At 29.5% G+C, this 230686-nt stretch carries 197 protein-coding genes, 1 tRNA gene, 2 pseudogenes, 3 riboswitches and 1 other annotated feature (1 of these 204 cut by a window edge); of the genes and pseudogenes, 147 read left to right on the top strand and 53 right to left on the bottom strand.

Annotated features, from left to right (window positions below):
* Positions 1–446: 446 nt before the first annotated feature.
* The 3 genes and pseudogenes from N4A55_RS13370 to N4A55_RS17075 all read left to right on the top strand — a co-directional run.
* Positions 447–578: a hypothetical protein gene (locus N4A55_RS13370; protein WP_293757234.1), complete on the top strand. Its 132-nt coding sequence runs from the start codon at positions 447–449 to the stop codon at positions 576–578.
* A gap of 85 nt (positions 579–663) precedes the next feature.
* Complete coding sequence (locus N4A55_RS13375; protein ID WP_293757236.1) at positions 664–1098, top strand: hypothetical protein; 435 nt, start codon at positions 664–666, stop codon at positions 1096–1098.
* Between the two features lie 335 nt (positions 1099–1433).
* Positions 1434–1586, top strand: a pseudogene (locus N4A55_RS17075) (helix-turn-helix domain-containing protein); the annotation flags it as partial.
* A gap of 352 nt (positions 1587–1938) precedes the next feature.
* On the opposite strand, the gene N4A55_RS13380 reads toward N4A55_RS17075, so the two are convergent.
* A complete protein-coding gene (locus tag N4A55_RS13380) occupies positions 1939–2484 on the bottom strand; it encodes an NADH peroxidase (protein WP_293757238.1) in 546 nt (181 codons plus the stop codon).
* Positions 2485–2900: 416 nt separating this feature from the next.
* Between N4A55_RS13380 and N4A55_RS13385 the strand changes: the two genes are divergently transcribed.
* The 4 genes from N4A55_RS13385 to N4A55_RS13400 all read left to right on the top strand — a co-directional run bounded on the left by N4A55_RS13385 (position 2901) and on the right by N4A55_RS13400 (position 7485).
* Positions 2901–3506 carry a TetR/AcrR family transcriptional regulator gene (locus tag N4A55_RS13385; protein WP_293757240.1) on the top strand — a complete coding sequence of 202 codons (606 nt, stop codon included), beginning with the start codon at positions 2901–2903 and terminating at the stop codon, positions 3504–3506.
* Positions 3507–3637: 131 nt separating this feature from the next.
* Entirely contained in the window at positions 3638–4807 is a 1170-nt protein-coding gene (locus tag N4A55_RS13390; RefSeq protein WP_443083838.1) for a phosphopentomutase, read from the top strand.
* 62 nt (positions 4808–4869) lie between these two features.
* The gene (locus N4A55_RS13395; protein ID WP_293757244.1) at positions 4870–6195 is read left to right on the top strand and encodes a pyrimidine-nucleoside phosphorylase; all 1326 of its coding nucleotides are present in this window, start codon (positions 4870–4872) and stop codon (positions 6193–6195) included.
* A gap of 111 nt (positions 6196–6306) precedes the next feature.
* Entirely contained in the window at positions 6307–7485 is a 1179-nt protein-coding gene (locus tag N4A55_RS13400) for a D-alanyl-D-alanine carboxypeptidase family protein (RefSeq protein ID WP_293757246.1), read from the top strand.
* Between the two features lie 70 nt (positions 7486–7555).
* Here the strand turns inward: N4A55_RS13400 and N4A55_RS13405 are convergent, their stop codons facing one another.
* A complete protein-coding gene (locus N4A55_RS13405) occupies positions 7556–9805 on the bottom strand; it encodes a helix-turn-helix domain-containing protein (protein ID WP_293757248.1) in 2250 nt (749 codons plus the stop codon).
* Between the two features lie 384 nt (positions 9806–10189).
* Here N4A55_RS13405 and buk point away from each other — a divergent pair, with 384 nt between their 5' ends.
* From buk to N4A55_RS13510, 21 genes are all read left to right on the top strand, one after another.
* Positions 10190–11269 carry a butyrate kinase gene (gene buk / locus N4A55_RS13410; RefSeq protein ID WP_293757249.1) on the top strand — a complete coding sequence of 360 codons (1080 nt, stop codon included), beginning with the start codon at positions 10190–10192 and terminating at the stop codon, positions 11267–11269.
* 65 nt (positions 11270–11334) lie between these two features.
* On the top strand, positions 11335–12237 hold the full coding sequence (locus N4A55_RS13415) for a phosphate butyryltransferase (RefSeq protein ID WP_293757251.1): 903 nt from the start codon (positions 11335–11337) through the stop codon (positions 12235–12237).
* Between the two features lie 124 nt (positions 12238–12361).
* A riboswitch (cyclic di-GMP riboswitch) is annotated at positions 12362–12450 on the top strand.
* Positions 12451–12482: 32 nt separating this feature from the next.
* Positions 12483–12567, top strand: a riboswitch (cyclic di-GMP riboswitch).
* Positions 12568–12593: 26 nt separating this feature from the next.
* Positions 12594–12673, top strand: a riboswitch (cyclic di-GMP riboswitch).
* Complete coding sequence (locus N4A55_RS13420; protein WP_293757253.1) at positions 12666–13472, top strand: transglutaminase-like domain-containing protein; 807 nt, start codon at positions 12666–12668, stop codon at positions 13470–13472. (Overlaps the previous riboswitch by 8 nt.)
* A gap of 235 nt (positions 13473–13707) precedes the next feature.
* Positions 13708–14313, top strand: a complete 606-nt coding sequence (locus N4A55_RS13425; RefSeq protein WP_293757255.1) for a site-2 protease family protein — start codon at positions 13708–13710, stop codon at positions 14311–14313.
* 23 nt (positions 14314–14336) lie between these two features.
* Positions 14337–15098, top strand: coding sequence for a segregation and condensation protein A (locus N4A55_RS13430; RefSeq protein ID WP_293757257.1), 762 nt, complete (start codon positions 14337–14339; stop codon positions 15096–15098).
* A gap of 101 nt (positions 15099–15199) precedes the next feature.
* Positions 15200–15778: an SMC-Scp complex subunit ScpB gene (gene scpB / locus N4A55_RS13435; protein WP_293757259.1), complete on the top strand. Its 579-nt coding sequence runs from the start codon at positions 15200–15202 to the stop codon at positions 15776–15778.
* 69 nt (positions 15779–15847) lie between these two features.
* On the top strand, positions 15848–17011 hold the full coding sequence (locus N4A55_RS13440) for a D-alanyl-D-alanine carboxypeptidase family protein (protein WP_293757261.1): 1164 nt from the start codon (positions 15848–15850) through the stop codon (positions 17009–17011).
* Between the two features lie 45 nt (positions 17012–17056).
* On the top strand, positions 17057–17767 hold the full coding sequence (locus tag N4A55_RS13445) for a pseudouridine synthase (protein WP_293757263.1): 711 nt from the start codon (positions 17057–17059) through the stop codon (positions 17765–17767).
* Positions 17768–17858: 91 nt separating this feature from the next.
* Complete coding sequence (locus N4A55_RS13450; protein WP_293757265.1) at positions 17859–18419, top strand: class I SAM-dependent methyltransferase; 561 nt, start codon at positions 17859–17861, stop codon at positions 18417–18419.
* 188 nt (positions 18420–18607) lie between these two features.
* Complete coding sequence (locus tag N4A55_RS13455; protein ID WP_293757584.1) at positions 18608–20059, top strand: acyl-CoA carboxylase subunit beta; 1452 nt, start codon at positions 18608–18610, stop codon at positions 20057–20059.
* A gap of 16 nt (positions 20060–20075) precedes the next feature.
* Positions 20076–20378, top strand: a complete 303-nt coding sequence (locus N4A55_RS13460) for an OadG family protein (RefSeq protein WP_293757267.1) — start codon at positions 20076–20078, stop codon at positions 20376–20378.
* 72 nt (positions 20379–20450) lie between these two features.
* Positions 20451–20828, top strand: a complete 378-nt coding sequence (locus tag N4A55_RS13465) for a biotin/lipoyl-containing protein (RefSeq protein ID WP_293757269.1) — start codon at positions 20451–20453, stop codon at positions 20826–20828.
* Positions 20829–20859: 31 nt separating this feature from the next.
* Positions 20860–22035 (top strand): sodium ion-translocating decarboxylase subunit beta, encoded by a 1176-nt coding sequence (locus N4A55_RS13470; protein ID WP_293757271.1) that lies wholly within the window; start codon positions 20860–20862, stop codon positions 22033–22035.
* A 64-nt stretch (positions 22036–22099) separates the two neighbouring features.
* Positions 22100–23509, top strand: a complete 1410-nt coding sequence (locus N4A55_RS13475) for an oxaloacetate decarboxylase subunit alpha (RefSeq protein ID WP_293757273.1) — start codon at positions 22100–22102, stop codon at positions 23507–23509.
* A 430-nt stretch (positions 23510–23939) separates the two neighbouring features.
* Positions 23940–24860, top strand: a complete 921-nt coding sequence (locus N4A55_RS13480; RefSeq protein ID WP_293757275.1) for a MurR/RpiR family transcriptional regulator — start codon at positions 23940–23942, stop codon at positions 24858–24860.
* Positions 24861–24888: 28 nt separating this feature from the next.
* Entirely contained in the window at positions 24889–26127 is a 1239-nt protein-coding gene (locus N4A55_RS13485; protein WP_293757277.1) for an NAD(P)/FAD-dependent oxidoreductase, read from the top strand.
* A gap of 24 nt (positions 26128–26151) precedes the next feature.
* A complete protein-coding gene (aroH, locus tag N4A55_RS13490; protein ID WP_293757279.1) occupies positions 26152–26517 on the top strand; it encodes a chorismate mutase in 366 nt (121 codons plus the stop codon).
* 214 nt (positions 26518–26731) lie between these two features.
* Entirely contained in the window at positions 26732–27400 is a 669-nt protein-coding gene (gene cmk, locus N4A55_RS13495) for a (d)CMP kinase (protein WP_293757281.1), read from the top strand.
* A gap of 24 nt (positions 27401–27424) precedes the next feature.
* Positions 27425–28270 carry a 4-hydroxy-3-methylbut-2-enyl diphosphate reductase gene (gene ispH, locus N4A55_RS13500; RefSeq protein ID WP_293757283.1) on the top strand — a complete coding sequence of 282 codons (846 nt, stop codon included), beginning with the start codon at positions 27425–27427 and terminating at the stop codon, positions 28268–28270.
* Complete coding sequence (rpsA, locus tag N4A55_RS13505) at positions 28251–29396, top strand: 30S ribosomal protein S1 (protein WP_293757285.1); 1146 nt, start codon at positions 28251–28253, stop codon at positions 29394–29396. Before ispH ends, rpsA begins: the two co-directional genes overlap by 20 nt.
* Before the next feature lie 144 nt (positions 29397–29540).
* Positions 29541–30326: a CheR family methyltransferase gene (locus N4A55_RS13510; RefSeq protein ID WP_293757287.1), complete on the top strand. Its 786-nt coding sequence runs from the start codon at positions 29541–29543 to the stop codon at positions 30324–30326.
* On the opposite strand, the gene N4A55_RS13515 is transcribed toward N4A55_RS13510, so the two are convergent.
* Positions 30321–31409 carry a ribonuclease H-like domain-containing protein gene (locus tag N4A55_RS13515; RefSeq protein WP_293757289.1) on the bottom strand — a complete coding sequence of 363 codons (1089 nt, stop codon included), beginning with the start codon at positions 31407–31409 and terminating at the stop codon, positions 30321–30323. The genes N4A55_RS13510 and N4A55_RS13515 overlap by 6 nt on opposite strands.
* A gap of 189 nt (positions 31410–31598) precedes the next feature.
* Between N4A55_RS13515 and N4A55_RS13520 the strand changes: the two genes are divergently transcribed.
* The 39 genes from N4A55_RS13520 (at position 31599) to N4A55_RS13710 (ending at position 78384) form a co-directional block, all read left to right on the top strand.
* The gene (locus N4A55_RS13520) at positions 31599–31976 is read left to right on the top strand and encodes a hypothetical protein (RefSeq protein ID WP_293757291.1); all 378 of its coding nucleotides are present in this window, start codon (positions 31599–31601) and stop codon (positions 31974–31976) included.
* A 12-nt stretch (positions 31977–31988) separates the two neighbouring features.
* On the top strand, positions 31989–33395 hold the full coding sequence (gene miaB / locus N4A55_RS13525; protein WP_293757293.1) for a tRNA (N6-isopentenyl adenosine(37)-C2)-methylthiotransferase MiaB: 1407 nt from the start codon (positions 31989–31991) through the stop codon (positions 33393–33395).
* Positions 33396–33463: 68 nt separating this feature from the next.
* A complete protein-coding gene (gene mutS / locus N4A55_RS13530; protein WP_293757295.1) occupies positions 33464–36148 on the top strand; it encodes a DNA mismatch repair protein MutS in 2685 nt (894 codons plus the stop codon).
* 14 nt (positions 36149–36162) lie between these two features.
* Positions 36163–38160 (top strand): DNA mismatch repair endonuclease MutL, encoded by a 1998-nt coding sequence (gene mutL / locus N4A55_RS13535; RefSeq protein ID WP_293757297.1) that lies wholly within the window; start codon positions 36163–36165, stop codon positions 38158–38160.
* Between the two features lie 15 nt (positions 38161–38175).
* Positions 38176–39120: a tRNA (adenosine(37)-N6)-dimethylallyltransferase MiaA gene (gene miaA / locus N4A55_RS13540; RefSeq protein ID WP_293757299.1), complete on the top strand. Its 945-nt coding sequence runs from the start codon at positions 38176–38178 to the stop codon at positions 39118–39120.
* 140 nt (positions 39121–39260) lie between these two features.
* Complete coding sequence (gene hfq / locus N4A55_RS13545) at positions 39261–39488, top strand: RNA chaperone Hfq (RefSeq protein WP_330666407.1); 228 nt, start codon at positions 39261–39263, stop codon at positions 39486–39488.
* Positions 39489–39502: 14 nt separating this feature from the next.
* The gene (locus tag N4A55_RS13550) at positions 39503–40792 is read left to right on the top strand and encodes a methionine gamma-lyase family protein (RefSeq protein ID WP_293757301.1); all 1290 of its coding nucleotides are present in this window, start codon (positions 39503–39505) and stop codon (positions 40790–40792) included.
* Between the two features lie 177 nt (positions 40793–40969).
* A complete protein-coding gene (locus tag N4A55_RS13555; protein ID WP_293757303.1) occupies positions 40970–41911 on the top strand; it encodes an N-acetylmuramoyl-L-alanine amidase family protein in 942 nt (313 codons plus the stop codon).
* Between the two features lie 340 nt (positions 41912–42251).
* Complete coding sequence (locus tag N4A55_RS13560) at positions 42252–43235, top strand: AAA family ATPase (protein WP_293757305.1); 984 nt, start codon at positions 42252–42254, stop codon at positions 43233–43235.
* A 16-nt stretch (positions 43236–43251) separates the two neighbouring features.
* The gene (locus tag N4A55_RS13565; RefSeq protein ID WP_212691702.1) at positions 43252–44118 is read left to right on the top strand and encodes a DUF58 domain-containing protein; all 867 of its coding nucleotides are present in this window, start codon (positions 43252–43254) and stop codon (positions 44116–44118) included.
* A 41-nt stretch (positions 44119–44159) separates the two neighbouring features.
* Complete coding sequence (locus N4A55_RS13570) at positions 44160–45965, top strand: vWA domain-containing protein (RefSeq protein ID WP_293757308.1); 1806 nt, start codon at positions 44160–44162, stop codon at positions 45963–45965.
* 11 nt (positions 45966–45976) lie between these two features.
* Positions 45977–48772 carry a VWA domain-containing protein gene (locus N4A55_RS13575; RefSeq protein ID WP_293757310.1) on the top strand — a complete coding sequence of 932 codons (2796 nt, stop codon included), beginning with the start codon at positions 45977–45979 and terminating at the stop codon, positions 48770–48772.
* 12 nt (positions 48773–48784) lie between these two features.
* Entirely contained in the window at positions 48785–51142 is a 2358-nt protein-coding gene (locus N4A55_RS13580) for a hypothetical protein (protein ID WP_293757312.1), read from the top strand.
* On the top strand, positions 51142–52062 hold the full coding sequence (locus N4A55_RS13585; protein ID WP_293757314.1) for an ABC transporter ATP-binding protein: 921 nt from the start codon (positions 51142–51144) through the stop codon (positions 52060–52062). Before N4A55_RS13580 ends, N4A55_RS13585 begins: the two co-directional genes overlap by 1 nt.
* Positions 52063–52096: 34 nt before the next feature.
* Entirely contained in the window at positions 52097–52948 is an 852-nt protein-coding gene (locus N4A55_RS13590) for an ABC transporter permease (protein WP_273326423.1), read from the top strand.
* On the top strand, positions 52941–54380 hold the full coding sequence (locus tag N4A55_RS13595; RefSeq protein ID WP_293757317.1) for a hypothetical protein: 1440 nt from the start codon (positions 52941–52943) through the stop codon (positions 54378–54380). Before N4A55_RS13590 ends, N4A55_RS13595 begins: the two co-directional genes overlap by 8 nt.
* Positions 54381–54631: 251 nt before the next feature.
* Positions 54632–54787 (top strand): hypothetical protein, encoded by a 156-nt coding sequence (locus N4A55_RS13600; protein WP_293757319.1) that lies wholly within the window; start codon positions 54632–54634, stop codon positions 54785–54787.
* A 159-nt stretch (positions 54788–54946) separates the two neighbouring features.
* Positions 54947–55525 (top strand): signal peptidase II, encoded by a 579-nt coding sequence (locus N4A55_RS13605; protein ID WP_293757321.1) that lies wholly within the window; start codon positions 54947–54949, stop codon positions 55523–55525.
* 31 nt (positions 55526–55556) lie between these two features.
* The gene (locus tag N4A55_RS13610; RefSeq protein ID WP_293757323.1) at positions 55557–55670 is read left to right on the top strand and encodes a TfoX/Sxy family DNA transformation protein; all 114 of its coding nucleotides are present in this window, start codon (positions 55557–55559) and stop codon (positions 55668–55670) included.
* A 135-nt stretch (positions 55671–55805) separates the two neighbouring features.
* Positions 55806–58445 (top strand): alanine--tRNA ligase, encoded by a 2640-nt coding sequence (gene alaS, locus N4A55_RS13615; protein ID WP_293757325.1) that lies wholly within the window; start codon positions 55806–55808, stop codon positions 58443–58445.
* A gap of 148 nt (positions 58446–58593) precedes the next feature.
* Positions 58594–59895, top strand: a complete 1302-nt coding sequence (locus N4A55_RS13620; RefSeq protein WP_293757327.1) for a CapA family protein — start codon at positions 58594–58596, stop codon at positions 59893–59895.
* A 175-nt stretch (positions 59896–60070) separates the two neighbouring features.
* Positions 60071–60244: a 30S ribosomal protein S21 gene (gene rpsU / locus N4A55_RS13625; RefSeq protein ID WP_212694222.1), complete on the top strand. Its 174-nt coding sequence runs from the start codon at positions 60071–60073 to the stop codon at positions 60242–60244.
* Positions 60245–60272: 28 nt separating this feature from the next.
* On the top strand, positions 60273–60716 hold the full coding sequence (locus N4A55_RS13630; protein WP_293757329.1) for a GatB/YqeY domain-containing protein: 444 nt from the start codon (positions 60273–60275) through the stop codon (positions 60714–60716).
* 162 nt (positions 60717–60878) lie between these two features.
* Positions 60879–61169, top strand: coding sequence for a YabP/YqfC family sporulation protein (locus tag N4A55_RS13635; protein ID WP_293757331.1), 291 nt, complete (start codon positions 60879–60881; stop codon positions 61167–61169).
* A 46-nt stretch (positions 61170–61215) separates the two neighbouring features.
* Positions 61216–62463, top strand: coding sequence for a sporulation protein YqfD (yqfD, locus tag N4A55_RS13640; protein WP_293757333.1), 1248 nt, complete (start codon positions 61216–61218; stop codon positions 62461–62463).
* Positions 62423–63394 (top strand): PhoH family protein, encoded by a 972-nt coding sequence (locus tag N4A55_RS13645; protein ID WP_293757335.1) that lies wholly within the window; start codon positions 62423–62425, stop codon positions 63392–63394. Before yqfD ends, N4A55_RS13645 begins: the two co-directional genes overlap by 41 nt.
* Positions 63395–63408: 14 nt before the next feature.
* Positions 63409–64821: an HD family phosphohydrolase gene (locus N4A55_RS13650; RefSeq protein ID WP_293757337.1), complete on the top strand. Its 1413-nt coding sequence runs from the start codon at positions 63409–63411 to the stop codon at positions 64819–64821.
* Entirely contained in the window at positions 64796–65299 is a 504-nt protein-coding gene (gene ybeY / locus N4A55_RS13655; RefSeq protein ID WP_443083837.1) for an rRNA maturation RNase YbeY, read from the top strand. Before N4A55_RS13650 ends, ybeY begins: the two co-directional genes overlap by 26 nt.
* Complete coding sequence (locus N4A55_RS13660; protein WP_293757341.1) at positions 65296–65649, top strand: diacylglycerol kinase; 354 nt, start codon at positions 65296–65298, stop codon at positions 65647–65649. Before ybeY ends, N4A55_RS13660 begins: the two co-directional genes overlap by 4 nt.
* A gap of 58 nt (positions 65650–65707) precedes the next feature.
* Positions 65708–66865, top strand: a complete 1158-nt coding sequence (locus tag N4A55_RS13665; protein WP_293757343.1) for a DUF3048 domain-containing protein — start codon at positions 65708–65710, stop codon at positions 66863–66865.
* A gap of 35 nt (positions 66866–66900) precedes the next feature.
* Positions 66901–67230 (top strand): cytidine deaminase, encoded by a 330-nt coding sequence (locus tag N4A55_RS13670; RefSeq protein ID WP_293757345.1) that lies wholly within the window; start codon positions 66901–66903, stop codon positions 67228–67230.
* 242 nt (positions 67231–67472) lie between these two features.
* On the top strand, positions 67473–69098 hold the full coding sequence (locus tag N4A55_RS13675; protein ID WP_293757347.1) for a putative polysaccharide biosynthesis protein: 1626 nt from the start codon (positions 67473–67475) through the stop codon (positions 69096–69098).
* Positions 69099–69188: 90 nt separating this feature from the next.
* A complete protein-coding gene (locus N4A55_RS13680; RefSeq protein ID WP_293757349.1) occupies positions 69189–70172 on the top strand; it encodes a hypothetical protein in 984 nt (327 codons plus the stop codon).
* 353 nt (positions 70173–70525) lie between these two features.
* Positions 70526–71302, top strand: a complete 777-nt coding sequence (locus N4A55_RS13685; RefSeq protein ID WP_293757351.1) for a hypothetical protein — start codon at positions 70526–70528, stop codon at positions 71300–71302.
* Positions 71303–71313: 11 nt separating this feature from the next.
* Positions 71314–72453: a hypothetical protein gene (locus N4A55_RS13690; protein WP_293757353.1), complete on the top strand. Its 1140-nt coding sequence runs from the start codon at positions 71314–71316 to the stop codon at positions 72451–72453.
* A gap of 380 nt (positions 72454–72833) precedes the next feature.
* Entirely contained in the window at positions 72834–75206 is a 2373-nt protein-coding gene (locus N4A55_RS13695) for an alpha-galactosidase (protein WP_293757355.1), read from the top strand.
* 79 nt (positions 75207–75285) lie between these two features.
* Entirely contained in the window at positions 75286–76512 is a 1227-nt protein-coding gene (locus tag N4A55_RS13700; protein ID WP_293757357.1) for an NAD(P)/FAD-dependent oxidoreductase, read from the top strand.
* 9 nt (positions 76513–76521) lie between these two features.
* The gene (locus N4A55_RS13705; RefSeq protein ID WP_293757359.1) at positions 76522–76653 is read left to right on the top strand and encodes a hypothetical protein; all 132 of its coding nucleotides are present in this window, start codon (positions 76522–76524) and stop codon (positions 76651–76653) included.
* A 135-nt stretch (positions 76654–76788) separates the two neighbouring features.
* On the top strand, positions 76789–78384 hold the full coding sequence (locus N4A55_RS13710; protein WP_293757361.1) for an NAD(P)/FAD-dependent oxidoreductase: 1596 nt from the start codon (positions 76789–76791) through the stop codon (positions 78382–78384).
* A 56-nt stretch (positions 78385–78440) separates the two neighbouring features.
* On the opposite strand, the gene N4A55_RS13715 is transcribed toward N4A55_RS13710, so the two are convergent.
* Entirely contained in the window at positions 78441–79253 is an 813-nt protein-coding gene (locus tag N4A55_RS13715) for an endo alpha-1,4 polygalactosaminidase (RefSeq protein ID WP_293757363.1), read from the bottom strand.
* Positions 79254–79540: 287 nt separating this feature from the next.
* Between N4A55_RS13715 and N4A55_RS13720 the strand changes: the two genes are divergently transcribed.
* The 6 genes from N4A55_RS13720 to N4A55_RS13745 all read left to right on the top strand — a co-directional run bounded on the left by N4A55_RS13720 (position 79541) and on the right by N4A55_RS13745 (position 90599).
* Positions 79541–81751: an NAD-dependent epimerase/dehydratase family protein gene (locus tag N4A55_RS13720; protein WP_293757365.1), complete on the top strand. Its 2211-nt coding sequence runs from the start codon at positions 79541–79543 to the stop codon at positions 81749–81751.
* A 153-nt stretch (positions 81752–81904) separates the two neighbouring features.
* Positions 81905–82699 (top strand): hypothetical protein, encoded by a 795-nt coding sequence (locus N4A55_RS13725; RefSeq protein WP_293757367.1) that lies wholly within the window; start codon positions 81905–81907, stop codon positions 82697–82699.
* Positions 82699–84507 carry a DUF2194 domain-containing protein gene (locus N4A55_RS13730; RefSeq protein ID WP_293757369.1) on the top strand — a complete coding sequence of 603 codons (1809 nt, stop codon included), beginning with the start codon at positions 82699–82701 and terminating at the stop codon, positions 84505–84507. The genes N4A55_RS13725 and N4A55_RS13730 overlap by 1 nt, the downstream gene beginning before the upstream one ends.
* 115 nt (positions 84508–84622) lie before the next feature.
* Complete coding sequence (pelF, locus tag N4A55_RS13735; RefSeq protein WP_293757370.1) at positions 84623–86047, top strand: GT4 family glycosyltransferase PelF; 1425 nt, start codon at positions 84623–84625, stop codon at positions 86045–86047.
* Complete coding sequence (pelG, locus tag N4A55_RS13740; RefSeq protein WP_293757372.1) at positions 86035–87483, top strand: exopolysaccharide Pel transporter PelG; 1449 nt, start codon at positions 86035–86037, stop codon at positions 87481–87483. Before pelF ends, pelG begins: the two co-directional genes overlap by 13 nt.
* A 41-nt stretch (positions 87484–87524) precedes the next feature.
* On the top strand, positions 87525–90599 hold the full coding sequence (locus tag N4A55_RS13745) for a fibronectin type III domain-containing protein (RefSeq protein ID WP_293757374.1): 3075 nt from the start codon (positions 87525–87527) through the stop codon (positions 90597–90599).
* 69 nt (positions 90600–90668) lie between these two features.
* Here N4A55_RS13745 and N4A55_RS13750 read toward each other — a convergent pair whose 3' ends face one another.
* Positions 90669–92171 carry a carboxypeptidase M32 gene (locus tag N4A55_RS13750; protein ID WP_293757376.1) on the bottom strand — a complete coding sequence of 501 codons (1503 nt, stop codon included), beginning with the start codon at positions 92169–92171 and terminating at the stop codon, positions 90669–90671.
* 218 nt (positions 92172–92389) lie between these two features.
* On the opposite strand from N4A55_RS13750, the gene proB reads away from it, so the two are divergent.
* Positions 92390–93187 carry a glutamate 5-kinase gene (proB, locus tag N4A55_RS13755; RefSeq protein ID WP_293757378.1) on the top strand — a complete coding sequence of 266 codons (798 nt, stop codon included), beginning with the start codon at positions 92390–92392 and terminating at the stop codon, positions 93185–93187.
* Between the two features lie 72 nt (positions 93188–93259).
* Here the strand turns inward: proB and N4A55_RS13760 are convergent, their stop codons facing one another.
* Positions 93260–94222, bottom strand: a complete 963-nt coding sequence (locus tag N4A55_RS13760) for a hypothetical protein (RefSeq protein WP_293757380.1) — start codon at positions 94220–94222, stop codon at positions 93260–93262.
* 237 nt (positions 94223–94459) lie between these two features.
* Here N4A55_RS13760 and N4A55_RS13765 point away from each other — a divergent pair, with 237 nt between their 5' ends.
* From N4A55_RS13765 to N4A55_RS13775, 3 genes are read left to right on the top strand one after another with little or no spacing between them, the layout of a single operon-like run.
* Entirely contained in the window at positions 94460–94669 is a 210-nt protein-coding gene (locus N4A55_RS13765) for a DUF896 domain-containing protein (protein WP_293757382.1), read from the top strand.
* On the top strand, positions 94666–95217 hold the full coding sequence (locus N4A55_RS13770; protein WP_293757384.1) for a 5-formyltetrahydrofolate cyclo-ligase: 552 nt from the start codon (positions 94666–94668) through the stop codon (positions 95215–95217). Before N4A55_RS13765 ends, N4A55_RS13770 begins: the two co-directional genes overlap by 4 nt.
* A gap of 60 nt (positions 95218–95277) precedes the next feature.
* Positions 95278–96525 (top strand): glutamate-5-semialdehyde dehydrogenase, encoded by a 1248-nt coding sequence (locus N4A55_RS13775; protein ID WP_293757386.1) that lies wholly within the window; start codon positions 95278–95280, stop codon positions 96523–96525.
* Between the two features lie 114 nt (positions 96526–96639).
* Here the strand turns inward: N4A55_RS13775 and N4A55_RS13780 are convergent, their stop codons facing one another.
* From N4A55_RS13780 to N4A55_RS13795, 4 genes are all read right to left on the bottom strand, one after another.
* Entirely contained in the window at positions 96640–97278 is a 639-nt protein-coding gene (locus tag N4A55_RS13780) for a hypothetical protein (RefSeq protein WP_293757388.1), read from the bottom strand.
* Positions 97279–97479: 201 nt separating this feature from the next.
* Positions 97480–98109, bottom strand: a complete 630-nt coding sequence (locus tag N4A55_RS13785; protein WP_293757390.1) for a hypothetical protein — start codon at positions 98107–98109, stop codon at positions 97480–97482.
* A 15-nt stretch (positions 98110–98124) separates the two neighbouring features.
* Positions 98125–99246, bottom strand: coding sequence for a hypothetical protein (locus N4A55_RS13790; RefSeq protein WP_293757392.1), 1122 nt, complete (start codon positions 99244–99246; stop codon positions 98125–98127).
* A gap of 286 nt (positions 99247–99532) precedes the next feature.
* Positions 99533–99907 carry a DUF1292 domain-containing protein gene (locus tag N4A55_RS13795; protein WP_293757394.1) on the bottom strand — a complete coding sequence of 125 codons (375 nt, stop codon included), beginning with the start codon at positions 99905–99907 and terminating at the stop codon, positions 99533–99535.
* A gap of 393 nt (positions 99908–100300) precedes the next feature.
* Here N4A55_RS13795 and N4A55_RS13800 point away from each other — a divergent pair, with 393 nt between their 5' ends.
* A complete protein-coding gene (locus N4A55_RS13800) occupies positions 100301–100918 on the top strand; it encodes an NUDIX hydrolase (RefSeq protein ID WP_293757396.1) in 618 nt (205 codons plus the stop codon).
* Between the two features lie 20 nt (positions 100919–100938).
* A complete protein-coding gene (locus N4A55_RS13805; RefSeq protein ID WP_293757397.1) occupies positions 100939–101406 on the top strand; it encodes an NUDIX hydrolase in 468 nt (155 codons plus the stop codon).
* A 57-nt stretch (positions 101407–101463) separates the two neighbouring features.
* Here N4A55_RS13805 and N4A55_RS13810 read toward each other — a convergent pair whose 3' ends face one another.
* Entirely contained in the window at positions 101464–102981 is a 1518-nt protein-coding gene (locus N4A55_RS13810; protein ID WP_293757399.1) for an FAD-dependent oxidoreductase, read from the bottom strand.
* 223 nt (positions 102982–103204) lie between these two features.
* Here N4A55_RS13810 and ruvA point away from each other — a divergent pair, with 223 nt between their 5' ends.
* From ruvA to N4A55_RS13835, 5 genes are all read left to right on the top strand, one after another.
* Entirely contained in the window at positions 103205–103819 is a 615-nt protein-coding gene (ruvA, locus tag N4A55_RS13815) for a Holliday junction branch migration protein RuvA (RefSeq protein ID WP_293757400.1), read from the top strand.
* 27 nt (positions 103820–103846) lie between these two features.
* Positions 103847–104863 (top strand): Holliday junction branch migration DNA helicase RuvB, encoded by a 1017-nt coding sequence (gene ruvB, locus N4A55_RS13820; protein ID WP_293757402.1) that lies wholly within the window; start codon positions 103847–103849, stop codon positions 104861–104863.
* A gap of 79 nt (positions 104864–104942) precedes the next feature.
* On the top strand, positions 104943–105464 hold the full coding sequence (locus tag N4A55_RS13825; RefSeq protein ID WP_293757404.1) for a winged helix-turn-helix transcriptional regulator: 522 nt from the start codon (positions 104943–104945) through the stop codon (positions 105462–105464).
* A gap of 192 nt (positions 105465–105656) precedes the next feature.
* Positions 105657–106400, top strand: a complete 744-nt coding sequence (locus tag N4A55_RS13830; protein WP_293757406.1) for a LytR/AlgR family response regulator transcription factor — start codon at positions 105657–105659, stop codon at positions 106398–106400.
* A 7-nt stretch (positions 106401–106407) separates the two neighbouring features.
* A complete protein-coding gene (locus N4A55_RS13835) occupies positions 106408–107658 on the top strand; it encodes a sensor histidine kinase (RefSeq protein WP_293757407.1) in 1251 nt (416 codons plus the stop codon).
* Here the strand turns inward: N4A55_RS13835 and N4A55_RS13840 are convergent.
* Together N4A55_RS13840 and N4A55_RS17080 are read right to left on the bottom strand one after the other, a co-directional pair.
* Positions 107651–107800, bottom strand: a complete 150-nt coding sequence (locus N4A55_RS13840) for a cyclic lactone autoinducer peptide (RefSeq protein WP_293757408.1) — start codon at positions 107798–107800, stop codon at positions 107651–107653. The genes N4A55_RS13835 and N4A55_RS13840 overlap by 8 nt on opposite strands.
* A 30-nt stretch (positions 107801–107830) precedes the next feature.
* A pseudogene (locus N4A55_RS17080) lies at positions 107831–108376 on the bottom strand (accessory gene regulator B family protein); the annotation flags it as partial.
* 401 nt (positions 108377–108777) lie between these two features.
* Between N4A55_RS17080 and N4A55_RS13845 the strand changes: the two are divergent.
* The 12 genes from N4A55_RS13845 to N4A55_RS13900 all read left to right on the top strand — a co-directional run bounded on the left by N4A55_RS13845 (position 108778) and on the right by N4A55_RS13900 (position 122516).
* Positions 108778–109206, top strand: a complete 429-nt coding sequence (locus tag N4A55_RS13845) for a cell division protein ZapA (RefSeq protein ID WP_293757410.1) — start codon at positions 108778–108780, stop codon at positions 109204–109206.
* A gap of 119 nt (positions 109207–109325) precedes the next feature.
* Positions 109326–111722, top strand: a complete 2397-nt coding sequence (locus N4A55_RS13850; RefSeq protein ID WP_293757412.1) for a DUF3656 domain-containing U32 family peptidase — start codon at positions 109326–109328, stop codon at positions 111720–111722.
* A 10-nt stretch (positions 111723–111732) separates the two neighbouring features.
* Positions 111733–113118: an FtsW/RodA/SpoVE family cell cycle protein gene (locus tag N4A55_RS13855; protein ID WP_293757414.1), complete on the top strand. Its 1386-nt coding sequence runs from the start codon at positions 111733–111735 to the stop codon at positions 113116–113118.
* Positions 113081–114502 (top strand): peptidoglycan D,D-transpeptidase FtsI family protein, encoded by a 1422-nt coding sequence (locus N4A55_RS13860; RefSeq protein WP_293757416.1) that lies wholly within the window; start codon positions 113081–113083, stop codon positions 114500–114502. Before N4A55_RS13855 ends, N4A55_RS13860 begins: the two co-directional genes overlap by 38 nt.
* A 172-nt stretch (positions 114503–114674) precedes the next feature.
* Positions 114675–115118 (top strand): NUDIX hydrolase, encoded by a 444-nt coding sequence (locus N4A55_RS13865; RefSeq protein ID WP_293757418.1) that lies wholly within the window; start codon positions 114675–114677, stop codon positions 115116–115118.
* A 164-nt stretch (positions 115119–115282) separates the two neighbouring features.
* Positions 115283–115408, top strand: coding sequence for a hypothetical protein (locus tag N4A55_RS13870; RefSeq protein ID WP_293757420.1), 126 nt, complete (start codon positions 115283–115285; stop codon positions 115406–115408).
* Positions 115409–115583: 175 nt separating this feature from the next.
* Positions 115584–116408 carry an XdhC family protein gene (locus N4A55_RS13875; protein ID WP_293757422.1) on the top strand — a complete coding sequence of 275 codons (825 nt, stop codon included), beginning with the start codon at positions 115584–115586 and terminating at the stop codon, positions 116406–116408.
* A 39-nt stretch (positions 116409–116447) separates the two neighbouring features.
* Positions 116448–116918 (top strand): nucleoside-triphosphatase, encoded by a 471-nt coding sequence (locus tag N4A55_RS13880; protein WP_293757424.1) that lies wholly within the window; start codon positions 116448–116450, stop codon positions 116916–116918.
* Positions 116919–116936: 18 nt separating this feature from the next.
* Positions 116937–117707: a selenium cofactor biosynthesis protein YqeC gene (gene yqeC, locus N4A55_RS13885; protein ID WP_293757426.1), complete on the top strand. Its 771-nt coding sequence runs from the start codon at positions 116937–116939 to the stop codon at positions 117705–117707.
* 5 nt (positions 117708–117712) lie between these two features.
* Positions 117713–118297: a molybdenum cofactor cytidylyltransferase gene (mocA, locus tag N4A55_RS13890; RefSeq protein WP_293757428.1), complete on the top strand. Its 585-nt coding sequence runs from the start codon at positions 117713–117715 to the stop codon at positions 118295–118297.
* Positions 118290–119075, top strand: a complete 786-nt coding sequence (gene yqeB, locus N4A55_RS13895; protein ID WP_330666410.1) for a selenium-dependent molybdenum cofactor biosynthesis protein YqeB — start codon at positions 118290–118292, stop codon at positions 119073–119075. The genes mocA and yqeB overlap by 8 nt, the downstream gene beginning before the upstream one ends.
* 237 nt (positions 119076–119312) lie before the next feature.
* Positions 119313–122516, top strand: coding sequence for a binary toxin-like calcium binding domain-containing protein (locus N4A55_RS13900; RefSeq protein WP_293757431.1), 3204 nt, complete (start codon positions 119313–119315; stop codon positions 122514–122516).
* Between the two features lie 130 nt (positions 122517–122646).
* Here the strand turns inward: N4A55_RS13900 and xdh are convergent, their stop codons facing one another.
* From xdh to ssnA, 3 genes are read right to left on the bottom strand one after another with little or no spacing between them, the layout of a single operon-like run.
* Positions 122647–125217 (bottom strand): selenium-dependent xanthine dehydrogenase, encoded by a 2571-nt coding sequence (xdh, locus tag N4A55_RS13905; protein ID WP_293757432.1) that lies wholly within the window; start codon positions 125215–125217, stop codon positions 122647–122649.
* A 5-nt stretch (positions 125218–125222) separates the two neighbouring features.
* On the bottom strand, positions 125223–128228 hold the full coding sequence (ygfK, locus tag N4A55_RS13910) for a putative selenate reductase subunit YgfK (protein WP_293757433.1): 3006 nt from the start codon (positions 128226–128228) through the stop codon (positions 125223–125225).
* A gap of 14 nt (positions 128229–128242) precedes the next feature.
* On the bottom strand, positions 128243–129568 hold the full coding sequence (ssnA, locus tag N4A55_RS13915; RefSeq protein ID WP_293757435.1) for a putative aminohydrolase SsnA: 1326 nt from the start codon (positions 129566–129568) through the stop codon (positions 128243–128245).
* Between the two features lie 347 nt (positions 129569–129915).
* On the opposite strand from ssnA, the gene N4A55_RS13920 reads away from it, so the two are divergent.
* The 11 genes from N4A55_RS13920 to N4A55_RS13970 all read left to right on the top strand — a co-directional run bounded on the left by N4A55_RS13920 (position 129916) and on the right by N4A55_RS13970 (position 144012).
* A complete protein-coding gene (locus tag N4A55_RS13920) occupies positions 129916–130551 on the top strand; it encodes a helix-turn-helix transcriptional regulator (RefSeq protein ID WP_293757436.1) in 636 nt (211 codons plus the stop codon).
* 73 nt (positions 130552–130624) lie between these two features.
* A complete protein-coding gene (locus N4A55_RS13925) occupies positions 130625–131827 on the top strand; it encodes a YgeY family selenium metabolism-linked hydrolase (protein WP_293757438.1) in 1203 nt (400 codons plus the stop codon).
* A 27-nt stretch (positions 131828–131854) separates the two neighbouring features.
* Positions 131855–133048 (top strand): knotted carbamoyltransferase YgeW, encoded by a 1194-nt coding sequence (ygeW, locus tag N4A55_RS13930; protein ID WP_293757440.1) that lies wholly within the window; start codon positions 131855–131857, stop codon positions 133046–133048.
* 35 nt (positions 133049–133083) lie between these two features.
* On the top strand, positions 133084–135363 hold the full coding sequence (xdhA, locus tag N4A55_RS13935; protein WP_293757442.1) for a xanthine dehydrogenase subunit XdhA: 2280 nt from the start codon (positions 133084–133086) through the stop codon (positions 135361–135363).
* Positions 135364–135482: 119 nt separating this feature from the next.
* Positions 135483–136364, top strand: a complete 882-nt coding sequence (gene xdhB / locus N4A55_RS13940; RefSeq protein ID WP_293757444.1) for a xanthine dehydrogenase subunit XdhB — start codon at positions 135483–135485, stop codon at positions 136362–136364.
* Positions 136364–136852, top strand: a complete 489-nt coding sequence (gene xdhC / locus N4A55_RS13945; protein WP_113674988.1) for a xanthine dehydrogenase subunit XdhC — start codon at positions 136364–136366, stop codon at positions 136850–136852. The genes xdhB and xdhC overlap by 1 nt, the downstream gene beginning before the upstream one ends.
* 19 nt (positions 136853–136871) lie before the next feature.
* The gene (locus N4A55_RS13950) at positions 136872–138353 is read left to right on the top strand and encodes a pyridoxal-phosphate dependent enzyme (RefSeq protein ID WP_293757446.1); all 1482 of its coding nucleotides are present in this window, start codon (positions 136872–136874) and stop codon (positions 138351–138353) included.
* 18 nt (positions 138354–138371) lie between these two features.
* Entirely contained in the window at positions 138372–139682 is a 1311-nt protein-coding gene (locus tag N4A55_RS13955) for an amidohydrolase family protein (protein ID WP_293757448.1), read from the top strand.
* A gap of 29 nt (positions 139683–139711) precedes the next feature.
* Positions 139712–141424 (top strand): adenine deaminase, encoded by a 1713-nt coding sequence (ade, locus tag N4A55_RS13960; RefSeq protein ID WP_293757450.1) that lies wholly within the window; start codon positions 139712–139714, stop codon positions 141422–141424.
* 44 nt (positions 141425–141468) lie between these two features.
* A complete protein-coding gene (gene thrC, locus N4A55_RS13965; RefSeq protein WP_293757452.1) occupies positions 141469–142698 on the top strand; it encodes a threonine synthase in 1230 nt (409 codons plus the stop codon).
* Positions 142699–142746: 48 nt separating this feature from the next.
* Positions 142747–144012: an amidohydrolase family protein gene (locus N4A55_RS13970; RefSeq protein ID WP_293757454.1), complete on the top strand. Its 1266-nt coding sequence runs from the start codon at positions 142747–142749 to the stop codon at positions 144010–144012.
* 152 nt (positions 144013–144164) lie between these two features.
* Here the strand turns inward: N4A55_RS13970 and N4A55_RS13975 are convergent, their stop codons facing one another.
* From N4A55_RS13975 to N4A55_RS13985, 3 genes are all read right to left on the bottom strand, one after another.
* Positions 144165–146612 (bottom strand): DUF6359 domain-containing protein, encoded by a 2448-nt coding sequence (locus tag N4A55_RS13975; RefSeq protein WP_293757456.1) that lies wholly within the window; start codon positions 146610–146612, stop codon positions 144165–144167.
* A gap of 381 nt (positions 146613–146993) precedes the next feature.
* Positions 146994–147824, bottom strand: a complete 831-nt coding sequence (locus N4A55_RS13980; protein ID WP_293757457.1) for a hypothetical protein — start codon at positions 147822–147824, stop codon at positions 146994–146996.
* Positions 147825–147947: 123 nt separating this feature from the next.
* A tRNA-Leu gene (locus N4A55_RS13985) sits at positions 147948–148031 on the bottom strand.
* A gap of 173 nt (positions 148032–148204) precedes the next feature.
* On the opposite strand from N4A55_RS13985, the gene N4A55_RS13990 reads away from it, so the two are divergent.
* From N4A55_RS13990 to N4A55_RS14055, 14 genes are all read left to right on the top strand, one after another.
* Complete coding sequence (locus N4A55_RS13990) at positions 148205–148381, top strand: DUF6472 family protein (protein ID WP_293757458.1); 177 nt, start codon at positions 148205–148207, stop codon at positions 148379–148381.
* A 103-nt stretch (positions 148382–148484) separates the two neighbouring features.
* Positions 148485–149084 carry an RNA polymerase sigma factor gene (locus tag N4A55_RS13995; protein WP_293757460.1) on the top strand — a complete coding sequence of 200 codons (600 nt, stop codon included), beginning with the start codon at positions 148485–148487 and terminating at the stop codon, positions 149082–149084.
* A gap of 23 nt (positions 149085–149107) precedes the next feature.
* Positions 149108–149953: an anti-sigma factor family protein gene (locus N4A55_RS14000; protein WP_293757461.1), complete on the top strand. Its 846-nt coding sequence runs from the start codon at positions 149108–149110 to the stop codon at positions 149951–149953.
* Between the two features lie 173 nt (positions 149954–150126).
* Positions 150127–152796, top strand: a complete 2670-nt coding sequence (polA, locus tag N4A55_RS14005; RefSeq protein WP_293757462.1) for a DNA polymerase I — start codon at positions 150127–150129, stop codon at positions 152794–152796.
* Positions 152797–152891: 95 nt separating this feature from the next.
* Positions 152892–153479, top strand: a complete 588-nt coding sequence (coaE, locus tag N4A55_RS14010; protein ID WP_293757464.1) for a dephospho-CoA kinase — start codon at positions 152892–152894, stop codon at positions 153477–153479.
* Between the two features lie 18 nt (positions 153480–153497).
* Positions 153498–155087, top strand: coding sequence for a peptide ABC transporter substrate-binding protein (locus N4A55_RS14015; RefSeq protein WP_293757466.1), 1590 nt, complete (start codon positions 153498–153500; stop codon positions 155085–155087).
* Positions 155088–155295: 208 nt separating this feature from the next.
* A complete protein-coding gene (locus N4A55_RS14020; RefSeq protein ID WP_293757468.1) occupies positions 155296–157353 on the top strand; it encodes a cell division protein FtsA in 2058 nt (685 codons plus the stop codon).
* Between the two features lie 11 nt (positions 157354–157364).
* Positions 157365–159026 (top strand): diguanylate cyclase, encoded by a 1662-nt coding sequence (locus N4A55_RS14025; protein WP_293757470.1) that lies wholly within the window; start codon positions 157365–157367, stop codon positions 159024–159026.
* A gap of 98 nt (positions 159027–159124) precedes the next feature.
* Positions 159125–159925, top strand: coding sequence for an MBL fold metallo-hydrolase (locus tag N4A55_RS14030; protein ID WP_293757472.1), 801 nt, complete (start codon positions 159125–159127; stop codon positions 159923–159925).
* 23 nt (positions 159926–159948) lie between these two features.
* On the top strand, positions 159949–160221 hold the full coding sequence (locus N4A55_RS14035; RefSeq protein ID WP_293757474.1) for an ACT domain-containing protein: 273 nt from the start codon (positions 159949–159951) through the stop codon (positions 160219–160221).
* Positions 160222–160257: 36 nt separating this feature from the next.
* On the top strand, positions 160258–161616 hold the full coding sequence (locus N4A55_RS14040; protein WP_293757476.1) for a PFL family protein: 1359 nt from the start codon (positions 160258–160260) through the stop codon (positions 161614–161616).
* Between the two features lie 54 nt (positions 161617–161670).
* Positions 161671–163122 (top strand): aminoacyl-histidine dipeptidase, encoded by a 1452-nt coding sequence (locus tag N4A55_RS14045; protein ID WP_293757478.1) that lies wholly within the window; start codon positions 161671–161673, stop codon positions 163120–163122.
* A 70-nt stretch (positions 163123–163192) separates the two neighbouring features.
* Positions 163193–163813 carry a TetR/AcrR family transcriptional regulator gene (locus tag N4A55_RS14050; protein ID WP_293757480.1) on the top strand — a complete coding sequence of 207 codons (621 nt, stop codon included), beginning with the start codon at positions 163193–163195 and terminating at the stop codon, positions 163811–163813.
* Between the two features lie 176 nt (positions 163814–163989).
* Complete coding sequence (locus tag N4A55_RS14055; RefSeq protein WP_293757482.1) at positions 163990–164580, top strand: L-2-amino-thiazoline-4-carboxylic acid hydrolase; 591 nt, start codon at positions 163990–163992, stop codon at positions 164578–164580.
* Positions 164581–164697: 117 nt separating this feature from the next.
* Here N4A55_RS14055 and N4A55_RS14060 read toward each other — a convergent pair whose 3' ends face one another.
* Positions 164698–165456 (bottom strand): TSUP family transporter, encoded by a 759-nt coding sequence (locus N4A55_RS14060; protein WP_293757484.1) that lies wholly within the window; start codon positions 165454–165456, stop codon positions 164698–164700.
* Between the two features lie 184 nt (positions 165457–165640).
* On the opposite strand from N4A55_RS14060, the gene N4A55_RS14065 reads away from it, so the two are divergent.
* From N4A55_RS14065 to N4A55_RS14110, 10 genes are all read left to right on the top strand, one after another.
* On the top strand, positions 165641–166564 hold the full coding sequence (locus N4A55_RS14065) for a helix-turn-helix domain-containing protein (RefSeq protein WP_293757486.1): 924 nt from the start codon (positions 165641–165643) through the stop codon (positions 166562–166564).
* 99 nt (positions 166565–166663) lie between these two features.
* A complete protein-coding gene (locus N4A55_RS14070) occupies positions 166664–168202 on the top strand; it encodes an ABC transporter substrate-binding protein (protein ID WP_293757487.1) in 1539 nt (512 codons plus the stop codon).
* A gap of 4 nt (positions 168203–168206) precedes the next feature.
* The gene (locus tag N4A55_RS14075) at positions 168207–169139 is read left to right on the top strand and encodes an ABC transporter permease (protein WP_293757488.1); all 933 of its coding nucleotides are present in this window, start codon (positions 168207–168209) and stop codon (positions 169137–169139) included.
* Positions 169136–169945: an ABC transporter permease gene (locus N4A55_RS14080; protein WP_293757489.1), complete on the top strand. Its 810-nt coding sequence runs from the start codon at positions 169136–169138 to the stop codon at positions 169943–169945. Before N4A55_RS14075 ends, N4A55_RS14080 begins: the two co-directional genes overlap by 4 nt.
* Complete coding sequence (locus N4A55_RS14085; protein WP_293757490.1) at positions 169942–170742, top strand: ATP-binding cassette domain-containing protein; 801 nt, start codon at positions 169942–169944, stop codon at positions 170740–170742. Before N4A55_RS14080 ends, N4A55_RS14085 begins: the two co-directional genes overlap by 4 nt.
* A gap of 45 nt (positions 170743–170787) precedes the next feature.
* Complete coding sequence (locus tag N4A55_RS14090) at positions 170788–171564, top strand: ABC transporter ATP-binding protein (RefSeq protein WP_293757492.1); 777 nt, start codon at positions 170788–170790, stop codon at positions 171562–171564.
* Entirely contained in the window at positions 171548–173290 is a 1743-nt protein-coding gene (locus N4A55_RS14095) for an ABC transporter ATP-binding protein (protein ID WP_293757494.1), read from the top strand. The genes N4A55_RS14090 and N4A55_RS14095 overlap by 17 nt, the downstream gene beginning before the upstream one ends.
* On the top strand, positions 173275–175002 hold the full coding sequence (locus N4A55_RS14100) for an ABC transporter ATP-binding protein (RefSeq protein ID WP_293757496.1): 1728 nt from the start codon (positions 173275–173277) through the stop codon (positions 175000–175002). Before N4A55_RS14095 ends, N4A55_RS14100 begins: the two co-directional genes overlap by 16 nt.
* Positions 174999–176810 (top strand): ABC transporter ATP-binding protein, encoded by a 1812-nt coding sequence (locus tag N4A55_RS14105; protein ID WP_293757498.1) that lies wholly within the window; start codon positions 174999–175001, stop codon positions 176808–176810. Before N4A55_RS14100 ends, N4A55_RS14105 begins: the two co-directional genes overlap by 4 nt.
* Positions 176803–178548, top strand: coding sequence for an ABC transporter ATP-binding protein (locus N4A55_RS14110; protein ID WP_293757500.1), 1746 nt, complete (start codon positions 176803–176805; stop codon positions 178546–178548). The genes N4A55_RS14105 and N4A55_RS14110 overlap by 8 nt, the downstream gene beginning before the upstream one ends.
* A 167-nt stretch (positions 178549–178715) precedes the next feature.
* On the opposite strand, the gene tyrS is transcribed toward N4A55_RS14110, so the two are convergent.
* On the bottom strand, positions 178716–179942 hold the full coding sequence (tyrS, locus tag N4A55_RS14115; RefSeq protein WP_293757502.1) for a tyrosine--tRNA ligase: 1227 nt from the start codon (positions 179940–179942) through the stop codon (positions 178716–178718).
* Positions 179943–180164: 222 nt separating this feature from the next.
* Here tyrS and asnB point away from each other — a divergent pair, with 222 nt between their 5' ends.
* The 14 genes from asnB (at position 180165) to rsfS (ending at position 192623) form a co-directional block, all read left to right on the top strand.
* Complete coding sequence (gene asnB / locus N4A55_RS14120) at positions 180165–182006, top strand: asparagine synthase (glutamine-hydrolyzing) (RefSeq protein WP_293757504.1); 1842 nt, start codon at positions 180165–180167, stop codon at positions 182004–182006.
* A 56-nt stretch (positions 182007–182062) separates the two neighbouring features.
* Positions 182063–182335 (top strand): hypothetical protein, encoded by a 273-nt coding sequence (locus tag N4A55_RS14125; RefSeq protein ID WP_293757506.1) that lies wholly within the window; start codon positions 182063–182065, stop codon positions 182333–182335.
* 186 nt (positions 182336–182521) lie between these two features.
* Entirely contained in the window at positions 182522–184375 is a 1854-nt protein-coding gene (locus N4A55_RS14130) for a TIGR03960 family B12-binding radical SAM protein (RefSeq protein WP_293757508.1), read from the top strand.
* Complete coding sequence (locus N4A55_RS14135) at positions 184365–185039, top strand: TIGR03936 family radical SAM-associated protein (RefSeq protein ID WP_293757510.1); 675 nt, start codon at positions 184365–184367, stop codon at positions 185037–185039. Before N4A55_RS14130 ends, N4A55_RS14135 begins: the two co-directional genes overlap by 11 nt.
* A 10-nt stretch (positions 185040–185049) precedes the next feature.
* Entirely contained in the window at positions 185050–186240 is a 1191-nt protein-coding gene (locus tag N4A55_RS14140) for a ribonuclease E/G (protein WP_293757512.1), read from the top strand.
* Between the two features lie 55 nt (positions 186241–186295).
* Positions 186296–186369, top strand: a sequence feature (ribosomal protein L21 leader region).
* A 10-nt stretch (positions 186370–186379) separates the two neighbouring features.
* Positions 186380–186691, top strand: coding sequence for a 50S ribosomal protein L21 (gene rplU / locus N4A55_RS14145; protein ID WP_293757513.1), 312 nt, complete (start codon positions 186380–186382; stop codon positions 186689–186691).
* Positions 186692–186699: 8 nt separating this feature from the next.
* Positions 186700–187026: a ribosomal-processing cysteine protease Prp gene (locus N4A55_RS14150; RefSeq protein WP_293757514.1), complete on the top strand. Its 327-nt coding sequence runs from the start codon at positions 186700–186702 to the stop codon at positions 187024–187026.
* A 2-nt stretch (positions 187027–187028) separates the two neighbouring features.
* Positions 187029–187313 carry a 50S ribosomal protein L27 gene (gene rpmA, locus N4A55_RS14155; protein WP_293757515.1) on the top strand — a complete coding sequence of 95 codons (285 nt, stop codon included), beginning with the start codon at positions 187029–187031 and terminating at the stop codon, positions 187311–187313.
* 289 nt (positions 187314–187602) lie between these two features.
* Entirely contained in the window at positions 187603–188880 is a 1278-nt protein-coding gene (obgE, locus tag N4A55_RS14160; RefSeq protein ID WP_293757586.1) for a GTPase ObgE, read from the top strand.
* Between the two features lie 35 nt (positions 188881–188915).
* The gene (gene yhbY, locus N4A55_RS14165) at positions 188916–189203 is read left to right on the top strand and encodes a ribosome assembly RNA-binding protein YhbY (protein ID WP_293757588.1); all 288 of its coding nucleotides are present in this window, start codon (positions 188916–188918) and stop codon (positions 189201–189203) included.
* 54 nt (positions 189204–189257) lie between these two features.
* Positions 189258–190973 (top strand): helix-hairpin-helix domain-containing protein, encoded by a 1716-nt coding sequence (locus tag N4A55_RS14170; RefSeq protein WP_293757516.1) that lies wholly within the window; start codon positions 189258–189260, stop codon positions 190971–190973.
* 30 nt (positions 190974–191003) lie between these two features.
* Entirely contained in the window at positions 191004–191615 is a 612-nt protein-coding gene (gene nadD, locus N4A55_RS14175) for a nicotinate-nucleotide adenylyltransferase (protein WP_293757518.1), read from the top strand.
* A gap of 40 nt (positions 191616–191655) precedes the next feature.
* Entirely contained in the window at positions 191656–192246 is a 591-nt protein-coding gene (gene yqeK, locus N4A55_RS14180; RefSeq protein WP_293757519.1) for a bis(5'-nucleosyl)-tetraphosphatase (symmetrical) YqeK, read from the top strand.
* A gap of 8 nt (positions 192247–192254) precedes the next feature.
* Positions 192255–192623, top strand: a complete 369-nt coding sequence (gene rsfS, locus N4A55_RS14185; RefSeq protein ID WP_443083839.1) for a ribosome silencing factor — start codon at positions 192255–192257, stop codon at positions 192621–192623.
* Between the two features lie 78 nt (positions 192624–192701).
* Here the strand turns inward: rsfS and lexA are convergent, their stop codons facing one another.
* From lexA to N4A55_RS14200, 3 genes are all read right to left on the bottom strand, one after another.
* On the bottom strand, positions 192702–193316 hold the full coding sequence (lexA, locus tag N4A55_RS14190) for a transcriptional repressor LexA (RefSeq protein ID WP_293757522.1): 615 nt from the start codon (positions 193314–193316) through the stop codon (positions 192702–192704).
* A 181-nt stretch (positions 193317–193497) separates the two neighbouring features.
* Positions 193498–194562: a tyrosine-type recombinase/integrase gene (locus N4A55_RS14195; protein ID WP_293757590.1), complete on the bottom strand. Its 1065-nt coding sequence runs from the start codon at positions 194560–194562 to the stop codon at positions 193498–193500.
* A gap of 43 nt (positions 194563–194605) precedes the next feature.
* Entirely contained in the window at positions 194606–195322 is a 717-nt protein-coding gene (locus N4A55_RS14200; protein WP_293757524.1) for a tRNA lysidine(34) synthetase, read from the bottom strand.
* A 240-nt stretch (positions 195323–195562) separates the two neighbouring features.
* On the opposite strand from N4A55_RS14200, the gene N4A55_RS14205 reads away from it, so the two are divergent.
* Positions 195563–196927: an NAD(P)/FAD-dependent oxidoreductase gene (locus N4A55_RS14205; RefSeq protein ID WP_330666415.1), complete on the top strand. Its 1365-nt coding sequence runs from the start codon at positions 195563–195565 to the stop codon at positions 196925–196927.
* A gap of 262 nt (positions 196928–197189) precedes the next feature.
* Here the strand turns inward: N4A55_RS14205 and N4A55_RS14210 are convergent, their stop codons facing one another.
* The 10 genes from N4A55_RS14210 to N4A55_RS14255 all read right to left on the bottom strand — a co-directional run bounded on the left by N4A55_RS14210 (position 197190) and on the right by N4A55_RS14255 (position 208206).
* A complete protein-coding gene (locus N4A55_RS14210) occupies positions 197190–198560 on the bottom strand; it encodes an MATE family efflux transporter (RefSeq protein ID WP_293757528.1) in 1371 nt (456 codons plus the stop codon).
* 142 nt (positions 198561–198702) lie between these two features.
* Positions 198703–199302: a TetR/AcrR family transcriptional regulator gene (locus tag N4A55_RS14215; RefSeq protein ID WP_293757530.1), complete on the bottom strand. Its 600-nt coding sequence runs from the start codon at positions 199300–199302 to the stop codon at positions 198703–198705.
* 360 nt (positions 199303–199662) lie between these two features.
* Complete coding sequence (locus N4A55_RS14220) at positions 199663–200595, bottom strand: alpha/beta fold hydrolase (protein WP_293757532.1); 933 nt, start codon at positions 200593–200595, stop codon at positions 199663–199665.
* Positions 200596–200610: 15 nt separating this feature from the next.
* Positions 200611–201384 (bottom strand): ABC transporter ATP-binding protein, encoded by a 774-nt coding sequence (locus tag N4A55_RS14225; protein ID WP_293757534.1) that lies wholly within the window; start codon positions 201382–201384, stop codon positions 200611–200613.
* Positions 201384–202418, bottom strand: coding sequence for a FecCD family ABC transporter permease (locus N4A55_RS14230; RefSeq protein ID WP_293757536.1), 1035 nt, complete (start codon positions 202416–202418; stop codon positions 201384–201386). Before N4A55_RS14230 ends, N4A55_RS14225 begins: the two co-directional genes overlap by 1 nt.
* 4 nt (positions 202419–202422) lie before the next feature.
* Positions 202423–203463, bottom strand: coding sequence for an ABC transporter substrate-binding protein (locus N4A55_RS14235; RefSeq protein WP_293757538.1), 1041 nt, complete (start codon positions 203461–203463; stop codon positions 202423–202425).
* Between the two features lie 20 nt (positions 203464–203483).
* Positions 203484–203933, bottom strand: a complete 450-nt coding sequence (locus N4A55_RS14240) for a MarR family winged helix-turn-helix transcriptional regulator (protein WP_293757540.1) — start codon at positions 203931–203933, stop codon at positions 203484–203486.
* Positions 203934–203961: 28 nt separating this feature from the next.
* Positions 203962–204957 (bottom strand): methyltransferase, encoded by a 996-nt coding sequence (locus N4A55_RS14245; RefSeq protein ID WP_293757542.1) that lies wholly within the window; start codon positions 204955–204957, stop codon positions 203962–203964.
* A 110-nt stretch (positions 204958–205067) separates the two neighbouring features.
* A complete protein-coding gene (locus N4A55_RS14250; protein WP_293757544.1) occupies positions 205068–205889 on the bottom strand; it encodes an EFR1 family ferrodoxin in 822 nt (273 codons plus the stop codon).
* 217 nt (positions 205890–206106) lie between these two features.
* The gene (locus N4A55_RS14255; RefSeq protein WP_293757546.1) at positions 206107–208206 is read right to left on the bottom strand and encodes a choice-of-anchor J domain-containing protein; all 2100 of its coding nucleotides are present in this window, start codon (positions 208204–208206) and stop codon (positions 206107–206109) included.
* Positions 208207–208525: 319 nt separating this feature from the next.
* On the opposite strand from N4A55_RS14255, the gene N4A55_RS14260 reads away from it, so the two are divergent.
* A complete protein-coding gene (locus N4A55_RS14260; protein WP_293757547.1) occupies positions 208526–208657 on the top strand; it encodes a hypothetical protein in 132 nt (43 codons plus the stop codon).
* A gap of 96 nt (positions 208658–208753) precedes the next feature.
* On the opposite strand, the gene N4A55_RS14265 is transcribed toward N4A55_RS14260, so the two are convergent.
* From N4A55_RS14265 to N4A55_RS14355, 19 genes are all read right to left on the bottom strand, one after another.
* Positions 208754–210034 carry a dihydroorotase gene (locus N4A55_RS14265; protein WP_293757548.1) on the bottom strand — a complete coding sequence of 427 codons (1281 nt, stop codon included), beginning with the start codon at positions 210032–210034 and terminating at the stop codon, positions 208754–208756.
* Positions 210027–210959: an aspartate carbamoyltransferase catalytic subunit gene (locus N4A55_RS14270; protein WP_293757549.1), complete on the bottom strand. Its 933-nt coding sequence runs from the start codon at positions 210957–210959 to the stop codon at positions 210027–210029. Before N4A55_RS14270 ends, N4A55_RS14265 begins: the two co-directional genes overlap by 8 nt.
* A gap of 99 nt (positions 210960–211058) precedes the next feature.
* Positions 211059–212675: a glycosyl hydrolase family 18 protein gene (locus tag N4A55_RS14275; RefSeq protein ID WP_293757550.1), complete on the bottom strand. Its 1617-nt coding sequence runs from the start codon at positions 212673–212675 to the stop codon at positions 211059–211061.
* 280 nt (positions 212676–212955) lie between these two features.
* Positions 212956–214245 carry a uracil-xanthine permease family protein gene (locus N4A55_RS14280; protein ID WP_293757551.1) on the bottom strand — a complete coding sequence of 430 codons (1290 nt, stop codon included), beginning with the start codon at positions 214243–214245 and terminating at the stop codon, positions 212956–212958.
* 99 nt (positions 214246–214344) lie between these two features.
* Positions 214345–214863 carry a bifunctional pyr operon transcriptional regulator/uracil phosphoribosyltransferase PyrR gene (gene pyrR, locus N4A55_RS14285; RefSeq protein WP_293757553.1) on the bottom strand — a complete coding sequence of 173 codons (519 nt, stop codon included), beginning with the start codon at positions 214861–214863 and terminating at the stop codon, positions 214345–214347.
* 266 nt (positions 214864–215129) lie between these two features.
* Complete coding sequence (locus tag N4A55_RS14290; protein WP_293757555.1) at positions 215130–215873, bottom strand: acyl-[acyl-carrier-protein] thioesterase; 744 nt, start codon at positions 215871–215873, stop codon at positions 215130–215132.
* Positions 215874–216012: 139 nt separating this feature from the next.
* The gene (locus N4A55_RS14295) at positions 216013–217197 is read right to left on the bottom strand and encodes a MalY/PatB family protein (RefSeq protein ID WP_293757557.1); all 1185 of its coding nucleotides are present in this window, start codon (positions 217195–217197) and stop codon (positions 216013–216015) included.
* 242 nt (positions 217198–217439) lie between these two features.
* Complete coding sequence (locus tag N4A55_RS14300; protein ID WP_293757559.1) at positions 217440–219731, bottom strand: DNA gyrase/topoisomerase IV subunit A; 2292 nt, start codon at positions 219729–219731, stop codon at positions 217440–217442.
* 16 nt (positions 219732–219747) lie between these two features.
* Complete coding sequence (locus tag N4A55_RS14305) at positions 219748–221724, bottom strand: DNA gyrase/topoisomerase IV subunit B (protein ID WP_293757561.1); 1977 nt, start codon at positions 221722–221724, stop codon at positions 219748–219750.
* Positions 221725–221934: 210 nt separating this feature from the next.
* Positions 221935–222123, bottom strand: a complete 189-nt coding sequence (locus N4A55_RS14310) for an H-type small acid-soluble spore protein (RefSeq protein WP_293757563.1) — start codon at positions 222121–222123, stop codon at positions 221935–221937.
* An 82-nt stretch (positions 222124–222205) separates the two neighbouring features.
* Positions 222206–222586, bottom strand: coding sequence for a ribosomal maturation YjgA family protein (locus N4A55_RS14315; protein ID WP_293757565.1), 381 nt, complete (start codon positions 222584–222586; stop codon positions 222206–222208).
* A gap of 241 nt (positions 222587–222827) precedes the next feature.
* Positions 222828–225182, bottom strand: a complete 2355-nt coding sequence (gene gshAB, locus N4A55_RS14320) for a bifunctional glutamate--cysteine ligase GshA/glutathione synthetase GshB (RefSeq protein ID WP_293757567.1) — start codon at positions 225180–225182, stop codon at positions 222828–222830.
* 283 nt (positions 225183–225465) lie between these two features.
* Entirely contained in the window at positions 225466–226506 is a 1041-nt protein-coding gene (locus tag N4A55_RS14325) for a tyrosine-type recombinase/integrase (RefSeq protein ID WP_293757569.1), read from the bottom strand.
* 301 nt (positions 226507–226807) lie between these two features.
* Positions 226808–227326, bottom strand: coding sequence for a pentapeptide repeat-containing protein (locus N4A55_RS14330; protein WP_293757571.1), 519 nt, complete (start codon positions 227324–227326; stop codon positions 226808–226810).
* A 27-nt stretch (positions 227327–227353) separates the two neighbouring features.
* Positions 227354–228271 carry an RluA family pseudouridine synthase gene (locus N4A55_RS14335; protein WP_293757573.1) on the bottom strand — a complete coding sequence of 306 codons (918 nt, stop codon included), beginning with the start codon at positions 228269–228271 and terminating at the stop codon, positions 227354–227356.
* Positions 228272–228757 (bottom strand): signal peptidase II, encoded by a 486-nt coding sequence (gene lspA, locus N4A55_RS14340; protein ID WP_293757574.1) that lies wholly within the window; start codon positions 228755–228757, stop codon positions 228272–228274.
* Between the two features lie 11 nt (positions 228758–228768).
* Complete coding sequence (gene aroB, locus N4A55_RS14345; RefSeq protein ID WP_293757575.1) at positions 228769–229860, bottom strand: 3-dehydroquinate synthase; 1092 nt, start codon at positions 229858–229860, stop codon at positions 228769–228771.
* A gap of 134 nt (positions 229861–229994) precedes the next feature.
* Positions 229995–230543: a DivIVA domain-containing protein gene (locus N4A55_RS14350; protein ID WP_293757576.1), complete on the bottom strand. Its 549-nt coding sequence runs from the start codon at positions 230541–230543 to the stop codon at positions 229995–229997.
* A gap of 10 nt (positions 230544–230553) precedes the next feature.
* Positions 230554–230686: the final stretch of a YlmH family RNA-binding protein gene (locus N4A55_RS14355; protein ID WP_293757577.1), read on the bottom strand. It continues 635 nt past the right edge of the window; the window shows 133 of its 768 coding nt (coding positions 636–768); the start codon falls outside the window, past its right edge; it ends in the stop codon at positions 230554–230556.

A 230686-nucleotide genomic window follows, 5' to 3' on the forward strand; every position in this document is an offset into this window, starting at 1 on the left:
AAATATATTTCATAATCAAGGCGCGAAGCGCACATTTTTCGATGAATATGTCAATGGTTTTTGACAAAAAAGTGGGGGTTTTTAATAAAAAGGAATCTAGAAGCGTTGAATTTACTGGCTTAGAGATTCCGAGAGAATATAATACTAATAGGAGGGAAAATAATAAAAAAGGCTGAAGAAAAGAATAAGGGAAATAAAAAAACTAATAACCGTTTACTTAATTCAGATTTAGAAATGAAAAACTTACAGTTGAACAAGCAGAGGACATGTTAAAGCAAGATGGATATCCAATAGATTCAAACTATGCTCAGTTATTAAAAAATATAGCTTATCATTTGGCAGTGAAGTATATGCAACACTATTTTCAACTGCACACGAAGATAAAACAGAGGAGAAATTAAACAAAAAAAGCCTCCGATGGTTATTATGAATATGAGCATAAAGAAATGGATTTACATAATAATGACGTAGGAAGACAATGTGTCTATTGGTATGAGATAAGGCCAGTACTATCAGATAACACAGTTAAAAGTAGAGTACTAGCAAGATTAACAAATAAATCATCAGATATAATTTAGTTACATAATTAAACAATAAGACAGTAAGCATGATAATATATCGTACTTACTGTCTTATATGTGCGTTCATAAGGAGGTAAGGGGTATGAAAAAGTTTATTATTATTTTAGGTATAGTGATTATTTTTTTATTTATTAGTGCATTTTTATATATGAATAGTAGAAATGATGTTGATTTTAGAATAGTAGACATGGGTAATGAAAGTATTACACAAAATGAATGGATAAGAGATAAAAAAGATAATTATATTTATATTCACATTTCAAAAAATGAAAGATCAGGACTATATAGTATTATAGTTCTATTTAATAAAAATTATAAAAAAAATCTATATGTTACTACTGAGGTAGATGCAAATATGGATCAGGGAGTATTAACCATTAACTTTGATGATACATTGGCGGCAGATGATATTTATGTTAATGATAGATTTGCAATTCAATTTACTCTCAGATCAGAACCTAAAGAAATTAATGTTTATCATAATAATGAAAAGCAAGATGTTATTATGAAAAAATAATTTTTTAGTATCACTTATTAATTATTTAGATAAGTCTTAAGAAATAGTAAATATTTAAGAAGTAAAGTACTGATTAGTACATAACAATAATCTACCTTAATTGGTAGGCTTTATTTTTGCATAAAAAAAGCGATAGTTCTAAGGGCATACTATCGCTTTTTTGAATCTATCCGAAATTCTAATAACTATATAAAATTATACACCATATATTTTGCATTAGTCAAATATTCCACAAATTTATATAACTAAAGCAATAAAATGCATAATTTTACAGGAGTGATACAGTATGGTTGATATTAAAGAATTAATACTTAACTTAAAGAAGAAAAAGCAGAAAGAAAAATATTAGTCAAACTAACTTTGCCAGAATGGCAGGAATATCTAAAACAACTCTTAGTTATATAGAACAGGGTAAAACCGATCAAAAATATTCTACACTGGAGAAAATTAGTAACGCTTTGAATGTTAAAATTGTTATAATTGAGTGAAAATCTTAGACAATAGTTCAGTGCACTGAACCAACATTCAGAAACCTATAGACCTATTTTTGTGGTAAAATATACCTAACAGCGTTATTTAATAATGCCTAAGAAGTCGGGACTAAACTTAATACATGGTAATATAAACGTGGGAGGTTGGCTACCTTGTATTAATAAATAATAATATAATCGAGTAGGAGGAATATCAATTAATGATATTCCTCCTACTCTGTGGGAAGTGGAAAAAGGTTAAATGGTTTTTGGCAAATATCCCACTATTTTCCCACCTAAATAATAAATACAATTTGTGTACTTTAAATAAAAACTAGTAATAGAATGGTGTTTGCAAAAGCGTAAACCCTTATCCAAAATACCTATCAAGCAATCCCTTAAACGCCATACCATGTCTAGCTTCGTCTTTGCACATTTCATGAACTGTATCATGAATAGCATCATAGCCTAATTTTTTAGCTTTTGTTGCAATATCTTTTTTACCAGCACAAGCACCATGTTCAGCATCCACTCTCATTTGAAGATTAGTTTTAGTATCAGATGTCACAACTTCACCTAATAATTCAGCAAACTTTGCCGCATGTTCTGCTTCTTCCCAAGCAATACGCTTATATGCTTCAGCAACTTCAGGATAACCTTCTCTATCTGCTTGTCTAGCCATAGCAAGATACATACCAACTTCAGTACATTCTCCTGTAAAATTCATTTTAAGACCTTCTAAGATCTCTGGGTCAACATCTTTAGCTACTCCAATTCTATGTTCATCAGCCCAAGTCATTTCTGTATCATCTTGTTCTACAAACTTACTAGCTGGTGCCTTACATTGTGGACATTTCTCTGGTGCACTATCTCCTTCGTGAACATAACCGCATATTGTACAAACATATTTTTTCATATCTAATATCCTCCTTGAAGTTTATATTAATAATAATTGTTAATGGATAATTATTATCTTATGGTAATATTATAACATAAAAAAAATGGTTGTCAATATAAAATAAAATAAATTTGAATATTTTTTTGTAGTACGGGCAATATAATTTTGTGAGTAATCTTTACTCACAAATACTTGTAAGTGAATATTTACCATTTAACATCATTATTTTTGACAGAAGTCTAAAAGAAAGGTGTGGTTAGGGTGAAAGGACATTTATAAGTAATATATGATAGAGACTAGTAGCCATTAGGTTACTAGTCTTTTGACTATGTAAATTTTAAAATTTTAAGATACTTAATTGACTATTATGGTCAATAGATATATAATTATATTGAACATGTTAAAGGTTTTTATGATATATAGGAGAGGTAATTATGTATGAAGCATTTAATAAAATTAAGAAAGAAAAACAAGATAAAATAATAAATAGTGCTATGGAAGAATTTAGTAAATATGGATATGAAAAGGCATCTACTAATAATATTGTATCCAATGCTAGTATTTCAAAAGGATTATTATTTCATTATTTTAGTAATAAACAAGGATTATTTAACTTCTTAATAAATTATAGTTTTGAAGTAATGATTAAGGAAATAAATGAAAAAGTTAATTGGGAAGAAATGGACATTTTTGAACGTTTGAAGGAAATTTTTATGATAAAGATGAAAGTATCTAGGAAATATCCACGTCTTTTCCATTTTTTCAATATTATATTAGAATACAAGAGTGTTGATGAAATAATGAAAGAAGAGAGAGTGAGTAATCTATTATCTAAAATCTATTATCAAGATATTGATTATACTAAATTCAAGAAAGATATTGATCCAGTAAAAGCTCTCAATATTATTAAATGGACTTTTGAGAAATATGGTGATGAAAATCTAAAAAAATTCCAAACAGAAGGATTAATAGACTTTGACAAAATATCAATAGAAATAGATGAATACATTGATATTCTTAGATTAGCATTTTATAGATAGTTTTTTAGATTACCTCAACTTTTAATAAAAAACAGACATGTGTCGTTTATAAGTCGTTATCTGTATTATATAATTAATTTAAATAGATGTAAAATAATAATATAGTATATAATAAGGAGGATTTAATTATGATAAGCAGAGTAATATGGATAATTTTAGACAGCGTAGGTATGGGTGAATTACCAGATGCAGATAAATTCGGTGACATAGGAAGTAATACTATAGGTAATATTGCAAAACAACTAAAATTAGACGTGCCTAATATGAGAAAACTTGGACTAGCAAATATAGAAGGAATGGTTAATTTAGAAAAAGTAGAAGAGCCAGAAGGTGTTTATGGTAGGATAGGTGAATTATCTAACGGAAAAGATACAACTATAGGTCATTGGGAAATGGTTGGCATTTATTCTCCTATAGCGTTTCCAACTTATCCAGATGGATTTCCTGGGGAAATCACTGATAAATTTGAAGGGTATGTAGGTAAAAAAATATTAGGTAATAAACCTGCTTCAGGAACTGCCATACTGGAGGAGTTAGGTAAAGAGCATATGGAAACAGGACGTCCTATAGTTTATACTTCAGCAGATAGTGTTTTTCAAATCGCAGCACATGAAGATATAATACCTATAGAAAAATTGTATGATATGTGTAGAGAGGCTAGAAAAATATTATCTAATGAACATGCTGTTGCAAGAGTAATAGCTAGACCTTTTCTAGGTGAACCAGGATCATTTTATAGAACTGCTAATAGAAGAGACTTTTCTTTGGTACCACCAAAAGATACTTTACTTGACATTCTACAACAGAGCGGTAAAGATGTTATAGGAGTGGGTAAAATAGAAGATATCTTTTCAGGTAAAGGCATAACAGAAGCTATCCATACTAAAGATAATATGGATGGTGTGGATAGAACCATTGAATATATGAACAAGGATAATAAAGGGCTAATATTTACTAACTTAGTTGAGTTTGATTCTAAATGGGGACATAGAAATAATGTAGAGGGGTATGCAAAAGGTTTGGAAGAGTTTGATATGAGACTTCCAGAGATTATTAAAAATATGAAAGATACAGATGTCTTAATGATTAATGCTGACCATGGCTGTGATCCAACAACACCAAGTACAGATCATTCTAGAGAATATGTACCTTTCTTGGCTTATGGAAAAGAACTTAAGAATAATGCAGATTTAAAAACTAGAAAAACATTTTCAGATATTGGACAGACGATAGCAGAAATTTTAGATGTAAAACAACTTGACATAGGTGAAAGTTTTTTAAATGATATTAAAAATTGTTAATTCATTAAATATTAACTGCTACATTATGAACCAATTTTCGTCATAGAAGGGATGATGTAATCATGAGAATGTATGATATAATAGAAAAGAAAAAATTAGGTAGGGTGCTTTCAGAGGATGAGATAGAATACTTTGTTAATGGTTATACAGAGGGGAAAATACCAGATTATCAAGTATCCGCACTTTTGATGGCTATATATTTTAGAGGTATGAACGAGCAAGAAACATCAGTATTGACACTTGCTATGGCTAAAAGTGGTGAGATGCTAGACTTATCTGAGATTGATGGTATAAAAGTTGATAAACACAGTACAGGTGGAGTAGGAGATAAAACTACTTTGGTTATTGCGCCAATGGTAGCTGCATTAGGAATTCCAGTCGCTAAGATGTCAGGTAGAGGTCTAGGTCATACAGGTGGAACCATTGATAAGCTTGAAGCATTTGATGGATTTAGTACAAAAGTTGAAAAAGACACTTTTGTTAATAATGTAAATCAAATTAAGATAGCAATAGCTGGTCAGACAGCTAACTTAGCTCCTGCTGATAAAAAATTATATGCACTTAGAGATGTAACTGCAACAGTTGATAGTATTTCACTGATTGCTAGTAGTATTATGAGTAAAAAAATTGCATCTGGTGCAACTGCTATTGTTTTGGATGTTAAAACTGGTAGCGGTGCATTTATGAAAAAAGAAGAAGATGCTTTTGAACTTGCTAAGGAAATGGTGAATATAGGTACAGGATTAGATAGAGACGTAGCAGCTATTATATCCGATATGGATCAACCATTAGGAAGAGCGGTCGGTAATAGCTTGGAAGTCATAGAAGCCATAGAAACATTAAGAGGTAATGGGCCAAAGGATTTACTTGAATTATGCTTAACACTGGGTAGTTTCATGGTTAGAGCTGCAGGAAAGACCAAAACAGCACAAGAAGGAAGAAAATTACTGGAACAGACAATCAGTAGTGGCACAGCTATTAAAAAATTAAAAGAATTGGTTCATGCACAAGGTGGAAATGAAGATTTTGTTGATAATACAGAATTATTTACAAAAGCTAGTATAATAGAGCCAATAAACGCAGCTAGATCAGGATATGTTAGTCATATTGAAGCAAATGAGATTGGCGTAGCCTCTATGATTCTTGGTGGTGGACGAGAAACAAAGGAAAGTATTATTGATCTTAGTGTTGGTATAGTTATTGAGAAAAAAGTAGGAGATAAAGTTTCAGAAGGCGATATTTTAGCATATATACACGGAAACGACCAACAAAAAATTAAACTTGCAAAAGAAAAAGCTTTGACTGCATATGAGTTTTCAGATGGAAAACCAAAAGAGACTAAATTTATTAAGGGAATAATTACCAAAGATGGAATAATTACCAGTTAGAAAAAAGGTATAAATTTCTTCTAAAAGCTTACTCTAATAGTAAGATATTGAATTATATATAGAGCAGTTCCTTTAGTAAAAGATTATGTGAGTATAAGGAGTGAGCAATAAATGAAGAAAAAAATATTTTGTTATTTACTTTCTCTAGCTTTATTTATAGGAGGTACATGTAATGTATCTGTACATGCTGAGAAAGAACCAAAAGATAAGTTAGAGTTAACAGCAAAATCAGCTATATTAATGGAACCAACAACAGGTAAAGTATTATACGAGAAAAATGCCCACGAAAGATTAAGACCTGCAAGTATAACCAAAATTATGACATTACTATTGATGTATGAAGCTCTTGAGAATGGTAAAATAGGATGGGATGATGAGGTAGTTGTAAGTGAACATGCTTCTAGCTTCGGGGGATCTACTATTTTCTTGGAAACTAATGAAGTTCAGCCAGTAAAAGAGTTAGCAAAAGGTATCGCTGTTGCTTCTGGTAACGATGCAGCAGTAGCTATGGCAGAGCATATAGCCGGAACAGAGGGCGAATTTGTTAATATGATGAATGCCAAAGCCAAAGAATTAGGTATGAAAGATACTAATTTTGTTAATGCATGTGGACTTGATGCAGATGGTCATTTGACTAGTGCAATAGATATAGCAATAATGTCAAAAGAACTTACAACTAAATATCCACAGGTATATGATTTAACTAAAATATGGATGGATAAGATAGTTCATCAGAGAAAAGATGGAGAAGAAATAAGTGAATTAACAAGTACCAACAAATTATTGAAATGGTATCCAGAATATGCTACTGGTTTGAAGACAGGTTCTACAAGTTTAGCTAAATATTGTTTATCAGGAACTGCTAACAAAGATGGTTTGAATTTGATAGCTGTAGTGATGGCAACCCCTAATCATAAAGAACGTTTTAGAGAAGTAATGAAGATGTTAGATTATGGATTTGCAAATTGCAAAATGTATAAGGACGCCATAAAAGACAAAACATTAGCTAATGTTCCAGTAAAAAAAGGAACGCTTGATAGCATTGACTGTGTTGGAGCGGAAGATTTCAGTTGTATTTTAGATAGTAAAGAGCAGCAAGAGATAACTAATGATGTTGAAGTAGAAGAATTTGTTGAAGCTCCTATTGCTACAGGTGATAAAATAGGGGAAATAGTGTATAAATGTGGTGAAAAAGAAGTAGGTAGAGTTGACCTAGTAGCAGCTAACGAAGTTCCTAAAGCTACATTGAAGTTTTATCTAGGTAAAATTCTGAAAATGTTTTTTCAATAAGATTCTAGCAATATTTCAAAAAAGGCTTTTCATAATATATTCAATCATATTATGAAAAGCCTTTTTGGCTTTATTTTTTAATTACTTCAATCAATCTAACTTCATTTAGCCTAATTGAACTTTCAAGGTGTAAGGAATCTTTAGTATAAATATTATTAACGCTAATTCTCATATTTTCTTTGCTTCTTAGAAAATTCATATCTTCTTTATTAATTTCTATTGGCGAACCCATATTTAACCATTCGCTAAAGATACAGCCATTCTCTTGATTTAACAGATAAGTTCTAACTTTATAATTACCTTCTGTTAATTTTAGATTAACATAAACAATGGTAGAAATGCTACTTGATGTTTTTTTGGAAAAAAAATTATAATTAAGGTCTTTGCTGTAATTAAACTTATTACCTATTTCTTGATTGTAATAATATAGGAGTATATAATATCTATCATGATTTTTAACAACAATATAATACTCTCCCTGATCTAGTATATTACCTTTTACTTTATCTAACAAATAATACGTATTGTAAATTGGCTTTTTAAGACCATTATAAGTCAATAGACTATCTTTTCCATTGAATATGTTAGAATTAATCATAGGGTCAATAAGTGGTACAATCAAGTTAGCGCTCTTATATATATTTAAATGATTATATACGAAATAATTAGAAATAAAACATGTATCATATAGTTCATTTACAGTTCTATTTTGATATATATATGTATGGATATGTCTGCTTTTTAGCCATTTTACAATCTCATTAATTGTCTTAGAATTTTTCCAATAGTATTTATCATTAATCTCAATAGTTATAAAATCAAGCTTAGAAAAATTATAATTGTCTAAAATATTGTCAGCTGTGAAATATTTGTTTAAATTAATTAAAATACCTATCTTAAGATCTTTATAATTGTTTATCAACTTTTTAATAACATTATTATAAAGATTGATAAACTTATCATAATAAGCTGATACACAACTTATCTCTAGTTTCCAACTACTCACTTGATATATTCCAAATTTTGCTAGGCAGTGATTAATAAAAGCTTCTACAATAATATTCCATTGCTTTAGAGTGAAAAACTTTTCATTATAAGAGAGTCTTATAAAAGGTCTTACCCTAGCATTAATTAGTAGTTCTAATAAATTATCAATATAAAACCAATTCAAACTTTTATCATCATTCATGAAGTTTATTGTTTTGTCAAAAATATTTCCGAATCTAATATAATCAATATGAAGTTCATTAGTTATAGCTTCAAGACTATTTTTAAGTATAGTATCCATACCATTATTATGGGTATTGATTTGAAGTATGTTTTCTTTATGAAGGGTATCTATACTTTTATTAAGCATATTAACAGTAAGATAATATACTTGATTAAGGTTCCCCGATAAAAAATCTTTTGCAAGAAGTTGGATATAATTATGTAATATGGTTCTGCTATTAAAGGTGACAGATGTATTTTTTTTCTTAGGGGATATATCTGATAAATATTTTTTCCTAAAAGAACTAGGAGTTTCCGTATAAGTTTCTTTAAATAATTTTGTATAAGATTTAACACTAGAAAAACCATGTTCTAGTGCTATATCAATAATCATCTTGTTTGAATTAAGTAAATCATTCATAGATTTATTAAGCCTAAAAAGATTAAGATACTTATTAAACCCAATACCAACCCTGTTTTTGAAAAACTTGGATAGATAATGAATGCTTATGTATTCCTGTTCAGCAATCTGTGATAGTGTAAGTTTTTTATTATAATTCTTATTTATATTTTCAATAATTGATATTAATCTTTGCTGTGACCTGTCATTATGGTTTTTGTCATTAATCATAGTTTTCTTGAAATTCCTTAGTAATAATTCAACTAGAGCTAAAGATTGTTTCAGAAGTTTTATCTGATATGTATTTTCTTTATTTAATCTATACCACATCATGATGACTAAATTTTCTTTTATAGTGTTATAGGTGTTGGAATCCTTATTTAACATAGTCGAATTCATATGAAAAACAATTTCTGTAAAACCTTGATAATATTTTTGATAGAAATAGGGATCTAGTTGAAACACCAAGATTATTATATCGTCTCCTAAAGGAGTGATTTCATGCATCTCATAACTATTTATTAGAATAATATTGTCTTGATGAACCATATAACTAGAATCTCTTATTTTAACACGTACAGAGCCTTTTAGGATAAAAAGAATTTCTATTTCTTTATGCCAATTCATAGGGTATACACGTTTGCTTTCATGTAAAAAAATACTAAAAGGTAAATTACCGCTATGCTTAATAATCTCAAATTTCGTATTCATAATTAATCACCTTCTTTATTAAATATATTAAATAATCATTTGACTAAATATTATGAACTCATATTTATAAATTTTTTGTAAATTAAAGTTCAAAAATAGTACCTTATAATAATAAAAAAATCATCTTTAATTATTGATATAATCAATATATAACAACTATTTCTTAACTTAATAATCTTACCTTAATAGTATCTTTATCTTACTAAAAAGTCAATAATATATAGTGCAAAAAAAGCACATTATAGGGTATAATAATTGACATATGAATTATTGCTATTAAAAGTTGACAAAAAAAGGTTATCATTTAACCAAAAGGAGCACCGAGAAAAAAGGTCAATGGTGTTAATCTATAGACATAAAATATGAAAGGAAATGGTATCTAATATGGAAAGCAAATTAAGGATATTAGTAATAAATCCAGGGTCAACTTCTACAAAGATTGCAGTATTTGATAATGAGCAACAATTATTTGAAGAAACACTTAGACACTCTACAAAAGAACTTGAAGTATTTGATACAATATTAGACCAATATACATTCCGTAAAGATGCAATAATAAGTGCTCTCGAAGAAAGACAGATAGAATTATCTAGTTTAAGTACTATTGTAGGTAGGGGTGGAATTCTTAAGCCTATCGAAGGGGGTACATATCTATTGGAAGATATGTTGATTGAAGCTCTAAGAGATGGTGCTATAGAAAAAGGTCATGCATGTAATTTAGCAGGTCTTATTGCTTATGATATTGCTAAAGAGCTAGACATAAAAGCATATATGGTTGATCCACCTTGTGTAGATGAGATGGACGATGTTGCAAGAATTACAGGGTTAGAAGGTACTAGTAGAATTAGTATGTTCCATGCCCTTAATCAAAAGGCCGTTGCTAGAAGGGCTGCAAAAAAAGTAGGAAAGAGATATGAAGAGTGTAATTTTATTATAGCTCATGTAGGTGGAGGTATATCTGTTGGTGCCCATAAGAGAGGAAGGGTAATAGATGTTAATAACGCACTAGATGGAGATGGACCATTTTCACCAGAACGATCAGGTGAATTACCTACAGGTGATTTAGTTGATTTATGTTTCACAGGAAAATATACAAAACAGCAAATTAAAAAGATGTTAGCTGGTAAGGGTGGTATCGTTAGTTATCTTGGTGTAAATGATGTTAGAGTTGTTCAAGAGATGATCGAAAAAGGTAATGAAAAAGCAATTCTTATATATGAAGCAATGGTATACCAAGTTGCAAAAGCCATAGGAGCAATGGCTACTGTTTTAATGGGTGATTATGATAGGATAATTCTAACTGGTGGTATTGCATATTCAAAGATGTTCAGTGAAAAATTAAGGAAGAGAATTAATTTTTTGGGTGAATTTGAGGTTTTTCCAGGTGAAGATGAATTAATAGCATTAGCTGAAGGCGGACTTCGTATACTTACAGGTGAAGAAAAAGCAAAATTATTCAAATAAGCTATTGAATATTTGCAATAATCTATGTAAAATATAAAAATCAGTATAAAAAAGGGATTGATTGGATGGTTAGTAAATTTGAAGATATAATGAAGTTAGCCAAAACGAAAGAACCAAAAGTACTTTCGGTTGCTGTAGCCCAAGATATAGACGTTTTAATTTCTGTGAAAATGGCAATTGAAGAAGGAATAATTAAGGCTATTCTTGTAGGGGACAAAGAAGAGATACTTAAGATTGCAAAACAAATAGATTTTCATATTGACCATGTAGAGATAATTGATGAAAAAGATAAAGTAGAAGCATGTAATATCGCTGTGAAAAAGGTAACAGATAAAGAAGCAGATATGGTTATGAAAGGTATCATTGATACTGCTGTTATTTTAAAAGCCGTTTTGAATAAAGAAGCTAATCTAAGAACGGGTAGAGTATTAAGCCATGTTGGTGTTATGGATATACCTGGTTATGACAGGGTTTTATTAATATCTGACGCAGCAATGAATATTGTACCAGACCTAATGACTAAGAAGCAGATAATTGATAATTCTGTTATTGTAGCTAGGAGTATAGGTATTGATATACCTAAGGTTGCTATGTTATGTGCAAAAGAAAAAGTTAATCCCAAAATGCAAGCTACGGTTGATGCAAAAGAACTTGAAGAAATGAATAAAAGAGGGGAGATATATAATTGTATAGTAGGTGGCCCTCTAGCTCTAGATAATGCAGTATCATTAGAAGCAGCTAATCATAAAAAGATTGATAGTCCAGTTGCTGGAAAAGCAGATATTTTGATAGTACCTTCTATTGAAGCGGGTAATGTACTATATAAATCACTAGTTTTCTTAGCCAATGCTAAAGCGGCAGGTATTATAGTAGGTGCAAAAGTACCAATTGTTGTAACATCAAGAGCCGATACTAAAATATCAAAAGTTAATTCCATTGCTTTAGCTATGTTAATGACTTCTAATTAGTACATTCACAATTTATTGGTGAGAAAGTATGTTAACATATTAAAGAAATATTTACCAAACTAATAATATGTGATATAATGTCATTGAGAGGGTAGTCAAAGAGTCGGCAGTATTGACCGTATTATTCTGTAAATCGTAAAGCATATGAAAATATGTGACACAAAGCTATAGGGTCTAAGGCTTAATAATGAGCTATGACAGCCAGTTGCCAGAGAAAGACTTTGATTACCTAGTAGTCAAATCTTTTCTCGAACCGGCAAATTCAGTGAAAGCTGAAGACGCAAAACTAAAGGGCCTAAGTCAAAAATGATATGGTAGCCAGTTACCGAAAGAAGAGTTTTATTACTTTTCTTTCCCACGAATAATGGCAAACCTATCGTGAGGTAGGGACGCAAAACTATAGGGTCTTCATATATGAAGATAGCCAGATGCCGAAGGGAGAGTTACAACTGAAAAAAATAGTATTAACTTTTATAGTTACATTAATTTTTGTAGCATTAGCTGGGACAACTACTTTTGCTAAGAGTGAAATTATAAAGGTCAATACTGATAGCGGCACAGTAAGTATCAATTATGATACTACTAATTATTCTGAATTAAAAGTTGTCGTGAAGAAGGGTTCAGATAAATATATCTATAACCTTAATTCTTCAAATGAAGAGCTACCATTACAAATGGGCAATGGTGAGTATACTGTAGGAATATATGAAAGAACTGATGGTAACAAATACAAATTGTTAACGTCTAGTAAAGTACATAATGATACATCTAATAATACAGTATTCTTAGCAAGTGTTCAAAATGTACATTGGACAAGCGATTCAAAAGCAGCTATTCTAGCTAAAGAATTAACTAAAGATACCAAGACTGACACAGAAAAAATAGAAGTTATATATAATTACATAATAGATAATGTTAAATATGATGCTGAAAAAGCAAAGAATGTTAGTAGCAGATATTTACCTTCAACTAATGAAACGTTAACTAATAAAAAAGGTATATGCTACGATTATGCTTCTTTATTTGCAGTTATGCTTAGAAGCCTTAACATTCCTACGAAGCTTGTTCATGGCGATAGTAATTTCACTTCTGTCTATCATGCTTGGAATGAAGTGTTAGTTGATGACAATTGGATAGTTGTAGACACTACCATTGATGCAGCATATAAATCAGAAGGTGTAGAAGTTTCTTATGAAAAAGACCCCTCAGATTATAATGCTAAAAAGGTATTTTAATAACGAATAATATTTGCTCCCCTCTCATATTTCCATACATTTCATTATTCATAATGTATTATAAGTTCTAATCTGATAATTTGATTAATCATAATATCTAAATTCACTGTAGTTCATAAAAAAAATAACAACCCAATAATAATCTAGGATAAATCAAAGATTTTTCAAGTATTGCTTGAAATTATAACCAATTATTAGTACAATATCTTATAGAATAAAAAATGAGGTGTAAGACATGGAAGTAATAAAATTATTAATAGAAATAGTAATTAGTTTTGTCTGTGCAGTAATTGTAGTATGTGTTCATGAATATCCTAGAATTATTTGTTACAAGTATTTAGTTCATCCATTATATAAGAATGAAACCAAAGTTTCATTTAATCCATTAAAATATATGGATCCATTTGGAATAATCTCATTTGTTTTTTTAGGTGCTGGATGGCAAAAACCTTTTAGTTTTAATACTGGTAGATTGAGAGATAAGAAAAAAGGTCTTATATCCATAACATTAATTGGTATATTATCTAATTTGTTATTAATGGCAGTTTTAATACCTATTTTTGTTTCAACGTTTAGGCAGAATTATTATGTAACTAAGTTTTTATTTATGCTAATTCTATTTAACTTAGCTATAGTTATTGTGAATTTATTACCTGTACCACCATTTGATATGGTTAAAATAATTCAAGCCCTTAATCCACATGCATACTTCAAATTTGTTCAATACGAGAAAGTTATTCAAGCTTTGTTTATTTTATTCTTGGCTTCTGGATTTATTAGTACTCTAGTAAATATTATTATCAATAGTATTTTTAGTACTATGATAGTTACTGGGGTATAAGAAATTAAGAAAGGATTTTTTGATTGAGTATTCCTGTTAAATTAGAAGTATTTGAAGGACCACTAGACTTATTATTACATTTAATAGACAAAAATAAATTAAATATATATGATATACCTATTGTTATAATAACTGATCAGTTTTTAGAATATATCAAGAAGTTAGAAGAAAAAAACATGGAAATTATGAGCGAATTTATTGAAATGGCAGCTACTTTAATAAACATTAAGTCGAAAATGCTGTTACCAATAGAAGACGAAGAGGAAGATGAAACAGATCCTAGAGAAGAACTGATGTATAAACTTATTGAATATAAGAAATTTAAATATATTAGAGATAAATTGAAAATAAGACAAATTGATGCCAAAAAGGTTGTTTTCAAAGAACCTACAATACCAATAGAAGTTCTTAACTATGAGGAAAAAGTAGATGCTAGTAAGATACTATCAGATATTGACTTTTCTATGATTTATAATATATTCCAATCTGTTATGAAAAAGCAACATAAAAAAATAGATACTATAAGAAGTGATTTTGGTGATATTATAAGAGAAGAATATACTGTAAACGATAAAATAGATTATATAATTAATTTATCAAATCAGTACGAAACCATAAGTTTCAGAGATATTCTCGAAACTCAAATATCCAAAGTTGAAATAATTGTTACATTTCTTGCAGTATTGGAATTAATAAAAATGGGTAAGATATCAATCGTACAAAGGGAACTATTTGATGATATCATTATAGAGTATACTAATCTGAATAATGGTAGTATAATATGATTAATCCTGAAGCCTAAATAACATAGAATATTTAGGATTTGGGATATATTTATGTAGTTTGATTATTATAGAATTAAAAGTCTGAACAGAGGGGAATAATGATGCAGTTATTTAAAATTGAAGCTATTATTGAATCTATATTATTTACTATGGGAGAAGCTGTTGAACTTGATAAGATAGCTGATGTTATAGAACAAGATAAAAACACAACTAAAAAGATAATGAATAATCTTATAGATAAATATGATAGTCCTGATAGAGGCATAACAATTACCCAGATTGATAATGCATATCAGATGTGTACCAAAACAGAATACTATGATTATATAAGAAAAGTTAATAATAAAGCTAAGAATTATGTATTGACAGATGTATTACTTGAAACTTTGTCAATAATTGCATATAAGCAACCAATTACTAAAGCAGAAGTTGAAAAAATAAGAGGTGTAAGTTCTGTACATTGTATAAATAAACTAATAGATTATAATCTAGTATGTGAAAAAGGCAGAATGGATGCACCGGGTAGACCTATAATTTTTGGAACAACTCAGGACTTCTTAAGAAATTTTGGATTTCAATCCTTAAAAGAATTACCGCTGATAGAAGAAGAAAAACTATCAACTATTCAGATTGAAGCACAAGAAGAAGTGCAAAAAGAATTTAAAATAGAAGAGGAATAAAAATTTGGAATAAATTAATCATATTTCTTATAAATTATTATAAGGAATTCTATAAGAAAGATGATTAAGATGAAGAAAATAATTAGTACAATAATATACATATTCATGATTGCTATAATGTTAACCTGCAATATTGCTTCTGCAAAAGATTGCAATGATGAACCAAAAAAATTATATGCATACTCTGCTTTGTTAATGGATAAAAAAACAGGAAGAGTATTATGGGAGAAAAAAGGTTTTGAAGAAAGAGCTATGGCAAGTACAACTAAGATTATGACTTGTATAATAGCTCTTGAGTCATGCGAACTTGACGAAATAGTAAAGGTGAGCAAAGAAGCATCAAAAGCCCCTAAGGTAAAATTATATATTAGACCAGATGAGGAATATTATCTGGGAGATTTGTTACATGCTTTAATGTTGATTTCGTCTAATGATGTAGCTGTTGCAATAGCGGAGCATGTAGCAGGTTCTACTGAAGAATTTTGCAAATTGATGACTAAGAAGGCTAAGCAGATTGGTGCTATAAATACATGTTACAAAACGCCTAATGGTCTTGATGCAGATGGTCACTATACTACGGCATATGATTTAGCCCTTATAACAAGATATGCTCTTAATAATGAGACTTTTATGAAGCTTATTAATACACCATCTATAAGCTTTTGTGAAATAAAAGAAGGTAGAAACTTCAATATATCTAACAAAAATGCTTTTTTAAAGATGTTTGACGGAGCTAATGGAGTAAAGACAGGCTACACTTCAAAAGCTGGTTATTGTTTTGTAGGTTCTGCTAAAAGAGGAGAACTAGAATTAATATCTGTGGTTTTAGCATCAGGTTGGCCTAATAATAGAACTTATCGATGGAACGATACTACAAAAATCATGAATTATGGATTTAATAATTATAAAACCAAAACAGTATTGACTAGTAATAAACATGTGTGCCAAGTTGGAGTAAAAAAAGGTATTGGAGAAGCTATAGATGTATTAACATCACAAGATGTTGATATAACGTTGTCCAAAAATGAAAAAGTATATATACTATATAATGTTAATCCTAATATAATAGCTCCAGTTGAAATTGGGGAAAATGTAGGTAACGCAGAAATATATGTTGATGGTAAACATTACCTTTCAGTACCACTCATAACCAATACAGAAATTAAAAAGATTACTTATAAACACATATTCAATAAAGTACTTGAAAGATTTCTATTGTTTTCATGTAACTAATAAATTTATATCTTTATGATTAATATGATTAGGAAGGGAAAATAAATGGTAATTAGATTACAAAAATATTTGGCTGATGCAGGTATTGCCTCTAGAAGAAAATGTGAAAGTTATATAATTGAAGGTAAAGTATCGGTTAATGGAAGAGTTGTTAAAGAACTTGGAAGCAAAATAGATTCTGATAAAGATATAGTAAAATATAATGGAAGAATTGTTAAAAATAACTCTAACTTAATATATATTATGTTAAATAAACCTACTGGTTATATAACTAGTGTTTCAGATGAAAAAGGAAGAAAGACAGTAATGGATCTCATAGATATTAATATCAGAGTATATCCTATTGGTAGACTTGATTATAATACCAGTGGGTTATTACTTCTTACTAATGATGGTGATTTAACTTATAAATTGACTCATCCAAAACATGAAGTTGAGAAAAAATATATAGTAACTGTTAAAGGTGTGCCTTCAGAAGAAAAACTCAATGAATTAAGAAAGGGAACTGATTTGGGAGTTTATAAGACATCTCATTCCCAAATAAGCGTTCTTCAAAGCAGAATAGACAAAACAAAATTAAAAGTAGTAATTCATGAAGGTAAGAATCGACAGGTTCGGAAAATGTTTGAACATATAGGTTGTCCAGTAATAAAACTTCAAAGAGTAGCTATTGGAAAACTAAAAATTAAAGGTTTATCTCAGGGTAAATATAGACATCTAAGTAAAGATGAACTTAATTATATTAAAAATTTATAAGATTTATATATCCCCCAAAGAAAATAAGATAAAACTGTTTTATTATGCTCTTTGGGGTTTAATATGTTGGTATTTAAAGGAGGTGATTTACATGTTTGAACCTAAAATCACTGACACTGTGCAAAAAATTATAAAAGCATATATCAATGAGGGAGATACAGTTATAGATGCTACTATTGGAAACGGTTATGATACAGTTTTTTTAGCTGAGCAGGTAGGTAATAATGGACAAGTCTATGGCTTTGATATTCAAGATATTGCAATAAGGTCAACAAAAGAAAAATTAGATGAAAAAAAATTGTTAAATAGGGTAACACTAATAAAGGACTCTCATGAATGTATCAAAAACTATATTAAGAGTTCAGTAAAAGTTGCTATGTTCAATTTAGGTTATCTTCCAAGTGGAGATAAAGAAATAATTACTAAACCTAAGTCCACTATAAATGCTATAGAAAATACACTTTATTTATTAGAAAAAAATGGTCTGGTTTCAATTATTTCTTATTATGGACATAAAGGCGGTATGTTAGAAAAAAATGAAGTAAATAAATATTTAGGAGAATTAAATAATAAGCAATATGACGTAATATCTATTGCTTATGAAAATAGGAAAATGAATGCCCCTATTATTTATTTAGTAAGGAAAAAATAGTTGCTTATTTCGTGAAATATACTTGATATTTGCAACGAATTAATGTAAAATGATACTTGGTGAAGATTGCATTGTTTTACATAAACATAAAAATGGAGGGTTAATGCATGAGTATTCAAAACATGATCAATGAACTCACTAACCGTCGAAATGTTATTGAAACAGGTAGAGAAGAAGCAATTAGCAAGATACATGCTGATTCTAAATTGACGGCTAGAGAAAGAATTGAAGAACTACTTGACACTAATAGCTTTGTTGAGATTGGTGCGTTCGTAAAGCACCGTACAACTGATTTTAATTTAAGTGTTAAGGATACTCCAGCTGATGGCGTTGTAACTGGTTATGGTACTGTTGAAGGAAGATTAGTATACGTATATAGCCAAGACGTAACAGTACTTGGTGGTGCATTAGGTGAAATGCATGCTAAGAAAATATGTGCTGTTTACGATATGGCTATGAAAATGGGTGCTCCAATAATTGCGTTACTTGATTCAGCAGGAGTTAGACTTCAAGAATCTACAGATGCACTTGATGGGTTCGGACAAATTTTCTTGAAGCAGACGCTAGCATCAGGAGTTGTACCACAAATTACAGCTGTTCTTGGTACATGTGGAGGAGGAGCTACAATTATTCCTTCTTTATCAGATTTCACATTTATGACTAATAAGGCTACTAGTTTATTTGTTAATAGTCCTAATTCTTTAGATAGTAAAACTGAGACATTAGAAACTATGGCAAGTGCTGATTTCCATTCTAAAGAAACCGGCATTGTTGATTTTGTATGCGAAGATGAAAGAGATTTATTAGCCAAGTTAAGAAATTTTGTTAACTTATTACCTTCAAATAATTTTGAAGAAGCTCCAATATTTGATACAAACGATGATCTTAATAGGGTATCAAACGAATTAAATGAAATTGCTTCAGAAGATTTAACTGCAGGAATTGATATGAAACTAGTTATTTCTCAGATTGCTGATAATAATATGTTCGTTGAAACTAAAGCAAACTATGCAGTGTCAATGTTAACAGGCTTTATTAGATTAAATGGACAAACTGTAGGAGTATTAGCAAATCAAAGCGTAGGAAATGATGGTTTACTTACTTCTTCCGCTTGTGAAAAAGGAACTAAATTTATTGGATTTTGTGATTCTTTTAACATTCCAGTTGTAACTTTAACTGATGTTGCTGGATACAATGCTACAGTAGCAGAAGAAAAGATAGGAATCTCAAAATTAGTATCAAAATTACTTTGTGCTTTTGCAAGTGCAACAGTTCCAAAAGTAAATATTGTTGTAGGCAGAGGTTATGGAACTGCTTATGTTGCTATGAATAGTAAACATATAGGTGCAGATTTTGTATACGCTTGGCCAAATAGTAAAGTATCTATGATGAATGCAGATTCAGCTGTTAGAATAATGTATGCTGATGAGTTAAGTAAAACTAGTATCTCTACTGAAGATATTAACAATAAAACTGCAGAATATGAAGAACTTCAAGCTAGTCCATATGCTGCAGCAAGTAGAGGATATGTTGATGATATTATTGAACCAGCTGCTACAAGAAAGCGTGTTATAGTTGCATTAGAAATGCTATATAGCAAGAGAGAATCAAGACCTGAAAAAAAACATGTAACTGTTTAAATGAGGTGAATTTAATATGAGTAACTTATCTGAAGGTGTAATTGCACTTATAAGTGGAATGGGAATAGTATTTGCAGTACTTATACTGATTGCTGTAATTATATGGGCATTCAAGTTCATTAAACAACCAGGTAAAAAAGAAGTTGTAGTTAAAGAACCACTTCCTGTTAAAGCACCTGTAGAAGTGGAAGAAGAACCAGATGACTTAGAATTAGTCGCTGTTATTACTGCTGCTATTGCAGCATCTCTTAATACTACAACTGATAAATTGCAAGTAAAATCTTTTAGAAAAATAGGTTCAAATAGATCAAGATGGTAGTTTAGAGATAATAATTTTAAATGAAAACTTTTGTTAAAAATTGTTAGCAAATATTTGATAGGAGGATTTATCATGAGAAATTTTCAAGTTACTGTTAATGGTAATACATACGAAGTTGCTGTAGAGGAATTAGGAAACGGACAAATTGCAACTCCTGTAGTATCAGCACCAACAGCAGTACCTAATAAAGCAGCAGCGCCTGCAAAGAAACCAGCCGCAGCATCAGCTCCAGCAGGAGCGACTAAAGTAACTGCTCCAATGCAAGGTAAAATAGTAGATGTTAAAGTATCAGGTGGACAACAAGTTCAAGCAGGTGATGTACTTGCTATACTTGAAGCTATGAAGATGGAAAATGAAGTCGTAGCTCCAACAGCTGGTACAGTTGCTTCAGTAAATGTTTCAGCAGGACAAAGCGTTGAGACAGGAGATTTAATCGTATCTCTAAACTAAGAATTAAACATAGTAGGGAGGTAACAAGGTAATGGAATTTTGGAGTAGGCTTGGAGATGCTTTGTTAGGATTTGTTCAAGATACTGGTATTTACTGGATTGTTGATAAATTTACAGCTGAAGAACAAGCTTGGCGAAATATAATTATGATAGTTGTTGCATTAACATTAATGTATCTAGCTATTAAAAAAGAATATGAACCATTATTATTACTACCAATTTCATTTGGTATGTTGTTAGTTAACTTGCCTTTAAGTGGAGTTATGAATGAACCTGTAGGAGATCAAATAGGTGGATTACTTCATTACCTATATCAAGGAGACGAACTTGGTATATTCCCACCATTAATCTTTATGGGTGTAGGAGTTATGACAGATTTTGGACCACTACTCGCGAATCCTAAAAGTTTCTTATTAGGTGCAGCCGCTCAGTTTGGTATCTTTTTCGCATTCTTTGGAGCTTTAATTTTAGGATTTACACCTGAACAAGCAGCTTCTATAGGTATTATTGGTGGAGCTGATGGTCCTACAGCAATTTTCACAACAATACAGTTGGCTAAGGAGCTACTAGGGCCTATTGCAGTTGCTGCTTATTCGTATATGTCATTAGTACCTATTATTCAACCACCAATTATGAAGGCTTTAACGTCTAAAGAAGAACGTATGATTAAGATGGAACAATTAAGACCAGTATCACAATTAGAAAAGATACTATTCCCAATTGTTGTTACTATAGTAGTTATACTTATTTTACCATCAACAGCACCACTTATTGGTATGCTTATGTTTGGTAATCTTATAAAAGTTTCTGGTGTTACTGAAAAACTTGCTGATACAGCTTCTAATGCACTTATGTATATTGTAACAATATTCTTAGGTATTACTGTTGGTGCTACAGCAAGTGCTGAAAAGTTTTTAACAATAGATACTCTTAAGATATTAGCGTTAGGATTAATTGCTTTTGCAATTGGTACTGCTACAGGTGTTATATTTGGTAAAATTATGTGTAAATTATCTGGTGGTAAGATTAACCCATTAATCGGAGCTGCTGGTGTATCAGCTGTTCCTATGGCAGCTAGAGTTGTTCAAAAGGTAGGACAAAAAGAAAACCCATCAAATTTCTTATTAATGCATGCTATGGGACCTAACGTAGCAGGTGTTATTGGTTCAGCAGTTGCTGCTGGGGTATTCTTAACATTATATAAATAATTAAGTGTAATATAAGTAAATATACACTTAGGTAGAAAGTCAATGATTATAGGAGGTTTAAGATATGGCTGTGAATAAAAGACCTGTAAAAATTACAGATACCATACTTAGAGACGCTCACCAATCACTAATAGCCACTAGAATGAAAACTGAAGATATGCTTCCTATTGTAGAGAAATTAGACAAAGTAGGATATCATTCAGTTGAATGTTGGGGTGGAGCAACATTTGATGCTTGCTTGCGTTTCCTTAAGGAAGATCCATGGGAGAGACTTAGAAAGTTAAGAGATGGATTCAAAAATACGAAATTACAAATGTTATTAAGAGGTCAAAATATCTTAGGATATAGACATTATGCAGATGATGTAGTTGAATATTTTGTTCAAAAGACTATTGCTAATGGTATAGATATTCTTCGTATATTTGATGCTTTAAATGATCCGAGAAATCTAAAAACTGCAATAGATGCAACTAAAAAAGAAGGCGGTCACGCTCAGATTGCTATTTCTTATACTCTAAGTGAAGTACATACATTAGAGTATTATGCAAAACTTGCAAAACAATTAGAAGATATGGGTGCTGACTCTATATGTATTAAAGATATGGCTGGATTATTAGTTCCATATTCAGCAACAGAATTAGTTAAGACATTAAAAGAAACTGTAAAAGTTCCAATTCAGTTACATGCTCACTATACTAGTGGTGTTGCAGCAATGACTTATTTAAAAGCTGTTGAAGCTGGAGCAGATATCATTGATACTGCAATGTCACCATTCTCAATGGGAACAGCTCAACCTGCTACAGAAGTTATGGTTGAAACATTCAAAGGAACACCTTATGATACAGGATTCGATCAAGATCTATTATCAGATATAGCTGATTATTTCAGACCACAAAGAGAAAAAGCTCTAGAAAGTGGATTAATGAATCCAAAAGTACTAGGTGTTAATATTAAAACATTATTATACCAAGTACCAGGTGGTATGTTATCTAATTTAGTATCACAACTTCAAAAACAAAACGCAGAAGACAAATTCTATGACGTTCTTGAAGAAATACCAAGAGTTAGAGCTGATTATGGATATCCACCACTTGTTACACCTTCAAGTCAGATTGTAGGAACACAGGCTGTACTTAACGTACTTTCTGGTCAAAGATATAAGATGGTAACAAAAGAATCTAAAGCTTTAGTTAGAGGAGAATATGGAAGAACTCCTGTTCCAATCAGTGATAAAGTTAAGAAAATAATTATTGGTAATGAAAAACAAATAACTTGTCGACCAGCTGATTTAATTAAGCCTGAACTTAAGAAAATAGAATCTGAAATGACAAGATATAAACAACAAGATGAAGATGTTTTATCTTATGCGTTATTCGCACAAGTTGCAGAAGATTTCTTCAAATACAGAGAAGCACAACAAACTAAAGTAGATCCTAATATGGCTGATAAGGATAATAAGGTATACCCTGTATAGCTCTTAATATAATAAAGCTGGTACCTTTTGGTACTGGTTTTATTTTTTTAATAGAAGGATTAGAAGTATATTTATTATTATCTCAACTTTACTTTTTTTATAAGCCATAAGTACTTTTGTATATGCATATTTTATTAATTAAAATATATTGTAAAATTATTTTTATTAATATATAATAATATTAATATACAAAAAAATAACAATGCCTAGATTCTATACAAGATATAGTGATTATGAAGGATTAACAACAATATATTGTATAGAAAGTTATACAGAACTATTTTTTGTTAATTAATTATAACAATCTATAAAGTGATAAAAAGAAAATAATTCGTTATATTAAGTTATTGGTATAAAAATCTAGTACATAATATTTTTAATATACATAAAAACTTTGATAGTGAATTAATAATGTTAGAGAGGTATTAATATGCATAGACAAAATGATTTGATGAAAAGGATTAATAATTCCTACCCAAAACTTAGTAAAGGGCAAAAATTATTAGCAAATTATATATTAGAACATTACGAGAAGGCAGTTTTTCTTACAGCTGCAAAGCTAGGTAAGATAGTTGGCGTAAGTGAGTCAACAGTAGTAAGGTTTGCTAATGAACTTGGTTATGATGGTTATCCAAAGTTACAAAGAGCCCTTGAAGAATTAGTTAAGACCAAATTAACTTCATTCCAAAGAGTTGAGGTGACATCAGATAGAATTGACAAAAATCATGTACTAAAATCAGTTTTACAATCGGATGCAGAAAAGATTAAGCATACCCTAGAAGAAATTGATGAAGATATATTTAATGAAGCAACCAAGATGATACTTGGAGCTAGGAAAATCTATATACTAGGTGTAAGAAGTTGTGCCTCTTTAGCAGGTTTTTTAGGTTTTTATTTTAATTTAATATTTGATAATACTAAATTAATTCATACAAATAGTGTAAGTGAAATGTTTGAGCAGATTTATAGAATTGGTCCGGAAGATGTAGTAATAGGAATTAGTTTTCCAAGATATTCAAAGCGTACTAAAAAAGCTATGGAATTTGCTAAAAATAGAGATGCACAGGTAATTGCTATAACAGATAGTTATTTATCCCCATTGATACAATTTGCTGATTGCAGTCTTATAGCTAGAAGTGATATGGCTTCATTTGTAGATTCATTAGTAGCACCACTAAGCTTGATTAATGCATTGATAGTTGCATTATGTATTAAAAAGCAAGATGAAGTGTTAGATACCTTAGAGAATCTGGAAAAAGTATGGAGTGAATATCAAGTATACGACAATGAAGAAGATTATAATATGAATTACAATATACAATCAAAAAATAACACCGATATATTAGAATAGTTAATATATGAAAGGACTTGAATAAGTATTGAAAAAAGTTTTAGTAGTAGGAGGTGGACCATCAGGCATGATGGCAGCAATAATAGCTGCGAGAAATGGTTGTGAAGTCCACCTTTTTGAAAGAAATGAAAAATGTGGTAAGAAATTATATATAACAGGAAAAGGTAGATGTAATATTACTAATGCTACTGATGTAGAGGATTTACTTGAAAATGTTACTACTAATAGGAAATTTCTATATAGCGCATTTTATTCCTTTGATAGTTTTATGCTTATAGACTTTTTTAATGATATTGGACTTAAAACTAAAATAGAAAGAGGAAATAGAGTGTTTCCTGTATCAGATAAATCATCTGATGTTATATCAGTTTTAACTAGAGAAATGAATAAACAAGGTGTAGTTATTCATCTTGGTTCAAGAGTAAAAGATATAAAAGTTGTTGAAAACAAGGCAAAAGGCATAGTACTTCATGATGGCAACTTAATTGAAGGTGATAGTGTTATAATAGCTACAGGTGGGCTATCATATTCATCCACGGGATCAACTGGTGATGGATTCAAGTTTGCAGAAAAAGTAGATCATACAGTTAGTGATACACATCCTTCATTAGTGCCTTTAGTTACAAGAGAAAGTTTTATTAAAGAATTACAAGGACTCTCTCTTAGGAATGTAAAAATCAGTATAAAAGCAAATGGTAAAATTATATATGAAAATTTTGGAGAAATGTTATTTACCCATTTTGGAGTGACAGGACCTCTTATTTTATCTGCTAGTAGATATATTATCCCATATAAAGGTAAAGATATGACTTTATCAATAGATTTAAAACCTTCACTTGATACTAAAAAACTTGATAATAGGATATTGAAGGATTTTAACAAATATATGCGAAAACAGTTCAAAAACGCTTTAGATGATTTGTTACCGAAGAAATTAATACCTATTATAATAAAACTATCTTGTATTGATGGAGAAAAAAAGGTAGATCAGATTTCTAGAGAAGAGAGATTGAGATTAGTAGATTTAATAAAAAACTTAACATGTCATATTATAGGTACAAGAGATTATAATGAAGCAATAATAACTTGTGGTGGAATTAGTATAAAGGAAATTAATCCTATGACTATGGAATCTAAAAAAGTTAATGGATTATATTTTATAGGAGAAGTTCTTGATCTTGACGCGTTAACTGGAGGTTTTAATTTGCAGATAGCATTTTCTACAGGATATCTGGCAGGACTTGCTATAAGTGAAAGAGAACTTTAAATATCATGATATAGGAGTGAAAAAATGGTTTCCATAAGAGGAGCAATTACTATTGATACTAATACTAAAGAAAATATTATTAATGATACAAAAACATTACTAAAAGACATATTAATTAGTAATAATATTAATAATGACCAAATAATATCTATCATTTTTTCAGCTACAAAAGATCTGACAGCTGCATATCCTGCTATTGGTGCTAGAGAAATAGGTATTGTTGATGCATCACTAATGTGTGTTAGCGAAATGTATGTAGAAAACAGTTTAGAAATGTGCATAAGGGTTATGGTGACTGTCAATATCCCTAAATCACAAAATGAAGTAAAGCATATATACTTAAAAAAAGCAAAAAGCTTAAGACCTGATTTATTAGATAAGATGAATTAAATAATTAGACAAATAAATTATTTTTTGTAAAATTAATTTACTAAGTTAACGTTAAAAAAGGTTTAAATACTAAGCAAAACTGTAATAAAATATAAAATAAGATATAAAATAATTATAATTTTATATCTTATTTAATAAAACTTAGTATTGACAGTTTGAGAAATACAGTTTATAGTTTATTATTGGTGACAATATTATTACGGAGGGTAATGTTGTGGATATAATTAATATAGCAATTGATGGACCAGCTGGTGCAGGTAAAAGTACTATAGCCAAAAAGATTGCTAAGGAACTAGATATTATATATGTAGATACTGGTGCTATGTATAGAGCCTTTGGACTTTATTGTATTAGAAATAATATATCAAGTGACCAAAACGATATTATTAACAATATATTAGACGATATTGATATTAGTATCTGTTATATAGATAGCGAACAGCAAGTAATACTTAATGATGAGAATGTCAATCAATTTATTAGAGATGAAGAAGTAGGTAAAATGGCATCCGAAATCTCAGTAAATAGAAATGTACGTCTTAAGCTTGTTGAACTACAAAGAAATCTTGCAACCAAGAAAAGTATTATTATGGATGGTAGAGACATAGGTACTTATGTGTTACCTAATGCTACAACTAAGATTTATCTCAATGCAAGTGTTGAAACAAGAGCTAAGAGACGTCATAAAGAATTATTAGAAAAAGGTATATCTAGGAACTTGGAATCTATAGAAGATGAAATAAGTAAAAGAGATTATAGAGATATGAATAGAGAATTTGCTCCACTAAAAAAAGCAGATGATGCTATAGAAGTGGATACATCCAATTTATCTATTGATGAAGTAGTTAATAAAATCCTTAAAATGATAAATAATAATTATTAAATATTATTTGAGAGGAAGATACTAATGGAAGTAATATTAGCAAAATCTGCAGGATTTTGTTTTGGTGTAGATAGAGCAGTAAAAAGTGTATATGATAATATTGATGACAAACCATTATATACATATGGACCAATAATTCATAATTTACAAGTAGTTGAAGAGTTAGAAGATAAAGGTGTAAAAGTTATAAATGATATAGAAGAACTTCCAAACCTACCTAAGGGAAAAGTTATTATTAGGTCTCATGGTGTAGAAGAAAAAATATATAATTATATTAGAGACAATGGATTTTCTATTATTGATGCTACATGCCCTTATGTGAAGAAAATTCATCGTATAGTTAATGATTATAGTAAAGAGGGTGATACTATAATTATAATTGGTGATCCTAGTCATCCAGAAGTTATTGGAATAAAAGGTTGGAGTTCATCAAAAGCAATTATTATTGAAAGTATAGAAGATGCTAAGAAGCTTCAATTACCCATAGATGAACATATCTGTATTGTTGCTCAAACAACACTTAATTATCTAAAATTCCAAGAAATAATTGAAATATTTTTAGATAAAGGTTATCATGTAGATATAAAAGATACAATATGTAGAGCAACAAGAGATAGACAAGAAGAGGCTATACAGCTATCAGGTAAAGTTGATAAAATGATAGTGATAGGTGGTAAGCATAGTTCTAATACTAGAAAGTTATACCAATTATGCAAGAATCAATGTGATAATACTTATCATATTGAAACTATAGAAGATTTGGAGTTGCTTGTTTTTAGTAAAAATGAGATAATAGGAATTACAGCTGGAGCTTCAACTCCAAAGAACATTATTCAGGAGGTTATTACACATGTCAGAAGTACAGAATGAAATTAGTTTTGAGGAAATGTTAGAACAATCCCTAAAATCAATTCACAGGGGAGAAATAGTTGAAGGGACAGTTATAGATGTTAATGATAATGAAGTTTTTGTTAATATTGGGTACAAGTCTGATGGTATTATACCTAAGAGCGAATACTCAAACTATCCTGAAGTTGAACTGCGAGATACTGTGAAACCAGGGGATAAACTCAAGGTAAAAGTTTTACGAGTAAATGATGGTGAAGGACAAGTATTACTTACTTATAAAAGAATACTTGCAGAACAAGGTCTTAGTAAGATCGAAGAATATTACAAGAACAAAGAGCATTTGACTGCAAAAGTATCACTAGTACTTGCAGGTGGCTTAGTAGCCATTGTTGATGAAGTTAGAATATTTATTCCTGCTTCTTTAGTATCAGATGAATATGTAGACAATTTAAGAGACTTCTTAGGTAAAGAAATTACATTTGTTATCAGTGAATTTAATCTTAAAAAAGGTAGAATAATTGGTAATAGAAAACAATTATTATTAGCTGACAGACAAAATAGAATAAAAGAATCAATGGAAAAAATAGAAGTTGGTATGGTAGTAACAGGAAATATTAAAAATGTAACAGATTATGGTGCATTTGTTAATATTGATGGTATCGATGGATTAATCCATATTTCACAAATGTCATGGGGAAGAGTTAAAAAGCCAAGTGATGTTGTTAAAGTAGGAGATAAAGTAAAAGTTAGAATAATAGGTATTGATACTGATAAGAATAAAATATCTTTATCTATGAAATTTGACGAAGAAAATCCTTGGAATGATGCTGCTACTAAGTATGCAATTAATAATGTAGTAGAAGGTGTTGTTGCAAGAATGACAGATTTTGGTGCTTTTATTGAATTAGAGTCAGGAGTAGATGCATTATTACATGTGTCACAAATAGCTAAAAAGCACGTTGAAAAACCATCTGATGAACTTAAGATTGGTCAAAAGATTACAGCTAAAGTATTAGATTTCAATCAAGAATCTAAAAAGATTAGTTTAAGTATCAAAGCTATTGAAGATGACAAAACTAAAGAAGCTGATACTAAGGAAGTAAAAGAAGAAGTAAGTACTGAAAAAACAGTTGAAGAAACTAAGTAATAATATATAAGATAAAAAAAGCTGCAAAAAGTATCCGAGAGTATTTTTTGTAGTTTTCTTTATCATCTTAAAATAAGTTTTTCATTATAGCATATTATAATAAAATGATGTATATGACCTACAATAAAGGAGAAGGATAAAATAGTGATTGAAAATTATGAACATTTTAAAGATGCCGTTTTTAAACTCTCTAAAATTGATTTAAACGCTTATAAAGAAAGACAAATGAAAAGGCGTATAGACTCATTAATAAGAAAAAATAATGCAAATAGTTATCAAGAATTTGTTGATATATTAAACAAAGATAAAAAGATATACGAAGAATTCATTAACTACTTGACTATTAATGTATCAGAATTCTATAGGAATCCTACTCAATGGCAAGTTCTAGAAAGAGATATTTTACCTTATCTTATAGATAATTTTTCCGATAATCTAAAAATATGGAGTGCAGCTTGTTCAACAGGTGATGAGCCATATTCTTTAGCAATGGTACTAAGTAAATATATTCCTCTAAATAAAATTAAAATTGTAGCTACAGATATTGATAAACAAGTCTTGGAAAAAGCTAGAATGGGATTATACAAAGACAAAAGTTTAATTGGTCTACCCCAAGAATTCAAAACAAAATATTTCAGACAAGTGGGTAGTTCTTATCAAGTAACCGATGATATAAAAAAATGTATAGAATTTAAGCAATTAAACTTGTTAAAAGATAATTACCCAAGCAATTGTGATTTAATAGTATGCCGTAATGTTCTAATATATTTTACAGATGAAGCAAAAGACGGTATATATAAGAAATTCAATAATGCAATGAAAAAAGATGCAATATTATTTGTTGGCAGTACAGAACAGATTATCCAATCTGAAACATATAAATTTACATCTCTCAAATCATTTTTTTATAAGAAAATGGATGAACTATAAGCTTTTAAGTATACTAGTACATATATTATCTATGAATGAAATATTACTATGAATATCATTTTGTAGTTGTACATATTTGGTTTTATTTTTTTTGGATATATAAAATATTTTTTCGCTATTTACTATATAGGTGTCAAGAAGAGGTATGAATATGCCTCTTTTTTTTATGTAACAGGTTTCACTTGTAGCTTTTGTTTTATTAGATTTATCTATGTACATTGCCACATGTTTATGAACTGCTTGATCCTCTGAATGTATATAATAATAATCTTTATAATTATTAAAGAAAAACTTTAATTCATTATCAAGAAGCTGAATTTTTATTAATAGCTCTTTATGATTTATATGTATATAATAATTATCAAAAGTAAAGCTATAATCAAATGGAACTTCTGCATAAGTAGAAAGACGTATAGTCATAATTAATTCACTAATATCGATATCATTAACTTTGTAAGATATATTATTATGTTTGAGATTGTTATATGTATCTACGTAATCAAGTATTTTAACTGCCTTAATAAGTCCTGTCAAATCTTCTTCGTTATGAAGTAATAAATTGGTCTTTTCTCTATCACTTTTTGATTCTGTAAAATCAATATATTGCCTAATTAATTCTCCACCTGTAAAGGTATCCTTTCTAAATATATTAAGATATTTTTCAATTGTTTTTAGCTTGCAATTCTCAAGGTTTAATACATGTTTACATGGTCTAACTAATTTATATATGTCAATATTTTCTATATAAGATAGATTATTATCTATTTTATATAATAGTGCCTTTTTAGTTATGAAAGGTATATCAAATGAGGTGCCATTATAATGTATTATCTTATTGAAATTATTACTGAATTTTATGAACTCATATAATACAGCATATTCATCATTTTCATTATCAGCTAGCCATTGAATTATCGTGGGCATTTCATCTATAAAATAGATACACCCAATTAAATATACAATGTTTCTTCTATAAGAAAAGCCAGTAGTTTCAATATCAAAGAATAATAGGTCATCAAGATTAGCATATCTTCTTTTTAAAATATGGGTATCCATATCAACATTTTTATTTATTAATATCATAATTTCTCCTTGTTAATGAGTGGGGATTATTTGCAATTTATAATTACAGTATAAGCTAATTTTAATGTTTAATCAATTTATTATACCATGTTTAATTACTTCTGTATGTGGTATAATAGATAGAGCTTGTACACCTTTTGATTGATTTTCGCATATAATGTATTAAGAAATTAGAAGGGGGGACAAGTTATGGAATACTCATATCTAGTACTGATACCGTTAATAGCTGGTATAGGTGAAGCTATTAGACTAACAGGGGTTCCTTGTAGATATATACCATTTATAAACTTAGTTATTGGACTAGCTCTTGGTATGATACTATGTTCAACAAATTCAAAATCATGTATAGTTATTGGTTTGTATACTGGACTTAGTGCATCAGGTCTAGTTAAATCTACAAAAGAATTCAATAATTGCATGAATGCTAGAAGCCCTTGTAATAAAAAGGATAGGTATTATACTAAAAGAAGAAAATACAACTACTTTGAACAGATATTTAGAGAGATTGAAAAAGATTACGAATCTCATAATAATTCAAACGACGAATTTGAAGATGATAACGGATAGTGGAGGAATAAAATGAATAAGAATCAAGATATATCGCATGAAGAAAGTTTGAGGCAAAAACGAATAATCGACAAACTATCAAAGCAAATAGAAGGTAAAGGGTTAAAATATTATGTATCAACTTTTGGCTGCCAAATGAATGCCCATGATTCTGAAAAACTAAAAGGAATATTAGAACAAATAGGATATGTACCTGCCGAGAAAGAAAAGGATGCAGATTTTGTTATATATAATACATGTTGTGTTAGAGAAAATGCTGAATTGAAAGTATATGGCAGACTTGGTTCATTAAAAAACAATAAAAAACATAAACCAGGAATGTTGATTGCACTATGTGGTTGTATGATGCAGCAAGATACCGTTATAAGTGAAATAAAAAGAGCATATAAACATGTGGATATTTTGTTTGGCACCCACAATTTATATAAATTAGCTGAGTTGATACAAACAAGACTAGATACTGGTAGAATGGTAATAGATATCTGGGAGAATTATAAAGAAATCGTAGAAGATTTACCAAGTATAAGAAAATTCAAATTCAAGTCAAGTGTCAATGTTATGTTTGGATGTAATAATTTCTGTACTTATTGTATAGTACCTTATGTAAGAGGAAGAGAAAGAAGTAGAAAACCCGGAGATATTATTAATGAAATAACAGACCTAGTTGATGATGGTGTAAAAGAGATTACATTACTTGGTCAAAATGTTAATTCTTATGGGAAAAACTTGGACAAACCTCTTACTTTTGCTAAACTAATTCAAGAAATTGAGAAGATAGAAGGACTTGAAAGAATAAGATTCATGACATCTCATCCCAAAGATTTATCGGACGAGCTTATAGAAGTAATAAAAACTTCTAAAAAATTATGTGACCATATTCATCTACCATTTCAATCTGGAAGTACAGATGTATTAAAAAAGATGAATAGAAGATATACAAAAGATAGTTATCTGGAGTTGGTAAATAAAATAAAAGAAGCACGTCCTGACGTTGCTCTAACTACAGATATTATTGTAGGTTTTCCAGGTGAGACAGAAGAAGATTTTCTAGATACATTAGATGTAGTAAAACAAGTTGAATTTGACAATGCTTTTACATTTTTATATTCTGTAAGAACTGGCACACCTGCTGCAACTATGGAAAATCAAGTGCCTGAAAATGTTGCAAAAGATCGTTTTAACAGGCTCTTAGAAGTACTTAATGAAATAGTATATAAGAAAAGCAGGGAAAAAGTGGGTAACACTTATGATGTTTTAATCGAACAGACCAATAGACAAGATGACAATCTTGTATCTGGTAGGTTAGGAAGTAATCATCTAGTACATCTTAAGGGAAATAAAGATTTGATTGGTGAAATTGTACCTGTTAAGATAATAGAATCAAAAGGATATTATTTAATAGGAGAACAAGTAAATTAAGAAAATAAAACTAATAGTTTTTAAATATATAATGCAATACAAAATTACTATAAGAAAAGAGGTTACTAATGAACAATAAACTATCACCTATGATGCAGCAGTATATGGATCTAAAGGAACAATATGAGGATTGTATATTATTTTTTAGATTAGGTGATTTCTATGAGATGTTTTTTGAAGATGCAAAATTAGCATCAAGAGAATTAGGAATTACATTGACAGGTAGAGATTGTGGACAAGCAGATAGGGCTCCTATGTGTGGTGTCCCTCATCATTCATCTGAAAACTATATAAATAAATTAATAAAAAAAGGTTATAAAGTAGCTATATGTGAACAAGTTGAAGATCCTAAACAAGCTAAGGGTATCGTTAAAAGAGATGTTGTGAGGATAGTAACTCCAGGTACTAACCTCAATATGCAATCATTAGATGAATCGAAAAATAATTACTTAATGAGTATATTTGGTAATAAAGACAATTATGGAGTAGCTCTTGTAGATATTACAACAGGAGATTTTCTTGTAACAGAAGTAAATGAAAAAAGAAAACTTGTAGATGAGATAGGAAAATTTGTTCCTACTGAAATAATCTGTAATAAAGATATTATAGTTTGTAAAGATTTTATTAGAGAATTAAAGGATAGATTTCATGTATATATCAGTGAAGAAGAAGAATGGTATTTTGATTATGGTAGATGTGTTGGTAATATAAAAGAGCAATTTGGAGTTGGCACTATAGATGGATTAGGGATAAAAGAATTTGGTCAAGGGGTATGCGCTGTTGGTTCATTATTAGAGTATCTATATAAAACTCAAAAAAGTAATATATCCCATATAACTAAACTAACTCCATATCTTACTGATTCATATATGATGGTTGACTTATCATCAAAACGTAATCTGGAATTAGTTGAAACATTACGTGAAAAAGAACGTAGAGGTTCTTTATTATGGGTCCTTGATAAAACTAAAACTGCAATGGGTTCCAGATTACTTAGGAAATGGATTGAACAACCTTTATTATCAAAAACAAATATTGAAGATAGGCTTGATGGGGTTGAAGAATTAAAAAACAAACCTATCATAAGTGAAGAATTGAAAGAGTTTTTGAACCCTATATATGACTTGGAAAGACTTATGAGTAAAATAAGTCTGAAAACCGCTAATTGTAGAGATTTAATAGCTTTTAAGACCTCTTTAGAAATGCTTCCATTTATAAAGAAATTATTAAACGAATGTAATGCTGATTACATTACCAAGATAAAGAATACATTTGATGACTTAAGAGATATTTATGATTTAATAGATAAAGGAATAATTAATGACCCTCCTATATCTGTAAAAGATGGAGGCATAATAAAAGAATCTTATCATCCACAAGTTGATAAACTTAGAGAAGCAGGTACAAGAGGTAAGCAATGGATCGCTGAATTAGAAGCAAAAGAAAAAGAATTAACAGGTATTAAGAACCTTAAAATTAAATTCAATAAAGTATTTGGTTACTATATAGATGTAACAAAATCTTATCTGAATCTAGTGCCAGACAGATATGTAAGAAAACAGACACTAGCTAATTCAGAGAGATACATAACACCAGAATTAAAAGAAATGGAAAACACTATCATGGGAGCAGAAGAAAAAATAATTGCTCTTGAGTATGAATTATTTGTAGAACTAAGAAACAAAGTAGCAAAAGAAGTTGACCGAATCAAAGATACTGCTTATAAGGTAGCTATTCTTGATGTTATTACCTCACTAGCAGATATAGCTATAAAATATAATTATGTACGACCTGTTTTAAGTAATGATGGTGCCATTGATATCAAAGATGGACGTCATCCTGTTGTGGAAAAAATGATGAACAATGAAATGTTCATAGCAAACGATACATATCTCAACAAAATGAATAGTAGATTTTCTATTATCACTGGTCCAAATATGGCGGGAAAATCAACTTATATGAGGCAGGTTGCTCTTATAGTCTTAATGGCACAAATAGGTAGTTTTGTTCCAGCTAGTGAAGCTCATATTGGGATAGTAGATCGTATCTTCACTAGAGTAGGAGCTTCTGATGACTTGGCTTCTGGCCAAAGTACTTTTATGGTGGAAATGACAGAGGTAGCTAATATACTTAGAAATGCCACAAGCAATAGCTTGCTTATTCTTGACGAAATAGGTAGAGGTACAAGTACTTTTGATGGTCTTAGTATTGCATGGTCTGTTGTTGAGTACATAGTTAATAAAAAGAAAATCGGGGCCAAGACATTATTTGCCACTCATTATCATGAACTTACAGAATTAGAGGGCAAAGTTGATGGTGTACAGAATTATTGTATCTCTGTAAAAGAAAAAGGCGATGATATAATTTTCTTGCGTAAGATAATAAAAGGCAGCACAGAAGGTAGTTATGGTGTACAAGTAGCAAAACTTGCTGGTGTACCTTTGGATGTTATTGACAGAGCTAAGGTTCTATTATCTGAATTAAGTAATGCAGATATTGCCAAAAATACTAAGATCGTGTGTAAAGATGCAGTTGAGGAAATAGCAACTGTGAAGGAAGAAGAAATAAATATTGAAGTTCAAATAGAGCAAGAAAAAGAAGAAAAAACAGAACCGGTACAATTAGGATTATTTGATGTAATGAGTAATTATAATGAACTAATTGATGACTTGAAAAATTTGAATATAGTAGAAATGACACCAATGGATGCATTGAATAAATTATATGAATTGCATAAAAAAGCCTTGACTTAGAAGGGAGTGTCATCATGTCTGAAATAAGATTGTTAGATCAAAATACTATTAATAAAATAGCAGCAGGTGAAGTAGTAGAAAGACCTTCTTCGGTTGTAAAGGAGTTGGTTGAGAATTCTATTGATGCTGGTGCAAGTGCTATAACAATTGAAATAAAAGAAGGTGGAATATCTTTTATCCGTATTACAGATAATGGTAAAGGAATCTCAAAAGAAGATATTCAGACTGCATTTATTAGACATTCAACTAGTAAAATCAAATCTATTGAGGATTTAATAACTGTATCATCTTTGGGATTCAGAGGCGAAGCACTTGCTAGTATAGCAGCAGTATCCCAAGTTGAAGTTATAACTAAGACATATGATGATATAACAGGCATAAGATACGTAATAGAAGGCGGTAGGGAAGTAAGTAAGGAAGAAATAGGATGCCCTGAAGGTACAACCATAATTATTAAGAATCTGTTTTATAATACTCCTGCTAGGCGAAAATTCCTGAAAAAGCCTGCAACAGAGGGAGCATATATTAGTGAGTTCATTAATAAACTAGCTCTTGGTAACATAAGTATATCTTTTAAATTTATATATAATAATACTATAAAATTGCATACTTCTGGAAATAATGTTCTTAAGGATTGTATTTTCAATATCTATGGTAAAGAAATAGTTAAAAATAGCGTTCCAATAGAAATTGATAATGACGAATTCAAAATTAAAGGTTTCATTGGAAAACCAAAGATAAGCAGAGCAATCAGGAATTATGAAAATTATTATATAAATGGTCGTTATATAAAAAGTAAAATCATTATGAAAGCTATAGAAGAAGGTTATAAAACTAAATTAACCGTCCATAGATTTCCATATACAGCATTCTATATAACGATAAATCCGGAATTGATTGATGTAAATGTTCATCCAACAAAGATGGAGGTTAGATTCCACAATGAATCCATTATCTATGAAGCAATTAAAAGTGGTATTTACGAAGCACTAAGAAAAGTAGACCTTATTCCAGAGGTATCATTGAACAATGGACAAAGAGAAATAAAAAAAGACAATATCAAGATAAATACTGCTATTCCAGAACCTTTTGAAAAAAATAGATTGAACGAAATGAAAAAACATTTCATAAAAGAGAATATTAATCTTTATGAGCCTAATAGCAGTAGTCTAATAAATACTTTCAGAAAAAACTCTGAAATAACTAATAAAATAGTATGTCATGATATAAATAACCAGAAACAAGTTGATAAACATCTGATAGATAATAAATCAAATCAGCAACCTAAAGTTATTATTGATGAGAGTATAAAAAAAGTAACAGATGAATCAACGATTGTACCTGATAAAAAACACAATGAATTATCAGCAAAACCCAAATATGTTGCTGAACAAGCATTGTTATTCGAGGATAAGAGTGTTGATGCTAAAACTGTCAAGAACTATAAGATAATAGGTCAACTATTTAATACTTATTGGATTGTAGAACTGGATAACAAATTCTATATTATTGACCAACATGCAGCTCACGAAAGAGTGTTGTATGAGCGTTTAATGAATAAACTTGAAAATTCAGACATAATGTCTCAAGGTCTATTGCAGCCTATAATTATTCATGTCTCTATAAGAGAAAAACAATTAATAGAGGATTATAGACAATTATTTATAGACTTAGGTTTTGAAATAGAAGAATTCGGTAAAGATGCTTTTGCAATAAGAAGCGTACCTTATATATTTAATAAGTCCTTAAGTTCTAATCAGTTTATTGAGATATTAGATAGTCTTAATGAGCATTATGATCCTGATAAATACAATGTAGTAAGAAATGATATAGCAACTATGGCATGTAAAGCAGCTGTAAAAGCTCATGATAAATTATCGGTTCTTGAATATGAAAAATTATTTGATGAGCTACTTGAGATAGAAAATCCTTTTACATGTCCCCACGGTAGACCAACTATCATTTCTATGACAAAATATGAACTAGAAAAGAAATTCAAGAGAATACAGTAATTAGGAGTGGATATATTGAGAAAACCTTTAATTATTATAGCCGGACCTACAGCAGTTGGTAAGACTAGTTTATCGGTTAAACTGGCAAAGGAAATAGGTGGTGAAATAATCTCTGCTGATTCTATGCAAGTTTATAAGTATATGGACATAGGAACTGCAAAAGTCACAAAAGAAGAAACACAGGGTATTAAACACCATTTAATAGATGTACTTGAACCTGACGAGGAATTTAATATAAATATTTTCCAAAATTCAGCTAAGAAAAGTATAGAAGAAATTACACAAAATAAAAAAAATCCTATCATGGTGGGTGGAACAGGTTTCTATATACAATCAATCATATATGACATTGATTTTGAAAATACTCGCAAAGATAATTCATATAGGGAGGAACTTCAAAAAGAAGCAGCTCTATCAGGTAATGAATATGTACATGATAAACTAAAAGATATTGATCTTGTATCTTACAATAAGATTCATCCTAATAACTTAAAAAGAGTTATTAGAGCTTTGGAATATTATAAAGAAACTGGTAAACCAATATCATTGCATAATGAAATAGAATCACAGAAAGAATCTCCTTATAACCTTCTCTTTTATGTTCTTGGTATGGATAGAGAGTTATTATATGAAAGAATTGATAGAAGAGTAGATATAATGATTGAACAAGGATTAGTAGAAGAAGTCCAGAAATTAAAAGAAATGGGATATAGCAAAGATTTAGTATCTATGAAAGGATTAGGATATAAAGAAATCTATGGATATCTTAATGGTGAATATGACCTAGATAGAGCAATCTACATCCTCAAACGTGATACCAGACATTTTGCAAAACGTCAAATTACGTGGTTTAAGAGAGAAAAAAATGTAAGATGGTTGAATGTAGATGATTACAATATGAATTCAGAATTAATTTTAAATAAAATGTTAAAAGATATTGAAGAATTAGGAATTATATAATACAATAGTAAGTGAGATGAAATAATTACCAAATACTAAAGATGTTAAATTATACAAATTAATTATTCTAATTAATAAAAAGTAATAAAATGTATTATATATATAATTTAAAAATACGATATTAATGGGGGCGAGTTATAATGAGTAAACCAATTAATTTACAAGATTTATTTCTAAATCAAGTAAGAAAAGACAAAACAACTGTAGTAGTATATTTGACAAATGGATTTCAACTAAAAGGACTTGTAAAAGGATTTGATAACTTTATAGTAATTCTTGAGACAGAAGGTAAACAACAAATGATATACAAACACGCAATATCAACTGTTATTCCTTCTAGAGAAGTATCCTTAGCCGTTGAAGAATAAAGAGGTATAGATAAATGACTGATTTTTTACAGAAGATGTATCAGAAGCAAAATATCTCAGAAGAAGTTTATAACTATTGTAGTGAGATTGAAAAGAATTTAATAGATAGATTTAATCATGTTGATGAAATTGCTGAATATAATCAATTGAAAGTACTCTCTGCTATGCGAGAGAATAGAGTTAGTGATGTACATTTTGCTGCAACAACTGGATATGGTTATAATGATCTTGGGAGAGATACATTAGAAAGTGTATATGCTTCTGTATTTAATGCAGAAGCTGCTTTAGTACGTCCACAATTAATTTCTGGTACTCATGCACTAACTATAGCACTTTCTGCTAATCTAAGACCAGGTGATGAGATATTGTCTCCTGTTGGTAAACCTTATGACACTCTTGAAGAAGTTATTGGCATAAGAGAAACAAATGGCTCTCTAAAAGAGTATGGTATTACTTACAGGCAAGTAGATATGTTAGAAGATGGAAGTATTGATTATGAAGGAATAAAGAAAGCTATAAATGATAATACAAAGCTTATCAGTATACAAAGGTCTAAAGGTTACGATACTAGACCAACCTTATCAGTTAATACAATAGGTGAGATTATCTCTTTTGTAAAGAGTATAAATAGTGATCTTATTTGTATGGTTGACAATTGCTATGGTGAGTTCGTTGAGAAAATTGAGCCTACAGATCTAGGAGCAGATATGATAGTTGGTTCTTTAATCAAGAATCCAGGAGGTGGACTTGCACCTATTGGAGGTTATATTGTTGGTAAAGAAACTTGTATTGAAAATTGTGCTGTTAGATTAACTGCACCGGGACTTGGAAAAGAAATAGGAGCAACACTTGGTCTTAATCAACAATTTTTTCAAGGATTATTTATGTCACCACAAATAGTAGCAGGGGCTTTAAAGGGAGCAATATTCGCAGCTAATGTTTTTGAAAAGCTTGGATATGAAGTGATACCTAATTCAACAGAGAGTAGACATGATATTATTCAAGCTGTCAATTTAGGTTCACCAGAAGCTATTATTGCCTTTTGTCAGGGAATTCAAGCGGCAGCGCCTGTAGATAGTTTTGTAACACCTGAACCATGGGATATGCCAGGTTATGATTCAGAAGTAATAATGGCAGCTGGAGCATTTGTACAAGGCTCTTCTATAGAGTTAAGTGCCGATGCACCTATAAAACCACCTTATACAGTGTTTTTTCAAGGAGGTTTATCATGGCATCATGGGAAATTCGGTATAATGACAGCGCTTCAAAAAATGATAGATAATAACAGTATTACATTAAAGTAACATAAACTTGACTCATGACTTTTCAATTTTATTATATATTTTAGATTACAACTAAGTAGTCTTATTACATATTGAACGAATTGAAAAGTTTTTTTTAAAACAATAAATATGACATTGGGACGTTTCGTTTGACACATTATTAAAGAGTCTTAAAAATAATCAAATAGGATGAAAGCTATGGCAAGAAAAATTGATACTAAGGTCAAAATAAATAATGTAAAATTGATTATAGATAGAAAAGTGACTATAGAAGAAGTAGCTTATAAATTAGGTGTTAGTACTAATAATGTTCGTTATTGGTTAAAGGTATATATGGAAAATCAAAAGAAGAAAAGAATGAGATTGATAGCAGGAATAGTAGTGTTACTAATTATTAGTATTCCAATCATTCTTTTTACAATATTCCATAAAAAAGCGAAACCAGTGTCCGAAAATGTTGTACCAGACAAAGTAACAGAAGAAACTGAAAAACAAAATACAGATAAAAAATCTATCTACAACGGTATGGGAACAGTTTTTATTGATCCTGGTCATGGATTTTCTGATTCTGGTACAGAAGCACCTGATAAATTTGGATTCAAGTTAATAGAAAGTGAAGTTGTTTTAAAAATAGCTAAAAGGGTAGTTGAGATTCTTGAAGCTAATGATTATGATGTAGTAATGTCAAGAACTGAAAATTATGATGAAAAGCAAGAAGATAAGCTTTATAAAATATCCTTAAATGAAAGAGTTAGATTAGCTAAAGAAAGTAAAGCTGATGTATTTATATCATTACATGTAAATGCTTATGAAGAATCTAATAACGTTAATGGATATGATTTGTATTACTGTGAAAAAGATGATAAATATAATGAAGAAGTAGAAAAATTCGCTAATAAAATAACTGATAAGTTCATTAAGAAAACAGGAATAGAAAAAATAAGAGTACATAAGGAACCAAGAAGAAGTTCATATCAAGTGACTAGACAAACAACAATGCCATCTTTACTATTTGAAATGGGATATGCTACCAATAAAAAAGATGCGAAAAGATTATTAGATAATGAATTTCTAGAAAATACAGCAATGTCTATTGCAGAAGGAATCATGGGGTATTTAACTGAAATATACTCTATGTAAATTATATAATTTAACAAGAATATTACTGGTATAATATATACATAAAACAAGGATGACTTTAAAAACAAGCGATATATTTCGTTGATTCTTATAAAGGTTATCCTTGTTTTTTTGTAACAAAATCTTAATCATAATTTAATGGTATTTATGTAAAATCTTAATTTAATTACTGTAGAATTTAAGATGATTTGTTATAAAAATAGCCGAAATAAGCATTTATTTAGTATAAACAATATATAGATTATAAAATCAAATGACAATTATAAAATTATGTATTTATTAACGATACTTTTGTAAATATATACATTTGAAGGCGGTATATTAGAAAGAAGGTAAAAAAATGGAAATTAATGAAAGTACCATAAAGGATTGTAAACTTAAGGTACATAATGTTGAAAAAGAAATAGCTAAAGGAATAATCGGACAGGAAAATATCATTAGACAAGTTCTTCTAGGAGTTTTGACAGGTGGAAATATTTTGTTGGAGGGTGTACCAGGGCTTGGGAAAACACAACTTGTCAAGACTTTAGCTAAGGTTATGGAACTATCATTTTCAAGAATTCAATTTACACCTGATTTGATGCCAGCTGATGTTGTTGGTACTAATATGTATGTTGAAGATAATCATGGAAAAGGACATTTTGAATATCAAAAAGGACCTGTATTCGCTAATTTATTATTAGCTGATGAAATTAACAGGGCAACTCCAAAGACTCAATCAGCTATGTTAGAGGCAATGCAGGAGATGACAGTAACAGTTGGTAACAATACTTATGAATTACCACAGCCGTTTATGGTACTTGCAACACAAAATCCAATTGAGATGGAAGGGACTTATCCTTTGCCAGAAGCACAATTAGATAGATTCATGTTCAAAGTATTAGTAGAATTTCCTAATTTAGACGAATTATCCAGAATAATGGATTTAACTGTAGACTGTATTGGTAATGAACCAGAGAAAATAATATCAAGTAGTGATATACTTAATATGAGAAAAATAATAAATAATATACCTATTGCGAAATATGTTAAAGAGTATGCATTAAGATTAGTAGTAGCAACACATAGTGAATTACCAGATACACCTGAAATAGCAAGGAAGTATCTTAAATATGGAGCAAGTCCACGTGCAGCACAAGCTATTCTAAAATCAGCTAAAGCAAATGCGCTACTTGAAGGAAGGTACAATGTATCTTTTGACGATATTAATTATGTTGCTCTTCCTTGTCTTAGACATCGTATTTTCTTGAACTTTGAAGCAATCAGTGATGGAATTAATAACGATGAGTTTATTAAAATGTTGATTAATGAAATAAAAGCTTAGAAAGCTGAGGAGTATTATGAACGAACAAATTTTTACATCAGACTTTATGAATAAATTAGAAAAGTTATCAATAAGCGTAAAAAACATGGCAACATATGGTTTAGCAGGAAGTAGAAAATCAAAAGCAAAAGGTATGTCTGTAGAATTCTCCGATTATCGTGAATATGTACCTTCTGATGATTTTAGAAGAATAGATTGGAATGCTTATGGGAGGTTCAAAAAACTATATATTAAATTATTTATGGAAGAGAAAGAAGCTGTATTCAGGATTTTTATAGATAATAGCAAATCAATGTCATTTAATAATAAAAACATAACCTCTCTTCGGTTAGCTGCAGCTTTTACTTATATAACTCTAAATAATTTGGATAAAGTATTAATAAATCCTCTGATATCTAATGAAACAGGCATTTTTCTTGGACAAGGTAAAAACTCTTTCATGAAGCACATTAGTTACTTAGAAAATATTGATTTCAATAATCATGAAACCAGTTTTGCAGGACTAAAGAAAATGAATTTCAATGGTAGCGGGATTAGTATTATAATTTCTGATTTATTTACTAATGAAAATATAGAAGATGTTATAAAATTCTTAGCATTCAATAAACAGCAGATACTGGTTTTACACATATTATCTGAGGAAGAAATGAATCCAAGAATTGATGGAAAACTAAAAATGGTAGATAGTGAGACGGGGCAAGAAAAAAATCTCGTAATAACTCCAAGACTACTGAAAAAATATAAAGAGAATGTAAAAAGATTTAGTAATAATATTAATGATATATGCAGTAAATATGGTGCTACGTATGTTAATATTAAGTCAACTGATTCGATTGAAAAGATTATCCTGGAAGATTTAATAGGTACCTTTATTATGATATAAAATCTATATCATATTTAATACAAAGAGGATGTGTAATTAATATGAGGTTCAGTAATCCTTATGCTTTATGGGGTTTACTTCTGATTCCATTAGTAATTTTGATGTATATATTGAAGCAGAATTTTGAACAAAAAGAAATTTCAAGTACCTTCTTGTGGGAACTGGCTTCAAAGGAAGATGAAGTAAATACACCATGGCAAAAGTTGAAAAAAAATATACTAATGATATTACAAATAATAGTAATAATCATTATTACATTAGCATTGGCTAATCCGTATTTATATAAAAAGCAGGAAACTAACAATGTACAGATTATTGTCATGGATACTAGTGCTAGTATGAATGCAGAATACAAAGATGGGAAAACTAGATTAGATTATGCAAAGGAAATGGCAAAAGAAAAAATAGATGGATTATTAGATGGTACTCCAGTTACTATTATAACTATTGGAAACGATGTCAACATAAATGTGTCCAATGCTGTTTCCAAAGATACTATCAAAAAATCCATTAACAATATTAATCCAACCTATGGTTCTATGAAAATAGATGACAACATAGATTTTATATTCTCAATAGCCAAGAGCTATGAGGATTATGAGATATCCATAATATCTGATGAGATTAATAATAATGATAACATACACAACTATTTAGTTCAGTCAAAAGGTTCTAATGTAAGTATAGACAATATATCAACTTTCTTCTCAGAAGGTTCATATGAAGTTCTTGCAAAAGTCACTAATAGATATAAAACGCCTGTAAAAATTCATTTTGACCTATATGACCAAAATGATACATGGCTAAAAGGTAGTGAGATAGACTTAGAATCATACGAAAGCAAGAATATATTATTTGATAATATCAACTGTGAAGGCAATTATATATATGGTCAAATAAAAGAAAAAGATTTAATAACAGCAGATAATAAAAGGTTTAATATATTAAATAAGAATGAGATAAAGAGAATCATTCTTATATCAGAAGAGAATATTTTTATGGAAAAAGCAATTTTAGCATCTAATAGATACGAGTTATATAAAACTAAGAATTCTGGTGTTAACAATGAGAAATATGAGTTGTATATTTATGATAGTATAATACCTGATTCAATTCCAGATGAAGGCAATTTAATGTTTCTAAATATTCCAAAGGTTGATGGATTATATGAAACTGATAGTGAAACCAGTAGTGGAATGGCAGCTTTCAGTGATGAAGATATTACGAGACATGTTTTTAATGAAAATTTCATTGTTTCTGATTATAGAAAAATTTTACCTAATGAATATGTAAAATCTATAGCTAATGTTGGTGAGGATAGTATTATAGCAACCGGTAATAAAAATGGTAGAAAATTTAATATTATGTCTTTTGATTTACATAATAGTGATTTTCCATTAAATATCAGTTTCCCTGTTCTTATAGATAATTTATTGGCAGATATATTAGGGAATGGTGTACAGATTGATGAGAATTATCATGCAGGAGAAAATATTTCTTTTGAACCTTTAAGTACTACTGAAAAAGCTTTTATATCTGATCCAAAAAATAATAAAGCTGAATTGGAAGTTAATTTCCCTATTACTTATTATGATGATACTAAGGAATTAGGGGTGTACCAATTGGTACAAGAGAACAATGAAAAAGAAAAAAAGACAGATTATATAACTATAAATTATAATACTGATTCAGAATCAACTATTACAGAGTATTCTAATGAGCTTGATAATAATGTATCAAATAAAATGGTTACTAGAAGCCATAAAAAGACTGATTTCATTAGCTTGTTTATCATTCTTGCTATAATTGTTATGTTATATGAATGGAAAAAATATGTTATTGGTTAGAGGTGTAATTTATGAGGGTAGAGTTTGGAAGAACATGGGTTTTGTTATTATTTCCAATATTGGTGTTTATAATATTTAGAATATCAAAGAACTATTATAGCAATAACTTTAAAAAGTATTTGACAGCGGTAACTAGATGTATAGTAATACTGTTTTTAATATTATCTTTAGCTGATATTTCTATTGTTAATACATCAAAAGAAACATCAACCATTTTCTTATCAGATGTATCAGAAAGTGTGTCAGAGAATAAAGATGAGATTAAAGAATTTATTAGAAATGCTATAAAAGATAAAGGAAAAAATGATAGAGTTGGTTCAGTAATATTTGGAAAAGATGCTTCTTTGGATGTTAGTATCACTAAAGATTTTACATCAGATATATTAGAAACAGATGTTAATAAGTCTTATACTGACATTGAACAGGGTATGCTCAAAAGTATAGCATTAATTCCAAGGGACACAAATAAAAGAATTGTCTTATTAACAGATGGTAAAGAAAACAAAGGAAAAACAGAGAAATTAATTCAATCAATAAAAGATCAAGAAATTGAAATCAAAGTGAAGACCTTAGAATCAAAAGTTGCCAATGAGGTATATATTGATAATTTTTATGTTCCTCAAAAGGTAAATCTAGGAGAACAATTTCAGATTAACATGGATGTATTTTCTACCACCCATACAGATGCTAAGATAACTGTTATAGCTGATGGTGAAAAAATTATTACAGACAATATTAATCTTAGAAAAGGTTCCAATAATTATGTGTTGAAAGATACTGCAAAAAAGATGGGATTTGTAAGTTATGAGTTATTGATTGAACCTGAAGATGATAGATTGACAGTTAATAATACATACTCGGCGTTTACATTTGTTAAAAGCAGTCCAAAAGTACTTATAGTATATGATCAGGAAAAAGATGCTGAACAGATAGAGAAAATAACTAAGAGTATAGGACTAAACTATGATAAGATTAAAAGTGTACAAGTACCTGTTAATTTAGAGAATATGTTAAGATATAAGAGCATAATTCTATGTAATGTATCAGCAGATAATTTGAGTGAAGATTTTTTGAACAATATAGAATACTATGTTAAAGATTTCGGTGGAGGATTAGTTACTATTGGTGGTGAAAATTCTTACGCACTTGGTGGTTACTATAAGACTCCACTTGAAACAGTATTACCTGTTAACATGCATATGCGTGGTATAAAGGATAAACCTAATATGGCAATGATGCTTGTTATTGATAAATCAGGTAGTATGTCCGGTAGAAACCTAAGACTTGCCAAAGAAGCTGCTATGCGAACGGTTGAAGTATTGGAAGACAATGATGAAATTGGAGTAATAGCATTTGATGATAAACCTTATGAGATAGTCCAGTTACAAAAAGCTGAAGATAGAGATACTATCAATGAAAGTATTCTTAACATCAACGAAGGCGGAGGCACATCTATATTACCTGCTTTGAAAGACGCTTATAATAAGCTAAGTGAGAGTAAGGCTGAGATAAAGCATATTGTCTTGCTGACAGATGGACAAGCTGAACAAACAGGATATGAACCATTACTTGCTAATATGAATAACAATAAAATTACATTATCAACAGTAGGGGTTGGTGATGGAGCGGATACTAACCTGTTATCATATTTAGCTGCTTCTGGCAATGGAAGAAATTATTTTACGAAAGATGGAAGGAATATACCTAGAATATTTGCTAAAGAAGCTTTTATGGCAACAAGGACATATCTTAACAATATAACATTTACACCAATAATGAACTCTTATCATAATATCCTAGCAGATATATATGATGAAGGATTACCCAAGTTACAAGGATATATTGGGACTTCACCAAAGGATGCTGCGACAGTATTGCTGTCTAGCCCTGTAAATGATCCAATATTATCAGTTTGGCAATATGGTCTGGGTAGAACTGCTGCTTGGTGTTCTGATTTGTCAGGTGAGTGGAGTGCACTTTATAATACTTGGGATAAAAATAATGTTTTCTGGCAGAATATTATCAATTATACTATTGAAAATTATTCTGATGAACCAATAGAGATCAATAGTACTTATGAAAATGGAGAAGTGAATATTACTCTTAATTCTTCTAACAAAGATTATTTATTAGATTCAACAGTACAAATGAAATCACCATCCAATAAAATAGTTAATGTTAATCTAGAACCAGTTAGAAAGGGAGTATATAAAGGAAAATTTATTCCAGACGAAGTAGGTTCTTACATGATGAAGGGAATTCAAAAAGATGGCGATGAAATTGTAGGTACTGGATTAAGTGGCATCACTATACCTTATTCAGAAGAATATAAATTGATAGATAACGATAGCTTCATGGATTTTGTAGAAAAAATAGGAGGTAAGGTTATTAATGATCCTGATGAAGTATTCAGTGAAATTGATAATAAGGTGAAAACAAGCAAAAATATATCTAACATCTTATTAATAATTGCACTTATACTATGGATTGTTGATATAGCTCTTAGAAGATTTAATATTGCATCTAAAATAAATAAAATAGCTATACCTTTTAAAAGGCTAATGAGACTACTGGATAATAAAAAGGTTAAAGAAAACAAATCCCTTAAAGCTAATATTGAAGATAATAAAAGTAACATTAAAAATGAAGAGAGATCATTGAATGAAAAAGACATGAACAATGAAAAAGATACCAAGAATGATAAACCAAGAAATAACAAAACCAACAAATCTAATAAAGACAAAGACAAGAAACCTAACTTGCTGGATACTTCAGAGTTACTTGGCAATACCAAAAGGAAACGATAGGGGAGAATGATGATGAAGAGGATAATAAGATTAATAGTATGTACGTTCTTGATTTTTATATCTGTAGAAGTTAATATTGAAACATGGGCTGAAGAATATAGAGATATTGAGGTTGATGTAAACTATGGGTATGACAATATTTTTAAGTATAATGAGTACTTGCCTGTATCTGTTCATGTAAAAAATAATATAGATGATTTTGATGGCGATGTAGTATTACGTTATCATGTTAACAATAATAGTGATGGGGAATTAACCCAACGAGTTACCATAGAGAAGAATAATTCGAAAATAATGAAATTCTTGATACCAAGGATTAGTGAAGAATTATCAATCATGAAAATAATATTTCGAAAAGATAACAAAGTCATATATGAGGAAAAGCTAACTATACCCTATACTCAGGGAATCTACAATACCCTAATGTTAGGGATTCTTACAGATGATTTTGATGAACTTAGTTATATTAATTCATCAAATGATTACGTAAAGGTTGAACTTAATGAACAGAATTTTCCAAGTAATACTTTTGCCAGTAAGATTTTGGATATAATAGTTATTAACAATTTTGATTTATCCAAATTAAGTCAAGACCAACTGGATATATTGAAAAAATGGGTAAATGATGGTGGACATCTAGTAATTGGTTCTGGAGTCAATTATTCTAAGACTTTAACACTTTTACAAGATTTCATAGGAATCGATATGATTGATGGCGTCAAAGAAATTGATAGTGATATTCTGTATGATTATGTAGCAGAAGAAGCTAAAACAGATGATCACTCTTTATTAAGTATAGCATTAATTAATAGTGACAAATTGAAAAGTACAATTATAAGCGGGGATAACCATATAGTCTATAATATGAACAAAGGTAAAGGTAGGATTGATTTATTTACATTTGATTTGGGAATGGAACCAATGAAATCTTTTACACATAATAATAAATTTTTTGAGAAGTACTTTAAACAAGAATTTGAAGATATGAAAATTCTATTATCCAATAGCTATTATAATTATAATCGTACAAATAGTTTCTTAAATGTAATACCAGGACTTAAATTTCCTTCATTGTGGTCAATAATAATAATAATTGGTATATACATTATATTGATTGGACCTGTTCTATACTTAGTGCTTAAGCGTAGGAAGAAAAGACATTTAATGTGGATTATGGTACCTGTAATATCTATAGTTTTTGTTGGTATCATGTATATAAGTGGTATGAACACTAGGCTTAAAGAACCAGTGACTCAAGTTGTCAACATATTGAATTTCTCTGAAAAAGGTGGTTCTTATAATAGCTTCGGAACTGTATTGAATACAGATAAATCAAAGCTGGATATAAAATCCAATGATAGTCTATATATGATTCCATTAGAAAGCTATGACTATTATTCATTTAACCAGTCAAAAAATATGGGTATAAAAAATTATGAAGATTTTCCTGTAAGTTTCAACTGGAAATCTGGTCTCGAACCATCAATAGAATATTATAATTCTGATGTGTTCAGTAATAATAACTTTGAATTAGAGACTTCAAAGAATATTCCAGTGGAGAATAAGATTCAATTGGACTTATTATCTGAAGGAACTAAAATAATAGGTTCTATAACTAACAATTACGATTTTGGATTAAAAAATTGTGTAATATATTTTAAAAACAAAGTATATTTGATAGATGATCTGGGAACTAATGAAACAAAAAATATAGAAGACATGAAGACTAGGAATTATGACTATTTTAGAGAATATTATTGGGATGTTATTGATAGTATTGATAGCTCCTCCAATTTCAAAGAAAAAAATGATAGATATCAAGATTGCAGGATGACTGATTTTAATATGTATACTTATGAAGCGATAAATACTGAAGAAGCTATTTTTGTTGGATGGACAGATAAGAACTTCACTAATGGATTTCAAGTCAACGGTAAAAAAACTAAGAACTTTGAAAAGTCTATGATAAGTGTTATTGATACAGTTAACTATGTTAAAGGTTCTAATATCATTCTTGAATTTGGTTCAGTCAGACCTGATATAAATAATTCTATCCGTAATAATTTCATATACAGTCGTGATAAAGAGTTCAGTTATTATTATAAATTACCAACTGAAACAATAGATATTAATAAGATAAAAATCAGAAGAATAGCAAATATGAAAAATAAATATACTGAAGCAAAATATTATGTTGTTGGTACAGATAATGTAACATATCAAGAGTTTGATGATTCTATTACTATAGAGGCTGAAGAGTTGGATAAATATGTTAACACTAATGGAGAATTATTAATGGCAGTCGTTCTATCTGAAGATGAAGGAGAAGTTGATATTCCTGAAATATATATAGAAGGGATTGGGAAATAATGTTAGAGATTAGAGGACTAAAGAAAAACTATAAAAAATTTACTGCTTTAAAAGGTATAGATTTAAAAGTGGAAAAAGGAGAGATATTTGGATTTATAGGTCCAAATGGTGCTGGTAAGACAACGACAATGAAAATTGCATGTGGACTTTTGAGTCCTACTTCTGGTGAAGTGTATGTCAATGGTATCAATGCTTTACAGAATATAAGGAGAGCTAAACAGTATATTGGTTACATGCCGGATTTCTTTGGAGTCTATGATAATCTTAAGGTTACTGAGTATTTAGAATTCTATTCTTCAATTTATGGTATAAAAGGTAACGAGAGAAACAAAATGATTGAAGACCTACTAGAACTTGTTAGTCTAACTAATAAAGCCGATTTTTTTGTTGATAGCTTGTCAAGAGGTATGAAGCAAAAACTTTGTTTGGCAAGATGTCTGGTTCATAATCCTGAACTATTAGTTTTAGATGAACCTGCTTCTGGTATGGACCCTAGAGCTAGAGCAGATCTGAAAAGAATATTATGTACACTTATAGATATGGGAAAAACAGTTATCATCAGTTCACATATTTTATCTGAATTATCAGAAGTATGTACTTCCATAGGTATTATTAATAATGGAGAAATTGTTATTAGTGGAAATGTTGAAGAAGTAACAAACAAAGTATACAATAACAAGGTATTAGAGATTGAAGTCAGTGATTCTCCAGATAAAGCTGAGACAGTATTGAAGGAGATTGATTTTGTTCAAGATATCAATCCTATCGGAAACAAATTAGAAGTTTCCATTAATGGAGATAATGAGCAAATTAAGAAATTACTTAAGCTACTAGTTATAAGAGATGTTCCAATAATTACACTTAACAAGAAAACGCAAAATCTTGAAGACATATTCTTGAAAGTAACTAAAGAAGCTTAAATATTAATAATATCTATTTGGAAGGAATGAAATTATGAAATCAATTATACTAAAAGAAGCTAAGATAAAAATGAGAAGTTGGAAAAGTGTTGGTATGATAGTATCTTATGTTGCATTATTAGCATTTGGTGTTATTGTAATGTTAAGTAGTACTTTATACAGCGTATATAATAATAATCTAAGTGAAAATTATAGAAATATATATATGACAATTACTATTATACAGGTTTTAATGATATCATTTATAGTACCAATCATTGCTTCAGGTTCAATATCTCAGGAAAGGGAAAAACAAACTTTGGATATACTTCTTAGTACTAATATGAGACCTATATCCATAATAATGGGAAAATTAATGACAACAGTAAGTGTTGTACTATTGTTAATAGTCACATCTTTACCTATTTTTTCGTTCATATTCTTGTTTGGAGGACTAAATATAACATCAATCTTGAGTATGGTAGCATTTTTTATAATCATCTCATTCTTTTTTGGTTCTCTAGGAGTGTTTTTTTCAACACTATTCAAGAAGACATTAACATCAATAGTACTAACATTCTTAGTTATGATGTTTTTGACTATAGGAACAATCCTGATACCTGTAATCTATACATATATGACAAGGGATTATTCTTATTTTGAGAATAATACTTTTTTCCTTTATTATATTAACCCAGGTATAACATTCTGGGCAGTATTATTACAGCAATTTGGTGGGATAGACAGGCTCACTGGTTACTTGAATGGAGTAACATTAAATGACAATATTACAATTATAAGTTGTTGTTTATATGTACTATTATCTGTAGGATTAAATTTCGCTTCAGCATATATCCTTAATCCTATAAAAAAGAAAAAAGGTATAGAAGAGGTCAGCTATGATTGATATTAATGAAAATATAATTAGTATTATCAAGAAAGTCAGAAGAAAAATTATATTTAAGATGTTAATAGAAAATGTTCTATTGAGCTTTACTGGTGGAGTTATTGCATGTATTGTACTTGCAATAATAGCTCATTTTACACCAATAACGTTTATATATATAAAATCAGCTTATATATTGATTTTTAGTATATTAATAGGAATGGTATACTCCATATTCAATATACCAGATAATAATTACACAGCAAAAATTATAGATGAAAAAGGTTTGAAAGAAAGGACAATAACTGCTCTTGAATTAATGGAAAGTAACAATCCATATGCAAAAATTGAGATAGAAGATGCTTATTCACATTTAAGGAAAATAAACTATAAAAAAATAATTTCCTTAAAACCTCCGACCAAAAAATTTGTGATGAGTGTGTCAATGGTTACTATTTTAATTATAATATTGGCAATTCCTAATAGGCATAGAAATATTGTGGAACAAAAAGAACGAATGCATATTGTTAAAGAAGAAGAGAAAGATGAAATAGAGAAAATCAAGAAAGAAATAAAGAAAGATGTCTTCTTAACTGAGAAGGATAAAAAAGAACTTGAAAAAGAAATAGCAAAGCTCAATAAAGAGATATCAAATATTAATGATGAAAAAGAGTATAAGAAACAAGCTGAATCAAATAAAAAAATCATAGAGCACAAAAAAAATAAAGCCAAGGAAGAGAATTTTGAAAAATTAGCTAAGAAGATGTTGGGGAATAATAATTTACAGGAATTAGGAAAGGCTCTCAGTGATAAAGAATTTGATAAAGCCAAAGAAGAAATAGATAAATTGATTGAAGAAGCGAAAAAAATGAGTGATAAAGAATATAATGATATGCTGGCTAGTTTATCAGATAAGTTGGCAGGACTTGACATCAATCAATTACAAGAGGCTCTAGGTGATCTGGCTAATGAAATGGAAATGACAAACATAACACTGTCAAATAGCCAATATGCTTCCTCTAATAGCAATAATAGTAATTCAGGTAAATCTCAAAATAATAATCAAAGTTCTGGTACAGGGTCTGATAGTGGGCAGAATGGACAAGGTAGTGGACAGGGTAACTCACAAGGCAACGGACAGGGTAGCGGACAAGGTAACGGAAATGGTAATGGAAAAGGACAGGGAAGAGGTAAAGGAAGTGCCAATTCCGAAACAGATAATGAATCTATAGGTGCTTCTACAGAGGATAAGAATATTAATGGTAAACGTGGAAATAAAGATGATTCCCAGATTCAGATGACAAAAGAAGGAATATCCATAGGTGGAGAGAAAGTACCATATGTTCAGGTAATTGGTGAATATGAGAGTAAAGCCTATGAATCAATGAATACATCAGATATTCCTAAAGGAATGCAAGAAGTAGTAAAAGAATATTTTTCAGGACTTAATTGAGTTATATAAAATAATTGACATTGTAGTTTGTTAATTATCTAATATCAGTAGGTTATTAACCCATTCAGTAAAGGCTATGGATATTAGTATAAAGTTTTGTGAGCTTAGATTAGAAACTTAATGTTTATATGAGCATATATGTTGTACTATTTCAGATAAAAAAACAATTGACGGATATAGAGCCAAGAAGAAGTGGTTATAACCCAAAAATTAACAGCTGAAAAAATTTCATCTATCTAATGGTCGATTATGTGAATGGTTGGGCAGATGTTAGAAAATATTTTAGGTTGATAAATGAATATAACAAGGATTATAAAATACTATTTGAACATAGATCAGACAAAATAAGTTATGAACAATTAGAAAGCTGTTATAGATGGGTTGAGCAATTGACGAATCAATATTAAAATTAATTGATTTTAATAATATTTGTTTAATTTCCTTATTATTGGTAAAATATAATAGAAGATTTTTTAGACACAACTAATTGAATTATTATAATTTAAATGACATAATTGACTTGGAATATTTAACTACATAGTATAAATTTATAGGGAGTAGTTATCATGCTACATTTTTCTAAGTGCAAAAATCTAATATTAATTATTATTTTTATTTTATTGGACCAGATTATCAAGATATTAATAAACACTTATTGGATTGATAATTATTATGATATAAGTAATAAAATAGCTATTAAACCAATGTTAAATAAAGATTACTCATATGTGAATAGCACTTTTGGTTTTGATATGAGTTTACAAACTCATATCATATTAATAAGTCTAGTTCTATTGGTTTTAATCATAATCTACAAATATATATTGGCTAATAACACCAACCTAAGATTATTGGTACTAGGATTGAATCTATTAATTGCAGGATGTATTTGTTCCTTATCTGATAAATTTTTATGGGCTGGAAGTTTGGATTATATCTGTGTTAAAGGTTTACTGGTATTGGATTTGAAAGATATATATTTGATTATTGCTGAAATTATACTTATTATTTGGATAATTATTAAGCGTGACTTGGTATTTAGATTAAATATAAGAGATATAATTAGATTTGTTGGAGATGAATGGGCAAATTATAGGATGAAAAACGTTATTAAACATAGAAAAGTCAAATCAAATGGCAAATGATTTAATATAAAAGGAAAGGAAGCGTACTAGAATGAGGTTATCAGAATTACCCAATATAGGAAAAACACTTGAAAAAGAATTAACTGATATTGGTATACAAACTGCTGAAGAATTAAAAGGTAAATATGATCAGTTAAAAAAATAATATCATTTTACAGTTTTTATAAAGGGTAGTATTGACAAAAGTAGGGCATTTAATTATAATTTTAAAAAGAGAAATGTGTACCTCGTAAGAAAACGAGGATTTTTTTTTAATAGCTGAATGGAGGAAAAAGAAACAATGAAAAAGTACGGTTTAAACGAACTTAGGAAAATGTATCTTGAATTTTTTGAAAGCAAGAATCATCTTAAAATGAACAGTTTTCCATTAGTTCCTAAAAACGATAAAAGTTTATTATTAATAAATGCAGGTATGACACCATTAAAACCTTATTTTACTGGTCAGGAAGTACCACCAAGTAAAAGAGTTACTACTTGTCAAAAATGCATTCGTACAGGTGATATAGAGAATGTAGGAAAAACTCAGAGACATGGTACTTTTTTTGAAATGCTTGGTAATTTCTCATTTGGTGATTATTTTAAAGAAGAAGCTATAGAGTGGGCATGGGAATTTGTTACAAAAGTACTTGAATTACCAGAAGACAAATTATATGTATCTATCTATTTGGAAGATGATGAAGCAGAAAAAATATGGCATGAAAAAATTGGTTTACCTAAGGATAGAATAATACGATTAGGAAAAGAAGATAACTTCTGGGAGCATGGTACAGGTCCATGTGGTCCATGTTCAGAGATTCATTATGATCGTGGCGTGGAACATGGCTGTGGTTCACCAGATTGTAAAGTAGGTTGTGACTGTGACAGATTCATGGAATTCTGGAATCTAGTATTTACTCAATTTGAAAAAACTGAAGACGGTCAGTATGTTCCTCTTGATTTCCCTAACATAGATACAGGAATGGGACTTGAAAGACTTGCTCTTCTAATGCAGGAGGTAGATTCAATATTTGATATAGATACAATACAGGCGTTATTACAAAAAGTTTGTGATATGGCTAATGTCAAATATAAAGAAGACCCACAGAATGATATTTCCATAAGGCTTATCACTGACCATATTCGTTCAGTAAGTTTTATGATTTCTGATGGTATATTACCATCTAATGAGGGCAGAGGATATGTTCTTAGAAGATTATTAAGAAGAGCGGCTAGACATGGTAAACTTTTAGGTATAGAAGGCAAATTCTTAGCTAAGCTATGTGAAACAGTTATTGAAGTTTCCAAAGAAGCTTATCCTGAATTAGAAGAAAAGAAAGATTATATTACTAAGATAATAACTGTAGAAGAAGATAGATTCAATGAAACAATAGACCAAGGTCTAGGTATATTAAAAACTTATATTGATGAATTAGAAAAAGAAGGTAATAAGAAGCTATCTGGTGAAAAAACATTCAAATTATATGATACTTACGGTTTTCCTATTGATTTAACAAAAGAGATTCTTGAAGAAAGTAGTCTACTTGTTGATGAAGATGGTTTTAATGAAGAGATGGATAAACAAAAAACAAGAGCACGTGAAGCAAGAGCTGAAAGTAATTATATGGGTGCAGAAGAAACTGTATATAATAAATTAGATGCTTCATTGGAATCAAAATTTGTTGGATATGACAATATTAAATATAGTTCTATGGTAAAAGTCTTAACTGATGAAAAAGAAATTATCAATGTATTAAAGGAAGGTACAAAAGGAACTATATTCGTTGAAGAGACACCATTTTATGCTACTAGTGGTGGACAAATGGCTGATATAGGGTACATCACAACTGAAACAGGTAAATTTGAAGTTGAAGATGTAGTTAAGTTAATGGGAAATAAAATAGGTCATGTAGGAGTAGTTGTAGAAGGAACAATTGAGGTTAATCAAGAAGCAAAGTTGATTGTTGATGAAATTAATCGTAGAGCTACAGCTAAAAATCATAGTGCTACTCACTTATTGCAAAAAGCGTTAAGAAATGTATTAGGAAATCATGTTGAACAGGCTGGTTCTCATGTAACTCATGATAAGTTGCGTTTTGACTTTACTCATTTTCAACCATTGACAGATGATGAAATAAGACGTGTAGAAGAAGAAGTCAACTTAAAGATCATGGAAGGACTTAATATAGTTACGAAAGAAATGTCTATTGAGGAAGCTAAAAAACTAGGAGCCATGGCATTATTTGGAGAAAAATACGGTTCAACGGTTAGAGTAGTAAACATGGATGACTATAGTGTTGAATTATGTGGTGGTACACATATATCAAATACTTCTGAAGCTGGAACATTCAAGATTGTTTCTGAAACAGGGGTTGCTGCAGGTGTTAGAAGAATAGAAGCCTTAACATCCAATAACGCTATCAACTACTATAAGAATTTGGAATCATTAATAAAAGATTTTTCTAAATTACTGAAAGCTGAACCTTCAATGCTCATTAAGAAAACAGAACAGTTAATGGAAGACAATAAGAAAGTCAAACAAGAAAACGAAAAATTGAAAGCAAAACTTTCAAAAGGTGCTGCTGATGATCTATTGAATAATGTTGTAGATATAGATGGAGTCAAACTGTTAGCTGCAAATATTGAAGACCAAGATATGAATGGATTAAGAAATCTTGGAGACAGCTTGAAGCAAAAACTTGGTGAAGGTGTAATAGTATTAACAACATCCAAGGGAAGTAAAGTTAATTTGGTTGTTATGGCAACTGAAGAAGCTACTAAAAAGGGAGCACATGCAGGTAACTTAATTAGAGAAGTAGCAGGTGTTGTTGGTGGCGGTGGCGGTGGACGTCCAAATATGGCACAAGCAGGTGGTAAAAATCCTGAAAAGATAGAAGAAGCTTTAGAAAAAGCAAAAGATGTATTAAAAACTCAAATAAAATGATATACTTGATAAAGTAGATAGAGCCTAGTATAGATCAAATAAATATACTAGGCTTTACTATAGGTAGTATGTTTACAAGTAGTCATAAATAATTATTAAATCCGCACAAATGAATTATTAATATACATAATGGAATGAAGGGATATTCATGAAGATAAGAAAAATTAGTATGGTTGTAATTATTATAATGTTACTTAGTGGTTGTTCTAGTAATTCATATATTGTAAAATATGATAATGATACGATTGCATCAAGTATTAATGTAGATATAGTAGAAAATATGATAGATAAATCTTTAGTAAATCATAAGATTAGTAACGTCACATTAACAGCTGTTGGCGATATAATGTTTCACAAGTGGCAGTTATACAGAGGTTATGATAAAGAAACGGATAGCTTTGATTTTACTAACTCATTTAGATATGTAGAAGAGTATCTAAAAAATTCTGATTATACAATTGGTAATCTTGAGACTACGTTAGCTGGAAGAAATAAAGGGAGAAATATTAGACCTGAGAATGAATATAAAGGTTATCATGGTTTTCCATGTTTTAATACCCCTGAAATATTAGCATATAACATGAAAAAAGCTGGTTTTGATTTGTTATCTACAGCTAATAATCATTCTTTAGATAGTAAGGCAGAAGGGGTTATATCTACGTTGGATTTTTTAGATAAGCAAGGTCTGGCACATGTAGGAACATATAGGAATGAAGACGAGGCAGATAAAATATTTACTACAGATATAAATGATATGAAGTTTGCGTTTTTAGCGTATACATATGGGACTAATGGATTTGATGTACCAAAGGATAAACCGTATCTGATCAATTCTTTAGGAATGTATGATAGGGACAAAATTGATGACATGATATCAGAGGTCAAGAGAGCTGATGAAACAGGCGTTGATTTTGTTGTGACAATAATTCATTTTGGTAATGAATATTTTGATTATCCTAATTCCTATCAAAAAGACATTGTGGATGAATTATTTGAGGCTGGTACAGATGTTATTATTGGTAGCCATCCTCATGTCTTGCAACCATTGGAGATTAGAGATATAAAGTGTGATGATGGATCTATAAGAAAAGGTGTGGTAATATATTCATTAGGTAATTTTTTATCATCACAGAGATATACAAAACAATATCCATCACAGACAGATGTAAGTGTTATCATGGATATTAATTTTGAAAAGATAGATAATCATAGAGCAGAAATAAAAAGTATTTCCTTTGTTCCAACTTGTACTTTTAGAAACTCAAGAGAATTGGCAGTATTACCAGTAGATGAAATTCTAGACAATATAGATTCATATAATCTGGATATAAACGAGTATGGTATAAATAGACTAAATTATGCAAGAGCTAACACAATTAAACATATATTAACCTATACAGATAAAAATTATATTTATAATAACTATAAGTACACTATTTCTTTACATTAACAGGATTTTGGCAAATAATTATTTATATTATATATATAATAACTATTAAGTTTTCAAAAAACATATTGACGTATTTCTATAATATGATATAATCTAATATAGTGCTAGATAATTAATACCCCAATAGTTGTGAGGTAAGGCACAAATTGCAACTGGAGGGAGGTAGGAGTTGGCTATGTCAAACATTGTTATTAAAGATAATGAAACCCTAGATAGTGCACTCAGAAGATTTAAAAGAAGTTGCGCAAAAGCAGGGATTATGCAGGAAATTCGTAAGAGAGAACATTATGAAAAACCTAGCGTGAAACGCAAAAAAAAATCCGAAGCTGCAAGAAAACGCAAGTTCTAATTAAACCTAAAAATTTGAGGATGATTGTATGTCATTAAAAGTTCAATTGTTGCAGGATATGAAATCTGCAATGAAAGAAAAAGACACTTTACGTAAAAACACTATTCAGCTAGTCCGCTCAGCCATTCTTCAGGAAGAAAAAGACAATCACGTAGAATTATCGGATGATGATATTATTAAAATAATATCAAGTCAGGTAAAGAAGAGAAAGTCAAGCCTTCCTGAATATGAAAAAAGTGGCCGAACTGATTTAGTTGATGACTTAAAAGTAGAAATTAATATTCTGATGTCTTATTTACCCGAACAATTATCTGATGAAGAATTAATTTCTATAGTTGAAAAAACTATCGAAGAAGTTGGTGCTTCCTCAATGAAAGATATGGGTAAAGTAATGTCTGCTATTATACCAAAGGTACAAGGTAAAGCAGATAATAAAAAGGTAAGTGAAATAATTAGAAATATCTTAAAATAAAGCTGTTGATTTATCAACAGCTTTTTTAGTGTATTTTTTTACTAATTAATCTTATTATTTTTTAATTCAACTTATAGAATATTAGATATATAATAAACATATTTATGTATAAAGGAGGGGAATATGAGTTGGAGGATACCCTTCAACAAGGTGAGAGGATGAATGACAATTAATAAAAAGAAAAAAGAGAAAAATAATGATAAAAAATTTCATATAGCAGAAATATTAGAAGTGCCTAGAGATGTAGCACTTGGGGATTCAATTATAACTCTTACTGGAAAACGGGAGATGCTTATTGAAAATTATAAAGGGATAGTGGAATATGACGAACAATTTTTGAAGGTAAAAACCAAAAATGGATTAATAGAATTAGAGGGTAATCATTTCTTAATTACATATCTTACAGATGAAGAAATCAAGATAACTGGTCAAATAAAAAAAATCAAGTATTAAGATTAAGTAAGTAATATAAAATTTAAAAGAGGAAGAAGGGTGACATTTGCTTCTTGAAATATGGAAATATCTAAGAGGCTATGTTATTATAAATGTAAGTGGTTTTTCACCTGAGAGATTTATAAACCTATGTGCTAATAGAGGTATATATATATGGAATGTAAAAAGTGTTAATAATGGGTTTAATCTTTATATTAGTGCAAAAGGTTTCAAATTAATACGTCCGCTAGTTAAGAAAACAGGATGTAAGGTGAGAATAACTAGGAAAATAGGTTTACCTTTTAGATTTCTTATCTTTAGGAAGAGAAAGATATTCCTATTTGGAATGATCATTTGTATGGCAATAGTCTTTTTGTTATCTTTATTTATATGGAAAATTGATATTGAAGGTAATTCTATGTATACAGATGAACATCTTATTAAATTTCTTAATACTCAATCACATTTTGTTGGGATGTGGAAAAAAGATGTTAAGTGTAGTGAATTAGAAAAGAGCTTATTTAAGAATTATGGTAATATTAATTGGGTAACTTGCGAGATGACAGGAACAAAATTACTTATTAAAATTGAAGAAGGTCGAAATAATATTAAAATTGAAGATTTAAGTAAGCCTTGTGATATGCTATCTAATAAAAAGGGTATTATAGTTTCTATTGTAACTAGAACAGGTTCTCCTAAGGTAGTAAAAGGAGATGTTGTTGAAGAAGGGGATGTACTAGTTTCAGGTACATTAGAAATAAAGGAATTAGAAGAAATTAAAGCAATTGAATTTACCCATTCTGATGCGGATATTTATATGAAAACAATTTATCCATATCATGATGAAGTTAATTTGAAGTATGTTAATAAGATATACACTAATAATAAGAAGAAAGATAATGAATTAAAAATATTAAATTTAAAAATAAATATATTAAAACCTAGAATTAAATATAGTAATTATGATAAAATAACCATATGTGATGAAATTTGTTTATTCGACAACTTTTATTTGCCAATAAGTACTCACAAAACGTCTTACAAAGAATACAAACTAATAGAAGAAACTTATACAAATGAACAAGCAACCAATATAATAAATGAAAACATGACAAGGTATTTAAAAGAGCTACAAGATTCTAAGAAGCAAATAGTCAATAATGAAATTGAAATTATTGAATCGGCTGATAAAATAGTTGCAGATGGAATCATAGTAGTAATTGAAAAAATTGGTGAAAAAGAATACTTTGATGAAAATGAGCGGAGGCAAGGATATGAAGAATACTTTGGAGAAGACGATTCAGATACCCCATGAAATAATAGTTAATGTATTTGGACAGTATGATAATAATATTAAGATTATAGAAAAAAAATTAGGTGTTAATATCATAAATAGAGATAATGACGTTAAGATAATCGGAGAACACAAGTCTGTTAATATAGCAAATAGAGTAATCAAGCAATTAATTGATACTGCTAATAAGCAGATAGAAATAACAGAGCAAAATGTTGAGTATACATTGGCGTTATGTGAAAAACAAAAAGAAGAAGAAATGAGCAAATTAAATGATGATCTAGTATGTGTAACTCCAGGAGGTAAACACATAAGACCTAAGACATTAGGTCAAAAAAAATATATCGATCTCATAAGAAAAAAAATGATTGTATTTGGGATAGGCCCAGCTGGTACAGGTAAAACTTACTTAGCAATGGCTAATGCTATAACTGCATTTAAGAATAACGAAGTTAATAGAATTATTCTCACTAGACCAGCTATAGAAGCTGGGGAAAAACTGGGATTCTTACCTGGTGACTTGCAAAGTAAGATAGATCCTTATTTAAGACCTTTATATGATGCTCTATATGAAATTATGGGAGCTGATACATTCTTAAAAAACATGGAAAAAGGTTTGATAGAAGTAGCTCCCTTAGCTTACATGAGAGGAAGAACACTTGATAACAGTTTTATAGTATTAGATGAAGCTCAGAATACAACACCTGCTCAGATGAAAATGTTTTTAACAAGAATAGGATTCAATTCAAAAGCAGTCATTACAGGTGATGTTACACAAAAGGATTTGCCAGGTGGTCAAAAATCAGGATTAGAAGTAGCATCTAGAATCCTTAAGAATATTAATGATATAGGAATAGCTAATTTGACTAGTAAAGATGTTGTGAGACATCCATTAGTTCAAAAAATAATAAATGCTTATGAAAATTATGAGAACAAAAATATTAAACGATAAGATGGGGGAGAGATATGAAAACCAAAGAGAATCATAGGTCAAAGATAAGTTTGTTGATCACTTTTCTAGCAATATTCACAGTATTAGCTACAATAGTATCAACTGTTATAGCACTAGGTAGTAGGGATTTCTTTATTAAATTAAGTGTAGGCTGTTTTGTAATTCTATTATTTGTAATGTTATATGTATATATATACTTTTTTAATAATGATTTGTTTAAACATAAGAATAGAATATTACTTTATACTTGTATTTATATAATATTGATGATTGTTGTAGTTTCTATGAATAGACTACCCTATCTTCTTATACCAATTCCAATAGCTGGTATGCTAATAGCTATTATGATTGATAATAGATTAGGAATTATGACAAATATTTTATTGACGATAGTAGGTTTATTAGTAAGTGGTAACGGTATAGAGTTTTTTCTATTCTATACAATTTCTGGTACACTGTCTTGCCTAGTGATAACCCAAGCTAAGAAGAGAAATAAGATTGTTTTCGTATCAGGGTATTTATGTATTGTTAATATAATCTTGGTAGTCCTTATAAACCTCTATAAGAATGGTAGTTTTTCTAATTTTAATGTTACTGACTTATTTTACGGAGTTCTTAATTCCATATTTTCAGTAATAATAACTATAGGTAGTTTACCTTTATGGGAGACATTATTTGATGTTTCTACTCCATTAAAATTACTAGAATTAACTAATTCAGATCAAAAACTAATACAAAGATTATTGTTAGAAGCTCCAGGTACATATCATCATAGTCAAATGGTATCTAATTTAGCTGAAACAGCAGCTAATGATATTGGTGCAGATGCATTATTAGCTAGAACAGGAGCTCTATATCATGATATAGGTAAATTAAAAAATCCTATGTATTTTACTGAGAATCAGGATGGTGTTAATCCTCATGATGAATTAGACCCTGCTGCAAGTGCTAAGATAATAATTGAACATGTAGAATATGGAGTTAAACTTGCAATAGAAAATCACCTGCCAAAAGTAGTTAGAAGTATTATTAAACAGCATCAAGGCGATACCTTAGTTAAATACTTTTATTTTAAAGCAAAAGATAATAGTGATGGTTTTGATGTAGATGAAAATGATTTTAAGTATTCTGGACCAAAACCACAGTCAAATGAAGCAGCTATAATTATGTTAGCTGATTGTACGGAAGCTTATATAAGATCTTTACCAGAAAACGAAAGAAATTTATCTAATATTGAAAAATGTATAGAAGAAATTATAAATAATAAATTTGCTGAAGGGCAATTGAATGATTGTAATCTAAAAATAAAAGAACTACCTATTATTGGCAATTCTTTCATGAAGGTGTATAATGGATTATACCATGAAAGGGTAAAATATCCAGATAACAAAGTAGGAGGAAATGAAGTTGTCGATAATAATAAATAATGATACCGAACAAAACTTTAGTAAAGAATATGTAGATATAATAAATAAGGTGATTGCTGTCTCATTGGATCAAGAAAAATGCCCATATGAAATAGAAGTAAGCGTAACAATAACTAATAACGAACAAATAAGAAAAATCAATAAAAAACATAGAGATATGGACAAGCCAACTGATGTATTATCATTTCCATTAATAGATTTTACAAAGCCAAGTGAATTTGATGATATTGATGAAGATAATGACGAATGGTTTAATCTTGATACAGGAGAACTTATGTTAGGTGATATAATAATATCACTTGAGAGAGCTTACGAACAAGCTAAGGAATATGGACATTCAATCGAAAGAGAAATTGGGTTTTTAACTGCGCACAGCATGTTACATTTAATGGGGTATGACCATATAATAAATGAGGAAGAACAAGTTATGAAACAACAACAACAACAAATCTTAAACGAAGTAGGTCTTAAACGATGAAAAATAGACATTTAACTGATAGTTTTAAATGTGCATTTAGAGGTATATTTCAGGCATTTAAAACTGAGCGAAATTTTAAACTTCATGTTTTAGCAACGATTATTGTATTGTTACTAGCTTGGTATTTTAATTTTACCAAGTGGGAATATATAATACTTGTTATAACCATATTTATTGTTATGATAACTGAATTATTGAATACTGCTGTGGAGTATACAGTAGATTTAGTATGTGGCAACAAATATAATCAATTAGGTAAATATGCAAAAGATATCGCCGCCGGTGCAACTTTATTAGCTGCTTTTGGTGCAGTGATTATTGGATGTATATTGTTTATACCTAAAATATGATATATTATTATAAATACAAGTTTGAATTTAATTTTACTAAAGAAGGGTATGAAATAAAATGAATAAAGTACTAAATAAAGTAAATATAAAAGTAATTATGTTAGTAATAATTCTAACAATGTTCATAGTAACAGGCTGCAAGAAGAAAGTATCTGATACTAGTATAAATGAAGATAACCAGGCTGTAACCAATATAACAGATAGTGAAGAACTAGAAAACAATGATTCAACAGAGGTTGAAGATAATAAGGAAATACAAGAAGTGGAAGAAGTAGTGAATGACCATGAAGGTGAGGTAATTAATACTTTAACCGGGTTATGGATAAGTGAGGAAGCGGCTAACAGAAGACCCATTGGGATAATGATAAACAACTTAAAAGCTGCAATGCCTCAAAGTGGTATTGAACAGGCTGACATAGTATATGAAACAATTGTTGAAGGTGGTATTACAAGATTATATGCTATTTTTAGAGATTTTGATGCAAAAAAAATTGGTCCAGTCAGAAGTGCTAGGCATTACTATTTGGATTTTGCTTTTGACCATGATGCCATTTATGTTCATTACGGCAAAAGTACTTATGCAAAAGCGAAGTTCAGAGAATGGAATTCACCTCATATGGATGGATTATCAGGTTTAGATGCAGTGATGTGTTATCAAGACTCTACAAGAGTTAGACCACATAGTACATATACAAGTTATGATAAGTTATTGAAAGCATGGAAACAAGTAGGTTATAGAGAAACAAATAAAGAAGACTTTGAAGCCAAATTCAAGTTTTCAGAAGAAGAAATCAATCTAACTTCTGATATGGAAGCTACTTATATAGATCTACCATATTCTCATTATGAGCAAAAGCCATGGTTTGAATATAATGAAGAAGATAAGTTATATTACAGATTTCAATTTGGTGATAAGCATATAGATAGAGAAACTGAGGAACAATTAAAATATAATAATATCATAATACAATTTGCTAATATATGGGCAATAAAAGGTGATAAATATGGCTGCATGGATATGACGCTAGTGACTTCAGGTGATGGTTATTATATCACTAATGGAAAAGCTCAGAAAATAACTTGGAAAAAACCATCTCACTATAAACCAACATTATATTATAATGAGAATGGTGAAGAAATAGAATTAAACAAAGGTAAGACTTGGGTATCAGTATTTCCTAAGAATAGAAAAAGTAAAATTACTTTTACTAAATAAAGTTAAAGTTAATGTATGAAAGGATATGATATTGTATGAATTATAGCGAAATAGTTAATGAAGCTATGAAAGCTAAAGAAATGGCATATGTTCCATACTCAAAATTCAAAGTAGGAGCTGCTGTTATTACAAAAGGTGGTAAAATCTATACTGGATGTAATATAGAAAATGCTTCATTTGGTGCAACAAATTGTGCTGAAAGGACGGCGCTATTTAAGGCAGTATCAGAAGGAGAAAGAGAATTTGATGCTATTGCAGTAGTTAGTTCAAGTGGAGATTTCACACCTCCATGCGGTATCTGTAGACAGGTACTAGCTGAATTAATGCCAGAAGGTAAAATCATCTTAGCCAACAATAATGGATAGACTAGAGAATATATGGTTGAAGATTTATTACCTGTAAGATTTGAATTATAACTATAATTTTTGATCATTATTAATAAGATTGATATAAAAGCTATAGTATTAGTCAACAATATAAGCTGATACTATAGCTTCATTTATTTTATTAATTACATAACTTATATAAATTATAATGTAAACTTAATTTGAAAAATGTAAAATTATAGTATAAAATATATTAGATATATTTTTTTTGAGGTGTAAAGATGAATAGTTTGAAGCAAAAGAGAAAAGGCAAGAATTTAGCAGTGCAGGGTGCAATACTAGCTTCTGCTGGTATAATAGTAAGGCTAATAGGATTTGCTTATCGTATTCCATTAGTAAATACAATAGGTGAGGAAGGTATAGGATGCTATAGTAAGGCATTTGATATATACTCATTTGGTTTGATTATATCATCCTATGGACTTCCATCTGCTGTATCTAAGCTTGTATCTGCTAGGATGGCTGTAAAAAAATATAAAGAAGCCCATAAGATATTTATATCTGCATTATGTATAGCACTTCTTATTGGATTGATATCAGCAAGTATTATGTTTTTTGGTTCGTCACTATTGGCTGATTTGGTATATAGTGAAAAATCTCAATATGCTATTAAGGCTCTATCACCAACATTACTTATTTTCTCAATCATGGCTGTTTTAAGAGGATATTTCCAAGGCATGAATACAATGATACCTACAGCTGTTTCGCAAGTCATAGAACAAATTTTTAATGCTATTTTTAGTATAGTTCTAGCCAGTATTTTATTTACGAGGGGTTATGAATGGGGAGCGGCTGGTGGAACATTAGGAACAGGAATTGGTGCTTTTGCAGGATTATTGACCTTGATTGGTATTTATTTCATGTCAAGAAAATTATTCTTGAAAAGAGTTCGTAAAGATACTAATTCCGATTCAAGTATTACTCATTTCAGTTTTGGAAAACTGGTTGTTTTGACTTCAGTACCTATTATAATTGGAAGTGCAACTTTTCATTTTACTAACTTAGTAGATATGTTTATGTTTAATGATGCTCTTCGTTTCCACAATTATACCCAAGAAATGTCAGATACTTTATACGGTATACTAAATGGTAAATATAAGATTATTATTACTTTACCAGTGTCCATTGCATCAGCATTAGCTGCTGCTACCATACCAAGTATTACTACATCAATAGTATTAAAAGATAAAAAACAGATTAAAAGAAAAATAAATATGGCTATTAGATTTACCATGTTCATAGCAATTCCATCATGTGTAGGTATATTTATATTATCAGAACCTATAATAAGAATGCTGTTTGGTATCAGCAATCCCAGCAAAGCTTCATTGTTGCTTAAAATAGGTTCAATTTCAGTTGTATTTTTTGCTTTATCAACAATATCCATTGGGGTTTTACAAGGAATGGATAGATTAAGAGTACCTGTAATAAGTGCTATGAAATCATTGCTTATCAAAGTAGTTTTCAATATAATACTTTTATATGTATTTGATACTAACCTAATAGGAGCAGTAGTCACTAATATTATATTTGCATTTAGTTCAGCGTTCTTTAATATGAGAGCTATCAAGAAATATACAAGGATGAAATTTGATATAAAGAAAACTTATGTAATCCCCACTATTTCTGCACTAGTAATGGGGCTAAGCTGTAATATTGTCTATACTTTATTTGGCGCAATGAGAATAGGTAATACAATCTCTACATTGACATCAATTTTAGTAGGAGCATGTGTATATCTAATATTGTTAATAAAACTAAAAGGTTTGGATAAAGAGGAATTATATTCAGTACCAAAGGGTGAATCACTAATTAGGTTATTAACTAAGATGAGATTATTGAAATAATCTATTTTATAGAAAAATTCTTAAAAAATGCATAAAATTAATACTTATTGTAAATACTTATACCAAAAATACTCGTAAGGAGTGATTTTGGTGAGAAGTAAGAAAATATTAGTTATTGCTTCAGTGATTTGTATTATTGCTATAAGTATTATTGCAGTAAATAGATTTTATGGATACATTGTAGAAGATAATATAACAAAAAAACAAAATGATAAAATAGTACTTGATAATAACATAGAAAAAGATACTATAAAGAATAAGATTTTAGAAGATAGTAGTGAAGATTCAATTTCAAGAGACAATTATAAAGTAAAAATAACAGATATAGAACCAATAGCAAGCAGTAAAAATAATAAGGATATTATTTCTGTAGATACTGTGAAAGAGCCTAAGATCATGTCTTCAACACGTATAGAATATCAAAATTATTATACGTTAGATGATAAATTAGAAATTGAAAAAGAGATTGAACCACCATACTATATGATAAATCTGACTAGGGAACAAATGGAGGAGTTCTATCCTGAATTTCAATTAATAGCTTTTTCTCCAGAAAAGGTTATACTGAGAAGAATAATCGAGGATCGTTCTGATAAGTATTATATTATTAAAAGACATAATACCAATATTGGAGTATTTCATGATTACAGAGATAAAGGTGAAGACATCGAACTAGATGAATATCTAAGAGATACAATTGACATACCAGTCAATGATTTGGTTTGGGAAGAACAGGATAAGCTCAATAATGGAATCATTGTATATGGTGAAGAGGAACTGTCACAGAGTCTAAAGAAATTATGGCAGTTATACAGATTAAACCAAAGTGGTAAATATATTCTAAAAGAATACAACGGTGTCATGGGAGTGTTTTACGATTATAAACAAGATGAAAAATACTCATCTGATTTGAAGCAGGATAAACTGAATGATATATTAAAAGGATATTTAAGAAAAGTTATTGAAACGCCTGTTAGCGGTTTGGAAGAAGAATTGATGAATAAGTTAAAAGAAGGAATAACTGTTAATAGTGAAGTTGAGCTTATAAGGTTATTAGAAAATTATACAAGTTAATTACAGGAATAATTCATGAATTTTACTATAAAGAAGGTCTATGAGAATTATAATTATGGACTTTCTTTTTATTATTATATTTTATTAATATATTTTAGTAATATCTTTAATATCTATTTTTTAGAAATATATACTTATAAAAATATTTATTTAGACATATTATATGGAAATATAGTATTATATCTTATAATATATAAAATAAAACGTAATTAATATTGATATATTTATAAAAGGTGTTATATTATTATATAGTATTTAAATATTTATAAAATAATATTAAAAGAGGTGTATATATTGTATTTAAAAATTATAAATGTATTTGAATGCTAAAAAATAATAAAGGAGATATTTATATGAAGAAACATACTATTATTATACTAATGGTATTAGTAACGACAGTATTTAGTCTTAATACTAATGTTAATGCCCAAACAATCATTAAATTTTCAGATGTCAAAAATAATGTACTTGAACAGTACAAAAATGATGAGCAATTTAAATTAGAAATGAAGGAAAATCCTGATGGTGCAATGCAAATGATAAATTCTATCACACTAGAAAAATTAAGGCCATCTAGAAAAGCACCTAGAATAGGCGGTATGACAGGAGCGGTTTGTACTGTACCTGTAATAAAACAAGCAACAGATTTTTACTGTGGATATGCAACCATGCTACAAACTCTTTATGGAATAAATTTACAATCTAAAGTAAGTGGAACAGATAATAACAGGAAACAAGAAACTTTAGCTGAAAATGCAGGTCATAAGAATAGTTCAGCCATTGTATGGGAAGTAAAAAGAGATTTAAATACTTATCTTTCACAAAATTATTACAAATATATGCAAGGAAGTGCTATGGATAAATCTTCATTTGCAACAAAAATTTATAATAGTTTATATTATAATAGACCTGTACTATTACATGCAAAGACTAAATCTTTGCCTTATTATCATGGTCGCGATTTAGGTCATTATTTATCAGTAGATAAAATAGACTGTGAACCTATTGATAATTTAGTTAGAATTAAAGATTGCTGTTGGTATGATCAATTTCGTGGTGAATGGAATGTTAGATTATCTGAAGCATATGGAACAGTATCACCATCTGGTAGATACGTAATTTATTATTAAGGTTTTAATTCATGAAAAAAATTAATAAATTATTAATTGTTAGCTTTAGTTTTTTATTTGTAATGACTGGATGTAATAGCAAAGATAAATCATTATTTTTAGATAGTGATAATATTATTAAAGATATACAATTTGTTGAAGAAAAGAATGAAAAGTTACACATAGATACAAATATTTTACCTAATATAAAAAATGGGGAAATTTTTGATTATTCTTATGTAGATGATAAAATATACTACATCGTTGTATATGATAGTTTTAGTGAATATGTCAATGATATAGATATATATTGTTATAATATAAAAGATAAGAATACATCACTTATTTATAATTATCATGATGATAATATCAATAAATTTATGTGTGACTTAAGAGCAACTAAAGAATATCTGTTTTGGATAGATTTGTATGGTGATAAACCATATTGGAGACTTAATAAGATGACTTTAGCAGATGGTGAAATAGATATTATTAGAAAATATGAAGATAGTAATTCTACCAGTCCTCCTGCTATTAGTATCAGTAAAAATTGGGTATCTTGGTATGAATTACCTGAAGGTTCCGAAGATATATATACTGATAATAACTTATTATTATATTCTATCAAAGATGATTCAGTAATATTATTACAAGAAAAAGTTTATAGAGCTTCACCTTATTATGAAGCCCCTATTTGCGATAATTTCATTACCTACCTAACAGCAAATAAAGATAAGACTCTTTCTATAAATCAATATAATTTAGATACAAAAGAAACGTTTGAAATAAATACCAATAGTGATATTGACGAAAGGTATATTATTGATTATATGTCTAATGGAAGTTATATTGTGTGGCATGATGGAAACTATAAGACACTAATTGAACCTCATTTATTTGTTCATGATTTAAAATTATGTAAGACATATCAATTCAATACAGATAATAAAAGTGTTCTTTGTAGTAGGATTTATAGTAATTATATTATGGTAAAATATAATAACCATATTGACAATAACCTATATTTTTATGATTTAGAAGGGTTTACTAAAATTAATGTTAGTAACTATTTAGATAATGAATCTATTGATTGGTTACGTAATAGTACAGATAATTATGTAACAAGCCAATTTTATGACAAAGATGATACTGGTATTATACGTATAAATTAATAGTATGCCTTAATAATAGTAAATTAAATAGCTAGAAATAAGATAATATAACTTATAGTCATTAGAAATTGTTATAATCCATTTCGTATAAGGGTTACAGTTATTATTTATCATAAAAAATAGGTTAGGTATAAATTACTAAGAAATTATACAAGTTAATTACAGGAATCATTCATGCATTTTTACTATAAAGAAGGTCTATGAAAATTATAATTATGGACTTTCTTTTTTATATTATAGGAATAGGATGAAAGTTTACAGTAATTGTTAATTATGATACACTAATCTATATTAACAACATTAAGAGTATGTTTTTTGCTGGTCGGGAATGTGGTTATACTTATCAGACTTAATAAAATCTATTAGGAGAAGGTGTTTTAATGATTTATGTAAATAATAACAATGAATTTCATCTTACAACATCCAATACTAGTTATATCATAAAAGTATTAGAGTCCAATCACTTATCACATTTATATTATGGACGTAAAATAAGAAACAGGGATGATTTTAGTAATTTATATCATAATTATGTAACACCAGTTGGCAACGAGACTAATTATAGTAAAAAACATGAACATTATTCTTTGAACACCACTACATTAGAGTTATCAACTTATGGCAAGTCTGATTATAGAGAGCCATCATTACATATAGAGTTTAGTGATAATTCAAGAGTAAGTGATTTTCTATTCCATTCATATAACATATATGAAGGTAAAAAAGATATAGAGGGATTACCACATACTTTTCAGAACGAGGACACTGTTACGTCATTGGAGATTAAGTTATATGACCAAGTGATGGATGTATATGTGTTATTACAGTACTCTGTTTTTTATGATAGAGATGTCATTACAAGAAGTATGAAAATTGTTAATGGTGAATCAGGTAAGATTAGAATTGTCAAGGCAATGAGTTTTAATATTGATTTTGATAATTGTGATTACGACTTAATAACTCTTGAAGGAAAATGGATCAGAGAAAAGCATATACAAAAACAAAGACTTAATAAAGGAGTATACTATATTAATTCAAAAAAATTCACTTCAAGTTCAGATTTCAATCCTTTTATGTGTTTATCAGAGGCTGATACTACAGAAGACTATGGTTCCTGTTATGGTTTTTCTTTATTATACAGTGGCAATCATCAAGGGTTAGCAGAAGTCAGTCCTCATAATCAAACTAGGGTACAGATGGGAATTAATCCATTTGATTTCAGCTGGCTGTTAGATAAAAAAGAAGAATTTCAAACTCCTGAAGTGATAATGACTTATTCAAAAAATGGAATAGGAGGTATGAGCAGGAATTTTCATGATGTAATTAATCATAATCTAATACCGGTGAGATGGCAATTCAGAAAAAGACCTGTTATAGCTAATAGTTGGGAAGCAGCATATTTTGATTTTAATGAGAAGAAGTTGTTAAGACTTGCAAAAACTGCAAAAGAACTTGGCATGGAATTATTTGTACTAGATGATGGTTGGTTCAAAGGACGTAATGATGATACAACTAGTTTGGGGGATTGGGTTGAAGATAGAAAGAAGCTACCTAATGGCCTTGAAGGTCTTAGTAATAAAATTAATGAAATGGGATTAGGATTTGGATTATGGGTAGAACCTGAAATGATATCACAAGAGAGTGATTTGTATAAAAGACATCCAAGTTGGGCTATAAAACTCGAAAATAGAGAACCATCACTTGGAAGAAATCAATTAATGCTGGATATGGCTAATCCTAATGTAATAAATTATTTATATAAACAACTTAGCAGTGTATTCAGACGAGGAAAGGTCAAGTATGTTAAGTGGGATATGAATAGGTGTGTAACTGATGTTTATTCTTCATATCTACCAAAACATAGACAAAAAGAATTGGCACATAGATACATTTTGGGATTATACGATTTACTGAATAGATTGAAAACAGATTTTGAGGATATATTATTTGAAAGTTGTGCTAGTGGTGGTAATAGGTATGACTTAGGAATGTTATATTATATGCCCCAAACATGGGCAAGTGATAATACTGACCCTGGTGAAAGAATGAATATTCAATATGGTTCATCGTTAATTTATCCACTAAGTACCCTTGGAGCTCATGTTGGTTCTAACCCTTCACATCAAGTATTGAGACAAAACAGTATTGAATCAAGATTCAACGTGGCTTGTTTTGGACTATTGGGTTATGAACTTAATTTGAATAATCTTTCTAACTTTGAGAAAAAGGCTATTAAAAAACAAGTGGAGTTTTATAAGAAACATAGAAAGTTATTACAGTATGGTACATTCTATAGAATTAAATCACCATTTGAAACAAATTATGCCATATGGATGGTAGTTTCTAAGGATAAAGAAGAAGCCATTGTGGGCTACTATCAAAAACTGCAAGAAAGCAATAAAAGTTTGGAAACCATTAAATTAAAAGGTTTAGAAGAACAGTACATGTATCATCTGGAATCAAGGGCACAATTTATGAATATAGAGAGATTTGGTGAATTAATCAATGATTATGTACCTTTTAATGTGAAGATCAACGGGGTAAGAGGAATTATACATAAAACAATATCTGATAATTATATGTACAAGAATGATGTTCAAAAGATAGATGAGTATGGTGATAGCTTGATGTATGCTGGATTAAAGCCTTTACAACAATTCAATGGAGCTGGATTTGGTGATCAGGTAAGATATATTGGAGACTTTGGTTCAAGAATTTACTACTTGAAAAAAGTTGAAGTCATGGAAGAATAATACATTGTTTATAAAATATCCTTGCATTCATATAATAAATAACTTAAAATAGTTTTATTATATGATGTGAGGTTTTTTTATGGCTAAAAATAAGATTGTTATTATTGGTGGTGGAGCTTCAGGGTTAGTTGCAGCAATTGTCGCAGCAAGAAATGGAGCAAAAGTTACCATCTTAGAAAGAAAAGATAGAATTGGGAAAAAAATACTGGCTACAGGGAATGGTAGATGTAATCTAACCAACATGCACTGTTCTAGTAAATATTTTCATGGTGGAGATAAGGATTTCATTACAAAGATATTAGAGCAGTTTGATGTAAATGAAACACTGGAGTTTTTTAGTGAATTAGGGATATATCCTATTACTGTAGATAGTGGAAAAGTTTATCCTAATTCATTACAAGCAAGCTCGGTATTGGATGTACTAAGACTGGAAGCGGATAGATTAAAAATAAAGATAGAATGCAATGCTGAAGTTACTAAGATTGAGCGAAGTAATAACTTTGTCGTTTATACAAAGGATAAAAAATATTATGGTAATAAAATCATTATAGCAGCAGGAGGGAAATCTTCTCCTGACCTAGGCTCTAATGGTAGCGGATTTACATTAGCTAAATCTTTTGGACATACTATTAAAAAGCCCATACCTTCTTTGGTTCAGCTTAAGTCTGGTGCTGATTTCTTGAAACAAATAAAAGGTGTCAAAATAAATGCTTTGGCTAAAATAATAGATGAGAATAATGAAATAATACGCAAAGAATACGGAGAAATATTGTTTACAGATTATGGTATATCAGGTCCACCTATTTTACAGATTAGTAGAATTGCTTCTGATTATCTTAATGATAATAAGAGAGTTAGTGTAGACATTGACTTTTTTCATGACTTATCAGATAAGAAATTGGATCAAATTCTGTTGAAGAGGTTGACTTCTATGCCTAATAAAACTATACAAGAGAATTTTATCGGGTTGATTAACAAAAGATTAATCAATATAATTATAAAAGAAGCGGGTATAGCACCTATTAAAAAATCTGCTGACATTAAAAAAGAAGAAAGAAATAAGCTTGTATCTATTCTAAAAAAATTCTCATTGATTATAACTGGTACCAATCAATGGAATCAATCACAAGTTACTGCAGGTGGTATCATAACAAGTGAAATAGATGAGGTTACTCTGGAATCGAAGAAAGTTAAAGATGTATATCTTGCAGGAGAGGTTATAGATGTAGATGGTGATTGTGGAGGGTATAATTTGCAATGGGCTTGGAGTTCAGGGGTTGTTGCAGGTATGAATGCTAGTAAATGAGGTATGATAGTGGCTTATGGTCGCTTAGAAGGTATAGGGGGAATATTCCGTCAGCTAATTAAACGTCCATGTTCATTAAATAATAAAAAGACATCGAGTCTTATTATTATTTCTGACAGTCCAGTTGGGCTGCCAGATTAAATGCTGAGTTCGCCGTCCATGGCTCACTGCTCCATATTCCCCCTATACCTTCTAAGCTCTGTGTTGCATTTATACCTTATATAGGTTTCATCTTAAATATTGGCAAGAAAATTGAATCATGAAAGGATAAGTTAGATGTTACGACTACAGCAAATTAAGTTTGGTCTTGATCATAATGAAAATGATATTTCTAGAAGAATAAGAAAAGAATTAAGGATAAATGAGGATATTAAGTTTTCTTATAGGATTGTGAAAAAATCTATTGATGCTAGAAAAAAAAATGATATAAAGATAGTTTATACCTTTGATATAAAGATTGATAATGAGAATAAAATATTGGCTAAGAAAGGGAATCGTTCCCTTTGTTTTGTTAATAATAAGAAATATGAATTTCCTAATAGAAATGCTAGTTTTGTGGATAGACCAATAATAGTTGGATCAGGTCCTGCAGGACTTTTTTGCGGGCTTGTATTGGCTGAGAATGGCTATGCTCCTATTATCCTAGAGAGAGGACAAAATATGGATAATCGTGTGAAGGATGTGGAGCGATTTATAGCTACTAATGAGTTTTCTATCAAGTCTAATATTCAATTTGGTGAAGGTGGAGCTGGAACCTTTTCAGATGGAAAGTTAAATACTATGGTTAAGGATAAATTTCTTAGAAATAGAAAAGTATTAGAGGAATTTGTTGAATGTGGAGCTCCTGAAGAAATATTATACTATAATAAACCTCATATTGGTACTGATTATCTTAGGAAAGTTGTAAAAAACATTAGAAAGAAAATTATTGATTTAGGTGGAGAGGTAAGATTTAATAGTAGGGTTACATCTTTGTTGGCTGATGAAGGTTGTATAGCTGGAGTAGTTGTTAATAATACAAGTGAAATAAAGTCTAGGAATGTTATTCTTGCAATAGGACATAGTGCAAGAGATACGTTTTCCATGTTAAAGGATAATAATATACTTATTGAAAAGAAACCATTTGCTATTGGACTTAGGATTGAGCATCCTCAGGATTTAATTAATAGATCACAATATGGAAATAGTTATGAACATAAAAGCTTACCAGTTGCTGATTATAAATTAACACATCATTGTAATAATGGAAGAGGAGTATATTCATTCTGTATGTGTCCTGGAGGACATGTTGTCAATGCTAGTTCAGAAGAGGGTAGAGTTGTTACTAATGGTATGAGTAATTTTCTAAGAAATGCTGATAATGCTAATAGTGCACTCTTGGTCAATATAACTCCAGAAGATTTTTTTGAGGATGATGTACTAGCAGGTGTGGCTTTTCAAAGAAAATGGGAAGAATCAGCCTATATTGCTGGAGGTAGCAATTATAATATTCCTATTCAGCAATCCATAGATTTCATGAATAATAAAATATCAACAAACATTGGTGATGTTCATCCTTCTCTAGGTGATAAAGCAACCCTTTCTAATCTTAATGATTGTTTACCTAATTATGTTTGTGATGCCATAAAAGAGGGAATAATAGCTTTTGATAAGAAAATTAAGGGATTTGCAAGAGAAGATGCTATTTTGTCAGGGGTTGAAACCAGATCTTCTTCGCCTATAAGAATCATTCGAGATAAGGATTACGAAAGTAATATAAGAGGATTATATCCTTGTGGAGAAGGCGCAGGTTATGCAGGTGGTATCATGTCAGCTGCTATGGATGGTATTAAAGTTGCTGAAGCTGTAGCAAATAGGGGTACAAAAAAATAGTTAATAAAAGAACTTGTTAATTCTCAATTGGATAAAAATTAACAAGTTCTATTTATTTAATTTAATTCAATGCTGTCAGAAACATAATAACTATACCCTTTTTTAATATAGTATCTAGAGAGTTTTTTGCGTAATTTTTTGTTAGAGGTGTATTCGATAACATATATATTTACACCGTTTTTATTAAGTCTATCAATGTGATTTAAAAGGAAATCACAATCTTCTTTATCATTTTCTATTAAATCATTATTAACAAAGTCAATTTTACTGAAAATCGATTCATGGTTAACACCATAAACTAAGTTAGAAACATTCATATTTTTATTTAAGGAATCATTGAAAAATTCATAACCACCATTAGCAATAAGAGGTAGATTATACTGTTTGTTCAAACGTGTTATTATATCTAATAAGCCAGTATATACCTCATAATTATTATATAGGTAATAATTATCCAAATTATCAAGGAAAAATCCATCAATACCTTTATCATACAAATTTTTTGCAAGAACATCTATAATGTAATTACGACATTTTTCGTTAGCCAAATCCAACCATTTTTCTTCAGGCCAATTTTCATAATCATCTAAAGTCATATCTTTGAAATAATCATAGTAGGGGCGAAAATCTTCGATCGATCCAATATTAAGATAACTGTATACCTTAACATTTTCTTTATGTAGAGTGTCTATTTGATCATTATCATAATAGAAAGCATCTATGACAATCTCATCAAAATCAATAAATTCATTAATTGTTTCAGGAGAAGAACCAATGAAAACTCCATAGGAAGTATTAACCAGTGTGCTACTTGATAAACAATATAGGAAAAATGGAATCACTAATATTAGGTATAATAATCTTGTCATATAAACATATCCTTTCGTATTTATTGCGTACAAAATATCATAAAACCCTAAGAAACATCAAAAACGACAAAATTAATTTACAAAAAAAGTTGATAATGATATAATACATTATAATTATTAATATTATATAGATTAAAAATAATTAAATACAAAAGTAAAATGCCTAAATAGTTAACAATAACAACTTATATTTATTTTAACAGAATAATAATTATTGTTAAAGTCTTTTCATCAAATATATTCTAATTTAATTGTTTTTATAATATTAAAAGCTAAGGAAGTGTTTCATGAAGACATTAGGAAAAGTGTTAATAACTGGAGGATATGGATTTATTGGTTCTCATGTGGCTGAGAGATTCAATAAAGAAGGATACAAAATCTATATACTTGATGATTTGTCATCTGGTAGGGCAGATAATACTACAATAAAACACAAAAAATTCAATCTGAATATCACTGATCAAAAATGCGAAGAAATATTTAGAAGCAATAGATTTGACGTTGTTGTTCATCTTGCTGCAGTAACAGAGAATCATGAGTTTAACAAGTCATTAAATGAATATACAAAGTCTAATATTCTTGGTTTATCAAATATATTGGAGCTTTCGTCTAAATATAACGTATCTAAAGTTATATTTGCTTCTTCAGCAGATATATATGGTAATAAAGGTAATGGACCATATACTGAGGAAATGAAAGTTATGCCTCACAATTCTCTAGGTATTAGTAAAGAAGCAGGAGAAGGATATTGTAAATATTATAGCAAACGTTATAACCTTGAGACAGTAATTCTTAGAATATCTAATGTATATGGTCCAAGACAGCCAAAACAAAACGGAAACTTATCAAATATTTTACAAAAAGTTTCTGATGATGAAAAATTAGTTATAAATGATAATTGTTATGAAACAAGGGATTATATTTATGTTGAAGATGTAGCTTTTGCCATTTATCAATGTGCTACAAGGCAATGTGAAGGTACATTTAATTTATCTACCAATACAGAAAATAGTCTTAAGGATATTTTCGAGCATCTAAAGAAAGTTACGGATATTGATAATGTAACTTATGTAGATTCTATTAGAAACATTGGACAACATAGGTTAGATAATTCCCTATTGATTAATACAGTTAATTGGAAACCCAAATATTCTTTGGAAGAAGGATTGAAAAAGACTTTGGTTTGGAATAATATCCATAATGATAGAGCTGAGGATATTACCAAAACTAAGGTAGATAATACAGAAAAAAACAGTCATAAGATATTACCTTATCTCGAAAATTTCATAGGATTTATGATTATTGCTGTTTTTTCTTATATGCAGATATTACGTGAAGATATAGCGTATAATTATTACTGGGATTATAAGCTTATTTATATTATACTTATTGGGATTGTTTATGGTATAAAACAAGTTAGTATTGCAATAGCTCTAAGCTGTTTGTTGCAGATAGTATTGTATTTATATACTGGAAGAGATATTATATCATTTTTTTATAATGTGGATAATATTACTCATCTATCTATTTATATACTTATTGGTCTTATTATAGGTTATGTTATTGATCGTAAAAACAGAGATATTAGATTTACCAACGAGGCATATGATCAGTCACTAGAAGATTATTCTTTTCTTAATCAAATATATGACAGTATTCTTATACAAAAAAACAAATTGGAAAACCAAATTATTGATTCCAATGACAGCTTTGCTAAGATATATGAGACTACAGCAAAATTAGAGAGTGTTGAAGTAGAGGATATTTATACAGGAGCTATCAATGTAATCGAGAAAATAATGAAAACAGATAGAGTAACTTTATATATATTAGACAATACAAAAAGTTTTATGAGGCTAGTAGCCAAGTCAAAAAAACTGGGTAAAAGTATTCCAGTTTCCGTTAAAGTTAGTGATTATGATGAGATACAAGATGTTATTAATAATAAAGGTGTTTATGTTAATCGAAAACTGAAACCTAATATTCCTATTCTTATTTCGCCAGTATATGATAATGAAGATGTAGTTGGCATTGTATCAATACATAATGTTAAATTTGAAGAATTATCACTATATTATGAGAATTTATTTCATGTAGTTATGAGACTTATTTCCAGTTCATTATCAAGAGCTTATCGTTATAAAGAAGATACAAAATATATGAGATACAAAGAGGATACTAGATTTCTTCAAGGAGAAGCATTTTTCAATTTACTAAAAAGTAAGGAAAAAGCTAGAATAAGTTTTGAAATTGATTATATGGTATTGTCAGTAGAGCATTCTACAGATAAGACAGATGAAGAATATTATAAGTTATTATCACGTAGACTTAGTAAAGTTATAAGAGAAACGGATTATCTATGTATGGATGAAGATAATAATGTCTATATACTCTTATCTAATATTGACCAAGAGGATGCCCCGCTTGTTATAGAGAGATTTAGAATGAATGACGTCTATGTAACTATTGTTGAAAGTGAAAAGCTTTTAAGTGCATAACCATTACACTTTATAAATTATAAGTAAAATAATATGTTACAAAGGAATGGTTAGATGAATAATTTGGAATTAATAAATTACAAATACTATTTTATGATTTATACATGTATCTGTATCTTATATAGTCTGTGTTTTTATAAAAAAAGTCGGCAAATGGTAATTATAAGATTAGTAATCACGATGGTTCTTCCTATTATTGGATTTGTTTTCTTTATAGTGATTGATATTAGTCTTAGGAGTAAAGGTAAAGAACATGATTTTGATTTTAATCAGATAACATCTTCAAGTGATTATTCCATATTTGATTGGAATAATAAAAGAGATATTATTCCAATAGAAGAGGCTCTTCTTCTTAATGATAATATAGTAAAACGAGATTTAGTCATTAATATGGTTAAAGAAAAAAGACTAAGTAATGTCAATGGGTTAAAACTAGCTTTGCAAGATGAAGATACAGAAACAAGCCATTATGCAGCAAGTGCAATCATGCAGATTAAGAGTGAATTTGAAAATAAGATAAAAGAGATATCTGTTAAATATGAACAAAATAACAATGACAGTGAATTAATAGGAGAGTACATCAGTATTTTAAAAGATTATATAGATAGTGGTCTTATGGAAAGACAAATGGAAAAAAGATTTAGAAATGATTATTCAAAATTATTAGCACAGATTATTAATTTAGGTACAAAAGAGAAAGAGTACTATATAATGAAAATTAATATAGATTTGGATATGGAAGACTATCAGCAAGCAAGATACTTCTGTAATTTGTTTCTAGACAAGTTTGAAAAGCTAGAAGATCCATATCTCTTATATATGAAATTGTATTATAGTCTCAAAGATTATGATATGTTGAATAAGACGATTGAACAACTAGTTGAACTTCCTATCAGTTTATCAAATGAAGCGCTTAATAAAATTAGATTCTGGACGGCGATGACTTAATGAAAAATAAGACAGTTATTTACATAATTATAATTTTAATAGGTATTATGGGTATTGCGTATGGAGGTATGCACTCAGGGTATGTTCTAAAATTAATAAAGAACGTTAATGAGTACAATAAGATTGAGAATTATGGATTACTTAATTCTCAGCATATTAATGATATTGAAAAAGAACTATTTGAAAAACATTTAATAATCTATGATAAAAATTCAATTGGTGGAGAATTAGTAAAAGACAATGTAATAAAAACATATGAGTATATGAAAAAAGATTATGATCTAATAGAAGTAAAAGATGTAAAAACTATTAATCAAAGTTACGAAACCATAGTGGTAACATCGGATATGGAAACTTTTTCATCATTTGAAGATTTAGAAAGGTATGTGGCTGATGGTGGACATGCTTTTATAGTCTATCATACCACTACTGATGGTTTTATTAATACAATCTTTGGTATTGAAGAAGCAGGTAAAACAGTTGAATCTAACGGTATATTGTTAAAAGATAACTTGCTTATTAAAAATGATGGCTATAAACTCAATAATAATGCTATAACTAATTCAATGAGAGATGTTACACTAAGCAAAGGTACAACTGTTTATGCAGAAACAGCTGATTCTATACCTCTTTTATGGGATATTGATTATAAAAAAGGTAAGTTTATGATTTTTAATGGAACATGTTTAGAAGGCAAGGAAAACAGAGGGATATTAGCAGGAGCTTTGGGATTATTAGTTGAAGATTATATTTATCCCATTCTTAATGCCAAAATATGTTATATTGATGATTTCCCTTCACCTATTCCTAGTGGATTTAATGAAAACATATATAGAGACTATGGTCTTACAATTGAAGAATTCTACAAAAGAGTTTGGTGGCCTGATATATTAAAAGGTGCTAAGTTATATGATGTCAAATATACAGGAGTAATTATTGAAACTTATAATGATGATGTAACCCCTCCATTTGACTCAGGAAGTTATGATACAAAAGATAATTTAATTATGTATGGACGAGAATTATTGAAAAATAATGGAGAACTTGGTTTTCATGGTTATAATCATCAATCTTTTGCACCAGAAGGTTTTATAAAAGAAGATTTGGGATATAACTCATGGGAAAGTACTGAAGACATGAAGGAAGCATTAAAGGAAATTAATCGTTTTTCTAAGGAAGTATTTCCTTATTATAATTTCAAAGTTTATGTACCACCATCTAATATATTACATCCTATGGGAAGAGCAGCTATTAAGGAAGCTGTTCCTAGTATGAATATCTTAGCTAGTTTATACCTTGCTGGGGAAGGATCTGATGCTTATGTTCAGGAGTTTGAAATCGCTAAGGATCAAATAATTGAATTACCCCGTATAACATATGATTATATCAATGAGGAAGGTGAAGATTGGTTTATATATACAACTATTAATTTGCTTGGTGTGTTTTCACATTTCATTCATCCTGATGATATCTTGGATCCAAAAAGAAATATGGGATATTCTTGGGAGGAAATGAAAGAACAATATAATGAAATGTTAAAAGACATAAAAGATAAATATGGATGGCTAAGAAGTATGACTGCTTCACAAGCAGCAGAAGAATTAAAAAAGTACTTACAATGTGATGTAAAATTTGTCAAGAATGAAGATGAGATTTATGGTTTTATGACAAATTTTAGAAAAGATATGTATTTTATACTACGGACAGAAAAAGAAATAAAGAAAACTATTAGTTGCACAGTAATAGAAATTGATAAAGATGTATATCTGGTTCATACAAAAGAGCCTGAATTTGCTGTCAAATTCTAAATATATAAGTAGAATTAAATTAATTAATTAATTCTACTTATAAAATCAAGAGAAATATATTGAACTTTTAAAATGGGTGTATAGATAATTAAAATAGAAAGAAAGGATGGATAATATGAGGATATGTCTAATTACAGAGGGAAGTTATCCTTATGTTATAGGTGGGGTTTCTTCGTGGATTGATGCATTAATAAGTAATTTTCCACAGCATGAATTCATTCTTTATTGTATAGGTGCTAAAGAGGCACAAAGAGGTAAATATTTATATAAAATCCACGATAATACTACAGAAATTAAAGAAATTTTTCTTGATGAATTTCTAAAAGAAAAAGGTAAGTATGGAAAAAGATATAAAATAGATCCTATACATACGAAAATTATATCTGATATATTATGTGGAGAAAATATTGATTGGTATGAATTTTTTATATGCATTAGGAATATCGGTTTCAAGAATGTATCAGAATTTTTTATGAGTAAGAGTTTTTTTGACATTATAAAACAAGTCTATGATAATAAATATGCTCATATTCCATTTACGGAATATTTTTGGACTATAAGGTCAATGTTACTACCATTATTCAATCTACTTGTGCAGGATATACCAAAAGCAGATATTTACCATAGTGTTGCAACTGGTTATGCCGGTATTATTGCTAGTTTGGGAAGTGCTTTGTATAATAAGCCTTTTCTATTAACAGAACATGGCATTTATTCAAGAGAAAGGGAAGAAGAAATTATCAAGGCTGATTGGGTGAAAGGATATCTAAAAGATATATGGATTGATTTTTTTAATCTACTGGGTAATTGTTCTTATGATTGTGCTTGTAAAGTAGTTAGTTTGTTTGAAAAAAATAGGGAGATTGAGATAGATATTGGTTGTGAAAAAGAAAAAACAATGATTATTCATAACGGTATTGATGTAGATAAATATAAGGATATAACTCAAAAACAACCAGATGATGAATTTATAAACATAGGAGCTATCATTAGAGTTGTACCTATAAAAGATATTAAGACTATGATAGAAGCGTTTTCTTATGTGAAGAGACGAATCCCTAATGTACGATTCTATATTATGGGACCAATTGATGAAGAGCCAGAGTATTATGAGGAATGTCAAAGTCTAGTTGATATACTTAAGGTTGAAGATATTATATTTACTGGGAGAGTTAACATAATAGATTATCTTGGCAAGATGGATATTCTTGTATTAACCAGTATAAGTGAAGGACAGCCTTTAGCTATACTTGAAGGATTGGCATGTAAGAAACCATTTGTCACTACCAATGTAGGTAGCTGTAAAGAGCTTTTATATGGAAATGAAGAGGATAATTACGGCTTGGCAGGATTAGTAGTGCCAGTAATGGATTATGAAGAAATAGGAAAAGCAGTGGTGAAACTATGTAAAAATAAAGAACTTAGAGAACAGATGGGACAAAATGGATATGAACGGGTATCTCATTTTTACACACATGATATGTTTATTGATCAGTATGACAAATTATATAATAGGTTGGTGGAAGAATGGCAGGAATAGGTTTTAGGTTGAAAAAACTGTTTAGTGACAAAGGATATTTATATAAACTTAGAGCGTATTTTTTCTCAACTATTGTTACAACAGGACCGATTATTATGTGTACATGTCTTATTGTGTTTATACAATTATTTATGAATGCAGTTAAACTACCTTATTTACAAAAACAATTGATTATAGGATCAATTGTGTATCCTTTTGTTTTTTCACAGATTATTACTAGTATTTTCTCTATGGTCATAACAAGATATGTATCAGATTTATTATATAAAAAAGAATATAATAAGATAAATGCATCTTATTTGGGCGTCATAACCCTCTCGTTAATTATTGGAGGAGTTTTGGGATTTGTATTTTACGCAAGGTCTCCTCTTCAAATAAGATATAAGATTCCACCTTATATTTTATTCATGGAACTTATTATCCTATGGTTACAGACAGTTTACTTATCTGCTTTTAGGGATTATATGAGAATTGTTAAGGGATTCTTATATGGAATTTTAATTACTGTAATAACAGTCTATGTTTGTCTTAGTGTACTACGGTTGGATGTTACCATGTCTATATTAATTGGGATGGATGTAGGTTTTTTTGTGATAGTATCCATATTGACTTATTATATCATCAAATATTTTAATAAACTTGGTAAAGATTATTTTGTATTTATTAAATATATAGATAAATATGCTTCATTAATATATGTATCATTTTTTTATACATTGGGTATATATGGACATAATTTCCTGTTTTGGCGAAGTAATCTAGGTGTAACTATTTTTGAAACATATGTTTTTGCACCAGTATATGATGTAGCTGTCTTTTATGCTTTTTTAACTGTATTACCAGCTACGGTTATATTTGTTGTTAATGTAGAGACTTCCTTTTATGATAGGTATAAAGAGTACTATAGTCTAATTACCACAGGTGGTAATGGTATGGAAATATCTAAAGCAAGAGATAGAATGATTTTTGTTCTTTGGCAGGAGATAAGAAAATTAATAGAGATACAATTTTTTATATCTCTTCTTTGTATGATTTTAGGAAATATCTTCTTGCCGTATGTTGGTGTAACAGGTTTATCATTGAATATTTTCATTATCTTATCATTAGGTTCGTTTTGCTGTTTTATGATGTTTTTTATTATGCTTATCATGTTATACTTTGAAGATAGAAAAGGTGCTGCAATGATTATATCCATTTTCTTTATTGGGAACATTCTATTGACTCAGGTTTCCATAAGGTTAGGGGAGGTATATTATGGTTTTGGTTTTTTTATTGCTTCCATAATTGGATTTTCAATAGCGGTAACAAGATTAACCAATTATTTGAATGAAATTGACTATCATACATTTTGTTCGCAGCCAGTAATCGCAAGAGAAAATTCTGGTGTATTTCATAGGATTGTAAAAGTATTATACAAAGAGCATACAGAAAAATAAACCAATATCTATCAGAATAAAATCAAAAAGGGGAGCTTAGTTTGAAGATAAAAAGATATATTCCTTTTATTCTATTGTGTGTAATTTTTACTATATCTTTATTTATGTTATTCAGTGGAGATAAATATAAGCACGATAGTATGATTGTTGATAATGATGAATTAAATAAAGATTCCATGCTTGAACAGGAGGAAGTTGATTTGATTAAGCCTCCGGTACCACCTAGTAAGATAGTTATTGAGGAACATATTAATGGTATTCAATTGTCATGGGAACCTATACAAGATGTTTCTGCTTATGAGATTAAGATTAATGATGAAGCAGTTGTAAGTACAAGTACTAATGAATATATCCATAAGGGTATTAAGCCAGGTATTAGGTATACATATAATATAAGATCCATTGATAAATATGGTATTGGCAAGTGGAGCAAATCAATATATGGTATACCAAAAAAACCAGAAAAAATAATTCTCGATGAAAAAATAGAGATGGATGGGGCTATAAGTGATTGGGAGGGTATTAATCCTTTATTTTCAAATGAACAGTTAGGTATAACTGTTGTCTACGATAATGACAATATGTATTTAATGGTGCATGGGGAACAGATTCAAGATGGACACTGTTTTTATATTGATTGTGATAGTAATAAGAATACAGGTTATATTCAAACTGGTTGGATAGGTACAGGTGTTGAATTTATGGTATGTGATTCTACATTATATCAATATAAAGGAAAAGGGTCAGATTGGTTATGGGATAACATGACAGATATTGATTATTTTATAGGGAACAATATAGCAGAATTCATTATCCCACTTGCTAGTATGGGTATCACTGACGTTTTAGATATAAGAATGGGATATTCACTTGGAGAAGATATTCATATACCTGATAAGAGCAATGAAATGTTTTTTGTTAGCCAAGAGATTCTATATGATTTATCAGCTATAAAACCACCTGCCTTACTAGGTACAGAAATCACAGCTTCTAAAATAATAATAAAATTTGAAGGTGTGGACAAGGCTGAGGGTTATGAAATGGAAGTTGATAATAAGATTATTAATCTTGAAAAAGAAAATTTCTATCGACATACAGGGCTTGAGCCAGGCAGCAATCATACATATCGTATAAGGGCAAAATCAAGTGAAAGAAATAGTCTATGGAGTAAGAAATGGGTATTACAGACACATTCCATGAATCCAGTACCTGGCAAGATAAAGGTTGATGGAAAGATCAATGATTGGACATATCTATATAAAGAATTGGCTAGTGACAAGCTAACTAGTGGTATTTATACTGCATGGACTAATAATACTCTTGGATTGCTAGTAATTAATCCCGATATGGGTAATGACGATATTATATATATTGATAGTGGTAATGAAAATAGTGTTGGATACAAATCCCTGCCATGGAATTATCCAAAAGCAGATTATCTCATTGATGGTAAAACTATCAGTAGATATATAGGTAATGGAAGTGATTGGAAATGGTATCCAATGGGAGAAGCGTCTGTTGTTAAGACAAAAGAAATAATAGAAGTTAAAATAGATATATCACTATTTGATTTCAAAAAACCTCGTGAGATTGGATTAGGGTTCATGTTAGATGATAATAACTGTATACCATCTGAAGGAAAAGACATGATATCAGGATATAAAGTCTTAACTGATATTGCTCAACAGTTATATAGTCCAGAGCAGGTAGAACTTCTTTCAGGGTCTAGGAGTATTGATATGAAGTGGGAACCTGTTTATGGCGCACAAAAGTATGAAATAGAAGTTAATGGCAAGATAATTGGTACCAGTCAAAAAAGTGAATATAAACATATAGATATAATTCCAAACACCACGTATTCATATAGAATAAGGGCTATTAATGATGATGTAATCAGTTCATGGAGCCAACCATTCACGAGGAAGACATTGGCTGACAATATTAAGATTAGTGTTGATGGCAGGTCTGAAGATTGGAATAAACTTATGCTGAGTGCTTATGATGAAAAAAATAATGTAAAACTTTATACATTACAAGATAAAAAAGGTCTGTACTTTCTTATACAAGGAGAAAAATTGAATGGTGAAAGCAATATTTATTTAGATGTTGATGGTAGCAGTACTGGTTATAATGTATTAGAATGGCAGCAGTCAGGCGCTGATTACTTGTTATATGAAAACTATGTTTCTAAGTATACAGGTAATGGAGAAAATTGGTCTTGGAAAGATATTGGTGAAGCTAATATCATTTCAGAGAGCAATATGATAGAAGGATATATAGATTTTCAGTTACTGGATAATAGCAATAAGAATGAATTAATGATTGGGTTTATTAATAATGATGTCATATATTTACCTTCAGCTTTACAGGGAATGATTAAGGCTAATCATGTTGGGGCAGTATACCAAGATTTAGAAACACCTTCGTCTGTAGTTGTTCAACCTACAATTGATTATATTTCTTTAGAATGGGAAGGAGTAAAAGGAGCTACTTCTTATGAGATTGAAAAAAATAATAAAATTATTCAGGTAGATTCAACTAGCTATAAGGATATGGATGTCCAAGCAGGAAAAGAGTATACATATCGTATTCGCAGCAAGAATTCTTATACAACTAGTGGTTGGAGTGAGAAAGTTACAAAGACATTGATAGCTTTAGAACCACATATTAAACTTGATGGGATAACAACTGATTGGATTGGGATAGAGCCAGTTGCAGATAATGAAATTATTAGTTTATATGCTTATATTGATAAGTACTATTTGAATATCATGGTACAGGAAAAAGAAGTAAGTAAGGAGAATTATATCTATATTGATGTGGACAATGATAATAAAACAGGATATAGAAACTCTAATTGGGTAGATTGTGGAGTAGATTATGTGGTAATTAACGGATATCTTCATAAGTATGTAGGTGATGGTGATAATTGGTCATTTGAATATATAAGAGAGATTACTAGCATTAAGAAAGGTAATGTTCATGAGATCAAACTGGTTAAAGGTTATATTGGTATGAAGAATTCTGATATAATAAAATTAGGATACAGCGATAATGTAGATAAGAATATACCAAAAGAAGGTAGTGAGATGGTAATTGTCAATAAATGGGAATAAGTCTGAAAAAAAGAGAGGTTAGCCTCTCTTTTTCAGTGTTTGGATTATCGATTTAATAATCAATTTAAATTATAGATCGTATATTTTGCTGTATTTATCTTCTAGATAATCAATATAATACTTGGCATTAAGTGGTTCCCCAGTTGCGTTTTCTATTATCTCACTTGGAGTTAATAATTTTCCATATTTATGGATGTTTTCTTTCAACCATTCTCTGATATTTTCTAAATTACCTTGCTTAAGATCTTTTTCAAAATCTATTGTTTCTTTCATCTTATTGGCAAATTGAGAAGCATAAGCATTACCAAGTGCATATGATGGGAAATAGCCGAATAGTCCTTCTGACCAATGCACATCTTGCAAAATACCGTCAGCATCATTTTGTGGAGTTAATCCCATATATTCTTTATATTTTTTATTCCATATTTCTGGTAAATCACTTACTAGTATCTTATTTTCAAATAGTAATTTTTCTATTTCATATCTAATCATAATATGAAGTGAATAAGTAAGTTCGTCTGCATCAGTTCTGACTAAAGAAAGTTCAGATTTATTAGCAGCTTCATAAAGGTCTTCACATGTAACATCCTTAAAGTGTTCTGGAAAAGCCTCTTTTATAATTGGATATAGATATTCTATGTAAGAATGAGATCTTCCAACTATATTTTCAAAAAAACGAGACTGAGATTCATGTATACCCATGGAAGTACCAGTACCAAGTGATGTGAAATTCAATTCTTCACCAATATTCTGTTCGTATATAGCATGACCACCTTCATGTAATGTACTATATAGTGCTGGTAAAAGATTATTTTCAAAGTAATGAGTTGTTATTCTAACATCATTTTTATTGAAATTAGTAGTAAATGGATGTTGACTCTCTGCCATCATACCAGAATCCATATTGAACCCAAGTGATTTCAGTAATTTTTTATTAAGTGCTTCTTGTTCTTTGGTTGGGTATGTTTTCTTGATAAAATCATCGTTGATTGTAACTTTTGATTCTTTGATTTTAGCAACTAGAGGTACAATAGAATTCTTAAGTTCACTAAAGAATTTATCTAAATCATCAGTAGTCAATCCTTTTTCATAATCGTCTAATAAAGTATTGTAAGGGTGTTTAGTGTAACCTCTGTATTCAATAAATTTCTTACTGAATTCAATAACTTTTTCGAGATGTGGAGCAAATATAGAAAAATCACTTTTAATTTTAGCGTCTTCCCAAGCAGCGCTAGCTTTAGCCCTAACTTCTGTATATTCTGTAACTATCTCAACAGGTATTTTTGCTATTTTATCATATTCATTACGAAACTCTTCTGCTTTACGAAGTGTTAAATACTCAAGTTCATTTTTGTTATCCTCTAATAGAGATAGAAGCTCATTTAATTCATCATTTACAAGAGTCTTATAGTATTCACCTGTTAATATAGATAAAGTTTTAGCTCTTCCTTCTACACTGTTTTTTGGTGCTCCAGTTGCAGCGTCCCATTGTATAAGAGCAAGTGCATGCTCAATAGCGTGTAGTTTGTCATCAGCTTCATTAAGTTTACTAATGGCTGTTTTAATATCCATACGATATCACCTCTCATATTATTATTTGGAACCTAATTTTTCCATAAGCCTATTATAACAATAAAATAAATATAATGGAACTTATTTTCCTTGATTATTTTAACATTGTCATGTAAAATAGAAGAAGTTTATTACTGTAATATAGTAAAAAACTATATAAAGTGCTATTACGTTATAAAAATACATAAATCACTTAAAAATATAAGGTGGAATATATAATGACTGTACGAGAAAGATTGAAAGACAAGAAAAAGGTAATAGTTAAAGTCGGGTCATCATCATTAACTTATGAAGAAACAGGTGAAATGAATTATTTTAGATTGGAAAGATTGATTAGAGAGATAACTGATCTAAAAAACATGGGAAAAGATGTAATATTGGTTACATCAGGTGCTATTGCTGTAGGAACTAAAACAATGAATTTATCAAGCAGACCTAATTGTTTAGAGGAAAAACAAGCTGTAGCAGCAGTAGGACAAGCAAATTTGATGATGATTTATCAGAAGATATTTAGTGAATATAATCAAAATGTAGCTCAGATTCTTATAACCAAAAATCTCATAGACCAACCTATTAGAAGACAGAATGCACAAAATACTCTGAATGCATTATTAAAAATGGGTGCAATTCCTATTGTCAATGAAAATGATACTGTAGCTACAGAAGAGATTGTTTATGGAGATAATGATACATTATCAGCTATAGTAAGTAAGTTGGTAGGAGCTGATTTATTAATTTTATTATCTGATATTGATGGTCTATATGAAGAAGACCCAAGAATGAATACGGATGCCAAACTTATTACTGAAGTATCTGAGATAACTGATGATGTACAGGATATGGCAGGTGGTGCAGGTTCAGTGGTTGGAACAGGTGGTATGGCTACCAAAATAGCTGCAGCAAAAATTGCTACAAACAATGGAATTGATATGGTTATAGCTAATGCTAGTGTTGATAATGTTATTGAAAAAATAGTATATGGAGAGCAGATAGGTACATTATTTATATCAAAATAAGATAATGCACAATAAACCTTGAAAATAAATATGATTTTCAAGGTTTATTGTTATCATGTGTGTTTTAACTTTTTAACTGGTTTTATCAATTAAGTTATTAATTGATTTTACAGCTATTTTATTAGATATATCAATTACTGGTATATTTTTTTCTTTGATTTGACTCATTAAATTATCAATAATGGAATTAACAATCTTAGCATCTTTTTCACTAACTTTTTGAGCATTTTCTAACTCCATTTTCCATTCGCTTTCTAGCTTGATGTAAAACTTATCAATATCATTGAATTTCTTTAATTTAGCTAAATTCTTAATCTTATATAAGTAATATTTTAACTTGATTAAGCCAGCTTTTTTATCATTTTCTTCTAATGTTAATATATAACTACAGTATTTATACAGATCAGATGCTTTGTTTTGAATAGCTAGATCATTATCTGTAGTAAGTAATTCAGGATAATTTTTTAATAATTCTTCTTGCGGAAGTATAATATCTTCTGATGGCTGAGATTCTGATTTGCCAGAACTAGATTCACTATCAGAGCTACTACTTGAAGAGTCATCACTGCTTTCTTCACTTGAACCGCTAGATTTAGAGCCATCTTCACCTTGTGACCCAGATGATTCTTCTTTGCCACCACCTTCTGATGCCATTTGAGTTAAGATTTTTATCTTACTTTTTTCAACATCAATTGCAACTTTTTGTATTTTTTGCTTATCAGCTTCATCGGATATATTTTTACTTAACTCATTAATTAAAGTTTTAAAATCAATGGCATTTTCATCATTATCTGCTATATAGTATATTCCCACTTCATTTGCTTTCTCATGAAAATCCATTAATTCATCATAACATTTAATATAATCTTTTTTTTCCAAAAGATTAATTATCTCATCAGTTATATTGACTAACTGATATTTTAATGACTTATTCACAAGGGTTGAATTTGCCTTTTCATCTTTTTGTTCACTATTTGAACAACTAGTTGAAATCATTATAAATATTAATAAAGGTACCATTATTCTTTTTATCATATTATTCACTCCAAAGTAATGAAATATTGTTGGACTAAACTTATTATTTGATATTAACTAGGAAAAAATACAAATATAGTTGAAAAAAAAATAAAATAATTTATAATTATTATTATTAATTTATATATTTTTTTAAGAAACAACTTGATTAGTTACTTATAAGAGATTAGAATAGATGTAATAAGCACATAACTGTAATATGACTATTTAGTGATATAAGAATGACAGGAGGAAAATATGGAAAAGAAAAAAATCGACCGTATTAATGAACTTTATAAAAAAAATAAAATCGAAGGACTTACTGATGAAGAAAAGATTGAACAATCACTCCTTAGAGAAGAGTATCTAAATGCTGTAAGAAAAAATTTCAAAAGTACTATGAGTACAATAAAATTAAAGGATGAAAAAGGCAATATTACTCCCTTAAAGCCTAAACACAAAAAATGATTAAAAAAGAATTAAGGGAGAGATATTTAGATAAAAGAAGTAAAATGTCTAAGGATGATGTTATTAAAAAAAGTAAGGCAATATATAATAAGATAATAAATAACAGGGTATATAAAGAATCTTATGATCTATTTATATATGTAAGTAACTTTAATGAAGTGGATACTTTAGATATAATAAAAAAAGCTTGGGATGATAATAAATTAGTTGCTGTTCCCAAAGTTGAAGAAAAGGGTATTATCAGATTTTACTATATTAACTCAATGAAGGATTTGAAAAGAGGTAAATTCAATATATTGGAACCTAAAACTTTGATTGAAGGTGTACCAACAGGAAAATCCTTATTCATTATGCCTGGTGTAGTCTTTGATAAATCCAAAAATAGAATTGGTTTTGGTGGAGGTTATTATGATAGATATCTATTCAAGTTTAGAAAGTCATTTAATATAGTCGCTATTTGTTATGATTATCAACTATTAGATAATATTCCATCCGATGTTTATGATGTGAAGCCAGATTATATTTTTACAGAATCTCAAGAACTTTAAATAAGATAAATGAATACGTCTTAATAAATACTAGACTAATAATTTAAGAGGTGAATAGACATGGAAGAATTAAATATCAAAGGGCAAAAAGCCAAAAAAGCGAGTTATCTTTTATCAAGACTTTCTTCAAGCGATAAAAACAAAGGATTGAAAGCGGTTGCTGATGCTTTATTATTAAATGAAAAAGCTATCATTGAGGCTAATAAAATTGATGTCCAAAGTGCTGAAAAAAATGGTATAAAAGGTTCTTTGGTTGACAGATTGACTCTTGATTCTAACCGTATAAAATCTATGGCTGAAGGAATTGAACAGATTATTCAATTAGATGACCCTATTGGTGAAGTCATGTGGATGAAAAAAAGACCTAATGATTTAGAGATAGGGAAAAAAATAGTACCACTTGGTGTTATTGGAATAATATATGAAGCAAGACCAAATGTTACTGTAGATGCCTTTGCTTTATGTTTTAAAACAGGAAATGCAGTAATCCTAAGAGGTGGCAAGGAAGCTATAAACTCTAATCTTAAGATTATTGAAATTATTAAAAACGCACTTGTCAGTGCAGATATGCCAAGTGATGCAGTATCACTTATTGAAGATACCAGTAGAGAAACAGCTACAAAGATGATGAGACTCAATGAATATCTAGATGTCTTAATTCCAAGAGGTGGTGCAGGGCTAATTCAAGCAGTTGTAAACAACAGTACTGTACCTGTAATAGAAACAGGTGTAGGTAATTGCCATATCTTTGTCGATAAGGAAGCTAATCTAGAAATGGCAAAAGATATTCTTGTTAATGCAAAAACACAAAGACCAGGAGTATGTAATGCATGTGAAAGTCTTGTAGTTCATGCTGATGTCGCAAAAGAGTTTTTACCTATGGCTTGTAAGGCTCTAAGAGAGTATAATGTAACTATTGTAGGGGATACTGTTGCAAAAACTATAGTAACAGATATTGAAGAAGCTTCTGAAGAAGATTATAGAACAGAGTACTTGGATTACAAGATATCCGTAAAAGTGGTTAATAATATTGATGAAGCACTTAATCATATTAATAATAATACTACTAAGCATTCAGAATCAATTATTACAGAAAGTTATACTAATGCTAGAAGATTTCTTAATGAAATAGATGCAGCAGCAGTATATGTTAATGCTTCTACTAGGTTCACAGATGGCTATGAATTTGGTTTTGGTGCTGAAATAGGTATAAGTACACAGAAACTTCATGCAAGAGGCCCTATGGGACTTAGAGAACTTACAACTACTAAGTATGTGATATATGGTAATGGACAAGTAAGAAATTAGTATTGTTAGTTTTTTCTAATATATTCTAAAGCATTTTAAATAAAAACCTACCCAATTTATTGCCAATGAGGTAAAAAAGGGTAGGTTTAACTAATGATTTTTTGTTTTGTTGGTTTATTTAATAATTTCATATAGCTTCTTTTTTTTAGCAATTCTATTAGGCATGGTATTTATTAAATTTCCATCAAAATCAAAACAAATTTTTAATGCCTCATCATAATGAACAAGATTAATGTCTAAAGCCCACTCAGCATCAGCTACAGTAGAAGTTTCATATAACTGGATAGCTTGCTTATAATGTTTTTCTGATAATTTTTTATTAAAAAAAATACATATATCGCCTAATAATTCTAGGTCATGGGCAACATAAAAATCATCTTTATATTTTTTGTCTATTGCACTATCAGGATTAATTACTTCCATGTAATATTTATAATGTTTGGCATAATTCATTTTTGCTAGATTTTCGGCATAATTTTTATCACCAAATGCATAATGATATAAACAGCTTATATTAAGACTTCTGCTGTTTATATAGAAACTATCTCCAATAACATCTTTAAAATTATTTAATGAATATGTATTCAAAAAATTTAGTGCCATTATTTCATGTATATTAGCAACTTCTACATATTTTTGCTCCTCAATCAAGTCTGAAAAAATAGTAGTATAAGCGTCAACACCGAACATATACTCTGAATGTACGGCTCTATTTAAATCTTTTAATTTATCAATGTACTTTGTAGTAATCATTATTTTATCAATCCTTTAATATTTTCTATGCATAACAAATGGGTAATTTAAATATTTTTTATTTGGTATCAATAGTTGGTTATAGTGTCAAAAGTATATAGTTGAACTTGAATGTTCATATATTGTGTTTGGATGGTTCTACTAAACACAATATATGGTACATTCATTAGAGAACTTGCTTTTGATACTATAACCATAGCTTTATTTAATAATTTCATACAATTTCATTTTATAAGTAATTCGATCTGGCATATTACCTCTAGCATCAAAATCAAAACAAATTCTTAATGCTTCTTCATAATTTAAATCAATACCTAAATACCATTCGGCATCATATACATCAGAGGTTTTGTATAGCTCGATGGCTCTCATATAATGTTTTTCTGATAACTTATTATCAAAAAACATGCATATATCGCCTAATAGCTCTAGGTCATGGGCAACATAAGATCCATCTTTATATCCTATGGGTATTAGGCTATTAGGATTCAATAATTCCAAGTAATATTTATGATGTTTTTCATAATTAATCTTAGCTAGAGTTTTGGCATACTCTTTATCACCAAAGGTATAATGATATAAACAGCTAATATTGAGACTTCGGCTGTTTATATAAAACATATCTGCATTAATATTTTTGAAATTATCTAATGAATAGATGTTCAAACAATTTAATCCAATTAATTCATATATATCAGCAACTTCTAGATATTTTTTTTCTTCAATTAAATCTGAAAAAATATCACTATGAGGATAAGCTCCTAACATATATTCCAAATGCAACGATTTATTTAATGCTTTTAATTTATTAACATAAGGGATAGTACTCATTATTCAATCAATCCTTTATTTATTAATTTGTATATCACTAACATGCTTATATTCATTTGGGCAAGGGTTATTATATTTCAGGTCAATTTTTTGTTCGGGATATATTTGTTGAATCATAGAATTATAATATCTAAATTTTTCTATAGCTTTATTAGCGAATAATCCAAACCTTACTTCTGCATGGAATATCTTATTAGTTTTGAAATCGTATAAAACTAATAGTTTGAAAGCACCAATATCATAATCTTTTAATGTATATTCACGTGTGAATCGTGAATCAGCACTCATAAGACCATTAAGAGTTGCTTTAAAACCAATTGGTACTCTATAAACGACCAACATATTATTACAACTTGGAGAATAATATGCAGCAAGTTTATTTTGTGGTCTTCTTATCTCTCTTACATCTTCAAGTGCTATATGTTTATGTAGAGAAACTGTTTCATGCATGTCTTCAGTATCAGTACATGTTTTTTTAAGATAGTTATACAACATATAAGCAGTTGTTATAACTACTACTGCTATAACAAGAACAGCAACTATTATAGCCCAATTAGCTGTTAAAAAACTCAATAATGCAGCTCCAAAAGCTCCAGCAAACAAGTAGGTATTAAATATAGGTTGTAAAACATAAGAGCCATCTACCATATCATACTTATCTAGAGAAGATTCGTTTGTAACATCAGATATATCTTTATTATTATAAGTAAGGTCTATATTAGTAGAATAATTCTCAGAATATAGATGTTTAATATATTCAATTATATCATTATTATTGATAGTCGTTAAGTTAATATTAGGGTTGAAACTTTTTATTTCATCCAAATAAATAAGAAATTCTTGAGAATAAGTTTCTACATTATTCTGTATACCTTTCATAACCAATGTTATTGAACTTGTATCATCATTAACTTTCCAATTATATACTGTTTTATCTTCCTGCATATATTCTGTTTTAAGTTCAAAGCTAGAATATTCGTCAGTTTTCACATTTTCTTCGAATACAAGTTCTTCAGCAGTAATAAAATCCTTATTTGTTAGTGGTACTTTTGCATATGAATTATTTGTTATTGAAATAACTATTGCAAATGCTAAAATGAAACTTAATAATTTTTTTAAATTGTTGTTAAAAATCATAATATATCTCTCCTTGTTATTATTTTTATCATATAATTAATTATATGATAAAAATTATAACAGCATAAAATGTGAAAAAAGTCAAAATATAATAATAACAGGACATAAAACATGACATATAACGACATAATGTTACTTAAATATTAATAAAACATATCATTATAAAAAGAATAATCATTAATATATAATATATAGAAATGGACAAGTGAGAAACTAATTATAAAAAGAGGGCAACCCATAATAACATTTGACTTAAATGTATTATGAAATCGCCCTTTATTTTTTATTATTCATCGTCCTCATTGCTATCTTCTTCTTCAATCAAATGCATAAATGTCTTGGATACTATATCAAATTCATCGTCATCTTCAATGTTTGCAAGTTCAACGTCTTCGTCGTTTGAGGAAGAATATCTATAAAGTAGAACGTCATCTTCGTCTTCTGGAAGTAAAGCAATATATTCTTTTTCATTTGCTTCAAAGACACCTAATACTAGACATTCAATATTTTCGTCATTATCCAAAGTTAATGTTATAGTCTCATGGTGGTGTTCATGTTCGTGGTTACAACAATCATCTTCGTGGTCATGGCAATGGCAATCTTCATGTTTTGAAGTATGGTCATGGTTACAATTACAATCATGGTTATGTTCTTTATTCATTATAATTCTCCTGTCCATATAATTATTACTAATTATATTTTGTTTTTTTACTTAGCATTCACTATCAAAAATAAATGCCAGGTATCATACTAAAAAAGTTTAATATTAATTGGTTGAATCTACCTAATTATTATATTACATATATACTCATAATTAAAGCAAAAAATTATAACATATTATTAAAAGATAATTACGAATATTAAACTTTATTATCTATATTTTTCCCCTCTAATGAAAAATTATCCTTATCAAATATATTATAGAATCAAATTATCTTCTACTATTTACTATATAATTAAAATATCCTAGTATATACAAATAAGATAAAAAAATATATAATGAAATAAGTTATAAAAGATGTTCTATGATATAACAAGTAAGGAGGGCTATAAGATGGAGAAACAATGGTTACAATGGGCTAAAGAACTACAGGCAATATCACAATCAGGTCTGGCATATTCAAAAAATGAATTTGATATTGAAAGATTCCAGAGAATAAGAGAAATCAGTGTTGAAATAATGAGTCAATATACCCAGATCAGTAATACAAAAATCAGGTCACTTTTCGCTAATGAAACAGGCTATCAAACGCCTAAAATAGATGTTAGAGCTGTTATATTCAAAAATAACAAGATATTAATGGTTAAAGAAAAGAAGGACAATAAATGGTCACTACCCGGAGGATATGCTGATATAGACCTTAGTGTATCGGAAAATGCTAAAAAAGAATCTATGGAAGAAGCTGGAGCTGTAGTATCAACAAAACGTATTATAGCTGTTCTTGACAGGAATAAATATGTTAATGATGATTTTCCTTATTCTATATATAAAATTTTTGTTGAATGTGATTATATTGAAGGGGAGTACATAAATAACATAGAGACTTGTGAGGCTGAATTTTTTGATTCTAATAATTTACCCCAGTTATCTCTAGGCAGGAATACAAAAGAACAGATTGAGATGTGTTTTGATGCTAGAGGAAAAGAACTGTTAGAGCCTATATTTGACTAAAGATTCGGAGGATTTAATAAATGGGAGATTACATACACGAACTGAGAAAAGAAGTTGGGAATAGACCTATAATCTTAAGTACAGCAGGAGCTGTATTGATTGATGGTAATGACCGGTTCTTAATGCAGTATAGATGTGATAATGACACCTGGGGGTTACCTGGTGGCGCAATAGAATTAGGAGAAACAGTTGAAGATGCAGCAATAAGAGAAGTTTTTGAGGAGACTGGGTTAACAGTGTTTGATTTGAAATTATTCAATATATATTCTGGACCTAATCAACACTATATATACCCTAATGGAGACGAAGTATATATGGTTTGCATTACTTATTATACTAGAACTTTTGAAGGTGAAATCAAAATTGATGGTATTGAAACAAAAGACATAAAATTCTTTGATGTAAACAACTTGCCAGATAAGATAAGTCCGCCAATCAAATGTGTTGTAGAAGACATTATATATAAGATAAACAATAAATTAATTTAAAAAATAAGGGAGCTGTATACGACAGCTCCCCATTATAAGTAATCTAATGACATAATTCTAATAAAAATCCTCAGTCTCCAATTCTATTTTTTTCAGATTTCTATTGGCAGGTCCATCAATGAATGTTCCATCATAGTTAAATCTTGAACCATGACAAGGACAATCCCATGTTTTTTCAGCATCATTGAATTGTACTTTACATTTCATATGTGGACAGGTAGTATCTAGTAGATATAATCTATTGTTTTCATCACGATATGCACCAATGATTATATTATCTACTTTTATAACTTTACCTTCAGTGGGTTTTAAGTTATCTATCTCTTCTTTACTGTTTTTGAATCTGCTTGCAATAAATTCTCCACTAGTATTAACTGAATCTGCAAACATGTTTCTTATACTATCAAGAGTAAAAGAACGGGATGGATTAAATACATCTTTCCAAGGATTGGTTCCCTCGGTTATTAAGTCTTTGATAATCATTGCTGCAACTGTACCATTTGTCATACCCCATTTTCCATATCCTGTCCCTACGAAAATATTATCATAATCATTAGATAAAAGACCAATGTAAGGTACTTTGTCTATAGTAATATAATCCTGTGCTAGCCATTTGTAATCTATAGAAACATCATTATATAATTTATTAATATAGTCCATTAAAATTGTGTAATTATAATTCTCATCTTCACTTTGACCTGTTTTATGAGATTGTCCACCTATAAATAATAACCTGTCATTATCAGTGTCTAGATATCTAAAAGAGCGTATATCTCTATCGCAACTAATATACATGCCTTTTTTTAATTTTGTATTACCTGAAGCACCAACAACATATGAGGTATAAGGAGACATCTTAGCAAAATACAAATGACTTTTTGAATAAAAGGGATAATGAGTTGCTATAACAATGTTTTTGGCAGTTATGGAATTAGAGGTAGTTGTAACAATACTTTTTTTGGGTTCAATATTTATTGCTTGAGTATTTTCATAAATAGTTCCTCTATTTTCCTCAAAAATACGAGCAAGTTCTAATACATATTTTCTAGGATGGAACTGGGCTTGATTTAAGAATCTAATGCCACCTTCAATACCAAATGGAAGATCAGTCAAATCAACATATTCTGTTGGTAATCCAAGACTAAGTGCCGCTACCAATTCTTTGTTTATCATTATTACTTTGTCTTTATCAGTAGTATATACATAAGAGGGTTCAATACATAAGTCGCAATCAATATCATATCTTTTAACTGTATCAATAATAAATCTTATGGCTTGTTGATTAGCGTCTGCATATTGTTTAGCAAGTTTTTTACCAAAAGTATCTATAAGGTAGGAGTATATAAGATTATGTCCTGATGTGATTTTACCTGTTGTATGCCCTGTTGTTCCTAGACATATTTTATTTTTTTCTATTATAACGGTTTTAAGACCTTGCTGTTGCAATAAAAGACCTGTGGTTATTCCAGTAATACCTCCTCCAATTACAACACAATCCACAGAAATATCCTCATCTAGAGTAGGATAATTAGTTGAAGGCGTTGATGTAATCCAATATGAGTCAGATTCGTACAATTTAGTCCCTCCTTAAATAAATATATTATAGTTATTTCCAAGTCATTTGTTGGTTAATCATAATTTTATAATGGGTCTCGCTAATTACTATTAAGTAATTGTATTAAAAATATATTTTAAATAAAAGCCACGGAAAGATTGTAGTAAAACTTGTAATAGGTGGTAAAATCAAGTATAATAGGAACAAACGTTCTAACATATTATTGTAAAAGTAGGTGAGGGATTGATATCATACATAAAAGGAACATTAGAATTTATTGGTGATGATTTTATAATTATAGAATCAGGGAGTATAGGATATGAAATAAAAATTTCAATGTCTACAATACAGAATTTACCTTGTATCAGTGAGAATATTAAAATGTATACTTATTTATATGTTCGAGAAGATGCTATGTTATTGTATGGTTTTATGACAAGAGATGATTTGGAAGTATTCAAGAAATTAATAACAGTTAATGGTATAGGACCTAAGGGTGCACTTGGAGTATTATCTACGATTACTCCTGATGAATTAAGATTTGCTATTATAGCGGATGATGTAAAGACTATATCAAGGGCACCAGGAATAGGCAAGAAAACTGCTCAAAAACTTATATTAGAACTTAAAGATAAATTAAAATTAAAGGATTATAGTGATAGTGTAGGTGCAGAAATAGAAGATAATAGTCAGTTAGCTTTAACTTCCAATGCTAAAAATGATGCTATAGCTGCCTTGGTTAGCCTTGGCTATACAAGTACAGAAGCAATAAAAGCAGTCAGGATGCTAGAGATAGCAGAAACAACTACAGCAGAAGATATTATCAAAGGTGCATTAGGGAAATTAGCAAGCTTTTAATCATGCTGTTAAAGGAGTAAATTAATAATGGAAAAAAGAATTATTACAACTGAACTAATTGATGAAGAATTGAAGATAGAGCAAAACCTTAGACCAAAATTGTTATCTGATTACATTGGACAAGCAAAAGCAAAAGAAAACATGAAGGTTTTTATTGAAGCAGCTAAGTTAAGAGAAGAACCTCTTGATCATGTATTATTATATGGTCCTCCAGGATTAGGTAAAACAACATTATCTAATATTATTGCAAATGAAATGGGAGTAAATCTAAAAATCACTTCAGGTCCTGCTATAGAAAAGCCTGGAGATATGGCAGCTATACTTAATAATCTTCAAGAAGGAGATATACTTTTTATTGATGAAATTCATAGACTGAATAGACAAGTAGAGGAAGTAATGTACCCTGCTATGGAAGATTTTGTTATTGATATCGTTATTGGAAAAGGTCCATCAGCAAGATCAATAAGACTTGACTTGCCAAAATTCACCCTAGTAGGAGCAACTACACGTATAGGACTATTGACATCACCTTTAAGAGATAGATTTGGCGTTATCAACAAATTGGAATTCTATACATTAGATGAATTAACAGATATTGTTAAGAGGTCAGCCTGTGTATTAGGCATAGATATTGATGAAAAAGGGGCTGTGGAAATTGCAAGAAGATCTAGGGGTACTCCTAGACTTGCTAATAGATTGCTAAAACGTGTAAGAGATTTTGCACAAGTTAAATACAATGGTGATATAACTAAAGAAGTTGCAGATTATGCACTTGATCTACTAGATGTTGATAAAAGTGGTTTAGATAAAAACGATAGAAAAATGTTACTTGCTATGATAGAAAAATATAATGGAGGACCTGTAGGTCTTGATACTCTTGCAGCGACTATTGGTGAGGAGTCAGGGACAGTTGAAGATGTTTATGAACCTTATCTGATACAGCTTGGTTATATTAATAGAACTCCCAGAGGGAGGACGGTTACGTCACTATGCTATAAACATTTTGGATTAGATTGTAGTAATGAGTATACCAATGGCAACTAACTATTGACAATTTCTTCCAATAATATTAAACTATACATAGTGTTAAATATGAAATTTAATTATATATGGGGGGAACATTATGGATAGAGAATTACAGTTGCTAAGTCAGATTAGCAATAATGAACATGTGACCCAAAGACAACTAGCTAAAGAATTAGGCTTATCCCTTGGTTCTATAAATGGGATTCTACAGGATATGATTAATAAAGGATATATTAATGTACATCAGATTAACTCTAGAGCTCTAAAATATATAATAACTCCTTTAGGGAAAAAAGCAAAGGATTTGAAAACATATGATGAAGTGGTAGTGAGTTATAAGATGATTAGTAAGGTTCGCCAGATGACTAAGAAAATCATTGAAGAACAGATAGAAAAAGGATACTACCATTTTTATTTGTACGGACAGCATGATGAAGTATATAAAATAGTTAAGATGAGTATTATTGAAGCAAAAAGATTACATAATGTAAAATATCATGAGATAGAATTATTATCTGAAGTGGATAGCACAGATAGTATTGTGATTACTTGGAATAATGATGACGGGGTTACAACGGATAATAACTTAGTACTGAATGTCTTAAGTAATGTAGTTTAGAAAATATTGAAAGCTTTACCTTGATAGCAAAAAGGCAAAGCTTTTTTTATATATTATATTGCAAAAAAAAATAATAGTTGTTATAGTAATTATATTCTAATTATAATTGAATAATATGTCGAAATATATTAAAATGTAGTTATATTAAAAAATAAAAGAGAAAATACTGTTTATTTCAGGGAGATGATTATAGTGTATAATGTACTTATTGTTGAAGATAATGATATAACAAGAAATAATTTGGAACAAATCCTTATTGAAAATATTGAAAATCTTAAAATATATACAACTTCTCGAGGCGAAGAGGCAATTAAAATATTTAAATCAATAAAAATAGATATATTCTTATTAGATATACAATTGCCTGATGTAAGTGGTTTGAAATTAGCAGAACAAATAAGAGAAATCAAAAGATATAAATTAACATATATATTATTTATAACTACACATGCTATGTACATAAGTTCAGCAGTCCAAAAATATCATTGTTATGATTATATAGAAAAACCTTTCAAACAAAAAGAAATAATAGTTATAATAAAGGATTTAATTGAGGGCTTAAAATATAAAAATAAGATTATTAGTGAACAATATAATATAACTATACAGCTTAAAAATATATTTTATAAAATAAATGTTAAAGATATATATTTTGCAGAAATATTAAGACGCAAAATATATATCCACACAAATTATTCTAAAGTAATAGTGACTAATATGACTTTACAACAATTACTAGATAAAATTAAAGAAACTGGGTTTAACTTATTTATCAAAACTCATAGAAGTTATATCGTTAATTTAAGACATATAAATAATGTAATTAAGCACAAAAAAAAAGCTTGGGATATTGTTTTTAACGAATATGAGGAGATAGCACATATAGGGGAAAATTATAAAAAAGAATTAATTCAGTTATTATCTAAAGGAGAGTGAAATAAATATGAATATTATAACTTTGGTTATACTAAATATATTGGAAATATCAAGTGTAATCATTATTATGTATAGTTTTAATAATCATAATATAAAAGAAGATATAATTAAAATATCAATTGTTATAATGATTATGTTAATAACAATAGTAAGTATGGTACAATTCAATCTACAAGGAAAAGAAATTATTATGTTTATTATGATGATCATGTATCTAAAAATGGTGTCTAAAAAAAATACTAAAGATACATTATTAATATGCATTGCATGTTTTTTATACATAACAATATGTCAAATAGTTATTTATTTTGTATTTACTTTATTGAATTTAGTTAATAGTAATAACGATATAGGAGTAGTAATTAATTGTTTGTTATTAATAATAACAATATCAATATATAAAACAAATGGCTTAAATAAACTATTAACTTTATACAGACAATTTACAAGAATAATGAATATAATTATTAGTATGATTATGATAATGATAATTAGTTATTATATTTTGTGGAAAATTAATTTCATTAGTTCTGTTTCTCCTATAGTAATTATTGGAATATTAATATGGAGTTTATTTACTTCTATTATTTACAAAGAACTATTAATTATTAAGGAAAAGCAAAATGCTAATGATATATATATTGAATATAGTCCAATTCTTGAAGATCTAGTAACTGAAGTTAAAGCAAAGCAACATGATATTAAAAATCAATTGCAAGTAATATATAGTGTTGCAGAAAAAAAGAAAGATTATGAGTTGATTGAGTATATACAATCACTTATTGAGGGATATAAATTAAATCAAAAAGACTTATTTCTTAATACAGGTAATAATATCTTTAATGCCATTTTGTACAGTAAAAAAATTAAAGCTAATCAAAATAACATTAGCTTTAATTTGAAATATCATTCACCATTTCCTTATTATCCAATAAAGGATTATGAATTTGTAGATATAATAGGCAATTTATTAGATAATGCAATTGAAGAAACTTCAAATGATAATTATAATATCAAAGATATCCAAGTCAGTTTTGTTAAAGAAAACAATTATAATATTATTCGTGTTAATAATACTACCAGTAGCTTCAATCCTAATAATATATCCAAATTATTTAATAAAGGATATTCCTTAAAAGGTAATAACCGTGGTTTTGGATTATATAATGTAAATCAAATTATTAAAGCTTATAATGGTTTAATTGAGATTTTATATAAAGATAATTATGTAGTTCTTACAATTAAATTCCTTAATTAAATTTTTTTAAGTTTTTGGGACAAGGTATTTCTCCAAAAAGGAACCAACTTGGAGGGCTTGCAGCAATAACTGATATAAAAACAAAAAAGCTAGATATTTTTTTTAATAATCCTGTAGACAAGATACGTTTATTTTTTTTCATATGTTTTCCTCCTGCTAATAATAATTGTAGTGAATGAAGTATAATAGTCCAAATACCTATTGATTTAATATAGTCGTTAATATTGCTATACAATAATAAAAAGTAAATGATACTGCATATAGCTGTAGATAATAACTTGATTCTATGTTTGGTAATTTTGCTAGTTATTGGTCGGTGATGTGAAGCTATTGGTGAATATTTAAAAATTATTATTATGCATACTGGTAACAAAATTGTATAAATAATATTAGTATTAATTAAAGGTATAGATGGTAATATAATAATACAAAATATAAAAAATAATAATGTAAATACCATACATAAATTAAAACTATTAAAATGAATGCCACCACTTAATGACCTAATTAACGAAAAAATTGCAAGAGAATATAAAAATGCATATAAGTTACCACGGTATCCAAAAAAAAATAGTAATATAATTAGTTTTAATCCTTCACTAATAAAGCAATACATACCATATTTTACGACTTTAATATCTTTAATAGATTGATTGGTTTCTTCATATAATTTTAATGCAAAAATACTGGTTATTTTGTAGATAATGTTTGTATACATAGATTCTCCTATATCAATTAATAATACTTGAACATATAATACAATATTGAAATACCATATATTAAAATACCATATATTGATATAATTATCAAGCAAATTTGCTGAATATGGACTATTATTGATTGAAAAGTATAGTTAAATTATGAGATGATATATTAAGTATTGATTATTTGATAAATACTGAACAATAATCTCTAATATACGTAATAAAATATTAAATTAGAAACTTTAATCTGTGCTGTGGAGAAACAGTAATTGATAATTGTCAATTACTGTTTTTCTGTGTTATAATAGCATTAATTATATTAAGAAGTTTTAAATGCTGTACTAAGTACTGTATTTATGTTTATTGGTTATGCTAATAATGTACAAGCTTTAATAAATAGTAAAGGGGGTCTAGTATGTCACCAAAGAATAATACAAAAGTAATAATTGGCGGTAATGTATATACATTATCTGGGGACGAGAGCGAAGAATATATTCAAAGAGTGGCTCTTTATATCAATAATAAACTAGATGAACTAAAGGCTTCTGAGAACGGACAATTTCTTAATACTAGATTAATGTCTATATTATTAGCAATCAATATTGCTGATGATTATTTTAAGGCAAAAGAAGGTACTGTAAATCTAGAAAAATCTTTTGAACTAAAAGATGAACTGATACTAGAAAAAGAACGAGAGATTGAGAAATTACAAGAAATAATACATAAATTAGAGACTGATAAAAATGAACTAATTGAACGGGCAGATAAATTAGAAGAAGATATGGAAAATTATAAGGCAGAATTAGATGAATATATAGAAACATTTGATTTAGAAAACGGGTAGTAATATAATATATATTACTACTTTTGTTTTAGGACAAAATAAATCAATGGAAATCTATTGAACTTATTGAAGTAGGTGTATAGATGTCTAAGTTCAATATATATAGAAAGGTGAAATTTATGAACAATAAACCAGAATTATTATCACCAGCAGGTTCATTTGAAAGTATGGTTGCAGCAATTAATGCTGGTTGTGATGCTGTTTATGTTGGAGGTGAACAATTTAGTGCTAGAGCATATGCTTCTAACTTTGATACAGAAGAATTGATAAAAGCTATAAAGTATTGCCATCTTAGAGGTGTAAAGATATATGTAACTGTTAATACTCTATTTAAGGACAAAGAGATAGATGCTCTTATTAATTATATTAATATTATATATGAAGCAGGAGTTGACGCTTTAATTATACAAGATTTCGGCATATGCAAACTCATTAGAGACATATTTAGGGATTTAGAGATACATGCAAGTACTCAGATGACAATTCATAACCTACAAGGAGTAAAATATCTAAATGAATTAGGTTTTAAACGGGTTGTATTAAGCAGAGAATCAAGTTTCAAAGAAATAGAATATATTACCAGCAATACAGATACAGAAATTGAATGTTTTATTCACGGGGCATTGTGTTATTCATATTCAGGGCAATGTCTAATGAGTAGTATTTTAGGTGGTAGAAGCGGAAATAGAGGAAGATGTGCAGGAACATGCAGATTGCCTTATACATTATATGAAGGATCTAAAAAGATGAATATTTCAGTAGGCAAGTATTTACTTAGTCCAAAAGATATTGCTACTACCTATTTATTACCTGAATTGATTAATACTGGGATAACATCTTTTAAAATTGAAGGCAGGATGAAAAGTCCAGAATATGTTGCTTCTGTCACATCAGTATATAGAAAATATATAGATAGATATTATGAAAACTCTAATGGTTATGATGTAGATAAAAGAGATATGGAATTACTTCTTGAAATATATAATAGAGGTGGCTTCTCTACAGGGTATTACAATAATAAGTCAGATATAATGTCGATGAAAAAGCCTAATAACCAAGGCGCTTATATTGGAAAAGTATCTAATGTTAATAAAAAAAGCAGAACAATAAAAATAGAATTAAATAGTAAAGTAAATAAAGGTGATAAATTAGAGATATGGACAGGTAATGAACCTTTCCCATCTATTACTATCAAAAAGGCGTCAGATGGTGCTAATATCACTTTAAAAGATTATAATAAATATATCCTTCCAGGCAACTTGGTTTATAGGGTGAAAAATAAACAGACTTATGATGATATCCGTAATAATATCATTAAAGCGAACAAAAAATTAAAGGTGGAAGGTAATCTAAAAGTTAATGAAGGTAAAGCAATTGAATTGGAATTGAATTATAATAATTTTAATATTAGAGAATCAGGATGCATTGTTGAAAAAGCTAAAAATCAATCTCTTACTGAAGAAAGAATAATTAAACAGATTAAAAAAACAGGAGATTTTCCATTTGAATTAGCTATGAAGAATGTAAACATCGATGATAATATATTCATTCCTATTAGTGAGATTAATAAGCTTAGAAGAAATACTTTAGAAAACCTAGAACAAATGCTTTTGGACTCATATAGAAGAATACCTAAAAAATTACCTGATTATAAAATTAATAAGAAAACATTAAAGAAGCCTGAGTGTAATGTAAATGTTTTAATTAGGAGTATGGCACAGCTAGAAGCTATAAAAGATTTTAATGTAAAAGATGTATACATTGAGAGTGAACTAATAGAGATAGAAGATATTAAGAGAATGATTAATATCTGTAAAAGTCATAATGCAAATGTTTTTATAGCTCTACCAAGAATATTTGATGAAACTATACAAAAAAGATATTTAACGAAATTTAAACAAATCGAGAAATTAGATATCAAGGGTTACTTGATTAGAACATACGGTGAAATGTATTTACTAAAAGGTACCAACAAACAAATTATCATTGATTATAATATGAACATTATTAACAATGAGACAATATCTGCTTGGAAAAATGAAGGTGCATCACGTATAACATTATCACCTGAATTACACAATAGAGAAATCAATGATTTAGATACAAGTCAATCTGAAATAATGGTTTACGGATATCTTCCTTTGATGATATCAAAACAATGTGTTGTAAATAATACTAGTAATAATAAGAAGTTATGTTATAATAATAAAAAATATTATTTAAAGGATAGATATGGGAAAAAGTTTCTAGTAGATAGAAGATGTATCAATTGTATTAATGTTATTTATAACTCAAGTCCATTAATATTGTTAGACCAATTAGATAAAATTAATAATCTAGGTATCAGTAATCTAAGATTAGAATTTACTAGTGAAAGTAAAGAACAGATAGTTAAGGTTATGAAATTAGTTTTTGATATTATATGTAACGTTAAACAATATGACCGAGTAAGCATACTTGATAATCTTGGCGTGGAAGAATTTAATAGAGGTCATTTTTTAAGAGGTATAGAGTAGGTGGGAACATATGTTAGAGGTAATAATTAATATTTCTAGATTTATATTTATATTATTAGCAATATATTTTACTTATCTATGTTATAAATTATATAGATGCAAATACAAAGCAGTGAATAAAAATAATAAATCTAAAATACAGGGGTCAAAAGAAAACTATTATTTGAAGAATCAAAGAATAACATTATTGATAACACATTTTCTTGGTTTCATGATATTAATTGGCGCATCTGATAAACACAAGTTGGATTTATTGATTTTATATGTAGAGCAAGTTATGTTTTTCATGATAATTTGGTTCTTGTTAAAGAAATTGTATACTGAGTATAACTATTTATTATGGAATACTTCCTTATATCTAATATCTATATCCTTTATAATATTAGCAAGGATAGATTACAATGTTGGTTATAGACAATTTCTAATGGCTATACTTGGATATCTATTAGCTATAATAGTACCTATATTTATTGATAGGTTCACTTTTCTTGATAAGTTGGAGTGGATTTATATTGGAATTTCAATTATATTTCTTGTGACAGTTAACTTTGTAGGTACTGAAAAACATGGTGCAACTAACTGGATATTAATTGGAGATTTTAGCTTTCAACCATCAGAAATAATAAAAATATTATTTATTCTATTTTTAGCTGCTTATATGAGAAAAAGGGATAAGATAATACATGTGGTGATTGCAGCAATACCGTCACTAATACTAATAATTTTATTAGTTTATCAAAAAGACTTAGGAACTGCATTAATATTTTTCATAATATTTATTTCAGTTATTTATATATCTACTAATAAACCTTTTTATTTTTTAGGAGGTCTTTCAGGGGGAATTGTAGGTTCATTCATAGCTTATAAGTATTATTCTCATGTAAGGGACAGAGTTGAAGCTTGGATTAATCCTTGGGCTGATATTGACAGAAAAGGATATCAGATAGCTCAATCACTATTTGCAATAGGTGCTGGCGGCTTTTTTGGTAAAGGATTGACAAAAGGTATGCCAAAAGTTATACCAGCTGTTGAAACAGATATAATATTTGCAGCTATCTGCGAAGAATTCGGTAATATATTCTCAATATTATTAATTATAATAATGGCTTTATTATTCTTAAGTGGTATCAAAATTGCTAAAGGTACAAAGGATAATTTCTATTTATTATTGGCAAGTGGGATAAGCTGTACCTTTGCATTTCAGATGTTCTTAATACTTGCAGGTGTAACTAAACTTATACCTCTTACAGGAGTTACTTTACCTTTTGTAAGTTCGGGAGGTACATCATTAACAATGTCAATAATAATGTTAGGTATCTTGGAAGGTATTCACATTAAGAATCAAAAGGGTGAAACAAATGAAAAGAAAAAAAGAACAAGTAAACAGAAAAGATAATAAAAGTTTAAATAATATTTCATATATATTCATAGGACTTTTTGTAATATTAATCGTCAACATCATCAAATTTGTTTCTGTTGATAGTACAAATGTTGTTATTAATTCTTACAATCCTCGTATCGAAGAATTGGAACAGAATATTGTTAGAGGTAAGATATTAGATACTAACAAAAAAGTCTTAGCCGAAACTATGGTAGATGGTGATAAGTCATATAGAATATATCCTTATGAAAATATATTTTCACATATTGTAGGTTATTCACATCAAGGCAAAACAGGTATAGAGTCCTTGGTTAATTATGATTTACTAAAATCAAATGTGGGTATAATAGAGAAAACCGTACAGTCAATATCTAATAAAAAAAGTATCGGTGATAATGTTGTTACTACTTTAGATGCTGATTTACAAAAGAAAGCTTATGATTTATTAGGTAATAGAAAAGGTGCAGTAGTAGCTATAGAGCCTTCAACTGGGAAAATACTTTGTATGGTTTCTAAGCCTGATTTTAACCCTAATTATATTGAGAGTAATTGGACTGAGTTAAATAATGATGAAGAAAATTCTCCACTATTGAATAAGGCTACTCATGGTTTGTATCCACCAGGTTCTACATTTAAAATAGTTACTGCTTTAGCATTTATAAGAGAAAATCCTGGTTGGAAGGATTATACCTATACTTGTAATGGTAAAGACGTATTTGAAGGAACTACGATCCATTGTTATTCAAATACGAAACATGAAGAAGAAAATCTGGAAAATGCATTTAAGATGTCATGTAATACAGCATTTGCTCATATAGGAACTAATTTAGATATGAACAATTATAGAAATGTTGCAAATGATTTATTGTTTGATACGTTACTCCCTTATCCCTTACATTTTAGAACCAGCAGATTTAAACTAAGTGAAGAATCTGTTGTGAAAGAAATAGCAGAAACAGCCATAGGACAAGGTGAAACAGAAATAACTCCGTTTCATAATGCTTTAATAACTTCTGCTATAGCTAATGGTGGTATATTAATGAAGCCCTATCTAATTGATAGTATTGAAAATGATAATGGAAAATTAATAACCAAAAATCTGCCAGAATTCTATTCCGAACTAATGAGTGTAGAAGAAGCAGGTATAATAAAAGAGTTCATGAAAAAGGTTGTAAGTGAAGGTACTGGTAAGACATCCGCTGTCCAAGGTATTGATGTTGCTGGAAAAACAGGTTCTGCTGAAGTATCAGGGAAAAAACCTCATGCATTGTATGTAGGATTTGCACCAGCTGATAACCCTCTGATAGCTGTATCCATAATAGTTGAAAACTCTGGAACAAGTACAAAATATGCAGCACCAATAGCCAAACAGCTTTTTGAACTATATATCAATAAATAATAGTTATACGAACCCCTATAATTATAATTAAGTTATAGTTATGGTAATATATAAGTATGGTATAAAAAATATACAGTTGAAAAAAGTTTGAAAAAATTGTATACTTTTTAAGACGAGACATTTTATTTGATAAATGTTAAGATGAATTACCCATAAGCTAGGAGGCATTTATATGATTGAAGCAGTTAGTTGTGGCGGGGTGGTAATTCATAAAGGTAAGATATTATTACTTTATCAACATAAATACGAAGGCTGGGTATTACCCAAAGGTACTGTTGAAGACCAAGAAGAATATAATGATACAGCTATAAGAGAAGTACGTGAAGAAGCTTCCGTTAAAGCAAATATTATAAAATATGTTGGGAAAAGTCAATATTCCTTTATGATTTCCAATGATACAGTTGTTAAGGATGTACACTGGTATCTAATGAAGGCCTATAGCTATTATAGCAGACCACAAAGAGAAGAATTCTTTACGGATTCTGGGTATTACAAATATCATGAAGCTTACCATTTACTAAAATTCAGCAACGAAAAACAAATATTAGAACAAGCGTATAATGATTACTTGGATTTGAGAAAATACAACATGTGGGGAAATAAAAAGTACATCTAGGGAAATCTAGATCATAATTAGTCTACTTTATTTATTGAAGTAGGCTTTATTATTGGAATATAGCAACTTTTTTATTGATGATTTTATATATGTTATAGTATATTTTAAAGTAGATAATAAGGATCTAGTAACATTTTTCTGAGGATAGGAGATATAAGTGGAAGATGATAGAAGATACTATTAATTTGGATTGTTATATGTATGACTTTAGAGGTGTTTTTGGAGATTTAGATTCCACTAATCTTCTTTACGGACATTTCGCTTTGTATTACCTAGATTTAAGAGAATAAGGTCTAGGCTGAAAAATAAGAAAAAGTAATATTAGTTATAAAGGGGGCTGTAGGATTATCTTACAGCCCTTAGAATTTGACAAAATATTTTAAAACAAGTTATAATATAATTACATATATATAATTTGACCAAACAATTTGATTAACTATATTATTTATGGAAAGAAGTGAAAAAGTGAAAAGTATTTATGCAGAGTTAATACATATGAAAGAAAAAGGTGAAGCTTGTGTCATGGTTACTGTGGTTAAGATGACAGGGAGTGCTCCAGTAACAGTAGGTAAAAAAATGTTGGTAGGAGAAAGCGGTATGGCTATGGGAACTGTTGGAGGTGGTGCATTAGAATATTTAGCAAAACAAAGGTGTAAAGAACTATTTGATGAAAGAAATAGCAAGCTTGAAAAATATATACTTAATGAAGGTCAGATTGAAGAAGAAGAAACAACTGTATTACCAATGGCTTGTGGTGGCAGAGTAACGCTTTTTTATGAATATATTGGTGCTAATAAACTCTATATTTTTGGAGCAGGACATGTAGGGCAGGCTTTAACTAACTTATTATACAAAATGAATTATTATATTACTGTTATAGATGATCGTAAGGAAATATACGAGACTATTCAAAATGCTCATAGGAAAGTGGGGATTTCGTATGTAGATTTTATAGAACAGGAAAAGTTAAGTGAGAATAGTTTTGTTGTGGTATGTACTCCATCACATAATAATGATTTTAATGTTCTGAACAAAGTTCTTGAATTGGATTTGAAACCAAAATATATTGGAATGCTTTGTTCACAAGTTAAACTAAAAACTTTCCTGAAAAAAATCAATGAAAAACATGGCAAAGTGGATTTGTCAAACCTATATTCACCTATTGGTCTAGATACAGGAGGTTATTCTCCAGAGGAAATAGCAGTATCTATAGCAGCAGAGATATTGGCGATTAGTTATGATAAAAAAGGTCATAAGCATCTAAGAAATAATGAATTATTGGATAACTAAAATTGATGTTTTGAAAAAGATACATGGAAGGGAATACTTATGGTTAATGTAATTACAGGACCTATAAATTCTGGAAAAACAAGTAGATTGATTAAGTTATATGAATGTATGCAAAAAGGTGATGGATTTGTTTCCATTAAAAATATGGATAGAGATAAAGTACATAGTTATGAAATAATGCAATTGTCTAATAGAAAAAAGCAACTTTTTATTCTAAGAGAAGATTATTTAACTAAAGATTGGTGTGAGTCATGTAAGATTGGACCTTACAGTTTCTCAACACCAGTCTTGAAGCATATAGAAAGTACTATAAGAGAACTAATAGAATGTAGAGTAACACCAATCTATTTAGATGAGATTGGACTTCTTGAATTACAGAATAAATGCTTTCATAGAATACTAGTAGAGTTATTAAATAGTAAATATGAAATTTATATTACAGTTAGAGAAGATTACTTAGATGACCTAATAGATAAATATAATCTAATTGGCAAAATTAATGTAATATGAATAAGAGAGGATAACGAAGTGGATCTTTTAAATGCATTAGAATTAGATGTACAAGGTAACAATATAATATCTATAGTTGGAGCAGGTGGAAAATCTACAACCATGTATAGACTTGGAAGTGAGTTAAAGGAACTTGACAGAAAAGTACTATTAACAACAACAACTGCAATTTATTATCCTATGTCAAATGAATATGATAACTTAATTATCTCAAATAACCTAGAACAGCTGATATTAGAATCTAAGAGATTGTCAAGAGGTACTATTACAATGATAGGTAAAACCATATTTCATAATAATAATAAATTAAAAGGCATTGAAAAAGAGTGGGTAAAACCTCTATGTTATCAAGGTGATTATGATTTTCTTGTAATAGAAGCTGATGGAGCAAAAAGAAAGTCCATAAAAGCACCCGCATGGTATGAGCCAGTAATAGCCAATTGTTCAACATTGGTAGTTGGTTGTGTTGGTTTAGATATTATTGGAAAGAGAATAGAAGAAAACTGGGTACATAGAGCAAATATTTTCTCAAGAGTAGTGGGTAAAAAAATTGGTGACATTATTGATTATGAAACCATATTGAAATTAATAATTTCCAAAGAAGGCTTATTTAAAGGATGTAAGAACCATTCTAAAAAGGTGGTTCTACTAAATAAAGTACGTGATGATGAACAATTATTTTATGCTCAAAAATTAGGAGGAAAAATTATAAAAGATGGTACGAATATCTCAAGAGTAATTATTGGAAATGTAAATATGGAAGACCCAATAATTAAGATTGTGGAGTGATAATTTTGGTAACAGCTATTATCCTAGCAGCAGGTTTTTCTAGAAGGTTCGGTAGCGAAAAATTATTGATTAAATTAGATGGTAAACCTATAATTGCCCATGTAATAGAAACAATAATTAAAAGTGAGTTCAAAGAAATTATACTTGTTTATCAAAATGAAGATATTAAAAAAATAGCTGAAAATTATAATGTACAACATGTTTATAACGAATCAGCTATAACAGGTATGAGCAGTTCAATTAAATGTGCTATTATGAAAGCTTCTGAAACAGATGCATATATGTTTATTAATGGTGATCAGCCATTTATTAATTCCCATGTCGTTGAAGATTTGATAACAACATTCAATTATAAAAAAGAAAGTATTATCGTTCCAAGATATAATGGTGAAAGAGGTAATCCAGTAATCTTTGGTTCTAAATGGAAAAATGATTTTCTTAAAATTACTGGAGATATCGGTGGTAGAAATATAATTAATGATAATAAAGAAGAAGTATATTATTTAGATATAACTGAAAATAAATGGGGGTTGGACATTGACACAAAAGAAGATTATTTAATTATTAAGGAGTTGAATGATAATGAATAGAGGTTTAGTTGTAGTAAGAGGAGGAGGAGATATTGCAAGTGGAACTATACATAGGCTTACAAAATGCGGGTTCAGAGTTGTAGTCCTAGAGATAGATAAACCAACTGTTATACGAAGAACAGTTTCATTTGCAAATGCATTATTTGATAATGAAATTACTATAGAAAATATTAAGGCAGTTAGAGCAGATGATGTTAACGACATTAAGAAATATCTGAATAATAATATTATTCCGATTCTAGTTGATGAATATGGTAAAAGTATTTATCAGTTAAAACCAGATATTGTGATAGATGCAATATTAGCTAAGAAGAATATGGGTACTAATATGGAGATGGCACCTATTGTCATAGGTTTAGGTCCAGGATTTACAGCAGGCAAAGATGTACATGCTGTCATTGAGACAAATAGAGGACATGATCTAGGTAAAGTAATTTATAGTGGGAAGCCACAAAAGAATACTGGTATTCCAGGTAATATAGAAGGATACACCCACGAGAGGGTTATACGTTCTTCTCATGAAGGTAATGTAAGTGCTACAGCGAAGATAGGTGATACGGTTAATAAAGGTGATTGTATAGGATATGTAAATGAATTTCCCATATTAGCTCCTATAGATGGAGTAATAAGAGGATTGATAAAAAGCGGTTTACATGTTACAGAAAATTTTAAAATCGGAGATGTAGATCCTAGAGGAAAAATTGATTATTGTTTTACTATATCAGATAAGGCAAGAGCAGTAGCTGGAGGAGTTCTTGAAGCTATATTAACACTATGACAAATTAAATAATATAATGACCTATGTAAATAATTTATCCTTACTTTATATCTAAATCTTTTTTATACAAGTTTAGACCCATTTCGATCAATTACTATATACAAAAATCAAAATTAATTATACAATTGCAATACACAAAATATTTTGTATCTTTGTATTGTTCAATGACTTTGTGCACAAGTAATTGAATGAGAGGTATGACAAAAAAATATATATAAAGAAAAGGAGATAAGTATTATGAGCAGAAGAATAAAAGTTCTATTAATAGTGTTTGTTATGGTAATTAATATTGGATTAACTTCATATGCAAATGAACAAAATTTTACAGATGAAAATTCTGTTGAGATGAAAGAAAATAAGGATGTAGTAAACAGAGAAGAGAAAAAACAAGATGTAGAATATAACCAAAATGAAGAGTTAATAAAAGGTCATGGTTTAATGGGTTATTACTATACAGGTTCCGACTTCAATGATGTAGCAACAATAAAACCAGTCGTTAATGGGAATTTAGGTATTTCTAAAGATGAGAATACTGATATAAATTCTGCTTATTGGTATGGATATATTACACCACAACAAAGTGGTAAGTACGAATTATCTACATCTTATAGTAATGCTGTTGTAATGATTGACGGGCAAGAAATTAATACTGAAATAAACTTAGATAAAGATACACAATACGAAGTTAGTATTACATATAAATCATCAAACCAAACTCCACAAACGAAGCTTTTGCTTTATTGGAAAACTCCATCAAATGATACTAATGTAATAATACCTAACAAGAGTTTGGTTCTTCCTACTTTTAATAAGGAAGCCGAAAAACAGGAATTATCTTTTGATAGAAAGATGTTATTTAATAGTCCACGATCTTCTAATCCTGTTATAGATACAGATAATGATTCAATACCTGATAGCATGGAATCTGCTGGATATTGTGTAATACCTGATAAAAATGGTGTGCCAACACACGTTATATGGAAAGATTCATATAAAGGGTTATATACTAAGTATGTAACGTCACCTAATATGTGGAGTACAGATGATGATCCTTATAGTGATTATATGGAGACATCAAAAATAAAGATGGATTCTACTGTAACAAAAGAAGCAAGTCATCCATTAGTTTCTGCATATCCAATTATCGCAACTGAAGTAGAGAAATTTAATATTTCATTAAATAAAGATGTTAACAGTGGAACAGGAGGTTCAGATACTGTATCGGTTACAACAGATACTGGTGGAAGCAAAACAATTACTAATGAACATTCTCATTCTATAACACAGTCTTTAGAAGTTGGTACAAATGGTATTAATGCAAGTGCAAGTCATTCTCATTCATATACTCATTCAGAAGCCAATACAACTACTTGGAATAAATCAAATCAAAATACAAATGAGAAATCATGGACAAAATCAATAGGTATGAATGAAGGGATCAATGCATATTTTGGTATTAACGTAAGATTCAAAAATATAGGTACAGCTCCAATATATCGATCAAGACCTGTTATATCATTAGTTGTGGAAAAGGGACGAATAGATGATACACTATATTCAATTAATCAATTACCGTCAAGAGTACCTGACATAATGCCTGACGAGTCATATCCTAAACAAGGTCAATCTGCTATAGCAATGAATACATATGATGAAAAAGGAACACAGACAATGACTCTTGATAAAGCTACAGTTGAGACTTTACAAAAGGCAGGTAATTTTAGAGTCGAAACTAACCAGTTAAGAGGAAAGATTGCATATTATGATGATAATGGTAATATTACTACTAGAAATGAATGGAATGATTACATTACAAAAATAGAAAAGACAACAGCAAAATTTATACTAGATTCAAAGGAAACTGGAGTACAAATTAGAAATGTAGCTGCAAGAGGTAATGATAATATCGTAAGTATGTCAAAGGCTGACATAACTATAGGAGAAGCATTAAAAATTGCTTATGGGGCTGTAGAAAATGGTAATAATTTAGTACTTAATGGTTACATAATGGATAAGTCAAATATTGTAGTAGGTTTTACTGAAGATACTAAAAATAAATTAACCCAACAAAGCGGTAAAAAATTCTTAAATATGTTGCTAAGACCTGGAATGAAAATATATATTAAATGCTTAGAAAAAGATCAGAACAATATCCAAGCTCCAATAATTGAAGATATCTATACGGATTATGGAATAAATGAATTATCAAGAAGATTTGTAGAGCCATTAACGGTTTTTAAATTCAAATTTCAAAATCCATATACACAATTAAAGAATATTAAGTTTAATTATCATAATAAGGAACTTATGAGACTTTCAAATGACCCTGAATTTTGGGGTGAGAACGACGTACCGTATAAATATGTATGCAACAGACATAATATTGATCCGAATAAATATTCAGATAATGAATATATTTTGAGCACAAAAAATCCTGATGTAACATATGATGAAGAATTTATCAATAAACGTGGTACATTAACATTTGAATATTTCAACGGCAAAATAATAAAAGTACCAGTTTCATTTAAATTCAGAAACATATTAACAGATATGTCTAGATATGAATATAATAGAAAAAACTGGATGGGTCCTAATAATTTCTTAACTAATGTATTAGATTCATATGCTATTAATCATGAGAATGTAGATGATACATATAATTATACAAAAGTAAATACATCTGATAAAGGAAAAGATTTAAATCAGTTTGATTATAGTAGTGGTTGGAGTTTTAAAAAGAATGATTCACATTATAAAGGAGATTATGCAACAAGTGAGACTAAGGATGCTACTGTTAGTATCAAATTTAAAGGAGAAAAAATAGTTGTTTATGGTTACAAGGGTTCTGGACAAGGAAGAGCACAAGTATATATTGACGATAGATATATTGCTGAGATATCTAATAGTTCTAATAATTCAGGAATAGATATTCTTTACAGTAGCCATAGGTTATCACAAGGTGATCATACATTAAAAATTAAAGTATTGGGAGAAAATGATACTAATAGTACAGGTAAATCGGTAACCATTGGTCATGCAGAGATAGGTAAACGCAAAAATAATATTCCTACAATACCAAGGTATATAACTGTACAGGATTCTGAAGTTGGAAATGACATTAATCAATTTAAATTTGATAATTATTGGAATTCTGATTCAAGTACTCACTATACTAAAGCACTTAAATATAATGATTGTGCAGAAATGGAATTAAAATTTTTAGGTAAAAAAATAGACCTATATGGAGGCATATTTGGAGGAGACGAAAATGATGCATGTGGATGGGTATATATTGATGGCAAATATGTTGGAAGTATTGGTAAGAAAACAGGATTAATATTTAGTAAAGAATTAGAGCATGGTACTCATACCATTAAACTTAAAGTATTTGGTGATGGAAGTGGAAATATCGATAAGGCAGTTGTTCAAAGATATTAATAGTAATAACTTAGTGTAAATAATCTTTTTAGAAATATCTAATTTTGTGTAAGTTAACTTAAATGCACTCTTTTCTTTCAATAATTGAGATAAGTAAATCTCAGGATTATTGAAAGAAGGAGTGTTTTTTTTAATAGATTATACTATTTTTTTTGCTGTAAGGAGTATTAATAAGGGGTAAGCTAGTTCTGAATTTATTATCGTAGTTGTAATATGCATTAGATACAGCTGGTGCTGTAACTATAGAACAAATTTCTCCAATACCTTTTGCACCATGTGCCAATCCCTTATGTTTTTTGCCTATAATTATGGGTTTGATTTCTGGAACCTTATTAGCCTTGAACAGTCCCAATGTACCGAATTTAGCAGTAGGTCTGCAATTATCTAAAGGATAACTTTCAGTTAGTGCATAGCCAAGACTCATGACGGTTCCACCTTCAATTTGTCCTTCAATGGACTTTGGATTAATTGGAGTTCCAACATCGTGACATGCTACAATTCTTTTTATAGTTCCAATATCATTTAGTATTACAACATGTGTAGCGTAACCGTACGTAACATGACTGTAAGGATGCTCCTTGTCAGAACCTAAAGGATCAGTTACACAGGTGTATTCACCATAATATTCTTTACCCTCTAATTCTGATAATGATTTATCCTTCAGATCATTTTGTAATTTGATTGCCGCTATTCTTGCAGCTTCTCCTGTAAAAACTGTTTGTCTAGAAGCAGTAGAATTACCAGAATCAGGAGTCAAATAGGTATCAGGGGTACTATGTACAATATTATTAGGTGATATATTAATTACTTGACAAATCATTTGAGTAATAACTGTCGCTAGGCCTTGACCAACACAAGCTGCACTTGTATGAGTATATATTTTATTATCTTTAATTATCAATCTGCATCTGCCTGTATCTGGGACACCAACCCCAAGTCCTGCATTTTTCATAGCACAAGCTATACCTACATATTTTTCATTTTCAAAATCTTCTTTTACAGCTTCTAATGTTTCAGCACAAGCTGTATATTCATCAGCAACTTGACCATTAGGAAGTATCTGACCTGGTCTTATAGCATTTCTATATCGTATTTCCCAGGGTGATATTCCAACTAACTTTGCTAATTGGTTAATATTATTTTCAGTAGCAAAACAGCTCTGAGTAACACCAAAACCCCTAAAAGCCCCACCAGGTGGGTTATTGGTATATACTGCTTTTCCTAATATATCTACATCTTGATAATTATATGGCCCAGCAGCATGAGTACATGCCCTTTGGAGTACAGGTCCTCCTAGGGATGCATAAGCACCTGTGTCAGATATGATAGTAGCTTTCATAGCTGTGAGATAACCATTCTCGTCACAAGCTGTTGTGAAATCCATTTCCATTGCATGACGTTTTGGGTGTACTAGTATACTTTCTTTTCGTGTAAATGAAACTTTTACAGGTCTATGAGTTTTATATGCTAGTATAGCTGCAAGATGTTGAACTGTCATATCTTCTTTTCCACCAAATGCTCCACCTACTATTTTACTGATAACTCTTACATTATCTTTATCTAAGCCTAATGCTTCGGTACATTCTCTGTGTGTCTGGTAGATACCCTGATCAGCACAATAAATTGTTATTTTACCATCTTTTTCAGGAACAGCAACTGCACATTCAGGTTCTAAAAAGGCATGTTCTGTAAAAGGAGTACTGTAATGGTTAGTTACAACATACTTGGAATTCTTGATTTTTTCATCTGCATTTCCTCTAACTAGATGTTCTATGGATAAGATATTACCGTCTTCATGAAGTAGAGGAGCGTTGTCTGCTAAAGCTTCTGCTGGACATTTGACAGGTTTTAGTTCTTCATACTCAATATCAACCAGTGATTTTGCTTGTTCTAGAATTTCTTTTGTTTCTGCAGCAATCAGTACTATAGCATCACCTAAGCATCTTGTCTGACTTCCTTCTGGTATAAGTATATCCCAATCTTTCTTTAGATGACCAATCTTAGGTGAGCCTGGTAAATCTTTTGCAGTAATTATTGATATGACACCTTCCAGATTTTCAGCTTTACCAGTATTGATTTTTTTTACAATTGCACGAGGATATTTGCTTCTAAGACAGCTTCCATATATAATACCGTCAATACGCATGTCATCTACATATTCTGCTTCCCCAAGTACTTTTGAGATGGCATCAACTCTGTGCATGTTTTCTCCCACAAGACCAGTGAAAGAACATTCTGGTATATTAGTATTTTCTCTTAATAATTTTGCAGCTAGTTCTATTGCTTTTACTATCTTCACATAACCTGTACATCGGCAAATATTGTTTTTTATTGCCTCCCTTATTTGTTCTTCATTAGGGTCAGGCACTTTATCTATCAATCCTTTTGCACTAATAACCATACCAGGAGTACAAAAACCACATTGGACAGCACCAGCTTCTTTGAATGCATAGCTGTATACATTCTTTTCTCTTTCCGAAAAACCTTCTACAGTTAAGATATCTTTTCCATTCAACTTATCAGTCCATAAAACACATGACTTAGTTGCTTTACCGTCAACCAGTACCATACATGCTCCACATGAACCTTCCATACATCCATTTTTAACGGAAGTAAGATTTAATGTATCTCTTAGATAATTGATCAATTTCTGTTTCTTTGGTACAAAAACACGTTGTCCATTAACAATAAAATCTGGCATCGAAATCACCTCATTAGAAAACTATATTTTTCATTTACAGTAGTTATTATGTTTTTAATATCTGCAGGTAGTGTATTATCATCGTTGTTAAGGTCAATCTTCAGGATCTCATCATTAAGCCTAATTCTGCATTCACTTCCATTGTTATTACACATATAGAATCCTTGATTTTTACTTTCTAAGAAATCTTTTTCTGTATTAAAAAGGGTGAATTTATCTTTATATGGTGCACTATCATATGGACAGAATACTTCGCAGTTACCACATTCGTTACATAAGCTGTCTATATGTATAATCTGTGACATGGACTTGCCAGGAACAGTGAGTGAGAGATTAGCCCTATTAGGACATACATCAACACATGTTTCACACACCATATTACATTCAAGACATCTCTTACTTTCATTTTTTATATCATCAAATTTTTCTATAGTACCTTTTTTAACATAGGCATCTTCCATGTTTTGTTTATTAAAGTAAGTACTGAAACCTTTGTCTTTTATATTTTCCTTATCCATAATAGACAAAGAGGATTTTATTGAATCCTCAATAGATTCTACAACTGTTGACGGACCACGAAGGGCATCACCTACAACATAGACATTTTCAATATTTGATTCACATGTTTCTTCATTTACTATTACATTATTATTTTCTGCCTTGATTCCATTAGATTTGAATAGGTAGGTATCAGTATTTTGACCAATAGCAGAGATAATTGAATCTGCATGAATGTTAACTTTATTTCCTGTTTTTATTGGTTTGCGTCTACCTGAACTATCAATTTCTCCTAGCTTCATTTCTTCACAACATAATTTACCTTCTTTGAATTTAACAGGGGAGAGTAGTTCTTTGATTATTACACCATCCTCAGTAGCTAGCAGCAATTCTTCTTCATCGGCAGGCATATATTTTTTGGTTCTTCTATAAACTAGATATACATTATTAACTCCTTTAACTCTTATTGCAACTCTTGCTGTATCCATAGCGGTGTTGCCTCCGCCAATTACAACAACATCTTTACCTAATTCATATTCTTTGTTTCCATTTTTTATGTTCTCTAGAAAATCTAGTGCATCAATAGGATTCCCGTTATCTATTTTTAGATTTACAGGATTCCATGCACCAACTGCTAGTAATATATATTTATATCCTTTTTCTTTCAATTCTTCAATATTATTTTGTTCATGGTCTAATTTTACTTCAATACCCATTTTCTTAATAAGTTCAATATCTTTTTGGATGGAATCTGATGATATTCTGAATTCTGGTATTACGTGTTTTACAATACCACCTAAGGATTTTCTTTTTTCGAATATAGTTACATTCATGCCACATCTACCAAGAAAATATCCTGCTGCCAATCCTGCTGGACCTCCTCCTATTACGGCTACTTTTGTATGAGATTTTGTAATAGGTGAACTTAACTCATTCATAATATCATTATATGCTGCTTTTGCCGCTTCTAATTTCACGTCACGTATCTTAATGTGTTCTTCATAAAAATTACGGGTACATTTAGTTGTACATGGATGACTGCATATAGTACCAGTTATGAAGGGAAGAGGATTCCTATCAATTATTACTTTTAGTGCATCTTTGTATTTACCTTTACCCATGAGATTAATATATGTAGGTATTTCTTGGTTAATAGGACAGCCTAATTTACAAGGGGATATAAAACAATCAACTAGAGGAACTTTTTTATTTATTTTATTATTATGTAAAGGTTTTATCGGCTTTCTATAATAAGGATCAATTACTGCATTTTCTTTTAATTCTTTTATAGCTGATAGACTTATTTTAGCGTAATTATCAGGGTTTAGATTTCTTAATTTATCAGCTAGTTGTATGCAACGTTCATATCCACCATTCTTTAGCAGGGTAGTAGCAATAGTTATTGGCCATATTCCTGCCTTCACAATTTTATCTATGTTATATGCATCAGCACCACCAGAGTAAGAAATCTTAAGGTTACCGTTAAAAGATTCCGCTAATTTGTAGGCAAGAGCTATTGAAAGAGGATATAATGAACGTCCTGACATATACATTTCTTCACCAGGGAGTTCATCATGAGCTATTTTTACTGGAAAAGTATTAGTTAGTTTCACTCCAAATGTCAAGTTGTTCTTAGTTGCCATTTGTAATAGACGCTTAATCATTGGTACAGCATCTTCATATTGTAAATCATCCTGAAAATGAAAATCATCAAATACTAGATAATCATAACCCATTTTATCTAGAGTTAAACGTGCATAATTATAACCAAGTAGAGTAGGATTACATTTTACAAAAGTATTCAAATGCTTTTCTTCCAACAGATATGAAGCTATACGTTCTATTTCTTCAGGAGGACATCCATGAAGGGTTGATAAAGTAATGGAAGTACATATATTAGGGGAGATATTTTGCACAAATTCCTTATCTATATTATTGAATCTATTTATATTCTTTAAAGTATATTCTTTACATTGGAGCCAAATAGGAGAGAAAGAAGCGTCTTTCAAACCTTCAATGAAAGCATCTATTTTAGGAGATGATATACCTTCAAAATCATATCCAACACTCATATTGAAGATAAAACCGTTTTCATCACCGAAGCCATATTCTTTTGATAACAACTTAAGAATAAACCACGCTTTAACATATTCTTCTAAGGCTTGTTCTACTGTTAACTCTGTTGACCATTCAACGTTATAGCCTTCATCTCTTGCATTAATACATGGTTTATTTACACATAAATCTTCACCATCTAAGGTCTGTACAGTTTTTAATTCAAAAAATCTACATCCAGCCACATATGAAGCAATAATATTTTGTGTAAGTTGAGTATGTGGACCGGCAGCTGGACCAAAAGGAAGTTCCATATGTTCACCAAACAATTCGATATTATCTTTACTATCAATATGTACAAATTTTCTTACTCCAAATATTGTGCCCAATCTACTATATTCATCTATTATCCATTCTATAATATTCTCAAATGGAATAGGATCCATTCTATCATTCATTTTTCACACCCCTGTTAAAATTTTTTCCATAAAGCTGTTGACAGTTCTCTTGCTTTTGCAAATATACTAGCTTCATCTATATTTAGTAGTTCTCTATCTTTCATTAGTAACTTACCATTTATCATAGTTGTTTTTACGTTACGACCAGTCATACCAAATAGAATATGGCTATTGATATTATTTTCATCAAGTGGGGTGAATGGGTTATAGTCTAATACGATTACATCAGCATATGAACCTTTTTTTAGTATCCCTAATGGCTTCTCATAAAAACGATTAGCTATTTCTGCATTATTATCAAATAACATCTTAGGAACTTCTGCCCATGCTACAGAAGGATTATTGTTGTGATGCTTATGTAATATGTTAGCTACTTTCATGGATTCTAGCATATCACTGGTATAACCATCTGTTCCAAGTCCAAGAACAATATCATTATCCATTATTTTTAATATAGGAGTACAACCAACAGCATTACCCATATTAGACTCAGGATTATGTACAACCATTGTATCCGTTTCTTTCAGAATATCCATCTCTAATGGATTTATATGAATACAATGAATGGCAAGAGTTTTTGAACCTAGTATATTCATATCATATAAACGATTGACAACACGTTTATTATACTTGTTCAAAGAATTATACAAATCTTCGACGCCTTCAGCTACATGGATATGATATCCTGTATCAGCTGGTACATTTTCTGCTATATGATATAAAGTTTCATCAGAAAGAGTGAAGGCAGCATGTAATCCCATCATACCTTTTTGCATATCGCTGGTATCCTGTTTTGTGGAGTTAATGAAATTGGTGTTCTCTTTAACTGCTTGAATCATTTCATTTTTGCCATTACGGTCTGATACCTCATAGCAAAGACAAGTACGTAATCCTAATTCATGTGCCACACCTGATATCTCAAATAAACTTCCAGTTGTCGCACCATAGCTTGCATGATGATCGAATACAGTAGTTACACCATTCTTAATACAATCTATATACGTTACATAAGCACTATACTTAACATCCTCCAGAGTCAGATGTTTATCAATTTTCCACCACATACCTTTAAGAATATCTGAAAACTTTTTGGGATGATATCCTTTCAAGGATAACCCTCTAGCAAAAGAACTATAGATATGATGATGTGTATTAATAAGACCTGGCATAATCAATCCTTGTTTTGTATCAATAAATTCTTCATTTGGATATTTTTCTTTCATATCTTTAGTGGTTCCCAAATCGTAGATCAGATTATCTTTTATACATAGACAGCCATCTTCAATAAATGGGTTAGTACCATCTCTGGTTATCAATTTCCCATTACCCAATAAAATCATATAAACCCTCCTTATAATACCATTAATTATATTAACATTATTTAGAATATGACTTAATTAAGATGATAGTTATCATGTTAGTCGCTAAATTATATTAATTAAATCACATAAAATAACTAATTATATTAAAAATATAATATATGACATAATTCATATATATATTAGTTAACTATCTATAAAATATGTGCATAATATTATATTAACAGACTACCACCAATAGTAGCAAAAGTCAAAGAAAATAAAAATATTTTTGCAAAATAAAAATATTTTTGCAATAATCATTGAATAATTAATTTTATGGTGATATACTAAAATCATAATAAAGTAACTTTTGAAAGGATTTTGTAATGGATAATAATGTTAATTTGAATTTTTTAAAACGGCTAGCTAGAGGAATAGTGCATCATTTTGGAAAGAATTGTGAAGTAGTCATACATGATTTGAAATCCGATACCTTGCAAAAGACCATTATAGAGATTGAAAATGGTCACGTTACCAATAGAAAAATTGGAGATGGTGCATCCCATATAGTACTAGACACAATAACTAACGAAGAAGACAAATTAGAAGATTCTATAGGTTATTTGACAAAAAGTCATGACGGAAGAATATTAAAATCTAGTAGTATATATATTAGAGATGAAGATGATGAGCCTATAGGAATTTTTTGTATTAACTATGATATTACAGAGCTTACTATTGCAGAAAACTCTATAAAAAGTTTACTTAAATCTAAGGAAGAAAAAAATGAGGTAGAAGAGATACCACAGAATGTAAATGATTTATTAGATAATTTAATTGAGCAATCAGTTAAATTGATTGGGAAACCTGTAGCATTAATGAGTAAAGAAGATAAGATAAAGTCCATTCAATTCTTAAATAATGCCGGTGCTTTTCTAATAACAAAATCAGGAGATAAAATATCTAAATATTTTGGGATATCAAAATACAGTATCTATAATTATATAGATGTTAAAAGATAATCACTATAATTAATCTCAGTAAAATATTTTGAGAATTAATGGGATAAATATAAACTTGAGGAGGTTTTTATTAATGGATTTTAATGAGGTAAAAAAGAAAGCTAATGAGTATGAAAAACAGATGACTAGGTTCTTACGGGATTTGATAGCAATACCTGGAGAAAGCTGTCGGGAAGAGAAGGTTATTAAACGTATTGAAAAAGAAATGAAAGAAGTTGGATTCGAAGAAGTTAGATTTGATAATATGGGTAATATTCTTGGATTTATGGGTAGTGGAGAAACTCTGATTGCTTATGATGCACATATAGATACTGTAGGACTTGGTGAAATGAGTAATTGGAATTTTGACCCTTATGAAGGTTATGAAAATGATGAAGAAATAGGTGGCAGAGGTTCTTCAGATCAATTAGGTGGGATAGTATCTAGTGTTTATGGTGCTAGGATTATGAAAGATCTAGGACTAATAAATGATAAATGCAAAGTATTGGTAACTGGAACGGTACAAGAAGAGGACTGCGATGGATTGTGCTGGCAGTACATAATCAATGAAGATAAGATAAAACCTGAATTTGTTGTAATTACTGAACCAACTAACGGTAATATCTATAGAGGACATAGAGGGCGAATGGAAATTCGTGTAGACGTTAAGGGTGTATCCTGTCATGGTTCAGCTCCAGAACGAGGAGATAATGCAATATACAAAATGGCTGAGATTATAGAAGAAGTAAAAGAACTTAATGATAGATTGCATTATGATGAATTTTTAGGAAAAGGAACTCTTGCTGTATCAGAAATATTTTTTAATTCTCCATCCAGATGTGCAGTTGCAGATATGTGTGCTATTTCTATAGATAGACGTTTGACAGATGGAGAGACTTATGAATCGGCTCTAGATGAAATTAGACAGTTATCAAAAGTAAAAGAGTATGAAGCTGTGGTAAGTATGTATAAATATACTAGACCAAGCTGGACTAATCTTACTTATCCAACAGATTGTTATTTTCCAACATGGGTAATACCAGAAGATAGTTCTCCTACAAAAGCTATGGTAAAAGCTTATGAAGGAATGTTTGGTAAACCAAAAGTTGATAAATGGACATTTTCCACAAATGGTGTTTCTATAATGGGTAGATACAATATTCCATGTATAGGATTTGGACCAGGAAAAGAAGAGGAAGCTCATGCACCTAATGAAAAGACTTGGAAAGCTGATTTAGTTAGATGTGCTGCTGTATATGCTGCTTTACCAACTATGTACCTTGAAGAATCTAAATAATAAATAGACCGTGAAAGGGAGAATAAGATGAGAGATATTAATAATTATATTGATAAGTTGAAAAAGTTGAATTTTAGTGACATGTACAATAATGATTTCATTTTAACATGGGAAAAGACAAGAGATGAATTAGAAGCTGTATTTACTGTAGCTGATACTCTCCGTTATCTAAGGGAAGAGAACATCTCAACCCGAATATTTGATAGTGGACTTGGTATATCATTATTTAGAGATAATTCTACCAGAACAAGGTTTAGTTTTTCTTCAGCTTGTAATCTGTTGGGATTGGAAGTACAGGACCTTGAAGAAGGTAAGTCACAGATAGCTCATGGGGAAACAGTTAGGGAAACAGCTAATATGATATCTTTTATGGCTGATGTGATTGGTATTCGTGATGACATGTATATAGGAAAAGGAAATAAGTACATACGTGATTTTTCTAAGTATGTGAAACAAGGTAATGAAGATGGGGTATTAGAACAAAGACCTACACTAGTCAATTTACAATGTGATATTGATCATCCAACTCAAACAATGGCTGATATGCTTCATCTAATTCATCATTTCAATGGAATAGAAAATCTAAAAGGTAAAAAAATAGCAATGACTTGGGCTTATTCACCATCTTATGGGAAACCACTTTCAGTCCCTCAAGGAATAATAGGATTAATGACTCGTATGGGTATGGATGTAGTATTAGCTCATCCTGAAGGATATGAAATAATGTCAGATGTTGAAGAGGTAGCTAAACACAATGCCTTAGAATCAGGTGGAACATTCACAAAAACCAATTCCATGAAAGAAGCATTCAAAGATGCTGATATCGTTTATCCAAAAAGCTGGGCACCTTTTGCTGCTATGGAAAAGCGTACTAAACTATATGGTATAGGTGATATGAATGGTATTGATAAGCTTGAAAAAGAACTGTTAGCTAGAAATAAAGAGCACAAAGATTGGCAGTGTACGGAAGAATTAATGCGTATGACTAAGGATAAAAAGGCTATTTATATGCACTGTTTACCAGCTGATATAACAGATATAAGTTGTGAAGCAGGTGAAGTTGCGGCTTCAGTATTTAATAGATATCGTATTCCTCTATATAAGCAAGCTAGTTATAAACCTTATGTTATTGCTGCAATGATACTGCTTAGTAAAATAAAAAATCCTGCTGAATTATTCACTAATTTATATAATAATCCTAAAAAACGTAAATTAGATTAATTTCAAAAATAAAGTTGCATATCAAGGAGGGAAAAATGAGCATTGGAAAAAGTGTTAAAAGAGTAGATGCTTTTGAAAAAGTTACAGGACGTGCACAATACACAGATGACATTCCACTTAATGATGTCCTTGTTGCAAAAGTACTCCATAGTACCATAGCTAATGGGTTGGTTAAAGACATAGATATAAAAGAAGCGTCAAAACTTCCAGGAGTAGTGAAGATAGTAACTTGTTTTGATGTTCCTGACATAACATTTCCAACATCGGGGCACCCTTTGTCACTCGATATACACCATGCAGATATTGCAGATAGGAAGTTGCTTAATAGAAGAGTTAGATACTATGGTGATGATATTGCTGCAGTAATAGCCAAAGATGATGTAACAGCTTCAAGAGCTCTTAATTTAATCAAGGTTGAATATGAAGAATATAAGCCCTTAATGTCTATAGGTTCGTCTTTGGAAGAAGGTTCAAGACCTATACATGATAATTTTCCTAATAATATTCTTACCCATTCTAATTACCAAATAGGTGATTATGAAGAAGCAATAAAAGAAGAAGGTCTAATATCTTTTGAAGGTGAATATATAACTCCAATGGTTAAGCATTGTCATATGGAAACACCAATTTCATATTCTTATGCTGAGTCAGGGAGAATGGTAGTTGTGACCTCAACCCAAATTCCGCATATCATCAGAAGAATAGTTGGGCAAGCACTGGGAATTGGCTGGGGGAAAGTTAGAATTGTAAAACCATATATTGGAGGAGGTTTTGGCGATAAACAAGATGCACTTTATGAACCTCTTAATGCTTATCTTTCAAAATCAGTAGGTGGAAGATGTGTAAAACTTGATATAACACGAGAGGAATCATTTGTTAATACACGTGTACGTCATGCTATGAAGATAAAAATCAAAAGCTATGTAAGACCTAATGGGAGATTCGTAGCAAGGAAGATTGAAGTCTATAGTAACAAAGGTGCATATGCTTCTCATGGTCATAGTATAACTTCTAAAGCGGGTAATGCTTGTAAGCAGATATATAATGATGAGAAAGCAATCAAGACAGATATGTATAGTGTATTTACAAATATGCCTGTAGCAGGAGCTATGAGAGCTTATGGTATACCACAAATAACTTTTGCTCTAGAATCCCATATTGATGAAATAGCTAGGGGACTTAATCTTGATCTTATTGAGATTAGAAAGCTTAATATGATGAAACCTGATTTTGAAGATAATGGTATTAAGTGTCATAGTTACGGACTTCTAAAATGTATTGAAGCAGGAAAAAAATATATTGATTGGGATAACAAGATAGAAGAATATAAGAATCAAACAGGACCCATGCGTAAAGGTGTCGGGATGGCTATATTCAGTTATGCTACAGGGGTCTACCCTATATTGTTAGAAACAGCTTCGTGTAGAATTGTTCTTAATCAGGATGGTACTGTTCAATTACAAATGGGAGCTACTGAGATAGGTCAAGGTGCTGATACTATATTCAGTCAAATGGTATCAGAAGTACTTGATATTCCTACTAAAAATGTACATATAATAAGTAATCAGGACACTGATGTAACACCTTATGATTCTGGTGCTTATGCGTCAAGGCAATCATATGTATCAGGAATGGCTGCTAAAAAAGCAGCACTTCTTTTAAAAGAAAAAATAATAAAACATGCTAATTTTATGTTGAAACTACCACCCTCTAATATTGATTTGAAGGATAGTATGATCATTAAAAAAGAAAATGGTGATATTTTGGCTTCTTTAGAAGAAGTTGCCACACATGCATTTTATAACACAGAAAAATCGGTTCACATTACAGCTGATATAACTAACCAATGTAAGTCTAATACTTTTTCTTTTGGAGTATGTTTTGCTGACGTTGAAGTAGATATGGCTATTGGAAAAATTAAAGTCAATAGAGTAATCAATGTCCATGATTGTGGTAAAGTTCTTAATCCTGATCTTGCCGCAGCACAAGTACATGGTGGAATGAGTATGAGCTTGGGATATGGTTTAAGTGAGCAATTATTATTTAACGAAAAGACTGGTAAACCATTGAATAACAATTTACTAGATTATAAGTTGCCAACAGTAATGGATACACCTCACTTAGAGGCTGAGTTTGTTGATACATATGATGTATCCGGTCCATTCGGAAATAAAGCGCTAGGAGAACCACCTGCAATTCCTGTTGCTCCTGCTGTCAGAAATGCAGTATATCATGCTACTGGTGTTAATTTTAATACTTTACCATTAACACCTCAAAGACTGGTTGAAAGGTTTATTAAGGATAATCTCATTTAAAGGTTAGATTTAAGTATTATAATCACTTGCCTTACCCTGAGATGTGGTCATGCGTGATTATAATACATTAACCTTCGGTAATTAGTGAGTTAGATAATAAGATTGAAGGGAGAAATAAGATGTATGATATAGAGAATATATATCAGGCTACTTCTGTAGAAGATGCAATAGAGCATCTATTGGGGAACCCAAAAGCTTTGATTATTGCAGGTGGAAGTGACATACTTATAAAAATACATAATGGTAAATTATTAGGTTGTTCGCTGGTAAGTATTTATGGATTAGATGAACTCAGAGGGATATCTATAGATGAAGATAGAAGGATAAAGATAGGTCCTCTTACAAGTTTTTCACATATAACTAATGATGAAATAATAAAGAAACATATACCTGTATTAGGAGAAGCGGTAGAGCAAGTTGGAGGTCCTCAAATAAGGAATATAGGAACTATTGGAGGAAATATATCTAACGGAGTTACAAGTGCTGATAGTGCATCAACTTTGTTTGCGCTTAATGCTCAGCTTGAAATCACAGGCATAGATGGAAAAAGAATCATTCCCATATCGGAGTATTATATAGGACCTGGAAAAGTAGTACTGAAACAAGGAGAGATACTTACGGCAATATATATAACAAAAGAAAATTATCAAGGGTTTACAGGTTGTTATATAAAATATGCTATGCGGGGTGCAATGGATATTGCAACACTGGGGTGTTCTGTTACATGTAAACTGAGTGAGGATAAAGCAAAGATCGAAGATGTACATTTGGCATATGGTGTTGCTGGTCCTGTTCCAATGAGATGCTTAGAGACTGAAAAATCAATTATAGATATGGAAATAGCTGATGAAATGTTTGAAAAGTTTGGGGCGATGGCAATGGAGGAGGTAAATCCTCGTGATTCTTGGAGAGCTTCAAAAACTCTTAGACTCCAACTTGCCAAAGAATTAAGTAAACGTGCTCTAAAGCAAGCAATAATTAAATCTGGAGGGGTATTATAATGGCTAATGTAGAATTGAACTTTATTGTAAATGATGAACCTAGAAATATTATAATAGATGATCGAGATTCTCTTGCAGATGTACTTAGAAATAAGCTTCATCTAACAAGCGTAAAAAAAGGTTGTGAAGTTGGAGAGTGTGGTGCTTGTACTGTCCTTATCAATGGAGAGACTTTTGATTCATGTATTTATTTGGCTATATGGGCTGAAGGTAAGGAAATACGTACACTTGAAGGTCTGATGGATGAAGATGGAAATATATCTGATATACAGCAAGCATTTATAGATGAAGCAGCAGTTCAATGTGGTTTTTGTACACCAGGATTCATAATGTCAGCAATGCCTATTTTAGAAAGTGATAAGGAGTTTACAAGAGAAGAGATTAAGAAGCATCTGTCAGGTAATTTATGTCGATGCACAGGATATGAAAATATAATAAATGCAATAGAAAACGTCAAGAAGAGCCGTATGAATAACCAAAATATATAATATAGGAGGTATTATCATCATGGAGAATAAATATAATGTAATTGATCTAACTGTTAATGAAGAAAGGCTTAAAAATGTAGTTAAGAGGGCTAAGGAAAGAGGTATTATCATTCCTACTTTAGCTCAATTAAAAGATCCAAGTCTTATACCAGATGATATAAAAGAAAAACTCAAAGATGTTGGGCTATGGGATCTTAATCCATTGAATCTTTTTAGGATTGGATGGCATAATGATACGAAAGAAATGGGTGGCTTATATAAGGATGTCAATTATTTATGTATACCTAGTGAAATTTCTGGTGTAAAAGCTAAGATAATAGCCTTATGCGGTAAATGGTTTCCAACAGGTTCACACAAGGTTGGAGCTGCATTTGGATGTCTTGTACCTAGACTAGTGACAGGACAATTTGACCCAACTAAACAAAAAGCTGTCTGGCCATCAACTGGTAACTATTGTAGAGGTGGTGCTTATGATTCAGCTCTTCTAGCTTGTGATTCCATTGCTATATTACCAGAAGGCATGAGTAATGAAAGATTCGAATGGTTGAAGAATGTAGCTGGTGACACAATTGCTACTCCAGGTAGTGAAAGTAATGTAAAAGAAATATTTGACAAATGTTGGGAATTAAGAAATTCTGGGGAAGACCTAATGATTTTCAATCAATTTGATGAATTCGGTAACTATCTATGGCATCATGAAGTTACTGGTAAAGCTATTGAAGAAATACTTGATGTTGAAATGAATGAAGATAGTAAATTCAGAGGGTATATTAGTGCAACTGGTTCTGGTGGAACAATTGCAGCTGGTGATTATCTCAAGAAAAAATATCCAAACCTCAAAATTGCAGCCAGTGAAGCATTACAATGCCCAACAATATTTTTGAATGGTTATGGAGAACATAGAATAGAGGGTATTGGCGACAAACATATACCATGGATCCATAATATCAAGAATACAGATGCAGTTACGGCAATAGATGACGAAGCTACAATGAATTGGATAAGGATGTTTAATGAACCAGAAGGTCATAAAGTATTAAAAGCCAATGGTGTAAGTGATGAGATTATTGAACAATTGAACCTTGTAGGAATCTCAGGTGCTGCTAATATAATATCTGCTATAAAATTTGCCAAATACTTTGAACTAACCGAAGACGATATTCTAGTTACTGTGTTAACAGATTCAATAGATATGTATAAGAGTAGATTAGTAGAGCTTAATGAAGAAAGAGGAGCTTTTACTTCATGTGATGCTTATGGTGTAATGGAAAGATATTTTAAAGGCATTAATACTGATTACTTCAAAGAATTGAATTACAGAGAAAGAAGAACCGTTCATAATCTTAAGTATTATACTTGGATAGAACAACAAGGAAAAACATATGATGAAATATTAGAACAGTGGTATAACGATGATTATTGGGCTAATATAACCAAACAAGTGGATAGACTGGATGAATTGATTGAGGAATTCAATGAAAGAGTAAGACAATGTGAATAAAAAAAAGAAGGTATGTCTATGTATGATTTAGGTATAATTAATGGTAATTTGTATATTGATGGAAAATATGAAAAACTGAATTTATATATCACCAATGAAAAAATAGCAAAGATATCTAATGAAACTTATGAATGTAAAGAGAGCTATGATGTAGAAAACAAAAAAGTATTTCCTGGATTTATTGATCCACATGTTCATTTTGAATTGAATGTAGGTAAATATACATCATGTGATGATTTTTACACAGGTTCTGTAAGTGCAGCTTATGGAGGTATAACTACAATCATTGATTTTCTGGATCCTATAGCTACTGGAATTGAAGTGGAAAAAGCTCTTAATACAAGAAAGAAATTAGCTGAAAAAAGTGTCATTGATTATTCTTTTCATGTGACTATTAGAAATCCAATTGATGAGATTGATAATATCGTAGATGAAATGAGAAGATTACAGATACCAACTGTAAAACTATTTACTACATATTCTGAATCAGATAGAAGAACCTATGATAAAGAAATAACAAAACTACTTGGGTTAACAAAAGAAAATAATATTTTGGTTTTAGCACATATAGAAAATGATAATCTAATAGATAGAAATCCTGTTTTTGAGGTTAAAGATCTACCTAAAAGCAGATGTTCAGAATCTGAACTAAAAGAAGCATTGAAGTTAGCTTCGTTTACTAAACATTTTAATGGAAGATTATATATGGTTCATCTAAGTAGTGGTAATACCATAAAAGCATTAGCCAAGCATTACCCTGATTTACTTAACAAAGATTTTTTTGTTGAGAGTTGTCCTCATTATTTTAATTTTACTTCTAATGTATACTCAGAAGAAAAGGGGTTTCTATATGTAATGGCACCACCACTTAGAACTGAGAACGAACGTGAATTATTAAGAGCTAATTTTGATTATATTAATACTATTGGTACAGATCATTGTCCTTTTACCAGTAAAGAGAAAAACAAGGATAAATTATTGGATGTACCAATGGGTATTGGATCAGTGGAACATTCATTCAATATCATGTATAACATTTATAAAGATAAGGTCATTGATAAAATAACCATAGGTCCTGCCAAAATACATGGATTATATCCTAAGAAAGGTATATTAGCAGTGGGTTCAGATGCAGATATAGTTATTTATGATCCTTTAGCAACATATATAATAGGTGAAGACCATTCTACTTGTGATTATAACATTTATGCTGGTAATAAAATAAATGGTAGGATTGAATCTACAATAAGTAAAGGTAAGTTCATTATAAAAAATAATGAATTTATTGGTGGTAAAGGTAAATATCTAACTAGAAAGATATTATATTAAATAATCAACTGTTTCTGAAGGAGGTAGTTATGTCGATTATTGAAAAAGTAAAAGTAGCTAGAGGTGACAATAAGGCTGAATTTGTTCTTAAAAATTGTAGAATTGTCAATGTCTTCAACGGAAAAATAGAAAGAGCAGATATTGCTATAGAAGATGGAGTTATTGTTGGTATTGGTGAGTATGAGGGTATCAAAGAAGTTGATGCATTAGACAGATATGTTTGTCCAGGATTCATTGATGGGCATGTTCATATTGAATCTTCTATGCTGACACCTCCTAGGTTTGCCAAACTTGTTATGCCAAAAGGAACCACAACCGTAATTGAAGATCCTCACGAAATAGCAAATGTATGTGGACTAGATGGTATAGATTTTATGCTTAAGGCTAGTGAAGATATACCACTTGATGTCTATGTCATGTTACCATCTTGTGTTCCATCAACAGAATTTGAAAACTCAGGAGCTGTATTATTAGCTAAGGACCTAAAAAAAATAAAAGATAGAAAGAATATATTGGGACTAGGCGAGGTAATGAATTATCCTGGTGTAATTTCTTGTAATAAATCTGTATATGAGAAACTTGATTTGATGAGAGAGGGCATAATTGATGGTCATGCACCGGGTGTTATGGGTAAGAGATTAAATGCATATGTGACTGCTGGTGTAATGACAGACCATGAATGTACTAGAGTAGAAGAATTAGAAGAAAAAGTATCCAAAGGTATGTATGTCCATATTAGAGAAGGGTCAGCTACAAGAAACCTAAAAGATCTCATAGTTGGTGTTACACCGGAAAATAGTCACAGAATACTATTTTGTACAGATGATAAACAACCTTATGATATTGAAAAAGAAGGTCATATCAATTATAACGTAAGATTGGCTATTGAAAATGGTATTAACCCTATTATGGCTATTAAGATGGCTACAATCAATACTGCACAATGTTATGGATTAAAAAATAAAGGTGCTGTAGCACCTGGTTATGATGCAGACCTAATAATTCTTAATGACGACTTAAGTGAAATCAGTATTGGTGAAGTATTCAAAAAGGGACAATTAGTAGCTAAAGATGGAGAAGCTTTATTTGATATAGAAACAATTGAGGATTCTCGTGTCTTGAATACAGTCAACTTGGATAATATTGATAATATAACTTTTGATATACCTCTAAAATCATCCATTGTAAAAGTGATTCAGTTAATAGAGCATAATATCATTACTAAGAGTGTAATCCGTAAGGTGGATGTTGAAAATAATAGTTTCAAATATAACAGTAAGCTTGATATCTTAAAATTAGCAGTTGTTGAAAGACACAAAGGAACTGGTAATGTAGGACTGGGCTTAGTGGAAGGTTATGGGCTAAAAGGTGGTGCTGTTGCACTGACCATTGCTCATGATTCTCATAATATCATAGTGGTTGGAGATAATGACGAAGATATGAGAGTTGCTATCAAAGAGTTAAAAAGGGTTAATGGTGGTATTACAATATGTGCCAATGGTTCAGTGTTACAGACTTTACCTCTTGAAGTGGGAGGACTCATGACTAATTCTTCCGTAGAAGTTGTTGGAAATAAAGTAAAAGAAATGGCTAAGATAGCTTGTGAAAAGGGTATCAACCCTAATATTGATCCTTTTCTTACATTAGCCTTTCTAGCATTACCAGTTATACCAGAGTTAAAGTTAACTGATCGTGGATTGTTTAATGTAGATAAATTCTCTTTTGTAGATATTGAGGAATAAGAAATATAATACGATGAGATATTGGTACGAGGTGAGATAGAGCTATGAAGTTTGTTAAAAATTATAGATGTACGCTTTGCGGTAGAGAATATTGTAAAGACGAGGAAATATATACTTGTCCTAAATGTGGTGAAAAAGGTATATTAGATGTAGAATATGATTATGAAGGATTGAAAAAGGTTCTAACCAAGTCATATTTTGAACACAATAGAGACTATACCATGTGGAGATATAAAGATGTCATGTCTATAAGAGAAGAAGATATAGATAAGACACTCAAGGTTGGATGGACACCTTTATATAGGTCCAATAACTTAGAAGAAAAGATTGGTATCAAGGAATTATATATAAAAGATGAAGGATTAAATCCAACAGCTTCATTAAAAGATAGAGCTTCAGCTGTTGCGGTCATTAAGGCATTAGAGAATAATGCTGATACTATTGCGTGCAGCTCTACTGGTAATGCAGCTTCCTCTTTGGCTGGTAATGCGGCTAGGTTAGGACTTTCTACTGTGATTTTTGTTCCTGAGAGAGCACCACAAGGTAAGTTAGCACAGTTATTAATATATGGAGCAAAAGTGATTTCTGTTAAAGGTGATTATAGAGAAACTTTTAACCTATCTAAAGAAGCTATTGACCATTGGGGTTGGTATAATCGTAATGCAGCTATAAATCCTCATTTGGTAGAAGGCAAAAAGACTGTAGCTATTGAAATTGCAGAACAGTTAGGATGGCAAGTTCCTGATTGGGTAGCAGTATCTGTAGGAGATGGTTGTACTATTGGAGGGGTATATAGAGGATTCTACGATTTATTGAATATTGGATTAATAAATAGAATTCCTAAGATATTAGGTGTTCAAGCAAAAGGGTGTTGCCCATTTTATACAGCTTATACAGAAAATGAACCTCTTAAACCTACAGATGAAAATACTATTGCTGACAGCATATCTGTTGGTATACCAAGGAATCCTGTTAAAGCTATGAGAGCTGTTGAGGATTCAAAAGGTACATGGATAACCGTATCTGATGAAGCTATACTTGAAGCCATGAAGACTCTTGGCTCATCTGAAGGTATATTTGGTGAACCAGCAGGTGTAGCAGGTTTAGCTGGTGTTTTTAAAGCTGTCAAAGAAGGTATTATCACTAAGGATGAAACAGTTTCTGTAATTATTACAGGTAATGGATTAAAAGATGTAAAAAATGCTCTTAAGGCTGCCGGAGATAAAATTGAATGTAAACCTGATATTGAACAATTAAAAAAATATTTGACTTAAATTCTAATTATACTATTGTAAGTAAAAAGCAAATATAGGAGGTGTGATATGGCTAAGTTAAAGGCAATTAAGGGTCATATCATTTATACTAAGGTAAAAGATAGTTTTGAAATACACGAAAATAGTTACATAGTTATTGATGATAAAAAGATTGTAGGCATTTATAACGAATTACCTGATATATACAAAGATGTAGCAATAATTGATTACGGTTACAATTCAATTATAATTCCATCATTTATTGATTTGCATATACACGCACCTCAATATCTACAAATGGGAATTGGTCTGGATCTTGAATTGATTGAATGGTTGGACCAGTATACTTTTAAATACGAAACACTATTTTCCGATGTGAATTATGCTAAGAAGTTATACCCTAGATTTGTAGATGCCCTTTATAGAGAAGGAACATTACGTTCTTGTATTTTTGCAACTATTCATAATGAAAGCACTAATGTATTGATAGATGAATTGAAAAGGAAGAAATTATCAGCATATGTGGGAAAAGTGAATATGAATCAAAATGCACCTGATGACCTATTACAATCTACAGCGTGTTCTATAGAAGAGACAAAAAAATTTATTGAAGGTAGCAATAATACTGAAGACTTAATTAAACCTATAATAACTCCTAGATTTGCACCATGTTGTACTAGCGAATTACTTGAAACACTTGGTGAGTTGTCTATAGAAAAACAACTTCCAGTTCAAACCCATCTTTCTGAGAATAAAAAAGAAGTTGAGTGGGTTAAATCATTATTTCCAAATAATAGGAATTATTCTGATGTTTATAAGGAACATCATTTATATGGTAATCAAAAAACTATACTAGCTCATTCGATTTATTTGACTAATGAGGAAGTTGAGATGGCTAGAAAAGAAAAAAATGTCTATCTAGTTCATTGTCCCAGTTCAAATAGCAATTTATCAAGTGGTATAATGCCAGTAACATACTATTTGGATGAAGGGATTAATGTTGGATTAGGAACAGATGTTGGTGCTGGTAACAAAATGAGTATGACTGATGTGATTACCAATGCTATACAGTATTCTAAGATAAGACATGTGTATAATGAGAAAGAACGTGTACTTAGTCTTCCTGAATCATTCTTCTTAGCAACTAAGATGAATGGTAGTTTCTTTGGGAAAGTTGGTAGCTTCGAAGAAGATTATTTTTTTGATGCTTTGGTAATAAGAGATCCGGATCCTCTTACAAGTTTTCTAAGTCCTTTGGAGAGGTTACAGAGATTTTTATATTGCGGAAGTTCTAATAGTATTGTTGAACGTTATTTGGAAGGAGAAATCATTTAAAGAAAAAAATGTTCTAGAATGTAATTTGAACGATAAAAATTGATAATTGAAATGACGGTAACTGGGTTAAGCTACCGTCATTTTTAATTCTACAAACTCTTTTGTTTTAGTGTAAATACATAGATTTTTGTAGTGAGGAGTTATATTAATGATTAATTAACAAATTCAATTGATGTAACATTTCTAAGTCCAGGGAGCAACATATAATTATTACGAGTTCCTGTAACCAAAATCTTGCGTCCTAAAGCATTTGAATTTTTTAGTGGACTGAATTCATTTCTCATATTTGATTCCAGTTTAACAGCTATAGTCTGTGCTTGGGGATCATTAGTATCAGCAACTTTCACAGCATAGATACCATTAAGATCAGAAACGATATAACCAGTAAGAGTAACCTTCGTACCATTAGATTCATTAAGTGCTTCTGCAACAGTTAAAGCGCTTGGACTTGGATTACCAGAATCAACAAACTCAATAGATGTAACATTTCTAAGCCCAGGAAGCAACATATAGTCGTTACGAGTACCAGTCACCAAAATCTTACGTCCTAAGGCATCAGGATTATTAAGAGGACTGAATTTATCTCTCATATTGGATTCCAATTTAACAGCTATAGTCTGTGCTTGGGGGTTATTAGTATCAGCAACTTTCACAGCATAGATACCGTTAAGGTCAGAAACGATATAACCAGTAAGAGTAATCTTCGTACCATTAGATTCATTAAGTGCTTCTGCAACAGTTAGTGCTGAAGGTTGTGGATTACTATTTATTGTTGTAGTTTGACCACTTACCACATTATATGTTCCAGTATAATCATTTTTCAGCACACCATCAGAACCATATAGTGATAATGTTATACCAGTATCTTCTTTGACTGCAATATTGACTTGACCAGAAGCATCAATCATTGCGGTACCTAGAATAACACCGTTTTTGGATGCGGCTACTATTTCACCTGTATTTCCAGATATTGAGCCTTGTAAATAGCCATAACCAGTTGATAAACCTGTAACAGTTTTTGTATCTTTCTTAGAACCATTTACTTTGATTCGTATTTTCATAGGTGGATTTGCAACTGAAACTATCCTTGCTGTAACTGCAGATGGTAATGGAACGGGAACAGCATTATATCCTGATGAAGTCCAGGCACCATTTAGATATAGCTGCCCTTGTTGATTTCCACCATCTTGATAAGCGCCAAATAATGGATTGGAAGCATCTCCAGTTATAGATATGGCAAAAGGTTCATTTTCATAAACATATGCAGGATATAGAGCAAATGAAGCAGAGTCAGCTGATCCACCTGTTGAAGGATAAGGTGCACCGAAAGAACCATCTGCAAAAGTATTTGTATCCCATGGATCATATCCTCCTGATGGATTAGTCCAAGGTTCAGTTTGTTGCTGATTGGTTTCAAGTGCTATCATTGGATTAGGAGTAGGGATACCTGCGGCATGATTAACACCATCAAATCCTATATAATTTTCTGGAGTTGCAAGCCAATTAACGATATTAATACTTAATGTAGCGGCATGTCCGGTATCGTTCCAACCTGGCCATGTAGATTTTGCTGATCCATCATTTTCTCGCAAGTATTTTGGAGTGGAATCTTCAATAGGAGAAGAATCACCAATAAAAGCAGCTTTTCCTAAGCTAGGTTTAGATATAGCAACATATGCTCCTTCATTTTCACCACCAAAATATAAACCAGTATCTGAAGCATGAGACCATGCTGTAGGATTATCAGAAGATGAAAAGTATACTATACCTTTTGCTTTGCTGCCGTCAACAATAGATAAGGTAGCACCAGCAGCCATAAGTATAGGTGATACTCCTGCAGTTATTCCTTCTGAATATGTAGTAGATTTTATTCCTGAAACACCGCTCAAACAATCAATAGCATTAAATCTAAATCTTAAGCCAAATGTTTCTGCTAACCATCCTGCACTTGCAGAACCTGGATTTCGCATATCTCCGTATGCTGTGCTCATGTTATATGCAGTATCAGTTGATCTATTGTATCCATTATATACTTCGGTTGAATCCCATGTATTAAGATTTCTATCTGCATTATAATGATCTCCAATAAGATATATTCCTTTTCCAGAATCTACAAATTGTTCTAGAGCATCATATTCAGATATCATAAGAGGTCTATTAGGTTCTGCCATAACAAAAACATCTGCATCTTTTATGGAATCATAAGTGATAACACATTCATTGAGAGCTACAAAGCTAGGTTGTCTATCATCATAAAATCGAATAACTCCATCATTATTTTTATCGATGCCTCTATATTCTCTTACGGTGTAACCCTCATCTACTAATGCATCTGCAAAGCTTGAAAATGCACCGTCGATAACCCAATCAGCACTACCAGAAGTACCGCCGTGTGAAGTATCAAATAGTACTAATTTTCCATTATCATTACTAGGGGAAGGTATTTTTTCTGGAATAATATTATTCCAAGTATATGGTGTAGGTGTAGAACTAGATGCTAATGTATTAAGAGTTTGATTAGGAATGAAATAAGATGTCAATAGAAGTGATAAAACTAGTACCCAAAGAAGTTTTGTGAGTTTAGAAAAATGTTTAAACATAAAACTTAGTCCTCCTTAATTTGGTATGAATTTTTAAATATACGACATTTTATTAATGCATTAGACAATATAGTATTGTATTATAATGAAGATTGTCTATATATTATATTATACAACAAAATAGTCATATTTGCAATTTTATTGTATAATATAATATAATTTATTGACTTTATTGTAGATGAATTTTTAATTTACTAATGGATATTATAACGTAATATGAGGAGATTATGGAAGTATATACAAAACTAGAAATAACAGTATGTTACTGATGATTATTATATTGACTATAGTAATAACTAGTGTAGTAGCAATAAGGAGGATTTAGAAGAATCTAATAATAATAAATAAGGTGCTAGGCTATAATTTAGCTCTTAGCACCTTTTATTTAATCGTAAGTATACTTTTTTGTAAAAAGTTATTATCGCAGTTTTCTATAGTCTTAATGTTAGGCGCAATAGCATATAGAAAAACTGTACATTTTTTTTCCTCAATATATTTCATATAGATCCTACTTTTAAATTGGGTAATGGGGAAATTCTGCTTACCAGTATATTTTGATGGTGGTTTTCCGTATTGGATATAAGCTTGGTAATTTTCCTTATATCTATGATTATATCCGTGGCTCATTACTGTAGCATCAATAACAGACCAATTCTTATAACCAATATAAGTATCTACTTCATTAAAACTATCTATCTTATAATTAGAAATAGGATTATATAATCCAAATCCCCCCAATACTAGTTCATTAATATCATAAGTACCTGGAAGCATGACTTCTTCTAAATCAATCTCACCGTTATTATTGAATCCAAATCTATGATTTTCGGTATCTGTTTCTTGTACAAAATAGGCTCCATAAAAAGCACCATAATAATTAGAATCAGGATTATATAACATTGAAGCTCCATTTAGATATTCAAAAGCGCCAAAGTTATATAATACCGTAAAATTCATTTTTCTATCCATAAAAGAAGAAAAACCTTCATTATCATTGAATGTCATAACAAAAGGATACCAGTCTTTTTCACTAGTAGCTAGACCACCTGGCATCTTTATATCTATATTTAATTCATTAATAAAGCTATCTTTTTCACAAAAATAGCTATAGATTTTCATAACTGATATACTTTTGATGTATTGAAAAAAAGGACTAATTATAAATAAAATGATTATAAGACATATTATTGCTTTTTTAATTATTGGTTTCAAAGTTAATCTCCTCATAATAAAAATCGTTTATGTCTTTGATAGATTAGTAAGTTTTCTGTTATAATATTAGTATAGACAAAAAACGCCAATTAATGAATAATCATAAATTAACGTTTTTATAAGTGCGGATGAAGGGACTCGAACCCTTACGATGTCACCACCGGTAGATTTTGAGTCTACTGCGTCTGCCAATTCCGCCACATCCGCTTGTTATCTATATGTTCGATAATTTTCTTCCAAATTGTATGGTAGATTATCCCTCGAACTTGTACAAGTATAGCATAGATTATATACAAATGCAACAACAAAATTGAGAAATTGCAATAAGATTTATTTCTGTGTTATTATTATAATAAAAGATAATGAAGGGATGGTTTAAGTTGAAAAAAAATCAATGTGATTATTGCTTATATTTAGCATATGATGAAGCAACTGATGAATATTATTGTTCAATGAATATAGATCAAGACGACTATGAGAAATTATCATATAGTTACTATAACGGTTGTCCAGGGTTTCGGATGGGGGATGACTATACTATTGTAAGAAAACAATGACTCTAAATAGCTTTACATATTTAGGATTTTTGTTACAATATAATTGCATTAGAATAAATTACAAATGAAAAAAGGTTTTAATGAGAGGAGGTACAACTTTAAAATGCTACATGATATGGAAAAAACCATTATTAAAAAGGCAAAAAAAGGAGATAAAGATGCATTTGAAAAATTAATAATTAATTATGAGAATAGAGTCTATAATATTGCTTACCAAATGTTCGGTAATGAACATGATGCAAATGATATGGCACAAGAAGTTTTTATAAAAGTTTATAAGTCATTGGATAAGTTTAATTTCAAATCCTCTTTTTCTACTTGGATACATAGAGTTACTGTTAATACTTGTATTGATGAATATAGAAAAAAGAAAATAAATAATAAAGTTGAATCTATGAATGAATCAATAGAACAACAAGATGGAGTGATACATAAACAATTTGTTGATAAAGATCTGACTCCAGAAGAGAAAGTAATTAAGAATGAAAATATTTTATTTGTTAAAGAATCTATTAATGAATTAAAAGAGGAACATAAAATGATTATTATACTAAGAGACATAAAAGGATATTCCTATGATGATATTGCAGATATATTAGATATATCTATAGGAACAGTAAAATCACGTATATCCAGAGCAAGGTTAGGTCTAAAAAAAATAATTATAGAAAAAAAGGAACAAAATAAAAATGATTACGTCTAATTAAGTGAAAGGAGGGCTAAGAAATGGATTGTAGTAAAGTTCAAGAAATGATGTCGTTATACATTGATAATCAATTATCTAAAGAAGAAAGAAAATTGTTTGAAGAACATATCGTTAGTTGTGAACAATGTAAAGAAGAACTCCATTTTCTGCAAACAATGATTGATAATGTTAACGATATTAATGAAGAGAAAGAGTTACCAACAGATTTTCATAAAAATCTAATGGTTAAAATAGATAGCACAAATTCAACTGAAATACAAACTGAAAACAGAATATATAGGCTTAATAGATTTGCAAAATATTATACAGCTGTAGCAGCAGTTTTTGTTATTGTATTAGTATTTGGGTTTATCGGCAAAACTAACATTAACAGAATAACTGATGATAAATTACAATATAATGTTAATACAGAATCAATCAAAGAAGATAGTATAGATAAAGATATGATAGATGAAGCAACAAAAGAATCAGCTCCTAGAGCAGCTATTAGAAGTAAATCTTTTAATAATGATCCTGTTGATAATAATGAAAATAAATCAGATGAAACAATTACAACTGAAGGTGATTTAGGTACATTTGAATTTCAAGTCGCTGAAGATGGAGATACTAATAATCCTGTTCTATACGAAGAGACAAAGAATGATGTACAAGTTCTGACTAAAGACGATAATGCAGGTTTAAAAGATGAAGAATTCAATTATATGGATAAAGATAATAAGGCCTTATATAAAAACAATGGAATTGAGAATGTGGAATTAAGCGAATCAAAAAGTAATTATGAGTGGATAGTTATAATAGGCATTATCATCATACTAATTATTCCATTACTCTATATAAAAATACAAAAAAATAAATTAAATAGATAATAATAAAAGCAAAGGATAATTTAATCTTTGCTTTTTTAATCCATATTCATTGTTAATTAGTTATTCATTTGTTATAATAACTTATAGTATTATTCTAGAATTTTTATCTGGATAAGCAAAATTTAACTAATGTATCTTAATAGATACCAAATAAAAGTAAGGATGAATAGATTATGAGTAAAGATAAAGTACTATTAGTTGATGGAAATAGTATTATGAATAGAGCTTATTATGGATTACCTTTATTATCTAATTCAGAAGGTATTTATACTAATGCTGTTTTAGGTTTTGTAAATATACTATTAAAAGTAATAAAAGATGAAAATGCAACACATATCGGAGTTGCATTTGACCTAAAAGCACCTACATTCCGACATGAAAAATATAAAGAATATAAGGGCAATAGAAAAGGTATGCCAGATGAGTTAGGAATGCAAATGCCTATAATTAAAGATGTATTAAGAGCTATGAATATTAATATTTATGAAGTTGAAGGCTATGAAGCGGATGATGTACTTGGAACATTAGCATATAAGAGTGAGAAATCAGGTTGTGAAACAACTGTATTATCTGGAGATAGGGATTTATTACAGTTGGCAACTAAAAATGTTAAAATTAGTATTCCAAAGACTAAAAAAGGGACTACTACAACTGAGAACTATTTTGATGAAGATGTTATTGCCCTTTATGGAGTTACTCCTACAGAATTTATTGATCTAAAAGGGCTAATGGGGGATTCATCTGATAATATCCCAGGCGTTCCAGGAATTGGTGAAAAAACAGCAATCAAGATTATCACTAATTATCATTCAATAGAAGAAGCTTATAATCATATTGATGAATTAAAGCCACCTAGAGCATCAAAAAATCTAAAAGAGAATTATGAACTTGCAATTTTAAGTAAGGAATTAGCTACTATCTGTGTAGATTGCGATATAGATTTTGAAAAAGATAGCCTGAAAATAGATAATATATTTAACGAAGAAACATATACTATATTCAAAAAGTTGGAATTCAAACGTTTATTGGAAAGATTTGATTCTTCTATAGGTAATAATGATGAAAATAACTCACTATCAGTAATCAATCATTCCATATCTACTAAAGATGAATTAAACAAGTTTGTTCCTAAGCTCTCCAATGAAAAAACATTAGCATATTATATTGTGACTGAGAATCATAAAATTATCGGTATTAGTATTGCTTATAATGAACAGGAATCATATTTTATAAAATGTAGTGATGAACTAAATAGTTCATATGTCATTGAAACAATAAAAAGTGTTTTTGAAGATAAAAATATTAAAAAGATTACTCATGGCTTGAAGGATGATCTTCACATATTTAGTGATTATAATATAAAATGTGAAAATATATATTTTGATACATTTGTTGGAGCTTATACTATTAATCCAACAAAAGATACTTACGATATAGATGATATTGCTAAGGAATATCTACAGGTTATTATTAAATCAGAAGAAGAGCTATTGGGAAAAGGTAGAAATAAGATTTCATACTTAGAGCTACCTGAGGAAGATTTCGTTAATTATTGTTCTTTATTAGCATCTATTATCTATTATAGTTATGAAAAGATAGATCACATGATTGATGAGCTAAATATGCATCAATTATTTTATGATATTGAAATGCCATTAATCTATGTCTTATTTGATATGGAGTTTTATGGTATCAAAGTTGACTCTGTATTGTTACATGAATACTCGGACAAGTTGGGTAAAATTATAGATTTACTTGAAAGTGAGATCTATGAATTGGCTGGAGAAGAATTTAATATTAAATCCCCTAAACAACTTGGTGTTATTTTATTTGAAAAATTAGAATTACCTATTATCAAAAAAACTAAGACAGGTTATTCTACTGCCGCAGAGGTATTGGATAAATTAAAAGGTGAACATCCAATAATTGATAAGATTAGTGAGTATAGACAACTTACTAAGTTAAAATCTACTTATGCAGATGGATTGTTTGATTATATAGGCAAAGATGATTCAAGAATTCATTCTACGTTTAAACAAACTATTACATCAACAGGTAGAATCAGCTCGATAGAACCTAATCTTCAAAACATACCAATAAGAATGGATATTGGTAGAGAGATAAGAAAGGTATTTGTACCAAGAGAGGATTACGTTTTTATTGATGCGGATTATTCTCAGATAGAATTACGTTTGTTAGCACACCTATCAGAAGATGAAACGTTAATTGAAGCTTATAACAATCATCAAGATATTCATAGATTGACAGCATCACAAGTTTTTCATATTCCTTTTGAAGAAGTAACTAGCTTGCAAAGAAGTAATGCAAAAGCTGTTAACTTCGGAATTGTATATGGGATAGGAGCATTTAGTTTAAGTCAAGATCTTCATATTACAAGAAAAGAAGCACAAGAATATATTGATAAATATTTTAAAAAGTATCCAAGTGTAAAGATATACCTTGATAATTGTATAAGGTTTGCTAGGAATAGAGGGTATTCCCTAACAATGCTTAATAGGAGAAGACCAATTCCAGAACTAAATTCCAGTAATTTTATGCAACGTGCCTTTGGTGAGAGAATTGCTATGAATACTCCTATACAAGGTAGTGCTGCTGATGTTATTAAAATTGCTATGATTAATATTAACAATAAGCTAAAATCAGAAAACCTTCGTTCAAGATTAATTCTTCAAATACACGATGAATTATTAATAGAAGCCCATAGGGATGAAGTTGAATTAGTGAAAAAATATTTAGTAGAAGAAATGGAAAATGCAGTTGATATAAGTGTAAAGTTAGAAGTTGATATGAGTATGGGAATGACTTGGTATGATACGAAATAACAGTTTTATCATTACTTATGTATTAATTTGCAAAAAATTCTATTATGTAGTAAGATTACATGAATTAGAATTTGTATAATCTTGGAGTTGATCGAATGAAAATTATTGGAGTAATCGGCGGTTGCGGAAGCGGCAAATCAGTAGTATCTGATCTATTTCAAAATAGATTTAACGCATATATAATTGACGCTGATGAAATTGCACATAATGTTATTAGGAAAGATAGCAGAGCATATAAAAAGATTGTAAATCATTTTGGAAAGCATATTTTGGATGATAATGGCAATATTAATAGAAGTAAGCTAGGAAAGTTAGTTTTTGCTGATGAAAAAGAATTACAGCAATTAACAGATATAACTCATCCATATATTAATGAAGATATAACGAATATAATCAACACATTGAAGAATGAAAATAAATATGGTTATATGGTTCTAGAAATAACTGCATTAGGCAAAGGTAAAATATATTCTTTGATAGATGAATATTGGTATATCTATTGTGATATTGATGTTCGTATTGAGAGATTGTTGAAATATAGAAACATTTCTACTGAATCAGCTATGAATATAATTAGCAAACAATTATCAGATAAAGAATTTAGGAAATATGCGGATGTGATAATTGATAATAGTAATACATTAGATATTACTTATAATCAAATGAAAAAATATTTAGATTAGTCAACAGGAGGAATAATAATGAAAAAATTATCAATTATGCTATTGATATTATGTTTTTCCCTATTAAGTGGGTGTACTAAAACAACAGATAAAGACACTATAGAAAATACGCAAGTAAGTCAACAGGAAGAAAAAGAGACACCTATTGAATCTACACCACAATTTGGTGGAGAATTAAGATTGTTAATGAGGGATCCATCTACGCTGAATCCATTAGTTAATACTGATAGAACAGTAGATCAAGTGTTGAAGTTAGTTTTTGATTCTTTATTTGAATTAGATGATAAAGAAAAACCAGTTCCTAATCTTGTAGATTCATATCAATTATCAGATTCTGGAACTACAATTACTATTACTTTGAAGAAGAATATATTATTTCATGATGGAGAAGAATTGCAAGCTGATGATGTTATCTACACAATAGAAACTTTGAAAGCTGCACCAGATGATTCAATATATAAGGATAATGTTAAAAACTATAAAAGAGCTTCTACAGTGGATCAATATACCTTTAAAATATATTTTGACCAGCCGTTTGCATTTTCTTTATATACTATGAATTTTCCCATAATACCTAAACATCATTATAAATCTAACGAAAATAATAGCATGAGACCAATTGGTACAGGAGCTTATGCATTTGCTGATTTTACTACAATGAAAGAACTTAATCTTACAGCCAATAAAAATTGGTATAATGGTGAAGTATATGTAGAAAAAATAAAATGTATAATAACAAGAGATAAAAATAATGACTCTGATGCTTTTAACCAAAACATTGTTGATATAATAAATCCAACAAAATTTGATTGGCAAGACTACGCAGAGACAGAAGGAGTTTCTTTAACAGAATATCCAACATATTATTATACATTCATAGGATTTAATTTTAATAATACATTATTAAATGATAAAAATATTAGGAAATCTATAGCTTATGCAATTGATAGAAACGACATCATAAAAAATGAATTCTTAGATCATGCATATATAACTGAATATCCAATACATCCAAAATCATGGCTGAATGAAAGTGATTCTGTTACTTATGAGAAAGATGCTGATAAATCAAAAGAATTAATTGCCACAGTTGGTTTTGCTGATGCTAATGGAGAAGAAGAGAAACCTAGCTTAAGGTTATTAGTCAATAGCCAAAATCCTCTTAGATTAAGAATAGCAAATAAGATTAAAGAATCTTTAGAGAATGTTGGTTTTATTATAAACATTGATTTGGTTGATAATGGAATATATAACCAAAAAATAGTTAACAAAGACTTTGACCTATTATTAGGAGAATGGAAACTTTCAGTAGTACCTGATTTAACTTTTGCGTTCCATTCATCTCAAATTGAAGATGGTAGTAATTTTATTTCTTATAATAATCCAGAAATGGATAGAGTATTAGAAACTATCTTTGGCAGTATTAGTGATAGTGATATATTAAATTCTACTAAAGAATTTAAAAATTTATTTGCAGATGAATTACCTTACTTCAGCTTGTTTTTCAGAACATCTGCAATCATTTCTAAAGATAGAGTTAAAGGAAGTTTAAATCCTTCAATTTATAATAACTATAAAGGAATAAAAGATCTATATATTTCTAAATGATAAATTAAATACTAGTACTATGTTAGAGGATTATTTTCAAAAAGAATCTAATCCTCTTTAATTAAAAAAATATAAAAGTCTAGATTTTTTCTATTTATGTGTTATTATATATTATGTATATGTATGTAATCGATAGATTCAAATAATAATTAAGAGAAAAGATATGTGTTTTAAATTTCTGTAATAAGCATTTGAGGTGATTTAAGCTATGACATCAGAAGAAATATTACATATTAACGAGTATGTTTTTGGACTAGATATAGGAACTAGAAGTATAGTAGGAATTGTAGGCTATATTGACAATGATAAGTTTAACGTAATTGGTAATTATACAGCTTTACATAATACAAGAGCTATGATAGATGGACAGATCCATGATATAGAAAAAGTTGCTGAAACAGTTAACTTAGTTAAATCAAAACTGGAGAAGCAAATAGGATTTCGGTTGAAAAATGTGTGCATCGCTGCTGCAGGACGAGTTCTTAGAACCTATCAAGTTCATGTTGAAGAACAAATGGAAACCAATCAAGTAATAAATAAAGACCATATCCATCTGTTAGAACTTATGGCTATGGAAAAAGCACATGATATGTTAAATAAAGACTTAATTGAAGTTAATGCATATCATTGTGTAGGATATAGTGTAATTAAATATTATTTAAATGATTATACTTTTTCAAATTTGGAAGGTCATAAAGGTAATAAAATTGGGGTAGATCTACTTGCAACATTTTTACCTCAGGAAGTTGTAGATAGTCTATATTCAGTTATTAATAAATGCAATCTAAAAATATCTAATCTTACATTAGAACCAATTGCAGCTATAAATATTGCTATTCCAGAACAATATAGATTATTAAATATTGCTTTAGTTGATATTGGGGCGGGTACATCAGATATTGCTATTACAAAAGAAGGCAGTATAATTGCCTATGGTATGATTCCAATGGCAGGTGATGAAATTACAGAACAGATTGTACATGAATATCTAGTTGATTTTGAGACTGCTGAAAAAATTAAACTTAAGCTTAATAAAGTGAAAACCGTATTTTTTAAAGATATTATGGGAATTACTCATGAAGTTGGCTCTGATGAAATATATAACAAAATAAAGCCAACGATGGACTTACTTGCTGAAAACATAAGTAGTAAAATAATGGAACTTAACGGAGGCAAAACTACAAATGCAGTTTTCTGTGTTGGTGGTGGAGGAAGGCTTAAGGAATTTACTAATATATTATCCCAGAAACTTGGATTACAAAATGAACGTGTTGCTCTTAGAGGATATGAAGTTCTTAATAATGTATATTTTAAAAATAAAAGTTCTAAAAATCCCGAAATGGTAACACCTGTTGGTATATGTTTGAGTGGCATTAATAAAGATAATAATAATTTTATTAATGTTTCTTTGAATGGCGAGAAACTAAAGATATTTAACAATAATAACTTAACTCTAGTAGATATAGTAGCCTATAAAGGATTTAATCATAAAAATCTTATTTGTAGACGTGGAAAAGATTTACACTATAAGTTAAATGGTGAAGATAAAAAGTTAAGAGGTACTACTGGAGAACCAGCTATTATACTTGTCAATGATAAAGAGGTAGGTCTTAATTATCCTATTAGTACTAACGATAATATTATACTTAAAGAAGCTAAACATGGAATAACACCACAGTTATCACTTAAAGATATAATTGATAAATATGGACCATATAATATTTATATGAATGATACTAAGCTTAATCTACCATATAAAATGTTAGTTAACAACGTGAATAAAGATATGGATTACAGTATAGTTGATAAAGATGATATTAAGATCTATACAGATTATTCTATTATTGACATATTAGAAATATCAGATATACGTGTAGATGATACTAATATCTATGTTAATGGTGAAATTAAGTCTTTACAATACAATGTTAATCAGAATGACAGAATCAATATAAAAATTAATAAAGAACAAGTTAAGGATACAGATGATATAGATAATAATACTGATTCTAATAGTGAGGTATCTATTGCACAAGAAGAAAAAGTAGAAGTGGATAATGCTTTACAAGTAAAAGTTTATGTGAACGGCGATGAAATAATATTGGATGGAAAAAAATCCTACATATTTGTTGATATTTTTAATTACATAGATTTTGATTTGAAAAATCCACAGGGCAAAATTGTATGTTTAATAAATGGGAAAAACGCATCTTACATGGAAAAGATAGGTATAGGAGATAAAATTGATATATATTGGGACAAGTGAGGGGATAGGCCTTGGAACGAACACTAAAATATGAAAAGAAATTTATTTATATATATACTATAATAACGTTAATGATAATATTATATTTTTTATTATCAAAGCTACTATGTAAATGCGATAGATATATTATATATGGATTGACAATGGTTATAGTAATATATATCATTAATATTTTTTTTCAACGATTAGACTATTTGAAAAATATTCGTGTATTTTATATTACCAAACTTGTTCAATTAATTATAACTTCTTTTGTTGTATTAGAAAGAAATAGATTTCTTTCTAATTCAGCTTGCATCATGTATATTATGCTATGTGTTGAAGTTATCACCATTCTTGGGTTTAAGAGTAAACTTATAAGATATCATACGTATGCTCTAGTTATATTGCCTTTAGCGATTACTAGTATATATCGTGGAGTCACAGGATATTTAAACTTTGTACCACTACTATTCATGTTGCAAATTATAATAGTAATAATAGGGGTATACATAATATTTTATGGATCCACTGAAGAATTGAAGAAGCAAGTAAAAACTCAAAAAAAACTTTGGTTAAGGGCAAAAAATAAAAATGAAGAATTAGTTGTATCAGGACAGCAGATTCAATTAGTTCATGACCAGCTAGTTAAGCAGAAGATGGAATTAGAACAAGCTAATGAAAGATTAAATAGATTTACTGCGGAAATGTATATCCAGAATGAATTACTTAGTTACATAAGTTCTGTTTTAGATATTGATGAATTGATGGAATTGGTTACTGATTCAATACTTGGTGCTATAGGTGTAGATACATGCTCATTAGTTATTTATGATGTTAACCTTAATGCATATCATTACAAAGTAAAATCTACTCATGGGAAAGACTATCTTAAATCTTTTATAGACAATATGAAATCAGGTAAATTAGATAAATATTTTAGTATTCGAGATCCTTATATTGATAATGAGGTTATTAAAGGAAAATATGATTTTACATCTGAGAGAGATGTTGGTTCTATTGTTATAATACCAATACTTAATGACAAAAATACATATGGATTATTAATTGCTGAACATGCATCAACTCAAATGATAAATGAAAATAGCATTCAATTTTTTCAAGGTATAGCAAATCAAATTAATATTGCTATTAATAATGCTAATCTATATACTAAAATGGAAGAAATGGCTAAAATAGATGGTTTGACTTGTGTATACAATAGGAATTACTTACAAAAAATTTTCCATGAACTTTATGAAGATGCCCGCATCAATAAAAAAGTATTGTCACTAGCACTCTTTGACATTGATAAATTCAAAAAGGTTAATGATACATATGGACATATTTTTGGCGATCAAGTATTAAAGATCATTGCAAATATTTCAGAAAAATATGCCAATAGATATGGTAGTATCGTTGGGCGTTACGGTGGAGAAGAGTTTGTAATAATATTTCCTAATAAAACAATGGATGAAGCATATAAAATAATGAAAGAGATTCATAACAATATTATTAAGCAGAAAATAGCTCATAATGATAAATTGATTAATATAAATATTAGTATAGGAATTTCTTCTTATCCAGAAGTATGTAAGAATCCAAAAGATTTATTAAAAAGAGCTGATATTGCAATGTACAATTCGAAAGCAAATGGAAGAGGAAGAATAACTATTGATAATATTAATTTATAATGTATAATATAAGCTATAAACTTTATATGGTTTAAGCCTACTAATCTTTTCTTAATAGTATTTAAGAATGAAGATAATATATAGATAGGAGATTTAAAATGGCACTTAAAATATGTAGTATTGCCAGTGGTAGCAGTGGCAATTGTATATATGTTGGAACAGATAATGCTAATCTGTTAGTTGATTCTGGCATTAGTAAAAAGAAAGTAGAAATTGGTTTGAATGCAATAGGCGTAGATCCATATACTATAGATGGTATATTAATTACTCATGAGCATTCTGACCATATAAAAGGTATAGGTGTATATGCGAGGAAGTATAGAATGCCTATTTATGCCACTAAGAAAACATGGAACGCTACACTTAACTATAGTTCTATAGGAAAAATTCCAGAAGGTTTGCATGTTGAAATTTTTCCCAATGAAGACTTCATGATTAATGATATGACCATTCATCCTTTTAATTCATTTCATGATGCTATTGATCCAGTATGCTATACATTCAAGAGCGAAGACAAAAAGATAAGTGTTGCAACAGATTTAGGGTGTTATGATGAGTACATAATAGATAATTTGAATGGTTCTAATGTATTATTTATTGAGGCAAACCATGATATAAAACTTTTAGAAGTTGGAAGATATCCTTATTTTCTTAAAAAAAGGATTTTGAGTGATGTAGGGCATTTATCTAATGAAGCATCAGGAGAATTAATATCTACATTATATAATAATACATTATCACATGTAATTTTGGGGCATCTTAGTTTGGAGAATAACTTTCCTGAGTTAGCCTATGAATCGGTTAAAACAGTATTAGCTAGTTATTCACATGTTGACCTTGATAAATTCAATTTATCAGTTGCTTCAAGAAGTAGTCATTCAAAGCTAGTTGTAGTATAAGACAGAAAGGAGTAATTAAAGTTATGAAAAAAGGAATTATTACAGTAGTAGGTAAAGATAGAGTAGGAATTATATCGGAGGTTTGCAGCTATCTTGCAAAAGAAAATATCAATATTCTTGATATATCTCAAACAATTGTACAAGGCTTTTTTAACATGATGATGATAGTTGATGTCAATAATGTGACAAAACCTTTTGGTGAAGTTGTTGATGAATTAGATAAGCTAGGAAATAAGATAGGTGTAACTATAAAATTTCAACACGAAGAGATCTTTAATAAGATGCATAGATTATAACTATTAAATACTACCTGAGAGGATTGAGATTTTTACATGATTAATTCATTAGAAGTACTAGAAACGAATACAATGATATTAAAAGAAAACTTAGATGTCAGGACTATTACAATGGGTATTAATCTTATGGATTGTGCGGATTCTGATGTTGATAGATTTAATGAAAATATTTATAATAAAATTACAACAAAAGCAAAAGACCTTGTTAAAGTTGGAGAAGATATTGAGAAAAAATATGGCGTTCCTATAGTAAATAAAAGAATCTCAGTAACACCTATAGCAATTGCCGCATCAAGTACTAAAACTGATTCTTATGTATCTATAGCAAAAACATTGGATAGAGCTGCAAAAGAAGTTGGTGTTAATTTCATAGGTGGTTTTTCAGCTATAGTTAGTAAAGGTATGACTGAAAGTGATAAAATATTAATTAAGTCTATTCCAGAAGCTCTAGCTACAACAGAAAGAGTTTGTAGTTCAGTTAATGTAGGATCTACAAAAACTGGAATTAACATGGATGCAGTTAAATTACTTGGAAGTACTATAAAAGAAACAGCTGTTTTGACTAAAGATAGTGATTCAATAGGATGTGCAAAATTTGTTGTGTTTTGTAATGCGCCTGATGATAATCCATTTATGGCTGGTGCTTTTCACGGTGTAAGTGAAGCTGATGCTATTATTAATGTAGGTGTTAGTGGACCTGGTGTTGTCAAAAAGGCTTTGGAAACTTGTAGAGGTAAGGGTTTTGAAGAACTATGTGAGACTATTAAAAAAACAGCTTTTAAGATTACTAGAGTTGGACAATTAGTTGCTAAAGAAGCATCTAAAGCTTTAGATGTTCCATTTGGTATAATAGACTTATCATTAGCACCAACACCTGCTATCGGTGATAGTATTGCAGATATTTTACAAGAAATTGGTGTAGATTATGTAGGTGCACCCGGAACTACAGCAGCCCTTGCATTATTAAATGACCAAGTTAAAAAAGGCGGGGTTATGGCATCATCATATGTTGGTGGACTAAGTGGTGCTTTTATACCAGTTAGTGAAGACCAAGGGATGATAAATGCAGTTAATAAAGGAGCTTTAACAATAGAGAAGCTGGAAGCTATGACATGTGTTTGTTCAGTTGGTTTAGATATGATAGCTATACCAGGAAAAACTAAAGAATCTACAATTTCAGGAATAATTGCAGATGAAATGGCAATTGGTATGATTAATCAAAAAACTACTGCTGTTAGAATTATTCCAGTTATAGGAAAAGATGTTGGCGACCAAGCTGAATTTGGTGGTTTACTAGGTTATGCTCCATTAATGCCAGTAAATGAATTTGGTTGTGACAGACTTATCAATAGAGGCGGTAGAATACCAGCTCCAATCCATAGTTTTAAAAATTAAACTATTATTGGTAAGCTTCTCTATAAGCTAAATTAGATTTGGGAAGGTGAAAGAATGAGTAAAATTATAGAAGGTCTAGAACCTAAAAGTGTATTAGAGTATTTTGAGGAGATAAATAATATCCCTAGGGGATCAGGAAATGAAAAAGAGATTAGTGATTATCTTTTGAATTTTGCTAAAGAAAGAAAACTTGAAGTAATTCAAGATGAAGAACTAAATATTATTATTAAAAAACCTGGAACAAAAGGTTATGAATTAAGTCCTACTGTAATTCTCCAGGGACATATGGATATGGTTTGTGAGAAGAATTTTGATGTAGAACATGACTTTTTAAAAGATCCTATTGAATTAGTAGTTGATGGAGACTATATCAGTGCGAATGGTACAACATTGGGTGCTGACAATGGTATAGCTGTAGCGTATTGTTTAGCTATCCTTGACTCTAGCGAAATTGAACATCCTCCAATTGAAGTATTCATTACTACAAACGAAGAAGTTGGAATGAATGGAGCTATTGGAGTTGATCCATCTAATTTTTCAGGTAGGATACTGGTAAACCTTGATAGTGAAGAAGAAGGAGAATTTCTAGTAAGCTGTGCTGGGGGTTTGAAAGCTTATATAGATATTCCTATCAAGTGGGAACAAACAGAAGGTACTACTTATAAAATTATGGTTAAAGGTTTGAAAGGTGGACATTCAGGTAGTGATATTGATAAGAATAGAGCTAATTCAAATCGTGTTTTAGGAAGAATATTATATGATTTGAATAATGATATAGATATACATGTAGTTGATATATTCGGAGGTTCAAAAGATAATGCTATCCCACGTGAAGCATATGCTGATGTAATCATTGCTGATGGTGAATTTGATAAATTCAATGAGATAGTTGATAAGATATCTTCAGATATTAAAAATGAGTTTAAGACAAGTGATAGTGGACTTACTGTAGTTATAACAAAAGAGAATATGAATGAAACTAAAGTAATGGCTAAAGATACTTTGAACAATCTTATTTTCTTATTAACATGCTTACCAAATGGAATACAGACTATGAGTGCTGATATTGAGGGTCTAGTTGAAAGTTCTCTTAACCTAGGTGTTGTAGTTACTAATGATGATTCAGTTAAATTGGTTATATCTGTAAGAAGTTCAGTTGGCTCATTGAAAAAAGTAATGGCATACCAATTAGGTTTATTTGCAGAATATGGTCATTCTGAGTTTAAAGTAACTGGTGAATATCCAGAATGGGAATATAGAAAAGAATCTAAGGTCAGAGATATATTCGCTAAAACATATGAAGATATGTATGGAAAAAAACCATTAATCAAAGCTATTCATGCCGGTCTTGAATGCGGTGTATTCGATGAAAAGATAGAAGGACTTGACATGATTTCTCTTGGACCTAATATGTATGATGTTCATACACCAGATGAGAGATTGAGTATTTCTTCCACCAAGAGGACTTGGGAATTCTTATTGAACGCTCTAAAAAATATAAAATAGTGTAACATAAACATTAGCTGGGAATAGGATTAATTATCTTATTCCCATATGTAAAGAGGATAAGATAACAATGAGAAGAAGCAATTCAAAACAAGAAATACTTAATATAGCAAAACAAATGTTTTTGGAAAAAGGATACAAAGATACTTCATTACGTAAAATTGTGAAATTGGCAGGAGTAACAACTGGGGCTTTTTATTCTCATTTCAAAGATAAAGAGGAATTATTTAAATTTCTAGTTCAACCTGCAATTGATAATTTGGAGTATTTGTATAAAGATGCATTATCACAATATGATGGAACAATTGATGAACCTAAAGTTTTGCAAGATATATTATGGGAACAATCAAAAATCAGGATGAGTAATCATATTGATGATATATTTAATAACTACGATGCTTTTAAATTGTTATTTACTTGCTCTGATGGTACCCAATATTCTCGATATATTCATGATAATATTAATATAAGTGTAAAGAAGACTAAAAATTATTTTGATAATTTAAAAAGTAAGGGAATAAAGATTAAAGATATTTCTGAACAGGAACTTGAAATACTTATACATACCCATTATTTATCTATCTATGAAATCGTTAAGCGTGATATGACTTATAAAGATGCTAAGCATTATATCAATACTATTAGTGACTTTTTTTCAGCTGGGTGGATTAAAGTATTAGATTTTCAATAGCTAATAGCTACTTGTTTTTATTATAAAAGTAACTGAGCCATCTATAGGATGGTTTTTTTTATTGCAATTATTATATATGAAAATAATAATTATTATCATTGCAATAAAATTCATTAAGTGATATAATAACAGTGTTATGATAACACTGTTATTATTTGTTTTGAGGAGGTAACAATATGGTGAAGTATATGGATAATTATATCAAGTATAATTTTGACAAACAAATTACTGGAATAATACATACAGAGGCAGAAGCTGAATTAGTGGAGTTAAAGAAAAAATGTGTGGAGGAAAATAAAAAGAACAGAAATACTCTGTTTAAAGTAATCTTTCCAACCATTTCTCTCTATCACGCTCTACAAACCCAAATGAGTAAGCAAAAGGCATTTGAGCACATGAGTAAAATGATTTCTAATAATACTAAAGAAACTTCAAGAAAAATGTATGAACGAATAAGTAAGTTGCCCAATTTCTTTTTCCTTTTTAAAAAGATGTTTGTTATAGGGTTAAGAGGCGAAGGATGGGATGTTGAATGGATATCAAATAACAAAACTAGTTTAGAATTTAATGTGAAAAGATGTATTTATAATGATGCTTTCAGCCAATATGAATGTTCTGAACTGTGTGCATTATATTGTAACAATGACCATATAACTTTTACTGATGTAACTCCTAAAATACGTTTTGAAAGAAAAGGGGCCATAGGTTACGGTAATGATATATGTGATTTTCATTTTTATGCTATGAAAAAGAATAATAATATTTAATAATGTATATAACATAACTCTATACTGATTATATCTATATGAATCAGCATAGAGTTATTTAGTTCATCTGTATTTCTGCCCATAAGTATAGATTTAGACTTATAGACTAGAAAAATATTATATTAAATGTAATACGTCTACAATCAATAACTTTAGTGATAGAAGTAAAGACATGGTTATAAAGATAGGTTTTATGATTTTTGCACCTTTTTTTAGAGCAAAAGAAGTTCCTAATCTTGCACCTAGGATACTGAATATTGCTACTGGTATACCATAGGTGAAATTTATTTTCATATTTATCGCAAATAAAAATAATGAAGTAATATTACTTACAAAATTCATTACTCTAGCATTAGCCGAGGCTCTGGTAAACTCAAAACCAAAGAGCTGTATCAATCCAAACATTAAAAAAGAACCTGTACCTGGTCCAAAGAATCCATCATAAAAACCAAGACATAGAGCTAATAATATAAGTAATAAAATTCTTAGTTTAGTTACTTTTTTTAGATTTTCTTTCATTCCTAGAGATTTAGAAAATAATGAATAAACTCCTATGATTAGTACCATTACAAGTATGATACTACTTAGTGTCTGCTCATTGATTTGAAGAGCCACAGTGACACCTATACATGCACCAACCAGTGTAAAAGGAATAGCATATTTTAAAAGATTCTTGTTACCATGTCCACTTTTAAGGTATTTTATTGAGCTTGTCAACGAACCACATGCAGCTGAGAATTTATTTGTGCCAAGAACTATATGGGAAGGTAGTCCTGCCATATAATATGCAGGTACACTAATTAATCCACCGCCTCCTGCAATAGAATCAACAAATGCCGCAATAAAGCCAGCAAAACATAATAATACGATTTTCATTAGTTATACACTCCTAATTTTAGCAATATAAGAATATTATAAATGATTATGCGAAAATAATAAAGTAAATATAATATATCAAGTAATTTTTTCTCCTAGAGTCTATTGATTGACAAAAAATGTTTTTATAAGTATATTATTTGATAAGACACAAATGACAAGAATATTTAAGGATGTGAATAATATGCAAGAAGAACAAACATTCACTATTTGCTATGACAATAATAACTGTGATTTTAAAAAATATATTTTTTCTTCAGCGATTTCATTTGAATTTTATAATATCCATTCAGAAGATGGTTTGGGTGGAAAACATAAAGGAATGAATCTATTTAGAATTGATTTTACTAAAGTTGGAAGATTTGAATGTGAATTTCCTAATCACACTTTTTCATTTAGAGGGGAAAATGAGATTACTATGATGGCTACCCAGGAAAATGAAGAATGGATATTAGGATCAAGTTTTCCTGTAGATGTGTATATAGGATGTGCACTTTTAATAAAACTAGATAAAATGAGTAATGAGGATAAATTATTTCTTGGCAAATTCCATATTGATATTTTAAATTTGATTTCTACAATGAAGTTAAATAATAGATGGTATAAGTTTACTGATACAAACAAGCTTTTAGATCTTTTTAATGATATCTATAATGCACATATGACATCTAATCAAGAATTAATTTTGCTAAAGATTTTAGAAATGTTAGTATTTATTTCTAAAAGTGAATTCCATCATAGTTTAAATAAAGAAAGTAGCGATTATTTCTCAGGAGAGCAAGTTAAGAAGGTAAAATCTATACACGGAATAATAACTAAAAACTATAATAAAAAAATATCTCTTGAAAAGATTGTTCGTGAAAACGGAATAGGATATTCTACATTTAATAAAATCTTTAAAAATATATATGGAGAATCTCCGTATCAATATTTAAAAAAAATTCGTATGAACTTTGCTGCTCAAAAGCTACATGAAACAGAATTGAGTATTTTAGAAATTGCGGTATGTGTTGGGTATAATAATCCTAGTAAATTTTCAGATGCTTTTAAATCAATTTTTGGATTATTGCCAAGCACATTTCGTAAACAAAAAAACGGAATGGAGTAGTAAAAGTAGTAATGGAGTAGAAAATGAGAATCATAATCATTAAGATATAGATGGTTGGTCTTTAACTAACCATCTATAATTTTAAATTAGGAGGAAAATATGAAAAAATTTATAGCAATATTCTTAATGATTTTATTATTAGTTAGTGTAACTGGGTGCAACTCCAATAATATAAGTAAGGTTAATTCAACAGGAGAAACAATATTAAAGGTAGGTGCAATATTTGATTTTAAATCATCTAGAGAAGGGCTCACATTAATTAGTGATTCTCTTGTAGGAATGGATGAAAAGTATAATGCAACTCCTTCATTAGTTAATAAATGGGATGTGAATGAGGATGCTACAGAATATGTATTGCACCTGAAAGAAAATATAAAGTTCCATGATGGATCATTGTTTGATGCTAAAACATGTAAATATAGTATAGAGACGTTGGGAAAACAATTTATGTGTACATATATTAACACCCTTGAAACTACAGAGATAATTGATGAATACATATTGAAAATTAAATTCAAATCATCAAATTTAGGCTTTCCAAAAGAGCTAATGAAAATTGTTGCCTTGCCTGTTGGTTCTGTAGATGAAGATGGTAATATAACTAATTTTAATGGTACGGGTCCTTATAAACTTAATGAGTATAAAAAAGATGTTGAAGCTACTTTAGTTAAGAATGAAGATTATTGGGATAAAGATAGAAGTTCAAGCTTACAAAAAATAAAATGGATTGTAATACCTGATCCTGATGCTAGAGTTATGGCTTTGGAAAGTAATCAAGTTGATTTAATCGGATATACTGAACATCATTCTTCTATACCATATTCTAATATTGTTTCATTAATAAACAACGATAAGTATCAATCAGTTATAGAGGATAAAGATAATTACACTTCTGTAAAAGCAATAGGAATGAATTGGAAAAGTGGGCCTCTTACTGATAGTAACTTACGTAGAGCTTTAGAGCATGTAATTGATCGAAATAAATTAGTTGAAACAGTATTTTTTTCAATCCCAAATCCATGTGGTCACATTATGAATCCAAAATTTGATGATGGCTCTAAAAAAGAAGAGGAATTTAAGTATGATATTGAATTAGCAAAAAAGATATTAGAAGAATCAGGATACAAATATGAAAAAGAAATTCTAAAAAAAGATGGTATAGCAATCAAATTAGACTACATATGTAATTCGTTACCTGAAGATAAAGATATTGCTGTATTTATTCAATCAGAGCTAAAAAAGATTGGTATTACTGTTAATATAGTTGCATTGGAAACAGAACAAACTTATCAACATATTCAAAATGGTGAATATGATTTAACAATAGCTACTCCCTGGTTTGAACCTACAGTGAACACTATATCTTTATATGGATTAGAAGATAATTATTCTATGTTTGGATTAGGACTAGGTATTAATGAAAAAGTAAAAACTTATGGACAAGAAGTCATTAGTGCAATGAATGAATCTGAGTTTAAAGTAGCAATTGATGGGCTATGGAAGGCTAGTTATGAAGCTTGTACTTCAATACCTCTTTTTACTGGGTATAGATATGCAATACATAATGGAAAATTTACAGGATTTCAGTTTGATAATAACTACTTTAAAATAGATTTTTCAGAAGTTAGAGAGAAATAAAACAATGATATTAAATTTAATTAAGCGAATTATTTTTATTGTTCCCACCCTAGTTTTTATATCATTATTGTCTTTTGCATTACTATATTATTCACCAGGTGATACTTCTACTCGTATTCTTAGAGAAAAAAGCCAAACTATGGCTGTTTCTCATAGCTATGAACAGGAGTTTTCAAAAAATAAGGGGTTGAATAATAGTTTCATGAAGATGTATTCCGATTGGATAAGTAATGTTATAAAAGGAAATCTGGGAGAATCTTATTTGGACGGAAAGAGTGTAAATAATAAAATTGCTGGGGCTATTGGTAAAACACTAATAATTGTTATGATAGCCATACTAGTTTATTTTTTACTAGGTACTTGCGTAGGGATACTTTCTGCTGTTTATAGAAATAGTATATTAGATAAATTAGCTAGATGGTGGTCTGTATTATCCATGTCAATTCCAGTATTTTGGATTAGTTTATTTATAGTATGGCTATTAAGTGTTAAATTTGGAATATTAAAAACTGCAGGTAATAGGAGTAATAGTTGTTTAATCCTACCAGGTATATTAATGGGTGTTATTTCTACAGGGAATTTAATTACTATTGTAAAACATAAAACATTACTTGTTTTAGAAGAACAATTTGTGTTAAGTACACGTGCTCTAGGAGTTAAGCAAAGCAAGATTTTGATTTACCACGTATTAAAAAATGTTTTAGCACCTGTTGCCGCAACTTCTACCTTGGCTTTTTCAAGTTTTCTAGGATCAAGTGTTATTATAGAGAATATTTTCTCTATCCCTGGGTTTGGAACGCTACTTATGAAAGCTGTAAATCTAAAAGATTATATGGTTGTAGCTAGTGCAACTTTAGTTCTTGGCTTACTGATTTCAGTAGCAAATATGATTGCAGACATATTCTATAGCTGTCTTGACAGGAGGGGAACAGGGTGAAATCAAAAACAAAAGTTAAAATATCAATTATTCTGATTTCTATATTCTTTTTATTTGTATTAGCTTCAGTAATTATTTTTCCAGAAGCCAATTTAATTAATTCAAAAGATTGCTTTGCATCTCCTTCTATGAAGCACTTATTTGGAACAGATCAATTTGGGAGAGATGTTTTTATTAGGACGGTAATAGGATTTAGATATACTTTTTTGATTGCTTTATTTGTTCAGATAATATCGTTTTTAATTGGAATAGTCATTGGTATTATTTTAGGCTATTACGGAGGAGTATTCGATGAATTGTTTTACCATATTTCAAACTTAATATTAAGTTTTCCTATCATTATTCTTGCTATATTAATGTCTGCATTAACTGGGGCTAATATTTGGTGCCTTATGTCTATAATGATTGTATGTAATATTGTTTCTAACTCTAAGATTGTTAGAAGCGAGATAAAAATTATAAAAAATGCAGATTATATTAAAGTTTTACGAGTACTTGGAGCAAGTGATTTTGTAATAATTAAAAATCATCTACTAAAAAAGTGTTTGAGAATGCTGTTGCCTACTTTTGCTTTATTAATAGGACATATAATTATTGCAATTTCTTCTTATTCATTTATTGGATTTGGAGTTTCACCGCCTCAGCCAGAAATAGGTAATATGCTAAAAGATTCTTTGCGCTTTATTAATCGTTCTCCAGGATTAATGATATTTCCTGGGTTATTTCAATTTATTTCTATTCTATTACTATTAAAACTATCAGAGAATTGTAAAATATTACTATTAGATTGTGAGGGGAGCCAATGAAACAAAACATATTAGAAATTAGAGGATTAAAAGTAGGTGAAAAAAGAAAAGAAAAAAAATCTTTAATTGTTAAAGGTGTAGATTTAACACTTAGGGAAAATACAATTTGCTCATTAGTGGGTAAAAGTGGTAGTGGAAAAAGTTTGCTTGCAGCTTCTATTATGGGAATACTAGCAAGTAATCTGTATTCAGAAGGGGAAATACTTTATAGAAATAAAAAACTACTTGAATTACCTGAAGAACAATTAAATAGAATTAGAGGAAAGAATATTGGAATTGTAATGCAAAACTGCTCTTGCTCATTAAATCCTCTAGTGAAAAATGGTAGACAGCTGTCTATAGTGCTAAAAGAACATCTGTCAAAGAAGGAGAATAGAAGAAAGCAGGCAGAGGAACTATTACGTAGTGTCAGATTAGAAAATCCAAGATTAATATTGAATAGATATCCACATGAGCTAAGTGGTGGAATGAAGCAACGATTGTTGACTGCAATAGGTATTGGAGGGGCACCAGAATTGTTAATAATGGACGAACCTACAAAAGGTATGGATGTTATTCTGAGAAATCAAATGGCAGATATGATTTACCAGTTACACAAAGAAACAAATGTAAGTATTCTGATGATTACTCATGATTTAGAATTAGCGTACAACATTTCTCACGACTGTTATGTAATGAATGAAGGAAGAATTACTACTCATGGAGAAACAAAAACACTATTTGAAACTACCAATGATTGTACTTTAAATGATTTGCTAAATGCGCAGAAAATAATGACAGAATTTTTTGCGGTATAGGAATGGTAGATAGGCCTTTTTGTTGGTAAATAGGTGGAGGTATTTATGCTGGAATTAAAAAATGTTAGTGTCCATATTAAAGAAGGATTTTTGAAGAAAAGAAAAATGATTATTAATAATATAGGATTTATTTTAAAAAATGAAGAAGCATTAGGTATTATAGGAAAAAGTGGAAGTGGAAAAACAACTATAGCCAATGCAATTTTAGGGCTTATAAGAAACTCATCTGGAGATATTATAATAGATGGAAAATTGCAATATCAGCAAAATCGTATGGAGCGTGCCAAAAAAGTACAGTTAGTTACTCAAAATCCAGACAGTAGCTTTGATTCTGATACAACAGTTATGAAGAGTCTTGTAGAAGTAATGAAAATCCATAAGTTAATAACATCTCAAGTTTCAGAAGAGAGTTTACTTAGCCCTCTGCTAAAAGATGTTGGGCTTGAATCTATTGATTTAAACAAATCACCTAATTGTTTTAGTGGTGGAGAATTACAAAGACTAAGTATTGTTAGAGCTTTACTAGTAAAACCTCAAATTATTATTTTAGATGAAGTAGAATCTATGCTTGACACAATTACTCGAATACAATTGTTTGAGACTATAAACAATCTTAGAAAGAAATATTCACTAAGTTATATTTATATAACTCATGATATTAGAGTTCTACCAAAACTTGTAGATAACATATTAATTCTTAATTCTGGAAGGCAGGTAGACTATGGATCAGTAGAACTACTCTTAACTTCTGATAATTTATACATAAAAGAACTTAGAGATAATATAATAATGAAGGTGATAAATAATGAACAAATTATATAATATGCGTTTTCTGCTAAAACTGGCAGGAAATAAAAAAAAATCATTAATAGCAAGTATAATATTAAGTGTAATCAGCTCTGTTCTTGCTACACTTATTTATTTCATGCTATATAAAGTTATTGTTACACTTATAGATACTAAAATTCAATATGAATACCTCTGGAACATAAGTAAATATATCACTATTTTTGTTATTGTTAATATTGTAGCTAGTGTTCTGTCGGGTATATTGTCTCATATTGCTGCATTTAATATTCTTTATGAAGTAAGGATTAGAGTATGTAATCATCTTCCTAAGCTTAATATGGGCTTTTTTAATAAAAATACTATAGGAGAAATAAAAAAAACAGTCAATGAAGATGTTGAGAAGCTAGAGTTATTTATAGCTCATCAACTTCCAGACTTAGTAACAGCCATGATTTCACCAGTTTTTATTATTAGTATTATGATCTACTTTAATCTAGTTCTTGGTATTATTATGATTATTCCAGTAATACTTGCGTTAATTTCACAAAAACAGACATACAAACAATATAGCAAGAATATGACAAAATATAATTGTTTTCAGAGAAAAATGAACACAGCTATTATTCAATATGTAAAAGGAATGAATGTTTTTAAAGCGTTTAATATTTCGTCAGTTTCTTTTAATCAGTTTAATGATTCTGTAAAAGATCATTATGATTTTTGGATGAAGACAACTAAAGAATCTATGCCCTTTTATGTCAATTATCTATTATTACTAGAATCTGGTACACTTTTTTCTGTTCCTATAGGTGGTTACATGTTAGTTAAAGGCTATATTGAATTTGCAGCATTTTTATTAATTATGCTTCTTAGTATTATTTTGTTCGAATCATTTAAGTCTTTAATGAGCCTATCTCAAGAATTAAATATATTACTAGAAGGGGTAGGGAATATTAGAAAGCTTATTGAAACTCCAATTTTAGAAGATGGAAATATGGAGTTACCAATAGATGCTAGTCATGAGTTCACTTTTAAAAACGTAAGTTTTTCATATGAAAAAGCTGAAGTTATTAAAAATCTTAATTTCATAGCGAAAAACAATTCAATAACTGCATTGGTTGGTGCTTCAGGTTCTGGTAAAACAACTATCACACAGCTTATTGGTAGATTCTTTGATATACAGAAAGGAACTATTTCCATTGGTGGAATTAATATTAAAAAGTTATCAACAAAATGTCTAATGAATAATATAGCTTATGTTTTTCAAGAGGTTTATTTAATCAAAGATACTATTTATGAAAATATTAGAATGGGAATGGATAGAACAGAAGAAGAAATTATAAAGGCGGCCCAAAAAGCACAAATACATGATTATATTATATCTTTGCCTAATGGATATAATACAAAAATAGGTAATGGAGGTATTAAGCTTAGTATGGGAGAGGCACAAAGAGTATCTATAGCACGGTGTATTTTAAAAAATTCTCCCATCGTTGTTTTGGATGAGGTAACAGCCTACGCTGATTTAGAAAATGAGAGAAAACTTCAACTAGCATTGGATGAACTATTAAGGGATAAGACTGCTATTATTATTGCTCATCGACTTTATACAATTGTAAATGTAGATGAAATAATAGTTTTAGAAGAAGGAAGAATAGTAGAACAAGGAACTCATAATGTTTTATTTAATAAGAATGGGGTATATAGAGAAATGTGGGATAATTATATGATGGAGGATAGCTTATGTATAAAAATATAAAGAGATTGTTAGGTTCTTACTATTATGACTATAAAAAAACAGTTTACTTATCTATTTGCGATATTTTTATAGGTGCTATTCCTCTTATAATTATGATGTATATTATGGTTAAATCTATTGATCAACATAATTTATCTGTTGTGCAAATAGCTATTTATACTTGCGTATTGCTTAGCTGTTTTATAATTAGAAAAATTTTTTTGCAGAAAAATATATATAAACTCCAAAGAATTGGTTGTTTAGCTATAAAGGATTTGCGTATTAAGATAGGTGACCACCTACAAAAAATCAATTTGGGGTATTTCAATCAAAAAAGTTGTGGACATCTAATAGGGACCCTTACAACTGAATTACATGATTTAGAAGTTATTCTAACACATCATATTTCAGAGATTTTTAAAATATCATTACTGGGAATTCTATTAACAGTTTTCGCATTTCTTATAAGTCCTTATTTGGCATTTTTTCAACTTGCATTAATAGCCATAGCAATTACTATTGTGGTAGTGGGAATGAAGAAGATTGTAATAGAAGGTAAAAAAAATAAAATGGCAGTGGAAGGTTTAGTTTCTCACGTTATTGAATATATTGAAGGAATTCGGTTGTTCAAATCTTTTGGCGTTGTAGGAACAAATTTCACACGATTAAAAAAGTCGTTATCAGATCTTAAAAAAAGTAACATCAAAACAGAGTTTGCATTAACTCCAAATATTTTTATTTCACGTATATTGATAGATTTATCCTTTCCTATGTTTATAATATTGGGGATTAGAAAATTAACTTTTGGAGAGATTAGTACAGTTTCTTTTATTTCTTTTATTATGATAAATATTACACTTTCAAGTATATTAAAAGCAGGGCTACCTAAATATGTTTTACTAAGGTATTTAACTCTGTCAATAGAGAATTTAATAGGAGTAGAAAATCAAGAAGAAATGTCTTATTCAGAAAATAAAGTAAAAATATCCTCCTATGATATAGAGTTTAAAAATGTGACGTTTTCTTATGAAAAGAATATTCCTGTTTTACAAAACATTAACTTTATTGCTAGAAATGGGAAAACAACAGCTCTAATTGGACCTTCTGGAAGTGGAAAAACCACTATTACTAATTTAATTGCTAGGTTTTGGGATCCTCAGAAAGGTTCAGTGATCATTGGAAATAGAGATATTAGAGATATTAATCCTAATGAACTGTTAAAAAATATTAGTATGGTTTTTCAAGATGTCTATCTTTTACAAGATACAGTCTATGAAAATATTCGAATTGGTAATTTGAATTCAGAAAAAAAGGATGTGATAAAAGCAGCAAAAGCAGCTAATTGTCACAATTTCATTATGAAAATGGAAAATGGATATGACACAATTATAGGTGAAGGTGGATTTACCCTATCTGCTGGAGAAAGACAGAGAATTTCTATTGCAAGAGCATTATTAAAGAATGCACCAATTGTTTTATTAGATGAAGCGACTGCATCTTTAGATGCAGATAATGAAATTGAGATTAAGAATGCTATTAACCATCTTACTAATAATAAAACAGTTATTGTAATAGCACATAGATTGAATTCAATACAAGATGCTGACAAAATAATTGTTTTAAAAGATGGTAAGATTGTTGAGTGGGGTAATCATAATAATCTAATTAAAAATCAAAAGTGGTATTATGATATGTATAACCAAATGCAGATTTCAAAGGAGTGGCAAGTATGAAAAATAAAGTGATTAATAATGGATTAAGAAGGTTAATAGAAATAGCAACAATAAAGAAGAAAACGGTAATAGCTGCAATTACCTTATTAATTTTATCAGCTTTAGCTTCTTTTTTACCTTATATCTCAATATATTGCATAGCTTCTGAGATATTAAAAACATTTAGCAGTACTTTGGTTGCCCTCAACACAGAAAAAATCTATAAATTCGTATGGTTACTTATCATCGGAGGCGTAATTAATATACTTAGTTATTTTGCGGCACTGTGTTTATTGCACAAAGCTGCATTTGAAGCAATTTATAAAATGAAAATAGATGTATTAAAACATTTTACTAGATTACCTCTTGGCTTTTCAATACGAATGGGTAGTGGAAATATTAGAAAAATTCTTGATGAAGATATTGGTAATACAGAAGAGTTTTTGGCACATCAATTTCCAGATTTAATATACACTCTTGCATCTTGTGTAATAACAATTATAATTCTTATTTGCGTTGATTGGAGATATGGTGCTGTTTGTTTGGTTACTATTGGGATTGGCATATATATACTTGGATTAGCATTTAGAACAGATTCTGCTAAGAAGCATATGCAAGATGTATTCAAAGCCAATGCTGAAATGAATAACTTAGCTGTTGAATATGTAAGAGGAATTTCTGTGTTAAAATTATTTAACACTACATTGGTCACCTTTGAAAAATTTTATGACGTTATAAAAAGATATACAAAATCGGCAATTGAATATACTTTAAAGCTAGAAAAAACAATAGCTGCATATACGGTGTTGATCCATAACATATATCTTTTTATGCTACCTATTATTATTTTTCTTGGACGTAGTACAAATGATTATAACGTATTTGCATCAAAAACCGTGTTTTATATCGTTGTTGCACCAGCAATAACAGTAACAATGCTAAAAATTGTTCATCTTGTTTCAAAAACCTTTCAGATTCAATATGGTATACATAATATGGATAAGGTACTACAAGAGCCAATTATTAAACAGGTATCATCTGCAAAAGAGATTTTGATAAATTCTTATGATATAGAATTTAAGAACGTAACATTTAATTATGATAATAATAATAAAACCCCAGCATTAAATAACATAAGTTTTATATCAAAAAGCAATAAAGTTACAGCAATTGTAGGAGCATCAGGAAGTGGGAAAACCACTATTGCTCACTTAATACCAAGGTTCTATGACGTTCAATATGGAAAGATTATGATAGGAGGAATAGATATACGACATATTGATTTGAATAAATTAATGACTCTAGTAGGTTTTGTTTTTCAAGACGATTATTTATTCAAAAAAAGTATACGAGATAATATTGGTATGGGACGTGAAGGTGCTACAGATGATGAAATTATTACTGCTGCTAAAAGTGCTTACTGCCATGAATTTATTACTAAACTTCCACAAGGATATGATACAATTATTGGTAGCAAAAATGTACATTTATCTGGTGGAGAGAGACAAAGGATTTCTATTGCAAGAGCTATATTGCAAGATAGCCCTATTATTATATTAGATGAGGCAACAGCATTTAATGATGCCGAAAATGAATATCTAATTCAAAAATCTTTTAATAAACTGTTAGAAAATAAAACAGTAATTATGATTGCACATCGCTTAAACACAGTAAAAAATGCAGATCAAATTATTGTTATGGATAAGGGAAAGATTGTAGAAGTTGGAGTACATAATGATCTGATAGAAAATAAGGAAATCTATTATTCTATGTGGGAAACTTATAGCCAGGCACAGTTATGGCGTATTGGAGGTAAGGAAAATGAATGAAATCAAGAAATTGCTTTATATATCAGATATTGACACAACTAAGCTGAAAAAAGCTGTACTTGCAGGTGTTATATCAAATATACTTTTTATGATACCTATTATTGTTTCAATTGAGGTATTTATAGAAATTATAAAACCCTTATCAGGAGAAGATGTTTCGTGGAATAGGATATGGCTACTTTTCTTAATTGGTATACTAGTAACTGTTTTAATGTTTTTGGCATCTATTTATGAACATAGAAAATCTTATGTTGCTTCTTATTCAGAGGCTGAAAGTTACAGAATTAAAGTTGCTGAACACTTACGAAAGCTACCTATGAGTTTTTTTAATATGAAAGATTTATCAGAAATAACAACCAATATTATGGGAGATTGTGCTTCTATTGAAACGGTTCTTAGTCATATTTTGCCTCAAATAATAGCAACAACTATATCTACTATGCTTATAAGTGTATGTCTTTTAATCATTGATTGGCGATTAGCTCTTTGTGTGATTATAACTATACCAACATCTATAATTGTTATATGGACTAGTAGAAGAATTCATAAAAATTGGGTAAAGAAATTAACTAACTTAAAACTTGAACAAGAAGAAGCTATTCAAGAATATATTGAAGGAATTAAGGTTGTTAAATCTTGTAGAACTTCAGAAAAGAATTTCAAGTATATAGTTACTATTCTTACCTCTATGAAAAATATGCAGTTAAAAGGTGAAATTATAACAGGGTCATTTTTCTCAGGAGCTCAGATCATTTTGCAATTTGGTACTGGAATTACAATTTTTGTTGGAGCTATGCTTTATATAAATGGACGTGTTAATCTCATTCCTATTTTACTTTTTTGCTTGCTATCTATTAGAATATATGGACCGATTTTAGTTCAAATTGTTTCTTTGGCAGAATTGATGTATTATAGATTTGCCACTGAGAGGATGCGAAAGTTACTATTAACTGACATAACTTCTGGAGATAAAACACCACCACTTTCTGATTTTAACATATATGTAGAAGACATATGTTTTGCTTATGCAGAGGAAACTATAATTGATCATGTGACAATACCTTTTTGTGCCAATCAAATAACCGCAATAGTTGGACCATCTGGTTGTGGAAAGAGCACACTTATAAAATTGATTGCTAGATTTTTTGATGTAGATAATGGGAAAATTCTTATTGGTAAAAATGATATAAGGGAAATGAAGCCTGAACATCTTATGAAATATATTAGTATGGTTTTTCAAGATGTGGTTCTATTTAATGATACTGTATATAATAATATAAAAATAGGTAATAAAAATGCTTCAGAGGAAGAAATTATAGAAGCCGCAAAATTAGCTGGCTGTGATAGTTTCATAGATAACTTACCTAATGGATATAATACATTGCTTGGAGAAAATGGTAGTAAACTTTCTGGTGGCGAAAGACAAAGAATTTCTATTGCAAGAGCCTTACTCAAAAATGCTCCAATTGTTATTTTGGATGAGGCAACATCTTCTTTAGATCCAAAAAATGAAAGTATAGTTCACAAAGGAATTTCTAAACTTATACAAGGAAAGACTGTTATTGTTATAGCTCATAAATTACGTACTATAGAAAATGTGGATAAGATAGTCGTTCTAAGTGATGGTAAGGTTGAGGAAATGGGCAGACATAAGGATTTAATAAGAAATAACGGATTATATAAGAAATTATATGATTTACAAAATATGAGCTCAAAGTGGAGCGTAATTTCTAAATAAAAAACCAAAACAAAAGAACCCTAATTAGTTACTCGTCCTATGATTATATCTTGATATAAATAAAGCATTAGCATTACATATATGTACAACATCTGTACATAATATATAAAGCTAATGCCTATAATCATAGTAAAACGCTTAGTTATAATAAACCTTTTAGTAGAATATTAGATTTTAAATTGGTGGAAACCTTTTTTACCTTTTTTAATTAATAAGGTTCCATCTTCTTTGAAATCGTCTACTGTAATCATTCTATCTATTCCATCAACTTTAATATCATTTATCCTAACGCCACCTTGTTGAACCATACGACGTCCTTCAGAACGAGTAGGTACAAGTTTAGCTTTTATAAGAGCTGATATAATATCCATTCCTTCACCTTCAAATTCATCTTTTATGACTTCAGTAGTAGGGATGGAACCGCTCTTAGCACCGCCAGTAAATAATGATTTTGCTGCTTCCATAGCTTGTTTTGCAATTTCTTCACCATGAACTATTTTAGTGATTTCAAAAGCAAGAACTTCTTTGGCTTTATTTATTTCTGCGTCTTTTAATGCACCTAAACGTCTAACTTCATCCATAGGTAAAAATGTAAGAAGGCTAAGACATTCTTCAACTTTTGCATCTTCTACATTTCTCCAATATTGATAGAATTCATAAGGTGTAGTTTTTGCTTTATCCAACCATACTGCACCTTTTTCAGTTTTACCCATTTTTTTACCTTCACTTGTAGTAAGAAGCTTGAAAGTCATTCCAAATGCAGGTTTTTGCTCTTTACGTCTTATTAGCTCAACACCACCTAGAATATTTGACCATTGGTCGTTACCGCCTAATTGAAGAGCGCAGTTATATTTTCTATTAAGTGCCAAAAAGTCATAAGACTGCATTAACATATAATTAAATTCTAAGAAAGTAAGCCCTTTTTCCATTCTGGATTTATAACATTCAGCTGTTAACATTCTATTAACTGAAAAATTAACCCCTATTTCACGTAAGAAATCAACATAGTTAAGATCAAGAAGCCAATCAGCATTATTAACCATAATTGCTTTATCATCTTCAAAATCAATGAACTTAGATAATTGTTCTTTGAAACTTTCTGCATTACTATTTATTTGTTCTTTAGTCATCATTTTACGCATATCAGATTTACCAGTTGGGTCACCAACCATTGTTGTTCCGCCACCAATAAGAATAATTGGTCTATGTCCAGCTCTTTGCATATGAGCCATTGCCATTACTGGTAAAAAGTGACCTACAGTTAAACTATCAGCAGTTGGATCAAATCCTATATAAAATGTGACTTTCTCATTCTCTAACAAATCTTTTATTTCTTTTTCATGGGTTGTTTGTTCAATAAACCCTCTTTCCATTAACACATCGTATGCGCTCATTACGAACCTCCTAATGTTTCTTTTTTCAATATTTATAATCCTATCATAAGTTATGTTATGATTCAAGTATTTTTATAATACACTATAACTCATAAAAGCTGTACTTTTGCATATATATAGATAAGGAAAGTTAAACAAGTTATCAAAAATGATAAGAAGAATTTTTTATTATAGTTCTATTATTGAATCTAAATAATTATTGTGATTAAAGGAGATGATTAGATGTGTGGAATTGCTGGATGGGTTAATTATAATAAGAACATTAGTCAGAAAAGAAGAGTTATTCATAATATGACAAACCAATTGGTTCATAGGGGACCAGATGAATATGGTTTCTATTATAAAACTAATATCTTGTTGGGGCATAGAAGATTAGTGGTTATTGACCCTAATGGTGGTAAACAGCCGATGACTAAAAAAATAGGAGAACATGAATATACTATTGTTTATAATGGAGAGATATATAATACAAATGAACTAAGAGAAAAGCTGTCTCAAAAAGGTTATAAGTTCGAATCTCATTGTGATACTGAAGTGGTTTTAGTTTCCTATATAGAATGGGGTGAAGATTGTACTACATACCTTAATGGAATATTTGCTTTTGGTATATGGGAACAAAAGTCAAAATCTCTGTTCCTAGCAAGAGACAGGTTAGGTGTAAAGCCTTTATTCTATGCTTATATCAATGGGTCATTCATATTCGGCTCTGAAATAAAAGCATTATTAGAATTTCCTGGATTAGAACCTGTAATTGATGAAAATGGGCTATTAGAACTGTTCAGTCTTGGACCAAGTAGAGTACTTGGCAGTGGTGTGTTTAAAAATATTTGTGAATTGAAACCTAGCGAATTTATTATATTAACTTCTAAGAATCTATATAAGCATATATATTGGAAGCCAATAACTAGTTATCATACAGAAAATGATGAAGATACTTTTGAACATACAGCATATTTAGTTGAAGATTCAATAAAGAAACAACTTATTTCAGATGTACCTATATGTACATTTTTATCTGGAGGACTTGATTCCAGTGGCATTTCATCGATAGCCTCTGAATATTTTAAGAATCAATCTAAAAGATTAACTACGTATTCTATAGATTATGAAGACAACGACAAATATTTTGTAGCTTCTGATTTTCAACCAAGTAATGATAATATATGGGTTAAGCGTGTCAATAAATACATTGGTTCCCAACATAAAAAAATTATTATAAATAACGATATGCTAGTGAAAGCTCTGCAAGATGCTGTAATAGCATATGATCTACCTGGTATGGCTGATATTGATTCTTCACTTATGCTATTCTGTGAGAAAGTAAAAAGCAATCATACAGTGGCATTATCTGGAGAATGTGCTGATGAGATATTTGGGGGATATCCTTGGTTCAGGAAACAGGAAGATGTATATTATAATGGTTTCCCATGGAACAAATACATAAATGAAAGAAAATCCTTCCTATCAAAAGAATTAAATAAGTTAAAGTTAGAGGAGTTTGCCAATACTAAGTATATGGACACAATTGGCGATATTGATTTCTTAGATAATGAAACAGAATATGAGAAAAGAATCAAGAAACTTACATATATTAATCTAAAATGGTTTATGCTAACATTATTAACACGCAAGGACAGGATGAGTATGTATAAAAGCCTAGAGGTCAGAGTACCATATGCTGATCATAGAATCGTAGAATATACTTGGAACATACCCTGGAAAATTAAAAACCATAATAATATAGAAAAAGGCTTATTAAGAAAAGTTCTTAGTTCATATTTGCCAGAAGATGTAGCGTATAGGAAGAAATCACCTTACCCTAAAACTTATAATCCTGAGTATAGTAATTCTGTAAAAGCATTACTAAAAAATATACTAGATGATAAAAGCAGTCCTATTCATAATCTAATTGATACTCAAAATGCATATAATCTAATTAATAATGATGGAGAAACATTTATAACACCCTGGTTTGGACAATTAATGAAAGAACCTCAGTTCATCGCTTATCTAATTCAACTTAACTATTGGCTTGAACACTATAAGATAAAGATTGATTATTAAACAGATTTTGGGATAATTAGTTAATTTGGTTGATATGTGAAGGGAATGAGATATAAATGAAAAAAAAGAATGTCAGAAGAAGAAATAGATATAATTCAAGAAACCGAAAAAAAGAAGAAACTTATTCCAGTAAACTAGCTATTAAGATTTTTATATCTTTTATAATACTACTATCAACACTTTATCTAAAAAAATATGAAATAAAAATCGGTGAATTTGATGTAGATAGTATCTATGAAGTACTGTATTATAATGAAGATTTTGAAGAATTATCTAATAAAGTACTAAAAATCGGTGATGAAACAGCTGTCAAAGATTTTTTGAATTAATATATAGTAAGAGTTAATATAGTGGGACTGGTCAAAATGCATTTATTATAGCTTAATCATAGATGTATTATTAAGCAGTCCTTTTATAATTAAAATATAGTTGTTATATTTTTGGTTTTATTATATTATTATATAAGTTAAATAAACTAATATAATACTCATAGATTAAAGGAGTTAACTAATAAAATGGATAAAAAGTTAAAACTTACAGATGATATTTTACTTAGTGTAGAAAAACCTGCAAGATATTTAGGTAATGAAATTAATGTTGTAGGTAAAGATATTAATGATATAGATATTAGATTTGCTTTATGTTTTCCTGATGTCTACGAAATAGGAATGTCCCACGTTGGATTATCTATACTTTATGATTTTCTTAATAAAAGAGAGGATACTTTTTGTGAACGTGTATTTTCTCCTTGGGATGATCTTGAAAAACTAATGCGAGAAAAAAATATTGATCTTTTTAGTTTGGAATCCCAAGATGATATTAAGGGTTTTGATTTTCTAGGATTCACAGTTCAATATGAAATGAGTTATACTAATATATTAAATACGATTGATTTATCAGGTATGTCAGTGTACAGTAAGGATAGATTAGAAAATGATCCTATTGTATGTGCTGGTGGTCCATGTACTTATAATCCTGAACCAATAGCAGATTTTATAGACTTTTTCTATATTGGAGAGGCAGAGACAACATTGCCAGAAATCCTTGATTTATATAAGACCCATAAGAAAAATGGAGGTACTAAAGAAGAATTCTTAATTAAACTGTTAGATATAGAAGGAGTATATGTTCCAAAATTCTATGATGTTACTTACAAAGAAAATGGTGAAATCAAAGAATTTAAACCAAATCATAAAAATGCTAAGGCTAAGATTAAGAAGCAAATAGTGATGGACCTAACAAATGCACCTTATCCAAGTAAACCTCTAGTTCCACTTATTCAAACTGTTCATGACAGAGTAGTCTTAGAATTATTTAGAGGATGTGCTAGAGGATGCAGGTTCTGTCAAGCCGGTATGATATATCGTCCTCTAAGAGAAAAAGATGTAAATGTTCTTAAAAAACAAGCTACTGAATTAATTAATAATACAGGACATGATGAAATATCACTTATTTCATTAAGTTCAAGTGATTATACAGGTTTAGAAGAATTAACTAATTATTTAATAGATGAATTTGGCAATGATAAACATGTTAATCTATCTCTACCATCACTTAGAATTGATAAATTCTCATTGGATATTATGAGCAAAGTACAAGAGTTAAGAAAAAGTAGCATTACCTTTGCGCCTGAAGCAGGCTCACAAAGATTAAGAGATGTAATAAATAAAGGTATCACAGAGGAAGATATATTGTCAGGTTCTTCTAGGGCTTTTGAAGGTGGTTGGACAAGAGTGAAGCTATATTTTATGCTTGGACTTCCAACTGAAAATTATGAAGATATAGAAGCTATTGCAAAACTTGGACAAGATATAGTAGAAGAGTATTATAAATTGCCAAAAGAAGTTAGAAAAAGAAAACCACAGATTGTAGTAAGTACATCATTTTTTGTTCCAAAAGCTTTTACACCATTCCAATGGACAGCACAGGATACTTATGATACTTTCATGGAAAAACAGACTTTTCTTAATAAGAACATAAATAAAAAGAGTATCAAATATAATTGTCATGATGCAAAAACTAGTATGTTAGAAGGTGTAATGGCTAGAGGTGATAGGAAAATATCAAAAGTTATATACAGTGCATGGAAAAATGGTGCTACATTTGATGCTTGGTCAGAATTTTTTAGATTTGAAAATTGGGAGAATGCTTTTGAAGAAAATGATATAGATCCGTTATTTTATTCTTCAAGAGAAAGAGCATTTGAAGAGATCTTACCTTGGGATTTTATAGATACAGGAGTTACAAAAGAATTTTTATATAGAGAATACTCACGTGCCAAAGAAGGAATCGTCAGTAAAAATTGTATTGATTCTTGTATGAATTGTGGAGCTAAAAGTTTTGGTGGAGGTATTTGCTATGTTGATTAGAATAAAATTTGCAAAAGAAGGTACAATGAAATTTATTGGACATTTGGATTTGATAAGAAATTTTCAAAGAGTATTCAAGAAAGCCAAGTTTCCAATTGCTTATTCCGAAGGGTTTAACCCACATCCAATTATGTCTATAGGAGCACCACTTTCTGTAGGTATAACTAGTGAAGCAGAGTACTTGGATGTTAAGCTTAAGGAAGATATTGATATAAATTATCAAATCAAGAACCTTGACTTACATGCACCAGAGGGAATAAGAATTCTTAATATTACTGTACTTCCTGAGAAAGCTAAAAGTGCTATGGCCTTAATTGATGCTGCAAAATATAAGATTACCGTAAATAATATTACTATTACTGAGGACATGATAAATAATCTAATGTCCAAGAGTAATATAATTATTACTAAAAAGAATAAAAAAAATGTTCTAAAAGAAATAGATATAAAGCCAGGAATATTCAATATTGCTTTAGGAGAAGATGGTGCTGTATTATTGCTAATTGCTACGGGTAGTAGAATGAATGTAAAACCTGATATAGTGTTGGATAATCTATGTAAAGTTAATGATATAGAGTACAATAAGTTTGATTTCAAAATTCATAGACAGGAAATATATTATATCAGTGATAATAAGTTTCTTCCCTTAGATAAGATATTATAGGAGTGTTAAAATGCCATATAAATTAATTGTTGCAAAAGATGAAGATATTGTATACAGTGCATTATTAGATGAAAACAGAAGATTGATAGAGCTTGGTATAAATGAAGAAGACAGTAATGAACTTATAGGGAAAATATATATAGGAAAAGTTGTCAATGTAATAAAAGGTATGAATGCAGCATTCATCAATATTGGACGAAGCAAAAATGCTTATATGTCACTTGATAATAGTTCAGATATATTTTATACCAAGAGTAATGCATCTAATAAGCTGTCCAATGGTGATGAAATAATGGTTCAAATAATAAAAGAAGAGCATGGTAGTAAGGGATGTGTTGTATCACCTAATATATCCCTTACAGGTCGTTATGTGGTGCTTACTAAAGGGAAAAACTTTATTGGATTATCAGGTAAGATAAAGGGAGAAAAAGAGAGAAAACGTCTTAAGGATATATTAGAAAAACACGTTACCGAATCTTATGGTTTTATTGTTAGAACTAATGCGTATCAAATACAAGAAGAGCTTATTGAAAATGAAGTAGAAGAACTAATTACAAGATATAATTCTATCATAGATACTGCGAAGTATAGAACATGTTATACTGAAATATATAAAGGAATTAACTCGGTACTGAAATTTGCTAGGGATATGTACGACATTGATATAGTTGAATATATTATTGACGATAAAGAATTATATGAAGAAGTTAGGTCTTATTTTGAAAAAACTAATCCAGAGCTAATGGATAAAATTAGGTTCTATGAAGATGAAAATCTTTCTTTGATGAATCTATATGGATTGAATGATAAGATTAGAAAAGCTTTGTGCGAAAGAGTTTGGTTAAAATCTGGAGGATGTATAGTTATTCAACCTACTGAAGCGTTGGTTTCTATTGATGTAAATACTGCCAAATTTACTGGTAAAAAGAATCTTGAAGAAACTATATTCAAAACGAATATTGAGGCTGCAAAGGAAATAGCCTATCAAATAAGACTTAGAAATCTATCAGGTATCATTGTTGTTGATTTCATTGACATGAAAAATAAAGAACATAATAAACAGCTCTTAAGAGAACTATGTTCATATGTTAAAAAGGATAGAAACAGAGTTTTTGTTGTAGGAATGACTGGATTAGGTCTTGTTGAGATGACAAGAAAGAAAACTAATAAACCTCTATATCAACAATTAGTAAAACATTAAAACCCCTTAAAACCAGAAAATCCTTGACATTTGTAGTGAATTATGGTAAAGTTTTTTAGTGGTATAGCCGCACGAAGAGGTTATAAGATTTCTTAGGAAACACCGAATTCGGCGAGTCTTGATAAAAGGAGGTGCCAAAATGTACGCAATTATTGAAACTGGTGGAAAGCAATATAAAGTTTGCGAAGGTGATTCAGTTAGAATCGAAAAATTAGGAGTAGCTGCTGGCGAAACTGTAACATTTGACAAAGTTTTAATGATATCTAATGACAATGGTTTAACTGTAGGTAACCCAACTGTTAGTAATGCTACTGTAACTGCAACTGTTGAAGCAGAAGGCAAAAACAAAAAAGTTATAGTTTACAAGTATAAAGCTAAAAAAGGTTATCATAAAAAGCAAGGTCATAGACAACCATTTACTGAAGTTAAAATCCAAAAGATTAACGGGTAATTTTTATTATGATTACTGTTAATGTATTTACGAGTAACGAGATAATAAACGGTTTTGAATTAATTGGTCACGCAGGTTATTCTGAATATGGTAAAGATATAGTATGTGCTGCACTGTCAGTATTAACTATAAATACTATTAACTCAATTGAGAATTTTACAGATGACTTATATGATTGTTCTACAGATGAACAGATAGGATATATGTCATTTAAAATATTGGATAAAGTTAGTGATGAATCTTATTTATTACTGAAATCAATGATATTAGGTATAGAATCAATGATAGAAGAATACGGTAGTGATTATATAACTCTTGTTATCAAGGAGGTGTAAGCATGTTAAGAATGAACCTTCAATTCTTTGCTCATAAAAAAGGAGTAGGTTCTACTAAGAACGGTAGAGACTCTGAGTCAAAGAGATTAGGCGCTAAAAAAGCTGATGGACAAACTGTAAAAGCTGGAAATATTTTATATAGACAACGTGGAACTAAAATTCATCCAGGTGAAAATGTAGGTAGAGGTGGCGATGACACTTTATTTGCATTAGTTGATGGAGTAGTTAGGTTTGAAAGAAAAGGCAGAGATAAGAAACAAGTTTCTGTATATCCAAAAGCTCAATAAGTTTACTGAAAAGTTTCAAATGGTTTCATTTGAAACTTTTTTTTATGTTTTTTATAATCAAATATATTGAACTTATTGAAAATGGATGTAATTTTTTTGAATAGGTATATAGACAGTATAATTAATAAATACTATAATTAAAGGTAATTTAGTCTACAAAGTTAAATATCACTTTAAATTATAGTGATTTTATAATATAATACACATAGATTAATAAGTATTAACTAAAAATAAGATTAATAATTTCGACTTAATTAATTTTCCTAATGGGAAAGGATAGATGCAAATGATATTTGTAGATCAAGCTAAGATATATATAAAATCAGGTGATGGTGGTAACGGTTGTGTAAGTTTCAGAAGAGAAAAATACGTACCTAACGGTGGTCCTGATGGAGGAGACGGTGGTAAGGGCGGAGACATTATCTTTCGAGTGGATAATGATCTAAATACATTATATGATTTTAGACATAAAAAACATTTCAAAGCCCGTAACGGAGAACCAGGCAAAGGTAATAGAATGCACGGTAAGAATTCTGATGATCTAATAATAAATGTACCTCTTGGTACTATTATAAGAGAAGCTGAAACAGGAAAAGTAATAATTGATATGGCTCATCCTGGTATGGAAGAAGTTTTATTAAATGGTGGTCGTGGTGGTAAAGGAAATCAGCATTATGCTACTCCAACTATGCAGATACCTAAGTATGCCCAGCCTGGTAAATTAGGTAGGGATCTATGGGTTATTTTAGAATTAAAAACAATTGCTGATGTTGGTCTTGTAGGTTTTCCTAATGTTGGTAAATCAACTTTTCTATCAAGAGTAACTAATGCTAGACCTAAAATTGCTAATTATCATTTTACAACACTAAACCCTAATCTAGGAGTTGTCGATATAAGTGATGGAAAGGGTTTTGTTATAGCAGATATCCCAGGTCTTATTGAAGGAGCTTCTGAAGGCGTTGGACTAGGTCACGAATTTTTAAAACATATTGAACGAACCAAAATCATTGTTCATATAGTAGATGTAGCTTCAACAGAAGGAAGAAATCCTGTAGAAGACATTAATAAGATCAATTATGAACTTGAAACATTTAACAAAGAGCTAATTAAAAGACCAATGGTAATAGCCGCCAACAAAATTGATGTAATGCAAGATGATAAATATTTATTGGAATTAAAAGGTGAATTTGAAGATAAAGGAATAAAAGTATACCCAATCTCTGCGGTTACTGGTCAGGGAGTGAAAGAGTTATTATATCATATTCATGATCTATTAAAAGGTTTAGATGATAAAACATTAATCTATGAGCAAGAGTATTTCATTGATACTGAAGAAGTTAAGGAAGATGCATTTACTGTAGAGGTATTAGAAGATAATACTTTCCTAGTAGAAGGACCTAAAATAGAAAAAATGCTAGGATACACTAATCTTGAAACTGAAAAAGGTTTTGCTTTCTTCCAGAAGTTCTTAAGGGAAAATGGTATAATTGATGAATTAGAACGACTTGGTATAGAAGAAGGGGATACTGTTAAGATGTATTACCTTGAATTTGATTTTTATAAGTAGAAGAGAAATTACAAAAGGAGAATATGATGGAAAGAATAACAAGTAAACAAAGAGCTTATCTAAGACGATTAGCCAATGATATAGAACCAATATTCCAAGTGGGTAAATCAGGAGTGACTCCTGAAATAACAGAAGCCATATCTGATGCGTTAGAAGCTAGAGAATTAATTAAGATTAATGTATTAAAAAATTGTTTATATACACCAAAGGATATTTGTTATGTTCTAGCAGAAAGAACAAGATCAAGTGTAGTACAGCAGATTGGCAGAAAGATTGTGCTATATAGAGAATCTAAGGATAACGCTAAGATTATATTGCCATAGCAATTATTATACAGCTGATTTTATACTAATTATTAAAAGAAATGAGGGGTTTACGTGAAAAAATATTTAAGGTTTATTTCTATAACAATGATGTTGTTTATAATAATTAATTTAAGTAATTTTTCTAGTTTAGCAAGACCGATAACCTTCAATGATATGGACATAACTCTTGCAAAAGTTGTGGAAGTAATTAGTGGTGAGGCCATCAAAGTAATTGAAGAAGATAGTAATTCTAATAAAACTGTTAAACTTATTAAAATGATAGGCATTGATACTGATTCTTCTACTGAAGCTATGGAATATACTTATAACCGTTTATTAGGTAAACGAGTTATGCTGATGCCAGATTCTAAAGATTCAACATTTGACAAGTTAGAGGGTTGGAGTTATAAATATGTTTACTTGCTATCAAGTAAATCTCTAAGTGAAGAATTATTAGAATTGGGATTAGCTAAGTTAGATGATTCATTTAATCAAGCTGAGCAGTATAATGATTTAGATAAAGCTATATTAAAAGCAAAAAAAGAGAAAAAAGGTATTTGGGAAAATTATAAAAATAAAAATGCTACTATAGGAGTTAATATCAATACTGCTACTTACACAGATTTAGTAGATGTATTAGAGAATACTACTAGTTCAATGGCATATTCTATTGTTAATTATAGAAAATATAATCCATTCAATTCTGTTGAAGAGATTAAGTTCTGTAACAAAGCTTTTACGAAAGAATGGTTTGATAAAAATAGAAACAAAATGTCTGTTATCAGTAATATCAGTACAGCATCATTTGAAGAGTTGAAATCATTGTTTAATGATACTGAGTTAGGTGATAAGATGGCAAAGAACATAGTAGAATATAGATTGTTTAACCGAATTAATAGCGTATATGAAATTAGAAGAATACCTGGTATGTATCATAACTATTCCAAGATAGAAGGATTCATAGCTTTGAAACCAGTTAATGAATATTTGGAAAAAGAAATAAAAATAGTTAATCTTAATACTGCTTCCATCAAACAGATTAGAAGAACTTGCTTTTTTTCAGTAAATAGAGCTGATCAAATAGTAAAGGAAAGAAATAATCAAAAATATATTATCAAATCTTTAGGTGAATTAGAGAAAAAAGGCTATTTAACTAGATACGAAATCAATCGATATAACGATAATTTTTCATTGTTTACCAATATTAATACTGCTAAAGTATATGAACTAGAATCATTATTTGGTTTTATTGATATAAAAGATGAAACAAGAGACAATATTGTCAAGAGTATAGTAGATAATAGACCATATACAGACAAAAGTGAAGTGAAAAGGATTATTACTTCTTATTATGATAAATTAAAACCTTATATATATGCTGTTGATTCTGAAATTCCTGAGTATATTAATATTAACATTACTGATAGATATAACGCAGTTAAGTTATTTAATATGAACGATGAAGAAGCTGAAAAATATCTTAAAAATAGGATTAGATATACATTCAGTAAGAATATCAAATTTGATTATGCTAATTACGTTTCTGACTTTTCGTTATTTACTAATCTAAATACTGCATCAAGATATGAATTAGAAAATATCTATGGAAGAATATGGAAAGACAGTAAATATCAATATGTTAGAATACCAAAAGAAATTATTGATGATATAATAAGCTTTAGAGAAGATCAGCCATTCTGTTCTTTGGATGAAGTTTCAGAGATATTCTCTAAACATAAACAAAAGACTATATATAATAATATTAAAGATTACCTAGTATTTTATTAATACAAGTTAATCTGATAGAAGGGTTTATTTATGAATAATGAATCAATTGGTATTATGGGAGGAACATTTGATCCCATACACTACGGTCATTTGATATTGGCTCAGCACGTATTAGATGAAATGGGTTTGAAAAAAATAATGTTTATACCTTCAGGTATATCTTATCTAAAATCAAACAACGGAACATCTAATAAAAAGCATAGGTTAAATATGACTAAGATTGGTATAATTAATAATGAAAGATTTGAAGTATCAACTATAGAAATTGATAGAGAAGGTAATACTTATACCGTTGATACTATTGAGGAATTAAATGAAAAACATCCCAATAACACCTATTATTTTATAATAGGTGCGGATTCTTTATTTGATTTAGTGAAATGGAAGAACTATAAAAGATTATTTGACACCTGTAATTTTGTTGTTACTAATAGAGGTTCTACTTATACTAATGAACAACTACAACAGGAGATTAATAGGTTAAAAAGCAAATATGATGCTAAAATAAATCTGATTCGTATTCCAGATATTGAAATTTCTTCATCCGAAATAAGAAGAAGGGTAAAAAATAAACAAACAATCAAATATTTATTACCTGAAGATGTTGAAAAATATATTGATTATAATAAACTCTACATATAGTTTGCCTTGTAACATTTTTTTGTAAAGAAGGGATAAATATATGCAAAATAAGTATGATATTACTGGAATTAGAAATCTCCTACAGAAACAGCTTAGTGAAAATAGATATGAACATACATTGGGAGTGGAAAAAACGGCAGTTTCCTTAGCCGAGGTATATAATGTAGATATTGAAAAAGCTAGACTGGCTGCTTTGTTACATGATTGTGCAAAAAACTTATCTGATGATAAGAAATTGGAATTATGTAATAAATATAATATTAAGGTAACAGAAGAAGAAAAAAAGAATCTTGATTTAATTCATGCTGAAATTGGTTCTGTAATGGCTAGATATGATTATGAAATTAGTGATGAGGACATTCTTAATGCAATTACCTATCATACTACGGGCAAACCCAATATGTCTAATCTTGAAAAGATTATTTATATATCTGATTACATAGAACCTGGAAGAACAAAAGCACCTAATCTAGATAAAATTAGAAGAGTAGTTATGCAAGATCTAGATAAAGCATTATTTATGATTTTATCTGATACAATCAATTATTTAAAAACAAGTAAAAAGTATATAGTACCTATTACTATGGAAGCTTATGAGTACTATAAAAATTGGATACTACAGGAGAGATAAATATGGAAATGAATACAGACAACAATTCAATGAATTTATTAAAAACTGCACTGAAGGCTTTAGATGACAAACTTGCAGAGGATATACAAGTTCTTGATATAAGAGATCTAACAGTCATAGCTGATTATTTTATAATAGCTCATGGTAATAATAAGAGTCATATAAAAGCTCTTATAGATAGAACAGACGAAGTTTTATCAAAGAATGGTTATGAGCCTAAACAGGTAGAAGGTTATAACTCAGCTAGTTGGATATTATTGGATTATGGTAATATTATTATTCATATTTTTAGTAAAGAAGATAGATTATTCTATGATCTTGAAAGAATATGGAGTGATGGTAAGAAAATAGACGTTAAGAGTTTAATTGAAGATTAGTACTATACACGTTAAGAAATAAAATTATTATCATAATAAGAGGTTTGCTATTATATACTTCAATAGCAAACCTCTTTTCTATTTAAATCTTCTAAAAAGACCTATGACTTTACCAATAATCTTAACATCATCTACGATTATAGGAGTCATTGAACTATTCTCAGGTTGTAACCTAATATGGTCAGATTCTCTAAAAAATCTTTTTACAGTAACAGAATCATCAAGTAATGCAACAACAATATCTCTATCTATAGCTTGTTTTTGTTGTTGTACCAAAATTAAATCCCCATCATAAATGCCTGCTTCAATCATACTGCTACCATTAACATTTAGCATAAATGTCTGTTTGTTAGGTATAAACTCAGCAGGTATAGGGAAATACTCTTCTATATTTTCTACTGCTAATAATGGTTCTCCAGCTGCAACTCGACCTACGATAGGTACACTTACTAATTCTCTTCTTGTAGGTGAAAAGGATTCGTCAATAATTTCTATTGCTCTAGGTTTGGTTGGATCTCGTCTAATAATCCCTTTTTTTTCTAATCTCTCAAGATGTCCATGAACTGTTGATGTTGATTTTAACCCTACAGCATCACATATTTCTCTTACGGCTGGTGGATATCCTTTATTTAAAATTTCACTTTTTATAAAATTAAGTATCTTAATTTGCTTTTCGCTCAAGTCATTACTCATAATAATTCACCCCTATAATATTATTTATCAGTTATATGTATTGTAATTACATGCAAGTAAAATCTTTATTACTAAAAATAATGCATACATTTATTAACAATTATAGCATATTAACCTAATAATATCAAACAAATGTTCGGACAATTAAAGAATATTATCTTGCTCTATTAAATCAATAGAACTAATCTTCTCTTAATTTGATGACTTTTGCTGCTTGTCTTCGTCTTGCATCTTCTATTTGTGCATAATGCTTTTTAGTGGTATTTACATCCTTATGACCTAATACATCAGCAACAAGGTATATATCACCAGTCTCTCTATACAGATTGGTTCCATAGGTACTTCTAAGCTTATGAGGGGAGATATCTTTTAAGTTAGTTACAAGCTTAGAGTATTTCTTTACTAAATTTTGGACAGATCTGACACTTAATCTTTTATGTTGTAATGAAAGAAATAGTGCTTCTTCATGACCTGAAACAGGTATAATATCCTTTCTGCTATCCAAGTATACCATTAATGCACTTTCAACCTCATCTCCAAAATATATGATAACTTCATTACCACCTTTTCTAACAATCCTAATACCATTAACGTTAAAATCAATATCTGAAATATTAAGACCAACGCATTCAGAAACACGTATACCTGTTCCAAGTAATAACGTCATCAATGCTAAATCTCTGTCTTTTGTTAGTTTATGATATTTTTTCTGAGATTTTGTTAGTTTATCACCAGATTCGACTTCATCTAATAATCTAGCTACCTCATCAATTTCTAAACGTATTATGTTTTTATTGTGTATTTTAGGTAGATTAACAAGCAAAGCAGGGTTGTTAGTTATTTTTTGTTTTTTATAAAAATATGTAAAAAAAGACCTTAGGCTTGCAAGTTTCCTTGATTTACCTCTTTCAGTATTTTTATGTTCAATAATATGCCCTTTTTTATCTTCTTTTTTATAATAACTTAAGTATTCTAGATACATTTCTATATCATCTGGTGTTATATATATAAGTTCTTTTAGTTCTATGTGGATTATATCTTTTCCTTTGAAATCCTTGTGATACTCAAGTATAAATTCAAAAAATAGTCTAAGGTCATATGCATAAGCAATCCTAGTTTTGGACGAAGTAGTCTGTTCTATGCCTCTAAAAAATTCAAATGTAAAAGAGGGTAGAGAGTACATAATTTCTCTTAATATAACAGAGTTTTTAATATTTTGTTGTTCATGGTAATCATTGTTTTTTATCATTAGTAAACACCTCATTTACATAAATATTTCATGCCATTAGTTAGAATTTCCAACCTTTGATATCTGAGCTTTCAATAGCTCTATATAGTCTTTGTACTAAACCAGGATTCTCTTTTTCTAAATTGGAGAGAAGATTTTTCATATATTCACGCTTTGTATTTCCATCAGCAGGGCAAGGGCTCTTTACAACAGGTAAATTATATTTATTCTTAAATCCTATTAAATCTTTTTCGGCAACATACATGAGCGGTCTAATAGAGTATAATTTCATTCTGTCAAGAAATGTTACTGGAGAGAATGTATAGAATCTACCTTCAAAAAACAATGACATCATCATAGTTTCAACAATATCCTCTTTATGATGACCTAGAGCTATTTTATTACATCCTAACTTATCAGCCATTTCATTTAACGCACCTTTACGCATCTTAGCACATAATGAACATGGATTTTTTTCCTTTCGTTCATTGAATATAATTTCTCCTATGTCAGTATCAACAATTGTATAATTTATATCTAATTCTTTGCATAGATTTTTGACTCCTGCTAAATCAAAATTGTCAAATCCAAGAGAAACAGTAATGGCTTCAACTTCAAATTTCTTAGGATAGAATCTCTGTAAGCCTTTTAGAGCATAGAGTAGAGCTAAGCTGTCTTTCCCCCCTGAAACACCTATTGCTATTTTATCTCCATCATCTATCATATTGTAAGTATCTACAGCTTTTCTAGTATGACTAAGTAGTTGTTGTAATTTCATAATCAAAACCTTTCTATCGTGTGATTACTAGTTTATGTTGAATTATTGTATGTATATATTCATATTAAGGAATATATACTTCTATCTTATTATATATGAATATAATTAAAGGAACAAGTGTTATAATCTGTATTAAGGAATCTTCGCTTATTATTTATATTTGTTATCGAATTTAATTTTTGGTATAATATATAAGTATGTTTATGCCAAAGATTGTAAAAATAGTTTAGGGGGTTGATTATGTACGATATTATTATTGTTGGAGCTGGGGCTGCTGGAGTATTTTGTGCTTATGAACTTGTAAAGAATAATCCAGAGCAGAAAATTTTAATGTTAGAAAAAGGGTTGCCATTAGATAAAAGAATATGCCCCAAAAAAACTCTAGGTGTTAAAGAATGCAAATGTAAAACTTGTTCTATAATGGAAGGGTTTTATGGTGCAGGGGGATTTTCTGATGGAAAATATAATATTACAAATAATTTTGGTGGAGATTTATATGAGTATATTGGTTATGATAATGCACTAGATTTAATGTGGGAAGTTGATAAAATTAATCTTGCTATGGGTGGTGAAGAAGCAAAGCTATATTCCACTGGTAATAGTGATCTTAAACAAGAAGCGCTGAAACATGACTTACACTTATTAGATGCAATGGTAAGACATCTTGGAACAGATAGAAACTTAATAATTGCATCAAATATGTATAATTTCATTAATGATAAAATTGATATTGAATTTTTAACAGAAGTTACTGATATCGATAAAGAAAAAGATATATTTACGGTTCATACATTAAAACAAAGTCATAAATCTAAGAAACTTGTTGTAGCAACTGGTAGAACTGGTTCAAAATGGATAGGAAAATTATGTAATAAGTTTAATATAGTTACTAGAAATAATAGAGTTGATATTGGTGTTAGAGTAGAACTTCCTGCATTAATTTTCAAACATATAACTGATGAAGTATATGAAAGTAAGATTGTGTATAAGACTGAAAAGTATAATGATTTAGTTCGAACATTTTGCATGAATCCTTATGGGGAAGTAGTTACAGAAAATTATGGAGATATTACTACAGTTAATGGACATAGCTATGCAGATCCAAAATTGCATACTGAAAATACTAATTTTGCATTATTAGTTTCTAATAAATTCACTAAACCTTTTAAGAATAGCAATGAATACGGTGAATCCATAGCAAAGCTTAGCAATATGTTAGGCGGTGGTGTTCTAATGCAACGTTTTGGTGATTTAGTGAAAGGTCGCCGTAGCAGTGAAAGAAGAATGAAAAAATGTTTTACTCAACCAACTTTAGAAGCTACACCTGGAGATTTAAGTCTTGTAATACCAAAACGACAGTTAGATAATATTATTGAAATGATTTATGCTCTTGATAAAATAGCTCCTGGAACAGCTAATGAAGACACCTTATTATATGGTGTAGAGGTCAAATTCTATAATTCAAATATTGAAGTTGACTCAAATCTTGAAACACAAGTAAAAGGGTTATATGTTTTAGGTGATTGTTCTGGAGTTACGCATTCTTTATCACAAGCTGCAGCAAGTGGAATCTATGTTGCAAGAATATTAAATAATATTAAGTAATACTAAACGAAAAATTACAAGCTATCTTATAGTTTATTCTACTAACTATTCGCTAAAGTTGTGTTTTGCGCATAGTTAAAAATTAAATTTTAATATAGTATTCAATACTCTATCCTTAGCTACTGTTTAGGTTAATTTAAATTATTTCCACAACTGTTTTACAAATTTTTAATAATTGTACATTTCAATACTAGTACAATAAAAGGCAATTGGAACTTAGAGCTTCCAATTGCCTGTATTAATATATAATTTTATATTATACTTATTTTGCTAATTCAGTCTTATATCCTTTTATTTGACTGTTTAATACTCCAAATTCACCTATAGTAAAAATACCAGCTAAGCTAATAGTCAGAAAGTCACCAATAGGCAATGATAACCATACACCAGTTTCTTTTAAGAATAATGGTAATATAAGTGATATTGGGATGAAGAATAATAGTTGTCTTCCCATAACTACCAATGCAGCTTTACCTGCTTTACCAAGTGCTTGGAAAAGTGTAATAGATGTAATCATGAATCCGTATAGTATAAATACACATAAATATATTCTGAAGTTATTAGCACCAGATGATACCAATGCTTGGTCTGTAATAAACCAACTTAGTATGAATTTTGGTAATAACATAAATAATACCCATAATACACCTGATATTCCAGTAGCAATTTTTGTAAATGTTAAAAATGCCTCTTTTACTCTTGCAAATTGTTTAGCCCCATAGTTAGCTCCAAGAACAGGCTGTAAACCTTGACCTATCCCCCACATAGGGATAAAAGCAAACATCATTATTCGTTGAGCTGAACTAAGGACAATAATACTATCATTACCACCATATGATGACATTAATTTAAGTAATATAGCTAATTGTATTGCTGCCATAAATTGCATTAACATTCCTGAAAAACCAACACTTAATATCTTAGGCATAATATCCATAGATAGTCTGAAACTTTTTTTGGTTAATTTAATAACACTTTTTCCAAATTTAAAGTAAACTATATCACCTATTAAATATATGATTTGACTGATAACCGTAGCTATTGCAGCTCCCTCTATTCCCATATCAAATACCTTAATAAAGATTGGGTCTAAGATGATATTAATAATCATCCCAACAAAAACTATTGTCATCGCAGATTTCATCTTACCTTCACCACGGATAAGCATATTAAGAGCTGGTCCTACACCAGCAACTATGAATCCTAAAGCAATTATTTTTATGTATTTTACACCTAAAAATAAAATATCATCTCTAGCACCAAGAAAATGAAGTATTGGGGTTGCAAAATTACAAACAATAAGAGTTAGTATGACTGATAATATGGCAACACCTATAAAAACATTACCAAATAACTTATCAATAGTTTCTTCATCTTTTTCACCTATGGCTCTTGATAAAAGGGACATTGCACCTGTTGCAAATAAAGTAAGTATAGCTTGATTAATTAAAACGACATTATATGCCATTGTTATTGCTCCAACTCCTGCTGCACTAACAAACTGTCCTACAAATATTGCATCAACCATATTGTATAATCCTACGGCTAGCATTCCAATAATACCTGGTACAGCAAGTTTCATGAATAACTTGCCCATGTTAAATTCTAATAAAGCTTTTCTGTTTTCGCTCATATAAGTTTCCTCCTTCATTAAATAATCTTTAGATAATAAGTAATAACAATAGTAGTAATGATAAGAATAAATTCTAGTACATATGTAGGTGACGTCAGCGTCATATTATATGTAAAAAATTTTTCTAGCTAAGCTAGTCTTTTTATAAATACTCATTATAAAAATCATAAAATATTTTATGAATATAATCTTTATTACTTTCAAAAACTTGTTTGTCAGAAAAAAGTGCATGCACTAATAACATAGCATTTATTAACCTACTCATAAAAAGTATGTTTTTTTCTTGATCTTTATCTTGAAAAAAAGATATTTTATCACCAAATAGTTTTTCTAGTTGGATAAAAGTTTGTTTCTCGAAGCCTAAAAATATATTTTCTAGTTTTTTATCATATAATATTTCATATATAAACATAAGATACAATTTTTTCTGGGGAGATGTACTTAGTACTTTATCTAATGATTTATCAGCTAATATACGACAAATATCTTCTTTACTATTAACTTTAACGCTTACTTGTCTAAAGAATCTGTTATCTACCTCATTACCATCACGCATAATAGCAATCATAATCTCTTTAGGGCTTGAGAAATACCTATAAACTCCACCTTTTGAAAGTGTCGTCTCAGCAATAATATCTTCCATTGTTGTATTACGGTAGCCTTTTTCAATAAATATATCTAGTGCAGCTTGCTTTATTTCTTTTTCTCTTTCTTCACGAGTTTTTCTTTGAAATTTTGCCATTTTTTCACTCCATATTATATTTTGAAATAATATTAACATATATAAGTATGCTTTTCAATATGTGAAACAGCAAAACTATTACTATCAATTCATAACTATAAATAATATCAATAATGAATATCAATTTCAATTAAGAGTATACCATATATTTTTTTTAATGTCTATAATTTATTATAATTTTATAGCACAGGATAGATTTATTATTATCAATCCCGTGCTATCTTCTTCAACTGTATATATTGAACTTAAACATTGATACATACATTTAAATAAGTTCAATCTATTTTCTTTGGTTTTTAACATAATAGAACTAAATAATCACTGGGTTTATAGCAATTATTAATATATCTTAAATATGTTTTATCGATTAAAATAATCAATTAACAGCTTATTCATTACACCTGCAAATTCATAATGTGCTAAATGTGATGCTTTCTCTATCTCATGGTATTCTATTGCGGGAATTAACTGCTGTAATTTTTCCATGGATTCTTTTGTATTTTTCTTATCATTTTCTCCCCAAGTCAACAGTATAGGTATCTGTTCTTTTCCTAGTCTTTCATAGTAAATAGTAGCATCATCTATAGCATTACCTCTCATATTAGCTAAAACTGCTCTTTTTTTCCCTTTAAAATTTATCTGTTTCTTTAATTTATCAGTAAGTTCATGTTTTTTCTCATCTGAATATAATACCTTTGAAGGATCTGTCAACATTTTATCTCCACTTACATTCATCATATATTCACCTATAAATCTGGTTTTTAGTAGATTTACCCTGTTTTTACCAGGGAAAGTATCAAAAAGCGGTGAAAGTAAAGCTATCTTCTCTACCTCTTCAGGGTGTGATGCTGCAAAATAAGTAGTTATGCAGCCACCTTGAGATGTACCAATCATATAAACAGGTCCAGTTATGTTTAATTTTTCTTTTAGTTCAACTAGCTGTTTATCGTATAATTCTCTATCGTATTTCCTTAGCTTAGGTCTATCAGAATATCCATGACCATACACATCATATCTAAGAACTCTGAAGCCAGCAGTAGCTAGTGCATCTATATTGTTATCCCATGTAAAATATGGTGCAGCATTACCATGCACTAATATTATGGTTTTACCGTCTTCTGGTCCTTTTAATTCATAATGAGTATATCCATTTGATAGCTCAATAAAACTTCCTTCTAGTCTAGCTCTTGTTTGTTGATTCAATGTTTCTTTTTCTAAGTTACCTGTCATAAAAGGTATTAGAATAATAATTAATATAATTACACTTATTATGATTATGATTCTCTTTTTCATTTTATTCCTCCTCCATCAAGTACCTAAAAATACAAATGATGGTACATTTTTATTGTTATAATGCAAATCAATGAGTTTAGAATTAACATAAAAGTATTCTTTAATTGTTTTTTCTGTCATGATGCTACTAACATCTCCGCAAGTATATTTATCCTTACTTAAAACTAAGCACTTATTTGCTATCTTCATAACATTGTTAGGATAATGTGAATTAATTATTGTACTTATATCCTGCTTCTTAGCTAATTTACTTATTGTATGCAATACTTTAAATTGATTAAAAAAATCCAAATGTGATTCTGGCTCATCTAATATCAATAACTTTGGAAATGATGATAAAGCTTTGGCTATAAATACCATTTGTAATTGTCCCCCACTTAATTCATTACAATATGAGTTTCTTAAATGATAGATACCTAATTCGTTCAGAATGTTATCTACTATATCATAATCCTCTTTTTTTGGTGATTGAAAATAACTGTGGGTTCCATTTCTTCCAAATACAACTAAATCTTTTACTAAATATGAGAATGGTAATTTTCTTGCTTGAGGTACATAACCAATGTCTTTTATACGGTCAGCATCAATTGTATTTTGTCCATTAAATATACAGGTGCCCTTATCCCACTTCAAAATTCCAGCAATACATTTTAATAAAGTAGTCTTACCTATTCCATTACAACCCATTATGGCAAGAATTTCTCCTTCATCCAAAGAAAAGCTGATATCTTTTAGTATCGGTACATTTGGTTTATAAGAATAATAGCAATTCTTAAGTTTTAACAGCATTATATTTCACCTCTCTTATACATAAATAAAAAAGCAAAGATTGGAGCACCTATTAAAGCTGTCAATATACCAATTGGTATTTCAGAAGAACTGATATTTCTTGCTAAGCAATCAACAATTATTAAAAATACTGCTCCTGTTAAACCTGATAATGGAACTAAATATCCGTGATTATATCCAATTATCTTTCTACATATATGAGGAATCACTAAACCTATCCATCCAATAATACCTGCTACTGTTACTGTTGAAGAAACCATGATCGTACATAATATTATAATGATCCATCTAAGTCTTTTAGGATTAATCCCCATGGTAAATGCTTCATCATCACCTAATGACAGTATATTAATCTTCCATCTAAGCATTGTTAATCCTATTAATCCAATCATCACAGGTAATATGATAGTTTTAATCTGATCATAAGAAGCATTAGAAAAGCTACCCATAAGCCAAAAAGTAATAGCTGGCAATTTCTCTTCTGTATCAGCAACATACTTTGTTATTGATATTAATGATGTAAATACAGAAGACACTATAATACCACTTAAAATAATCGATAGAATGGATTGATCTTTTCTACTTTTTGAAAATAAAAAAACTAAAGCCATACTGATAATTCCAAATCCAAATGATAAAATCTGTATAGTGATTAAATTATTAGATGTTAATATAATTCCAAGTGCTGCACCGAATCCAGCTCCTGACGAAACACCAAGAACATCAGGACTAACAAGTGGGTTTTGTAATAATCCTTGCATACAGGTACCTGCTATAGCGATGCAAGCACCTACGATTCCAGCCAAAATAATACGTGGTATCCTTATATCCCATATTATGTATGAGGAAATTTCTAACTTATCAGATAAACCTGAGTGATTAATCTTAGCACTGATTATTTTAATTATATCACTCACTGATATGTCATATCGACCAATTAACAAAGATATACTACTCACTATAATCAATAATATTACTACTAAAAAAGCTACATTTCTATAAGATGTCATACTACTATTTTCTTTTATATTCATTTTTCTATTTTCCTTTTACTTCTTTAGGTTTCAATATATCTTCAACTAATTCATCATTTAATTCTATATCATAGATTCTATTATAGTATCCTTTTAAATAGGTTATGAATTCATCTTTATTCAATACATTAGAATAAGTTTTTGAAATAAGCCATAATGGCATTAATGGTGAATCTGCATTTGGTGCTCCCCATGAATAAACAGCTTGTGGAATGTCATAGATAGCTTTATCCTTATATGCCTGAATCAAAGACCAATCTTGATCAGTTACTTTATTATTGATAATAGGTGTTGCAGGCATACCTAAAAATATGAAAACAATATCAGGATTCCATTCATAGATTTGTTCCATACTTACTTCTTTACATCCTTCTATATCCTTAGCTACATTTTCTATTCCTGCTTTATTAAAAAAATTATCTCCATATGAATTATTACCACTTACAGTTATTTTTCTATTAATATAGCTAAAAACATAAAGTCCTTTTTTCTTAGTAGAATTATTTTTTAATAATTCATCTGCTTTTTTATTTGAGATTTGCCATTCTTTTTCTATAGTATTTTCATTAGAAATATTAAAAGCTTCTTCTAAATGTTTTTCCCATTGAATTGTCATCTGTTCAGGGTCTCTATTCTTGCTAATCATCATATCAACAGATTCAACATCTAATTTGTCTAATCCATTCTTTTGATTATCACCATAATAGAATATGATATCTGGTGATAATTTTAGTAGTTCTTCTGTATTAACGACAAATTCATTATTAATAAAAGAAGTGTTTATATCTTTATAACCAGGATATAATTCATTAAGAACATTTTCATTTGCTGTACTAAATGCTCTTTCATTTATCCCTACTACTTTACTATCTTTTGGTGATGCACTTAGATAGATCGAAAATATGGGTGGTGATATTATGGTAACTCTAGTATTATTTTTTCCTTCTATCTTGGCTACTTCATCATCTTTTTTTGAACAACCTGTTAATTGTACAAATAACAAACTTATTATAATAATAATGGTTATCATTCTCATTGATTTCATAAAAAAACCTCCTCTATTCCTTAGAAATGATTATCAATTAATTTATTTGAGTAAATAAGAAATTTTTGTATTAATTGTAATTCTTCGTTATTAAGACTATCTAGAAAATTAAATAAAGCTTTATCAAAATTGTTATGATATTGTTCATGAGATTTGTAAGCTTTTTCTCCATCTTCCGTCAAAAATAATTTAGTCTTTTTCTTATCTACTTCATCATTGACTTTTATAATCAATGCTCTTTTTTCTAATTTTAGTACTGTTTTATAAACAACAGCTCTAGTTATACCAAATTTTCTAGCCATTTCCGAACTATGGATACCAGGATTATCTCCAATCATTTTAATCATATGTATTTCACCTCGATAAAACCTCATGTTTTCACTACCAAAGTCTAATACATTTGTTTTTCCGTTTGCAACTTTCTCTGTCATTGAAATAAATGATTCTAAAACATTATTCTTGGTATTCATTTATTAAACTCCCTCTGCTCTTATATATTTATTTCTGGTAAACTTTGATGCTATGATTACCGCTTTTATCTTGACTATATAACTTGAAACCATTACTAGTCATAGCATCTTGAATAACCTTATCTGGTAGAAGCAAATCTAACCCATCTAAATGACTTGACAGCCATCCTAATATAGTTTCAGATGGTTCTAGATAATCTTCACTGAATCCATGGGTTATTAGATATATTATACCATTTTTATTAAGAGCATCATATAGTTTTTTTACAAAATCCTGTAAATGATCTTTAGCAAAATCTATAATACCTGAAGCAATTATTATATCATAACCATTTCCAATATCATCCTTGATAAAATCCCCTTTTTGCACAGTTATTCTTGAACTAAGATTATTCTTAGAAACTAAATCTTCTGCTACTAGTGAAACGTTAGGTTCTTCAAAGATAACACCTTTTGAGCTAGGAAAGGCTTTACATAATTCTATTCCCATAGCTCCAGAACCACCACCTAGGTCTAATATCTTACTAGGTTTAGTATCCTGATATATTTTATTCATAAGATTTATCAATGGTTCTATTCTCCATAGATATATTTCTGGTATGCATACTTTTGCAAGTTTAGTGAAATCATAGACTTTCTGCCCTTGGTTATGTTGAGCAATAGCTTTATCTGGACCATACCTTACTCTGTTTTCAATATTATCTAATGACATCATTTCATTTCTAAATAATATGGCATCTCCAATATAATATTTACTTAATTTTGATAAATAGATTTTTCCCTCCTCTGTATTCACATACTTGTTTTGATGTTTTTCGATTAGTTTTATAGATGCTAAAGCATTCAGTGTTAATTTTAAGTTCCTTATATCATATTTACTTTGGTTAGCTATTTCTTCTATTAAAATTTCATCATCTAAATAAGAAAAAATATCTAGTTTTAATGCTGCAAAAAATAGTTGTGTCTCTCTATAGTTATTTACCATCGTATAATATGTATTTATTGCCAATTTATTATTATTCATTTTCTCACTCCTTTGTAACCCTAGCATACATTATAGTAATATTATACAATTAAATACATTGTATGTCAAGCATACAATGTATTTCTGCATTTTGTCATCTCTATTTATTATTAAATATATATTTTACTTACCATTCTATCAATTCCTTCTTTTGTTGTCTTATGAAATTCTAATTTTTTTTCCCATGTATTTGATATATTGTTAGTATGTAAAACTTGATCTGGACAATTAGCTATACATCTGAAGCAAGATATACAAGAATCTAGGTCAGCAAGACCTTTTTCTGCATCCATTGCCTTAGTTGGACATATGTTTTCACATAATCCACACATAGAACAATTAACCCCATCTCTTGTAGGAAGTTTAGTAATTACATGAAAACGATATTTTTCAGCTTGGTCTAATTGCTCAGAGCTAAATATGGGTTTATCATACTCTATAGGTATATATGCTTCTTTGGTGATAAATTTATTTATTGTTTTAACAGTATATTCTTCTGCTATTTTATAATCTGATTGATTAGGACGATTTTGTGCAGCTAGCCATCCGCTGTAATTAAAAGTATGTGCACTTACAAACTCTGCTGAAGAAACTAATTTGAAGTTATTTTCATCCAATATTTGTTTAGTATAATAATGAGCTGGATCTTTTCCAAATCCTCCATAAGTAAAGAAAACCGAGCACTTTTTACCCTTTCCATTAATATTATGTAACCATTCTCTGCATATTCTAGGAGCTCTCATAGAATAAATAGGAAAACCAAAAAAAATTCCATCATATTCATCAATTTTTAATTCTTTTTGTCTACTTGAATAAGAAGTAATATCTACACTAGTAACATTAACACCAAGTTCCTTTAGTTTGTTTTTGATTACAGTTGCAATTTTTTTTGTGTTACCAGTTGCCGAAAAAAAAGCAATTAATATTTTCAAAATTCATTCCTCCTTCAAATTACTATAAAATATTTTAGTAATTAAAATATTATTACTGTTATTGGAATTTGTCAATATATTTTAATTAATATAATGCATTATATATAGAAATATTAATATTATGTAATTTATAACATGTATAAAGCCTACCAACATTCTTAATTGCTAGTAGGCTTTATTTATAGAATAAGTTTTACTTATAATAAACTAATGTTCATTATCTTGTTTTCATTCCATCAAATGATTTACGGTAAATAATTTCATATGTGAAATCAACTGCTCCTTCTTTACCTATTGGGGCAGCATACCATACTATCATGTAAGTTGTACCATGTTGAAATAAGCAATTTAATTTTACAGAATCTTTTTCAGTTATATTAAATGGGTCTAGGTTATCAATACTGTATAATGTGAATTGAATCAAATCATCTTCATTACCAAAGGTTTTCTTATTGATAAATGTAACACAATAGTCTACTTTTATATTTAATATTTCATCAATACTATGAAAACCTTCCATAGAATTACAATCATGATTATAACCTATTTCTTCAATTTGAACATTATCAATGAACCAGCCAGATTCATTGGATGCTGAATCTGTCATATAACGGAATGCAACTAATATTTCCTTACCAACATATGAAGTTAAGTCAAATTCTTCAGTACTCCAAGCTTGATCTTGTCTTGAAAATCCAGGTAGATTTTCATATATTTGAGGTGCTTGTGAATTATAAGGAAATGTGTCTTTATCAATAGTATTATCGTTAGCTAGGCTTGACCATGTCTTTCCTTCGTCAGTTGAAACTTGAACCATACAAGCATCCCATAAAGGTTCCGCATCTACAAATGTATCGAATTTCAATAATGGATTAACGGCATTAGATAAATCTGCTCTAAAGATTAATTGATTATCTATATTATCACCATTATTACCCCAAAGGACTGTTCCTCTATTTTCTTTTGGATCCTCTATTGCTTTCCAAGGATTTGGCATAAATTCAACACCATCAAATTTAATATTACGTATTCTCTTAGAATTATCTAATACTTTGTAATCAGCTCCCCAAGCAGGTACTCCATCTTTGTCATACTCAAGTGCTGATTTAAAATCAACATTAACATCTATGCTATCAAAATTATAAATATCGTCAGCAAAAATCTCTGTATCTATTGCAGCAGCTATAGTAAATCTTCTAAATAATTCTTCAAAATCTATACCAGTATTAAACTGATTAAGAACTTGATTAGTACTTTCAATACCATGTGTTTCATTCTTAGCTAATGCTTGTATGAAATCATGTCCGAAATGATCGTTCATATATAACACGAACAAGTATGCTTGACCATAGTCAGCTAACGTTTCTGGTCCAGTTGGAGCATCAACATGCTCATCCCATTCAATTAAAGAATTCTCAGGATAATCCAAGAAAGCATTAACATGGCTCATTGGATGCATTTCAAAACATAAGAATTCAGCAAACTCAGACATACCTTCATTTAACCAAGTTTCTTCTGATGAGTCATTATCATCATGAATTAAATGTTGGAACTCATGAGCTGTTGTTGGTAACCAATTTTTATCTAGTCTTTTATCCCAATCTTTTGCTGAGATATTTATAATGTTTCTATCAATATATTCTTCATACATAGGTGAGTAGAATCCACCAATAATTAAAGGATAATCTTTATTATAATAATTTTTATCTTTAAAATTATCAACTAATAGAATAACTCTTTCAACGCCATCTTTTGAAACATAATAATCAGCTGATAAACCAGCTTTACTTGGAAGCGTTGCATTTATTCCAGTATGTGAATCATGCATTCCAAAGAAATCAGTGTCTTTTGGATACACAGTTTTATCAAATACATCTTTCATATGGTCAGCTTGAGCTTGAGTTATTACAGGGGCTTCTCTATCATCTATGTAATCTAAATTATCTGCTATCCATATTTCTACATTTGTTCCAATACTTCTTAAGGTATAAGTTTTAAGATAGTACCCATTTTTTGAATCATAAGATAAAAAATGCTTAGTTCCACCATTAAATGTAAAATTAGGATTATCAGATTCTAGAGCAAATAAGCGAGTTTCTTCTAGATTCACAGTTCTTGCAAATTCTTTTATTTGATTAGAAACTTTTTGCTTATACTCATTATCTTTCTCCAATTCTCTAAGTTTAGGTCCGATGTCAATTAAATCTCCATATCTTGAAGTATCCCAACCATCTTCTGCATATACTTCGGGTACATTAAAAGCGAAAGTTAGACAAAATACAAGTGCCAATAATACTGTTAATGCTTTTTTCTTCATAAAAAAAACCTCCTTGCTTTTTGTTAGATGACCTGTATAAATACTCATATATCTATATTTCTTTTAATATTCAGACATGCCATCTACATTATTAGTATATAACATTTTATTGATAATTTCTACAGTAATTGTTATGTTTTTTGGTAATTAAAACAATTAAGAATAATCACTAATTTTAATATCATTGTATAAGTAATTTATTTATATTATAATATTCAGAATTCAATATTTGCAATATTTTTTTAACTGTATAATAATAACAAAACTGTTTTATACTATTTATGTTTAATATTATTATATATTTTAGGAGGTAATGAATATGAGAGCATCTGGTCAAGAAAATGGTGAAAAAATCGAAAGAACTATAAAGAATAATGGTAAATATGATAATGATATCGACATTAAGAAAGAAAAATATGTTAAAGAATCCAAAGATAATAATATTAGGTAAATCTATTATATGAAATACTTAATATCTTTGTTTAGTTAAATTAAAAGCATTATATAATCTTAGCTATAAATTATTATATAATGCTTTTAGTTTTACTTAATCTTCATTATAATTGTAATGGTTTCCTTGAATGATGGTATTGGTTATATCAACATGAGCTTCATATCCATCATATAAGGAATATTTTGCTTTTGATAAAAACTTGTTGGAATTAATTACATTTTTACTGTTTACATCAAGCATCACTAGATCAGCATCGTATCCGGGAGTAATTTTACCTTTATTAATACTCAATATGTTAGCAGGATTATATGACATTTTATTAACTAATTCTTGTAGTGACAAAATACCGTTTTGAACCAAATAAGTATAAGATAGTTTAAATGCTGTTTCAAATGATGACATTCCAAAGGAAGCAATATCAAATTCCAATAGTTTTGAATCAATTGTGTTAGGTTTATGATCAGAACTAATTACATCAATTGTACCGTCTTTCAATCCACTGATAATACTTTCAATATCATCTCTAGTTCTAAGGGGAGGACTGATTTTGGCAAAGGTATTATAGTTATCAACATTTGATTCATCTAATAGAAAGTATCTAGGAGAAGTTTCTGCTGTAATGCTAATCCCTTTATCTTTTGCTAGTCTAATTAATTCAACAGACTCTTTTGATGAAACATGTGTAACGTGTAAGTTGATATCATATTCTTTAGCTAAAAATATATTTCTTGCTAGATGAATTGTCTCTGCTACTACAGGAAAACCTTTTAATCCTAGCTTTGTAGCCATATAGCCTTCATTGATACCACTTTTATTGGAAATACTAGTATCTTCACAATGCATTATTATAGGTATATCAAACATACTTGCATATCGAAATATTTTTTTTACAACGCTATTATCTTGTATTGGAATATCACCATCTGATAATGCTACTATTCCTGATAGTTGCATTTCTCCATATTCAGTAAGTTCTGTTCCCCTACATTCTTTTGTTAAGCTTCCATAGGGAAACAAATGTGTAACTGCATCAACTTCTGATTTTGTCTTTATATATTCAACTACCGTTTTATTATCAATACTCGGTAGTGTATTAGGACTACAAGTTATACTTGTAAATCCACCTCTCGCAGCACTTAATGAAGCTGTTACAAGGCTTTCTCTATATTCATAACCAGGCTCGCATATCTCACAATGCATATCAATAAGCCCCGGAATAATAATCTTATCTGTTGCATCAATAGTGTAATAACCGTCTACATTAATGTTGGGCATTACTTCACTAATTTTACCACCATCTATCAATATATCTGTATTCAACAATGTTTCTTTAGATGTAACTATCTTTCCATTTTTTATAAGTAAGTTATACATTAAAATTCACCCCACACTTAGATAATACATGAAATAATGCCATTCTCACAGCTACTCCATTGATTTGCTGCCTATTTATTATAGAATTATCTCCATCTATAACCTCTGAAGATATTTCTATTCCTCTATTTATAGGTCCTGGGTGCATAACAATTACATCTTTCTTAGCATATTGTAAACGATTGACATCTAATTTAAACAAACGCATATATTCATTTATTGATGGTAACAGATTATCTTCTTGTCTTTCATTTTGAATCTTAAGAGTCATTATTACATCTGCATCAATTATCGCTTCTGTAGTATTATTGTGAACTTCTACATTATCTCCAAGGTTACTAGGTATAAGTGTAGGTGGTCCAGCGATTCTTACTTTTGCACCAAGTTTAGTAAGCCCCCATATATTACTTCTTGCTACTCGATTGTGCATGATGTCTCCTATTATGGCCACTTTCAATCCTTGAAATTTATTTTTGATCTCATAGATTGATAGCAGGTCTACTAACGATTGGCTAGGATTTTCGTTTCTGCCATCACCTGCATTAATTACAGAAGCATTTACATACTTAGTAAGATAATGTGGTCCTCCAGACAAAGGATGTCTTATGACAATGAAATCAGCTCCAATCTGATCTACTGATCTACCAAGATCCTTAAGTGATTCGCCTCTATATAATTCCTTAGATGTAGTGAGATTAATAACTTTAGCATTTAAATTTTGAGCTGCAAGTTCAAAAGATAACCTAGAACGAGATTGTTCTTCGTAATATAATGTTGCAACTGTTTTTCCTTTCAATAAAGGGGTTGTAGTGTATTTATTTGATTCTATGGTATATTTCATTTTTTGTGCTGAGTTAAGTACATAGCGAATCTCATCACATGATAAGGATTTCAAATCTAGAAAATGTTTAATATTAAGTAACATTTTGGTACCTCCAAGGGTGATTAATAAAATATATTGTATACCACTATCTGAATTAAATCAATAGCAAACAAAAATATTAGCATAACTATTACCAGAATATTACTCTATATAAATTGATATTCTATTAAGAACACAAGCCATTTGAGCCCTTGTTACTGTATCTCTAGGTCTAAATGTATTCTCATCATATCCTTTTAATATACCCGCAGAATTTAAAGCTGTTATAGCCTTATATGACCAACTACCCGGACTTATATCCCTGAAGTTGTTATCTGTATTATGTATATTAATATTTGATTTTAATAAATTGTATAGCATTTTAGCCAGTTCTTCTCTAGTTATTGTACTATCTGCATCAAATATTTTTTTATCTTTACCATTTATTATGTTACATTTATATGCAGTCTCTATTTCTGATTTTGCCCAGTATGAATCTGGTACATCAACAAAATATGAGGATGTTGAATCTAGATCAATATCAAGAGCTCTAATAAGAGTAACCGCCGCTTGTGCCCTAGTTAAACCATTATCTGGACAAAATAGTGTACTGGATGTACCTAGCATCCAATCTTTTTCATATATAGTAGATATGTCTTTTTTTGCCCAATGATTAGCTATATCGCTAAAATAATTGCCGTTTAACCATGATATGTAATATTTCCAAATTTCTTTGTTTTCTTGACCTAAACTCCAACTTCCTGTACCTTTTAGATCATACTTGCTTACTAGTTTTAATTTTTCTTTAATAGTATAGTCATTATCATACCATACTTCATAATTACCTTCAGTCACTGGTACGCCCCAGCTATATAGATTCTTTTTTTCATCAGAAGGGTTAACTGTAAAGTTAGCTTTCATACTCTTGGATTTTTTATCATAGATGATACTTCCATTGTAATATGCTACCATTGATTCAATAGTACCAGAAGAAACCCCTTTACCAAGTATCTTATTTTTCTTATTAAAATCATCCATATCATTTATATTCCATATTCTTCCATAAAAAGGTATACCTAATACAATTTTTTCTGATGGTACACCTATACTAATAGCATATTTAACAGAATTCTCTACGAATGACATACTTGCTACTGGCCCTGGATTACTTCCTCTATAACTCTCATCATAAGCCATAATCATTAGATAATCTGCATAAGCAGACAACGTTTTATAATCATACATACCTTGCCACCCTTTAGATGAACCATAAGGGTTAGCTGCTACTGATATAGATAACTCTTTAGTACTATGTAGCTTTTCTCTTAACAAACGGATAAATTCAGTAAATTGTTCTCTGCTTTTTTCATTCAACCCTTCAATATCAACGTTAATACCATCAAAATTATAAGTTTTTATTATTTTAGTGATTTTAGTTGTTACATTCTCCATATCTGCTAATGCAAGTTCTCCAGCTTCTCTATTCCAGTGATTACTTATAAAAGGAATAACTTTCATCCCTTTATTATGAATAGTTTTTATGAAATCAGTATCAATGTTATTTGTTTCAATATGTCCCTCATTATTTATGTCTATGTAATTAGGGGATATACTGTCCAGAGATTCTTTAGTGTCATTAACATAATTTATGTAGGATTTAGGGCTACCGTAATGTAAATATGACATATTGAATCTAGATGAAGTATAAACAGAGGTTGTTGTAATTGTTAATAATATAGTAAGCAAAACTATACCTAAAGCTATTTTAAAAATTTTCATTGGTCTAATTAGATTCCTTTCTATAATTTTCATTGATATTATATTAATAATGGAAAGATATAATATAATAATGATATATAAGTTGAACTTATGAAATGGGTGTATAGATATTTAAGTTCAATATATCTATAAATATTCTAACAGATTTTTAGTGCTTTTTGTCTAAGAAAATTTAACCATAATAAAGATATTCTTCCCCGATTTTTATATATAGTAGTTTTCTTCTTAATCTAAAAAAAGCCCCATAAGGGACTTTTCAAAAGTCTATATAAATCTTATCTTATATACCTTTTGGCAAAACAAGGTTCAAAATAACTCCTATAAGAGCTGCTATGGCTAATCCTGATAATGTAAGTGAATTAACTAGTGGGAAACTATCAACACCAATACCAACAACTAAAACTATTGCAGATATTAATAAGTTTCTACTGTGAGTAAAATCAAGATTTGAAGAAATTAATATTCTAACACCTACACTTGCTATCATACCAAATAATATAATACTAATACCACCCATAACTGGTCCAGGTATAGTTCTTATAACTGCTCCGAATTTACCTATCATACTTAAGAATATAGCTATTACTGCTGCAATTCTTAAGATAGCAGGATTATATACTTTTGTTACAGCTAAAACACCAGTATTCTCGCTATATGTAGTATTAGCAGGAGCTCCAACTAATCCAGCAAATACAGTTGCTACACCATCACCTAGCATAGTTCTATGGATACCAGGATCTTCTAAGAAGTTCTTACCAACAACGGCTCCGTTAGTAGTTATATCTCCTATATGTTCAATAAATACAACTAGGGCAATTGGCGCTATAGCTATTATTCCTGACATTGTAAATGATGGTACTGTTAATATCTGTTCTGTTATATGAGAATCACTAACTGAGAACCATGCTGCATTAGTAATAGCAGTTGTATCTAATAGTCCAAAAGGAATACATAACAGATAACCAATCGTTACTGATATTAGTATAGGAACCATCTTAAAAAAGCCTTTAGCGAATATTGATACAACAACCATTGTTAATACAACTATTGTTGCAACAAATGCATGAGTACCGTTAAATGCTCTGTCTCCATTGTCATTTATAACAGGGAAGAATGCGCTATTAGTTGCAACAGTACATAATCTAAGTCCTATTACAATAATCATTGGTCCAGTTACAATTGGTGGAAATAATTTTTTTATTTTCTCTACACCCACAAAATAAATTATTATAGCCATAGTTACATACACTAAACCAGCTACTATAATTCCTCCTTTTACTAGAGAAAGATTATGTAAATACTCTGCTCTTGGCATCTTAGATACATCATCCAACTGATTAGGATTAAGGGTTATAGAAATTGCTCCAATAAATGCAAAACTTGAACCTAAGAAAACAGGTACTTTTCCTTTTGCACATAAGTGAAATAAAAGAGTTCCTACACCAGCTGCAAATAAGGCAATAGCTGGGTCAAGTCCTGTTAAAATTGGTACTAAGACTGTTGCTCCGAACATTGCTAAAACATGTTGTAAACCTAAAATTAGTTTTTTACCTGTTGATATGTTCTCCATAATAAAATTTACCTCCTATTTTTAATAGATATAAGTTATATTTTTCTAGAAAACTAGACTACTTTATATTTGGTACACACTTTTTTAATATGGAAATCTTTAAATTATCTGAACAGTATCTTCGCCATCAACTTCTAATAACTTAACACGAACTACTTCATTCTTTGATGTAGGTATGTTCTTACCTATATAATCAGGTGTTAACGGTAATTCTCTGTGACCTCTATCTATTAATGATGCAAATTGAATCTTATTAGGTCTACCTGTATCTATCACTGCTTCAATCGCAGATCTACAAGTTCTACCTGTATAAATAACATCATCAACTAATACTACATCTTTACCTCCTACATCAAAATCTAAAGGATTGTTTATTACAGGTTGAGGAGTTTTCTTCTGTAAATCATCTCTATAGAAAGTAATGTCAATTGTTCCTACAGGAACTTCTACTCCTTCAAAAGTTTTAATTTTGTCCGCAATTCTGTTCGCCAAAGGAACACCTCTAGTCTTAATACCTAGAATAACAACATTCTCTACACCTTTATTCTTTTCAATAATTTCATGAGATATACGTGTGAGTGCCCTTCCAATAGCTTTGTCGTCCATTAATACTTTCATAAGTTCACCTCAAAATATATATTATAGTTTGCAAATAACATTTATAAAAATTTAACATATGATAGTCAAATTTTTATATTAAAAAAGGCTCCAAGATACATTCAAGAAGCCATAGTTTACATAACTATGTTACGGTAAAACTTCTTACTAGCATCTCTGTACTAATTTAAAGAAATCTTTTTATTTAATTCTATAATAATTTATCACATTTTTTGATAAATGTCTACTCTTTTTTTATTTTATTGTGTTTATATATAAATGATAGCTTATTTCTTGTTGGTCCATTTAATTAATGCCTGAAAATATTTCTTTCTACTGTCTTTATCTACACCTTCAACATAATAATTATCTGTTTCTTTATTGTAGCCTTTATATAGTTCAATAGTTTGTCCATATTTACATTGGGACAAAAAATTGATATGTAGAATTTTAGGTTGTTTATTTAGATAGTATTCTTCATAAAAACTGTCTAGTACCATTTCAACATATCTAACATTGTTGACATGGTTATTAATATCAATGTCACAGTAACTAATATTTTTATCAAATATATGTTCTTTATTATCAATATCGAATATCTTACCTGGTACTTCTTTTACAGCGTGTTCATTTTCTAGATTTTCGATTGTTCCATTAAGTATCTTAGGACGTTGTGGCCTCATCTTTTTCCAATCAACGATTACCCAATTAGTCGTAACATTAGCTATTACTTTATCAGCGGAATATACCTTGAAATCCCTTAACACAAATATTTTGTCAGTACCTTTAGTCCATGTATTTACTGTAACCGTATCACCTAATTTGGGATATTCTAATACGTCGATATATGCCCTGGATAAAATCCAAAACAGTCCTTCTTCTGACATTTCTTTTACACCATAACTTTGACTGTGAGCATGATTTATAGCACATTCCTGCATATAATTGAATATAGTACTCATCTTAATCCTATTTTCAAAATCAACTGCATAAGTTCCTAATCTATAAGACTCTGTTCTTATTTTACTCATATATCTTATCACCCTTATAATTAAAAATTGTTAATCTTATAACATACTGTATATTATATCACTATCCAATTACAATGTCTAAAGTTTATTTTATAGGTAATATTTGATATAAAAGGTATCAAAATATACTTTTAAATTCTTAAAGTTTATTGTTAATTGCTGAACATATTCTATCTAAAGCTTCTTTTAATTTTGTACGTGGACATGCAAAGTTGACTCTCATAAAACCTGAACCATTATCTCCAAACCAGTTTCCGCTATCCAGAGCAACTTTAGCTTGATGAAAAATCAGGTCTTCAAGTTTTTTATTGTCTTTTTCTATTAGTCTAAAATCCAACCATGCCAAGTATGTTGCTTGTGGACGTATGAGTCTTACCTCTTTCATATTATTAATTAAGTAGTTCTCCATAAAATTAAGGTTATCCTCTAAATATAGCAACAATTGTTCTAGCCAGTCTTCGCCTTCATTATAAGCAGCTTTTAGTGCAGCTATACTCATAGGATTATGTCCTGATATAGAGTTTTTGATTAAAATGTGCTTATATTTATCTCTAATCTCTTTATTTTTAATTATTATATGAGATGTTTCTAGTCCAGGTATATTAAATGTTTTACTAGGAGCAGTACAAATTATTGAGTTATGAGCAAATTCTTCACAAATGTTAGCAAATACTATATGTTCATTATTTCCTAGAATCAAGTCATTGTGGATTTCGTCAGATACAACTAAAACATTATTCTCTATGCATATTTTCCCAATCTTCTCTAATTCTTCTTTTGTCCATACCCTGCCAACTGGATTATGTGGACTGCACAAAATAAATATCTTAACTTCCTCATCTTTTGCTTTTTCTTCGAAATCTTTGAAATCAATATTATATTTTTTACCGTCATATATTAAAGGATTGTCCACTACTTTGCAACCATTATTTATGATGGATTTCTTGAAAGGATAGTATACAGGTGTTTGGATAATAACTTTGTCACCAGTTGAACAAAAAGCTTGAATTATATAATTTATAGCAGGAACAATGCCTGGTGTATATACTATGCTATCTTTTTCTATATTCCAATTATGTTTTTTCTTTTGCCAGTTAATAACTGAATCATAATATTCATCCAACCTAACACTATAACCATATATACCGTGTTTTGCTCTTTTAACTATTGTATTAACTATTGGTTGGGGAGTCTTGAAGTCCATGTCTGCAACCCACAGTGGCAATATATCTTCTTCTCCAAAATACTCTTTTAATTTTTCTGGATCCCACTTTAGAGAATTAGTTCCTTTTCTATCTATGATAGTATCAAAATTATATTTCATATGAATTTCCTCCTTTTGGAACTGTAAAACAATATGAGTAGCTTAATCATTGTTAATATACTTTGACCTTATCATATTATTAAAAGTTATTCAATAATTAAATGATAAATTTCTTAAGCTTGATATTTGGGAATAAAACTATTGAAGATAACAATACTATAACAATAACATTGAAAGGATTGATTGCATGAATAAACAAGGAAATAACCAAGTTTAGAAGGATTACCTTATAGGTAATAGCATTACTCTTTCTGAAGGAATCCAATTATATTTTTCCTGCTTGGAATGATTTGTTTACCTTTTGAGTTCCTCTTATGAGTACCTATAGCAGATATGTTTTTCTTATTAATTTGACCATCAACATTTACCTGTATAGTTTTCTGCTCTGAATCAATAAACGCAATATCAATTATATGGTCATTGTTACCTAGTTTTATTAGATTAACTCCTTTAGCATTCCTTTTTTGGTTAGGTATTTCACCAGTATTTATAATTAATGCATATCCATTAGCTGTAATAGTTATTAACTTGTCTTCGTTATTCAGCTTAATTATCTTAATTACACTGTCATTGTCATTCAATTTGGTTGCAGCTATTTTAGACCTCGAACTATTGAATTCTATAGTATCTACATGTTTGATTAGACCATATTTGGTTGCAATTAATAGTTTATCATTGTCAAGTAATTTATCAATCATTACTATATGATCTTCATTTACACTTGTTAAAACACTTATAGCAGTTCCTTTGTCACTTAATTTGGTTTTTGGTATATTATCAACTTTTATTTTATATAGATAACCATCTTCATCAAATAGAGAAATTTTATCTTTGGTAGTGGCATCAATTACACATTTCATTTCTGACAGTATTTTTTCTTTATTCTTTTCAAAAATGTTAGAATCTACTGTCTTGATATAATTTTTGTCATCAACAAGTACATAAACATCTTCTACTATATCTTCTTCTTTAACATTAAGGGTCTCTAGATTTTTTAACATAGTTTTACGATTGATACTGTATTTATCAGAAATTCTTTGTAATTCAGTAATTATAGTTCTGTTTAATTCTTTCTTGTGTCCTAATATTTTTTCATATCGTTTTATTTTTCTCATGATATCTATATATTGTTTTTCTACTTCTAATTTCTCTAGGCCCACTAATTTGTATAATCTCATTTCCAATATAATTGTTGCTTGTCTTTCTGTATAATCAAATTTCTTAGCTAGATTTTCGTTTTTCTTAAGTTTGAAATTAATATCTGTCGTATCTCCAGTCATCAAACATTTTTTTACTGCTTTTGCATTTTTGGCTCCTCGAATTGCTTCAATAATGATGTCAATTTCATCATAAGCCCTAAGGAGTCCTTCTGTTCCTTCCTTTTTGTCCAACTCTTTATTTAGAAGGAATTGGTATCTTTTGGTATATATTTCCTGCTGGAATTCAACAAATTTTTGTAAGCTTGATTTTAGGTTGAACAGATATGGTTTTTGCTTATGTAATGCAAGCATATTGACACTAAAATTATCTTCTAATTTTGTTTTACTGTATAGTTTATTAACTAAGATATCAGGATCTACATCCTTTTTGGTTTCAATAATTATTTGGATTTCTCCTCTGGAACTTTCATCTCTAATATCTTGTATACCACTTATTTTCTTACTCTTCACTAATTCCGCTAGGTTTTCTATCAAATTTGATTTATTACCAATCAGTGTATATGGGATTTCTTTTATAATAATATGATTTTTCCCATTACTATTCTTTTCAATATCTATTTTAGCTCTAATTTTGATTTTGCCTTTACCTGTTGTATATATATCTTCTAATTGATTTTTATTAGCTATTACTCCTCCAGTAGGAAAATCTGGACCTTTAATATAGGTCATCAACTCTTTTATTGTAATATCCTCATTTTTGATATATGCAATAGTACCATTAATAATTTCACCTAGATTATGTGTTGGGAAATTGGTTGACATTCCTACAGCAATACCAGTCATCCCATTAACTAAAGCATTGGGAAACTTAGCTGGTAGAACATTAGGTTCCATCAATGTTTCATCAAAATTGGTTTTCATCTCCACTATATCTTTATCTATATCATCTAACAACTCCAGTGAAATAGGTTTTAGCCTAGCTTCTGTATACCTCATAGCAGCAGCTCCATCACCATCAATTGAACCAAAATTACCATGTCCATCAATTAATTCCTGTTTATAAGTAAAATCCTGAGCCATTCTAACCATTGAGTTATATATAGAGCCGTCACCATGGGGATGATATTTACCCATAGTATCTCCAACAATACGTGCACATTTACGGTAAGGTTTATCTGGTGTAACATTAAGATCTTTCATAGCATACAGTGTTCTTCTTTGAACAGGTTTCAGACCATCTCTTATGTCTGGTAAAGCTCTAGCTGCTATAACGCTCATCGCATAATCTATATATGATTGTTTCATTTCATCTTCATAATCAGCAATTATTATATTTTGATTTGTAAGATCTGGTAATTTCATATTTTTCTTCATTATTAGTTTCCTCTCTCTATGAGTCTATATTAGCATTCTCTGCTTCAGCATTAATAAATTCTCTTCTAGGGGGTACTTTTTCGCCCATTAATAATGCTGTTGTTTCTTCTGCTTGAATAATATTTTCTATTTGTACTTTTTTTAGAGTTCTGGTCTCAGGATTCATAGTTGTATCCCATAACTGTTCTGCATTCATTTCACCTAGACCTTTATATCGTTGGACTTCTATATTTCTTCTACTCATTTTATTAAGTATTTTTTCTAACTGTCTATCATTATAAGCATATACTTCTTGCTTTGATGATTTCACCTTATATAGAGGGGGCATAGCCAAATATATTTTTCCACTTATAATTAAATCAGGCATATGCTTATAGAAAAAGGTCAATAATAAAGTTGATATATGTGCTCCATCAACATCACCGTCAGTCATTACTATGATTTTATCATATTTTAACTTATCAATATTGAAATCCTCACTGGATTTATTACCGAATAAACCATCACCAAATCCAGTTCCCAATGCATTGATAATTGATACTATTTCTTTATTTTCAAGGATTTTACCCACTTTACTTCTTTCAGTGTTTAATACTTTCCCTTTTAATGGCAGAATAGCTTGATATCGTCTATCTCTGCCTTGTTTAGCAGATCCACCTGCAGAATCTCCTTCCACTAAGAATAATTCTGTTAATATTCCTTTTTTTTCATTTAATGATAATCTACAAGAAGCTAGTTTACCGTTGGAAGATACTTTTGATTGATTCTTTAGTATGTTATTCCTAGCATTAGCTTCTGTTTTTCTAATGTTATGAGATCTAATAGCACTTTCAACAATTTTGGTGATTGTTTTTTCATTCCTATCACAGTATTGTTCTAATTGTGAAAAAGTTATATCTGATACAATACCTTTTACTTCTGTATTTCCCAATTTTGTTTTTGTCTGTCCTTCGAATTGAGGTTCTGGCACTTTTACAGAAACAATAGCTGTCAAACCATTTCTGACATCTTTACCATCTAGTGTACCTTTTCCTTTGAAGATGGATAATTCTTTAGCGTATTTATTAACTATCCTGGTTAAAGCTAATTTGAAACCTGAAACATGCATACCCTCTTCCTGAGTATTTATATTGTTACAAAAAGAAAATATATTTTCTGTAAAATCATTGGTGAATTGAAATGCAATCTCGACTATAATACCATCCTTGATATCTGATAAGAATATTACATCATCATGTAGACTATTTTTATTATCATTTATTTCTTTAATAAAACCTACAAGACCATCTTCTTCATGATATACTACTTCTTCTTTATCAGATGATACATTATCTTTATAAACAATAGTTAAACCCCTGTTAAGGAAAGCTATTTCTTTCAATCTTTTTTTTATTATATTAGGTTTGAATTTAACCGAATCAAATATTTCCTTATCAGGTATAAAAGTAATTTTTGTACCACGTTTTCTAGTTGTTTTTACAGGTATTAAAGCTCCGTTATCAAGAACAGTGACTCCTTGACCCCCATTTTTATATTTATCAATATATACTTTTCCACCTCTATATATTTCAACTGTAAACTTAGATGATAACGCATTAACAACAGAAGCACCTACTCCATGTAATCCTCCAGAATATTTATATGTATCTTGATCAAATTTTCCCCCTGCATGGAGTACAGTAAATATTATCCTCTCAGTTGATATTCCTCTTGGATAATCAGATTTTGGATAATCTTTTGTGTTATCATGTAAATCTATAGGAATACCACTACCATTGTCCTCAATACTTATAGAGTTATCCTCATTAAGTGTTATTGTTATTTGGTCACAAATACCTGCTAGATGTTCATCAATACTATTATCTAATATTTCCCATATAAGGTGATGTAATCCTCTGCTTCCTGTATTACCAATATACATCCCTGGTCTTAATCTAACAGGCTCTAATCCTTCTAGTACCTTAATGTTTTTTCCACTGTATTCTCTAGCCAATTATAAAACTCCTTTCAAAAACAATATTCCATAGTATACTAATGACTAATATATCAAATAATCAATTAATTATCAATTTTTTTCTTTGTATATTAGGGAATCTTAATCCATTTTTTTAATTTTAAACAGGTATCAGCCTCTTATTATGCTATTATATGCGTAAAAATAAATGCAGAGCCAGAACCCTGCATAAACATGATATTTCCATTATTAATCTATAGTTCCTTCATGTAAATCATTAACACTTACAACTTGACTGTTTGATGGAGCATCCAATATTTCTATTTCAGCTGTTTGCTCTTCTTGATTAATATTTTTAATCCATACAAAACATCCATTATAATTTACATCTATTACTCCTTTTGATTCTAATATTTCACTAGCCCTTCCAACATTCATATTATCATACCTTTCCTATTTAATAATCTTATTATTAGACACTTAGGCAAAAATATGCATTATCAAAGAACTATTATATGTATTAACTATATGATTCTTCCATCTTATTATCAATGAATTTTTTTATAAGATATCCTATTATAATACCTGCTAGATATGCTATAAGATCTGACCATAAAAACCCTTGTCCTAATAAAATATGCCCTATGCTTGTTTTACGAAAGTTGTCAATCCAGGGTCTATGATACAACTGGGTAATTTCAATTATATATGTAATAATTATACTTAAAATGAATATGAATGAAGAATTTTTATTAAAGAATATGAATGCTAATATGAAAAATACCATCATCGCCCAAAAAACATCCCCCATGAATAATGGAATTCCTTTGATTTCCCTAGATAATAAACCTAATATTATAATTATTATAGTTGTTATTATGTATAATATTATTTTCTTCATAGATTGTACCTCCTACGTATATTGGAATAAATAATTTAACATAAGCTGTTATAATAGTTACTATGTAAATGGCTTATATAGATGATATTAATTGCATAGATAAAATAATTATATATTTGATTGAAATTAGTGTCAATACATATTCTCTACTAATTCTACTAATATATATAATTATATAACAAATCGCAAAAAGCAATTGTATTTATTGTTTTTTGCGATTTTATAACTCAATAAGATTTATTTAGTTGTCATAAGTATAAAACCCTAACAAATCCAATATTTTTTCTCCTAATTTTCTATTATCACCTATATATGGATAACAATGAATATGAATAGCAGGATTAAAATTCAATTCGATGATTCCATAATTATTATGGGCATCTCCTTTAATATCCTTAGTTATTAAGTCCACACCTACTATAGATGCTCCAACTGCTTTTGAAGCTTCTATAGCTATTTCTTTTAGAGATTCAGAGATGTCATCAGTATAATCAATGCTGTCTCCACCTGTACTTATATTAGAGTTCTCTCTAAGATATATGATTCTATCTTTTTCTAGAATAGAATCAAAATCAAGCTCTTGTTGAGCTAAAAACATTTTTTCTGGGGTATCTAATTTAATTTTCTCAAGAGGTTTTCTATATCCTTTTCCTCTTAAAGGATCTGTATTCTTCTTGGCAACCAATTCTCTTATAGTACTACTACCATCTCCTATTACATTAGCAGGAACTCTCCTAAGAACACCAACAACTTCATTATCAATCACAAAAACTCTATATTCTTTACCTTCAATGAATTCTTCTACTAAAACAGTATCATCTTTTTCAAATGCTAATTTTAGTGCTGTTTTATAATCTTGTTTAGTAAAGATATTCTTGAAAATAGTTATACCAATACCAAAGTTAGTGGAGTTTGGTTTTACAACTATATTCATATCTTTATACTTATAATAATCATCTAAGGCATGTTCAATATTAGTGTATACATCTCCATCAGGTACTTTTATCCCTGATTTCTCAAGTATTTTTTTTGTTACTAATTTGTTTTCCATAATCAATACGGTACTATACGTATCTTTTGATGTTTTTGTTGCTTGTTTTACATATTCTTTTTTATCTTTATAAGATAATTCAATAAAGTTCTCATTTCTATCTAATACTTCAACTTTTACTCCTCTTTTTATTGAATTAAGCATAAGAATCTGTGTGGACAGTTCCATATCTTCGTGTCCAATAAAATTAAACTCTTGAGATTTACTATTTTCTAGGTATTTAACTGCTTTCTCTAAATGGAATTTTATGAAACCTTGCTGTTCTATCTCCTTAAATAATATACTTGAGTATAGTTTTTCATGTTCTAATATCATTTCTTCATATTTATCAATAATACCATTAAGAAAATCTTTTTTGGTATCAATTACTGTAACTATTTGCCTTAGAGTATTAATGACATCTAATGATAATGAATCTACAGATTTTTCTTGTCCATTAAAAACAATTTTCAAGTTTTCCATCCTACCTTTATCAGCCACTTTTTGATTGTTCTTAATAGAATCTTTAAACAATGTTTCATCCATATAATCATCATCTAACATTGCTGCAAATATCATGAATAAGTGAATCAAGTACAAATCATCTATACTAAATCCTAACTTAAATAATGGATTTATATCCATTAAACGAAGTTCTAAATAATCAATACCATGTTCTTCTAAACCACTTAGATTACCATTATTGCTCTTAGGACGTATTACACTATAATATTCTTTGGAACTGATTAAATCTCCAGATTCAATTAGCTTTCGAATTCCTTTTATATAATCCTCTAGAGTATCTAGGGTAACATAATAATTATCAATATTATTGTAACCACATTTACCATTTCTGATAGATGCAGTAAAATTATATGCAACCTTATCTGATTTACTTTGTTTTGAACACCTTTTACAATAGTCAATATAGGATTCATGAATAGCTGGGCTACTTCCTAAAAGTCTAATAATTAACCAACTATATTTTGTAATGTTTCTAACCATTTTCATATATAATCTATCTTTAAATTCTCTCAATGTTACCTCTGAAGATATATTATCATATAATTTTTTTAATACATCATCTTTGAATGAGAAATTATAGTGTATCCCTGAAATCATTTGTTTTTTCCTGCCGTATTTTTCAGCCAAGTATTCACGATACAGATTGGCATTGTCTTTGACAAGTATTTCATCCGTATTATAATTAGCTAAAGGTATATCTTCTTCAGCAGGTAATATGGGTGGTAAGCTTTGAGGCCATAATAATTCATTCTCCAAGCTCAATGATACTATATTTTGCAAAGTCTCAAGATAGCTGTACACCTCTTCTAAGGAATTAACAGTAGGTGTTATCATCTCAACTTGACTTTCAGAAAAATCTGTAGTTATATATGGGTTTTCAGATTTATCACCAAACACTTTTGGGTGTTGTGTTATTGCTAGTTTTCCATCATAGCTTACACGTACATTTTCCTTTTCTATACCAAAATTGCCAGATAATAAATTCTTTCCTTGTTTATTAACTGTTATTAATTCTACCAATTGTTGATTTAATTCAAGCATTATTCCACTCCTTAATTAGGGGCATAAATATAAGTAACCACTTCTACTTTTGTCTAATACCTTTCAGTATACGCCTATTTATGTATATATATCTATCTTTATATATTATACATATATATTAATTTATAGGAAAGGTTTTTTACTAAAAATTTGAATATATTAATATACGAATTATTAGAAATAAATCTAGGATAATAAAAAAATATTTGATAAACAAATGGTGGTTTACGTAATATATTTATGGTCAACTACTCTTGGCATTTATTTCATTTGTTTAAGAATATCAATATTCTAATTTTTCTATCTCATCAAACATTCTGTTTTTATTAATAATTTGTATATAATTATCAAAAGTAGTACTAGTTCGGCTGTGACCTAGAATATCACTTACAATTCTTACGGGTACTCCACTATCTAATAGATAAGTTGCAAAGGTATGTCTTAAGCTATGAGGTGTTATTTTTTTATGAGCGCTTCTTTTGGTATTTATTTCTGCTCTATCCAATAGTTCTTTTATAATTATGGTTATCCTTCTGGTGGACATAGGCATATCATCAACTTTATAAAGGGATGGAAACAGATATACACTTTTATATATTAATCTATTCAACTTAATATTTTCTCTAATTGTTGCTTTCTCTAAGCGTTCTATCGCTGTTTTATATTTAAAATACTCAAACATTAATTTACTATTTAAAGGAATCCACCTTGTTTTATTCCCTTTACCTGTTACAGTTAACAGTTTGCTTTCAAGATTAATATCATCCCACATAACTTTTGCAGTTTCGGAAATTCTTAGACCAGTATATAAAAACAAATTAAACAAAAATCTATTCCTTATCTTAAAATATATATTATTATATTTATCTTCTAGAATGTCATATTCTTTCCTAGTCTCAATATTGACTTCATTTTCTAGATATTTTAATGTCTTATTAATTTCATCTTTGTTAAGTACTGGTTTTTCCCTAGTAGCATCTACTTTAAGTGACTTCAACTTATGAGTCACACTAACATGAATTAATTCTTCTTCATTAGCAAATCTGAATAAACCAGTTAATGTATTTCTCTTTGCATTAATACTTCTTGTTTTATAATTATACTCATCTCTATCCAATTCTTCTAAAAAACTATCAATAATATTTTTGATATTATCTTCTTCGATATATTGTGTACCTCTACTTTCTATTATAAAATTCGTAAATTGGTTAAGAGTGACCTTATAATTTTTTATAGTTGCATTAGACAATCTGTTTATTTTAAGATGGTTTATATATTTTTCTATTATCATTGTCATATCAATAATATTGGGTTCTAAATTCATGATCATTTCTCCTTCATGTATATAATTCACAAGATTGTTTACATAATGTATTTATGGTTAACTATATATCTTCCAAGGGGTACTAGCATATCCATTTCTATTTTTCGTAGTTTTATGACAGTGTTCATATAGTAAATAATATAAGAACTACTATAAAACTTCTAAAAACAGCATATTTACTAGCCTTAAGACTTATTCTTATAATATAAATATGCTTTGTGTTCACCGAGTTCGTATATTTATCTTTAGCGAGTTCGTATATTTCGCCTTACCTATAATTAGATTATTCAATTTATTCTTTTCACTCTACTTTAGCCCCAAACGATGTAGCCAACAAAATACACCCAGCTATATCCAACTTAACATTATGCAAATCTAACTCTGATAAATTTATTCCTTCAATAATTGCTTCTCTGAAATCACAACCATTTAACTTGGCTTTATGTAAATTAGTATAACTTAATTTGGCTCCATTAAATATTACTTTCTCCAAATTACATCCAGTCAGGTCAGCTCTAGTTAAATTAACCTCACTAAAATCCAACCCCTTGAAATCATGGAATTTCAGATTGGTATATGAAAAATCACCTCTCACTATAACTACTCCTAATAAATTGGATTCATCAAATGTTGAACCTACCATTTTACAATCTGTGAATTTTGCGCTAAATAAATCAGCAAAACCAAATTTGCAATTTAGAAATGCTGAATTTTTAGTATCAGATACATTTAATCTAAAAGATTTTTGTATATCCAAAAACTCTAAATTACTATCGTTGAAATCAACATCTTCATATCTTGTGTTACTAGCTATCTTCATTAATTATTCTTTCCTCTCATTTCTATGCTACATGTTTCTTAATTTCTTTAATAAACCAGTAAAATAATTAGGTAAAGGTGCTTCAAACTCCATATACTCATTAGTAGTAGGATGTACAAACCCTAACACTCTTGCATGTAAAGCCTGTCCTTTCAACTTGAATCTATCACTTTTAGGACCATAAACAGGATCACCTAACAATGGATTATTAATACTCGTCATATGAACTCTGATCTGATGTGTTCTACCTGTTTCAAGCTGTAATTCAACGTAAGTATATTGATTAATCCTTTCAAGTACTTCATAATGTGTAATTGCTTCTTTACCATTGATAGGATTAACTGCCATTTGCTTACGATTAACTGGATGGCGTCCTATAGGAGCATTAATTACACCCTCATCTTCTTTTATATTATTATAAACTATTGCATTATATTTTCTTGTTATTGTATGATCCTTTAACTGTTTAGCTATACTCTCGTGAGCTTTATCGTTTTTACATATTATCAAAACTCCTGATGTATCTTTATCGATACGATGAACTATACCAGGTCTCATTACTCCATTGATTCCTGATAAATCATCTTTACAATGATACATGATAGCATTAACTAATGTTCCAGTATAATGCCCTGGTGCAGGATGAACTACCATACCTTGAGGTTTATTAACTAGTATTACATCTTTATCTTCATATACAATATCAAGAGGTATATTTTCTGCTACTATATCAAGTTCTTTTGGTTCAGGTATTACGATATTTATTTCATCTGTAACTTTTAACTTATAATTTGACTTTATTGCACTATTATTTACAGTAAGATGATTTTCTTTTATCAACTTCTGTATAAATGACCTAGAATAATTAGGTAATCTATCTGAGATGAATTTATCTATTCTTATCCCTGCATCTTCTGCCTCAATTAAAAATGTATAACTATCCATTTATTTAGTACTCCTCTTCATAAAAGCAAAATCTTCGTCTTTGTACTTAAATATCATCAATGCTATCAATAAAATAGCACCAACAACCACATAGCAATCAGCCATATTAAACACTGGAAACTCAATTAGTTTAAAGTATAACATATCAACAACATATTTTAATCTAATTCTATCCACAAAATTCCCAATAGCTCCAGCTATAAATAGAATCATTGTAAATCTAATAGGGTAGTATTTTTTGTCTTTTGGTATCTTTGTATAAAAATATAAGATCCCAATCAAAATTACTGTAGTGAATATTATAAATAGCCACCTTTGTTCTTGTAACATGCCAAATGCCGCACCTTTGTTTTTAACATAAGTCAAGCCAAAGATATCATTAATTATTGGTATATATGTTCTTTCTGTAATATTTATCACTGTTAAATATTTTGTAAATTGATCTAAAGCTACAAGTAATAAGACACTTATTAACATTACTAACATTACATATCTCCTTATAAAATGTATTTAATTGCTTTGATTATTATTTCTTTATCTAAGTTATTTCTAATTTCGCAAGAGCCTATTCCATTCAAAAGTATAAAATTTAGTTTATTATTTTTTGTTTTTTTGTCATGATATAGTTCATTATAAATACCTAATTCATTTAGTTTATCAATTTTGATCGGTAAATCAAAATTCTGAATACAAGCTTTTATATTGTCTAGTTCAATAGAATCAATTTGATTTAATAGATAAGATAGATATGCAGCTGATACCATACCTAGACCTACACATTCCCCATGTAATAGATTAAAATTATATAATCTTTCAACAGCATGACCTATAGTATGTCCAAAATTAAGCGTAGCCCTAATTCCTTTTTCTTTCTCATCCATTGCTACAACTTTACTTTTTATAACACAAGATTCATATATTAATTCTTCCATAATTTCATTATCCAAATTCATTATTTTTGAACTATTTGCTCTGATGTAATTAAAATATTCTTTACTGGCAATAAGTCCATGCTTAATTATTTCACCCATACCAGCGCTGATTTCTTTTTTAGGCAATGTTAATAATGTACTTGTATTAATATATACTAACTTTGGTTGATGGAAAGCTCCAATAATATTCTTGTAACCATCAAAATCAACTCCTGTCTTGCCTCCAATGCTACTATCAACTTGAGAAAGTAAAGTTGTTGGTATCTGAATAAAATTGTTTCCTCTCATATATGTTGCTGAAGCATACCCAACCATATCTCCTGTAACACCGCCACCAAGAGCAATCAAGTAAGATTCTCTATCCAGTTTTTCTTCTATCAGCTTCTTATAGATTATATTGATTGTATCAAGATTCTTATTAGCTTCACCATGAGGTATGACTAAATAAGATAGCTTATCAGTAATTTTAGATAATATATTACATAAATCATCTAAATATAACTTACTAACATTATCATCTGTTATTATACATACTTTCTTATGGTCTATACCTACTTTTGATAGATATTCTTGTAAAGAATTAAAATTATTACTAATAATAATTTTGTAGTCATTTGTTTTTGTTTTCACTTCAATTCGCTTCATAGTTTTAGTCATTCCTTTTTATACACCTTAATATAGTGCATTATTAAATAGATTGATAATATTAAAAGAAAAGTCCTAGAGGACAGCCTCTCGAACTTTATTTTAGCATAAGAAAGTTAAATTTACTATAACAATCATAATTTTTCTTATTCATTATCAATTTGTTTTACTGATATGTCATTTATTTTAGTTGCTGCAGCTTCTTCAATTGATGTCTGAGCAAGAATATCATCTATATCAATTGGTTTATTTTCCAAAGTATTACTATTAGTCAACTCAAGCTGCGCTTTTAGAAATTGTCTAATTTGTATCTTAGAAGCATCATATTGTTGAATAAGTTCCTCTTTCTTTTGACTAATTCTATATACTTCATTTCTTGCATCTTCCACTATTGTTTGAGCTTTAACTTCAGCTTCTTTTTCAATTATCTCAGCTCTTTTATGTGCATTTGATTTGGTTTCTTCAGCAGTTTTCTCTGCTAATAGCAAAGTATTTTGAAGTGTATCTTCAATTGTTTTATAATACTTTATACCTTCATTTAATAAGTTAACTTTATCCTTTAATTCAATGTTTTCTTTATACATTTTTTCGTAATCTGTTAAAATTTCTGTTATTGCATTTTTTACTTCAGTTGGAGAATAACCAAATAATGATTTTTTAAAACTTTTTCCCTCAATGTCTAAAGGTGTTAACATATTATTCCTCCTAAGTATATCGTTTTAATTCAATATAAATTCTATCTTTTTTAGTTCTGCTGCCTATATCATACAATTGAAATTTCCCTATCCCTCTTACTGATACTATATCTCCTTGAGATAATTTACACGAAGGAGACAGG

This window comes from Vallitalea sp. (assembly GCF_025211055.1).
GTDB lineage: Bacteria > Bacillota > Clostridia > Lachnospirales > Vallitaleaceae > Vallitalea.

Bases quoted from the DNA above. Each gene is read 5' to 3' on its own strand.
- N4A55_RS14210 (WP_293757528.1), bottom strand. From the start codon at position 198,560: ATGAGCGAAAACAGAAAAGCTTTATTAGAATTTAACATGGGCAAGTTA.
- N4A55_RS13860 (WP_293757416.1), top strand. From the start codon at position 113,081: ATGAAAAGAAAAAAAGAACAAGTAAACAGAAAAGATAATAAAAGTTTA.
- tyrS (WP_293757502.1), bottom strand. From the start codon at position 179,942: ATGAGCGCATACGATGTGTTAATGGAAAGAGGGTTTATTGAACAAACA.
- N4A55_RS13900 (WP_293757431.1), top strand. From the start codon at position 119,313: ATGAGCAGAAGAATAAAAGTTCTATTAATAGTGTTTGTTATGGTAATT.
- N4A55_RS13395 (WP_293757244.1), top strand. From the start codon at position 4,870: ATGAGAATGTATGATATAATAGAAAAGAAAAAATTAGGTAGGGTGCTT.
- N4A55_RS14085 (WP_293757490.1), top strand. From the start codon at position 169,942: ATGAAACAAAACATATTAGAAATTAGAGGATTAAAAGTAGGTGAAAAA.
- rpsU (WP_212694222.1), top strand. From the start codon at position 60,071: ATGTCAAACATTGTTATTAAAGATAATGAAACCCTAGATAGTGCACTC.
- N4A55_RS13835 (WP_293757407.1), top strand. From the start codon at position 106,408: ATGAATATTATAACTTTGGTTATACTAAATATATTGGAAATATCAAGT.
- N4A55_RS13765 (WP_293757382.1), top strand. From the start codon at position 94,460: ATGGAAAAGAAAAAAATCGACCGTATTAATGAACTTTATAAAAAAAAT.
- miaB (WP_293757293.1), top strand. From the start codon at position 31,989: ATGAATAAGAATCAAGATATATCGCATGAAGAAAGTTTGAGGCAAAAA.
- N4A55_RS13845 (WP_293757410.1), top strand. From the start codon at position 108,778: ATGTCACCAAAGAATAATACAAAAGTAATAATTGGCGGTAATGTATAT.
- pelG (WP_293757372.1), top strand. From the start codon at position 86,035: ATGGCAGGAATAGGTTTTAGGTTGAAAAAACTGTTTAGTGACAAAGGA.
- N4A55_RS13515 (WP_293757289.1), bottom strand. From the start codon at position 31,409: ATGATATTAATAAATAAAAATGTTGATATGGATACCCATATTTTAAAA.
- N4A55_RS14315 (WP_293757565.1), bottom strand. From the start codon at position 222,586: ATGAAGAAAATAATATTATACATAATAACAACTATAATAATTATAATA.
- N4A55_RS13675 (WP_293757347.1), top strand. From the start codon at position 67,473: ATGAATAGTTTGAAGCAAAAGAGAAAAGGCAAGAATTTAGCAGTGCAG.
- N4A55_RS14300 (WP_293757559.1), bottom strand. From the start codon at position 219,731: ATGAAGAAAAATATGAAATTACCAGATCTTACAAATCAAAATATAATA.
- N4A55_RS14235 (WP_293757538.1), bottom strand. From the start codon at position 203,463: ATGAAATCAATGAGAATGATAACCATTATTATTATAATAAGTTTGTTA.
- N4A55_RS13925 (WP_293757438.1), top strand. From the start codon at position 130,625: ATGGATTTTAATGAGGTAAAAAAGAAAGCTAATGAGTATGAAAAACAG.
- N4A55_RS13465 (WP_293757269.1), top strand. From the start codon at position 20,451: ATGAGAAATTTTCAAGTTACTGTTAATGGTAATACATACGAAGTTGCT.
- rsfS (WP_443083839.1), top strand. From the start codon at position 192,255: ATGAATACAGACAACAATTCAATGAATTTATTAAAAACTGCACTGAAG.
- N4A55_RS13590 (WP_273326423.1), top strand. From the start codon at position 52,097: ATGAAATCAATTATACTAAAAGAAGCTAAGATAAAAATGAGAAGTTGG.
- polA (WP_293757462.1), top strand. From the start codon at position 150,127: ATGAGTAAAGATAAAGTACTATTAGTTGATGGAAATAGTATTATGAAT.
- pyrR (WP_293757553.1), bottom strand. From the start codon at position 214,863: ATGAAAGTATTAATGGACGACAAAGCTATTGGAAGGGCACTCACACGT.
- N4A55_RS13955 (WP_293757448.1), top strand. From the start codon at position 138,372: ATGTATGATTTAGGTATAATTAATGGTAATTTGTATATTGATGGAAAA.
- aroH (WP_293757279.1), top strand. From the start codon at position 26,152: ATGGTTTCCATAAGAGGAGCAATTACTATTGATACTAATACTAAAGAA.
- thrC (WP_293757452.1), top strand. From the start codon at position 141,469: ATGAAGTTTGTTAAAAATTATAGATGTACGCTTTGCGGTAGAGAATAT.
- N4A55_RS13785 (WP_293757390.1), bottom strand. From the start codon at position 98,109: ATGAGTACTATCCCTTATGTTAATAAATTAAAAGCATTAAATAAATCG.
- N4A55_RS14065 (WP_293757486.1), top strand. From the start codon at position 165,641: ATGCAAGAAGAACAAACATTCACTATTTGCTATGACAATAATAACTGT.
- N4A55_RS13440 (WP_293757261.1), top strand. From the start codon at position 15,848: ATGAAGAAAATAATTAGTACAATAATATACATATTCATGATTGCTATA.
- N4A55_RS13880 (WP_293757424.1), top strand. From the start codon at position 116,448: ATGGTTAATGTAATTACAGGACCTATAAATTCTGGAAAAACAAGTAGA.
- N4A55_RS14150 (WP_293757514.1), top strand. From the start codon at position 186,700: ATGATTACTGTTAATGTATTTACGAGTAACGAGATAATAAACGGTTTT.
- N4A55_RS14230 (WP_293757536.1), bottom strand. From the start codon at position 202,418: ATGAATATAAAAGAAAATAGTAGTATGACATCTTATAGAAATGTAGCT.
- N4A55_RS13855 (WP_293757414.1), top strand. From the start codon at position 111,733: ATGTTAGAGGTAATAATTAATATTTCTAGATTTATATTTATATTATTA.
- N4A55_RS13920 (WP_293757436.1), top strand. From the start codon at position 129,916: ATGGATAATAATGTTAATTTGAATTTTTTAAAACGGCTAGCTAGAGGA.
- N4A55_RS13710 (WP_293757361.1), top strand. From the start codon at position 76,789: ATGTTACGACTACAGCAAATTAAGTTTGGTCTTGATCATAATGAAAAT.
- rpsA (WP_293757285.1), top strand. From the start codon at position 28,251: ATGTCAGAAGTACAGAATGAAATTAGTTTTGAGGAAATGTTAGAACAA.
- aroB (WP_293757575.1), bottom strand. From the start codon at position 229,860: ATGACTAAAACTATGAAGCGAATTGAAGTGAAAACAAAAACAAATGAC.
- N4A55_RS13405 (WP_293757248.1), bottom strand. From the start codon at position 9,805: ATGAATACGAAATTTGAGATTATTAAGCATAGCGGTAATTTACCTTTT.
- N4A55_RS13425 (WP_293757255.1), top strand. From the start codon at position 13,708: ATGGAAGTAATAAAATTATTAATAGAAATAGTAATTAGTTTTGTCTGT.
- scpB (WP_293757259.1), top strand. From the start codon at position 15,200: ATGCAGTTATTTAAAATTGAAGCTATTATTGAATCTATATTATTTACT.
- ruvB (WP_293757402.1), top strand. From the start codon at position 103,847: ATGGAAAAAAGAATTATTACAACTGAACTAATTGATGAAGAATTGAAG.
- N4A55_RS14225 (WP_293757534.1), bottom strand. From the start codon at position 201,384: ATGCTGTTAAAACTTAAGAATTGCTATTATTCTTATAAACCAAATGTA.
- N4A55_RS14040 (WP_293757476.1), top strand. From the start codon at position 160,258: ATGATTAATTCATTAGAAGTACTAGAAACGAATACAATGATATTAAAA.
- N4A55_RS13620 (WP_293757327.1), top strand. From the start codon at position 58,594: ATGAAGATAAGAAAAATTAGTATGGTTGTAATTATTATAATGTTACTT.
- ssnA (WP_293757435.1), bottom strand. From the start codon at position 129,568: ATGATTTTATTGGGTAATGGGAAATTGATAACCAGAGATGGTACTAAC.
- N4A55_RS13850 (WP_293757412.1), top strand. From the start codon at position 109,326: ATGAACAATAAACCAGAATTATTATCACCAGCAGGTTCATTTGAAAGT.
- N4A55_RS14050 (WP_293757480.1), top strand. From the start codon at position 163,193: ATGAGAAGAAGCAATTCAAAACAAGAAATACTTAATATAGCAAAACAA.
- N4A55_RS13460 (WP_293757267.1), top strand. From the start codon at position 20,076: ATGAGTAACTTATCTGAAGGTGTAATTGCACTTATAAGTGGAATGGGA.
- N4A55_RS14035 (WP_293757474.1), top strand. From the start codon at position 159,949: ATGAAAAAAGGAATTATTACAGTAGTAGGTAAAGATAGAGTAGGAATT.
- ygfK (WP_293757433.1), bottom strand. From the start codon at position 128,228: ATGAATGATAGAATGGATCCTATTCCATTTGAGAATATTATAGAATGG.
- N4A55_RS13650 (WP_293757337.1), top strand. From the start codon at position 63,409: ATGAAAACCAAAGAGAATCATAGGTCAAAGATAAGTTTGTTGATCACT.
- N4A55_RS13585 (WP_293757314.1), top strand. From the start codon at position 51,142: ATGTTAGAGATTAGAGGACTAAAGAAAAACTATAAAAAATTTACTGCT.
- N4A55_RS14275 (WP_293757550.1), bottom strand. From the start codon at position 212,675: ATGAAAATTTTTAAAATAGCTTTAGGTATAGTTTTGCTTACTATATTA.
- N4A55_RS13670 (WP_293757345.1), top strand. From the start codon at position 66,901: ATGAATTATAGCGAAATAGTTAATGAAGCTATGAAAGCTAAAGAAATG.
- N4A55_RS13730 (WP_293757369.1), top strand. From the start codon at position 82,699: ATGAAAAATAAGACAGTTATTTACATAATTATAATTTTAATAGGTATT.
- N4A55_RS14255 (WP_293757546.1), bottom strand. From the start codon at position 208,206: ATGAAGAAAAAAGCATTAACAGTATTATTGGCACTTGTATTTTGTCTA.
- N4A55_RS13565 (WP_212691702.1), top strand. From the start codon at position 43,252: ATGAACGAACAAATTTTTACATCAGACTTTATGAATAAATTAGAAAAG.
- xdhB (WP_293757444.1), top strand. From the start codon at position 135,483: ATGTATGATATAGAGAATATATATCAGGCTACTTCTGTAGAAGATGCA.
- N4A55_RS13995 (WP_293757460.1), top strand. From the start codon at position 148,485: ATGCTACATGATATGGAAAAAACCATTATTAAAAAGGCAAAAAAAGGA.
- ade (WP_293757450.1), top strand. From the start codon at position 139,712: ATGTCGATTATTGAAAAAGTAAAAGTAGCTAGAGGTGACAATAAGGCT.
- mutS (WP_293757295.1), top strand. From the start codon at position 33,464: ATGAACAATAAACTATCACCTATGATGCAGCAGTATATGGATCTAAAG.
- N4A55_RS13660 (WP_293757341.1), top strand. From the start codon at position 65,296: ATGAAAAATAGACATTTAACTGATAGTTTTAAATGTGCATTTAGAGGT.
- N4A55_RS13750 (WP_293757376.1), bottom strand. From the start codon at position 92,171: ATGGATATTAAAACAGCCATTAGTAAACTTAATGAAGCTGATGACAAA.
- N4A55_RS14135 (WP_293757510.1), top strand. From the start codon at position 184,365: ATGTTGATTAGAATAAAATTTGCAAAAGAAGGTACAATGAAATTTATT.
- yqeK (WP_293757519.1), top strand. From the start codon at position 191,656: ATGCAAAATAAGTATGATATTACTGGAATTAGAAATCTCCTACAGAAA.
- N4A55_RS13770 (WP_293757384.1), top strand. From the start codon at position 94,666: ATGATTAAAAAAGAATTAAGGGAGAGATATTTAGATAAAAGAAGTAAA.
- xdh (WP_293757432.1), bottom strand. From the start codon at position 125,217: ATGCCAGATTTTATTGTTAATGGACAACGTGTTTTTGTACCAAAGAAA.
- N4A55_RS13665 (WP_293757343.1), top strand. From the start codon at position 65,708: ATGAATAAAGTACTAAATAAAGTAAATATAAAAGTAATTATGTTAGTA.
- N4A55_RS14015 (WP_293757466.1), top strand. From the start codon at position 153,498: ATGAAAAAATTATCAATTATGCTATTGATATTATGTTTTTCCCTATTA.
- rpmA (WP_293757515.1), top strand. From the start codon at position 187,029: ATGTTAAGAATGAACCTTCAATTCTTTGCTCATAAAAAAGGAGTAGGT.
- N4A55_RS13475 (WP_293757273.1), top strand. From the start codon at position 22,100: ATGGCTGTGAATAAAAGACCTGTAAAAATTACAGATACCATACTTAGA.
- N4A55_RS14260 (WP_293757547.1), top strand. From the start codon at position 208,526: ATGAGAGCATCTGGTCAAGAAAATGGTGAAAAAATCGAAAGAACTATA.
- N4A55_RS13715 (WP_293757363.1), bottom strand. From the start codon at position 79,253: ATGACAAGATTATTATACCTAATATTAGTGATTCCATTTTTCCTATAT.
- N4A55_RS14125 (WP_293757506.1), top strand. From the start codon at position 182,063: ATGAAAAAAAAGAATGTCAGAAGAAGAAATAGATATAATTCAAGAAAC.
- lspA (WP_293757574.1), bottom strand. From the start codon at position 228,757: ATGTTAGTAATGTTAATAAGTGTCTTATTACTTGTAGCTTTAGATCAA.
- N4A55_RS14055 (WP_293757482.1), top strand. From the start codon at position 163,990: ATGGTGAAGTATATGGATAATTATATCAAGTATAATTTTGACAAACAA.
- asnB (WP_293757504.1), top strand. From the start codon at position 180,165: ATGTGTGGAATTGCTGGATGGGTTAATTATAATAAGAACATTAGTCAG.
- N4A55_RS13575 (WP_293757310.1), top strand. From the start codon at position 45,977: ATGAGGGTAGAGTTTGGAAGAACATGGGTTTTGTTATTATTTCCAATA.
- ybeY (WP_443083837.1), top strand. From the start codon at position 64,796: ATGAAGTTGTCGATAATAATAAATAATGATACCGAACAAAACTTTAGT.
- N4A55_RS14270 (WP_293757549.1), bottom strand. From the start codon at position 210,959: ATGTTACTTAATATTAAACATTTTCTAGATTTGAAATCCTTATCATGT.
- hfq (WP_330666407.1), top strand. From the start codon at position 39,261: ATGAGTAAACCAATTAATTTACAAGATTTATTTCTAAATCAAGTAAGA.
- N4A55_RS13580 (WP_293757312.1), top strand. From the start codon at position 48,785: ATGAAGAGGATAATAAGATTAATAGTATGTACGTTCTTGATTTTTATA.
- nadD (WP_293757518.1), top strand. From the start codon at position 191,004: ATGAATAATGAATCAATTGGTATTATGGGAGGAACATTTGATCCCATA.
- coaE (WP_293757464.1), top strand. From the start codon at position 152,892: ATGAAAATTATTGGAGTAATCGGCGGTTGCGGAAGCGGCAAATCAGTA.
- N4A55_RS14335 (WP_293757573.1), bottom strand. From the start codon at position 228,271: ATGGATAGTTATACATTTTTAATTGAGGCAGAAGATGCAGGGATAAGA.
- proB (WP_293757378.1), top strand. From the start codon at position 92,390: ATGACTGTACGAGAAAGATTGAAAGACAAGAAAAAGGTAATAGTTAAA.
- N4A55_RS14105 (WP_293757498.1), top strand. From the start codon at position 174,999: ATGAAAAATAAAGTGATTAATAATGGATTAAGAAGGTTAATAGAAATA.
- N4A55_RS14330 (WP_293757571.1), bottom strand. From the start codon at position 227,326: ATGAAGATAGCTAGTAACACAAGATATGAAGATGTTGATTTCAACGAT.
- alaS (WP_293757325.1), top strand. From the start codon at position 55,806: ATGAAAAAGTACGGTTTAAACGAACTTAGGAAAATGTATCTTGAATTT.
- N4A55_RS14070 (WP_293757487.1), top strand. From the start codon at position 166,664: ATGAAAAAATTTATAGCAATATTCTTAATGATTTTATTATTAGTTAGT.
- N4A55_RS13420 (WP_293757253.1), top strand. From the start codon at position 12,666: ATGCCGAAGGGAGAGTTACAACTGAAAAAAATAGTATTAACTTTTATA.
- N4A55_RS14110 (WP_293757500.1), top strand. From the start codon at position 176,803: ATGAATGAAATCAAGAAATTGCTTTATATATCAGATATTGACACAACT.
- N4A55_RS13470 (WP_293757271.1), top strand. From the start codon at position 20,860: ATGGAATTTTGGAGTAGGCTTGGAGATGCTTTGTTAGGATTTGTTCAA.
- N4A55_RS13400 (WP_293757246.1), top strand. From the start codon at position 6,307: ATGAAGAAAAAAATATTTTGTTATTTACTTTCTCTAGCTTTATTTATA.
- N4A55_RS13685 (WP_293757351.1), top strand. From the start codon at position 70,526: ATGAAGAAACATACTATTATTATACTAATGGTATTAGTAACGACAGTA.
- N4A55_RS13595 (WP_293757317.1), top strand. From the start codon at position 52,941: ATGATTGATATTAATGAAAATATAATTAGTATTATCAAGAAAGTCAGA.
- N4A55_RS13610 (WP_293757323.1), top strand. From the start codon at position 55,557: ATGAGGTTATCAGAATTACCCAATATAGGAAAAACACTTGAAAAAGAA.
- N4A55_RS13385 (WP_293757240.1), top strand. From the start codon at position 2,901: ATGTATGAAGCATTTAATAAAATTAAGAAAGAAAAACAAGATAAAATA.
- xdhA (WP_293757442.1), top strand. From the start codon at position 133,084: ATGAGCATTGGAAAAAGTGTTAAAAGAGTAGATGCTTTTGAAAAAGTT.
- yqeB (WP_330666410.1), top strand. From the start codon at position 118,290: ATGAATAGAGGTTTAGTTGTAGTAAGAGGAGGAGGAGATATTGCAAGT.
- N4A55_RS13805 (WP_293757397.1), top strand. From the start codon at position 100,939: ATGGGAGATTACATACACGAACTGAGAAAAGAAGTTGGGAATAGACCT.
- N4A55_RS13775 (WP_293757386.1), top strand. From the start codon at position 95,278: ATGGAAGAATTAAATATCAAAGGGCAAAAAGCCAAAAAAGCGAGTTAT.
- N4A55_RS14205 (WP_330666415.1), top strand. From the start codon at position 195,563: ATGTACGATATTATTATTGTTGGAGCTGGGGCTGCTGGAGTATTTTGT.
- N4A55_RS13605 (WP_293757321.1), top strand. From the start codon at position 54,947: ATGCTACATTTTTCTAAGTGCAAAAATCTAATATTAATTATTATTTTT.
- N4A55_RS14200 (WP_293757524.1), bottom strand. From the start codon at position 195,322: ATGAAATTACAACAACTACTTAGTCATACTAGAAAAGCTGTAGATACT.
- N4A55_RS13415 (WP_293757251.1), top strand. From the start codon at position 11,335: ATGGTTAGTAAATTTGAAGATATAATGAAGTTAGCCAAAACGAAAGAA.
- N4A55_RS14020 (WP_293757468.1), top strand. From the start codon at position 155,296: ATGACATCAGAAGAAATATTACATATTAACGAGTATGTTTTTGGACTA.
- N4A55_RS13790 (WP_293757392.1), bottom strand. From the start codon at position 99,246: ATGATTTTTAACAACAATTTAAAAAAATTATTAAGTTTCATTTTAGCA.
- N4A55_RS13445 (WP_293757263.1), top strand. From the start codon at position 17,057: ATGGTAATTAGATTACAAAAATATTTGGCTGATGCAGGTATTGCCTCT.
- xdhC (WP_113674988.1), top strand. From the start codon at position 136,364: ATGGCTAATGTAGAATTGAACTTTATTGTAAATGATGAACCTAGAAAT.
- N4A55_RS13645 (WP_293757335.1), top strand. From the start codon at position 62,423: ATGAAGAATACTTTGGAGAAGACGATTCAGATACCCCATGAAATAATA.
- lexA (WP_293757522.1), bottom strand. From the start codon at position 193,316: ATGAGTAATGACTTGAGCGAAAAGCAAATTAAGATACTTAATTTTATA.
- N4A55_RS13555 (WP_293757303.1), top strand. From the start codon at position 40,970: ATGGCAAGAAAAATTGATACTAAGGTCAAAATAAATAATGTAAAATTG.
- N4A55_RS13840 (WP_293757408.1), bottom strand. From the start codon at position 107,800: ATGAAAAAAAATAAACGTATCTTGTCTACAGGATTATTAAAAAAAATA.
- N4A55_RS14310 (WP_293757563.1), bottom strand. From the start codon at position 222,123: ATGAATGTTGGAAGGGCTAGTGAAATATTAGAATCAAAAGGAGTAATA.
- N4A55_RS13800 (WP_293757396.1), top strand. From the start codon at position 100,301: ATGGAGAAACAATGGTTACAATGGGCTAAAGAACTACAGGCAATATCA.
- N4A55_RS13690 (WP_293757353.1), top strand. From the start codon at position 71,314: ATGAAAAAAATTAATAAATTATTAATTGTTAGCTTTAGTTTTTTATTT.
- rplU (WP_293757513.1), top strand. From the start codon at position 186,380: ATGTACGCAATTATTGAAACTGGTGGAAAGCAATATAAAGTTTGCGAA.
- N4A55_RS14045 (WP_293757478.1), top strand. From the start codon at position 161,671: ATGAGTAAAATTATAGAAGGTCTAGAACCTAAAAGTGTATTAGAGTAT.
- mutL (WP_293757297.1), top strand. From the start codon at position 36,163: ATGTCTGAAATAAGATTGTTAGATCAAAATACTATTAATAAAATAGCA.
- buk (WP_293757249.1), top strand. From the start codon at position 10,190: ATGGAAAGCAAATTAAGGATATTAGTAATAAATCCAGGGTCAACTTCT.
- N4A55_RS13970 (WP_293757454.1), top strand. From the start codon at position 142,747: ATGGCTAAGTTAAAGGCAATTAAGGGTCATATCATTTATACTAAGGTA.
- N4A55_RS13870 (WP_293757420.1), top strand. From the start codon at position 115,283: ATGATAGAAGATACTATTAATTTGGATTGTTATATGTATGACTTTAGA.
- N4A55_RS13975 (WP_293757456.1), bottom strand. From the start codon at position 146,612: ATGTTTAAACATTTTTCTAAACTCACAAAACTTCTTTGGGTACTAGTT.
- N4A55_RS14060 (WP_293757484.1), bottom strand. From the start codon at position 165,456: ATGAAAATCGTATTATTATGTTTTGCTGGCTTTATTGCGGCATTTGTT.
- N4A55_RS13865 (WP_293757418.1), top strand. From the start codon at position 114,675: ATGATTGAAGCAGTTAGTTGTGGCGGGGTGGTAATTCATAAAGGTAAG.
- N4A55_RS13695 (WP_293757355.1), top strand. From the start codon at position 72,834: ATGATTTATGTAAATAATAACAATGAATTTCATCTTACAACATCCAAT.
- N4A55_RS13550 (WP_293757301.1), top strand. From the start codon at position 39,503: ATGACTGATTTTTTACAGAAGATGTATCAGAAGCAAAATATCTCAGAA.
- N4A55_RS13795 (WP_293757394.1), bottom strand. From the start codon at position 99,907: ATGAATAAAGAACATAACCATGATTGTAATTGTAACCATGACCATACT.
- N4A55_RS13760 (WP_293757380.1), bottom strand. From the start codon at position 94,222: ATGATAAAAAGAATAATGGTACCTTTATTAATATTTATAATGATTTCA.
- N4A55_RS14215 (WP_293757530.1), bottom strand. From the start codon at position 199,302: ATGGCAAAATTTCAAAGAAAAACTCGTGAAGAAAGAGAAAAAGAAATA.
- N4A55_RS13630 (WP_293757329.1), top strand. From the start codon at position 60,273: ATGTCATTAAAAGTTCAATTGTTGCAGGATATGAAATCTGCAATGAAA.
- N4A55_RS13950 (WP_293757446.1), top strand. From the start codon at position 136,872: ATGGAGAATAAATATAATGTAATTGATCTAACTGTTAATGAAGAAAGG.
- N4A55_RS14095 (WP_293757494.1), top strand. From the start codon at position 171,548: ATGAACAAATTATATAATATGCGTTTTCTGCTAAAACTGGCAGGAAAT.
- N4A55_RS14265 (WP_293757548.1), bottom strand. From the start codon at position 210,034: ATGTATAACTTACTTATAAAAAATGGAAAGATAGTTACATCTAAAGAA.
- ispH (WP_293757283.1), top strand. From the start codon at position 27,425: ATGGAAGTAATATTAGCAAAATCTGCAGGATTTTGTTTTGGTGTAGAT.
- N4A55_RS14130 (WP_293757508.1), top strand. From the start codon at position 182,522: ATGGATAAAAAGTTAAAACTTACAGATGATATTTTACTTAGTGTAGAA.
- N4A55_RS14240 (WP_293757540.1), bottom strand. From the start codon at position 203,933: ATGAATACCAAGAATAATGTTTTAGAATCATTTATTTCAATGACAGAG.
- N4A55_RS14280 (WP_293757551.1), bottom strand. From the start codon at position 214,245: ATGGAGAACATATCAACAGGTAAAAAACTAATTTTAGGTTTACAACAT.
- N4A55_RS13375 (WP_293757236.1), top strand. From the start codon at position 664: ATGAAAAAGTTTATTATTATTTTAGGTATAGTGATTATTTTTTTATTT.
- N4A55_RS13480 (WP_293757275.1), top strand. From the start codon at position 23,940: ATGCATAGACAAAATGATTTGATGAAAAGGATTAATAATTCCTACCCA.
- N4A55_RS14100 (WP_293757496.1), top strand. From the start codon at position 173,275: ATGTATAAAAATATAAAGAGATTGTTAGGTTCTTACTATTATGACTAT.
- N4A55_RS13520 (WP_293757291.1), top strand. From the start codon at position 31,599: ATGGAATACTCATATCTAGTACTGATACCGTTAATAGCTGGTATAGGT.
- N4A55_RS13560 (WP_293757305.1), top strand. From the start codon at position 42,252: ATGGAAATTAATGAAAGTACCATAAAGGATTGTAAACTTAAGGTACAT.
- N4A55_RS14350 (WP_293757576.1), bottom strand. From the start codon at position 230,543: ATGTTAACACCTTTAGACATTGAGGGAAAAAGTTTTAAAAAATCATTA.
- N4A55_RS13570 (WP_293757308.1), top strand. From the start codon at position 44,160: ATGAGGTTCAGTAATCCTTATGCTTTATGGGGTTTACTTCTGATTCCA.
- gshAB (WP_293757567.1), bottom strand. From the start codon at position 225,182: ATGCTTGAATTAAATCAACAATTGGTAGAATTAATAACAGTTAATAAA.
- N4A55_RS14325 (WP_293757569.1), bottom strand. From the start codon at position 226,506: ATGAATTTAGAACCCAATATTATTGATATGACAATGATAATAGAAAAA.
- N4A55_RS14295 (WP_293757557.1), bottom strand. From the start codon at position 217,197: ATGAAATATAATTTTGATACTATCATAGATAGAAAAGGAACTAATTCT.
- pelF (WP_293757370.1), top strand. From the start codon at position 84,623: ATGAGGATATGTCTAATTACAGAGGGAAGTTATCCTTATGTTATAGGT.
- N4A55_RS14000 (WP_293757461.1), top strand. From the start codon at position 149,108: ATGGATTGTAGTAAAGTTCAAGAAATGATGTCGTTATACATTGATAAT.
- N4A55_RS13725 (WP_293757367.1), top strand. From the start codon at position 81,905: ATGGTAATTATAAGATTAGTAATCACGATGGTTCTTCCTATTATTGGA.
- ygeW (WP_293757440.1), top strand. From the start codon at position 131,855: ATGAGAGATATTAATAATTATATTGATAAGTTGAAAAAGTTGAATTTT.
- N4A55_RS13635 (WP_293757331.1), top strand. From the start codon at position 60,879: ATGACAATTAATAAAAAGAAAAAAGAGAAAAATAATGATAAAAAATTT.
- N4A55_RS13825 (WP_293757404.1), top strand. From the start codon at position 104,943: ATGGATAGAGAATTACAGTTGCTAAGTCAGATTAGCAATAATGAACAT.
- N4A55_RS14140 (WP_293757512.1), top strand. From the start codon at position 185,050: ATGCCATATAAATTAATTGTTGCAAAAGATGAAGATATTGTATACAGT.
- N4A55_RS14245 (WP_293757542.1), bottom strand. From the start codon at position 204,957: ATGAATAATAATAAATTGGCAATAAATACATATTATACGATGGTAAAT.
- N4A55_RS14075 (WP_293757488.1), top strand. From the start codon at position 168,207: ATGATATTAAATTTAATTAAGCGAATTATTTTTATTGTTCCCACCCTA.
- N4A55_RS13450 (WP_293757265.1), top strand. From the start codon at position 17,859: ATGTTTGAACCTAAAATCACTGACACTGTGCAAAAAATTATAAAAGCA.
- N4A55_RS13700 (WP_293757357.1), top strand. From the start codon at position 75,286: ATGGCTAAAAATAAGATTGTTATTATTGGTGGTGGAGCTTCAGGGTTA.
- N4A55_RS13720 (WP_293757365.1), top strand. From the start codon at position 79,541: ATGAAGACATTAGGAAAAGTGTTAATAACTGGAGGATATGGATTTATT.
- N4A55_RS14220 (WP_293757532.1), bottom strand. From the start codon at position 200,595: ATGAAAAAGAGAATCATAATCATAATAAGTGTAATTATATTAATTATT.
- N4A55_RS13370 (WP_293757234.1), top strand. From the start codon at position 447: ATGGATTTACATAATAATGACGTAGGAAGACAATGTGTCTATTGGTAT.
- N4A55_RS14290 (WP_293757555.1), bottom strand. From the start codon at position 215,873: ATGAGTAAAATAAGAACAGAGTCTTATAGATTAGGAACTTATGCAGTT.
- N4A55_RS13780 (WP_293757388.1), bottom strand. From the start codon at position 97,278: ATGATTACTACAAAGTACATTGATAAATTAAAAGATTTAAATAGAGCC.
- N4A55_RS14090 (WP_293757492.1), top strand. From the start codon at position 170,788: ATGCTGGAATTAAAAAATGTTAGTGTCCATATTAAAGAAGGATTTTTG.
- N4A55_RS13380 (WP_293757238.1), bottom strand. From the start codon at position 2,484: ATGAAAAAATATGTTTGTACAATATGCGGTTATGTTCACGAAGGAGAT.
- N4A55_RS14030 (WP_293757472.1), top strand. From the start codon at position 159,125: ATGGCACTTAAAATATGTAGTATTGCCAGTGGTAGCAGTGGCAATTGT.